133 protein-coding genes, 2 tRNA genes, 5 rRNA genes, 1 pseudogene and 1 riboswitch (1 of these 142 running past the window's edge) are annotated in these 171,074 nt (G+C 60.2%); of the genes and pseudogenes, 50 read left to right on the plus strand and 91 right to left on the minus strand.

Annotation, left to right across the window (positions count from 1 at the left end):
* The 14 genes from gspK to CLU84_RS17545 all read left to right on the plus strand — a co-directional run.
* On the plus strand, window positions 1-756 hold the 3' portion of the coding sequence (gene gspK, locus CLU84_RS17480; protein ID WP_369826881.1) for a type II secretion system minor pseudopilin GspK. It extends 171 nt beyond the left edge of the window; only the last 756 of its 927 coding nucleotides appear in the window; its start codon lies beyond the left edge, outside the window; the stop codon is at window positions 754-756.
* Between the two features lie 42 nt (window positions 757-798).
* Window positions 799-2,025 carry a type II secretion system protein GspL gene (gene gspL / locus CLU84_RS17485; protein ID WP_099738810.1) on the plus strand — a complete coding sequence of 409 codons (1,227 nt, stop codon included), beginning with the start codon at window positions 799-801 and terminating at the stop codon, window positions 2,023-2,025.
* A complete protein-coding gene (gene gspM / locus CLU84_RS17490) occupies window positions 2,022-2,564 on the plus strand; it encodes a type II secretion system protein GspM (RefSeq protein WP_099738812.1) in 543 nt (180 codons plus the stop codon). The genes gspL and gspM overlap by 4 nt, the downstream gene beginning before the upstream one ends.
* A 9-nt stretch (window positions 2,565-2,573) precedes the next feature.
* Window positions 2,574-3,404, plus strand: coding sequence for a type II secretion system protein N (gene gspN, locus CLU84_RS17495; RefSeq protein WP_099738813.1), 831 nt, complete (start codon window positions 2,574-2,576; stop codon window positions 3,402-3,404).
* Between the two features lie 3 nt (window positions 3,405-3,407).
* The gene (gene gspD / locus CLU84_RS17500; protein WP_099738815.1) at window positions 3,408-5,732 is read left to right on the plus strand and encodes a type II secretion system secretin GspD; all 2,325 of its coding nucleotides are present in this window, start codon (window positions 3,408-3,410) and stop codon (window positions 5,730-5,732) included.
* 13 nt (window positions 5,733-5,745) lie between these two features.
* Window positions 5,746-7,107: a GspE/PulE family protein gene (locus CLU84_RS17505; protein WP_099738817.1), complete on the plus strand. Its 1,362-nt coding sequence runs from the start codon at window positions 5,746-5,748 to the stop codon at window positions 7,105-7,107.
* Window positions 7,108-7,180: 73 nt separating this feature from the next.
* Window positions 7,181-7,465, plus strand: coding sequence for a hypothetical protein (locus tag CLU84_RS17510; RefSeq protein WP_099738818.1), 285 nt, complete (start codon window positions 7,181-7,183; stop codon window positions 7,463-7,465).
* A gap of 46 nt (window positions 7,466-7,511) precedes the next feature.
* Window positions 7,512-8,513, plus strand: a complete 1,002-nt coding sequence (locus CLU84_RS17515; protein ID WP_099738820.1) for an LLM class flavin-dependent oxidoreductase — start codon at window positions 7,512-7,514, stop codon at window positions 8,511-8,513.
* 8 nt (window positions 8,514-8,521) lie between these two features.
* Window positions 8,522-9,208: a YafY family protein gene (locus tag CLU84_RS17520; protein ID WP_099738822.1), complete on the plus strand. Its 687-nt coding sequence runs from the start codon at window positions 8,522-8,524 to the stop codon at window positions 9,206-9,208.
* Between the two features lie 111 nt (window positions 9,209-9,319).
* A complete protein-coding gene (locus CLU84_RS17525; protein ID WP_099738823.1) occupies window positions 9,320-9,976 on the plus strand; it encodes a glutathione S-transferase family protein in 657 nt (218 codons plus the stop codon).
* 226 nt (window positions 9,977-10,202) lie between these two features.
* Window positions 10,203-11,426, plus strand: a complete 1,224-nt coding sequence (gene gspF / locus CLU84_RS17530) for a type II secretion system inner membrane protein GspF (RefSeq protein ID WP_099738825.1) — start codon at window positions 10,203-10,205, stop codon at window positions 11,424-11,426.
* Window positions 11,427-11,561: 135 nt separating this feature from the next.
* Window positions 11,562-12,764, plus strand: coding sequence for an ammonium transporter (locus tag CLU84_RS17535; protein ID WP_099738827.1), 1,203 nt, complete (start codon window positions 11,562-11,564; stop codon window positions 12,762-12,764).
* Window positions 12,765-12,829: 65 nt separating this feature from the next.
* Window positions 12,830-13,747, plus strand: coding sequence for a 5'-nucleotidase (locus CLU84_RS17540; protein WP_099738830.1), 918 nt, complete (start codon window positions 12,830-12,832; stop codon window positions 13,745-13,747).
* Between the two features lie 71 nt (window positions 13,748-13,818).
* Window positions 13,819-14,283: an EF-hand domain-containing protein gene (locus CLU84_RS17545; protein ID WP_099738832.1), complete on the plus strand. Its 465-nt coding sequence runs from the start codon at window positions 13,819-13,821 to the stop codon at window positions 14,281-14,283.
* A gap of 65 nt (window positions 14,284-14,348) precedes the next feature.
* On the opposite strand, the gene CLU84_RS17550 is transcribed toward CLU84_RS17545, so the two are convergent.
* From CLU84_RS17550 to CLU84_RS17560, 3 genes are all read right to left on the minus strand, one after another.
* Window positions 14,349-14,786, minus strand: a complete 438-nt coding sequence (locus CLU84_RS17550) for a hypothetical protein (protein WP_099738833.1) — start codon at window positions 14,784-14,786, stop codon at window positions 14,349-14,351.
* A gap of 208 nt (window positions 14,787-14,994) precedes the next feature.
* Window positions 14,995-15,486 carry a DUF1854 domain-containing protein gene (locus CLU84_RS17555; RefSeq protein ID WP_099739107.1) on the minus strand — a complete coding sequence of 164 codons (492 nt, stop codon included), beginning with the start codon at window positions 15,484-15,486 and terminating at the stop codon, window positions 14,995-14,997.
* 3 nt (window positions 15,487-15,489) lie between these two features.
* Window positions 15,490-17,781 (minus strand): ABC transporter ATP-binding protein, encoded by a 2,292-nt coding sequence (locus tag CLU84_RS17560; protein ID WP_099738834.1) that lies wholly within the window; start codon window positions 17,779-17,781, stop codon window positions 15,490-15,492.
* 224 nt (window positions 17,782-18,005) lie between these two features.
* Here CLU84_RS17560 and cphA (CLU84_RS17565) point away from each other — a divergent pair, with 224 nt between their 5' ends.
* From cphA (CLU84_RS17565) to CLU84_RS17580, 4 genes are all read left to right on the plus strand, one after another.
* Window positions 18,006-20,186 (plus strand): cyanophycin synthetase, encoded by a 2,181-nt coding sequence (gene cphA / locus CLU84_RS17565; RefSeq protein WP_099739109.1) that lies wholly within the window; start codon window positions 18,006-18,008, stop codon window positions 20,184-20,186.
* A gap of 95 nt (window positions 20,187-20,281) precedes the next feature.
* Window positions 20,282-22,852, plus strand: a complete 2,571-nt coding sequence (gene cphA, locus CLU84_RS17570; protein ID WP_099738836.1) for a cyanophycin synthetase — start codon at window positions 20,282-20,284, stop codon at window positions 22,850-22,852.
* A 192-nt stretch (window positions 22,853-23,044) separates the two neighbouring features.
* Complete coding sequence (locus CLU84_RS17575; protein ID WP_099739111.1) at window positions 23,045-23,428, plus strand: DUF2946 family protein; 384 nt, start codon at window positions 23,045-23,047, stop codon at window positions 23,426-23,428.
* Between the two features lie 81 nt (window positions 23,429-23,509).
* A complete protein-coding gene (locus CLU84_RS17580; protein WP_099738838.1) occupies window positions 23,510-25,825 on the plus strand; it encodes a TonB-dependent receptor in 2,316 nt (771 codons plus the stop codon).
* 32 nt (window positions 25,826-25,857) lie between these two features.
* Here CLU84_RS17580 and CLU84_RS17585 read toward each other — a convergent pair whose 3' ends face one another.
* A complete protein-coding gene (locus CLU84_RS17585) occupies window positions 25,858-27,081 on the minus strand; it encodes an MFS transporter (protein WP_099738840.1) in 1,224 nt (407 codons plus the stop codon).
* Between the two features lie 312 nt (window positions 27,082-27,393).
* Here CLU84_RS17585 and CLU84_RS17590 point away from each other — a divergent pair, with 312 nt between their 5' ends.
* A complete protein-coding gene (locus CLU84_RS17590; protein WP_099738842.1) occupies window positions 27,394-27,897 on the plus strand; it encodes a CreA family protein in 504 nt (167 codons plus the stop codon).
* Window positions 27,898-27,978: 81 nt separating this feature from the next.
* Here the strand turns inward: CLU84_RS17590 and CLU84_RS17595 are convergent, their stop codons facing one another.
* Window positions 27,979-28,200, minus strand: a complete 222-nt coding sequence (locus CLU84_RS17595) for a hypothetical protein (RefSeq protein WP_099738844.1) — start codon at window positions 28,198-28,200, stop codon at window positions 27,979-27,981.
* 159 nt (window positions 28,201-28,359) lie between these two features.
* Window positions 28,360-29,274, minus strand: coding sequence for a LysR family transcriptional regulator (locus tag CLU84_RS17600; protein WP_099738846.1), 915 nt, complete (start codon window positions 29,272-29,274; stop codon window positions 28,360-28,362).
* A gap of 272 nt (window positions 29,275-29,546) precedes the next feature.
* Between CLU84_RS17600 and CLU84_RS17605 the strand changes: the two genes are divergently transcribed.
* The 3 genes from CLU84_RS17605 (at window position 29,547) to CLU84_RS17615 (ending at window position 33,317) form a co-directional block, all read left to right on the plus strand.
* On the plus strand, window positions 29,547-30,647 hold the full coding sequence (locus tag CLU84_RS17605; RefSeq protein ID WP_099738847.1) for a YeiH family protein: 1,101 nt from the start codon (window positions 29,547-29,549) through the stop codon (window positions 30,645-30,647).
* A 187-nt stretch (window positions 30,648-30,834) separates the two neighbouring features.
* Window positions 30,835-31,326: a MarR family winged helix-turn-helix transcriptional regulator gene (locus tag CLU84_RS17610; RefSeq protein WP_099739113.1), complete on the plus strand. Its 492-nt coding sequence runs from the start codon at window positions 30,835-30,837 to the stop codon at window positions 31,324-31,326.
* Window positions 31,323-33,317 (plus strand): FUSC family protein, encoded by a 1,995-nt coding sequence (locus tag CLU84_RS17615; RefSeq protein WP_099738849.1) that lies wholly within the window; start codon window positions 31,323-31,325, stop codon window positions 33,315-33,317. The genes CLU84_RS17610 and CLU84_RS17615 overlap by 4 nt, the downstream gene beginning before the upstream one ends.
* A gap of 135 nt (window positions 33,318-33,452) precedes the next feature.
* Here the strand turns inward: CLU84_RS17615 and CLU84_RS17620 are convergent, their stop codons facing one another.
* From CLU84_RS17620 to CLU84_RS17680, 13 genes are all read right to left on the minus strand, one after another.
* The gene (locus tag CLU84_RS17620; protein ID WP_099738851.1) at window positions 33,453-34,895 is read right to left on the minus strand and encodes an NAD-dependent succinate-semialdehyde dehydrogenase; all 1,443 of its coding nucleotides are present in this window, start codon (window positions 34,893-34,895) and stop codon (window positions 33,453-33,455) included.
* A gap of 178 nt (window positions 34,896-35,073) precedes the next feature.
* Window positions 35,074-35,898: a uroporphyrinogen-III C-methyltransferase gene (gene cobA, locus CLU84_RS17625; protein WP_099738853.1), complete on the minus strand. Its 825-nt coding sequence runs from the start codon at window positions 35,896-35,898 to the stop codon at window positions 35,074-35,076.
* Window positions 35,899-35,920: 22 nt separating this feature from the next.
* Window positions 35,921-38,776, minus strand: a complete 2,856-nt coding sequence (locus tag CLU84_RS17630; RefSeq protein WP_099738855.1) for a nitrate reductase — start codon at window positions 38,774-38,776, stop codon at window positions 35,921-35,923.
* Between the two features lie 77 nt (window positions 38,777-38,853).
* Window positions 38,854-39,252 carry a nitrite reductase small subunit NirD gene (nirD, locus tag CLU84_RS17635; protein WP_099738857.1) on the minus strand — a complete coding sequence of 133 codons (399 nt, stop codon included), beginning with the start codon at window positions 39,250-39,252 and terminating at the stop codon, window positions 38,854-38,856.
* A 23-nt stretch (window positions 39,253-39,275) separates the two neighbouring features.
* Window positions 39,276-41,744: a nitrite reductase large subunit NirB gene (nirB, locus tag CLU84_RS17640; RefSeq protein WP_099739115.1), complete on the minus strand. Its 2,469-nt coding sequence runs from the start codon at window positions 41,742-41,744 to the stop codon at window positions 39,276-39,278.
* A gap of 289 nt (window positions 41,745-42,033) precedes the next feature.
* Window positions 42,034-42,846, minus strand: a complete 813-nt coding sequence (locus CLU84_RS17645) for an ABC transporter ATP-binding protein (RefSeq protein WP_099738859.1) — start codon at window positions 42,844-42,846, stop codon at window positions 42,034-42,036.
* Window positions 42,843-43,835 carry a nitrate ABC transporter permease gene (gene ntrB / locus CLU84_RS17650; RefSeq protein ID WP_099738860.1) on the minus strand — a complete coding sequence of 331 codons (993 nt, stop codon included), beginning with the start codon at window positions 43,833-43,835 and terminating at the stop codon, window positions 42,843-42,845. Before ntrB ends, CLU84_RS17645 begins: the two co-directional genes overlap by 4 nt.
* A 26-nt stretch (window positions 43,836-43,861) precedes the next feature.
* Entirely contained in the window at window positions 43,862-45,085 is a 1,224-nt protein-coding gene (locus CLU84_RS17655; RefSeq protein ID WP_369826882.1) for a CmpA/NrtA family ABC transporter substrate-binding protein, read from the minus strand.
* A 293-nt stretch (window positions 45,086-45,378) separates the two neighbouring features.
* Window positions 45,379-46,656 (minus strand): nitrate regulatory protein, encoded by a 1,278-nt coding sequence (locus tag CLU84_RS17660; RefSeq protein WP_099739117.1) that lies wholly within the window; start codon window positions 46,654-46,656, stop codon window positions 45,379-45,381.
* Window positions 46,657-46,713: 57 nt separating this feature from the next.
* Entirely contained in the window at window positions 46,714-47,133 is a 420-nt protein-coding gene (locus CLU84_RS17665; protein ID WP_099738863.1) for a DUF2809 domain-containing protein, read from the minus strand.
* A gap of 53 nt (window positions 47,134-47,186) precedes the next feature.
* Window positions 47,187-50,054 (minus strand): Hsp70 family protein, encoded by a 2,868-nt coding sequence (locus CLU84_RS17670; RefSeq protein WP_099739119.1) that lies wholly within the window; start codon window positions 50,052-50,054, stop codon window positions 47,187-47,189.
* 334 nt (window positions 50,055-50,388) lie between these two features.
* Window positions 50,389-52,368, minus strand: coding sequence for an Hsp70 family protein (locus CLU84_RS17675; protein ID WP_099738865.1), 1,980 nt, complete (start codon window positions 52,366-52,368; stop codon window positions 50,389-50,391).
* A gap of 3 nt (window positions 52,369-52,371) precedes the next feature.
* Window positions 52,372-53,049: a DUF2760 domain-containing protein gene (locus tag CLU84_RS17680; protein WP_099738867.1), complete on the minus strand. Its 678-nt coding sequence runs from the start codon at window positions 53,047-53,049 to the stop codon at window positions 52,372-52,374.
* A 473-nt stretch (window positions 53,050-53,522) separates the two neighbouring features.
* On the opposite strand from CLU84_RS17680, the gene CLU84_RS17685 reads away from it, so the two are divergent.
* Window positions 53,523-54,425 (plus strand): transporter substrate-binding domain-containing protein, encoded by a 903-nt coding sequence (locus CLU84_RS17685; protein WP_099738869.1) that lies wholly within the window; start codon window positions 53,523-53,525, stop codon window positions 54,423-54,425.
* A 172-nt stretch (window positions 54,426-54,597) separates the two neighbouring features.
* Window positions 54,598-55,566: a tripartite tricarboxylate transporter substrate binding protein gene (locus CLU84_RS17690; protein ID WP_099738871.1), complete on the plus strand. Its 969-nt coding sequence runs from the start codon at window positions 54,598-54,600 to the stop codon at window positions 55,564-55,566.
* Between the two features lie 97 nt (window positions 55,567-55,663).
* Here CLU84_RS17690 and CLU84_RS17695 read toward each other — a convergent pair whose 3' ends face one another.
* On the minus strand, window positions 55,664-56,584 hold the full coding sequence (locus CLU84_RS17695) for a LysR family transcriptional regulator (RefSeq protein WP_099738873.1): 921 nt from the start codon (window positions 56,582-56,584) through the stop codon (window positions 55,664-55,666).
* A gap of 169 nt (window positions 56,585-56,753) precedes the next feature.
* On the opposite strand from CLU84_RS17695, the gene CLU84_RS17700 reads away from it, so the two are divergent.
* The 5 genes from CLU84_RS17700 to CLU84_RS17720 all read left to right on the plus strand — a co-directional run bounded on the left by CLU84_RS17700 (window position 56,754) and on the right by CLU84_RS17720 (window position 61,508).
* Window positions 56,754-58,163, plus strand: a complete 1,410-nt coding sequence (locus CLU84_RS17700; RefSeq protein WP_099738874.1) for a VOC family protein — start codon at window positions 56,754-56,756, stop codon at window positions 58,161-58,163.
* Window positions 58,160-59,401: a PLP-dependent aminotransferase family protein gene (locus CLU84_RS17705; protein ID WP_099738875.1), complete on the plus strand. Its 1,242-nt coding sequence runs from the start codon at window positions 58,160-58,162 to the stop codon at window positions 59,399-59,401. Before CLU84_RS17700 ends, CLU84_RS17705 begins: the two co-directional genes overlap by 4 nt.
* Before the next feature lie 109 nt (window positions 59,402-59,510).
* Window positions 59,511-59,681: a hypothetical protein gene (locus CLU84_RS17710; protein WP_233210257.1), complete on the plus strand. Its 171-nt coding sequence runs from the start codon at window positions 59,511-59,513 to the stop codon at window positions 59,679-59,681.
* Window positions 59,682-59,819: 138 nt separating this feature from the next.
* Complete coding sequence (locus CLU84_RS17715) at window positions 59,820-60,719, plus strand: hypothetical protein (RefSeq protein ID WP_099738879.1); 900 nt, start codon at window positions 59,820-59,822, stop codon at window positions 60,717-60,719.
* A gap of 84 nt (window positions 60,720-60,803) precedes the next feature.
* Window positions 60,804-61,508 (plus strand): riboflavin synthase subunit alpha, encoded by a 705-nt coding sequence (locus tag CLU84_RS17720; protein WP_099738881.1) that lies wholly within the window; start codon window positions 60,804-60,806, stop codon window positions 61,506-61,508.
* Window positions 61,509-61,624: 116 nt separating this feature from the next.
* Here the strand turns inward: CLU84_RS17720 and CLU84_RS17725 are convergent, their stop codons facing one another.
* The 4 genes from CLU84_RS17725 to CLU84_RS17740 form a co-directional block, all read right to left on the minus strand.
* Window positions 61,625-64,126, minus strand: coding sequence for a heavy metal translocating P-type ATPase (locus tag CLU84_RS17725; protein WP_099739120.1), 2,502 nt, complete (start codon window positions 64,124-64,126; stop codon window positions 61,625-61,627).
* A 103-nt stretch (window positions 64,127-64,229) separates the two neighbouring features.
* Window positions 64,230-65,168: a 2-hydroxyacid dehydrogenase gene (locus CLU84_RS17730; protein ID WP_099739122.1), complete on the minus strand. Its 939-nt coding sequence runs from the start codon at window positions 65,166-65,168 to the stop codon at window positions 64,230-64,232.
* 74 nt (window positions 65,169-65,242) lie between these two features.
* The gene (locus CLU84_RS17735; RefSeq protein WP_099738883.1) at window positions 65,243-66,013 is read right to left on the minus strand and encodes a class II aldolase/adducin family protein; all 771 of its coding nucleotides are present in this window, start codon (window positions 66,011-66,013) and stop codon (window positions 65,243-65,245) included.
* Window positions 65,995-66,876, minus strand: coding sequence for a TauD/TfdA family dioxygenase (locus CLU84_RS17740; protein ID WP_099738885.1), 882 nt, complete (start codon window positions 66,874-66,876; stop codon window positions 65,995-65,997). The genes CLU84_RS17735 and CLU84_RS17740 overlap by 19 nt, the downstream gene beginning before the upstream one ends.
* A gap of 243 nt (window positions 66,877-67,119) precedes the next feature.
* Between CLU84_RS17740 and CLU84_RS17745 the strand changes: the two genes are divergently transcribed.
* Window positions 67,120-67,794: a TetR/AcrR family transcriptional regulator gene (locus CLU84_RS17745; protein WP_099738887.1), complete on the plus strand. Its 675-nt coding sequence runs from the start codon at window positions 67,120-67,122 to the stop codon at window positions 67,792-67,794.
* Window positions 67,795-67,811: 17 nt separating this feature from the next.
* On the opposite strand, the gene CLU84_RS17750 is transcribed toward CLU84_RS17745, so the two are convergent.
* Genes CLU84_RS17750 through CLU84_RS17775 form a run of 6 tightly spaced genes read right to left on the minus strand, consistent with a single transcriptional unit; the run spans window position 67,812 to window position 74,326 of the window.
* Complete coding sequence (locus tag CLU84_RS17750) at window positions 67,812-69,533, minus strand: biotin carboxylase N-terminal domain-containing protein (protein WP_099738888.1); 1,722 nt, start codon at window positions 69,531-69,533, stop codon at window positions 67,812-67,814.
* Window positions 69,534-69,542: 9 nt separating this feature from the next.
* Window positions 69,543-71,186 carry an urea amidolyase family protein gene (locus CLU84_RS17755; protein WP_099739124.1) on the minus strand — a complete coding sequence of 548 codons (1,644 nt, stop codon included), beginning with the start codon at window positions 71,184-71,186 and terminating at the stop codon, window positions 69,543-69,545.
* A gap of 5 nt (window positions 71,187-71,191) precedes the next feature.
* The gene (locus tag CLU84_RS17760) at window positions 71,192-71,959 is read right to left on the minus strand and encodes a LamB/YcsF family protein (RefSeq protein ID WP_099739125.1); all 768 of its coding nucleotides are present in this window, start codon (window positions 71,957-71,959) and stop codon (window positions 71,192-71,194) included.
* Between the two features lie 19 nt (window positions 71,960-71,978).
* Window positions 71,979-72,644: a pyroglutamyl-peptidase I gene (pcp, locus tag CLU84_RS17765; RefSeq protein ID WP_099738890.1), complete on the minus strand. Its 666-nt coding sequence runs from the start codon at window positions 72,642-72,644 to the stop codon at window positions 71,979-71,981.
* Window positions 72,645-72,656: 12 nt separating this feature from the next.
* On the minus strand, window positions 72,657-73,610 hold the full coding sequence (locus tag CLU84_RS17770; RefSeq protein ID WP_099738892.1) for a DUF979 domain-containing protein: 954 nt from the start codon (window positions 73,608-73,610) through the stop codon (window positions 72,657-72,659).
* Entirely contained in the window at window positions 73,607-74,326 is a 720-nt protein-coding gene (locus tag CLU84_RS17775) for a DUF969 domain-containing protein (RefSeq protein ID WP_099738893.1), read from the minus strand. Before CLU84_RS17775 ends, CLU84_RS17770 begins: the two co-directional genes overlap by 4 nt.
* A gap of 297 nt (window positions 74,327-74,623) precedes the next feature.
* Between CLU84_RS17775 and CLU84_RS17780 the strand changes: the two genes are divergently transcribed.
* On the plus strand, window positions 74,624-75,301 hold the full coding sequence (locus CLU84_RS17780) for a GntR family transcriptional regulator (RefSeq protein WP_099738895.1): 678 nt from the start codon (window positions 74,624-74,626) through the stop codon (window positions 75,299-75,301).
* 75 nt (window positions 75,302-75,376) lie between these two features.
* Here CLU84_RS17780 and glmS read toward each other — a convergent pair whose 3' ends face one another.
* Entirely contained in the window at window positions 75,377-77,293 is a 1,917-nt protein-coding gene (gene glmS / locus CLU84_RS17785; RefSeq protein WP_099738897.1) for a glutamine--fructose-6-phosphate transaminase (isomerizing), read from the minus strand.
* Between the two features lie 136 nt (window positions 77,294-77,429).
* Here glmS and CLU84_RS17790 point away from each other — a divergent pair, with 136 nt between their 5' ends.
* Window positions 77,430-77,930 carry an Lrp/AsnC family transcriptional regulator gene (locus CLU84_RS17790; RefSeq protein WP_099738899.1) on the plus strand — a complete coding sequence of 167 codons (501 nt, stop codon included), beginning with the start codon at window positions 77,430-77,432 and terminating at the stop codon, window positions 77,928-77,930.
* 128 nt (window positions 77,931-78,058) lie between these two features.
* The gene (locus CLU84_RS17795) at window positions 78,059-79,195 is read left to right on the plus strand and encodes a diguanylate cyclase (RefSeq protein ID WP_099738901.1); all 1,137 of its coding nucleotides are present in this window, start codon (window positions 78,059-78,061) and stop codon (window positions 79,193-79,195) included.
* A 30-nt stretch (window positions 79,196-79,225) separates the two neighbouring features.
* Here CLU84_RS17795 and CLU84_RS17800 read toward each other — a convergent pair whose 3' ends face one another.
* Together CLU84_RS17800 and glmU are read right to left on the minus strand one after the other, a co-directional pair.
* Window positions 79,226-80,020: an ATP-binding protein gene (locus CLU84_RS17800; RefSeq protein WP_099738903.1), complete on the minus strand. Its 795-nt coding sequence runs from the start codon at window positions 80,018-80,020 to the stop codon at window positions 79,226-79,228.
* Window positions 80,020-81,450 carry a bifunctional UDP-N-acetylglucosamine diphosphorylase/glucosamine-1-phosphate N-acetyltransferase GlmU gene (gene glmU / locus CLU84_RS17805; RefSeq protein ID WP_099738904.1) on the minus strand — a complete coding sequence of 477 codons (1,431 nt, stop codon included), beginning with the start codon at window positions 81,448-81,450 and terminating at the stop codon, window positions 80,020-80,022. Before glmU ends, CLU84_RS17800 begins: the two co-directional genes overlap by 1 nt.
* A gap of 117 nt (window positions 81,451-81,567) precedes the next feature.
* Between glmU and CLU84_RS17810 the strand changes: the two genes are divergently transcribed.
* Window positions 81,568-82,554 carry a LysR substrate-binding domain-containing protein gene (locus CLU84_RS17810; protein WP_099738906.1) on the plus strand — a complete coding sequence of 329 codons (987 nt, stop codon included), beginning with the start codon at window positions 81,568-81,570 and terminating at the stop codon, window positions 82,552-82,554.
* Between the two features lie 186 nt (window positions 82,555-82,740).
* Here the strand turns inward: CLU84_RS17810 and tyrS are convergent, their stop codons facing one another.
* Window positions 82,741-83,973: a tyrosine--tRNA ligase gene (tyrS, locus tag CLU84_RS17815; protein WP_099738908.1), complete on the minus strand. Its 1,233-nt coding sequence runs from the start codon at window positions 83,971-83,973 to the stop codon at window positions 82,741-82,743.
* A 191-nt stretch (window positions 83,974-84,164) separates the two neighbouring features.
* Here tyrS and CLU84_RS17820 point away from each other — a divergent pair, with 191 nt between their 5' ends.
* A complete protein-coding gene (locus CLU84_RS17820) occupies window positions 84,165-85,523 on the plus strand; it encodes a M23 family metallopeptidase (protein WP_099739127.1) in 1,359 nt (452 codons plus the stop codon).
* 136 nt (window positions 85,524-85,659) lie between these two features.
* Window positions 85,660-86,799 carry an anhydro-N-acetylmuramic acid kinase gene (locus CLU84_RS17825; RefSeq protein ID WP_099738910.1) on the plus strand — a complete coding sequence of 380 codons (1,140 nt, stop codon included), beginning with the start codon at window positions 85,660-85,662 and terminating at the stop codon, window positions 86,797-86,799.
* Window positions 86,800-86,837: 38 nt separating this feature from the next.
* Here the strand turns inward: CLU84_RS17825 and CLU84_RS17830 are convergent, their stop codons facing one another.
* The 11 genes from CLU84_RS17830 to rplM all read right to left on the minus strand — a co-directional run bounded on the left by CLU84_RS17830 (window position 86,838) and on the right by rplM (window position 100,058).
* Complete coding sequence (locus CLU84_RS17830) at window positions 86,838-88,253, minus strand: LLM class flavin-dependent oxidoreductase (protein ID WP_233210259.1); 1,416 nt, start codon at window positions 88,251-88,253, stop codon at window positions 86,838-86,840.
* A 12-nt stretch (window positions 88,254-88,265) separates the two neighbouring features.
* On the minus strand, window positions 88,266-88,991 hold the full coding sequence (locus CLU84_RS17835; RefSeq protein WP_099738912.1) for an ABC transporter ATP-binding protein: 726 nt from the start codon (window positions 88,989-88,991) through the stop codon (window positions 88,266-88,268).
* Window positions 88,988-89,845: an ABC transporter permease gene (locus CLU84_RS17840; protein WP_099738914.1), complete on the minus strand. Its 858-nt coding sequence runs from the start codon at window positions 89,843-89,845 to the stop codon at window positions 88,988-88,990. The genes CLU84_RS17835 and CLU84_RS17840 overlap by 4 nt, the downstream gene beginning before the upstream one ends.
* A 10-nt stretch (window positions 89,846-89,855) precedes the next feature.
* Window positions 89,856-90,839 (minus strand): ABC transporter substrate-binding protein, encoded by a 984-nt coding sequence (locus CLU84_RS17845; protein WP_099738915.1) that lies wholly within the window; start codon window positions 90,837-90,839, stop codon window positions 89,856-89,858.
* Window positions 90,840-91,283: 444 nt separating this feature from the next.
* Window positions 91,284-92,585 (minus strand): NCS2 family permease, encoded by a 1,302-nt coding sequence (locus CLU84_RS17855; RefSeq protein WP_099738919.1) that lies wholly within the window; start codon window positions 92,583-92,585, stop codon window positions 91,284-91,286.
* 163 nt (window positions 92,586-92,748) lie between these two features.
* Window positions 92,749-95,175 (minus strand): xanthine dehydrogenase molybdopterin binding subunit, encoded by a 2,427-nt coding sequence (xdhB, locus tag CLU84_RS17860; protein ID WP_099738921.1) that lies wholly within the window; start codon window positions 95,173-95,175, stop codon window positions 92,749-92,751.
* A 1-nt stretch (window position 95,176) separates the two neighbouring features.
* On the minus strand, window positions 95,177-96,778 hold the full coding sequence (gene xdhA / locus CLU84_RS17865) for a xanthine dehydrogenase small subunit (RefSeq protein ID WP_099738922.1): 1,602 nt from the start codon (window positions 96,776-96,778) through the stop codon (window positions 95,177-95,179).
* Between the two features lie 310 nt (window positions 96,779-97,088).
* Window positions 97,089-98,513 (minus strand): multidrug transporter subunit MdtD, encoded by a 1,425-nt coding sequence (gene mdtD / locus CLU84_RS17870; protein WP_099738924.1) that lies wholly within the window; start codon window positions 98,511-98,513, stop codon window positions 97,089-97,091.
* A 115-nt stretch (window positions 98,514-98,628) separates the two neighbouring features.
* Window positions 98,629-98,994: an iron-sulfur cluster insertion protein ErpA gene (gene erpA, locus CLU84_RS17875; protein WP_099738926.1), complete on the minus strand. Its 366-nt coding sequence runs from the start codon at window positions 98,992-98,994 to the stop codon at window positions 98,629-98,631.
* Window positions 98,995-99,227: 233 nt separating this feature from the next.
* On the minus strand, window positions 99,228-99,620 hold the full coding sequence (rpsI, locus tag CLU84_RS17880) for a 30S ribosomal protein S9 (protein ID WP_099738928.1): 393 nt from the start codon (window positions 99,618-99,620) through the stop codon (window positions 99,228-99,230).
* 9 nt (window positions 99,621-99,629) lie between these two features.
* A complete protein-coding gene (gene rplM / locus CLU84_RS17885; protein WP_099738930.1) occupies window positions 99,630-100,058 on the minus strand; it encodes a 50S ribosomal protein L13 in 429 nt (142 codons plus the stop codon).
* A 324-nt stretch (window positions 100,059-100,382) separates the two neighbouring features.
* Here rplM and CLU84_RS17890 point away from each other — a divergent pair, with 324 nt between their 5' ends.
* Window positions 100,383-101,252 carry a 23S rRNA (adenine(2030)-N(6))-methyltransferase RlmJ gene (locus CLU84_RS17890; protein WP_099738932.1) on the plus strand — a complete coding sequence of 290 codons (870 nt, stop codon included), beginning with the start codon at window positions 100,383-100,385 and terminating at the stop codon, window positions 101,250-101,252.
* A 91-nt stretch (window positions 101,253-101,343) separates the two neighbouring features.
* Here CLU84_RS17890 and CLU84_RS17895 read toward each other — a convergent pair whose 3' ends face one another.
* The 5 genes from CLU84_RS17895 to CLU84_RS17915 all read right to left on the minus strand — a co-directional run bounded on the left by CLU84_RS17895 (window position 101,344) and on the right by CLU84_RS17915 (window position 107,406).
* Window positions 101,344-102,093 carry a septal ring lytic transglycosylase RlpA family protein gene (locus CLU84_RS17895; RefSeq protein ID WP_369826878.1) on the minus strand — a complete coding sequence of 250 codons (750 nt, stop codon included), beginning with the start codon at window positions 102,091-102,093 and terminating at the stop codon, window positions 101,344-101,346.
* A 73-nt stretch (window positions 102,094-102,166) separates the two neighbouring features.
* Window positions 102,167-102,994, minus strand: coding sequence for a methylenetetrahydrofolate reductase [NAD(P)H] (metF, locus tag CLU84_RS17900; RefSeq protein WP_099738935.1), 828 nt, complete (start codon window positions 102,992-102,994; stop codon window positions 102,167-102,169).
* A gap of 71 nt (window positions 102,995-103,065) precedes the next feature.
* Window positions 103,066-104,265, minus strand: coding sequence for a TlyA family RNA methyltransferase (locus tag CLU84_RS17905; RefSeq protein ID WP_099738937.1), 1,200 nt, complete (start codon window positions 104,263-104,265; stop codon window positions 103,066-103,068).
* 211 nt (window positions 104,266-104,476) lie between these two features.
* Entirely contained in the window at window positions 104,477-105,907 is a 1,431-nt protein-coding gene (gene ahcY, locus CLU84_RS17910) for an adenosylhomocysteinase (RefSeq protein ID WP_099738939.1), read from the minus strand.
* A gap of 76 nt (window positions 105,908-105,983) precedes the next feature.
* A riboswitch (S-adenosyl-L-homocysteine riboswitch) is annotated at window positions 105,984-106,080 on the minus strand.
* Between the two features lie 54 nt (window positions 106,081-106,134).
* A complete protein-coding gene (locus CLU84_RS17915; protein WP_099739129.1) occupies window positions 106,135-107,406 on the minus strand; it encodes an MFS transporter in 1,272 nt (423 codons plus the stop codon).
* Window positions 107,407-107,653: 247 nt separating this feature from the next.
* On the opposite strand from CLU84_RS17915, the gene CLU84_RS17920 reads away from it, so the two are divergent.
* The 5 genes from CLU84_RS17920 (at window position 107,654) to CLU84_RS17940 (ending at window position 113,450) form a co-directional block, all read left to right on the plus strand.
* Window positions 107,654-109,282 (plus strand): peptide chain release factor 3, encoded by a 1,629-nt coding sequence (locus CLU84_RS17920; protein WP_099738940.1) that lies wholly within the window; start codon window positions 107,654-107,656, stop codon window positions 109,280-109,282.
* 69 nt (window positions 109,283-109,351) lie between these two features.
* Window positions 109,352-110,152 carry an HAD-IIB family hydrolase gene (locus CLU84_RS17925; RefSeq protein WP_099738942.1) on the plus strand — a complete coding sequence of 267 codons (801 nt, stop codon included), beginning with the start codon at window positions 109,352-109,354 and terminating at the stop codon, window positions 110,150-110,152.
* Between the two features lie 297 nt (window positions 110,153-110,449).
* A complete protein-coding gene (locus CLU84_RS17930) occupies window positions 110,450-111,436 on the plus strand; it encodes a TRAP transporter substrate-binding protein (protein WP_099738944.1) in 987 nt (328 codons plus the stop codon).
* A 190-nt stretch (window positions 111,437-111,626) separates the two neighbouring features.
* A complete protein-coding gene (locus CLU84_RS17935; RefSeq protein WP_099738945.1) occupies window positions 111,627-112,142 on the plus strand; it encodes a TRAP transporter small permease in 516 nt (171 codons plus the stop codon).
* 21 nt (window positions 112,143-112,163) lie between these two features.
* Window positions 112,164-113,450 carry a TRAP transporter large permease gene (locus CLU84_RS17940; protein WP_099738947.1) on the plus strand — a complete coding sequence of 429 codons (1,287 nt, stop codon included), beginning with the start codon at window positions 112,164-112,166 and terminating at the stop codon, window positions 113,448-113,450.
* A 168-nt stretch (window positions 113,451-113,618) separates the two neighbouring features.
* Here the strand turns inward: CLU84_RS17940 and CLU84_RS17945 are convergent, their stop codons facing one another.
* From CLU84_RS17945 to CLU84_RS17970, 6 genes are all read right to left on the minus strand, one after another.
* Complete coding sequence (locus CLU84_RS17945; RefSeq protein WP_158235239.1) at window positions 113,619-114,224, minus strand: 4'-phosphopantetheinyl transferase superfamily protein; 606 nt, start codon at window positions 114,222-114,224, stop codon at window positions 113,619-113,621.
* A gap of 4 nt (window positions 114,225-114,228) precedes the next feature.
* Window positions 114,229-118,302 (minus strand): Pls/PosA family non-ribosomal peptide synthetase, encoded by a 4,074-nt coding sequence (locus CLU84_RS17950; RefSeq protein ID WP_099738950.1) that lies wholly within the window; start codon window positions 118,300-118,302, stop codon window positions 114,229-114,231.
* A 133-nt stretch (window positions 118,303-118,435) separates the two neighbouring features.
* Entirely contained in the window at window positions 118,436-124,384 is a 5,949-nt protein-coding gene (uvrA, locus tag CLU84_RS17955; protein WP_099738951.1) for an excinuclease ABC subunit UvrA, read from the minus strand.
* Between the two features lie 148 nt (window positions 124,385-124,532).
* On the minus strand, window positions 124,533-124,670 hold the full coding sequence (locus tag CLU84_RS22250; RefSeq protein ID WP_198460804.1) for a hypothetical protein: 138 nt from the start codon (window positions 124,668-124,670) through the stop codon (window positions 124,533-124,535).
* Window positions 124,671-124,886: 216 nt separating this feature from the next.
* Window positions 124,887-125,900: a porin gene (locus tag CLU84_RS17965; protein ID WP_099738955.1), complete on the minus strand. Its 1,014-nt coding sequence runs from the start codon at window positions 125,898-125,900 to the stop codon at window positions 124,887-124,889.
* A gap of 259 nt (window positions 125,901-126,159) precedes the next feature.
* On the minus strand, window positions 126,160-127,842 hold the full coding sequence (locus CLU84_RS17970) for an MFS transporter (protein WP_099738957.1): 1,683 nt from the start codon (window positions 127,840-127,842) through the stop codon (window positions 126,160-126,162).
* A 293-nt stretch (window positions 127,843-128,135) separates the two neighbouring features.
* Here CLU84_RS17970 and CLU84_RS17975 point away from each other — a divergent pair, with 293 nt between their 5' ends.
* On the plus strand, window positions 128,136-128,444 hold the full coding sequence (locus tag CLU84_RS17975; RefSeq protein WP_099738959.1) for a DUF485 domain-containing protein: 309 nt from the start codon (window positions 128,136-128,138) through the stop codon (window positions 128,442-128,444).
* Window positions 128,441-130,174, plus strand: coding sequence for a cation acetate symporter (locus tag CLU84_RS17980; protein WP_099738960.1), 1,734 nt, complete (start codon window positions 128,441-128,443; stop codon window positions 130,172-130,174). The genes CLU84_RS17975 and CLU84_RS17980 overlap by 4 nt, the downstream gene beginning before the upstream one ends.
* 109 nt (window positions 130,175-130,283) lie before the next feature.
* Here CLU84_RS17980 and CLU84_RS17985 read toward each other — a convergent pair whose 3' ends face one another.
* On the minus strand, window positions 130,284-131,204 hold the full coding sequence (locus CLU84_RS17985; RefSeq protein WP_099739130.1) for a LysR family transcriptional regulator: 921 nt from the start codon (window positions 131,202-131,204) through the stop codon (window positions 130,284-130,286).
* A gap of 393 nt (window positions 131,205-131,597) precedes the next feature.
* Here CLU84_RS17985 and CLU84_RS17990 point away from each other — a divergent pair, with 393 nt between their 5' ends.
* Window positions 131,598-132,719 (plus strand): NADH:flavin oxidoreductase/NADH oxidase, encoded by a 1,122-nt coding sequence (locus tag CLU84_RS17990; protein ID WP_099739132.1) that lies wholly within the window; start codon window positions 131,598-131,600, stop codon window positions 132,717-132,719.
* Between the two features lie 45 nt (window positions 132,720-132,764).
* Here the strand turns inward: CLU84_RS17990 and CLU84_RS17995 are convergent, their stop codons facing one another.
* From CLU84_RS17995 to CLU84_RS18050, 12 genes and pseudogenes are all read right to left on the minus strand, one after another.
* Entirely contained in the window at window positions 132,765-133,400 is a 636-nt protein-coding gene (locus tag CLU84_RS17995; RefSeq protein WP_099739134.1) for a 2-hydroxychromene-2-carboxylate isomerase, read from the minus strand.
* Between the two features lie 31 nt (window positions 133,401-133,431).
* Entirely contained in the window at window positions 133,432-133,731 is a 300-nt protein-coding gene (locus tag CLU84_RS18000) for a DUF1289 domain-containing protein (RefSeq protein WP_099738962.1), read from the minus strand.
* 2 nt (window positions 133,732-133,733) lie between these two features.
* Complete coding sequence (locus CLU84_RS18005) at window positions 133,734-134,225, minus strand: YbaK/EbsC family protein (protein WP_099738964.1); 492 nt, start codon at window positions 134,223-134,225, stop codon at window positions 133,734-133,736.
* A gap of 49 nt (window positions 134,226-134,274) precedes the next feature.
* Window positions 134,275-134,811: a DUF2799 domain-containing protein gene (locus CLU84_RS18010; RefSeq protein ID WP_233210260.1), complete on the minus strand. Its 537-nt coding sequence runs from the start codon at window positions 134,809-134,811 to the stop codon at window positions 134,275-134,277.
* Between the two features lie 42 nt (window positions 134,812-134,853).
* On the minus strand, window positions 134,854-135,762 hold the full coding sequence (locus tag CLU84_RS18015) for a hydroxymethylglutaryl-CoA lyase (RefSeq protein WP_099738966.1): 909 nt from the start codon (window positions 135,760-135,762) through the stop codon (window positions 134,854-134,856).
* Between the two features lie 142 nt (window positions 135,763-135,904).
* The gene (locus CLU84_RS18020; RefSeq protein WP_099738968.1) at window positions 135,905-136,828 is read right to left on the minus strand and encodes a glyoxylate/hydroxypyruvate reductase A; all 924 of its coding nucleotides are present in this window, start codon (window positions 136,826-136,828) and stop codon (window positions 135,905-135,907) included.
* 177 nt (window positions 136,829-137,005) lie between these two features.
* A complete protein-coding gene (locus CLU84_RS18025) occupies window positions 137,006-139,033 on the minus strand; it encodes an acetyl/propionyl/methylcrotonyl-CoA carboxylase subunit alpha (protein ID WP_099738970.1) in 2,028 nt (675 codons plus the stop codon).
* A gap of 60 nt (window positions 139,034-139,093) precedes the next feature.
* A pseudogene (locus CLU84_RS18030) lies at window positions 139,094-139,845 on the minus strand (DUF4126 domain-containing protein).
* A 75-nt stretch (window positions 139,846-139,920) separates the two neighbouring features.
* On the minus strand, window positions 139,921-140,703 hold the full coding sequence (locus CLU84_RS18035; RefSeq protein ID WP_099738974.1) for an enoyl-CoA hydratase/isomerase family protein: 783 nt from the start codon (window positions 140,701-140,703) through the stop codon (window positions 139,921-139,923).
* Window positions 140,700-141,626, minus strand: coding sequence for a S9 family peptidase (locus CLU84_RS18040; protein WP_099738976.1), 927 nt, complete (start codon window positions 141,624-141,626; stop codon window positions 140,700-140,702). Before CLU84_RS18040 ends, CLU84_RS18035 begins: the two co-directional genes overlap by 4 nt.
* A 21-nt stretch (window positions 141,627-141,647) precedes the next feature.
* Window positions 141,648-143,255: a carboxyl transferase domain-containing protein gene (locus tag CLU84_RS18045; RefSeq protein ID WP_099738978.1), complete on the minus strand. Its 1,608-nt coding sequence runs from the start codon at window positions 143,253-143,255 to the stop codon at window positions 141,648-141,650.
* Between the two features lie 75 nt (window positions 143,256-143,330).
* Complete coding sequence (locus CLU84_RS18050; RefSeq protein WP_099738980.1) at window positions 143,331-145,049, minus strand: AMP-binding protein; 1,719 nt, start codon at window positions 145,047-145,049, stop codon at window positions 143,331-143,333.
* Window positions 145,050-145,134: 85 nt separating this feature from the next.
* On the opposite strand from CLU84_RS18050, the gene CLU84_RS18055 reads away from it, so the two are divergent.
* A complete protein-coding gene (locus tag CLU84_RS18055; RefSeq protein ID WP_099738982.1) occupies window positions 145,135-146,211 on the plus strand; it encodes an AraC family transcriptional regulator in 1,077 nt (358 codons plus the stop codon).
* Window positions 146,212-146,225: 14 nt separating this feature from the next.
* Window positions 146,226-146,921, plus strand: coding sequence for a DUF4336 domain-containing protein (locus CLU84_RS18060; protein ID WP_099738984.1), 696 nt, complete (start codon window positions 146,226-146,228; stop codon window positions 146,919-146,921).
* 13 nt (window positions 146,922-146,934) lie between these two features.
* Here the strand turns inward: CLU84_RS18060 and CLU84_RS18065 are convergent, their stop codons facing one another.
* Window positions 146,935-147,660 (minus strand): HAD family phosphatase, encoded by a 726-nt coding sequence (locus CLU84_RS18065; RefSeq protein WP_099738986.1) that lies wholly within the window; start codon window positions 147,658-147,660, stop codon window positions 146,935-146,937.
* A 101-nt stretch (window positions 147,661-147,761) separates the two neighbouring features.
* Window positions 147,762-148,841 carry a hypothetical protein gene (locus CLU84_RS18070; RefSeq protein ID WP_099738988.1) on the minus strand — a complete coding sequence of 360 codons (1,080 nt, stop codon included), beginning with the start codon at window positions 148,839-148,841 and terminating at the stop codon, window positions 147,762-147,764.
* 170 nt (window positions 148,842-149,011) lie between these two features.
* Here CLU84_RS18070 and CLU84_RS18075 point away from each other — a divergent pair, with 170 nt between their 5' ends.
* Window positions 149,012-149,713 (plus strand): response regulator transcription factor, encoded by a 702-nt coding sequence (locus tag CLU84_RS18075; RefSeq protein ID WP_099738990.1) that lies wholly within the window; start codon window positions 149,012-149,014, stop codon window positions 149,711-149,713.
* Here CLU84_RS18075 and CLU84_RS18080 read toward each other — a convergent pair.
* Together CLU84_RS18080 and CLU84_RS18085 are read right to left on the minus strand one after the other, a co-directional pair.
* Window positions 149,695-151,509 carry a hybrid sensor histidine kinase/response regulator gene (locus tag CLU84_RS18080; RefSeq protein WP_233210261.1) on the minus strand — a complete coding sequence of 605 codons (1,815 nt, stop codon included), beginning with the start codon at window positions 151,507-151,509 and terminating at the stop codon, window positions 149,695-149,697. The two genes, CLU84_RS18075 and CLU84_RS18080, sit on opposite strands and share 19 nt — an antisense overlap.
* Before the next feature lie 13 nt (window positions 151,510-151,522).
* Window positions 151,523-151,936, minus strand: coding sequence for a YchJ family protein (locus CLU84_RS18085; protein ID WP_099738994.1), 414 nt, complete (start codon window positions 151,934-151,936; stop codon window positions 151,523-151,525).
* A gap of 133 nt (window positions 151,937-152,069) precedes the next feature.
* Here CLU84_RS18085 and CLU84_RS18090 point away from each other — a divergent pair, with 133 nt between their 5' ends.
* Window positions 152,070-152,561: a DUF421 domain-containing protein gene (locus CLU84_RS18090; RefSeq protein ID WP_099738996.1), complete on the plus strand. Its 492-nt coding sequence runs from the start codon at window positions 152,070-152,072 to the stop codon at window positions 152,559-152,561.
* A 2-nt stretch (window positions 152,562-152,563) separates the two neighbouring features.
* Here CLU84_RS18090 and CLU84_RS18095 read toward each other — a convergent pair whose 3' ends face one another.
* The 11 genes from CLU84_RS18095 to CLU84_RS18145 form a co-directional block, all read right to left on the minus strand.
* Window positions 152,564-153,355, minus strand: coding sequence for an alpha/beta fold hydrolase (locus tag CLU84_RS18095; RefSeq protein WP_099738998.1), 792 nt, complete (start codon window positions 153,353-153,355; stop codon window positions 152,564-152,566).
* A gap of 178 nt (window positions 153,356-153,533) precedes the next feature.
* Window positions 153,534-154,664, minus strand: a complete 1,131-nt coding sequence (locus CLU84_RS18100) for an acyl-CoA dehydrogenase family protein (protein WP_099739000.1) — start codon at window positions 154,662-154,664, stop codon at window positions 153,534-153,536.
* A gap of 46 nt (window positions 154,665-154,710) precedes the next feature.
* Window positions 154,711-155,382 (minus strand): SDR family oxidoreductase, encoded by a 672-nt coding sequence (locus CLU84_RS18105; protein WP_099739002.1) that lies wholly within the window; start codon window positions 155,380-155,382, stop codon window positions 154,711-154,713.
* Window positions 155,383-155,459: 77 nt separating this feature from the next.
* Complete coding sequence (locus CLU84_RS18110) at window positions 155,460-156,089, minus strand: MSMEG_1061 family FMN-dependent PPOX-type flavoprotein (RefSeq protein WP_099739004.1); 630 nt, start codon at window positions 156,087-156,089, stop codon at window positions 155,460-155,462.
* Window positions 156,086-157,198, minus strand: coding sequence for a hypothetical protein (locus tag CLU84_RS18115; RefSeq protein ID WP_099739006.1), 1,113 nt, complete (start codon window positions 157,196-157,198; stop codon window positions 156,086-156,088). Before CLU84_RS18115 ends, CLU84_RS18110 begins: the two co-directional genes overlap by 4 nt.
* 108 nt (window positions 157,199-157,306) lie before the next feature.
* A complete protein-coding gene (locus tag CLU84_RS18120) occupies window positions 157,307-158,491 on the minus strand; it encodes an acetyl-CoA C-acyltransferase (protein WP_099739008.1) in 1,185 nt (394 codons plus the stop codon).
* A 41-nt stretch (window positions 158,492-158,532) separates the two neighbouring features.
* Entirely contained in the window at window positions 158,533-160,380 is a 1,848-nt protein-coding gene (aceK, locus tag CLU84_RS18125; protein ID WP_099739010.1) for a bifunctional isocitrate dehydrogenase kinase/phosphatase, read from the minus strand.
* 101 nt (window positions 160,381-160,481) lie between these two features.
* A complete protein-coding gene (gene can, locus CLU84_RS18130; RefSeq protein WP_099739012.1) occupies window positions 160,482-161,144 on the minus strand; it encodes a carbonate dehydratase in 663 nt (220 codons plus the stop codon).
* A 53-nt stretch (window positions 161,145-161,197) separates the two neighbouring features.
* On the minus strand, window positions 161,198-162,385 hold the full coding sequence (locus CLU84_RS18135; protein WP_099739014.1) for an isovaleryl-CoA dehydrogenase: 1,188 nt from the start codon (window positions 162,383-162,385) through the stop codon (window positions 161,198-161,200).
* A 47-nt stretch (window positions 162,386-162,432) separates the two neighbouring features.
* Window positions 162,433-162,891 carry a PaaI family thioesterase gene (locus CLU84_RS18140; RefSeq protein WP_099739016.1) on the minus strand — a complete coding sequence of 153 codons (459 nt, stop codon included), beginning with the start codon at window positions 162,889-162,891 and terminating at the stop codon, window positions 162,433-162,435.
* 52 nt (window positions 162,892-162,943) lie between these two features.
* A complete protein-coding gene (locus tag CLU84_RS18145) occupies window positions 162,944-163,345 on the minus strand; it encodes a MerR family DNA-binding transcriptional regulator (protein ID WP_099739018.1) in 402 nt (133 codons plus the stop codon).
* Between the two features lie 120 nt (window positions 163,346-163,465).
* Here CLU84_RS18145 and CLU84_RS18150 point away from each other — a divergent pair, with 120 nt between their 5' ends.
* Window positions 163,466-164,551 carry an MBL fold metallo-hydrolase gene (locus CLU84_RS18150; RefSeq protein ID WP_099739019.1) on the plus strand — a complete coding sequence of 362 codons (1,086 nt, stop codon included), beginning with the start codon at window positions 163,466-163,468 and terminating at the stop codon, window positions 164,549-164,551.
* 184 nt (window positions 164,552-164,735) lie between these two features.
* On the opposite strand, the gene rrf (CLU84_RS18155) is transcribed toward CLU84_RS18150, so the two are convergent.
* From rrf (CLU84_RS18155) to CLU84_RS18185, 7 genes are all read right to left on the minus strand, one after another.
* Window positions 164,736-164,848: ribosomal RNA gene (rrf, locus tag CLU84_RS18155) — 5S ribosomal RNA — on the minus strand.
* Window positions 164,849-165,028: 180 nt separating this feature from the next.
* Window positions 165,029-167,908 (minus strand): 23S ribosomal RNA (locus CLU84_RS18160).
* A 418-nt stretch (window positions 167,909-168,326) separates the two neighbouring features.
* Window positions 168,327-168,402: transfer RNA gene (locus tag CLU84_RS18165), tRNA-Ala, on the minus strand.
* A 29-nt stretch (window positions 168,403-168,431) separates the two neighbouring features.
* Window positions 168,432-168,508 (minus strand) — tRNA-Ile (locus CLU84_RS18170).
* A 100-nt stretch (window positions 168,509-168,608) separates the two neighbouring features.
* Window positions 168,609-170,141 (minus strand): 16S ribosomal RNA (locus CLU84_RS18175).
* 352 nt (window positions 170,142-170,493) lie between these two features.
* Window positions 170,494-170,606 (minus strand): 5S ribosomal RNA (gene rrf / locus CLU84_RS18180).
* Between the two features lie 180 nt (window positions 170,607-170,786).
* Window positions 170,787-171,074: ribosomal RNA gene (locus tag CLU84_RS18185) — 23S ribosomal RNA — on the minus strand; the annotation flags it as partial.

Consider the following 171,074-nt stretch of genomic DNA (forward strand, 5'->3'; position numbering starts at 1 on the left):
AGTAACCCGATTGATCACCTAGGCGAGCCCTGGGCCGTGCCGCTACAGGAAGCGCGCCTGTCCACCTTTTTGGCGGCCAAGAACAATGTCAGCCAGGTCGATGATGGAATGGCCGATGTACAGGATGCTTTTCTCTCCGGCGAAATCATCGATCTGCAATCCCGCCTGAATCTGCTTAATCTGCTGAGCGGGCAAGAAAAGAAGATTTCGGAAGAAGACCTCCTGCCCTTCATGCGCCTGTTCGAGCGACTGGGCCTGCCCGGCAGCGCTGTCATGCAGATCGCCATGGCCTTGCAGCAAGCCTCGCTCAACAAATCACAGTCTGCGCCGCTGATGCCGCGCACCGTGGGCCAACTGAGCTGGCTGGGAATTGATGCCCGAACCATTGCCCGCCTTGAGCCCTATGTCACCTTGCTGCCTCAGCGCACCTCCGTCAACATCAATACGGCCACGGCAGAAGTGATCTGGGCCAGTGTCCCGGACATGGACTGGGCCCGCGCCAACCAGCTGGTGCAGTTACGCAACACTTCTCCTTTTAAATCTTTGAATGCGGCTGGCACGGCCATTGGCATGGCCGGTGCATTCAATTCGAGCTCGCACTCCGTCATCACCGAATACTTTGAAGCGCGCGGACGCCTGCGCCTCGGGGAAAACATATTGAGTCAGCGCTCACTGATTGAGCGAAAAAGCATGAACGTCAACACCCTTTGGCAGGAGCGTGCCGACTGGGGCATGCCCACAGTTCCAAGGCCCTGACACCACGCCGTCATAACCCCCCCATAGAATGCGGCATCCTCCATGAGCACATTGCTAATACAGCTGCCAGCGGAACTCGCACATTCCGCCGCAGAATATCTCTACATCGTCAGCGACGATGGTCAAAGCGCTCAGCGCAGCGGCCAGGCCAGCGCGACTCTGCTGCCAGCCTCCGGCCGCACGAATCAAGTCACTGCAGTCATCCCTGCCAGCCGCCTTTCCTGGCACAGCATCACCCTGCCGCCGGGCCTGAACGTGCAAAGCCGCCGCCAGCAAGCGCGCGTGCGTGCTGTGCTTGAAGGTCTGCTGGAAGAAAAGCTGCTCGACGACGCATCCACTCTGCACCTGGCGCTGGACTCCACTCCGGCAGGTCAGAACTACTGGGTCGCTGCCTGCGACAAAGCATGGCTGCAATCGCACCTGCATCTTCTGGAAAGCAGCGGCCATGTCGCCAACCGACTGGTTCCTGAGCAATGGCCCAGCGCCAGCGCGCAGCTGCTGCTGTCGGGCGACAACGGCAACGCACAGCTCAGCGTGACCGGGCTGGATGGACAAGCCACGCTGGCCACCCTGCCGCTGCGCGCCGATGTCAGCTTGCTGCACCCTCTGCTATCGCGCCTGCCAGCAGACCTGCCCGTGCTGGCCGAGCCCCAGCTCGCCCGTGCGGCAGAAGCCTTGCAGCGCCCCGTCAACATCTTTACCGCTGCGCAGCGCCTGCTGCAAAGCGCAAGCTACCCCGGTGATCTGGCGCAGTTTGATCTGGATCTGGGCGGCAGCACCCGCGCCAGGCGTCGCTTGCTGGATGCCTGGCAAAGCTTTGCCAAAGCCCCGCAATGGCGCGCCGCGCGCTGGGCGACCGGCATTGCCATCGTGGCCCAGCTCATAGGCCTGAACGCCTGGGCCTTCAAAGAAAATCGCTCCATCGCCGAGCGCCAGCAGCAAGCCAAGCAGGTGCTGCAAACCACCTTCCCGCATGTGCCCGTGATTGTGGATGCGCCCGTGCAAATGCAGCGCGAGCTGGATGTGCTGCGCAGCAATTCTGGTGCGCTATCTGCGGCTGACCTGGAAGCCCTGCTGGCCGCCAGCGCCACCATCAGCAGCATGCCCAACGCCAAAAGCCTGCAGTATCAGGACAAGCAACTGCGCATCACAGGGCTCGACCTGAACCCCGAAGCTCTGAGCGATGCACAGCAAAGCCTTGAAGCCAGCGGCTACCAGCTGCAGCGCGAAGGCGCCGACCTCGTACTCAGCGCAAAGGCCTATCCATGAAGCAAGACAACGCCTTGAACACCGCGCTTGCGCCACTGCGCCAGCGCTGGGCAAGCCTCGCGCAGCGTGAACAGAATCTGGTGCTGATTGCTGGCACTGTCGTGCTGCTGGCACTCGTCTGGTGGATGGCACTGGCACCCGCACTGCACAGCCTGCGCACCGCTCCCGCCCGCCACACCGCCGCAGACCGCGAGCTGCAAGCCATGCTGCAAATGCAGTCACAGGCCGAGCTGCTGCGCCAGCAACCGCAAGCGAATAACGCCGATGTGCGCACGCAGCTGGAGCAATCCATCAAAACCGAAATGCCCGCCACGGCGCAAATGCAATGGCTGGGCAACCGCGCTCAAGTCACTCTCACCAATGCACCCGCGCCCGCGCTGGCCCGCTGGCTTAGCCAGGTGCGTGACAACAGCCATGCATCCGTCACGGAGATGAAGCTCAACCGCGCCCCTGAGGATGCTGCAGTCGCCTCAGCCAGCACACGCTGGAGCGGTAATTTGCTGCTCGACCTTCCCGGCCATGCAGGCGCGCCCAATTAATCCCTTGTCATGAGCCTGCGTTCATCACGCCCCTCCCGCCAAACCACGCGCCATCCGCGCGGGCTGGGCGCGCTGCATTCGCCGCGCCGCTGGGCTATTGGTGGTGCGCTGCTGGGCGGCTTGCTGACGGGTGCCATCTTCGCGCCCGCTGCATGGCTGGCTGCGGGTGTGCAATCAGCTACCGCAGGCCAGGTGCAACTGCAAGAAGCGCGCGGTACGGTCTGGAGTGGATCAGCCCGCCTGGTGCTGACGGGCGGCAAAGACAGCCGCGACGCAACGACCCTGCCCACACGCCTGAACTGGACTTTGCGACCCGGCTTTGGCAGCGCCAGCCTGACTCTGCAAAGCGACTGCTGCACCAGCACGCCGGTGCTGGCCCAGCTCACGCCGGGCTGGAATGCCATGACGCTGCGTGTGAACGACAGCGCCCTTCAACTGCCTGCCGACATGCTGGCCGGGCTTGGTACGCCGTGGAATACCGTGGATCTGCAAGGCCAGTTGCGCCTGTCTACCACCGGGCTGGCGCTGCAATACCGCGCTGGCCGCGCCACCAGTCAAGGCCTGACCCGGCTGGAAGCACTGGCCGTGTCTTCGCGCCTGTCGCCGCTCAAGCCACTAGGCAGCTACCGGCTCGATATTCAGGGCGGTGACAACGCCCGACTCCATCTGTCTACTCTCAATGGCGACCTGCACCTCAGCGGTCAGGGCCAGTGGGTGGGCTCCCGTCTGCACTTCAATGGCGAAGCTTCTGCCAGCCCCGAGCGCGAAGCCGCCCTGTCGAATCTGCTCAATATTCTGGGGCGCCGCCAAGGCACACGCTCCATCATCACTTTTGGTTGACCCATGACTCAGCGTAGTACTCTTAAATCAATAGCTGCCGCCGCACTACTGGTATGCGCTAGCAGCACTATTTATGCTCAAAGCACGCCTAGCTTGCGACCCGGCGAGCCCGTCACGCTGAACTTCACCAACGCCGATATCGAAGCCGTATCGCGCGCCATGGCCGCCATCACCAACCGCAACGTGGTGGTCGATCCGCGCGTCAAAGGCCAGATCACACTGCTGACCGACAAGGCTGTATCACCTGCCACGGCCTACCAGCAATATCTGGCCGCGCTGCGCATGCAGGGCTTTACGGTGGTGGAGTCTGCAGGTCTGTTCAAGGTCATCCCCGAAGCCGATGCCAAACTGCAGACCAATGAAGTGGCCGTGGGCCGCGGCAATCATGGCGGCGGTGGCATCGTCACGCAGATCTTCAAGCTCAACTACGAAAACGCCAGCAATCTGGTGCCTGTGCTGCGCCCGCTGATCAGCCCCAACAACACCATCAACGTCAACCCCGGCAATAACTCGCTGGTCATCACCGACTACGCGGACAACCTGCAGCGCATCTCGCGCATCATTGCCAGCACCGATGTCTCCAACGCTACCGATGTAGAAGTACTGCCGCTGCGCCATGCCATGGCCAGCGACATGGTGGCTCTGGTCAACCGCCTGATCGACGGTGGCTCAGCCACCGGCAGTGGCGTGCAGGCCGGTGCAGGCGCGGCAGCTGGCCAGGCGGACACTGGTTTTCGCACCTCCATCCTGGCCGAGCCACGCAGCAACTCGGTGCTGATTCGCGCCGCCAACCCCGCCAAGCTATCGCAAATCCGCTCGCTGATTGCGCGCCTCGACCAACCGGCCATGACGGGCAATGGCGACGACGGCAACATTCATGTGGTGTACCTGAAGAACGCAGACGCCGTCTCGCTGGCCGCCACGCTGCGCGCCGCTATCAGCGCGCAACCCAGCGCCAGCCAGGCACTGGGCGGCCAGGCTGGCATGACCAATACATCGGCCACCGGCTCCTCCTCCATGGGGCAAGCCACTATTTCACGCGGCACGGATGGCAGCGCCACCGTGGGCCTTGGCGGCGGCAACACCGGCCCCAGCTCACGCTTTGGCACGGCGCAGCAACCATCCACAGGCGGTTTGATTCAGGCCGACCCCACAACCAACTCTCTCATCATCACCGCGCCCGGGCCGCTGTACCGCCAGCTGCGCACCGTCATCGACAAGCTCGATGGCCGTCGCGCACAAGTGCTGATCGAGGCATTGATTGTCGAAGTCTCGGCCGACAAGGCGGCACAGCTGGGCGTGCAGTGGAGCTCCATCATTCGCAACAACGGCCGCGTACTTGGCGTGCTGGGCAATGGCACTTCCATCAACGGTATTCCCAATATCTTTGGCGTCGCCGGAGCCGTGGGCAATCTCGTCAACGGCACAGCACTCACGGACAGTCAGGCCGCAGCCATCGGTGGCATGAAGGGCATGAACCTGGGCTTTACCCAGACCGTCAACGGCAACACCAGCCTGGGTGCGCTGGTGAATCTGATGCAGGGTGATGGCGACACCAACATCCTCTCCACCCCCAACCTGATGACGCTGGACAACGAAGAAGCCAGCATCATGGTGGGTGAAAACGTGCCCTTCCCTACAGGTTCATACACCAACACGGCGGGTGCCAACGGCTCCATCAACCCCTTCACCACCTACGAACGCAAGGACGTGGGTACTCTGCTCAAGATTCGTCCACAGATCAACGAAAACGGCACCATCAAGATGGCCGTCTATCAAGAAAACTCTGCGGTCAAATCCAACAACTCCACCGCTCTTTCCGGCCCCACCACCACCAAACGCTCCATTGAGTCGAATGTGCTGGTGGAAGACGGCGCCATCGTGGTGCTGGGCGGCCTGATTGCCGACGAGTACGGCCAGACGCAGGAGCGCGTGCCGCTGCTGGGCGACATCCCCTTGATTGGCAATCTGTTTCGCAACACCGCGCGCTCCCGCAAAAAGACCAATCTGATGGTCTTCCTGCGCCCCACGGTGCTGCGCGATGCCAGCTCCACCAGCCAGTTCTCGCAAGACCGCTACGAGGCGATTCGCGGCGTGCAGCAGACGGCTCAGCCTGACCCGAACCTGCTGATGCGCAATGTCAGCGCTGCGCCCTTGCTGCCAAGCATTAACGGCGGCGTACCCGTGACTCAGCCCAATGTGGTCATCGTTCCCGGCGCCAAGCCCGAGCTGGTGGACTTCACGCGCCCCGGCCACCCCACCGTGAACGGTCAGCCCGTCACCGTCACGCCAGTGGCGCCTGCGGCTGTGCAACCCGGCACTTTGTGAGCAAAGGCCACGCATGCGCTACCCACTGCCCTATGGCTTTGCCCGCAGCAGCCAGCTGCTGATTGAAGATGATGGATCGGAGCCCGTGCTCTGGCACAGCCCCCAGCCCGACTGGTCAGCTATCTCTGAAGTACAGCGCAAGCATGCCGTGCAGCGCTGGCAGGTGCTGGACAGCGGCGCGCTGGCGCACCGCATCAGCGCAGCCTATGCGCAAAGCGACTCCAGTGCCGCCATGGTGGTCAGCGAAGTCGAGTCCGATGCCGACCTGACCCGCATGATGCAGGAACTGCCCGCCGTGGAAGACTTGCTGGAAACAGCCGACGACGCGCCCATCATCCGCATGCTCAATGCCCTGCTCACGCAGGCCGCGCGCGATGGTGCTTCGGACATTCATATCGAGCCTTACGAACGCCACTCCAGCGTGCGCTTTCGCGTCGATGGTGATCTGCGCGAAGTGGTACAGCCCAACCGCGCCCTGCACGCCGCCTTGATCAGTCGCCTGAAGATCATGGCCGACCTGGACATTGCCGAAAAGCGCCTGCCGCAAGACGGCCGCATCAGCCTGCGACTGGGCACACGCGCCATTGACGTGCGTGTCTCCACCCTGCCCAGCGCCCATGGCGAACGCGCCGTGCTGCGCCTGCTGGACAAGAGCGAGAGCAAGCTCAGCCTTGAAGCCGTGGGCATGGGCGGCCAGACTCTGGAACGCTTCACCCACCTGATGGCACAGCCGCACGGCATCGTGCTCGTCACCGGCCCCACGGGTTCGGGCAAGACCACCACGCTCTACTCCGCGCTGCAGCGCATGGACGCCAGCCACAGCAACATCATGACGGTGGAAGACCCCATCGAATATGAGCTGGCAGGCGTGGGCCAGACACAGGTCAATGCCAAGATTGACCTGACCTTTGCCAAGGCCCTGCGCGCCCTGCTGCGTCAGGACCCGGACGTCATCATGATTGGTGAAATCCGCGACTTTGAAACCGCGCAGATCGCCATTCAGGCCTCGCTCACCGGTCACCTGGTGCTGGCCACGCTGCACACCAACGATGCGCCCAGCGCCGTTACGCGACTGATAGACATGGGGGTCGAGCCCTTCCTGCTGTCCTCATCGCTTTTGGGCGTGCTGGCGCAGCGGCTGGTGCGCAAGGTGGATCACAGCGAACCCAGTGGCTACAGGGGCCGTACCGGCATTTTTGAAATGCTGGTGGTCGACGACACCATTCGCGCCCAGATTCACCGTGGTGCCAGCGAAGCCGAAATCCGCGAAACCGCACAGGCCTCAGGCATGCAACTCATGCGCGAGGATGGCGAACGCCTGGTGCGTGAGGGCGTCACCACGGCCGCCGAAGTGATGCGGGTGACGCGGGACTGAGTCAAAGGACTGGGTACCGGCCTTTCATGGCCTGAGCGTGCAAAGCCTTTTTCGGCTTTGCAACAATGAACCCATGCTTGAAAACCTCCGCACCTCTGTCCAGCCCTATGGCGGCGATCTGTTCTTGTTGTTGATAGCTCTGGCCGTCATCAGCTTTGCCGTCCTTTTTCAGCTCAAGAGTCGCTTTCCTGTCGGCCAGCTGCGCCGCATGATTCGCATGGCCGCGCTGGTGGCCCTGCTGGGCTCAGTCTTTGCCATGCAGGCGGGCACCACCTACTACGCCATCGCCGGCGTGCTGCTGGTCTGGGGTGTGCTGGTCGCCGTGGTCTTTGGTCGTGAAATAGGCCGCAAGCGCTGATTCATCAAGCGCAAGCAGCTATCAAATTCATAAAGAACTCATCGCCATGAAATCTCTGAACAACGTCAATCTGTCCATGCTGGACCTGGTCGCCGTACGCGAAGGCGGCACCGTGGCTGATGCGCTGAAAATTGCTGTGCGCACAGCGCAGCATGCCGAAAAACTGGGCTTTACCCGTTACTGGCTGGCTGAGCATCACAACATGCCCGGTATTGCCTGCTCTGCTACGGCTGTGCTGGTGGGTCATATCGCCGGTGCGACGCAAACGATTCGCGTGGGCTCGGGCGGCATCATGCTGCCCAACCATGCACCGCTGGTCGTGGCCGAGGCCTTTGGCACGCTGGCTGAGCTATACCCCGGCCGTATCGACCTGGGTCTGGGCCGCGCGCCCGGCACCGATGGCCCCACCATGCGCGCCCTGCGCCGTGACCGGGTAGAGAGCGAAGAAGACTTTCCACGTGATGTGCAGGAGCTGCAACACCTGCTGGGTGAGGCGCAAGAAGGCCAGCGCCTGATCGCCATGCCCGGCGCAGGCACCAACGTGCCCATCTGGCTGCTGGGCTCCAGCCTGTTCTCGGCCCAACTGGCCGCGCATCTGGGCCTGCCTTACGCCTTTGCCTCGCACTTTGCGCCGCGCATGTTGCACCAGGCACTCGCCATCTACCGTCAGATGTTCAAGCCCAGCGCCACGCTGGCCAAGCCCTATGCCATCGTCGGCGTGCCTGTCATCGCAGCAGAAACCGACGAGCAAGCCGACTATCTGGCCAGCAGCACCCACCAGCGCGTGCTGGGCATTCTGACCGGCAACCGCACGCGCCTGCTGCCACCTGTGGAGAACTTCTGGCAGCAGCTCGATGCCCGTTCCCAGGCCGCCATTGCCGACTTTCTGGCCGCAGGCGTGATTGGCGGGCCAGACACCGTGCAGCAAGGCCTGCAAAAGCTGGCCGATGAAACCCAGGCTGATGAATTCATGATCGTCAACGATGTGTATGACGCCGACTTGCGTTTGCGCAGCCTGGAGATCACGGCGGATGCCATGAAGGCCTGATCTCTCGCATGAGCCGGTCCGCACGTCTGCTGCAACTGCTCGATGCCCTGCGCTGCGCCCGCCAGCCGCAGTCCGGGCCACAGCTGGCCCAGTCTCTGGGCGTGAGCCTGCGCACCATTTACCGCGACATTGCCACCTTGCGTGCCCAGGGGGCGGACATTCTGGGCGACCCAGGCCTGGGCTTTGAGATGCGCCCTGGCTTTTTGCTGCCGCCGCTGATGTTCAATGCCGACGAGCTCGAAGCCCTGCTGCTGGGTGCCAGCTGGGCCAGCCTGCAGGCCGATCCACAACTGGCACAGGCAGCCAAAGCCGCCATGGACCGCATCCGCAGCGCGCTGCCGCTGGAGTTGCGTATTGCCGTCGATACCAGCGGCCTGCTGGTCCCAAACATGCAGCAGTCGCCCCAACCCGAAACCTGGCAGACCGCGCTGCGCCGCGCCATCCGGGCCGAGCACATCGTAGTGCTGCACTACGAGGATCAGCATGGCACGCTGACAGAGCGCCGGGTGTGGCCTTTTGCCATGGCGTATTTCGAGCGAGCCCGCGTGGTCTCCGCCTGGTGCGAGCTGCGTCAGGAATTTCGCCACTTTCGCGCTGACCGCGTTCACGCCTTGCAGGACCTGGGCCAGCGTTATCCGCAACGGCGCCAGACGCTGATACAGCGCTGGCTGGAGCAGACCGGCTACTCAATCTAGCCAGCATCGCTGATTGGCGTCTTGCTGCTGACAGAAACTGTCAGCCCCCGCTTCTACATTGGCTCCATGGCGTTTTTGCCATTCCACAACAGCCCATCAAGGAGATCCGCCATGTCCACAGCACACCCGCCCAAGCTGCGCTTTTTCAGCAACCCCAGATCGCGTGCCCGCATGGTGCACTGGATGCTGCAGGAGTGCGGCGCAGACTATGAACTCGTGAACCTGGAGTTCGGCCCCGAGATGAAGACGCCCGAATTCCTGGCCATCAACCCCATGGGCAAGGTTCCGGCGCTGCAGCATGGCGATGCCGTGATCACCGAGACCGGGGCCATCCTGGCCTATCTGGCTGAGCTATTTCCCGACAAGCAGCTGGCCCCCGTCATCGCCAGCCCGCAGCGCGCCAGCTACTTTCGTTGGCTATTCTTTGTTGCCGGTCCGGTGGAGGCCGCCACCACGGCCAAAAACGAAGGCTGGCTGAAGTTGCAAACCCATCAGCAGGCCATGTCGGCCGGCTTTGGCCACTTTGAAGATGTAGTGAAAACGCTGCAGCATGCGGTGAGCGGCAAGCGCTATGTCTGCGGCGACCATTTCACGGCCGCTGATCTGTATCTGGCCAGCTATATCGGCTGGAGCATGATGGATGGCACTTTGCCGAAGCTGCCCGAATTCCAAGCCTATGCCACACCGCTACTGCAGCGCCCAGCCTCGGTGCGGGCCGACGAAATCGACGGCGATATGCAAGCCGCCGCCACGGCTCCCATTATTTAAAGGTTTCTGGCCTGCAGCGCTTTCCATTCAAGCGCAAGGTCATCAAGACTTATAGCAATCCACGCCTACTGCCACCTGTGGACGACTTCTGGTCGCAGGCGTGATTGGCGGGCCAGATACCGTGCAAGCCATGCAAGCGTCTTGAGTGCCCACTTGCTCAAAGCTGATGTGCCGTCATCAATAGTCGCTACCATCGCAGTAACTCGTTTCAAAGCCACTGCTACGCATGCCCGCCTTTACCTTTGAAGCCCTGGATGCCCAGGGCCAGACCCGCAAGGGCATTCTTGAAGCCGATAACGCCCGTGCCGCTCGCAGCCAGCTGCGCACTCAGGCACTGGTGCCTCTGCAAGTCGAGCCGGTGGCGGCTGGCCAGAGCAAAGGCGGTGCCTCGGTATCGAGCTGGCTCACACGCCCGGTCTTCAACTCCACAAGTCTGGCCGTGTGGACGCGGCAAATCGCCGGTCTGGTCAGCTCCGGCCTGCCCATTGAGCGCGCACTGGCGGCTCTGGCCGAAGAGGCCGAAGACCAGCGCCAGCACCAGCTGGTAGCCGCCTTGCGGGCCGAGGTCAATGCAGGCTCCAGCTTTGCGCGTGCGCTGGAGCAGCACCCGCGCGAGTTCTCCGACATCTTCTGCGCCGTGATTGGGGCGGGCGAATCCAGCGGCAGCCTGGGCCCGGTGCTGGAAAATCTGGCCGACGATCTGGAGTCGCGCCAGGCGCTGAAGTCCAAGCTCATCGGTGCTTCGCTGTACCCGGCCATCGTCACGCTGGTGGCCATCGTCATCGTGATCTTTCTGGTCAGCTATGTGGTGCCGCAGGTTGCAGGCGTGTTCGCCGGCACCAAGCGCGCGCTGCCGTTTCTCACAGTGGTGATGCTTAACGTCAGCGACTTTGTGCGCAGCTATGGCTGGTTCATGCTTGGCGTGATCGTTCTGGGTGGCATGGGGTTTCGCATGGCGCTCAAGAACGAGGCCTTTCGTGAAAATTTTGATGCCCAGTGGCTCAATCTGCCGCTGGTAGGCCGCCTTGCACGCAGTTACAACGCCGCCCGCTTTGCCGGCACGCTGGCCATGCTGGCAGGGGCTGGCGTACCCATCCTCAAAGCCTTGCAGGCCGCAGCCGAGACACTAAACAATCGCGCTCTGCGCGCGGATGCCATGGATGCACTGGTGCTGGTGCGTGAAGGCGCGCCGCTGGCATCGGCTCTGGCGCAGAAAAAACGTTTTCCCGGTCTGGTCGCCATGTTCGCCCGGCTGGGTGAGCAAACCGGCCAGCTGCCGCTGATGCTCCAGCGCGCCGCTACCCAGCTCTCCACCGAAGTGCAGCGCCGCGCCATGCATCTGGCCACCATTCTGGAGCCGCTGCTCATCGTCGCCATGGGTCTGATCGTCATGCTCATTGTGCTGGCCGTGCTGATGCCCATCATCCAGCTCAATCAATTCGTCAAATAACGCTGGCCTCCAGTCTTGGGCATGCCCAGGAGTACTCACTCCAGCATGGCGCAGTTCTTGCTTTCTTTTAGTGCATTGCGCATCTCTCTCGCAATTTCGCACCAATAAATAGCAAATTTCAGCTGGAGCGCTTTCATGGAAGCACTAAAACAGGGCGCAGATGCCCTGTTCATTTTGATGGGCGCGGTCATGGTTCTGGCCATGCACGCAGGTTTCGCATTTCTGGAGCTGGGTACCGTCCGGCGCAAGAACCAGGTCAATGCACTGGTCAAGATCCTGGTCGACTTCTCGGTTTCCACCGTGGTCTATTTTGTGGTCGGCTACGGCGTGGCCTATGGCACGCACTTTTTCGTGAGTGCCGATCAGCTGGCTGCTTTCAACGGCTATGCCCTGGTCAAATTCTTCTTTCTGCTGACCTTCGCAGCGGCCATTCCAGCCATCATCTCTGGGGGGATCGCCGAGCGCGCCAAATTCTGGCCGCAATTGATCGCCACAGCCATCATCGTGGGCCTGATCTATCCGTTCTTCGAGGGCATTGCCTGGAACCAGCATTTCGGCGTGCAGGCCTGGATCAAGGGGCTGACCGGTGCCGAGTTCCACGACTTTGCCGGAAGCGTGGTCGTCCATGCCGTGGGCGGCTGGATTGCTTTGGGCGCCGTGCTGCTACTGGGCCCGCGCCACAACCGCTATCGCCGTGATGGGGCCATTGCCGCAACTCCCCCCTCCAGCATCCCATTCTTGGCATTGGGAGCCTGGATCTTGATCGTGGGCTGGTTCGGCTTCAACGTGATGAGTGCTCAGAACCTGGACAAAATCTCCGGCCTGGTGGCCGTGAACTCGCTGATGGCCATGGTCGGCGGCACGCTGGCGGCCTTGGCTATGGGCAAGAACGACCCTGGCTTTGTGCACAACGGCCCGCTGGCCGGTCTGGTCGCCATCTGCGCCGGCTCGGATCTGATGCACCCGCTGGGAGCCCTTGTCGTGGGCGCTGCAGCAGGAGCCATTTTCGTGGTCATGTTCACCTTGACCCAGAATCGCTGGAAAATCGACGACGTGCTGGGCGTCTGGCCGCTGCACGGTCTGTGCGGCACCTGGGGCGGTGTTGCTGTCGGTATCTTCGGCACACGGGCTCTGGGCGGACTGGGCGGCGTACATCTGGGCGCCCAACTGATCGGCACGCTGATGGGTGTGGCCTGGGCCTTGGCAGGTGGACTGCTGGTCTACGGCCTGCTCAAAAAAACCCTGGGCCTGCGCCTGAGCCAGGAACAGGAATTCGACGGGGCCGACCTGTCCATACACCATATCGGCGCCACGCCAGAGCGCGAAGCCAACTGGTGAGACAAAGGCGAAGACGGGTGCGTATCATCGATACATTGTTTACCCCCGCTTGAAGATCCACCGCCATGACCATGACTCTCGACGACAAGCTGGTCGTCGCCATCTCCTCACGCGCCCTGTTCGACTTCGAAGAGGAAAACCAGGTCTTCGAGCATGGCGACGACCACTCCTATTCACGCCTGCAGCGCGAGCGGCTGAATGTGCCCGCAGCGCCCGGCGTGGCGTTTTCGCTGGTCAAAAAGCTGCTGGCCTTTAACACCGAAGAGCAGCAACGGGTTGAGGTTGTGCTGCTGTCACGCAACGACCCGGTCAGCGGCATGCGCGCCTTTCGCTCGGCCAAGGCGCACGGCCTGCACTCCATTCAGCGCGGCGTATTCACGCAGGGGCGTGACCCATTTGGTTATCTGCGCCCGCTGGGTGCGCAGCTGTTTCTCTCCGCCAATGCCGACGATGTAACGCAGGCGCTGCAACTGGGTTACCCCGCCGCCCATGTGTTCACCGACTCCATGCGCGCCAGCGGCAGCCACCCGCAGGAAGTACGCATTGCCTTTGACGGCGATGCCGTGCTGTTCTCCGACGAATCCGAGCGCGTGTTTCAGGCCGAGGGGCTGGCCGCCTTTCAAAAGCACGAGCAGGAAAAGGCCACCCAGCCCCTGCCCGAAGGCCCGTTCAAGCCCCTGCTGGCGGCCCTGCACAGCCTGCAGCAGATTGAAGTACCCGGCATGCGCATACGCACGGCCCTGGTCACCGCACGCAGCGCACCCGCCCATGAACGCGCCTTGAACACGCTGATGGACTGGAAAATTGATGTGGATGAGGCCATGTTTCTCGGCGGCCTGGCCAAGGGCGAATTTCTGCGCGAGTTCGAGCCCGACTTCTTCTTTGACGACCAGACCAGCCATGTGCGCAATGCCGCCAGTCATGTTCCATCGGGCCATGTACGCAGCGGTATCGCCCACAACAAACCACCGATACATTCGTAAAGCTTGGCAAAGCCCGGAAAGCGAATGCAAAACTTGGGGACTACAGCGGGCTTGCGGTTGAGAATCGCTACATCGCCCTTATCTGTACCTCTATGCACTCAGTCAAAAAGAAAATCACCCTCTCCCGCAGCACCACCATCATGAAATCCGCCATGGGCGTGCTGCTGACCAGTGCTGTGCTGTTGCTGCCCACCGTGCGCGCCGAAGATAGCGCTGACAAATCGGGGGCCAAGAACAGCGCCCAGCTCTCCAAGGGCGAAATCAAGGCCCAGCAGCAATTCAAAATGCTGGACTTCAATCAGGATGGAAAGCTCAGCCGCAAGGAAGTCGCCATCATCCCCAAGCTGGCTGCCGCCTTTGACGAGACCGACACCAACAAAGACGGTTTTGTGACCTACGAAGAAGTCCGCGCCTACGCCGTCAAATACCGCGCCGAGCGCGAAAAGGCCAAGGCCGCTGAAACCACGGCTAGTCCTGCAGCGACTGAAAACGCTCACAAATCAGAAGCTGCCAGCGCTGATTCTGAAAGCAAGTAAACACCAAACATCGCTGAAGCACTTCATTAGCAAGTGCTATCAGCTACTCTATCAAGAGCAGTCCTTTATTTAGGACCACCTGTGCGCTTGATACGTGGCTCGGAATAAGTCAGCGGCTCATTGCGCGCCGACTGCTTGTTCTGCAGCACATCCTCGGACTTACTCACTTCCTGCGCCTGCTCCACCGCCTGCGCGCTGGCGCGCCACATGGATTGAATGAACTCGATGAGCTGCTTGGAAATAGGCTCCTTGGGCGGCTCGTCCACCTCTTCCTTTTGCTTGACCTCCTCGGCCAGCGTCCAGTCGCGGTTTTCCGTATCGGGCGCGGATGGCTTTTCAGGCTCGCGCACCGTGCGCCCCTCGCCAATCTTGTCCACAGACTCGCTCGCGTTCACCGCATTGACGGGTCGCACCGGCGCAGCACCCGAGGCGCCTGTGGAATACAAATCCGCACCCTGCGTACGCCAGGGCGTCTGTGTCCGGTCTAGAGGAGGAATTTGCATGGCTTGGCCCTCAGGAGTTGAAAAAATTCAGGCGGAAAAACAGCTATCTCGCCTGCTTATCGACCACTCTTGAGAAAACTGAAGGATTATTTTCATTCCTTTTTTAATAGCTGCCAGCGCATTCCCTCTAAGGGCTACAAGCCATTTCGTCATAAAAAAGGCCTCAACGCTGACGCGTGAGGCCTGTGAATTTGTCTGAACTGAGGGCTTACAAGAAGCGCTCCAGCAACTTGCGCGAATGGCGGTCCAGCTTGTTGCTGTCAGGAATGCGGTACTGGACCCCATCCTGACCCGTGATCTGCAGCTTGGTTCGCCCCGCCAGCTTGCGGATATCTTCCTCTGCCTTGAGCACCATTTGCGTCATACCGCGGTCGGTCTGCAGGTCCCAGGTGCTGGGCGTGGAAAAGCTGGAGACCTTGAGGATGTGCTCAATCGTGGGAATGAATTCACGAACCGCCAGATCCTGCTCAATCAGCTGACGATGCTCGGGCTGCAGATCAGCCATGCGAGAGATCCACAGCGCTTCCTTGCCATCAGCCGCAATCAGCGACAGGCCTTCCAGCGGCGCTTCAATGGGAAAGGCACGCACGGGCGTTACGCCTTCAAACACATGGCCGTTGGCCAGTGTCAGCACCAGCCGGCCATGGGCATTGCGCGTCAATTGCATGCCATTCAGATTGGATTGGGGAGCTTCAATCATCATTTATTCCTTGGTCTGCAGTGTCAGACCTGCGGCCTGCGCATCTTCTTCAGCACGGCGGGCCTGTGCGTCGTACAGACGGAAGTAATGGCCCTTGAGCGCCATCAGCTCGTCGTGCGGGCCAACTTCCACAATCTCGCCGCGGTCCATGACGACCAGACGGTCGGCCTTGCGCAGCGTGGAAAGGCGGTGGGCAATGGCAATCGTGGTGCGGCCTTGCACCAGGTTGTCCAGCGCCTTCTGGATTTCCTTCTCGGTCTCGGTGTCCACAGCAGACGTAGCTTCGTCCAGGATCAGGATGCGCGGGTCAATCAGCAGCGCACGGGCGATGGAGATGCGCTGGCGCTCGCCACCCGACAGGCCCTGGCCGCGCTCGCCCACCAGCGAGTCATAGCCATGGGGCAGGCGCAGGATGAATTCATGCGCATGGGCAGCACGGGCAGCGGCCACAATTTCCTCGCGGCTCGCGCCGGGCTTGCCATAGGCCAGATTCTCGGCAATCGTGCCAAAGAACAGGAAGGGCTCTTGCAGCACCAGACCGATGTTGCTGCGGTAGTCGGACACGGACATGCGGCGCACATCCACGCCATCAAGCTGGATGGAGCCTTCGCTCACGTCATAGAAGCGGCAGATCAGATTGACCAGCGTGCTCTTGCCCGAGCCGCTGTGGCCCACCAGACCAATCATCTCGCCAGGCTTGATTTGCAGGTTCAGGTGCTTGATAACGGAGCGGCTGCCGTAGCGAAAGCCCACGTTATCCATGGTGATCGCGCCTTGGGCCTTGCCCGGCAGCTTCACGGGGTTGGCGGGCTCGGGCACGTTGCTCACATGGTCGAGGATGTCAAAAATGCGCTTGGCACCGGCAGCGGCCTTTTGCGTGACCGAGACAATGCGGCTCATCGAATCAAGACGCGTATAGAAGCGACCGATATAGGCAATGAAAGCGGTCAGCACACCCACGGTGATGGCGCCGCCAGCCACCAGATAAATACCAAAGCCCCAGACGATCAGAATGCCGATTTCGGTCAGCAGCGTGACCGTGGGCGTGAACACCGACCAGGTTTTGTTGACCTTGTCGTTGGCCTGCAGGTTGACCAGATTGGCATCTGCAAAGCGGTCAGCCTCGCGCTTTTCCTGAGCAAACGCCTTCACCACGCGGATACCGGGGATGGTGTCAGCCAGCACATTGGTCACTTCAGACCAGACGCGGTCAATTTTTTCAAAGCCGGTGCGCAAGCGGTCGCGCACGGTGTGAATCATCCAGGCGATGAACGGCAGCGGCACCAGAGTGACCAGCGCCAGCCAGGGATTGATGGAGAACAGAATCGCCGATGTCATGACGATCATCAGCACATCGGTCGCAAAATCCAGCGCATTCAACGATAGAAACAGATTAATACGATCTGTTTCAGCACCAATACGTGCCATCAGATCACCGGTGCGCTTGCTGCCGTAAAAGTCCACCGACAGATTCAGTAAGTGGTTGTAGGTCGTGGTGCGCAGATTAGAGCCTATGCGCTCGGACACCTTGGCCAGTACAAAAGTGCGCGCCCAGCCCAGAGCCCAGGCCAGAATCGCCGAAACCAGCAGGGCGCCCAAGTAGAAAGTCACCAGACTGGAGTCGATCTTCTCGCCGTTCTGGAACGGAATCAGAATCTTGTCCATCAGCGGAATGGTCAGATACGGCGCCACCAGCTGGGCCGCCGTCGTAGCCAGCGTCAGCAAAAAGCCCAGCAGCAGCTGGCCCTGGTAGGGCTTGGCAAAGCGCCACAGGCGCAGCAGCACCCAGGTAGAGGTCTGCGGTGCCTGCTGGCGGGCGCAGGCCGGGCATTCCTCGGTATCCGGCGGCAGGGCCGAGTGGCAGACCGGGCAGTGCGCGGTGTCCTCATCGGCGACTGCGGTATAGGTCTCATGGCGCGCAATGCGCTCGCGCTGGCGGTCAAACTGCTGGATCAGCTGCAGCATGGCAGCCTGATGGGTCAGCGTGATATGCCACTGCGCCAGACGGGCATCGTGGGTATGCAGCTCCAGATTGCCCACACCGCCATGGTCCTGCAGGCGCAGTGACTGGTCGACAGCCAGAGCCCACTCCTGCCACTGGTGAGTGATGGGGTCGCAGGCCAGAAGACGCTCCTGCGTCAAGGCCAGCAGGCCGTTGCCAAACTTCAAATCCGCACTCAGGTCAACCGGGACGATGGCTAAAACGTTCTCATGTTCAACGAGCTTTGCTCGCAGATTGCCCCCCAGGGGGCCTGCAAAGACGGCCGAGGCGTCCACAGTATGGTGATGTTGCATGTTGAGTTATTTTTCTCCGCCGTTAGCGGCTCCAGAAGTCATGCGGCTAACCGCTTCGGCATGGTAAACGTGGCTTGCCCGACGTCCGATACACCCCAGTTAACGCGCGAGCCCACCTTTAGGCTGACAAGCTTCACAATGCAGATTCTGGGCGCACAATGCCAACCCATCAGGGGCAGGAGTTTAAAAAAACCTGCTCTCCCCATTTTTATCCGCTGAGCAACATGGCGAAATTCAACGACATCCAACTCTTACGCACAACATTCCTGCGCGGCCCCAGTGTCTGGACATACCGCCCGGTACTGGAAGTCTGGCTGGATCTGGGAGAGCTGGAAGACTACCCGTCCAACAAGATTCCCGGCCTCAACGACCGCCTGACTGCCTGGCTGCCCGACCTGATCGAGCACACCTGTGGCGTGGGCGAGCGCGGCGGCTTTATCCAGCGCCTTGAAGGCGGCACCTGGATGGGCCATGTGCTGGAGCATGTGATCATCGAGCTGCTGAACCTGGCCGGCATGCCTGCCGAGTTTGGTCAGACCCGTGAAATTTCCAAGCGCGGCGTGTACCGCATGGTGTTCCGCTGCCCCGAAGAAGCTGTGGCCCGCGTGGCGCTGGAGCATGGTCACAAGCTGCTGATGGCGGCCATCAACGACGAGCCGTTCGAGATCAAGCCCGCCATCCACGCCATCAAGACCGCCATCAACGACCGCTACCTCGGCCCATCAACCGGCTGTATCGTCGATGCCGCTGGCGAGCGCCGCATTCCCCATATCCGCCTGAACGACGGCAATCTGGTGCAACTGGGCTACGGCGCGGCACAGCGCCGCATCTGGACGGCTGAATCCGACCAGACCAGCGCCATTGCCGAAGGCATTGCTCAGGACAAAGACTTCACCAAGCGTCTGCTGGCCGCCTGCGGCGTGCCCGTGCCCGAAGGCCAGATTGTCGCCACGCCCGAAGAAGCGTGGGAAGTGGCACAGGACATTGGCTTTCCCGTCACCGTCAAGCCATCGGACGGCAACCACGCCCGTGGCGTGACGCTGGAGCTGTACCAGGAAGCGGATATCAAGACCGCATTTGCGCTGGCCCAGCCTGAAGGCTCTGACGTCATCGTGGAACGCTTCATCGACGGTACCGAGCACCGCCTGCTGGTTGTGGGCGGTAAAGTCGTCGCCGCCACCAAGGGCGAAACCGTGTCGGTCTACGGCAATGGCACTGCCACGCTGCGCGAACTGGTCGCCGTGCTGAACCTGGACCCCCGTCGCGGCCCCGAGCAGGAGTACCCGCTGGACTGGATCAATCTGGACGCCGGTGCCGTCAAGCTGGAGCTGAACCGCCAGCATGTAACGCCCGACAGCGTGATTCCTCAAGGCCAGGCCGTGCTGCTGCAGCGTAACGGCAACATGGCCATCGACTGCCTGGACGACGTCCACCCCGATGTGGCCTATTACGCCGTGCTGGCTGCAAAAATCGTCGGCCTCGACATCGCCGGCATGGACATGATCTTGAAGGACGTCTCTCAGCCCATGCAGGGCCAGGGCGCGATTCTGGAAGTCAACGCCGGCCCCGGCCTGCTGATGCACCTCAAGCCCACCAGCGGCGCACCCCGCCCCGTCGGCATGGCGATTGCCGATCACCTCTTCCCGCGTGAAGATGGCCCCGGCGCAGGTCGCATTCCCGTCGTCGGCATTGTGGGCACTCGCAACAACGCCTTCATCTCGCGTCTGGTGGGCTGGCTGCTGCAGCTGTCTGGCAAGCTGACCGGTGTTGCCAGCAGCGAAGGCATGTATCTGGCCAACCGCCAGACACAAAAGACCAACACTGCCAACTGGGCTGGCGCACACCGCCTGCTGACCAACCGTCTGGCACAGGCCGCCGTGATTCAAACCACCGCCCGCTCCATTCTGGAAGAAGGTCTGGCCTATGACCGCTGCCTGGTCGGTGTTGTGACCGACATGGACGGCTTTGAACAACTGGCTGACCACGATGTGCTGGAAGCGGGCCAGATGCGCCGCGTCATGCGCACCCAGATCGATGTGGTGCTCGATGGCGGTGCTGGCGTGCTGAACGCTGACCTGCCCGAAGTGGCCGATCTGGCCGAACTGTGCGACGGCGAAGTGGTTCTGTACTCCACCGAAGCCGCCAACGAATTCATCGCTGCCCACCGCGCCAACACCGAAGTTCAGCACGAAGGCGGCCGCGCCGTATTCGTCAAGGGCAACCAGGTGGTGCTGGCAACCGGCGCGCAGGAACGCGTTCTGGGCACGCTGGATGCACTGTCTCTGGCCGGTGGCAAGCGCCCCGACACCCCCGCGCTGCTGGCCGCCATTGCCACGGCATGGGCGCTGGATATCACGCCCGATCTGATCGGCGCGGGCATCAAGACCTTTGAATACCAGGCTTGAGCGCCCGTCAAAACGCTTCAATAAATATAGCTGCTGGCGCATGCAGGGCAAGCGCCAAGCCAAGAAATAGCTTGATATTCAGCTGAAAGAACACTATGCAGATCACCCGCATCCGAGCCTTGCGTGGCCCCAACCTCTGGACCCGTAGCACCGCCTTCGAAGCCATCGTGCACTGCGAAGACAGCGAGTTGCGTTACACCGCCATGCCCGGCTTTGAAGACAAGCTGCGTGCACGCTTTCCCACCATTGGCACGCTGCAGCCCCATGGTGCCAACCAGCACCTGTCGCTGGCCCATGTGCTGGAAGTAGCCGCCCTTTCGCTGCAGGCGCAGGCGGGCTGCCCCGTCTCCTTCAGCCGCACGCATGAGACTGTGGAACACGGCACCTTTCAGGTCGTTGTGGAATACACCGAAGAAGCCGTGGGCCGACTGGCCATGGAGCAGGCCGAAGCCCTGATCCTCGCGGCCCTCAACGACACGCCTTTTGACAGCGACAAAGTCATCGCCCAACTGCGCGAGCTGGACGAAGACGACCGCATCGGCCCTTCGACCGGAGCCATCCTGGATGCAGCCGTGGCCCGTGGCATTCCTTATCGCCGCCTCACCACCGGTTCGCTGGTGCAGCTGGGCTGGGGCTCCAAGGCCCGCCGCTTTCAGGCCGCAGAGTTGGACTCCACCAGCGCCGTGGCTGAATCGATTGCACAAGACAAAGACCTGACCAAGCGCCTGCTGCACGCCGCTGGCGTGCCTGTGCCCATGGGCCGCCCCGTGACAGATGTGGAAGACGCCTGGGTCGTGGCGCAAGAAGTGGGCCTGCCCGTCGTGGTCAAGCCGCAGGACGGCAACCAGGGCAAGGGCGTGGTGGTCAATATCACCACACGCGAAGGTCTGGAAGCTGCCTACAAAGTGGCCAGTGAGTTTGGCGACGAAATTCTGGTCGAGCGCTTTTTGCCCGGCCACGACTTCCGCATGCTGGTCGTCGGCGGCCAGCTGGTAGCGGCTGCCCGCCGCGAGCCACCCCAGGTGCTGGGTGATGGCACCCACACCATTCGCGAGCTGGTCGAAATCGTCAACCAGGACCCACGCCGCGGCTCGGGCCATGGCACGGCATTGACCAAGATTCGTCTTGACGACATCGCCATTGCCCGCATTGCCAGCGAAGGCTTGACACCTGAATCCGTGCCCGCACAGGGCCAGCGCGTGGTGCTGCGCAACAACGCCAACCTGTCCACCGGCGGCAGCGCCACCGATGTGACCGACGACGTGCACCCCGAAATCGCCGCCCGCGCTATCGAAGCAGCCCAGACCATCGGCCTGCACATCTGCGGCGTGGACGTGGTCTGCGAAACCATGCTCAAGCCGCTGGAAGAGCAAAGCGGCGGCATAGTGGAAGTGAACGCGGCCCCTGGCCTGCGCATGCACCTGGCTCCGTCTTTTGGTCGCCCTCGCAACGTGGGCGTGCCCATGGTCGATGAACTGTTCGCCCCCGGCGACAATGGCCGCATCCCTCTGGTTGCCGTCACCGGCACCAATGGCAAGACCACCACCACCCGCGTGATTGCCCACCTGTTCACATCGCACGGCTGGCGCACCGCCATGACCAACACCGATGGCGTGTGGGTCAACAACCGCCAGATCGACAGCGGCGATTGCTCCGGCCCCAAGAGCGCCCGCAACGCGCTGGCCCACCCCGAAACCGATGCCGCCGTGCTCGAATGCGCACGCGGCGGTATTTTGCGTGAAGGTCTGGGTTTTGACCGCTGCCAGGTGGCCGTGGTCACCAACGTGGGCGAAGGCGATCACCTGGGTCTGAACTTCATCACCACCAAGGAAGATGTGGGCGTGTTGAAGCGCGTCATCGTGCAAAACGTCGCTACTGATGGCTATGGCGTGCTCAATGCTGCCGACCCACTGGTCGCAGCCATGGCATCCGTTTGCCCCGGCAAGGTCATCTTCTTTGCCGCTGATCGCCACCACCCCATCATGGCCACGCACCGCGCCCAAGGCAGCCGCGTGGTCTATGTCGATGGCGACTCTATCGTGGCAGCCGAAGGCTCATGGCGCGAAACCATTGCACTGCGCGAAATCCCCATCACCCGCAACGGCACCATCACTTTCCAGGTTGAAAACGTGATGGCATCGATTGGTGCAGCATGGGCCGCTGGCCTGCCCTGGCAAACCATTCGCCGCGGCCTGGCTGGTTTCTTGAACGACACCGGCAACGCCCCCGCGCGCTTTAACGTGATGGATTACAAGGGTGCCACCATCATTGCCGACTACGGCCACAACCCGGACGCCATGCGCGCCCTGGTGCAAGCCGTGGAAGCCATGCCAGCCAAGCGCCGCAGCGTGGTCATCAGCGGTGCCGGCGACCGCCGCGATCAGGACATCATCGAGCAGACCCAGATTCTGGGCAAAGTGTTCGACGACGTGATCCTGTACCAAGACGCCGCACAGCGCGGCCGCAAAGATGGTGAAGTGCTGGCACTGCTCAAGCAGGGTCTGGAGGGAGCCCTCCGCACGACCTACACCACTGAAATCCACGGTGAATTCATCGCCATTGACCACGCTTTGAGCCGCCTGCAAGCCGGCGACCTGAGCCTGGTACTGGTCGATCAGGTGGAAGAAGCGCTTGAGCACCTGCGCAAGCATGTGGCAGGACAGTAAGCCCCTGAGGCACTAACGCACCCGTTTTTCTCGGCTTGCGCTCCTGCGACTCCAACCCGGCCTTGCGCCGGGTTTTGTTATTAAAAACAGAGCATTGAGCGCAGATTGTAAAAGCACTAGCAGCGGTTTTTACGCATATTCGCCCCTGACAAACGCCGTATGATCCGGACAGCTGTCACCACCATCCGCTTCATGACTTTGCACGCACTTCGCCGCATTGCCACCTGCCTTCTGGGCCGGTGTGTGCTGGCATGGTTTACATTGTCCATAGGCGTGGCAAGCGCGGCACCGCTGATTCAGTCTCAGGGTTTTGAGCTGATATGTACCAGCACCGGTGCCATGAAGATGGTCGCCATTGGCGACGAGGACGGCAGCGATCAAACGGCCCTGGGCGCAGGTCACCTTGACTGCCCCATGTGCCTGCCCCACGCGGCACCGCCACCGCCGGTGCTGCAACTGGCTGCGCCCACCCAGTCACCGCTGCGCCATGCGCTGCAGCCGGTAGAGCGGGCGCGCATTGCAGCCATCACGGCGGCACCTCTGCCCGCACGTGGGCCACCCCTGGCAACTTCTTGAACTATTTCCGGCTCAAGCGCAAGCACTGCTTGCGTTAGCCGCTATCAGATTCATAGGAGCCAAGCGCTCCGGGGTACATCAATGAAAACGTATTTTTTGCCACTCGTGGTGAGTGGTATCGCATGGCCGTGCCTGGCCCAGACTTCGCCTGACATTTCCAACCAGCCAGAGCGCAGCCGCGCGCTTGGCGTGGTCACTGTCAACGGCGGCCAGCCCAGCTCGCTGCCCACCCAGATTCCGACCACCATAGAAGGCATCACCCGCGAGGAAATAGAGACCCGCATCAACGCCACCGACAGCGAAGACGCCCTCAAATACCTGCCCAGCCTGCTGGTGCGCAAGCGCTATATCGGCGATTACAACCACGCCATCCTCTCCACCCGCGCATCGGGCACGGGCAATAGCGCGCGCTCTGCGGTGTATGCGGACGGGATTTTGCTCTCCAATTTTCTGGGCAATGGCATCGCCAACGGCAGCAACTACGCGCCTAGATGGGGACTGGTCACGCCCGAAGAGATTGAGCGTGTGGATGTCATGTACGGTCCGTTTTCTGCCGCCTACCCCGGCAATTCCGCAGGTGCCGTGGTGGACTATGTGACGCGCATGCCGGACAAGCTGGAAGCCCATGTGGCCGCAGGCTATTCATCCCAGCCCAACCAGCTCTACGGCACAAACGGCACCTTCAACAGCTGGAACAGCAGTGCTTCCATCGGCAGCCGAAGCGGCGACTGGTCGTTCTGGATCAACCTCAACCACACCGACAGCAACGGCCAGCCGCTGACCTTCCCTACCGTGCTGCAATCCGCTGGTGTGGCAGGCAGTGCTGGCACGCCTGTCACCGGCGCGGTGGCGGGGCTCAACACCACCAATCAGCCTTGGCTCATTCTGGGCGCGGGCACGCAATACCGCACGCAGCAAGATCACGCCAAGATCAAACTGGCCTATGACATCACGCCCACACTGCGCGCCAGCTACACGCTGGGCTGGTGGCAAAACGATGCCAAGGGCCGATCAGAGAGTTATCTCAAGGGGCCGAACGGCCAGCCGGTCTACAGCGGCCCCATCAATATCGGCGGCAAGACCTACAACCTCTCGCCCACGGCCTTCGGCCTGTCTAACGACAGCCAGACCCACACCATGCATGGCGTCTCCCTCAAAAGCCACACGCAAGGCAGTTTTGACTGGGAGCTAAGTGCCAGCCTGTATGACTACGGCAAGGATCAGCAGCGCGTACCCACGATTGCCCTGCCAGCGGCAGCCACCGGCGGCAACGGCACGCTGCAGGACCAGAACGGCACTGGCTGGAACACCTTGGCGGCCAAAGGCACCTGGCGTCAGAACGGTCTGCTGGGCCTGCAAGGCGCGCATATCGTGGACTTCGGCCTGGGCCGCGATGCCTACCACCTCGATATCCGCAAATTCAACGTGGCAGGTGACTGGCAATCCGGCCCTGCCAACGAGCAATCGCTGGTCAGCCAGGTCGGCGGACGGGCTGAAACGCGCTATGTCTGGGCGCAGGACAGCTGGCAGTTAGCCAAAGACTGGAAAGCCGTGCTGGGCCTGCGCTGGGAAGACTGGACTGCCAGCCAGGGCCGCACGGCCACCGCCAGCAGCCAGCTAAATTACGCCCAGCGCAGCGAATCACATTTATCACCCAAGGCCGCGCTGGCGTACCAGCTGGCGCGCCACACCACGCTCAAAGCATCGCTGGGCCGCGCCGTGCGTTTTCCAACCGTGGGCGAGCTGTATGGAGCGACATCGGGCGGTGTGCTCTCGTTCATCAACAACCCGAACCTGCGCCCCGAAAAGTCTTGGACCAGTGAGTTGAGTGCAGAGCAAGACTTGGGCAATGGTCTGCTGCGCGCCACGCTGTTTCACGAAACGACCAAAGACGCGCTTTACAGCCAGCTGATTCCGGGCACCACGACATCCGCCGTGCAGAACGTAGACAAGGTACGCACCACGGGGCTTGAACTGGCTTACTCCGCGCAATCGGTGCTGGTGCGTGGACTGGATCTGGGAGCCAGCCTGACCTTTGCCAACTCGAAAACCGTGGCCAATGCCGCCAACCCGGCCAGCGTCGGCAAGTGGCAGCCCCGCGTGCCGCGCTGGCGTGCCACGGCCTATGCCACTTATCAACCCACAGACCGCTGGGCGCTGACGGTGGCTGCGCGCTATAGCGGCCGCCAGTACTCGAACCTGGATAACAGCGACATCAACGCCGACACCTACTTCGGGGCCAGCAAATACTTCAGCGTGGATCTGCGCGCCCGCTATCAGATCGACAAGCAGCTGTCGGCAGCGTTTGGCGTGGATAACGCCAACAACGCCCAGTACTGGAACTTCCACCCCTACCCGCAGCGCACCTACACGGCATCACTACGCTGGGATATGTAGGCGCATTTAGTAAGCGCGTTTAGTAGGCTCATTTAGTGAGCTGCCATGGGCTGCTGCAGCCCATGGCTTTTGCGCATGCGAAACGTTTCCAGCGCAGCCATCAGCGCCAGCGCCACACCCAGTGCGCAAGCGCCTTGCCAGCCGTTGATGCGCCAGGCCAGTGTGCCCAGCGCAGAGCCTGCAGCAGCACCCGTGAAGTAACCCGTCATATAGACCGCATTCATGCGGCCTCGCGCCACCGGCATCAGTTGTGCCACGGTGGCCTGGTTGGTGATATTCAGGCATTGCAGGCCTAGATCAATCACCACCATACCCAGCACAAACCAGCCCAGGTGGGAGCCGCCCACCCACAGCATGGGCCATGAAAGCAGCAGCGCCAGCGCACCAATGGCACAGCTCACTCGGCCCAGACCTTTATCCACCAGTCGCCCAGCTTGCGTGGCCACCAGTGCACCCGCCGCACCGGCCAGACCAATCAGGCCAATCTGCCCGTCACCCAGCCCCAGTGGCCCGCTGGACAGCTGCAGCGCCATGGTCGAAAACAGCACGCTGACCGAGGCAAACGCCAGTGCGCTGACCAGCGTGCGCTGGCGCAGACCCGGCTGGCTGCGCAGCAGGCTCCACATGCTGGAGAGCACTTGACCGTAGCTCACCGGCACTGGATTGCGTGATGCAGGCAGCGCCTTCCACAACCACAGCGCCACCACCGCCATGACCAACGCCGCCCCCTGGTACACGGCCTGCCAGCCCCATGCGCCAGACACCATGCCCGCCACACTGCGCGCCAGCAAAATGCCAAGCAGCAAGCCGCTCATCACCCAGCCCACAGCGCGCCCGCTCTGCCCCGGCTGGGCCAGCGCCGCAGCCATGGGAACCAGCACCTGCGCCGCCACAGAGAACAAACCGGCCAGCAACGTGCCTAGCAAAAACATGGGCAGATTCTGAGAAAAACCGCAAAGCGCCTGGCCCACGGCTGCCAGCAGCATCAAGCTGACAGCCAGACCACGGCGCTGCAGCTTGTCGCCCAGCGGAGCCAGTAGCAGCAAGCCACCGGCATAGGCCACCTGCGCCAGCGTCACGCTGGTGGCGGCAGCTGATTCGCTGACCGAGAAATACTCGGCAATCGAGTGCAGCAAGGGCTGATTGAAGTAATTACCACCCGCGCACAGACCGCAGGCCAGCGCCATCAGCAGCAGGGAAGATGGACTCAGACCGGGCGTGGCATCAGAGGCAGAAGCAGAAACGGAAACCGACATAGAAACTCGCCACACCCGGCAAGGGCATGACGCTTAAAGAGAGCAAAGCCGAAAAAGCGCCTGCCAGAAAAGCAGTCGCTGCGAGCAACAAGGAAGTCAGAAATCGGCATCCGAGGCTGAATGCCAGCACAGGCCGCAGGCCTGCTGAACTTTCTGCATCTGTGGATAAAACAGAAGGCGGCGGAACAGGACAATGCATGATTGCAATCTCCGCCAGCAGGTCTGCATTGTCGCCAGAGCGCATCCTCTACGATGCACAGCGGGCACAATGCCCTGCGACAACACAAGGGTTAACCCTTAATTTCACTCTCCATGCGAACCACCATGAAATTGCTATCCGCCGTTCTGGCCGTTGCGGCCGCCACCGCAGGCACCATGGCCTTTGTCGGCATGAGCCATGCCGAGCAAATCGGCGCCGTGGACACCGTCTTCAAATGGATTGGCCCGGACCACAAAATCGTGGTCGATGCCTATGACGACCCCAAGGTGCCCGGCGTGACCTGCTATGTCTCGCGCGCCAAGACCGGCGGCATCAAGGGCGGACTGGGTCTGGCCGAAGACCGCTCCGAAGCCTCTATCGCCTGCCAGGCCACGGGTACGCTTCAGTTCCCCGCGCCTCTCAAGCAGCAAGAAGATGTGTTTACTGAGCGCACCTCGCTGCTGTTCAAGCGCCTGCGCGTGGTGCGCATGGTCGACACCCAGCGCAACGCCCTGATCTACATGACGTATTCAGACCGCGTGATCGAAGGCTCACCACAGAACAGCGTAGCCGCCGTGCCGGTTCCGCAGAGCACGCCTATTCCGGTCAAGAAGTAAAAACCAGAGCAGGCTGCACAAGTGCAGCCTGGGTTTGATTGAGTTTTCAGCGCCGTGATGGCAGCGCCCACTCGCTTGGCCTTACTGGCTGAGCGCAAGGCCTTGCGCATCCAGCGCCGGTGGCCGCAGCAAATCCTCGTTCACGCCCATGGCCTGACTGGCGCGTTCTACGGCCTGCCACAGAGGGGCGGGCATTTGCAAAATGGCTTCGGGGGAAGGCGCTTCGTCGATCCAGCTGCTGATCTGCAAATGCTGCTCTTGGGTGAGCAGGTCCAGGTGCAGCATTTCGTCGATGGTTTTCATGGTGTTCCTCCCTGCGGATACAGCCCGCCGCTGCATGATGGTTTGCGGGCTTGTCTATGCAATATAGGGCCGAAAACCCCTACTGCAAGTGAAACGATGGTTAAAGAAAACCATAGCTGTCATCTTCAACAACTTAAGCGCTAGCGCCTGATTTCACACCTAATCCATGGGTGGCTGCACGCTGGCACTGCAAGCATCCACAAATGCCTGCAGCGCCGGAGAGCGCCTTTTGCCCGCGCGCTGCACCAGTGAGAAGTTGCGCCACATGCGCGGCAAGGTGGTGGGCAAAATCTCCAGCGCCTGGGCTTGCAGCTGAGATTGCACCAGCACGCGCGAGAGGCAGCTGATGCCCAGTCCCTGCTCCACGCAGCGGGCAATGGCTTCGGAGCTGCCCAGCGTGGCGGCAGCGGGCAACTGGTGCAGATGCGGCAACAGCGCGTGCTCCACCATCTCGCGCGTGCCAGAGCCCGGCTCGCGCAGCAGCCATGCGGCTTTGCGCAGTGCAGCCACACCCAGGGGCTTGGTTTTGGCCTGCTGGGCCAGCGGGTCGCGCGGCGATGCGACGATGACCAGCTCATCGCGCAGCCAGGGCTCCACCTCCAGCCCCTGCCAGTGACTGCTGCCTTCAATCAGGCCCATATCGACCTCCATGGCCAGCACGGCTTCGCCCACCTCTTGGGTGTTGGCGATTTGCAGGTCTACTCGCACCAGCGGGTGCGATGCAGCCAGCCGCGCCAGCACTTCAGGCAGGGCGTAGGTGCCGATGGTGGTGCTGGCCGCCACGCGCAGGCGCACAGGCATATTGGCCGCCTTGGCAGAGAAAGCCTGCTCAATGCCGCGCGCCTGCTCCAAAACGGCCAGCGCCTGAGGCAAGAGAGCCCGGCCTGCATCATTGAGCACCAGCCGCTTGCCCACACGCTCGAACAATTGCACGCCCAGACCGCCCTCCAGCTGCTGCAGCGCGGCGCTGGTGGCTGATTGCGAAAGCGCTACGGTTTGTGCAGCAGCTACCGTAGTCCCGCTCTGGGCTACAGCGCAAAAAATCTCGAATTGACGCAAGGTGAGGTGCAGCATAAAGGCGACCCGGGTATCTATAAAACCCACGAAAGATTTGAGCCAACGGGCAGCTGAACATGCCTTGTCTTCAGCAGCGCCGCCAGCGCATCTGCTTGCGCTGCTAATTAAATCAATGACTTAGTCAAATCACAAGCACTAAAGAGGTCAATCTACCTATTTTATCGATTGATCTTACAAAAACTATTCGTTATACAAATATAACTAACAAATCTAAAGTGATCCTCAAGCTGTTAGGCAAACCTGTTTTTCGCCTTCAGCAAAAGGTCACGATGAACACTACAACACTCAAAAACTCCGCACCCTCGCACGGCTGGCTGCAAAAGACCGGCGGCATGGTTCCCGGCCTGCTGCTGGCGGGCACGATCGCCGCTGTGGCCACATGGGCTGCGCAATTCCCCATCATCAAGAGCAATGGTCTGAGCGCGCTGACGCTGGCCATCATCATCGGCTTGGTGATTGGCAATACCGTCTATCCCTCCATCGCCAGCCAGTGCAGCAGCGGCATCGCCTTTACCAAGGCTCGCTTGCTGCGCGCCGGTATCGTTCTTTACGGCCTGCGCCTGACGTTTCAGGACATTGGCCAGGTCGGCATGGCCGGTGTGGTGATTGATGCGCTGGTGCTGTCCAGCACCTTCTTGCTGGCGCAGTGGATTGGCCAGAAACTGCTGGGCATGGACAAGCGCACCACCTTGCTGGTGGGCGCGGGCGCCTCTATCTGCGGCGCCGCCGCCGTGCTGGCCACCGAGCCTGTGGCCAAGGGCCGCGCTGAAGATGTGGCTGTGGCTGTGGCGACCGTGGTGGTGTTTGGCACCATCGGCACCTTTCTCTACCCCGCGCTGTTCCACTGGAATGCAGAGTACGGCTGGGTCAACACCACCATGCAGCAGTACGGCGTGTTCGTCGGCTCCACCGTGCATGAAGTGGCCCAGGTGGTGGCCGCTGGCGAAGCGATTGGCAGCCAGGCCGCCGATACCGCCGTCATTGCCAAGATGGTGCGCGTGATGATGCTGGCACCGTTTCTGCTGATTCTGTCCATGTGGCTGTCGCGCAGCGAACGCCAGGAAGGCATGAAAGACGGTGTGAACAACGGCCAGCCCGGCAAAAAGATCACCATCCCCTGGTTTGCTCTGGGCTTTGTGCTGATGGCCGGTATCAACTCGCTGGGCGTGCTGCCCAAGGAAGTGGTCAGCGTCGGCATTCAGCTGGACAACGCACTGCTGGCCATTGCCATGGCCGCTCTGGGCCTGACCACCCACATCCGTGCCGTGCGGGCTGCGGGGACCAAGCCGCTGATTCTGGCGCTGGCCCTGTTCATCTGGCTGCTGGTCGCAGGTCTGGCTCTGAACCTGTGGATTCCCACTCTGTTTTGATAGCAGCTTGCGCATGATCTGAATAATCAATAAAACACAAACAGGGGTCAAACCCTTTAAAGGAGAGCGCTTAGCGCTCTCCTTTTTTATTGCTCGCTGGAAATAACAAAGGGAATACCCTATACATCAATGCAGGCTCAATTAGTTTGAATTGCAAATTAATTGCATGAGCATCAAAATAAAGCCCATGTCTTTTGCTGATGCTCCCTCCCGCGACCGCCTGGGCTTTCTCATGGTCACCCTCACCCGCCAATGGCGCCGCTTTGTCGAAGAGCAACTGGCTGCCAACGGTCTGACCGACGCCACCTGGACGCCGCTTCTGCACCTGCGCGCCTGGGGCGACGGGGTCACCCAAAAGGAGCTGGCCGAGCGCGTGGGGCTGGACGGATCCAGCCTGGTACGCCTGCTGGACATTCTGGAAGGCAAGGGCTGGGTAGAGCGCCGCGCCGATGCGGCCGACCGTCGCAGCAAACGCATTTTTCTCACCACCGAAGGTAATCAGGCTGTGGACAATATTCGCGCCACCATGCTGGAGGCCGAACGCAGCCTGCTGCAGGACCTGGATGAAGCCGAGGTCGAAGCCATGCTGGGCAGCGTCAACAAGGTTCGCGCCCGCATCGAGCAAATGCATGAGCAGCGCTGCACGCAAACGCATCCCGAAGCCGAGGAGCGCGCATGACGGTGGCTGTCTACGATAAATTTTTAGCGCGCGCCGCCGACTGGGGTTTTGACAGTGCCCGCCTGCGCCAGCATCTGCGCACGGCTTTTGCGGCCTGTATCGCCGTGTTGGCCGCCTGGGCGCTAGGGCTGGAACACCCGCAATGGGCGGGCATGACGGTCTGGGCCGCATCCCAGCCACTGCGCGGCCAGTTGCTGGAGAAAAGCTTTTTCCGCACCACCGGCACCATCATCGGCACCGCTGCCGGTGTCGTGCTGGTGCTCGTCGCCAATGGCGATCTGCTCTGGCTGGTCACCGGTCTGGCCGTGTGGATGGGCATTTGCGCCGGGCTTGGCAATCTGCAGCGCAGCTTTGCCTCTTACGGCACCATGCTGGCGGGTTACTCGGCCTCCATGGTGGCCCTGCTGGACAACGGCAACCCCGCTCATGTCTATGACCTGGGCTGGGACCGCTTGTTTACCGCGCTGACCGGCGTGGCTGCGGCTGTTATCGTGGGCTGGTTGTTTACGCCCGTGGGCGCTGAAATCCCCGGTGACGACAAGGTGCGCCGCCTCTGCGCCCGTCTGCTGCGCGACATTGCAGCGGCATCACAAGCCGCTGTGCGCGGGCAAAGCGCACTTAGCCCCAAAGATATGGCCGAGCGTCTGGCGGTCATGGCCGCCATTGAAGAAGGGCTGGACCCGCATGCTGCAGGCTCGCAGCGCTCACGCCGCGCCGTACGTGCGCTGCGCCGCCTGATCAACACGCAAATCTCCGCCCTGCTCTGGCTGCGTGACAGCACAGGCAAAACCATCACCCCCGAATTCACAGCCGAGCAAGCCCAGGCCATGACGGCAGCGCTGGAGCAAGCCGCCAAGCTGCTGGAAACCCAGCCCGCACCGCTGGCTGCCATTAATGCCATTGCCAAGGCGCGCGAGGCCGCCGCAGGCTGGGGTCATGCCAATGAAATTCTGAGCAATATCGGTCTGGCCCTGCAGGCCCACTTTGTCGCTGCCAGCGACCTGCCCCTGCCCGCCAACCACCGTGCCCGCCAATTGCCCGTGGTGCTACACAGCGACTGGGTGGGCGCACGCCGCGCCATGCTGCGCGCCTTCAGCGCCATCTTTGCCGTAGGCCTGATCTGGGTGGTCACCGGCTGGCATGGCGGCACCTACATGCTGCTGGGCCTGTCGGTGATGATCACCGTCTTCTCCTCCTTCGAGAACCCGGCCTTCACCATGCGCTTTGTCATTCTGGGTCAGGCCATGGGCGCCGGCGTGGCGCTGGCCTGCCAGTGGTTTGCCTGGCCGTTTGCCAGCAGCCAGCTGCAGATGGTGCTGATGATGCTGCCCTTCATCTTTCTCGGTGCCCTGCTTCTTAGCCACCGCCGCACCACCCTGTACGGCTTTGACTGCAATATGGTGATTCTGCTGGCGCTGTCGTCCCATTTCCCCTACCAGCTCGATGTGGGCCACTCGCTGTCCATGGCGTTTGCCATCGTCACCGGGCCGCTGGCGGGCTGGCTGGCCTACCGCTTCATACTGCCCGTCACCGTGCAAGGCAGGCTGGACGGCCTGCGCGCCATGATGGTTCATGAGCTGCAGGACATGGCCGCCACCCCGCTGCATGCCCGCGATGTCCGCGTCTGGCGCGCCCGCCTTTACCACCGCCTGCTGCGCCTGGTGCGCGCCTCCGAAAAAATCAACGCTCCGGCCGTGCAGGAAGCCGCAGACTGCGGCCTGGCCGCCCTGCGCGTGGGCAAGGCCGTGCTCATACTGCACACCCTGGAGAACGACCTGCTTTTATCCGACAGCACCTTACGCAGCGTGCGCAGTGCGCTACAAAGACTGCAGCAACTGCCCGCCGCCCCCGCCAAGGCCATCCCTTTGCTGATGGGCGTGGCCCAGCGCATACAGCAGCACCAGCCCGAACAAGCCCTGCAACTGCAGCTGGCCGCGCAAGACATTGGCGAGCATCAGCGCTTTTTTGCCAGCACGGCCAAGATTGCTTGAACACCATCACCCATAAAAAAAACCGCTGCAAATACAGCGGCTTTTTGTTTCTCAGAGACGCCGAGCAAGAGCCGTCTTGCGGCAATGGCGTCGTCCTCCTTGGGGGAAGGCGCAAAGCGCCTCAGGGGGTATCAATCACACACAAGTGATCGCCACGGCCTTGGAAACCAGATAAGCCTCCAGCGCCTCGGGCCCACCTTCAGAACCGTAGCCCGAATCCTTGATACCGCCAAACGGCAGCTCGGCAGATGGCAGAGCCGGCTGGTTCACCCACAACATGCCCGCTTCCACATCCTGAGCCAGCTGGTGCGAGGTTTTGAGCGAGCGCGTGAAGGCATAGGCAGCCAAGCCATACGAGAGGCGATTGGCCTCTTGAATCGCATCTTCAATTTTTTCAAAGCCGCGAATCGCCGCCACGGGGCCAAAGGGTTCCTGATTGAAGATATCCGCTGTCAAAGGCACATCCGCCAGCACCGTGGGGGCAAAGTAGTTACCGGCATCGCCAAACGATGCGCCGCCCGTCAGCAGCTTGGCACCGCTGTGCTCGGCGTTCTGAATCAGCTGGGTCAGCGCCGTCACCCGGCGCGGGTTGGCCAGCGGGCCCATCTGCACGCCTTGCTCCAGACCATTGCCCACCTTCAGCGCCTCGGCATGGGCCACCATGGCGCGCGTGAATTCCTCGCGCACGCTGTTGTGCACCAGAAAGCGTGTGGGCGAGATGCAGACCTGACCCGCATTGCGGAACTTGGCCGCGCCTGCGGCCTTCACGGCCAGTGCCACATCAGCGTCTTCTGCGACGATGACCGGGGCGTGGCCGCCCAGCTCCATGGTGCTTCGCTTCATGTGCTGGCCAGCCAGCGCTGCCAGCTGCTTGCCCACAGCGGTAGAGCCGGTGAACGTCACCTTGCGGATCACCGGGCTGGCAATCAGATACTCGGAAATTTGTGCCGGATTGCCATAGACCAGCCCCACCACACCGGCAGGAATGCCTGCATCCACAAAGCACTTGAGCAGCGCTGCGGGCGAAGCCGGAGTTTCCTCAGGTGCCTTGCACAGAAAGGAGCAGCCCGAAGCCAGGGCCGCGCCGATCTTGCGCACGATCTGGTTGACGGGGAAGTTCCAGGGCGTGAAGGCCGCCACAGGGCCCACAGGGTCCTTGATCACCAGTTGCTGCTGCTCGGGACGGCGTGAAGGCACGATGCGGCCATAGACGCGCAGCGCCTCGTCGGCAAACCATTCAATGATGCCGGCACCAGCAATGATTTCGCCCTTGGCCTCGGCCAGCGGCTTGCCCTGCTCCTGTGTCAGCAGCGCAGCGATCTCGTCGGCACGCTCTTTGAGCAAGGCCGCCGCACGGCGCATGATGGCACCACGCTCGTGCGCAGAGACCTTGCGCCAGACCTGAAAGCCCTTGTCTGCAGCGGCGAGTGCACGGTCCAGATCAGGAATATCGGCATGCGCCACGCGACCGATGACTTCGCCCGACGCCGGGTTACGCACATCAATCGTCTTGCCGCTGGCAGCCACCTGCCACTGTCCATCGATCAAAAGCTGGGTATCGGGGTATGCAGTGCTCATCACTTATCTCAGTGTGCCGACCCTCATCCCCCTGCAGATGTAAAGGGCCGGGCGTGGTGAATGTTCAGGGCGTGAAAAATTCTAGCCATACATGCTAGCGCCTCATGATAAGTGCGGGACGTTGGCAATGGCTCATTGCACTCAGGGGATCATGAAAATCCCAATATTTTCCAGCCACTCACACCCCGACAGCGCGGCGCAGCTCCACCTCTCCCAGCCATACCTCACACCCAACCTGACTCGCTCCCGCCTGTTTTACGACTTGCCCAATCACGAAGACGCACGGGCTCCCCAAACCGCTGCTGACGAGTGCTGTGGACATTTCCCCCAGTTGCGTGATGACCTGCTGCTGCGTAGGCAGGCTGGCGCTTTGCACTAGGGCCACAGGCGTGCTGGCGGGCAGTCCGCCAGCCAGCAGCTCGGTCTGAATATGCGGCACAGAACTCACGCCCATATAGACCACCAGCGTCAAGCCCACGGCATGGGCCGTCTGCCCCAGCTGACGCCAGTCGTTTTGCACACCGCCGGGCTTGGGGTGGCCGGTCACAAACACCACGCCATGCGCATGATCGCGGTGGGTGAGTGACACGCCCAAACTGGTGGCTGCCGCCAGCCCTGCGGTAATGCCATTGACCACCTCCACCTGCACACCTGCAGCGCGCAGATGTTCAACTTCTTCACCCCCTCGGCCAAAGATGAAAGGATCGCCGCCCTTGAGTCGCACCACGACCTCTCCCTGGCGCGCGGCCATGATCATCAGCTTTTCAATGAACTCCTGCGATGTACTTTCGCGCCCGCCGCGCTTGCCCACGGCAATCACACGGGTCTTGAGGCTGGCAAGCTTGACGATTTCAGCCGACACCAGATCGTCAACCAGCAGCAGGGTGGCGCTCTGAATCAGCTTGAAAGCCTTGATGGTGAGCAGTTCCGGGTCACCCGGCCCGGCCCCCACCAGATAGCAGCGGCCCGAGGAAGTCAGAGAGTTCGCATGGCGGGAAGTCATGGCAGACCTTTCAGCTAAAGACTTATGCAGCAACCATCTGGGTGACAGGCGGCACCGCCTGCACCAGTTGCTTGATCGTGGGAATGCAGGAGCCGCAGCGCGTACCGCAGCCCAGCGAAGACTTGAGCTGCGCCAACCGCTCATCGGATGAACCGCTGCAATGGCCTAGTTGCGCGGTAATGCTGGCCTCATCCACATTCATGCAGGCGCAAACCTGTGGCGAGCGCGCAGCCATCGCTGCAGGCGGCTTGCTGCCGGACGACAGCAGCATCCGGCCAAAGCTTTTTGTCGATTGCTCATCGCGCAGCACGTGGGCCAGCCACTGGCCAGCACTGGCGTCACCACACAGCAAAAAGGCATTCAGCACTGGCTCGCCATCTTGCTGACCGATGGCCATGGCACGGCTGCATTGGCGGCGAACATCGACATAACGCAGCGCCTGCGCTCCATCTAACTGCAGTAACTGCTGCAGTCGTCGCAATACCTCAGTGCTAGGCGCTTCATACGCTGCGGCGCGAAACTGCACGCCGGTGCGGCCTTCGCTGGCCTTTTCCAGCGGTACAGAACGTCCAAACAGCACGCAGCTGGCAAAGTCAAACTCCGCCATCAGTTCTGTCAAAGCTGCGCGCGTGGCCAGCACCTGCGATTCATCCAGCCAGGCCATGCCCATGCAAGTCCAGGGCATCTCGGCCTTGAGCAGTCTCACGGCAACATGCTTGAGTTCTGGTTGCTTGGAGCGAGGGCAGAACTCAGGGGTGGTCAGCGCATTCACACCCGCTAAACGCTGGCCTTTGGAGCTGCGTCCACTCAGATACATACCGCCCCAGTGCATGGGCAGATACAGCTGCGTGGGCTGCAGGCCCTTTTCCGCCTGCACGGGCAGCACGATGGCACCGTAGCGGTTGGAGACATGGACCAAATCGCCATCCCGCAGTTGCAAGCGCTGCATGTCTTGCGGGTGCACTTGCAACTGCGGCTCGCTCACATGGGCAAACAAACGGCCCAGTTGGCCGGTGCGTGTCATGCCATGCCACTGATCGCGCAGGCGACCGGTGTTCAGACTGAAGGGGTGGCGCGCATCGCGCTGCACGGCGACAGGCTTCCAGGGCTGCGCATCAAAGCGGGCGCGGCCATCATCGGTCACGAACCGGCCATCGGTGTACAGGCGCTGCGTGCCTTGCGTTGCCCCGCTGGGCACAGGCCATTGCTGTGGCCCCTGGTCTTCCAGCATTTGCCAGCTCAGGCCGGTGATATCCAAATCTCGCCCACGCGTGCTTTCACGGTGCTCGTTCCAGATGGCCTCGGCTGCTGCTTCTGCGCAACTGATGTCATAGCCAAAAAGCGAAGGCTTGCCGGGGCGCACCAGGGGCTCCAGCCGCCGCGACAGCTGCACGCCAATCTGCCAGTCGTGGCGCGCCAAACCGGGCGCAGCCACGGCAGCACGCACACGGGAGATCCTGCGTTCGCTGTTGGTGACCGTGCCCAGCTTTTCGCCCCAGGTCGTGGCGGGTAGCAACCAGTCGGCGTAGGCCGTGGTTTCGGTCACGGCAAAGGCTTCTTGCACCACCACCAGCTCGGCACGCTCCAGCGCGCGTCGCACCATGGTTTGGTCTGGCATGCTTTGCGCGGGGTTGGTGCAGGCAATCCACAGCGCTTTGATCTGGCCATCGGCGGCCGCCTCAAACATCTCTATCGCAGACTTTCCGGGTGTCGATGGAATACTTTCCACACCCCACAGCTGCGCCACTTCTTCGCGGTGCAAAGGGTTGGCCATGTCGCGGTGGGCGCTGAGCAAGTTGGACAAGCCACCCACCTCGCGCCCGCCCATGGCGTTGGGCTGGCCGGTGAGCGACAAGGGCCCCGCACCGGGCTTGCCAATCTGGCCTGTCGCCAGGTGCAGGTTGATGAGTGCGGCGTTGTTCGCTGTGCCGCTGGCGCTCTGGTTCAGGCCCTGACAGTAAAGGCTCAGCGTGGGCTGGCGTGGCGCGCTGTCTGCACTGTATGCGCCCCCCAAGGCAATCCAGCGGGCGGCCTTGTACAAATCCTCTGTGGGCACGCCACAAATGGCCGATGCCTTCTCGGGCGTGGCTTCGCGCACCAGCTCTTTCAGTGCTGCAAAACCACTGGTGTGCTCCGCGATGAAAGCGTTGTCCGTCCAGCCTTCCCACAACATGATGTGCAGCAAGCTGTGGAACAGCATCACATCGCTGCCCGGCAGCAAAGGCAGGTACAGATCGGCTAGCTCGGCAGTCTCTGTCTTGCGCGGGTCGGCCACAATAATTTTGAGCTGCGGGTTGCGCGCCTTGGCCTCTTCCACACGGCGAAACAAAATCGGATGCGCCCAGGCCATATTGCTGCCCGTGATGAACATGCAGCCGGCCAGGTCGATGTCTTCATAGCAGGCGGGCGGCGCATCGGCACCCAGCGTGGCCTTGTAGCCCGCCACAGCGCTGCTCATGCACAGGCGGGAGTTGGTGTCCAGGTTATTGGTGCCCAGCAGACCTTTGGCCAGCTTGTTGAAAACGTAATAGTCCTCCGTCAGCAACTGGCCGCTGAGGTAAAAGCCCAGCGCATCCGGGCCATGCTCGGCGCGAATCTGCGCCATGCGGCCCGCGACATCATCCAGCGCTGCATCCCAGCTCACCGGTTGCGGGGCCGATGCCCTATCGAATCTGCGCATTGGCTGCAGCAGCCGCGATTGCCGGGCGTGCACGGGCGATGCCGTCAGGTGCAAAGTACTACCCTTGGTGCACAAGCGCCCCCAATTGGCAGGATGATCGGGGTCACCCCTCACGCCGGTAATTTGCACGCCATCCGACTCAATGATGACGCCACAGCCAACGCCGCAGTAGGGGCAGGTGGATCGGGTCTCAAGCATGGCAGGCTTTCAGTGTTTTGGGGCTCTGGCGCTCATCTAATGCGCGCCAATAGCTATTACATCTATAGCAACAAGGCTTAGACAGCAGCGCAGGCTGGTTTGCCGCTGCAATGCGCAGGGCCCGCATGGGGGCGCGTCTGCTCCAATGCACGGCTGGCCAGCTCATCGGCACGCAGCTGTACTTCACCGTCCTCCACCCGCACGCTGAAGTACGGCGTGCAGCCTTCGTCGGGCGCAGCGGCCTCGCCACTGCTCAATGCAATCGTCCAGTTGTGCAGCGGGCAGGCCACGCTGCGGCCAAACACAATGCCTTGCGACAGCGGACCGCCCTTGTGCGGGCAGCGGTCCAACAGGGCAAACACTTCGTTTTCGGCGTTGCGGAATACGGCCACATCCAACCCTTGCGCACGCGCCACGCGGCGGGCGCCCAGCACGGGGATATCGTCAATCGTGCAGATAGAAATCCATTCGCTCATTTCAGGCTCCTCGGTGCTTTTGATCAGGCGCTGACGCTGGCCGTTTGCGCAGCCGTTAAGGGCTGGAACTGGCGCGTATCCACCGCCGCCTTGTCGGTTTCAAACCAGGGGTCGGGCTCGCCTTCCAGCGCAAACTGCAGCTCTTCCCACAGCGCCTTGCGGCCTTCTGCATCGTCCAGAATGCGCTTCTTCACATGGTCCAGACCCACGCGGTTGATGTAGTGCACGGTGCGCTCCAGATACCAGCCTTCCAAGCGGTACAGCTGCATGAAGGCGCCCGTGTACTCCATGACTTCTTCTGCGGTTTTGAGCTTGGCGAAGAAGTGCGCCACCTCGGTCTTGATGCCGCCGTTGCCGCCCACATACATCTCCCAGCCTGAATCGACGCCGATGATGCCCACGTCCTTGATGCCGGACTCCGCACAGTTGCGCGGGCAACCGCTGACGGCAAATTTCACCTTGTGCGGGGCATACATGCGCCACATGGCGCGCTCCAGGTCCTTGCCCATCTGGGTGCTGTCTTGCGTGCCCATGCGGCACCATTCGCTGCCCACGCAGGTTTTGACAGTGCGCAGCGCCTTGGCATAGGCGTGGCCGCAAGGCATGCCTATATCGTTCCACACGCCTTGCAGGTCTTCCTTCTTCACCCCCAGCAAGTCGATGCGCTGGCCGCCCGTGACCTTGACGGTAGGAATGTCGTACTTGTCCACCACATCAGCAATGCGGCGCAGCTCACTCGCTGTGGTCTCGCCACCCCACATGCGCGGAATCACGCTGTAGGTTCCGTCTTTCTGGATATTGGCGTGGCTGCGCTCGTTGATGAAGCGGCTTTGCGGGTCGTCCTTGGCATCCTTGGGCCAGGTGCTTACAAGATAGTAGTTGACCGCCGGGCGGCACGATGCACAGCCATTGGGCGTGCGCCATTCCATGAAGCGAAACACCGCATCCGTGGTCAACAGCTTGTGAGTGCGAATCACATCGCGCACGGCCTGGTGACCATGGTCGGTGCAGCTGCACATGGCCTTGGTCTTGGGCGATGCGGAGTAGTCCCCACCCGCCGTGAACATGATGATCTGCTCGACCAGCCCCGTGCAGGAGCCGCAGCTGGCACTGGCCTTGGTGTGCTTGCGCACGTCTTCCAGCGTGAACAAACCCTTGTCCTTGATCGCCTTGCAGATGGCTCCCTTGGTCACGCCGTTGCAGCCGCAAACCTCGTCGCTATCGGCCAGCGCAGCCGCTTTGTTCTGGCCCTGATGGCCGGTATCGCCGAGATTGGATTCGCCAAACATCAGCTTGTCGCGAATGTCGGCCACGCTGCGACCTTCGCGCAGCAGCTTGAAGTACCAGCTGCCGTCCACCGTGTCGCCGTACAGGCAGGCACCGACCAGCTTGTCGTCCTTGATTACCAACTTTTTGTAAACGCCCGCATAGGGGTCGCTCATCAGAATTTCTTCGGCGTCGCCGCCGCCCTGAAAGTCGCCCGCCGAGAACAGATCGATGCCCGTGACCTTGAGCTTGGTCGAGGTCAGCGAGCCCAGATAGCGGCCAATGCCGAACTCGGCCAGATGGTTGGCCAGCACCTTGCCCTGCTCAAACAGTGGTGCTACTAAGCCGTAGGCAATGCCCCGGTGCGCCGCGCACTCGCCCACAGCGTAGATGCGCGGATCGGTCACGGTCTGCAAGGTGTCGCTGACCACAATGCCGCGATTCACATGCAGATGCATGGACTCGGCCAACCCGGTATTGGGGCGTATGCCCACGGCCATCACCACCAGATCGGCAGGCACTTCGCTGCCGTCTATAAAGCGCACCGCACTCACGCGACCTGCAGCGTTGCCCACCAGCTCTTGCGTCTGCGCCTTCATGCAGAACTGCATGCCGCGCTCGGCCAGCGACTTTTGCAGCATGCGGCCCGCCTGGTCGTCTAGCTGGCGCTCCATCAGCCAGTCGCCCACATGCACCACGGTGACTTGCATGCCGCGCTTCATCAGGCCGTTGGCCGCCTCCAGCCCCAGAAGGCCGCCACCAATCACCACTGCATACTTGAGCGTCTTTGTAGCTTCAATCATGGCCTCGGTATCAGCAATGTCGCGATAGGCCAGCACGCCCTGCAGGTCATTGCCGGGAATGGGCAGGATGAAGGGATTGGAGCCCGTCGCCATGATCAGCCGGTCGTACTCGGCGCTGATGGTTTCACCCTGCGCATTGGTGGCATGCACGGTGCGGCGGGCGCGATCCACGGCCGTGACCGTATAGCCTGCGTGCAGCAGGATATGGTTGTCCTGGTACCAGGCCCAGTCGTTGAGCACGATATCGGCCAGCGTCTGCTCGCCCGCCAGCACCGGCGACAGCAGAATGCGGTTGTAGTTGGGGTGTGGCTCGGCACCAAACACCGTGATGTCGTACAGCTCGGGGGCAATGGTCAGCAGCTCTTCCAGAGCGCGCACACCTGCCATTCCGTTACCAATCATGACCAGTTTGGATTTTTTCATCTCAGTCCCCGTGGGCTTGCAAAACGCAAAAAAGACGTCTCGCGCTTCATGACTCGCATGAGCGCGCAGACGTCTTTGTCTTTGGGATCTGGTCCAGCCTTGCACCATCACCCTGTGGCCCACCTTGGCCACAACAAGAACCATGCAATTGCTGTGCCAGCTTCCCTACCCTGTTCAATGTCATGGGAGCCCACCAGCAGGCACTATTTCCGTGCAGTCGCGCTTTATCGCAGTGCATCAAAACAAACATGGCGCCCTAAGGCGCCATGCAGCGGCAGAGAAAGCAGACTCAGGCCGCCTTCTCCACATGCCCCTGGCGGGTGTAGAGAAAGTCGATCACGGCTTTGCGATAGCCCTGGTAATGCAGGTCTTCGGCCAGCGCTACGCGGCTGCGCGGGCGGGGCAGTTCTACGTGCAGCACCTCGCCAATGGTGGCGGCAGGCCCGTTGGTCAGCATCACGATCTTGTCAGACAGCAGCACGGCCTCATCCACATCGTGGGTCACCATGACCACCGTGCTGTGCGTGCGGGCCACGATCTCCAGCAACTCGTCCTGCAGCTTGGCGCGGGTCAACGCATCCAGCGCACCAAACGGCTCATCCATCAGCAGCACTTGCGGCTCCATGGACAAAGCCCGGGCAATGCCCACGCGCTGCTTCATACCGCCAGATATCTCGCCGGGGCGCTTTTGCGCGGCGTGCGTCAGACCCACCATGGCCAGTGCGGCGTCGGTGCGCTCGGCCAGCTGCGCCCTGGTTTCGCGCTTGGCAAAGACACGCTCCACCGCCAGGTGCACATTGCCCCAGCAGGTCAGCCATGGCAGCAGCGAATGGTTTTGAAACACTACGGCGCGCTCGGGGCCGGGGCCTTTGATTTCCTTGTTGGCGCACAGCAGTGCACCACTGGTGGGCACCGTCAACCCCGCAATCAGGTTGAGCAAGGTGGACTTGCCGCAGCCCGAGTGGCCGATGAGGCTCACAAACTCACCCTTGGCGATATTGAGATTGATGTCACGCAGCGCAGGAAACAGGCCTTTGGCGGTCTTGAAGGTCTGCTCTACATCGTGGATCTCGATGTACTTGGTGGACAGCGATGCGTTCATGATTTCACCTCTTCAAACGTAAAGGCCGAAGCCAGCTTGACCAGCGCCCATTCCAGCAACAGGCCCACGATGCCAATCACGAAGATGGCGATGATGATGTTCTTGACATTGAGGTTGTTCCACTCGTCCCAGACCCAAAAACCTATGCCCACGCCACCGGTCAGCATCTCGGCGGCCACGATCACCAGCCAGGCCGTGCCTACGGCCAGACGCACGCCGGTCAACATATAGGGCAGCACGGCGGGAAAGAGGATGGTGGTGGCAATCTTCCATTCCGACAGATTCAGCACCCGCGCCACGTTCATGTAATCCTGCGGAACACGCTGCACACCGACCGCGGTGTTGATGACCATGGGCCAGATGGAGCAGATGAAGATGGTCCAGATGGCGGCTGGATTCGCCCCCTTGAACACCAGCAGACCAATTGGCAACCAGGCCAGCGGCGACACGGGACGCAGCAGGCTGATCAGCGGGTTGAACATGCGCGAGAGAAAATTGAAGCGCCCGATCAAAAAGCCTGCCGGAATGCCTACCAGCGCCGCCAACCCAAAGCCCAGCGCCACGCGCTGCAGCGACGACAGCACGTTCCAGCCCACACCCTGATCGTTGGGACCGTTGCGATAGAACGGATCGCGAAAGACCTCGACCGCCTGCGTCCAGGTCTCTGCCGGATTGGGAATACTGTGGCCCGTGGTGCTGGAGACAATGGACCACAAGCCCACCAGCAGCGCCAGCCCCAGCAGCGGCGGCAGCACCGTGCCGATCAGACCTTCAGCCCGCTGGCGCCAGCGGCTGGGCGGTGTCGCAACGGCTGCAGCAGGTGCGGCTTTGATTTTTGAGTCTTTTTTCACTGTAGCCCTTGCAGGTTCTGCGCTATCAGCTATCTCTTTGGAAGCGTTCAAGCGTTCATCGTTGGCCGCCTGTATGGCCAGTTGCGGATCGTGGGGCGGGTCCAGTTCAAGACGGGATGGAAGTGCGGCACTGACCATGGTGAATCTCCTTGGGGGTGTCGGCCTCAGGCCTTGATCTTGAAACTGTCGGCGTACTGGGCGGGGTTCTTGCCATCCCAGACCACGCCATCCATCAGCTTGCTGCTGCGCAAAGCATCCTTGGGCACGTTCACCTTCAGCTGGCTCGCGGCCTGCTGGTACAGGTCAATGCGGTTGATCTGCTTGGCCACGGCCAGATAGTCGGGGTGGCTCTTGAGCAGGCCCCAGCGCTTGTGCTGAGTCAGGAACCACATGCCATCAGACAGATAGGGAAAGTTCACCGCACCGTCGTTGAAGAACTTCATGTGGTTGGGGTCGTCCCAGGTCTTGCCCAGACCGTTCTGGTAGCGGCCCAGAATGCGCTGGTTGATGGCGTCCACGCTGGTGTTGATGTACGACTTCTGGGCCACGGTCTCGGCCATCTTCATCTTGTTTTGCATGCTGGCGTCAATCCAGCGGCTGGCCTCCAGAATCGCCATCATCACGGCGCGGCAGGTGTTGGGATTCTTGCTGGCGAAGTCGCCCGTGGTGCCCAGCACTTTTTCGGGGTGATCCTTCCAGATGTCCTGCGAGGTGTTGGCCGTGATACCAATGCCGTCCATGATGGCGCGGTGGTTCCAGGGTTCGCCCACGCAAAAGCCGTCCATATTGCCCACGCGCATATTGGCCACCATCTGGGGCGGGGGCACGGTGATCAGCTTGGCATCCGTCACCGGATTAATGCCCGCCGCCGCCAGCCAGTAATGCATCCACATGGCATGGGTGCCGGTGGGGAAGGTGCCCGCAAACGTGTATTCACGCTTTTCCTTGGCCATCACTTTGGCGAGGCTTTGGCCATCCACAGCGCCCTTATCGGCCAGCGCTTTGGACAAGGTGATGGCCTGACCGTTGTTGTTCAGGTTCATCAGCACAGCCATGTCTTTTTTAGGCCCGCCAATACCCAGATGCAAGCCGTAGACCAGGCCGTACAGCACATGGGCAAAGTCCAGCTCGCCATTCACCATTTTGTCGCGCACGCTGGCCCAGCTCGCTTCCTTGCTGGGGACGATCTTCACGCCGTATTTCTGATCGAAACCCAGCACCGACGCCATGACCACGCTGGCGCAATCGGTCAGCGGGATAAAGCCAATCTTGACTTCCTTCTTCTCGGGCGCATCCGAGCCCGCAGCCCAGACGCCGTGGTGACCTAATGCCCCATAGAGTGCGGCACCGCCTGCAACGCGCAGAAAGTCTCGGCGGCCAGACTCCATAGAAAGAACTGGGGAGGGGAAAAGGCGCTTGCTCATGAGAAAACTCCATCAAGAATCGTGGTGAAGGCGATCCGGAAAACAAAACGGCATCCTTCCCTCCTCGGGTGAGAGGAGAGAAGGACGCCGTTGTCCCAGGTCACTCGTAATAACGCTTTAAGCGCGACCGCCTTTGGTCTGCTTGACATCAACAGTCATGCACAAACCGTGCCAGACCTTTCGCACTCGAAAGAAAATGAGTTGCGTCCGATTTCAGCCCGACTTTGGTGCGCCGCAACAACCCATGCGACCCCATGCTACGAATTGGTGCTGCCAGGCAGCAGATCTACCGTCGCCAGAATGGCCTCGGCCACATCCAGCATGCGCCGGTTCTGGTTCATGGCTGTCTGACGGATCAGTTTGTAGGCATCGCCCTCGCTCAACTGGCGGTAATTCATCAGCACGCCCTTGGCGCGTTCTATGGTCTTGCGCTCCTTCAGCGTGGAGCGCGCCTTGTCGATCTCGGTCTGCATATCCTGCAGCCGCGCAGCCTGCTCCTGCACCAGGCCCACAATGCTTTTCTCCAGCTGCAGCCCATAACCGCCTTCCGCAGACAGGGCTGCGCCAGACTTCGCAGGACCAAAGATGAAGGCCGCAGCAGCCTCTGCGCGAGCCCTAGGCTCCGGCATGGACTCCAGCAGCGCCTGCTGCTGGGCTAGGGCAGCACCCGCCTGGTCGAGCTTATTCAGGCATTGCGCCTGAAGCTCCAGCGCCAGAAATGCCTCAATCTGGTGCATGGCATCGAGCCGGCTGGAGCAGGCTTCAAACCAGGGAGAACTCAAGCTGCTATCCAGAGGCGCGCCATGCCCTGCCGTGCAGCCGATGCGGCGCAGGCGCTCGATCACCGTCATATCAGGACAGCTGCCGCACTGCAGTTGCCAGCGCTCGACGCCCGGCGGGCTGGCGAAATCCGCAAAGACCTGAAAGCAGCGATCCTGCGATTCGATCAGATGCAGCCAATGGCGCTGGCGCTCCGGCCTGCTGACACCGCTGGTAAATGCCGCAGCGCCCGTCGCACGCTCCTGTCCCGCCAGTTCCTTGCCCTGCATGAAATGAAACAGCGCCACCAGCAGTCTTGCGACATCGGGGTCGCTGGCACTGTCTGCTGCCTCGAACACCACGCTCAGGCAGGCGGCAATCATGCGGATCAACGCCTGCGTGCAATCCTCTGCACTCAGCTGCAGCGCATCGCGCTTGCGGCGCAGCAAGGGCAAAGCCTCGAAGCCCTGCAGCGCATTGGCAATCGCATTGAACAACCGCGCTCCATGCGCGCCCGGAGATCGCTCTCCCAAGGCCTCCAGCACCCCGCAAACGCGGGCCATGGCCTGATCTACCTGCGGCAGATGGGCCTGCAACACCTGCTGCGCCTGTGCCCCGCCGCTGGCCAGAAAGATATTGGACAGCCCGCGCTCCTTCTGCAGCGCGTGGACGAGCTCGGACATGCTGGCCACCAGTGTGCTGGCGCGGCTGATCTGCTCCAGCTCGGCCATCTCGCTTTGCCGAGCCGCCACCAGATAGTGCAAAGGCGTTTTCATGGGGTAGTGCTTTTCATCATGCTTATGCTCTGAAAAAGCAGCACGATTCATGCCATCTCAGCCCCTGCGCAGGCGTGCCCTCTCCCAGCCAAGATCGACCGCAAGAGCCAGAGCAATTCCTGCGGCATAAGCGACCAGATCCAGCGGATCAAAACCATTGCCCAGAACCAGATACGCCAGCTTGTTGGCGCGCAGCGCCTGCATCCAAGGGGCTTGGTAGAGCTGCAGAAATTCGATGGCAAAGGCGATCAGCAGCGACCAGCCCGCCAACTTGGTCCGAGCAACGCTAGGCCGAACCCAGGCCACGCACAGCAACACCACCCAGGCCCAGAGCGCATCACCGGGGTAATTGCCCAGCACCGCAGGGAACGGCACATAGCCCCGGCGAGAGGCGAGGCCGATGGCGATAACCAGCAGACTAAGAATCGCAAGCCAAAAACGGGAGCGACAGAACGGAGCAGCAGTGTTCAAAGGCATCAGGCAGAAAAAAGAAGATCAATCGTTGGGGAGACTCAACCGTTCAAGCGACTTCACAGCAGCACCAGCCCCGGCGGCAAGCTGTCGCCCAGACTGCGTTTCTGGTCCTCGGCCTGCATCTCCGCCACCTGCTCGACCATGGCGATCCAGCGCTCGGGGGCTCCGCTGCTGCGCATCTTCTCCAGCACCTGCGCGCGTACCTCGTCAGGCAGGTCGCGGGCGCGATCGCCCGTCATTCGCGCCATCTGCACGGCAGCGAACATCGCGGTTTCGTTCTTGCGCCAGTCCTGCGCCAGCGTGGCGTCGAGAAACTCCTGCGCCGCCTCGGGCGGCATGACCCGATGCGCATTCGCCGCCAGCGACTGGCGTGCCGCCAGACGGCCTATGGCCCACCAGGTCTGCACGGTTTCATCCGGGCGCTTCAGGCGCTGCAGCATCCACTGGCCCATCTCCTGGCGGTACTGCCAGGGCACGGCCTCCATGGCGGCGAACAGGCGCAGCATGTCGTCGTAACTGCCGTGGCTGCTCTTGCCACCGGATCTTGTGGTCTGCTGCACGGCCTTTTGCATCTGGCCGGCCACGTCTTCCAGCAATTCCATCTGCTGGGCTTCGTTCAAGCCAGCGGCCACGCGGCGCCAGAAAACCCACCACTCCGTCCAGTTGGCAGACTCCTTGGCATGGCCCAGCCCTGCGCCGTACAGCGCCCAGACCTGGGAGATGCGCCATGCATCCAGCTCGGCACCCACGCCGGGGCGCAGGCACCAGCCTGCGAGGTTGAGCCACACGCGTTCATGGTCGGCCGTGCGGCGGCGGCGCTTGGCACGGGCCAGCAGCGCATCAAACAAGGCGCGCAGCAAGCCCACATCCCAGCCGTCGCGCGGGCCCAGAATTTTCTCCAGCGACGGGCGCAGCTGGCGAACTTCTTTGCCTGTGACTTCTTGCGCCTGCGTGCCAAAAATGCGGTCAATCAGCGCCACGGCTTCGGGCAGTTTGGCTGCCAGAGAGTTCAGGCCTTTTGTGCCTTCAGCGCTTTCTGCATCTGCGCCAACAGCTATGGTTTCTGCAGTGACAGCACCGCGCACCGCAAAGGGCAGCAGCCATGACTGCGCTGAATCCTGCACGGCCACGCAGCGCACTTCCAGCGTGCCTACCTCGCTCATGCAGGCCTGCAACTGCACCTCGACCTGCGCAGCGGCCACACCTTCTGGCGCAGGCAGCACGGTCGCCAGCGGCGGCAGCTCTACCCAGCCATCGCCTGTCAACGGGGCAATCTGTCCGGCCTGCACGGGGGCGTGGCTCTGGCTGTTGGCCAGTAAATTAAAACGCACGGCCTGACCCAGCTTGAGGGCAAAGCGCCGCCCGGAGAGCACGATGCGCACGCCCTCTTCCGTGCCGCGTGGCAGCAAGCAAAGGCCTTGCGGGGCTTCGCCCTTTTTGCCCGGCAGCAGCAGCCAGTAGCTGCGCGCTGCGCCGCCGCCAATGCGGGGAATACTATTTTTGATAGCTGCTGGCGCTTGCTGTGCTTGCGCTGCGGGCTGATTTACCTCTGATTTCGCTTGCAGTTCAGCCTGCACCCGCGCCAGCCCATAGGCTGCCGCGCCACGGGCCACTGCCCAGTCAGGGTGCGGGTTGTACAGCACCCGCACGGGGCTGCCGCGCCAGCTGCTGAGCAAGTCGGTCAGCCGCTGCACCAGCGCATGGGCATGGAACACGCCGCCATTGAGCAGCACGGTGTCTGGCAGAGCGCCGTCCGCATGCAAACTCAAAAATTGCGCCAGATGGCGGCTGATAGCTGCATCGGCCGGGTACGGCAGGCCAAAGCCACGCAGCGCGCCTTGGCGCTTGCTAGGCGCATCGCTGATCTGGGCGGGTGGCAAAAAGCCTTCAACCACCTGCTGCTGCACCTGCGCACGGGTCAGCGTGGCCGTCTGCGTTGCGGCCAGCAAACGGCTGCCGCCGCCCAGCAAGGTAATGCTGACTTGCTCGGGAGCATCGGCAGCCAGCAACTGCTCCTTGGCCATGCGACAGCGCTGCACCAGCTGGGCAAAGCGCTGGGCAGGCAGCTTCTGACCTTCGCCCGCAAACGCGGGCTCCAGCTGATGGGCCAGTGCCAGATCCATGTTGTCGCCGCCCAGCATCAAATGCTCGCCCACGGCAGTGCGGGTCAGCGTGGGCAGGCCGTCGCCCACTGCTTTTGCGACACAAATCAAGGTCAGGTCGGTCGTACCGCCGCCCACATCGACCACCAGCACCAGTCGGCTATCGGCCAGTTGCTGCGCGAGTTGCTCGCCTTGCAGCACCAGCCAGTCGTGGAATGCAGCCTTGGGTTCTTCCAGTAACTGCACGCCGGGCAGGCCCGCGAGTTGCGCGGCCTCCAGCGTCAGCGCTCGGGCACCTTCGTCAAACGAGGCAGGTACCGTCAGCACCACACTTTGCTGGTGCAACGGTGCTTCAGGATGCGCCCTGTCCCATGCGGCTTTGACGTGGGCCAGGTATGAGGCCGATGCGGCCAGCGGCGACACCTTGACTACATCATCCCCAGCACCCCACGGCAGGATGGGCGAGCTGCGGTCTACACCGGTGTGCGAAAGCCAGCTTTTGGCGCTGGCCACCAGCCGCCCCGGCACGGCGGCGCCCAAGTCACGCGCCCAGCGGCCGATGACTGCGGGGGCTTGCGCATCAGCGCCTTGCGGCGGCCACGGCTGCTGCCAGCTATCGCCCAGCTCGCCGAGTGCCGCCTGGTAGCGCACCGAGGGCAGCAGGGGCTGTGAAATCACCTCGCCCGCCGTGCTGCGCTGGGCAATGTTGAGCAACTCAATATCTGCCGCCACCCCAGCCACCGCCACGCTGGCGGCCACGGTATGGCTGGTTCCGAGGTCTATGCCGACGATGTAAGCGGGCTGAGTGGAGGTGACAGTCATGAAAGCCAAGGGACGATGCGCTAGGGAGGTGGCCGATCGTAACAATTGGCAGCAAGGACTGCGGAGTGCAGTTCTTTTCGCCTATGGCCGTGCTTGGGAGATGCAGCAATCTCCGTCCGCCCTCCAGATGCACTGGGAATACTGCTGCATTGACTGAGGTTGAGGCCCACCCTCTATCACTTGGTAAGAAGCTGCCTTCAGTCATGCCCCAAATGAATCAAAAAACAATAGCTTGGAGCGCAGGCAGCAAAAGCATCGAATCCATATTTAGCCCATAAAAAAGCCCGCTAACCATCTGGTCAGCGGGCTTTCGCCTTTAAGCGGTTAAACAGCTTTACTCAGCAGCTTCAGCCGAAGTCTCGGCGCGCACATCAAACTCCACCTTCCAGCGGTCTGTGCCACCCACGGGCACGGCATTGAGTTCCAGCGTGCCGATATCGGTGACGCGCGCTTCCAGCGTGACAGGAACCACTTCACCCGCTGCACGGCCAGACGCAGGCAGGTTCAGCTCAATTTCTTGCAGCTCGACCAGCTCTTCGGGGCCCCAGAAGTCCAGCATGGTGCCGACCTGATCGGCGCGGCGCACGGAAGAACCAAAGAAGCGCAGGCGCACGGGCTCGCCGACAACCAGACCCAGCTCCAGATCGCTCAGAGCGACTTCGGTGCCCTCTTCCATGCCAAACGGTGCCAGGCACAGGGCGGACATGGGCGGCTCCATGCCGGGGATGGCGGGCATGTTCGACTCCACACCCACGTAATACGACTGCGCCGTACCGCCACGGATGCGCACACCGCGGCCGCTGGTGGCGATGTGGCCGTAATAGGCCGCGCCACGGGCTACGGCCAGATCCAGGTTGGCACCATCCAGCAGGCGGGCGGGCTCGCAAGCCTCTTCGTCCAGCCAGCCGTTGATCACTTCCAGAATGCGCTGCTCGATTTGCGGTGCCTTGAGCACGCCGCCGTTGAACAGGATTGCCGTGGGGTGCAGGAAGGTGGAGCCTTCCGTCTGCTCTGCGTTCAGGCCATCAATGTCGGCCAGTGCGTTGACCTGACGGCTCAGGAAGGCGGCCAGATGGCGCGTGACTGCGGCATCTTGTGCATAGGGCAGGCCCAGCTGCGTAAGCGCTGCGCGGGCACGGGTCTGGGGCTTGGCGCTGACCGCGACCTTGGGGAAGAAGCCTTCGACCAGCATGGCCAGCACTTCGTCACGCGTGACTTCGGTGCGGATGCTGCCGCCGATGAGCTTGCTGCCCCGGCTGGGGACGACCACGGGCACGGATTGCAGGTTTGCGTCGGCCAGCAACTGCTCCTTGGCGGCGCGGCAACCGTGGGCCAGAGCCCGGGTTTGCCAGGCATCGAGCTGCTTGCCCTCTTGCGCCAGCTTGCGGGCCACGCCGTAGGCCAACGCCAGATCCATGTTGTCACCGCCGAGCAAGATGTGCTCGCCCACGGCAATGCGTTGCAGCTCCAGATTGCCTTCGCGCTCACGCACGGCGATCAGCGAAAGGTCGGTGGTGCCGCCGCCCACGTCTACCACCAGAATGATGTCGCCGTGCTGCACTTGCTTGCGCCATTGGCCGCCGCTGGCCTGAATCCAGCTGTAGAGCGCGGCTTGCGGCTCTTCCAGCAAAGTCAGATTAGCAAAGCCGGCTGCCTTGCAGGCCTCGGCAGTCAGCTCGCGCGCGGCGGGGTCAAACGATGCGGGGATGGTGACGGTAATGTCTTGCTGGGCAAAAGGTGCCTCGGGGTGGGCTTGCTCCCAGGCCCAGCGCAGGTGCTCCAGATAGCGAATCGATGCGGTCAGCGGCGAGATACGGCTGACTTCCTCGGGTGCATCGGCAGGCAGCAGCGGGCTGCGGCGATCCACGCCGGGATGGCAGAGCCAGCTTTTGGCGCTGCTGACCAGACGGATGGGCGTGGCCGCGCCACGGCTGCGGGCGAATTCGCCGGTGATGAAGTCGCTGGATGCAGCGCCGGGCAGGGTGCGCTCAGCCTCGCTCAGTTCGCTCTCATGCGCCAGATAGAGAAAGGACGGCAGCAGCGGCAAGGCTTGCACGCTGGCGGGCGCGGTGAGCTGGGGAATATCCAGCACGCCTTGCACCACCTTGTCGCCGTCGCTGGCGGTTTTGTCCACATAGGACAGCGCGCAATGCGTGGTGCCCAGGTCAATACCGATGCTGAACTGCGCACCAGAATTTTGAGTGCTATTTTGGTCTGTAGCGCTTACAGGTTGAGCGTTAGAAGCTACAGAATCAGGAGTAGATACAGCATTTTGAGCCGCGCCGGATGCGGCGATGGAAGCAAACATATTCATGGTTTACAGCTCCACTTCGGCTTGGGCGATAACTTTGGCGGCCTGAATGTCGGTCAGCTGGGGCAGCTTCACGTCGGTGACCTGCCAGCCGCGGTGGCTCAGCGTGCCGGTAAACGGGGCTTGGCCGACCACATTCCCAGTCAGGCGCACGGCAGCGGCATCAAAACCGGCTTGCAGGGTGATGCGGCTGCCTTCGGCTTCTGCACGCACGGGGGCAATAGCGAAATGCTCGCGCAGCACCTTGCGGCAGCCTTCGTGCACCACGCGGGCGGCGGCACCAATTTCAGCGTCGCTGTAAGGAGCCACGTCTTCTTGAATAAAGTCCACAAAGCGTGCTTCGCGCTGCATCAGGCCCAGCAGTTGCAGGGCGGCAGTGTCGGTGGCCACCAGTTTTTCAACTTCGATGGTTTTTTCGACTAGCTTCTCGACGGGGACTTCAACGCGTTTCTCTACCGTTTTTTCGACGATTTTCTCGACCGGCACTTCCACGCGGACTTCAACAATTTTTTCGACCGGGACTTCGACGCGCACTTCCTTGGGGGCAACGTCAGCGGCAAAAGCTTCACCAGCGCGCACACGGGTCACATCGGCGGCCAGACGGCCATTGCCGAGGATGGCGAAAAAGCTGCCGATCGCGATGGCGATTCGGCTAAGGAATGAAGGGGGTGTAAGGGCAGTCATGGAATCTGTCTCAAAACAGGCTCACGCATGCCAGGATCATCCTGTGCCGCCCTTGCGGGCCTGCGCTGCGCGAACCGAAAACGGAGTCAGGGCCCGGCAGTTCATACGCTGCTCGGCCCGATGGCACGAGGCAGGACACGCCATACCATATGCGCGCGAGCCTGTGCAATAGGCGCAAATGTTAACCAAAAGCACGGGCGACCGTCTCGTTACGGTCTTGCTGGCGGAAGGTCATACGCGGGCAGCATGACCTTCTTCCGTTTCATCGTTATGACGGCCGCAGCAATTGCCGGATAGTTGATGCAGGCACTTGACGGATGAACCGAGCCTTGACCGGGAACGCTCCAGCCCGCTGGCTCCCCTGCAGGCTCATGCCTGTTTCATGGGCTGCAGACAAGGCGCGGCACCGTGAAAGACCGAATAACCACCGCCTTGCGCTTTTGCAGCCACCCACTTCCAAGGAGACTTCCCCCATGCGCTTGATGACCGCGAACCTCACACTGGCATGTACCGCCTTTCTGGCAGCTTTCGGTGCCCAGGCCCAGAACGAACCTGGCAGCACACTGGACAAGGTTCAGAAGACCGGCAAGGTCGTCATCGGCGTGCGCGAAAGCTCGGCTCCCATGGCCTACGCCATTGGTGCCAACCACCGCTTCGCCGGCTATCACGTGGAGCTCTGCGAGAAGGTGCTGGCACAGATCGCACCCAGCGCCAAGATCGAGTACATGGCCATCACGGCGCAGAACACCATGCCCCTGGTTCAGAACGGCACGGTAGATCTGGGCTGCGGCCCCACGACCAACAACCTGAACCGCCAGAAGCTGGTGTCTTTTGCGGTCACCACCTATGTCAGCCAGGTGCGCATGGCCGTGCGCGCTGACTCACCCGTCACCTCGTTCAAACATCTGGACGGCAAGACCGTGGCGGCATCGACCGGTACCACCGCCGTGCAGCTGCTGCGCAAATACAGCCACGAAAACAATGTCAAGCTGCCCACCCAGCTGGGCAAGGACCACTTCGAGAGTTTTCTGATGCTGGAATCCGGCCGGGCCGACGCCTTTGTGCTGGACGACAACCTGCTGGCCGGCGTGCTGGCCAACTCCAAGGACCCCAAGGGCTACAAGATCGTGGGCGAGGTGCTGGGGTCCGAGCCCATCGCCCTGCTGATGCGCAAGGACGACCCCAGCTTCAAGAAAGCCGTCGATGACGCCCTGGTGCGCATGATGAAGTCCGGCGAAGTGGCCAAGATCTACGACAAATGGTTTATGCAACCCATTCCGCCCAAGGAAACGCCGCTGAACCTGCCCATGAGCGATGCGCTCAAGCAACTGCTGCAAAAGCCCAACGACAAGCCCCTGGAGGCCTACGCCTCCTAAGCGCCTTGCCGATGACGACCCTGGCGCTCAGGTGCCAGGCCATCCAGCCTGCCTGGGCACAAGGGCATGGAAATTGCAACGCCTGTGTCGAGCGCCTGGAAGGCCGTCGCATGCAGCGCATGGACACAGGTGCCAGCTCAGCAACACTGCAAGCACAGAAAGGAACTGCACCATGATGCAACGTCGCCATTTCATGCTCGGAAGCGCCCTGGCGCTGGGCCTGCCTGCCGCCCAGGCACAAAGCGCCTGGCCTCAGAAGCCCGTGCGGGTCGTGATCCCTTACGCAGCAGGCGGTGTGACGGACAGCGTCGGCCGCAAGCTCGTGGACAAGATAGGGCAAATCCTGGGGCATAACTTTGTTGTCGAAAACAAGGGCGGTGCCGGCGGCACGCTTGGCATGGCGGAAGTCGCCAAGGCCCTGCCCGATGGCTACACGCTGGCGCTCAGTGCCATCAGCCCGCTGACGCTGTCGCCGCATCTGATGAAGCTGTCTTACGACCCGTTCAAGGACATCACGGCAGTGGTCCCCATGATGTACTCGCCCGTCTATGTGATGGCCACCACCGCATTCCAAGGCGGCAGCTGGCAAGACCTGATTGCTCAATCCAAGGCCAACCCGGGCAGTGTGCGCATTGCCACTTCGGGAGTCGGCTCGGTCGGTCACATCATGGTGGAGCAGATTCAAGCCAGGACCGGCGTGCAACTCGTCCATGTGCCCTACAAGGGCGTGGGGCAGACCGTCACCGATGCGGTAGGCGCGCATTTTGAAATCATGCTGGGCAACCCGTTCTCAACCGTCAACAGCCTGATCGAACAAGGCAAGCTGCGCGTTCTGGCCACCACGGGCCCGCAACGCGCGCCCAACCAACCCAAAGTGGCGACGCTGGCAGAGCTGGGATTGCCAGAGGCCAATCTCACCTCACTGTTCGGTTTCATGGCCCCGGCAGGCACACCTGCAGGCATCGTGGAAAAGCTCAATGCCCTGGTGCAGCAGCAGGTGCAAACCAAGGAAATTCAGGAGCTGCTCAACGCCACGGACAACATCGCCTTGCGCCAGAGCACTGCCACCTTCACGGACTTGCTGCGCAAGGAAAGTGAGAACAACGCGGCCATCATCAAAAAGGCCGGCATCCGGATCTGACGCTCCGGTGCGCCAGCGTTGCCAGCATCGATTCAACGAAAAAAGCGCTCAACCCTTATAGGTTTTGCGCCAGCAGCTCCTAGTTTTTTCAACCGCTTCAGACCGGTACGAGGGCCGGTTCAGGCTCCTGCGCCGTCTGTTTGAGCCAGGACTGAAAAGCCAGCAGCGGCGGATAGGTGGCGCGGCTGGTCGGCCAGGCCAGATAGTAGCGCTCTGCGCTTTCCACCTCGGGCAGCTGCGGCAGAGCCTGGACCAGATCGCCGCTCTGCAGCTCGCGCAGGATCAGAAACTTGGGCAGCAAGGCCACGCCCACTCCGGCAATTGCCGCCTGGGCGGCCGTGGCGAACTGATCGAACAGCATGCCCTGCATATCGCCGACCTGGCAGGCCTGACTACCGAACCAGCGCCGCCAGGCATCGGGACGCGAGGCCAGGTGCAGCAGCGGTGCGCGCAGCAGATCCTGAGGCTGGGCAAACCGGTGCCGCTCAGCCACTTCCGGGCTGCAGGCGGGCACCACCGTCTCGCTCATCAAAAATTCCAGCTCGGCCCCCGGCCAGTTGGGCAGGCCGAAATGGATGGCCGCGTCCACGGCTTCAAGCTGAAAGTCGAACTGCGACAGCCGCGTGGTCAGATTGATGGTGATGCCCGGATGCGCGCTGAAGAACTGCGGCAGCCGTGGCGCCAGCCAGCGCGTGCCAAACGTGGGCAGGATGGCCAGATTCAGGCTGCCGCCCTGCGGATTGGTGCGAAAGCCCAGCGTGGCATTGGAGATGCGGACCAGCGCCGCGCGAATCTCCTGCGCATACGCCTGGCCTGCGGCACTGAGCCGCACGGTCTGGCGTTCGCGCACGAAAAGCGCCGTGCCCAGACGCTCCTCCAGCGCACGAATCTGGCGGCTGACGGCGCTTTGCGTCAGATGCAGCTCGGCGGCAGCCGCCGTAAAACTCTGCAACCGCGCCGAAGCCTCGAAAGCGCACAACAGGGACATGGGAGGCAAAAAGCGACGGGACAGCTGCATGGTGAAAGCCTGGGAGAAAAGGGGCAGGGCACGATCATTCCGTTTGGGTATGACCTGCAGGCAGGATTATCGTTTGACCAAAGTCATGCGGCCGCCCAACATCCGGCTTATCTCTTCGGCCAAACCCTAGGTTCAGCCACCCCACGACCCCCTGTCCTTCAGTTCTGTCATGAGCGCCACGCATACCCACTCCAGCCGCTTTGTTTCCAGCAACGACATTCGCACGCGTTTCTCGCGCGCCATGTCCGAGATGTACCGCAAGGAAGTTCCCCAATACGGCACGCTGATCGAGCTGGTGGCCGACGTCAACGCCCTGACCCTGCATGCCGACCCGGAGCTGCGCCAGCGCATGGCCAAGAGCGGCGAGCTGGAACGCCTGGACGTGGAGCGCCACGGCGCCATCCGTGTGGGTACAGCGCAAGAGCTGGCCACGCTGCGTCGCCTGTTTGCCGTGATGGGCATGGAACCCGTGGGCTATTACGATCTCTCGGTGGCTGGCGTTCCCGTGCATTCCACGGCCTTCCGCCCTGTCGATGACGACGCCCTGCGGGCCAATCCCTTCCGGGTCTTCACTTCGCTGCTGCGCCTGGAACTGATCGCCGATGCAGCGTTGCGTGCCAGGGCCGCCGAGATTCTGGAGCGCCGCCAGATTTTCACACTCCGCGCACTGGAGCTGATTGCGCAGGCCGAGCGCGAGGGCGGGCTGGACAGCCAGGATGCCGATGCCTTTGTGCAGGAAGCGCTGGAGACTTTCCGCTGGCACAGCGACGCCACCGTCGATGCAGCCACCTACGAGGCGTTGCAGAAATCGCACCGTCTGGTGGCCGATGTGGTCTGCTTCAAAGGCCCGCATATCAACCACCTGACACCGCGTACCCTCGATATTGATACCGCCCAAGCCGGTATGCCGGAGCGCGGCATGGATGCCAAGGATGTGGTGGAAGGCCCGCCCCAGCGCGCCTGCCCGATTCTGCTGCGTCAGACCAGCTTCAAGGCGCTCAAGGAAGCCATTCGCTTTACTGACGACGCTGTCGGTGCAGCCCGTGCCGGTGCCCATACCGCCCGCTTTGGCGAGATCGAGCAGCGCGGCGTGGCGCTGACGCGCCAGGGACGTGCTCTGTACGACGAACTGCTGGCCCAGGTGCGCAGCATGAACAACGCCGGCAGCGCCTCGGCCGACTACGGCAACCGCCTGCAACTGGTCTTCACCCAGTTTCCCGATACCCATGAAGCGCTGCGCCAGCAAGGCCTGGCCTTTTACCGCTACAGCCTGACCGAACAAGGCCAGGTTCAGGCCGGCCAGACGGCTGCCGATGAGGAGCTGGACGCGCTGATCGCTCAGGGTCTGGTGCAGGCCGAACCCATCACCTACGAAGACTTTCTACCCGTGAGCGCAGCCGGCATCTTCCAGTCCAACCTGGGCGGCGAAGAACAAAAGCAATACCAGGCCCATGCGGCGCAGCAGGTGTTCGAAAGCGCGCTCGGCGGCTGCGTCCATGACGAGATTGCCTTGTACGAACGTACCCAGCTACAGTCCGTCGCGCAGCTGCGCGAAAGCCTGGCCGGAGCTCTGGCATGAACCAGAACGCACCGCTGGCTGCTTTCGCCGCTCCGTTTGCCGAACCGGCCGGTTCGCCCATCCGCGAACTGTTTCCCTATCTGTCTCGCCCCGGCATGATCTCGCTGGCCGGCGGCTACCCCTCGCCCAGTCTGTTTGACGCCGAAGGCCTGGCCCAGGCAGCCCAGCAGGCCATGATCCAGGGCCCGGCCACGCTGCAATACGGTGCGACCGAAGGCCTGCTGGAGTTGCGCGAGGCTTTGGCGCAGCAAGCCAGGGAACGCGGCATGCAGGCCGCGGCTGCCGACGTTCTCGTAACGACGGGCTCGCAGCAGGCTTTCGACCTGCTGGTGCGCGTGCTGATCGAGCCCGGCGACACGGTGCTGGTCGAGGTTCCTGCCTATCCCGCCACGCTGCAGGCGCTGCGTCTGGCCCAGGCCCGCATCCTGCCCATCCCCATGGATGAGCAAGGCCTGCAGACCGGTGCCCTGGCCGAGCTGCTGTCGGCATTGCCAGCCGCCCAGCGCCCCAAGCTGCTGTACACCGTGCCCAACTTCTCCAACCCGCGCGGCACGCTGCTGGCGGCCGAGCGCCGCCAAGCCCTGGTCCAACTGGCCTTGCAATACGGCTTCTGGGTAGTGGAAGACGACCCCTATGGCGAGCTGCGCTTTGACGATGCCTCTGACTCGCCTAAAGCCATGCCCGGCACCGTACGCTGTGCAGGCCAGCAGCTGGCTGCCGCCGGCAGCAATCCGGTCATCTATCTGTCCAGCCTGTCCAAGACCGTCGCACCTGCACTGCGCGTGGGCTGGATGCTGGCCGATGCGCCCCTGCTGCGCCGCTGCACCGTGGCCAAGCAGACGGCCGATCTGTGCACCTCGCCGCTGACGCAAATGGTGGCGGCCTGCTATCTGCACAGCGGCCGCTACCCGGCTACGGTGCAGCGCGCCCGTTTGGAATACCAGCGCCGCATGCAGGCACTGGTGCAGGGCTTGAGCACAGGGCCGGACAGCGGCATACGCTGCTCGCGCCCCGCCGGCGGCATGTTTGTCTGGGCCGAGCTGGACCGCAGCATCGATCCGCAAAAGCTGTTTGACGCCGCCGTGGCTCGGGGCGTGATCTATGTGCCCGGCAAAGCCTTCTATCCGATAGACCCCGATCTGCACACGCTGCGCATGTCGTTCGCCGCGCCCGAGGTGACGCAGATCGAGCAGGCCGTGGAGCGTCTGCGCGCTGCCGTGCAGCAAAGCCGACAATAAGACCAGCCTTCACACCGGCTCCGGCGACAGGGGCTCTGGCGCTGGCAGCTGCATAGCAGCAGGTCACGCGGCATAATTCGGGCTGAAAATTCCATCCCCTATGGCCTGCATGCACCTTTCCACCGCTGCCCGTTTGCGCCGCTCTGCCTTGATTGCAGAGCTGCCTGCGCGTGCCTGCGCGCTGCGAAAGCTGCACACCTGCCGCCATGGCATTCCGACCGCATTCGTGAGCCTCAGCGGTGTCACGGCCATGCTTTCCGCCGCCGTGCGGATGGCATAGAGCAACGCTCTCACATCCTCCGCACGGCCTTCCAGAACAAGCACACCCCAGGTGCATGGGGAAGGTACGTCCAAGACCACGACGGTCACGTCCTGCCACGCGCCGCACCTTGCTCAACGGACGACTCGGAGGTCAGCCATGGATATGGAACTCACACAGAATTTTTTGCGCGGCAAAAACCCTTGCGCCATGGGCTACCGCTGGTTTGTGCGCAACAACCTGAGCGGCGGCGATTACCAGGCCGCCATGGATACGCAGGTGGCCGCAGGCCGTGTGGATGACGCCCGCTGGCTGCTGGAGAACTTTGGCGCGACCCACAGCGTGCTGGAAGTGGATCACCTTGAGGCGGACAACTTCGTCTATGCCGGCACGCTGATTGTGCACGGCGATGTGCGCGTGCCGGGGCAGTTGCTGGTGGGCCGTGGCCTGCAGGTGGGCGGCGGCATACGCGCGGGCAAGCTGGAAGTGGGTGAAGACATTCAAAGCGGTGGTGCCATCTTCTGCAATGAGCTGCTGCAGGCAGGCGGCAGCATCAAGGCCGCGTGGAGCGTGGAAGTGCAAGGCAATGTGCAAGGCGATGCGCCCGCCCATATCCGCGCCGCAGAACTGCGTGCGGGATGGGAGCTAGTGTGCAGCGGCAATGTAGACATCAAGGGCGGCGTCCAGACTGACCGCGAGATCAACGTACAAGGCATGCTGCGCTGCGGCAAGGGCCTGCGTGCCACAGGCGCGATCACCGTGCAAGGCCTGCTGGAGGTGGGCAACGGCATTGCCAGCCATGACCACATCGAGTGCGGCAACCATATTCAGGCCGGCTGGGGCATCAAGTCACTGGGCGATATCCGCGCAGCCTGCAGCATTCGCACGGGCGAGACCCTGCAAGCCGATGGCGTGATTGCCGCCGGCCCTGGCTATGGCGTGTTTGCCGGCATGAATGTGCAGATGGATGCCTGGCCCGATTGCGCATGGGTTCGCGCTCTGAAAAAGCCTGAAGGCTTAATCAGCGGCTTCTGGGAAGGCCAGTCCGCCTTCGCCTGAAGCACTGCCACAACGCAGGCAAAATAGCTGTTTTGAACCAAGGCCCGCGCCCTGCGCCCGCCTGTTGAGAAGAGAGACAGCCCCGTGTTCACCGGCATCATCCAAGCCGTGGCAAGCATTGCCGCGCTGCGCGACCAGGATGGTCTGCGCACCTTCACCATGGAATTCCCCGAAGGCTTTTGCGAGGATCTGGCCATTGGTGCCAGCGTCTCGCACGACGGCGTGTGCCTGACGGTGACCGAAAACCTCTCGCCCACCAGCGCCACCTTTGATGTGATGCTGCAAAGCCTGAACATCACCACGCTGGGCCAGTACCAGGTGGGCGATGCCATCAATGTGGAACGTGCCGCCAAGGATGGGGCCGAGATTGGCGGCCACCCGCTGTCCGGCCATGTGGACTTCACCGCTCCGCTGCTGGAGATCGTCAAGACCGACACCAATCACAAGATCCGCTTTGGCATTCCTGAAGCCTTCCGCCCCTATGTATTTGCCAAGGGCTATATCGCCGTCAACGGTGCCAGCCTCACGGTCGCTGAAGTCAACCGCAAAGAAGGCTGGTTCGAGGTCTGGCTGATTCCCGAGACCCTGCGCATGACGGTGTTTGGCGACAAAAAGGTGGGCGATCTGGTGAACATCGAGATCGAGCGCAGCACGCAAGTGGTGGTCGATACCGTTCGCGAAGCGGTGGAGGCGAGTCTGGGTCGTTTGAAGCCCGTACTCGAAGCCCTGCTGGCAGAAAAAGGCCTGAGCCTAGACGACTTTGTGGATGTACCCAAGCTCAAACCCTGAGCACCTGAGCCTCAAGAAAAAGCGCCTTGTCACAGGCGCTTTTTTATGTCTGTCAGGCCTGTAGCGCTTATTACCAAAGCGCTACCTGCTTCCAAAACAGGAGTGACAGAAGCTGTTTACAGCGCTGGTTTGAAACGTTTGAGGCGCAGCGCATTGCTCAGCACAAACACGCTGGACAGCGCCATGGCTCCGGCCGCAAACACGGGCGACAGCAGCGTGCCGTTGAACGGATACAGCAGGCCAGCGGCGACGGGAATCAGCGCCACGTTATAGGCAAAAGCCCAGAACAGGTTTTCGCCAATGTTCTTCATCGTGGCCTTGGACAGCGCAATCGCATTGGGCACGCCCGAGAGATCGCCCGACATCAGCACCACATCAGCCGCCTCAATCGCAATATCGGTGCCCGTGCCAATGGCGATGCCCACATCGGCCTCGGCCAGCGCGGGCGCATCGTTGATGCCGTCGCCCACATAGGCCAGCGTGCCGTGCTCCTGCTTCAGGCGCTGCACCGCATCCACCTTGCCGCCGGGCAGAACCTCGGCCACCACTTCATCAATACCCAGCAGGCGCGCAATCGCCTCCCCGGTGCGGCGGTTGTCGCCAGTGATCATCACCACCTTCAGGCCCAGTGCATGCAAGGCGTCAATCGCGGGTTTGGTGGTGTCTTTGATCGGGTCAGCCACGGCAATCATGGCGGCCAGCTGGCCGTTGATAGCGGCATACAAAGGCGTCTTGCCTTCATCGCCCAGCCGGCCCGAATCCGCCGCGAAGTCATCCACATTCAGACCCAGCTTGCGCATGAAGCGATCGGCACCAATTTCGACCTTGTACTTGAGGCCATCGCCATCGCCATTGACCTCGGCACGCACACCAAAGCCAGTGACGGATTCAAAATCGCTGATGGCCGGAATCTGCAAGCCCTCGGCCTTTGCAGCATCCACAATGGCTCGCGCAATCGGGTGCTCGCTACGGTCTTCCACGGCTGCCACCTGCGCCAGCACCTGGCCCCGCTCAAAGCCTGCGGCCAGCACCAGATCGGTCAGTTCGGGGCGACCCTTGGTCAGCGTGCCAGTCTTGTCCACGGCCACCACCTTGGCGTCCTTGAGCTGCTGCAAGGCTTCACCCTTGCGCAGCAACACGCCCATTTGCGCAGCGCGACCCGTGCCCACCATGATGGAAGTCGGTGTGGCCAGACCCATGGCACAAGGGCAGGCAATGATGAGCACGGCCACGGCGTTGACCAGCGCAAAGCTCAGCGCGGGATCAGGCCCCCAGATCAGCCAGACGCCAAAGGTGATCAGCGCTGCAGCCATGACGGCTGGCACAAACCACATGGTGATCTTGTCGACCAGCGCCTGAATCGGCAGCTTGCTGCCCTGGGCCTGCTCCACCATGCGAATGATCTGCGCCAGCAGGGTATCAGCACCCACCTTGGTGGCCTTGAAGGCCAGAGCGCCGTTCTGGTTAACAGTACCGCCCACCACTTCAGCGCCCAGCATTTTCTCGACCGGAACGGGCTCGCCGCTGATCATGGATTCATCGACAAAGCTCTGGCCTTCGATAACCTCGCCATCGACCGGAATGCGCTCACCGGGGCGCACCTCAATCACATCGCCGGCATGGACCTGAGCAATGTCGATTTCCTGCACCACGCCATCGCGACGCACGCGGGCGGTCTTGGCCTGCAGTTGCACAAGACGGCGAATGGCCTCCGAGGTATTGCCTTTGGCCCTGGCCTCCAGAAAACGGCCCAGCAAGATCAGCGCCACGATGACAGCTGCAGCCTCAAAGTACACATTGACCGTGCCTGCGGGCAGCAACGTCGGCATGAAGGTAGCCACCACCGAATAGGCAAATGCTGCCGAGGTACCGACTGCCACCAGCGAATTCATATCGGGAGCACCACGCAGCAAGGCGGGAACACCCTTTTCAAAGAAGCGGCGACCCGGGCCGACCAGCACCAAAGCCGTCAGCACAAACTGGATGTACCAGCTGTTTTGCGTGCCGATCGTGCCCGCAATCCAGTGGTGAAAAGCGGGCACCATGTGACCGCCCATCTCCAGCAGAAATACGGGCAGCGCAAACACGGTGGCAAAGATCAAGGATCGCTTGAGCGATTCACGCTCTGCCGCCTGGCGCTGGGCCGTGGCATCTTCGCCAGCCACACCGGCGCTTTGCACCACAGGCTGTGCTTCGTAGCCCGCTTTTTCAATGGCGGCAATCAACGCGCTCACATCGGTATCGCCCTGCCACTGCACGCTGGCGCGCTCTGTGGCCAGGTTCACGGTGGCGCTTTGCACGCCGGGCACTTTCTTCAGCGCACGCTCCACCCGGCCCACGCAGGAAGCGCAGGTCATACCGCCGACTTGTAAGTCCACGCTTTGCGCGGGCACGGCATAACCGGCTTTCTCGATAGCCGCTACGACCTGCGGCAGGATGACCGAAGCCTGAGCCGGGTCCTCGATGGTCAGGCTGGCTTTTTCAGTGGCCAGATTGACCACAGCACCTTGCACGCCCGGCACCTTTTTCAGCGCGCGTTCTACCCGGCCCACGCAGGATGCGCAGGTCATTCCTTCCACCGACAGCTCGAAAGCGCCGTTCTTCGTCAATGCATTCATGGCTTTCTCCATTCACGTTGATAGCCACTGTAGAGATTGACATCATGTAAAGGTCAAGCACCTGACTTAAACCTTGGTTAGCGTGGCAGAAACTTGATCTTTCTCAGCCTGTTGCGTCAGTCATGCCGAAGTGCTCAAGCAGATGCATCTGCGCCTGCTCCAGCATGGCTTGTAGACCTTGCAGGGTAGCGCTGGCCATGTGCGGAGTGAGCACGATATTGGGCAACTCCATCAAAGCCGGTGACACTTCAGGCTCGTTGACAAAGACATCCAGCGCTGCATAGGCAATCGTGCGGCTTTGCAGCGCCTGCACCAAAGCAGCCTCATCCACAATGGAACCTCTGCCGATATTGACAAGCACACCCTGCGGACCAAGAGCCTGCAGCACCGAGGCATCAATCAACCCCTGTGTTTGCGAGCCTCCACTGGCGCAGACAACCAGAAAGTCCACCGCTGCGGCCAGCTCCTGCACGCTGTCATACCAGCGATGTTTGATATCCGGTTTGGGCGTTCTGCCTGTGTAAGCGATCGACATATCAAAGGCCTGCGCGCGTCTGGCCACGGCGCTGCCGATGCGCCCCAGACCGACAATGCCCATGCGCCGGCCTGAAAAGCGCATGCCGGGCGGATAACGCCCCTGCAACCAGCGCCCCTGCTGCACAAACTGATGCGCCTGCACAATCTGTCGCGTGGCTGTCAGCAGCAAGGCCAAAGTGTGGTCCGCAATATCTTCGGTGGACACCTCGGGCGTGTTGCGCACTGCGATGCCTTGCGCCGCAGCAGCCTCCAGATCAATGCCGTCCATGCCCACACCGATAACAGAGAGCATCTCCAGCGCAGGCCATTGCTGCATCTGCAATCTGCTCACCACAGACTGCGCGTTGCACAGCATGGCGCGCAACTTGGTGGCAAGGACTACGCGCTGTGCGGGTTCCAGCAACGCATCGTCGTGCAGCACAAAATTCTGGCTCAGTCGCTCACGCAGCGTGAGCGGAACGGGCGTCACCAGCAGCAGATGAGGTCGCAGGTCTGGGTCGGTCATGGAAGCAGCTCTCAGAAAAGCAAAAGAGTTCTTCACTTCCCGCCAGCGATGCAGCAGGAAGTGAAGCATGGGACTTACTCAAGCACAGTCGGATCGCGGCGGATTTCCTCCCTGCACATGGCTTCCCACAGGAAGGGGAAGCCATGCAGGTCCGTGCGTCCGCCCGTGGCCTGAACCACCTCTTGCGACAGTGGATTGCCGCCGCCCAGCGCTTGCACACGCCATGCCAGTCGGCAGCGCCATTCCAGCGTGATGGCACGCAGATGTGCCTGACGGACACTGCCGCCTACAACCACCGCACCATGGTTGGCCAGCAGCGCCCATTTGTTCTGCCCCAGTGCATTGGCGACGGCATTGCCCAGTTCGCGCTGCTCTACCGTGCCGCGATACTCGTCATAGACCACAGGATCGGTATCAACCAGCGCCGAGGTCTGGTCATACACGGGCGGCACCTTGCCAGTGGCCGACCAGACCGAACTCCACTCAGGATGGTTGTGGATGACCACGCGCACATCGTGGCGCTTGTCATGCACATCCACATGCAACTGAATGGCAGGAGTGATGTTCCACTCGCCCTCGATCACATGACCTTTTGCATCCAGCCGCAAGATATCGGAGGCAGTCAGCTCGCTCCAAGTCAGCTCCCAGGGGTTGGCCAGATATGTTCCATCATCCAGCCGCAGCGTGATGTGCCCCGCGATATGGTCGTTATAGCCCTCACGCGACAGCACGCGGCATAGCAGCGCCACCTGCTGGCGCTCCGTCAGCTCGGGCAGCAAAGGCTTGCGACCTGGGCGCGGTGCATACCGGGAAAGCAGCTCCTGATTCAGACCGTCGTGGCGCATGCTGCCCCCTTTTTCTCTTGCTTGTTGGTGGTAGCGGGCTGGTGTGCGAACACCGATGCACGGTGCATGCGGCGCTGGTGTGGTGCGTAATCCAGAATGGCGTTATGCACCACACTGCGGTTGTCCCAGATCACCATGTCACCCACGCTCCAGCGGTGCTTGAAGAGAAACTCCACCTGCATGCAATGCCCATGCAGGTAAGCAAGAATGGCCCGGCTTTCGGCCTGCGACAGTCCCTCGATATGCGTGACATAGGTTGGACTGATATAGAGCGCCTTGCGCCCGGTGAGCGGATGAACGCGCACCATGGGGTGCAGATGCCTGCGGTTCTGAGACACCACCTCCACATAGCGCTCATGCGTGACAACGCCATGCTGCAGCGCTGCTGTCATGGGCGCATTCATGTCATGCCATGCCTGCAGACCTTCAAGGTACTGCTTCATGCGCGGCGACAGGGCATCGTAGGCACTGGTCATGCTGATCCAGCAGGTGTCGCCACCAGTAGGCGGCAAGATCTGCGCATGGGTCATGGTGACGATGGGCGGACTGGGCAGAAAACTCTCGTCGTGGTGCCACATATCAGCACGGTCACCGAGCTTGGAGTCAATCACCGTAATCTGCTCGTATCTCGCACCCAGATTCGGGTAGAAGGTATGCACCTCGGCCTGGCCAAAATGCCTGGCAATTGCCAAATGCTGCTCGGGCGTCATATCCGGCACATGCAGCACCAGAGCTTCATGCTTAATCAGCGCTGTCTCCAGCTCGGTCAGCGTCTTTGCAGACAAGGCTCCGGCAAGATCCAGTTGCAGAGCCTCGGCGCCAATGCGCGGGCCCAGCGGTTTGACGGTCAACGGAATGGACAACTCTCTCTCCTTCAATGGTGGCGGCCAGTCCTGCTGATGCGCTTCTTGTCTCCTCCACAGCACAGCGCAGAACTCTTTACAGTGATGAATGCCGCTAGGATTGGCCCAGCGACAGGCTCAGTCTAGAGAGCCCAAACCTCTTTTTCCACTCGCATTGCCGTGCACGGACTACAGCCGCAAACCGTTGCTGCCAAAGCAAAAAATACAAACACAGCAGATCACCAGAGACAGGACTCGCATTTCATGGAATCGCGCACAACGCAACTCCCCAAGGACCAATTGCCCCAGCCACGCAAGCTGCCTGTGCAGGCCCGCTCCAAAGCGCTGGTGGATGCCATTGCCGAATCCTGCCTGCGCATCCTGGACAAGGAGGGCGAAGACGCCTTGACGGTGAACCGGATTGCCGAGGTATCGGGAGCCACCGTAGGCTCCATCTACCAGTACTTTCCGAACAAGGAATCGATGATTGCAGCGGTCTATGAGCGCATGCTCGATCAAGAGTCGGTACAGCTCTACCAGATGCGCGAGCAGCTGCATGGTCTGCCACTGCATGCCGTACTGCGCCAGATCTTTGCCAACATGATTCGCGTGGAGCTTCGACTACATGGCCTCAGCCCCGGCTTTCATGCGCGCTATCGATCGGCACTGCATCTGGGTCTATGGCATGCGCCGCAGGCCAGCACGCAGGAGTTCATCAACACGACCTGGCTACCGCTGCTGCAGATATATGCCGACGAAGTGCAGACGGACCAGCCAGAACTGGCCGCCTACCTGCTGGGCAAGGGCCTGCGCGAAATCATTCACAACGCAGTGCAGGACATGACCGAGCAGGCGCGATCTCACGCTTTTCTGGATGCACTGGTGACCATGGCCCTGAGCTGCACCCAAACAAAACGCGGCCCTCAGGCCGCGTTGTGAACTAAGTGCATCAAGCCTCAGCGGATATGCGCAATCACCGCACCCAGCATTTGCGCCGTACCCGCCTGCACTGCCATGGTGATACGACCCGAGCGGTGTGCAGACACCTGCATTTCCATCTTCATGGCTTCCATCACAGCGATAATGTCGCCTTCTTTGACGTCATCGCCATCCGCCACCTTCCAGACATGGAGGTTGCCGGCAATCGGCGAGGCCACGGCATCAGGGTCCACGCTTTGCTGTGCGGCTTGTGAAGCGACTGCCGTGGGCGCGGACAGGCCTTGCAGCAGCATGGCGGGCAGGCCCAGCGATACACGGCGGCCATCAATTTCGATGGCGGTGCGCAGCAGGCTGGTGTCTGCCACAGGCTCAGCGCGAGCAGCGGCAGCCAGCGGCTCGGCAAACTCCGTTTCAATCCAGCGGGTGTGGACATGGAAGCCATCTGCGCCCACAAAGTCAGGCTGATTGAGCACGGCCTTGTGGAACGGCAACACCGAGGCCACGCCTTCAATCTGGAACTCGGCCAGCGCGCGGCGGGCGCGGGCCAGCGCCTGTTCACGCGTAGCACCTGTCACGATGAGCTTGGCCATCATGGAGTCGAAAGTGCCCGGAATGATGGAGCCGGTTGCAACGCCCGAATCCAGACGCACACCGGGGCCGGATGGTGGCGCAAAGCGCGTGATCAGGCCAGGCGTGGGCAGGAAGCCACGACCCACATCTTCGGCATTGATACGGAACTCGATGGAGTGCGCGCGCGGTGCAGGCGTTTCTGTGAAAGACAACGGCAGGCCATCGGCCACGCGCAATTGCTCCTGAACCAGATCGATGCCCGTGGTCTCCTCGGTCACCGTGTGCTCCACCTGCAGGCGGGTGTTGACCTCAAGGAAGGAAATCGATCCATTGCCACTGAGCAGAAACTCCACCGTGCCAGCGCTGATATAGCCAGCCTCCGCGCAGATCGCCTTCGCCGCGCTGTGAATGCGCGCGCGCTGTGCTTCGCTGATAAAGGGCGCAGGCGCTTCCTCCACCAGCTTCTGGTTGCGGCGCTGCAGCGAGCAGTCGCGTGTGCCCAGCACCACCACGTTGCCATGCGCGTCGGCAATCACCTGAGCCTCGATATGGCGGGGCTTGTCGAGGAACTGCTCGACAAAACATTCGCCACGGCCAAAGGCGGTCACGGCTTCGCGCACGGCGGACTCATACAGCTCTGCCACCTCGTCCATGCGCCAGGCGATCTTCATGCCACGACCACCGCCGCCAAACGCGGCCTTGATGATGATGGGCAGACCGTGCTGCTGGGCAAAGGCCAGCACTTCATCGGCACTGGTGACCGGATCAGACGTGCCCGCCACCAGCGGCGCGCCGACCTTGAGCGCAATCTTGCGAGCTTCCACCTTGTCGCCCAGCTTGGCGATGGTCTCGGGCTTGGGGCCAATCCAGATCAGACCGGCATCCAGCACGGCACACGCAAAGGCTTCGCTTTCCGACAGAAAGCCGTAGCCGGGGTGCACGGCATCTGCGCCCGAGCGTTTGGCAATCGCAATCAGCTTTTCGATATTGAGATAAGTTTCCGCAGGCTTGTCGCCATCCAGCCCATAGGCCTCATCAGCGCGGCGCACATGCAGGGCGTCGATATCGGCGTTGGCATAGACGGCGACGGATTTCACGCCATAGTCGGCGCAGGCGCGAGCGATACGGACGCCAATCTCACCACGGTTGGCAATCAATACTTTTTTCATACAACTTCCTCAACCCGCCACGGCAGGGGACAAATCTGCAAATGCACGAACAGGGTTAAAACGAATCCAGGCGCCCACGGGGATTTGCCCTGCAAGATCCAGATGATGAGCGGCCACGCAGCCAATGACGGGATAGCCCCCAGTCAAAGGGTGGTCGGCCAGAAACAGCACGGGCTGGCCGCTGGCGGGCACCTGAATGGCTCCCAGCGGTGTGCCTTCACTGGGCAGCTCAGTGGTGATAGCGCGGCTCAGAGCCTGCTCGCCTGCCAGTCGCAAACCCACGCGGTTGGACTGGGGCGTGACCTGCCAGCGCTGGCTGGCCAGCAGGGCCACGGCCTCTGGCGTGAACCAGTCGGTGCGCGGACCAAGCTCTACATCGAGCACCACTTCAGCATCGGCAGCGGGCAGTTCTTGTACGGGCAAAGCAGCATCGGCCACAACGGCGTGGACTGCTGGCTGCACGCCCAACCACTGGCCGCGCTGCAGCGCGGGGGGGCCGACATGGGCCAGCGTATCGGTAGCGGCGCTACCCAGCACGGGCTGCACCTGATAGCCGCCGCGCACCGCCACGTAGCAGCGCGCACCGGCCGTGGGCTGGCCAATAGTTACGGTGTCGCCATCCGCCAGTGCCAGCGCGGAGTAGCTGGATGCAACCCAGCTCTGACCCGCTGCATTGGTGATGGTGATGGGAGCCTGAGCGCCGGTAATGGCCAACACCTGCTCACCACGGCTTTGCAGGGAGAGACCACCGCCCACGGTCTCCAATGCAGGCCAATTGCTGGCATTGCCTACCAGGCGATTGGCGGTCTTGAGCGCTGCCTGATCCATGGCACCCGAGGCCGATACGCCCTGCCCGGCCTGACCGTGTCGACCCAGGTCCTGAAACAGGGTCAGCAGACCTGTAGCGCGGACTTGCAGGGCTGGAGCACCCTCTGCAGGTGCTTGCATATTGCTAGCTGCCTGCGCCTGATGAATGACGCCTTTAGATACCTTTACGCCTGCATCGCTTGAGTGCTCAACGCCAGAAGCTTCTTTTTCAATAGCAGTCATGTCCACAAAGTGCACGCGGTAGCCGGGCTGCAGCAAGGCTGGCAGGTCACGCGATAAGTCCCACATGGCTTCATCGGTCACACCGATGATTTGCCAGCCGCCGGGGCTGGCCTGTGGATAAACGGCGCTGAAGGCACCCGCCAATGCCACAGCGCCCGCAGGCACCTTGGTGCGTGGCGTGGCACGGCGCGGTACGTTGAAGATGGGATCTCCGCCGCTCAGATAGGCAAAGCCCGGCGCAAAGCCGGTAAAGGCCACCGACCATTCGCTACCGGTGTGGCGGTTCACGACTTCTTCAGGGCTGATGCCCAAAATCTGCGCCACCTCGGCGAGATCTTCACCGTCGTAACGGACGGGAATCTGCACCAGTACGTCGGAGCGCTGCACTTCGCCATTCAGATTGCAAGCCGCAATGCGATTGACGAGCTGCGCGGTGCTGATGATGTGGGGAGCGAACTGTACAAGAATGGTGCGCGCGGCTGGCACCAGCTCCTGCACGCCTTCAATAGACTGTGCCTGCAGCGCCCCCAGCAGTACCAGCGTCTGCTGCAGGTCGGCCAGCTCCACCAGAATGCTCTGGCGATTGACAGGAAGAAAACGCATGGCGCTCATTGCGCAGCTCCCACGAAGGAGGCAATCTTCACGCCTTCTTGCTCAAATCGCTGGCGAATATTGCGGGCAATCGCCACGGCACCGGGGCTGTCGCCATGCACGCAGATGGAGTCAGCCTCTACGCGCACCATGCTGCCATCTACGGCTTCAATCACGCCTTCGCGCACCAGCGTCAGCATTCGCTGGGAAATCAGTTGTTCATCGTGCAACACAGCACCGGGTTCGCGACGAGACACCAGTGCGCCCTTCGGCGTGTAGCCACGGTCGGCAAAGGCTTCGGCCACTACGGTCAAACCGGCATCCCGCGCCCAGCCAATCAGCGGTGCGCCTGCCAGCGCCATCAGCACCAAACTGGGATCAATCGCCTTCATGGCCGTGATCACATCCATGGCCTGGCGCTTGTCCTGGGCAATGGTGTTGTAGAGCGCGCCATGCGGCTTGACGTATTTCACGGTCGTTCCCGCAGCCTGCGCCAGACCTTGCAATGCGCCAATCTGGTAGATCACATCAGCCACCAGATCACTGCTGGCCACATCCATGTTGCGGCGACCAAAACCCGCCAGATCGCGGTAGGCCACATGTGCGCCGACCACCACATTGCGCGCCTTGGCGGCCTTGAGTGTGGACAGAATGCCTGCCGCATCGCCAGCATGAAAGCCGCAGGCCACGTTGGCGCTGCTGACGATGTCGAGCATGGCGGCATCGTCACCCATGGTCCATGCGCCAAAGCTCTCGCCCAGGTCGCTGTTCAAATCCATTTTCATCATGCGTCTCCCGGCCAGCTCAATGCAGCTGGCCTGCGTGTTCCTGCAAATCCTCTTGCACCGTCATGGCCGTGTGAATGGCGCTGCGTATGCCTTGCACCTGTGTCTCCAGCGCCATGCTGGCCATGCCGGGATGCTTTGCTGCCTGCTGCGGCAGCGCGGGGATGTGAATAAAGCCGCCACGCACGCCAGGCCCGGCTCGGCGCGCAAGGCGGTGCATGAGTGCGTAAAAAACATGGTTGCAGACAAAGGTGCCTGCGGTGTTGGACACCGAAGCAGGTATGCCTGCATCACGCAAATTTCTCACCATGGCCTTGATAGGCAGGGTTGAGAAATAGGCAGCCGGTGCCTCGCGCACCACGGGCTGATCTACCGGCTGATTGCCCGCGTTGTCCGCAATGCGTGCGTCATCCATATTGATAGCCACACGCTCTGGAGTGATCTCCGTGCGCCCGCCCGCCAAGCCCAGGCTGATGATGAGCGTGGGCTGCAGCTGCGCCAGAGCCTCGTCAAGCACTGGCATGGCCGCGCCAAACACGCAGGGCAGTTGCAGGGCGTGCACCACGCCACCGGCAATCAGCTCCCCATCCAGCGCCCGCGCAACTTCCCACGAGGGGTTGACGCTATCTTTATCGAAGGGCTCAAAGCCGGTGAGCAAAATTCGCTTGGCAGTGGCAGCAGTCATGACAGCACTCTCTTAACGGAACATCAGGAAGTTGAGCAGGAACACATTAACGATCAGCAGCGCAACAGCCGTTGGCACCTGCGCACGGATCACCGCATTCTTGTCAATTTCCAGCAGCGCGGCGGGTACCAGGTTGAAATTGGCCGCCATCGGGGTCAGCAAGGTGCCGCAATAGCCGGACAACATGCCCACCGCAGCCATCACAGCCGGATCACCGTGGTACACACCCACCAGCACCGGCACACCCACGCCACCGGTCATCACGGGGAAGGCGGCAAAACCATTGCCCATGATGACGGTGAACAGCGCCATACCGATCACATACACAGCCACGGCCACAAAGCGCACATCCATGTTGATGTAGGTGGTGGTCACATAGGCCACAGCCTTGCCCACACCGGCATCGGAAAACACCAGACCCAGCATGCCCAGCATCTGCGGCAGCACCAGCGCCCAGCCCAGAGCGTCAATCAGGCGGTGCGACTCACGCAGACCCTGCATCGGAGTTTCGCGCGTCATCTTGCAGGCCAGAGCCAGCGCAATGACACAACCAATACCCAGGCTGACCAGGGTGCTGTTTTTGGGATCAATCAGGGGAACACCACCGAACACCAGATGCTTGGCCGACAAGGTACCGACCATGGTGATGAGGGGAATGGCCAAAGCAGGCACAAACAGCTTGTTGCCCAGACGCTTGGCACTTTCCATGTACTGAGCATCCGTGCGTGGCTGATGCTTGCCGCCCAGCACACCGCCAAAACCGGCGATCAAGGCCATAACGACAGCAATGACGCCCACCCACTCGGTTGGCAGCAAGTCACCGACCAGAAACACCAGCGCATACAGCGCCCAGAACAGGCCTGCCGAAAAGCGACGCGGGTTGCTGGCATCGCGCAGCGTCATGATGGCCGTGACCGCCAGCACCACGCCGACAAGGTAGTACAGGTATTGAATGGTGATGGTCATGCCTGTTCTCCCTGAGCGGCTTTCTGTTCTGCAGCAATTTCACGTGCCAGTTGCTTGTCCAGACGATGCAGACGGAAAGCATGAATGGCAAAGGCGCAGGCTGCCGTGGGAATTCCCCACAGCGCGACATGAATCGGCTCGACTTCGATACCTGCTTCTTTGAGGAAGGTCGTCATCAGCACAATGGCACCAAACGCCACGAAGATATCTTCGCCAAAAAACAGACCCACGTTGTCTGTGGCAGCCGACATGGCGCGCAGCTTTTCACGCACCTTGGTTGACAGCTTGCCGTAGCGGCTTTCGGTCGCACCTTCGGCCATGGGCGCCAGCAGCGGGCGCACCATCTGGGGGTGACCACCTAGGCTGGTCAGGCCAATGGCCGCAGTCAGCTGGCGCGCTGCCAGATAGACGATTAGCAAGCGGCCAGCAGTCGCCGACTTGATAGAGCTGATCCAGTTCTGTGCATGCTGACGCAGACCATGGCGCTCCAGCAGGCCAATCACGGCCAGCGGCAGCAAGATGATGAGCGGCAGATTGCGCGTCTTGATAAAGCCGGCACCAATCGCAGCCAGCACCTTATCGAGCGGAAAGCCCGCCGCAAAGGCCGTACCGATTGCGGTCACGATGACCACCAGCATGGGGTTAAAGCGCAGCGCAAAGCCCGCAATGATGATGAGCACGCCTATCAGCGGCCACAGGTTTACGTCAACAGGCATGGGAGCCTCCGGGAGTCATGCCCATATCCGCTGCGCGGTGGGCTATGAGTGCTACGCCAAAGGCGGGAACACACTCGCCCCGCCCAGCTCTTTTGAAGATGGCTGGGCACCCCTGTCTAGCGCTGCTCAACCCTTCAAATTGTTGAACAATCAATAAAGATTGATTCCACAAATATCATTTTCTGCAGAACAAACAACCATGCGTAATAGAGTAAACCCTAGCTTCAGACTCTCCTGAAGATTTTTTGGCTCAACAAAACGGTGGCTACACTCTGACGTCAACACGAAGGAATCGCCATGAAAGCCCCAGCAGAGGTCCAGAACCTGACCGAGCGCATCGCCGAAGAAATACGCAGTCAGCTGGTCAATGGTGCGCTCACTCCCGGTCAACGCCTGTCGGAAGCGGCGCTCAGCGAATCGCTGGAAATCTCGCGCAACACCTTGCGCGAGGTGTTCCGTATGCTGACCAAAGAAGGTCTGCTGGTGCATGAGCCCAACAAGGGCGTATCGGTGGCCGTGCCCAGCATGGCATCCATCATCGACATCTACCGGGTACGCCGCATGATTGAGTGCCAGGCGCTGGCCCAGGCCTACCCCATGCACCCTGCCCTGTCGCTGATGCGCGAAGCGGTAGAGACCGCGAAATTGCTGCGTGACGAAGAAAACTGGTCAGAAGTAGGCACCGCCAATATGGCGTTTCACAAAGCCATCGTGGCGCTGGCTGACAGCGAACGCTTGAACGAAATGTTCTCCCACTTGCTGGCCGAGCTACGCCTGGCCTTTGGTCTGCTGCGCGACCCGCATTTTCTGCATGCCCCCTATGTGGACATGAACCAGAAAATTTTGCAGCTCTTTGAAAACGGCAAACCCAAGGAAGCAGCAGAAGAGCTGAGCGCTTACTTGGTGCACTCAGAGCGAATTATTCTGGCCGCCTATGCGCGGCGACTTGCCGAGGCGGGCATCAAGGCCGCTTGATTCCAGCAAGCGTTGCAAACCTTTGCGCCATGAAAAAGCGCTCCATTTCTGGAGCGCTTTTTCTGAGTGAATCGCTTACTCCACTGTCACACTTTTAGCCAAGTTTCGGGGCTTGTCCACATCGGTGCCACGAGCCAGAGCGGTGTGATACGCCAGCAACTGCAGCGGCACCACGTGCAGAATGGGGCTGAGCGCGCCGTAGTTTTCAGGCATGCGAATCACATGCATGCCTTCAGCACTTTCAATATTGCTCTTGGCATCGGCCAGCACGTACAGCACACCACCGCGCGCGCGCACTTCCTGCATATTGCTCTTGAGCTTTTCCAGTAGCTCGTCGTTAGGTGCCACGATAGCCACGGGCATATTGCTGTCCACCAGTGCCAGTGGGCCGTGCTTGAGCTCACCCGCAGGGTAAGCCTCGGCATGGATATAGCTGATTTCCTTGAGCTTGAGCGCGCCTTCCAGCGCGATGGGGTAGTGGATGCCACGGCCCAGGAAGAGCGCATTTTCTTTCTTTGCAAAGTCTTCAGCCCAGCTGATGATCTGCGGCTCCAGAGCCAGCACCGATTGCAGTGCAACAGGCAGGTGGCGCATGGCAGATAGGTACTGCTGCTCTTTCTCTTCAGTCAGTCGGCCCTTGGACTGTGCCAGTGCCAGCGTCAGCAGGAACAGACCTGCCAGCTGTGTCGTAAAGGCCTTGGTCGATGCCACGCCAATTTCCACGCCTGCGCGGGTGATATAGGCCAGCTCGCATTCACGCACCATGGCACTGGTGGCCACGTTGCAGATGGTCAGCGTGTGCTTCATGCCCAGGCCTTGAGCATGGCGCAAGGCTGCCAAAGTGTCGGCAGTCTCACCCGACTGGCTGATGGTGACGATCAGCGTCCTGGGGTCGGACACGCTGGTGCGATAGCGGTATTCACTGGCCACTTCCACGCTGCAGGGGATGCCGGCAATGGCTTCAATCCAGTACTTGGCGGTGCAGCCGCTGTAGTAGCTGGTGCCGCAAGCCAGAATCAGCACGCGGTCGATTTCCTTGAATACACGCCATGCGGCTGCGCCGGTCTTGCCTTCAGGCGTGACCCCATCAAACAGCTCAGGGGCAATGTTTTCCACACCTTCAAGCGTGTCGCCAAAGGCGCGGGGCTGCTCGAAGATTTCTTTTTGCATGTAATGGCGGTAAGGGCCCAGCTCGGCAGCGCCGCTGTGCGCGTGTACGGTCTTTACAGGGCGCTGTTTCTCAGTCAGGCGCTCACCGCTCTTGCTCACAACCCAGTAACGGCCGGGCTGCAGGTCAACCAGGTCGCCCTCTTCCAGATAGATGATCTGGTCAGTCACACCAGCCAGTGCCATGGCATCGCTGGCCAGGAAGTGCTCAGAACCTTCCTTGCCCACACCCAAAATCAGTGGTGAGCCTGCACGGGCACCTACCACGCGGTGAGGCTCGTCCTTGTGCATAACGCCAATGGCGAATGCGCCATGCAGACGGGTCGTTGCAGCCTGCACCGCTTCAAACAGATCGCCGCTGTAAAGGCTGTCCACCAGATGGGCAATGACTTCAGTATCGGTCTGGCTTGCAAATACATAGCCCTTGCCTTGCAGTTCGCTACGCAGAGCTTCGTAGTTTTCGATGATGCCGTTGTGCACGAGTGCCACGCGGGCTGGCGCATCGGCATCCGCCACAGCCGAAATGCCTGGGCCATGGCTGAAGTGTGGGTGGGCGTTGCGAACAGCAGGTTCACCATGGGTAGCCCAGCGAGTGTGGGCAATACCTGTCAGGCCACCCACATGCTCGGTCTTGACCTGTTCCATCAGCTCTGCCACGCGGGCCGTAGAGCGGGCGCGCTTCAGGCCAAGACTCAGACCATTGGCATCGAGTGCCTGCACGGCAACGCCGCAGGAGTCATAGCCACGGTACTCCAGTCGCTGCAGACCCTGGACCAGAACAGGAACGATATCGCGGTCAGAAACCGCAGCAACAATGCCACACATAGATGTACACCTCAGGTTGAATTGCTGGGCATAGTACCCGCTGAAATATTCAATATATCTTCAAATAATTGCATATATTGAATTAATATTTCACCATACTTAATGATTGATTTTTTATTCAATAAAATTACTTTTAATGAACAAAAATTCCATCAACCTAGATGCTGCTGATCTTCAACTGCTGAGGCAGCTTCAGCGAGATGCCAGTCTCAGCAATCATGCTCTGGCCCAATTGCTGCATCTGTCCGCCCCCACCTGCCTGCGCCGCGTCAAGCGCCTGCAAGAGCTCGGACTGATAGAGAAACAGGTAGCCATTCTGAACAGCGAGCAACTGGCCAAGCTGACTGGTCATGGCCTGCAGGTCATTGTGGAAGTCTCACTGGACCGGCAAGACAGCACGGCCTTGTTGCAATTCGAGCACAAAGCCATTGCCGAGCCCTGGGTGCAGCAATGCTGGCGTGTATCTCCTGGCCCCGACTTCATTCTGATCATCGCAGCGACCGACATGCCTGCCTACCTGGCCCTCAGCCAGAAGCTTTTTACCCAAGATGCGAATGTGCGCAATGTCAAAGCATTCTTCAGCATAAAGCGTGCAAAGTTCAGCACTGAATTACCAATTCCTGAAAAGCATCACTAACCAGTCATCAACATGTATTTATGCTCTTGATGTGTGGCAAATATGCTGCGCTATCGCGTTAAGTTTTGATACAAATTTTTTTTAATTCGACTATTCTCACCACTTTGACTTAACGCAAGTTTCGCCAGATGCCTCTGCATCGAGAGATTCACCGTCGTACCTACCCTTTGCGCGCCTCTTATTTGACATTGGCGGGCATTGTGGTTGCCGCAAGTTTGGCGTATCACCCGTCCAATATTGCATGGTGGGCATTCACTGCGGTAAGTGCACTGATCTGGCCTCATATTGCCTTTTTGCATTCGCGACACCACCAAGACCCGTTTCATGCGGAGTATATAAATTGCCTGGTCGATGCCCTAATCATCGGCAGTTGGGTAGCACTCATGCACTGGAGCCTGCTGCCCAGCTTCTGCATCCTGGCCATCGGTGTGGCTGACCGCTTCTACACCGGGCTCAAGCGCCGCTGGCCTTCTACATTGATTGCCTTACTCATAGGCATGCTGATGATGTCTGCGCTGATCCACCCTGCTCCCCAGTGGGATGCACCTCTAGTCGTTCAGCTAAGTCTGTTGCCATTAATCATCCTTCACAGCGCCTATGCCAGCTGGTCCACTCTCAGCATGCTCAAGACATTGGCCAAGCAAAATCTTCAGCTCAGATTACTGGGCCGCATTGACCCCCTGACCACGGTTTACAGTCGTGATTACTGGTGGAAAAAGGCCCGCACTGCACTGCAGCAATATCGAACCTCTCAAGAACAAACCAGCCTGCTCGTCATTGACATTGATCGCTTCAAAACCGTCAACGACGACTACGGCCATATTGTGGGCGACGAGGTTTTAAAGCAGATTGGCCTGAGCATTCGCAATTGCCTGCGTAGCCACGATATTGCTGGCCGCTACGGCGGCGATGAATTCACCGTCCTGTGCAAGCACGCCAATGCAAAAGAGGCATATTCCATCGCCCTGCGTATTTGCGACAAGCTAGCTCAAATACGCATTCGCGAATATCCAGACTTACGTGTCAGTGCGAGTATTGGTGTCGCTGCTGCAGATGTCAGCATTGGCTCGGTCACCGAATGGGTCAAGGCCGCCGATAGTGCGCTCTACAGCGCCAAAAATGCGGGCCGCGATCAAGTCTTTGACGTGTCAGCCAGCGTGCCCCTGAATTCTCACAGCCCGGCAACCATACCGATGCCGTTTGAAGCCACTCTGAAGCCTGCTGACACCCAGTCCCAAAAGCAGCAGGAGCGAAGCAGCGCCTGATACGGGCATACGCTGCTAGCGTCTCGCTTCTCAGGCCTTAAGCCAACTCATCTGCAACTGGCAACCCACATTGGGTTGGGCCTCAATCTCAGCCTTGCCACCATGGCGGCGGCAAATATTGCGCACCAGCACCAGGCCCGTGCCCACACCTTCAAAATCGGCCTCGCGGTGCATGCGCTGAAACACGCCAAACAGCTTGCCTGCACGTGACTGATCAAAGCCCACACCATTGTCAGCAATCGCGATCACACAATCCCTGCCCTGCATCTCGTGGCGCACATCCACCTGAATCCGCGCCTGAGGCACAGACCGGGTGAACTTGATGGCATTGCTCAGAGCTGCCGTCAGCGCCAACTCCAGCAAATACGGGTCGGCCTGCACTGCCGGCGCAGTCGCTGGCAAGCCCCATTCAATCTGTCTGCCCTCTGCATCGGCCTGCAAGCGCTGCTGCACGCTATGCAGCACAGGCAACACATCCACGGACTGCAACTGCAGTACTTGACGATCGGCCCGCGACAATTGCAGCAAGCCATCGAACATGGCGGCCATGCGCTGGGACGATTGGTCCATGGTCTGCAAAAAGCTGAGCGCCTCTTCCAGGTCATCAGCACTGGGGTTGGGCGACTGCAGCAACTCGGCAATCAGCGGGTTGAAGGCCAGCACATGGCGCAGCGGTGCGCGCAAGTCGTGCGATACCGCATGCAACCATTCCTGCTGCGAGCTGCGCAGGGCTGCCAGCTCGGCATCGCGCCGCGCCAGCAGCGCCAGCGCCTCTTGCAGCGTCTGAGGCGCCATGTTTTCAAAAGCGTGTTGCGCTTGATTCATCAGGCTTTGGGCTGCTTTTCTGGGCGGTTCCAGTTGCTGATGCTGACCTGCTTGCCACGGCCCACGGTCAGCGCACCGGCCTCGGTGCTCTTGGTCACCGTGGAGCCACCGCCTACAGTGCCGCCAGCGCCAATCGTCACCGGAGCCACCAGCACGCAGTTGCTGCCAATGTGCACATCGGCCTCAATCACGGTGCGGTGCTTGTTCACGCCGTCATAGTTGGCGGTGATGCTGCCTGCGCCGTAGTTCACGCGCTCGCCTACCGTGGCATCACCCAGATAGGCCAGATGATTGGCCTTGGCACCATCGGCTAGCGTGGAGTTCTTGACTTCCACAAAGTTGCCGATATGCACTTCGCGGCCCAGCTTGGCGCCGGGGCGCAGGCGGGCAAACGGGCCAATCAAGGCTCCCGCGCCCACTTCCACGCCCATTTTTTCGCCGTCGATATGTGTGAAGGGGTGAATGACGGCATTTTCAGCAATGCTCACATTGCTGATATGGCAATTGGCGCCAATGCGTGCGCCCGCGCCAATCGTGACATGGCCGGTAAAAACACAGTTCACATCAATTTCTACGTCCTGCCCGCAGCTCAGGCTGGCCTTGGTGCCGCGCACATCATCACGCAGGTCAAAACGAGCCGGGTCAGCCATGCGTACCCCCTGCTCCATCAACTGGCGCGACTGGCGCAACTGGTGCGCCCGCTCCAGCTCGGCCAGTTGCAACGGGCTGTTGATGCCTGCGACCTGTAGCACATCGGCAATGCGGTGGCCCACCACGGGCACGCCATCGGCCACGGCCATGGCGACGATGTCCGTCAGGTAATACTCGCCCTGTGCGTTGTTGTTGCTGAGTTTGGACAGCCATGCCGTCAGATGCTTGGCAGGCACGGCCATGATGCCGCTGTAAATTTCGGTGATGGCGCGCTCGGCGTCATTCGCATCTTTTTGCTCGACGATGCGCTGCACCGTGCCGGCTTCGTTGCGCACGATGCGGCCATAGCCAGTCGGGTCAGGCATGGTCACCGTCAGCAGTGCCATCTTGCCTTCGCCTGCGGCGTAGAGCAGGCCCTGCAACGTGTCGGCAGTGGTCAGTGGCACATCGCCAGACAGCACCACGACCAGACCATCCTCCTTGAGCGCAGGCACGGCCTGCTGCACGGCGTGGCCAGTGCCCAGCTGGGGCTCCTGGCGCACAAACTTCAGCTCCAGACCACCTTCACCACTGTTGGCGGCGGCGATGGCGGCCTCCACTTCTGCCGCACCATGACCCGTCACCACCACCGCAGAGCGCGCCTTCAGCTGCGCTGCCGTATCCAGCACATGCTGCAGCAGAGCACGCCCAGCCAGCTTTTGCAGCACTTTGGGATGGCGGCTTTTCATGCGGGTGCCTTTGCCGGCGGCCATGATGACGATGTCCAGAGGTGCAGTCATAGTTCTTGAGAAGATAAAAAACCACCCAATTATCGGCCCATCACAGCGCCCAGCTGTGACAAGCATCATCCAAAGAGTCCGCAAGAGTCGTGTCAAACGCCTTATGCTTGCGCGGCAATGCCCCACGCTACCACCAGCCCGACCCCGCTGCTTCGCACCCGCGCCATTGGCGCAGGCCATCTTCGCGCCTTTCTGGCCGTGGCCCGGCACCTGAATTTTCGCGCCGCCGCCGATGAACTGGCCCTGACCCAGTCCGCCGTCAGCCGCCAGATTCAGTCGCTGGAAGACGAGGTTGGCATCCCTCTCTTTCTGCGCCACTCCCGCGCCGTCGAGCTGACGGGTGCCGGTGCCCAGTTGCTGCACGCCGTGCAACCCGCGCTGGAATCTATTGACAGCACCGTACGCCAGATTCGCCAAACGGCGGGGCGCAAAAGCGTGGCCATCACCACCTGGGCCAGCTTTGCCGCCATGTGGCTGATTCCCCGCCTGGAAGCTTTTCAGCGCAGCCACCCTGATATCGACATACGCATCGACACGGGCGACGCCGTGGTCGATCTTGAGACCACTGATGTCGATCTGGCTATCCGCTACAGCAAGGCCGTAGATGCATCTGCGCGATCTGTTCAGCCCTTGTTTGGCGAAGAGCTGGTACTGGTCGCCAGCCCCGCACTATTAAAGTGCGGCCCTGCACTGCGCACCCCTGCCGATGCGGCCTACTACACGCTGATTGAAACCGGCGATGTGCACCGCATGCCTCATCTGGAGTGGCTAAGCTGGCAGCGCTGGTTTGCCGCCAACGGCTGCGACCAGCTGCAACCGCCGCGCTGGCTGTACTTCAACTACGCCCACCAGATCGTGCAGGCCGCACTGGCCGGGCAAGGACTGGCCATTGCCCGCCTGCCGCTGGTCACCGATGCACTGGCCGCCGGTGACTTGGTCGAAGTACTGCCTAAGCACCGACTGGCGTCCCCCCTGTCGTACTGGCTGCTGCAAGGCCCGCGCAGCCATGAGCGGGCCGAGGTGCAGGCTTTTTGCCAATGGCTGATGACCGAAGCCGACAAAACCCGCGCCGCCATGCAAGACGAACAAACGATCAAGCCATAAGCAAAAAGAGAGCTGCTCGCGCATGATCTGCAAAGGTTTCAAATACAAAAGAATTTGAAACACAGCAGTATCAAGCGTAAGCAGCTCTCTTTTTAGAGATCATTCCCTCTAACGCGTCGAGTGGGTCCCCTTCCTTAGCGCAATGCGCGTAGAGAAAGAGGAGAAGGCGCAAAGCGCCTCAGGCAGTTAGCTCAAAGTCACTCGCGCAAACTTGCGCTTGCCCACTTGCAACACAAAAGTGCCCGCATCCAGCTTCAAGCCCTTGTCGCTGATCACCACGCCATCAACGCGCACACCGCCGCCGTCAATCAGGCGGTTGGCTTCGCCATTCGACGCGGCAAGATTGGCTTGCTTGACCAACGCAGCAATGCCCATGGGGGCGCCCGAGAAGGCCACTTCAGGAATTTCATCAGGAATGCCGCCCTTGGAGCGGTTGATGAAGTCCTGCTCGGCTGCATCGGCGGCTTCGGCACTGTGGAAGCGCGCAGTGATTTCCTTGGCCAGCGCCACCTTAGCGTGCTTGGGGTTGCCACCGGCTTCAATCTCGGCCTTGAGCGCCGCAATGTCGGCCAAGCTCTTGAAGGACAGCAGGGTGTACCAGTCCCACATCAGCGTGTCGGAGATCGACAGCACCTTGGCGAACATGGTGTTGGCGTCTTCGGTAATGCCGATGTAATTGTTCTTGGACTTGGACATCTTGTCCACGCCATCCAGCCCCACCAGCAAAGGCATTGTGAGCACGCACTGCGCCTCTTGCCCATACTCGACCTGCAAATGGCGACCCATCAGCAGATTGAACTTCTGGTCCGTTCCGCCCAGCTCCAGATCAGACTTGAGTGCCACCGAGTCGTAACCCTGCAGCAGCGGGTACAGAAACTCGTGCAGGCTGATCGAGCTGCCTTCGGTGAAACGGGTGTGAAAGTCGTTGCGCTCCATCATGCGCGCCACCGTGTACTTGGCCGACAGCTGAATCATGCCGCGTGCGCCCAGTTGGTCGCACCATTCGCTGTTGTAACGTACTTCGGTCTTGGTCGGGTCCAGCACCTTGGCAGCCTGGGTGTAGTAAGTCTCGGCGTTGACCTTGATCTGCTCGGCAGTCAGCGGCGGGCGGGTCGAATTACGGCCCGAGGGGTCGCCAATCAGCGTGGTGAAGTCACCGATCAGGAAAATGACCGTGTGACCCAGATCCTGCAACTGGCGCATCTTGTTGAGCACCACAGTGTGGCCCAGATGGATGTCAGGAGCCGTTGGGTCCAGACCCAGCTTGATGCGCAAAGGCACGCCCGTGGCTTCGGACTTGGCCAGTTTCTTGATCCATTCGTCCTTGGGCAACAGTTCATCGACCCCACGAAGAGTGACTTCCAGCGCTTGGTTCACTCTGTCGGTCACGGGGAAACTTGTAACAGCAGATTGATTCATAAGGGTTTTTCGGCAGGCGCGGTAGGACGCGGTCGATATACTTGGGGGTTTGGTGTTACGGTCAATTCTAGACTGCTCCCTCATATAGACCTCTGTGGATGGACTTATGGAACGGTTGAGCTGATGGAGTCGTGTCGACCGCAACAAAGGCCAATTCAACAGACACGCTCTCCCAAGGATTTGAAGTTTTGATTACTGGCTTGAAAAATGCCGGCGTTACCCTGTGGGTGCAGCTGACATCGGCCCTGCAAAAACACCCCAAGCGCGCCACGGCTGCGCTGGCAACTGTTTTGCTGACCGGTGGCAGTGGTGCCTTTGCTGTGGCCAGCCTCGGCCCAGACCCCGCCGACCTCCCCGTTCGCACGCTGACTGAAACCGTTCCCTCGCTGGCCGCTGGTCAGGACCTGGCAGAACTGACAGACGTGCAGTCTTTCTCTCTTTACCGTTCTGAAACCACCCGTGGCAACGACACGGCCGAGTCGCTGCTGCAGCGCCTTGGCATTGCCGACCCACAGGCCGCAGCCTTTCTGCGCAGCAACGATGCCATGCGCCAGAACGTACTCGGCCGTGCCGGTCGCCTGGTTTCCGCCGAAACCACGCCCGACCACCAGTTGAGCCAGCTGACCGTGCGCTGGGCACCCAACGAAGATGGCACCTTCCAGCGCCTGACCGTAGGTCGCGTTGAAGGCAAGCTGCAATCCAAGATCGAAACCGGCAAACTCACCGCCTCGCCTCGTCTGGCCGGCGGCGTCATTCGTTCCTCGTTCTTTGCGGCCACCGACGCAGCCGACATCCCAGACTCCGTCACCATGCAGATGTCTGACATCTTTCAAGGTGATCTGGACTTCCGCCGCGGCCTGCGCAAGGGCGACCGCTTTGCCGTGGTCTACGAATCACTGGAAGCCGATGGCGAGCCTCTGCGCGCTGGCCGCGTGCTGAGTACCGAGTTCCACAACAACGGCAGGACACATCAGGCCATGTGGTTCCAGGAAGCCAGCAAAAAAGGCGCCTACTACACGCTGGACGGCAAGAGCCTGCGCCAGGCCTACCTGAACTACCCGGTGGAGTTCTCCCGCATCAGCAGCGGCTTCTCCATGCGTGTGCACCCCATTCACAAAACCTGGCGCGCTCACCTGGGTACCGACTTTGCGGCAGCCACTGGCACCAAGGTTCGCACTGTGGGTGACGGCACCGTGTCCTTTGCCGGTGTGCAAAACGGCTATGGCAATGTGATTTTTGTCGAGCACGCCAACCATCAGACCACCGTCTACGCACACCTGAGCCGCATTGATGTCAAGCAAGGCCAGCGTGTCGAGCAAAGCGACATCATCGGTGCCGTGGGCTCCACCGGCTGGGCCACTGGCCCGCACCTGCACTTCGAGTTCCGCGAAAAGGGCGAGCAGCGTGACCCGCTGACCATCGCCAAAATCACCGATGCAGCCCAACCCATCAGCAAGGCTGCACGCCCTGATTTTGACAAGCTGGCTGCGCAGATGCGCATCGAGCTCAATGCCGGCACGCAATCCTATTCCGTGGCCAGTGCACGCTGATCTGGCCAGACACCATCCCAAAGGGCTGCAATTGCAGCCCTTTTTTATGCTCAAAATAGGCTGTAGCGCTTGATGTACATGCGCTATTCGCTACAGCTAAGATAGTAAATACTGCGCCAACTCTGTGACCTGAACTATGCCCAACGCCATTGAACAAGCCGCCCAAAGCTCTCTGTATATCGGACTCATGTCCGGCACCTCGCTAGACGGGGTCGATGGCGTTCTGGTCGACTTCAGCCAAGGCACCCAAGTGCTGCAACACGCCAGTTGCAGCTTTGATGCAGAGCTGCGCGCCGAGCTGCTGTCCTTGAACACTCCGGGCGGTACCGATGAACTGCACCGAGCAGCCCTGGCCGCCAGCGCACTGGTGCGCCATTACGCTAAAGTCGTTCAGACACTGCTGGCCGATAGCGGCGTTGTAGCCACTCAAGTCGCGGCCCTAGGCGCGCACGGTCAGACCGTACGCCACCGCCCGCAGCTGTTTGATGGCACGGGCTACACCCTGCAGCTCAACAGCCCCGCCCTGCTGGCCGAGCTGACAGGCATCACCGTAGTCGCAGACCTGCGCAGCCGCGATGTGGCCGCTGGCGGCCAGGGCGCGCCGCTGGTGCCCGCATTTCATCAAGGCTTGTTTGGCTTGGCTGACCAAACAGCGCTGGTGCTCAATATTGGCGGCATTGCCAACCTCAGCGTGCTGGGTGCGGATGGCAGCGTACTAGGCTTTGATACAGGTACTGGCAATGCACTGATGGACGGTTGGTGCCTGCGCCACACCGGCAAGGCCTACGACGAAAGTGGCCAGTGGGCCGCAAGCGGCCAAGTCATCCCAGAGCTGCTGGCCGCCATGCTCAGCGACCCGTATCTGGCCCAAGAGCCGCCCAAGAGCACGGGGCGTGACCTGTTTCATGCCGACTGGCTGGCCCAGCACCTGCTGCGCCATGCAGCGCAGGCTGCGCCTGTTGATGTGCAAACCACCTTGACGGAATTCACCGCCGTCAGTTGCGTCCATGCCGTACAGCACTTTGGTAAGGGCGGCAAGCAGTTGCTGGTGTGCGGTGGCGGTGCGCTCAACAGCCACCTCATGCAGCGCCTTGCCGCGCTGCTGCCAGGTGTAACCGTCACCACTACGGCAGAGCGCGGCCTGCCGCCCCTGGAGGTGGAGGCCGCCGCCTTTGCCTGGCTGGCACGCCAGTGCATATTGGGTCTGCCCGGCAATCTGCCCAGTGTGACAGGCGCACGCGGCCCGCGAATTCTGGGTGCCATTTACCCCGCATAACGGCGAAAACGCTGGCCGGATCGCATTCGCTTAACGGCTTATGCCTCCACTGCTGTAGCGGTCCGTGTCTTGTGCTGAACAGCAGGCAGGTCTGGCAGGTCTGGCAGGTCTGGCAGGTCTGGCAGGTCTGGCAGGTCTGGCAGGTCTGGCAGGTCTGGCAGGCCGAAGTGTCCGCGCAGCGTACTGCTCTCGTACTCGCTGCGAAACAGTCCACGCTTGCGCAGAATGGGCACAACCTCACTGGCAAACAATTCCAGCTGCTGCGTGATGACCGGCGGCATCACATTAAAGCCATCGGCCGCGCCAGTGCGAAACCAATCTTCAATCGTGTCCGCCACCTGCTCGGGTGTACCGGCAATCGCCAGATGACCACGTGCCCCCGCCAATCGCTTAAGCAGTTGACGCAGCGTGAGCCCATCACGCAACGTAGTCTCCACATACCCGATAACGCGGCTCTTGGAGGCCTCTACCAGCGTGGGGTCCGGAAAATCATCTCGCGTGAGCTGGCGATCCAGCGGCAGACGGCTGAAATCATGACCGCCAAAGCGTGCAGACAGGCGGGTCAGACCCACCTCAACACTGGTCAGGCTGTCGAGTTCCTCCCATACCTGACGGGCTTCATACTCTGTAGAGCCAATGGCCGCACTGATGCCCGGCAAAATCACAATGTCTTCAGCCCCGCGCCCCAAAGCCTGCGCCTTTCCCTTGATGTCGGCATAGAAACCCTGCGCCGACTCTTTGCTGCCATGTGCCGTAAAAATGGCCTCCGCCCACTGCGCGGCAAATGCACGGCCGGTCTCGGACTGCCCGGCCTGCACCAGAACCGGACGCCCTTGTGGGCTGCCCGGCACATTCAAAGGCCCGCGCGTGCGGATATGTGTCCCCACATAGTTGGCGGGGCGCACCTGGCCAATATCCAGGAACTGACCTGATTCAGCGTCATCTACCAAGGCCCCTTGCGGGAAACTGCGCCATAGCGCATCCACAGCAGTGACAAATTCTTCGGCAATACGGTAGCGCTCCGCGTGCTCCACGTTCTCACTCAGCCCGTAGTTTTCACCGGCCTTGGGCAGCCAGGAGGTCACGATGTTCCAGCCTGCACGACCTTTGGAGAGATGATCCAGTGTGGCGAACTGTCGCGCCAGCGTATAAGGCAGGCTGTAGGTGGTTGAAGCCGTACCGATCAGCCCGATGCGCTGCGTATGCTGCGCCAAAGCAGCCAGCAGCAGCAGCGGCTCCAGCAAACCTGATGAGGCCATCTGCCCGCTGTCAGGTCCGACCAGCCCATCTGCCAGAAAAACAGCATCGAACTTGGCGGCCTCGGCAATGCGGGCTGCATCCACATACAGTTCCAGATCGGTCATCGCCTTGCGATTGGCACCGGGGTGACGCCAGGCCCCTTCATGGTGGCCTCGTGTCATCAGAAACAGGTTCAGGTGTAGTTGTCGTGTCATGGCAAAACTCTTTCAGGCAAATTCAGTTTCCACACCCAGGCTGCGCAGCAAGGTCGCGCGCAGCTGCATGAAAGCGGGGTGATCCAGTCGCCGCGGATGGGCCAAGCCCACCGCATGGTCTTCAGCAATCTTTCCGTCCTTGAGCACCAGAATTCGGTCTGCGAGCAGCAAGGATTCATCCACGTCATGAGTGACCAGAATCACCGTCGGGCGAATCCGGTCTACCATGCGCCGCAGCAAGCCATGCATGCGTATGCGGGTCAAAGCATCCAGGGCGCCAAAGGGTTCGTCGGCCAGCAGCACATGAGGCTCACGCAGCAAAGAACGAGCCAGTGCCGCACGCTGCTTCTGCCCACCAGACAGGGTGCTGGGCCAGACTGCGGCCTTGTCTGCCAGACCCACCTCTCGGAGCAATTGCCCTGCGGCAGACCGGACTTCCTTGGCGTCCAGGCCCAGCGTCAGGTTGTCCAGCACGCTCAGCCACGGCAACAAACGTGAGTCCTGAAACAACACGGACACATTGCCATGCGCCGCTGCGGCTCCCGAGCTCTGTGCATCAGCATCCAGACCGGCCAGGGCTCGCAACAGCGTGGTCTTGCCCGAGCCTGACTCCCCCAGCAGCGCTACAAACTGCCCCTGCGGAATATCAAGATGAATATCATGGAGCACCTGTTTGCCATGAAAGCTGCGACTGAAACCATGCAGGTGTACGGTACCTGCCAAAGAAGGCGTACTCATGATCCCAGCGACCTCCGATAGGACAGCACATGCGCCTCTAGGCGGCGCACCGCAGCATCGGACAGCAGACCCAGCATGGCGTAGATGAGGATGCCCACCACGATGACATCGGTCTGCCCCCAATCACGGGCTCGGTTCATCAGATAGCCGATGCCGGTTTGTGTGTTGATCAGCTCCAGCACCACCAGAGCCGTCCAGCACAGCGAAACGGCCATGCGCAGACCCACAAAGAAGCCTGGCAATGCGCCAGGCAGCGCCACCTTGCGGATGAATTCGGCACGCGACAGCCCAAGCGTCTGCGCCAGCTCCACATGACCGATATCGATGCTGCGCAGCGCCGCATGCGTGTTGATATAGATGGGAATCAACACCGCTGTAAAGATCAGGAAAACCTTCATCGCCTCCCCAATGCCCAGCCAGATAATGGCCAGCGGAATCAGCGCCAGCGTGGGGACAGCCCGCTTGATCTGCACCAGGCCATCAATCAGGGCTTCACCCGTGCGGGTCAGTCCTGCGGCCAGCGCCAGCAACAAGCCAACCAGAATGCCCAGAAACAGTCCGGTGTAGGCACGCCCGGCCGAAGCCAGTAGATGCGGCAGCAGGCTTCCGTCGAGAACCATCTCATAGCCTGAGCGCAGGGCCTGTGAAGGTGCCGTCAGCGTCTCCGGCGAAAGGTAGCCCAGGCGCGACGCAGCCTCCCACACAACCAGAAGCAGCACAGGCCCGGCCAGCAACATGCCTGGCGACAAGCGAGGCGGCACCAGTGCCAATGTTTTCTTGTCTTGCATCGCAGCAGGCGACCTGACTTGAGGCTGCCAACCGCTTACGCGAACTTCCAGAGGAATCTGTGTCATCGAGCGCTCCTCAGCGATTGGCGACGATCACGCCGTCGTAGCTCGCCAAGAACGAGCCCTTGGCATCCAGACGCTGCGGCAGACTGCCTGCGCTGTGCAGGATGTCGATGAGCTTTTGATGATGGGGCAATGCTTCCGTCGCCGTTTGAAACTCCAGCGGAGCTTGCGCTGCCTGAATGGCGGCCACGCTCTCGGCGTCCAGGCGCTGAAAATTGCGGAAGTAGTGCTGCCCCCATTCATTGCGGTGGGTATTGCTCCATCGCCCCGCACGCACGAAGGAAGCCAAAAACTCGCGAATGGCTTCTGCTTTCTGCGGATCTGCCAGTACATCCGGACGGGCATAAATGTAGGAGGTCGATGGCAGCAGCTGACGCTCCAGCGGGTCGGGCACCACACGCGCACCAATCTGCTTGGACAGTCGCGTGACATGCGGTTCAGCAAGGGTTGCGACATCCACTGCACGGGCGCGCAAAGCATCATTGAGCTCAGCCACGCGCAGATGCACCAAGGTGACATCCTTGAGCGTCAGACCCGCACGATTCAGTGCCTCGATCAGGAAAGCTTGGCGCCCCGATCCTTCCACATAGCTCACACGTTTGCCACGCAGATCACTCAGGCGCTCCACGCCGACCCCGGCATGCTGAACCAAGCGATATTCCGCTCTGGCTCGGGTGAAGGTCGCGACGATGGGCAGATTGACGCCGGCAGCCCTGGCCTGGATGGGAGGAGTGTCTCCCACATAAGCCATATCCAGCGCCCCAGCACGGATGGCTTCAAAAATGGCCGGGCCGCCTGCAAAATTGGGTAGCTCCAGCTGAAAGCCAACCTTCTTACGTTCACCACTGGCATCCAGCAAATGGCGAATCAGCTCGCTCTGGTCAGCAATGACCAGCTTGGTCTTGGCGTCTGCCGCCGCATGTGCAGCACTGGAGGCACCCATGGCTGCCACTGCCAGCAATGAAGGCCCCGCCAGCAGAAATCGACGCTTGTCCACTTTCTTCTCCCCATGTATGCAATGGGGCAGATGCTAGGGAGCCGTCGATAGATATAAAAATATTGAATTCAAATTTAGAAACAACCAACTCATCCAAGAGACGAGGCCGACCTACCAGCTTCGCGTGAATTTCGCTGCGCAGCCAGACACTTAAGGCTGCATGCTGTCATTTCTGCTTTTCACGCAAGCGCGTAACAACCTTTGATTCAGAAATATGCTCATGAAATCAATGTTGTTGAAGCCTGCAGAGATGACTGTCCGCCCGGGGTGTCTCCTCATCAAGGCACAACAATGCAAAAAGCAGTCCGACCCACCAGTAGCCGGACTGCTTGTTGCAGCTTTGATTTACTTCGCGACCGGCTCCATCAGACCATGTCGGCTCGCCAGTTGGCTGGCTAGCATGGCACGACGGATCAGGCCCTGGCTCGATCAGCGCTCAAGCGCTCAATGACCGCCGATGTAGACAAACTTGAACAGGAACAGCGCCGCGATCACCCACATGATCCAGTGCACTTCCTTGACCTTGCCTGTGAACAGCTTGAGCACGGCGTAGGTGATGAAACCAAAGGCCAGACCGTTGGCGATGGAGTAGGTGAAAGGCATCATCAGCGCGGTAACCACAGCGGGTACAGCTTCTGTGGTTTCATCCCACTCCACCTCAGTCAAGTCGCGCAGCATCAGGCAGGCTACAAATAGCAGCGCAGGCGCCGTGGCATAGCCAGGCACCACACCGGCCAGCGGAGCAATGAACAGACAGGCCAGGAACAGCACAGCCACGGTCAGCGCCGTCAGGCCCGTGCGGCCGCCGGCCTGCACACCGGCAGCGCTTTCCACATAAGCCGTGGTACTGGAAGTACCCAGAATGGAGCCCACAAAAATCGCGCCAGAATCGGCCAGCAGCGAGCGGTTGAAGCGCCCCATGCGCTCGGGCACCAGCAAACCGGCGCGGCGAGCCACACCCATCAGCGTACCCGTAGCGTCAAACAGCTCGACCAGGAAGAAGACCAGCACCACATTGAGGAAGCCCGTGGTCAGCGCCGTCTTGATGTCGAGCTTCATGAAGGTGGGCTCGATGGAAGGAGGCGCCGAGAAGATGCCGTGGAAAGTGTTGCCACCGAAGAAGAACGAGGCCACCGTCACGGCCAAAATGCCGATCAGCAAGGCACCTGGGACCTTGAGGCGATCGAGCACCACAATCAGCAAAAAGCCCAGCAACGCCATGATGACCTCGGGCTTATGCAGGTCACCCAGCGTCACATAGGTATTCTGGTCAGCGGCAACCACGCCGGCAGTCTTGAGCGCAATCAGCGCCAGGAAAAGCCCCAGACCAACGGTGATGGAGACGCGTATGGACTGCGGTATACCCTTGATTATGAGCTCACGCAAGCCCAGCATGGTGCAGATCAGGAACAGACAACCCGAAACGAACACCGCCCCCAGCGCGGCCTCCCAGGTGTAGCCCATCTTGAGCACCACCACATAGGCGAAGTACGCATTCAGACCCATGCCCGGTGCCAGCGCAATCGGGTAGTTGGCGTATAGCGCCATGATGGTGGAGCCCAGCGCCGCGATCAGGCAGGTCGCCACAAACACTGCGCCCTTGGGCATGCCCGCGTCACCCAGAATGGATGGGTTGACGAACATGATGTAGGCCATTGATAGAAAGGTCGTCAACCCCGCCACCAGCTCCGTTCGCACATTGGTCTTGTGCTCACTCAGTTTAAAAATCCGCTCTGTCCAGTTCATTGCATAGTCTCCGTGTTGTTTTGCATGCAAGGCGCAACGCGAGGAACGCGCCCGGTCCTACGCCATCGAATCGATGGCGCAGCACATAGCCTTGCCCCGCGGCAAACAGCCATGATTCAGAACGGCTGTCGCCCCGCAGGGCGACAACACCCAATGGGAAAAGTCAGGGAGTGTGCCCTTGAACGGCTTCCACTGCTCTCAGGATGGCCTCTGCGGTCGCGGGTGCACGCAGGGGCGGATTGATTTGATGCGCAGCCACTGAAGACACCGCATCACGGATCGCAAAAAAGACCGAGAACGGCAGCAGCAATGGCGGCTCGCCTACGGCCTTGCTGCGGTGAATGGAGTCTTCGAAGTTATCGCCCTCAAACAGGCGCACGTTAAACACGGGCGGGCAGTCATTGGCGGTGGGGATTTTGTAGGTGCTGGGTGCATGCGTCATCAGCTTGCCGTTTTGCGGATGCCAGACCAGCTCCTCCGTCGTCAGCCAGCCCATGCCTTGAATAAAGGCTCCTTCGACCTGGCCCACATCGACCGCAGGATTCAGCGAACGGCCTACATCGTGCAGCACATCGGCGCGCAGCAGCTTCCACTCACCGGTCAGCGTGTCTATCACCACCTCACTCACCGCCGCGCCATAGGCGAAGTAGAAGAAGGGGTGGCCTTTCATGGCCTTGCCGTCCCAGTGCAGGCCCGGCGTGGCGTAAAAGCCGTCGGACCACAGTTGCACGCGCTGCAGATAGGCGCTGTGCACCAGCTCGCCAAACGGCAGGCTCTGCCCGTTGACCTGCACGGCATCGTTGGCAAAGCGCACATCTTTGGCATCGCCGCCATGCAGGCGCGCTGCGCACTCCGCAAGGCGCACGCGCAACTGGCTGGCCGCATCCTGCGCGGCCTTGCCGTTCAGGTCGGCTCCGGTGGATGCCGCAGTGGCGGAAGTATTCGCCACCTTGGTGGTGTCCGTCGCTGTGACGCGCACTTTTTCAAATGCCACGCCCAGCTCATGCGCCACGACCTGCGCCACCTTGGTGTTCAGGCCCTGACCCATTTCTGTGCCGCCATGGTTCACCAGAATCGAGCCATCGGTGTAGATATGCACCAACGCACCGGCCTGATTGAAGTGGGCCACATTGAAAGAGATGCCGAACTTTAGCGGCGTCAGCGCCAGCCCGCGCTTGAGCACGGGGCTTTGCGCGTTAAAGGCATTCACCGCTGCACGCCGTGCGCGGTAGTCGCTGGTCTGCTCCAGCTCGGCTACCAGTTCGTGAATGACGTTGTCAGTCACCGGCTGCTGGTAAGGCGTGATGTTGTTCTCGGTCTTGCCATAGAAGTTGACGCGGCGCACATCCAGCGGGTCGCGCCCCAGATTACGGGCCACCGTGTCCAGAATGCTTTCAATCGCAATCGCGCCCTGCGGTCCACCAAAACCACGAAAAGCCGTGTTGCTCTGCGTATTGGTCTTGCCCATATAGCCATGGGCGCTGACATTTGGCAGCCAGTAGGTATTGTCAAAGTGGCACAGCGCCCGCGTCATCACCGGTGCAGACAGATCAGCTGAATGCCCGGCACGCGAGACCATGGAAATCTCAGCCCCCAGCACACGGCCTTCATCGTCATAGCCCACTTCGTATTCATACCAGAAGCAGTGACGGCGACCAGTGATCATGAAGTCGTCATCGCGATCCAACCGCAGCTTCACCGGCCTGTTCAGGCGCACAGCAGCCACCGCCGCCACGCAGGCAAACAGCGCCGATTGCGATTCTTTACCGCCAAAGCCGCCGCCCATACGGCGGCATTCCACATGTACGCTGTGCGAAGCCACGCCTAAAGCATGCGCCACCAGATGCTGCATTTCGCTAGGGTGCTGGGTGGAGCAATGCAGGTGCACCGCGCCATCTTCCTTGGGTGTGGCGTAGCTGATCTGCCCTTCCAGATAAAACTGCTCCTGCCCGCCCACATCCCATGTACCTGTGACACGATGCGGCGCTGCATCAATGGCGGCGCGTGTGCCGCCAGCGTGCGTGCTGCGCTCAAGGTGCATGGGCGGCATCACGTACTGGCCCAGCTCGTGGGCTTGTTGCGGCGTCAGCACAGGCGGCAGCTCGGTAATCGTGGCGGCACCCTTGGCCAGCGCCGCTGCGCGCCTTGCCGCCTCGCGGGTACGGGCAATCACGGCAAACAGGGGCTGGCCCACATAGCGAATCTCACCGTCGCACAAAATCGGGTCGTCATGAATGATGGAGCCGCAGTCGTTGACACCGGGAATATCGGCAGCGGTAATGACATCCACCACCTCGGGCATGGCACGCACCGCTTCCAGCGCCAGCGCCGTCAAGCGGCCATGGGCCACGGACGACAGGCCCAGAGCGCAGTGCAGCGTGCCTTCCAGCTCGGGCAGATCGTCGATATAGGCCGCCTCACCGGCCACATGCAGATGGGCAGATTCATGCTTGCGGCTCACGCCCACGCGTGCGCCCTGGCTTTGAGCCGTGGCTTCTGCGCCTTCATCGATGCGGTTAGCCAGGTTCTTGCGGTAGTCGGCAAAGGCTTCGGCCACCAGTTCATTCGTCAATTCACGGGGGTTGTTCATCTCAGACTCCTTGCTCCACGGCGGCGGGAATGACATGGGGCATCACGCTCCACACGCTGGTGGCATCCAGATTCAAGGGCTGGTCAGTGCGCGTTTCCAGCCACAGACGCTGGATCAGGTTCTGCGCTACCTTCAAGCGGTAATCGGCACTGGCGCGCATATCGCTCATGGGCTTGAAGTCCTGCGCCAGCGCGGCTTGCGCAGCTTTGACGTTTTCAAGGCTCCACACCTTTCCAGCCAAGACTGCTTCTGCGCCTGCCGCTCTCTTTACCGTAGCAGCCATGCCGCCAAAAGCCAGTCGCACGGCCTTGACCATATCGCCCTCCAGCTCCAGCGCAAAGCCTGCGCACAAGGCCGAGATATCGCAGTCAAAACGCTTGCTGATCTTGTAGCCCCGCACCTGGCGCTGCATGGCGGCCAGTGGCACGGCCAGCGCCTGCACAAACTCGCCACTCTCAAGCTGGTTCTTCATATAGTCCAGATAGAAATCCTGCAATGGCATGCGGCGCACGCGCTCGCCCTTGCGCAACTCGATCTGCGCATCCAGCGCCATCAGCACGGGCGGCGAATCACCAATGGGCGAGCCATTGGCCACGTTGCCGCCCATGGTGCCCGCGTGGCGAATGGGCTTGGAGGCAAAACGCAGCCACACATCGGCAAGGCTGGGCCAGCGCTGCACCAGCGCACTCCATGCCGCCTCAAGCGATGCGCCTGCGCCTATGTACAGCTCGCCGCCCTCAGCGTCCTGCCGAACCTCAATACGCTTCATCTCGGCCACATCACCCACGTAGATGATGTCGCCCAAGTCTCGGAGCTGCTTGTTGACCCACAGCCCCACATCGGTAGAGCCCGCCACGATGCGCGCCATGGGCTTAGCCTCATACAGGCTGGCCAGCACATCCAGCGTGAGCGGAGCGTGAAAGTGATCGGTGCGCATGCCCTGGCTGTGCACGTAGTTCAGCCCCTCGGCACTGCCCTTCAGGTTTTGCAACGCAGCGACTACTGGCGCGGTGTCGAGGCGTACCTGTGGCAAATCAAACATACGCTGGCCCGCATCCAGAATGGGGCGGTAGCCAGTGCAGCGGCACAGATTGCCCGACAGCTCATCGGCCAGTTGCTGGCGCGTGGGCTGGGTGCTTTGCTGTTGATGAAGCTCATAGCTGGACCACAGCGACATGACGATGCCGGGCGTGCAAAAGCCGCATTGCGAGCCGTGGCACTCCACCATGGCTTGCTGCACGGGGTGCAAAGCTTGCGCGGCAGGCTTGCCAGCACAGGCAGCCTTGCCTGCGCACTGGGTCTTGAGGTCTTCCACCGTGAACAAGGCCTTGCCATGCAGGCTGGGCAGAAATTGAATGCAGGCGTTGACGGCCTGCAGCTTCAGCCCGTTGATGGCCTGCGCATCACCGGCCTCGGCTAGCTCGCCAATGACCACCGTGCAGGCGCCGCAATCGCCTTCGTTGCAACCTTCCTTGGTGCCCGTGCAGTGCGCATCCTCACGCAGCCACTGCAGCACCGAGCGGGTAGGGTGCGGGCCTTGCACTTCGACCACCTCGCCGCGGTGGTAGAAGCGTATGGGTTGAGAGTTGTGACTGGTGCTCATGATCGTGGGACAGAATTAGGTGGACTGCCTGTATGCAAAATGCATACCAAGCGTAGTCTTCATCGAGAGACTACGCGTGCGTTAGCAGCTTCTCATATAGCCGCGCTCATAAGGGCTATGCAGCACGCGATATATCTGCGACCAAAATCAAGGGAGAACCCGTAAAAAATCGCCTCTCCTCGGGAAAGTACCAAGGTGAGGCGCTATCGCGTGTTTCTGCATTGATAGCTGCAAGCGCTTGTTAATCAAGAATTTCAGGCATTAAATATCCTGAAACTCATATTTAGCAGGCGCTACCAGCTATTAATTTTTAAGCATCGCCACCATCGGGTGCAGGGCGTACTGGCTCATCGCTATCGAGCTGACTGAACACCAGCGTGGCCGCCAGCGTCATCAAAGCCACGGTCACAAAAGTGGCGCGAATCGACAGCAGGCGGCCACCTCCGTCTTCGGGCCACATATCGCCAAAACCGGTCAGCAACGCGCCGGCCAGCGCCACACCCATGCTCATGGCCAGCATCTGCACCATGGACAAAAGGCTGTTGCCGCTGCTGGCAAATTCGCCTTCCATATCCTTGAGCGTGACCGAGTTCATGGCCGAGAACTGCATGGAGTTAAAGCCACCAAAAATGAAAAGCTGCACCAGCAGCAGCCAGGTTGGCGTGCCCTCTGCCACCAGACCGAACGAGGCCAGCATCAGGGCCAGCATGACGGAGTTGACCTGCAGCACGCGCTTGTAGCCAATGTGCTGCACGGTGCGCACGGCAATGCGTTTGACGAGCATGCTGCCCAGCACGGTGGCCAGCATCATCATGCCGGCATGCATGGGCGACATCTTCAAGCCAATCTGCAGTAGCAACGGAATGAGAAACGGCGCAGCACCACTACCAAAGCGCGCAAACAGATTGCCCAGCAGACCCACGCGCAGTGAGCGCACCTTGAACAGCGCTGGCGGGAACAAAGGCTCATCGACCCGCAGCGCATGCATCCAGTAGCTGGCGAGACTGGCCAGACCAAACACCATGAGTACAACGACCAGCGCCATGCCCAGCCCCATGCCCGACATGCCATCCAGCGCCACCGAGATGGCCACCATGCCAAAGGCCAGCATGCTGTAGCCCTTGATGTCAAAACGATGAACGACCACCGATGCGCTTTGCGGAAACCAGCGCCATGTGGCCCACAGCCCGATCAGACCCACGGGCACGTTGATCCAGAAAATCCAGTGCCAGCTGGCGTACTCCACCATCCAGCCGCCCAGCATGGGACCCAGCAGCGGCCCTACCTGCCCCGGAATGGCGATAAAACTCATCGCACGGATGAACTCGCCGCGCGGATAGGTACGCAGCACAGCCAGTCGCCCCACGGGCAGCATCATGGCGCCGCCCACGCCCTGCACCACACGCGCCGCAATCAGAAACGGCAGGCTGGGCGACAGCGCGCACAGTACCGAGCCCAGCACAAACAAGCCAATCGCCAGAGCATAGATGCGACGCGTGCCAAAGCGATCAGCCACCCAGCCGGTCGCGGGAATCAGCATGGCCGTGGTCAGCGCATAGGCCACGATGACGGACTGCATCTTCATGGGACTCTCGCCCAGCTCCTGCGACATGGCGGGCAGCGCCGTGTTGAGGATGGTGGCATCCAGCGTCTGCATGAAAAAGCCAATGGCCACCAGCCAGAGCAATCTCTCTTTGTGGGGCGCACTGCTGCGCGTGAGGGGTGTCTCGCTCATGAGCGACTCCGGTCAAAAGGCGTGCGGCAACAAAAAAGCCGCTGACGAGCAGCGGCTTAAACGGTGTGCAAGCGCCAGAACCGGAGTGGCTGGCGTGCAAACATGCATAGAGGACTTAGACCGAGAAGCTGGAGCCGCAACCGCAAGTGGTGGAGGCATTGGGGTTCTTGATCACGAACTGCGCACCTTGCAGGTCTTCCTTGTAGTCGATCTCGGCACCCAGCAGATACTGGTAGCTCATGGAGTCGATCAACAAAGAGACGCCACGCTTGGTCATGGTGGTGTCGTCGTCGTTGGTGATTTCATCGAACGTGAAACCGTACTGGAAGCCAGAGCAGCCACCACCTTGCACAAAAACGCGCAGCTTCAGATCAGGATTGCCTTCTTCGGCGATCAGATCCGCCACCTTGGCAGCAGCGCTGTCGGTGAAGACGATGGGGGAAGGCATTTCAGTAGTCGTGGTTTCAGCAACGGCGCTCATGGCAATACTCCGTAGGTTCTTGATTGACTGAAATGGTACAGCAACGGGCTCGGGAATTCAGACCGCATTTCTTTGTCGCCAAACCAAGTGGGGACATTGCCCAAAGCGCTTTTCAAGCAAAGCCAACAGGAATAAAGAGGAATACAGCGCCCATAAAAAAACCGCCCTGAACTTGCGTTCGGAGCGGTTTCTCGCGGAAAGACTCCGGGGAGTCTTTCTGGCTGGGAAACGAATTAACGCTTCGAGAACTGCTTGGCGCGACGAGCACCACGCAGACCAACCTTCTTACGCTCAACTTCACGAGCATCGCGAGTCACGAAGCCGGCTTGGCTCAGTGCAGGCTTCAGAGCTGCGTCATAGTCGATCAGAGCGCGAGTAACGCCGTGACGAACTGCACCGGCTTGACCGGATTCGCCGCCGCCATGGACGTTCACTTGGATGTCGAAAGACTCCAGGTTCTCTGTGAGAGCCAGGGGTTGCTTTGCGATCATGATGGAGGTGCCGCGGCCAAAGTACTCTTGAATGTCCTTGCCATTCACAGTAATCTTGCCGGAGCCCTTCTTCAGGAACACGCGAGCGACGCTAGATTTACGACGGCCAGTGCCGTTATTCCAATCACCAATCATCTCGACTCCTTAGACTTCCAGCACTTTAGGCTGTTGAGCGGTGTGAGGGTGCTCAGCACCACCGTAAACCTTGAGCTTCTTGATCATGGCGTAGCCCAGAGGACCCTTGGGCAGCATGCCCTTAACGGCCTTCTCGATAGCACGGCCAGGGAACTTGGCTTGCAGGTCGCGGAAGTTGGTGGCAGTGATGCCGCCGGGGAAACCGGAGTGACGGTAGTACACCTTGTCCAAGTTCTTGGTGCCAGTGACCTTGATCTTGGAAGCATTGATGATGACAATGTAGTCACCGGTGTCAACGTGAGGTGTGTAAATGGCCTTGTGCTTGCCGCGCAGACGGAGTGCCACTTCGCTGGCGACACGTCCGAGCACCTTATCGGTGGCGTCAATCACAAACCACTCGTGTTGCACCTCAGCGGGCTTTGCGCTGAATGTAGACATGAGTTTTCTCTTTCTAGAGGGTTTGGCGGTCCCTTTTCCGCGGTCGGTGCTTCTTCTCGAAAAAGACGAATCTTTTAAAGGAAGCCTCTTAGGCGGGGTTACTCGGACCGAAGCCTGAGCCTTCGCCGCGGGAACCATAAAATCGCTGCGAAGCCCGCCATTATACAAAAACGCCAGAACCTGCGTTTTTTCGTGCAGCAGCCTGTTGTGAATGAGCCCATACGACCTCATTCCCACGCTGCACACAAGGCGTCAGCAGCCTTTAAAAACCACAGGGTAAAAAGTGCTGTTCCTCCTTTACCCTGCTGGTTACCATCCTTCTCTATGTTCAGTTACCGCCACGCCTTTCATGCAGGCAATCACGCTGATGTGCTCAAGCACTCCATCCTGATTGCCACTGTGCAATACCTCACGCAAAAAGAGGCTGCGCTGACGGTGCTCGACACCCACGGCGGGGCAGGCCTTTACCGCCTCGACGGCGACTACGCCAGCAAAAGCGGTGAAGCCGACGACGGCATCATGCGTCTGGTTGCAGCCAAGGAGTCCGAGCTGGCCCCTATCCTGCAGAACTACATGCAGATGGTGCGCAGCTTCAATCAGGGCAATGCGATTCGCAACTACCCCGGCTCACCCTTCATTACGCAGGCGCTGCTGCGCGGTCATGACCGCCTCAAAGCTTTTGAGCTGCACCCCACAGACATGCGCTCACTGGCGGGCAACATGGCTCAGCTGGAAGTGCCTCGCCAAGTCAATATTCTTATGGAAGATGGCTTTGAGGGCGTGAAAAAATTCCTGCCCCCACCGTCCCGCCGCGCCTTGCTGCTGTGCGATCCCAGCTATGAATTAAAGACGGACTACGGCCGCGTGCTGGATATGGTGGCGGACAGCTTGAAGCGCTTCCCCACCGGCACTTATGCAGTCTGGTACCCCATCATTCCTCGCCCTGATGCGCATGATCTGCCCAAGCGCCTCAAGACCATGGCAACCAAAGCCGGTAAGAGCTGGCTGCACGCCACGCTCACCGTTAAGAGCAACAAGACCTCCGAGCGCGGCGGTCTGCCTGCCAGCGGCATGTTCCTGATCAACCCGCCGTTCAATCTGAAAGAGCAGCTCAAGCCCGCCATGCCTCAGCTCGTCAAGCTGCTGGGTCAAGACGAAAATGCGGCGTTCACGCTGGAATCCGGCGGGAAGTAATTAACCCATTGACCTCAGGGCGCAGTCGCCAGGCTGCGCCTGCACTGGGGCTTCTGCTGTACAAGCAAGTAAGCTTTTCATCTCTGGCAGTTCAGCGCCTTTGCTTGGCCGTCTGAGAAACTTTGCGAGCAGGCTTGCTTGCCGATGCAGCACGCACCTTGACGCCCTTGGCGGAAGTGCCTGCAGCCATCTTGGATGAGCGCTTTTTGCTTGCTGTCGAGAGACGGGCCGGGCACTCATCTTCATCCGAGTCGAGCTGCCACAGCTCGACTGGCTTGATGCCAAGGCCCAGCATGCCCAGTTCTTGGGCAGCGCCCTTGCTCAGGTCAATAATGCGACCGGGCGCAAACGGGCCGCGGTCGTTGATGCGCACCACCACGCTTTTGCCGGTCACTGCGCTGCGTACGCAGACACGTGTGCCAAAAGGCAGCGTCTTGTGAGCCGCCGTCAGATCCATGCTGTCAAAACGCTCGCCACTGGCCGTCTTACGGCCATGAAATTGTCCGCCATACCAGGAAGCCAGACCCGACTGGTCGCTTTCGCGCGGCACGCTCAATTCGTATTTATTGCTGTCTTCAGGGGTATCGGCCTGATCGGCATCAATAGGCTTGTTGGCCTTGATGCCCAGACCTTTGTCGCGGGCGTTGCTGCGGGTGTAAGCATCGGGCAGCAAAGGTGCCGAGGCACTGGGTTGTGCCGCGGCTCTTGAAGGACGGCTCTGAACGCCTGCAGCCTGATCTGCCGTGTTTTCAGGCAGCGGTGCACAGCCCGCCATGGTCGCAGTGACGACGGCCAAGCCTATCCATTGATAACAACGCAAGCGCGAAAATTTTGGTTGCACGGGCGCAATCTCCTTGAAATCTCAAGTGAGAGCCGCCAAAGACTGGCCGCCTCGCAGCCAGCAAGCTTATGGCTTACAGACCCAGACGATCACAGATCTCCAGAGTGGCGACGCTCTGGTTCATCGTATAGAAGTGCAACCCGGGAGCCCCCTGGCTGCGCAACTGCTCGCAAAGATGTGTCACGACATCCAGTCCGAACGCACGAATGGAAGCGGTGTCATCACCGTACGCCTGCAGACGCAGACGAATCCAGCGCGGAATCTCGGTGCCGCATGCATCCGAGAAGCGCATCAGCTGTGTAGAGCTGGTGATTGGCATGATTCCCGGCACGACTGGAACGTCGAGCCCGAGGGCCTTCACCTCATCTACAAAGCGCATGTATGCGTCGGCATTGTAGAAGTATTGCGTGATGGCTGAATCTGCACCAGCGCGAACTTTAGCAACAAATGCGTCCAGATCACTACGTGGGGACTTTGCTTGAGGGTGCGTTTCGGGATAGGCGGCTACTTCGATATAAAACCAGTCACCAAATTCCTGTCGGACAAATGCGACAAGATCGCTGGCGTAATGGAACGCTCCGCCCAGGCCATAACCGCTGGGCAAGTCACCGCGCAGGGCCACGATGCGCTTGACGCCCATGGCTTTGAGCTGTGTGAGTTCTTCACGCACCGAATCTTGAGTGGCACCAATGCAGGAGAAGTGCGAAGCCGCGCTCACCCCTTCGCTTTGGATGTCCTGCACCATGGTGAAGGTGCCCGCCTGCGTAGAGCCGCCCGCACCATAGGTGACGGAGCAGAACTGAGGCTTGCGCACATACAGCGCCTGACGCACGGCCACATGCTTTGCCGCGCCTTCAGGCGTCTTGGTGGGGAAAAACTCGAAGCTGACGGGGTAACTCATGGCTGCAGTTGTCTCTGAATCTTATGGGTCATGGGCGAGCGCTGAAAACTCAGCGCTCATGGCGTTGTTGCTTAGCGCTCGTTGCGTTTTTTCTGCTTGCCACGACCGGGACCGGGTTGACCAAAGCTGGCCACCTCGGGGTCTGCATACAGCTCTTGCTTGGCGCGCTGGGCCTTGATGTCGGCACGCGATGGGCGCTTGGCTGCAGCCTTGACTGCGGGCTTGGCCGTTGCTTCTTCATCGACCGCGACCTGAGGGGCGGGAGCCTTGATTTCAGCGCCCTGCTCGGCCCAGACGAAGAATTCGTGGTTGCCGTCACCGCCTTCGATAGGCGAATCCATCCACTGTTTGACGGTCAAACCAAGGCCAGTGAGACATTCGCGAATGCGCTGCTCGACTTCAACGTACAAAGCCTTGTCGCGCACAATGCCGCCCTTGCCAATCTGGCCGGGTTGCAACTCGAATTGGGGCTTGACCAGCATCAGCAGCTGGCCGTGGGGCTTGAGCACTTGCACCACAGAAGGCAGCACCAGCGTCAGCGAGATAAAGGACACATCGCCGGTGACAAAGTCAAACGCGGGCGTGATGTCGATACTCTGGGTGCCGGGCCTGCGGCGCAGCTCCACAGGAGCCGCACCTTCAGACTTGGCCTTGGCCTTGGCAACGCGTTCGGCCTTGAAGGACTCAATGTCCTGCTCCTTGGCGTCGTCGCTGTCGTCATAGTCTTCGTCGACCTGACCACCGTTGCGCATCCAGGCGTAAGGAGCCTGGGGCTGGGTGTCGTTGTCTTCTTCTTCTTCGATGACATCGCACAGCGCTTCATCGCATGCGACTTCCAGCGACTCGGGGGTCAATGTGCGGGCGTTGAAGCTTTCCACACAGATCACCCGCTCGTCGCTGCGCAGGCGCTCGTGCAGCTGGCTGTGGCCCACGTCCACACCCACCACCTGGGCAGCACCGGCCTGCAACAGGCAGTCGGTAAAGCCGCCCGTGCTCTGGCCCACATCCAGGCAGCGTAGGCCCTTGACGGCAATACCCGTAGCAGCCAGAGCGCCTTCGAGCTTGAGGCCACCACGCGAGATGTACTTGGCTTCAGCCGCATCCAGCAATTGCAGCTCAGCGCCCGCAGGAATGTCGTCACCGTTCTTGGCAACCTTCTTCCAGGGTGCCAACGGCGTCAGGCGCCACTCCACGCCCGAAGCAATCAGGCGCTGCGCCTGTGAGCGTGTCGAAGCATGGCCTGCTTCCACCAAAAAAACATCTGCGCGCATAGCGTCGCTTCCTTTGAAATTAACCGGTGCCGGGCACTGCACAGAAGTGCAGCGAGGCGATAGAACTATGTTTTATGTAGCTGCTTGCGCTTGATTCAATTGGATTCCAGGTCTCAACCTATATGAAGTCCAATGAAATAAAGCGCTAGCAGCTATCAAAATATTGAGCAGTGCAGTCAACACAGGCTGACTGCACTGCATGGCCGCTGGCTTAATAGCGGTAAGTTTCAGGCTTGTAAGGGCCTTCCTTCTTCACGCCAATGTAGGCGGCTTGTGTGTCGCTCAGTTCGGTCAGCTGGGCGCCAACCTTCTTCAGGTGCAGGCGGGCCACCTTTTCGTCCAGCACCTTGGGCAGCACGTAGACCTTGCCCACTTCGTAGGCTTCAGGACGGGTGAACAGCTCGATCTGGGCGATGGTCTGGTTGGCAAACGAGGCGCTCATCACGAACGATGGGTGGCCGGTGGCGCAACCCAGGTTCACCAGGCGGCCCTTGGCCAGCAGGATGATCTTCTTGCCGTCAGGGAACTTGATGTGGTCGACCTGGGGCTTGATTTCTTCCCACTCGTACTTTTCGATCGAAGCCACGTCGATTTCGTTGTCGAAGTGACCGATGTTGCAGACGATGGCCTCATCTTTCATGGCAACCATGTGCTCGTGGCGGATGATGTCCTTGTTGCCGGTGGTGGTCACGAAGATGTCGCACTTGTCGGCGGCATATTCCATGGTCACGACCTTGTAGCCTTCCATCGCGGCTTGCAGGGCGTTGATGGGGTCAATCTCGGTCACCCACACCTGGGCGCGCAGTGCGGACAGAGCCTGGGCGCAGCCCTTGCCCACGTCACCGTAGCCAGCGACCACAGCCACCTTGCCAGCGATCATCACGTCAGTGGCGCGCTTGATGCCGTCGACCAGCGATTCGCGGCAGCCGTACAGGTTGTCGAACTTGGACTTGGTCACCGAGTCGTTCACGTTGATGGCGCGGAACAGCAATGTGCCCTTGGCCGACATCTCGTTCAGGCGGTGCACGCCGGTGGTTGTTTCTTCAGTCACGCCGCGAATCTCGGCAGACTTGCGGGTGTACCAGGTGCTGTCAATGGCCAGCTTGGCCTTGATGGCCGCGAACATGATCTTTTCTTCTTCCGAGCCAGGGTTGGCCAGCACGGAGATGTCCTTCTCAGCCTTCTGGCCCAGGTGCAGCAGCACGGTGGCATCGCCGCCGTCGTCCAAAATCATGTTGGGGCCTTCGCCTTCAGTACCCTTGGTGCCGAATTCGAAGATGTTGTGGGTGTAATCCCAGTAATCCTTCAGCGACTCACCCTTGATGGCGAACACAGGCGTGCCGGTGGCAGCGATAGCGGCGGCAGCGTGGTCCTGGGTCGAGAAGATGTTGCACGAAGCCCAGCGCACGGTAGCGCCCAGGTCCTTCAGGGTCTCGATCAGCACGGCCGTTTGAATGGTCATGTGCAGCGAGCCAGTGATGCGCGCACCCTTCAGGGGCTGGGCAGCGGCGAATTCTTCGCGGATGGCCATCAGGCCGGGCATTTCGGTTTCGGCGATATTGATTTCCTTGCGGCCCCAGGCGGCAAGGGTAATGTCGGTAATAGCCGAATCAGCAGGGTTAAAGCGAACAGCAGCGTTCATGGTTTTTCTCCAAAATTTGAATGAGAAACCACGTTCCGCGGAAGAAGGAGGGAATGCCATCTCACCGCACAGAAAGCGTGGGTGAGCGTCGTTGCGAGATGAAATCCGAGCCTCACGCCCCGCTGCGGCCGGTGTTAAACCGGCTGGGGAACGCTGCAACGCTCCTCGGATGGAGGGCGATTATAAGGGAATCCCCTTCCTGCCCGCCAGGCGATAACCGACTGAATTCAGGCCAATCGCCCCTTTGCTGCCTGCACCGACAGCCACTGCACGCGCAGCGCCAGAGCAATCACCAGCGCCAGCACCAGCAAAGCCACAGAGCCGACCCCCGACCAGCCCCAGCGCGACCAGAACCAGCCCGCCCCGGCCCCCAGCACGCTCGAGCCCATGTAATAGCTCCAGAGGTATAGCGAGGACGCATGCCCCTTGGACTGCGTCGCCAGCCGCCCCACCCAGCCGCTGGCCACCGAGTGCGCCACAAAAAAACCGGCCGTCAGCAAAACAACGCCGGTGACGATGACCGCCAGCGGCTCAAACAGCGTCAGCACCACACCCGTCGCCATGAGCAAAGTGCCCGCAATCAGCACCGGGCCGCGCCCCAGCTTGTCGGCCAGCCCACCAGCGATGGGCGACGCCGCCGTGCCCAGCAGATAGGCGTAGAAGATATGACTGATCTCCAGCTGGCTCAGGTTGTACGGCGATGCACTCAGCAAAAAGCCCGCGTAGTTGTAGATGCTGACAAAAACGCCCATCAGGCCAAAAGCGATGAAAAACAGCAGTGGCAAGCCCTTGTGCTGCAAATGCCGTCCCCAGGCCTGCAGGTGATACCTGGCACCCAGCCCCGTCTTTTTCACGAAGTTTCGCGAGTTGGGCAGCAACCAAACAAAGCCCAGCGCGGCCAGCAAATCCAGCACCGAAAGCGCAGCCAGCGCGTGGCGCCAGCCCCAGAATTCCGTCATGGCGCTCATGCCCACACGGCCCAGCATTCCGCCCAGCGCGGTGCCGCCCACATACAGGCCCATGGCAAAACCCAGCCCCGGCGGGTCAATCTCTTCAGACAGGTAAGCCATGGCCACCGCAGGCACGCCACCCAGCAGCAAACCTTCCAGCGCCCGTGCAGCCAGCAGTGCATGCCATTGCGGCAAAAACGAAGCGACCAAATTGCACAAGGCGGCCAGCGCCATGGAAATAAACATCAGCTTGCGCCGCCCGAGACCCTCGGACAGAGCCCCGGCCAGAACAATGGAAACCGCCAGACAAGCCGTGGACACCGACAGCGCCAGCGCGCTCTGGGCGGGGCTGACCGCAAAGGTGCGCGCCAGCTCGGGCAGCAGCGGCTGCACGCAGTACAGCAGCGAGAAGGTCGCAAAGCCCGCCAGAAACAGCGCCACGCTGACCCGCCAGTAATCGGGAGTCCCACGTTTGATCCAGACAGGAGCAGCCAAGCCTTGAGGCTCGATTGATAAGGGAGTATTCACATCCTGCGGGGAACGGTTCATGAGTGAAATACGGAAACCTGAGGCGATGCGGCTATTGTGCTCCGCATACCGGCCAGCCAAGACGCGCGGCAAACGGCTCATGCCCGCCCCGTCCCCATGAATTGCCCCTGCCGTTAAAATAAGCGCCCTCAAGCCTTATTCACAGGCCTGCCCTGCATGGGCGCAGGCCTTGTGCAGCCAATCGATTGCTGCACCTTTTTTGTGGTCACAGCCGACATCTCCGGTTGTATTTACAGCTTTCAATACCGTGTCATACGCCCCAGAAACTCAGCGCCGTCGTACGTTCGCCATCATTTCCCACCCGGATGCGGGTAAGACCACGCTGACCGAAAAGCTGCTGCTATTCTCGGGCGCGATTCAGATCGCCGGTGCCGTCAAGGGCCGTAAAGCCAGCCGCCACGCCACCTCCGACTGGATGGAAATTGAAAAGCAGCGTGGTATCTCGGTCGCCTCGTCGGTGATGCAGATGAGCTACCGCGACCACGTGATCAACCTGCTCGACACCCCCGGCCACAAGGACTTCTCGGAAGACACCTACCGCGTGCTGACGGCCGTGGATTCGGCATTGATGGTGATTGACGCAGCAAACGGTGTGGAATCGCAAACCCGCCGCCTGATTGAAGTCTGCCGCCAGCGCAACACGCCCATCATCACCTTCGTCAACAAGTTTGACCGTGAAGTGCGCGACCCACTGGACATTATGGACGAGGTAGAGCGCGAGCTGGGCATGCCCTGCTGTCCCATCACCTGGCCTGTGGGTCAGGGCAAATCCTTCGGCGGCATCATCAATCTGCGCACGCAGAGCATGACGGTGTTCACCCCCGGCAGCGACCGCGGCCCCAAGGACTTTGAAGTCATCCCCCTGACCGAAGCCGATAAGCTGCGCGCACGTTTTGGCCAGGCCTTTGATGACGCCCTCGAAAGCATGGAGCTGGCCGTAGGCGCATCCGCCGAGTGGAGCCATGAAGCCTTTCTGGCCGGCAAGCTGACCCCCGTGTTCTTCGGCTCCGGTGTGAACAACTTCGGTGTGATGGAAGTGCTGGACGCCGTGGTCGACATGTCGCCCCCTCCCGGCCCGCGCGTGGCGTTCACGGAAGTGAACCGCGTGCGCGAAGAAAAAATCGTTCACCCCGAGGACAAGAACTTCTCCGGTGTGGTGTTCAAGGTGCAGGCCAATATGGACAGCAACCACCGCGACCGCATCGCCTTTGTGCGCGTGGCCAGCGGCAAGTACACACCCGGCATGAAGATGAAGGTACAGCGCACCGGCAAGGAACTGCGCCCTACTTCCGTGGTGACCTTCATGTCGCAACGCCGCGAAGCGGTGGACGAAGCGTTTGCAGGCGACATCATCGGCTTCACCATCCACGGCGGCGTGCAGCTGGGTGACTCGATCACTGACGGCCCAAGCCTCCAATTCACGGGCTTGCCTTTCTTCGCGCCCGAAATGTTCATGACCGTGGTGCTGAAGAACCCGCTGCGCACCAAGCAGCTGCAGCAAGGCCTGATGCAGCTGGGCGAAGAAGGTGCGATTCAGGTGTTCAAGCCCGATGTCGGCGGCAATATGCTGCTGGGCGCCATCGGTCAGCTGCAGTTTGAAGTGGTGCAGCACCGCCTGAAAACCGAGTACGACTGCGATGTGCGCCTGGAAGGCTGCCAGTACACCAGCGCCCGCTGGATTACGGCCGACAACGCAGCCGATCTGCGCGAGTTCGAAAACGCCTACCCGCTGCGCCTGGCCCACGATGCGGCCGACACGCTGGCCTATCTGTGTACCAGCCCCTACGACGTACGCCTGGCGCAGGAGCGTTTCCCTAAGATCCACTTCCATCCGCTGCGTGAACACGCTGGCCTGTCTCTGGGCTCTGCAAACTGATCTCCGCTCAATGAGCGACACAGCCCGCATCTGCAACGCACATGCGGGCTGATTTATTTGGATAGAACTGTGAGCCAAGAATTTCTGCGCCCCTTGTCTGAACTGCAGACCCCCGCCCCGCTGCTGGGCGTGCTGACCGATATCGACGACACGTTGACCACCGATGGCGTGGTGCCAGACCACGTGGTGTCCGCCATTGCCCGCCTCAAAGACGCGGGCCTGAAGGTTGTACCCATCACCGGCCGCCCCGTGGGCTGGAGCGTGCCTTTTGCATCGGCCTGGCCCGTGGACTCCATCGTGGCCGAAAACGGTGCTGTGGCCCTGCGCCGCAATGCGCAAGGCAGTCTGGACAAGCTCTACCAGCAAAACGCCGAAGAGCGCGCCAGCAACTTTGCCAAGATGCAGACAGTGCTGGAGCAGATCGAAGCCACCGTACCCGGTGCCGCCCGTGCCACAGACTCTGCGGGCCGCGAGTGCGACATCGCCGTGGACCACAGCGAGTTCACCAACATGCCCCAGGCGCAGATCGACCAGTGCGTGGCCATCATGAAGGCCGCAGGCATGAACGCGACTGTCAGCTCCATTCATATCAACGGCTGGTTTGGCGAGCACAACAAACTGGAAGGCGCTCGCTGGATTGTTCGTGAACTATTCGATATCGACCTGGACGCCACGCTAGGCCAGTGGGTCTACATCGGCGACTCCACCAATGACCAGCTGATGTTCCAGCACATGCCCCACAGCGTGGGCGTGGCCAACATCGAGCGCTTTGTGCCCCAGCTCAAGCACCTGCCCCGCTATGTCACCACCGCCGAGCGCGGTGATGGCTTTGTACAGCTGGCTGATCAGTTGCTGGATACTCAAAAATAATAGCTGCTTGCGCCTGCTTTTAGTGCGATATGCATTGATATCCCGCTGAAGTTCAAACAGAGTCAGCGCTAAACGCTCATCTTTTTAAAGGCCTGCAAGCTATTCGCAGGCCTTTTGCGCTTCTGTAGTCCGGGCATCCTTCCCCCCAAACCTCTAACCCGCCAGCTTTTCATGCACGCCATCGCAAACCGCGATGAGCCAGCGCGTACAAGACGACCACCTTATCCGTACAAACCCATGGTTGGCACTCACTACAATTTTTGGTTCATTTCAAAACATTTCAGAGAGACCTAAACCATGCGCATGATCCGCCGCACTTTTGTCGCCACGGCCGTGGCCGCCACTGCAACGCTGGCTGCCGGCACTGCTTTTGCTCAGGGCAAGGAAGTCAAGATTGGCTATGCGCTGGCGATCAATTCGCACTACGGTGCAGCCGCCAACGCCTGGGGCGAAGGCGTGGAAAAAGGCACGAACGGTGCCTACAAGTTCAAGCAATTCCCTGCATCCGCGCTGGGCGGCGAACGCGAGCTGATCGAAGGTCTGCAGCTGGGCACTGTGGAAGCGGCCATCGTCTCCACCGGCGCACTGAGCAACTTTGTGCCTGACGTGGGCGTGGTGGATATCCCCTTCCTGTTCCGTGACACACAACATGCACGCGCTGTGATGGACGGTGCTTTTGGTCAGGACCTGCTGGCCAAGTTCCAGAAGCGCGGTCTGATCGCTCTGGCCTGGGGCGAGCAAGGCTTTCGCCACCTGAGCAACAACAAGCATGCCGTCAATGGCGTGGCCGACCTCAAGGGTCTGAAGATTCGCGTGACCGAGAACCCCGTGCACATCACGGCCTTCCGCACACTGGGCGCATCGCCCACCCCCATGTCCTGGCCCGAGGTGATCGGCGCTCTGCAGCAGGGCACGATCGACGGCCAGGAAAATCCTGTGTCCGTGCTGGTATCCGCCAAGCTGTGGCAAGTACAAAAGCACCTGACTCTGACTTCGCACGTCTACGCCCCCATGGCACTGATCGTGTCGCCCTCGTTCTGGGGCTCACTGAACGCCAGCCAGAAGGCCGCCTTCACCGAAGGTGCCAAGAAGGGTGCCATCGCATCGCGCGGCTTTGTGGACACCGTGGAGAAAAAGGGCGTTGAAGAAGCCAAGGCCAACGGCATGAAGGTCGTTGAAAAGGTGGATCAGGCCGCCTTCCGCACCGCGCTGGAGCCCGCCTACAAGGAATACGCCAAGAAGTTTGGCCAGAAGACTCTGGACTCCATCACCAGCGTGAAGTAATTCGCGTCTGAGTCCTTACAGCCGGTGGCTTGCGTCACCGGCTTCTCCATCTGAGTGCCATGCGCATCAGACGTTAAGGACTGCGGGCACCCCGAATGGAAACTCATGCCTTGCGCGGCATGATGACCTCATCTCTTTTCTGCTCTTCAACAAGGCACTCACCGTGCACGCTGTTGACGCCCCATTTCCTATGCTTGATCGTATCGAACGCACTCTTGTCGCCGGCAACCGCTGGCTGCTCATCGTGCTGTTGCTGGCCATGGCCTGCATCGTTTTTGCCAATGTGGTGCTGCGCTACACCACGGGTGACTCCATTGTCTGGGCCGAAGAAGTGGCTCGTCACATGATGATCTGGGTCACCTTTCTGGGTGCCGGTCTCGTGCTGCGCTTTGGCGGCCATGTGGCCATCGACAATCTGCACCGCAGCGTCAGCACCCGCAGCGCCCAGTACATTCGCGGCTTTGTCGTCATCAGTCTACTCGTGTTCTTTGCCGTGATGACCGTCGCGTCTTCGCAGTATGTCTATGCCACGCGCTTCCAGACCACGGCGGCCACGGACATCCCCATTTCTTATATCTACGGCGCCATGCCTGTGGGCTTTGTGCTGATGTTTGTCCACCTGCTCTTCATTGCCCGTGGCTATATCAAAGCCGGCGACTTTGCCGAGTCCGACGAAATGGACGCCGACGCAGCCGCGTCCATCTAAGACAGCGCAGGTTCACACATCATGGGTATCACTTTATTTATTGCCATCATCGTCCTGCTGGTGCTGGGCTTTCCGGTGGCTTTTGCGCTGGCTATCTCGGCCGCTCTGGCAGTCTTCGTTGGCGGGCGCTATCCCCAGCTCATCGTCTTCAAGGAAATGTTCACGGGAATCGACAGCTTTCCGCTGATGGCCGTGCCTTTCTTCATTCTGGCGGCCGAGCTGATGTCGGGCGGCGCTCTCACGGCCGTTCTGCTGCGCTTTGCGGCGCAGTTTGTCGGTCATCTGCGTGGCGGTCTGGGTTATGCCAACGTGCTGTCGCTGACCATGTTCTCGGGTATTTCCGGCTCGGCGCTGGCCGATGCTGCCGGCCCCGGCTCCATGATGGTCAAGATGATGGACAAGGCCGGTTATGGACGCCCCTACGCCGCCGCGCTGACGGCCAGCACCGCCATCGTCGGCCCCATCATTCCGCCTTCGGTGAGCATGATCATCTATGCGCTGCAGGATGAAAACGTGTCCGTGGGCGGCCTGTTCATGGCGGGCTTCATCCCCGGCATCCTGATTGCGCTGGCCATGGCGGCCGTCAACTGGTGGGTCTGCAAAAAGCGTGACTACCGCTCGACCGAGCCCCGTCCTTCGGCGCGCGAAATGTGGGTCAACAGTTTCAAGGCCATTCCCGCGCTGATGCTCATCGTGCTCATCGTCGTCGGTATCCGCTTTGGCATCTTCACGCCCACGGAAGCCTCTGTCGTGGCCGTGTTCTACGCACTGGTCTGCGGCAAATGGGTGTACCGCACGCTGCAATGGTCGGCACTGCCCGGCATTCTGGCGCGCTCGGCCATGCTCACGGCATCGGTGCTGCTGGTGATGGCGACTTCCGCAGCCTTTGCCTGGGTGCTGACGGTGGAAGGCATTCCGCAATACCTGTCCGAGCTGATCGTGAGCTGGCAGCTGTCGCCCGTCATGTTCCTGATCGCCGTGAACATTCTGCTGCTGGTCTTCGGCATTTTCATGGAGCCACTGCCCGGCGTGATGATTCTGGTGCCCATTCTGGCCCCCATCGCTTTCAGCCTTGGCATTGATCCCACACACTTTGCCATGGTGGTGATCGTCAACCTCACGCTGGGCATGATTACGCCGCCCGTGGGTGGCCTGCTGTTTGTGACCTCGGTCGCCACACGCGTCTCGATTACCGACCTGACGCGCGAGATGCCGCTGTTCCTGCTGGCGCACTTTGTCGTGCTGTGCATGCTGACCTTCATTCCGCAACTGTCCACCTGGTTGCCGCATATGCTGGGCTTCCAGTAATCGTCAAAATTCGAATCAAAGGCTGCCCAATCGCAAGATTGGCAGCCTTTTTTCATGGTGCTTACTGAACTAGAAAAACCACCCGGACTCTGCAAAATGCGCTACTTCCCATTCAGGCGAAAGCCATGAAACAGTCCGGAGCGTCCACACCAAACGCAGCGACTGGATTCAGTGATCTACGTAGTCTGAATGCAGATGCCATGCAACAGCGGCTGCATAGCCATCCGCCATGGCCACGGGTGTGCAATGCACGCATGCCAGAGAGGACTCGAGTTCTGCACTCCACTCAACCAGCCCTACACCCGCGCATTTCAAACGTGCTTCCTGCGCGGCCCATGCGCTTGCAAATGCTTTGAAAAACAGAGCATCTTGCGCAAAACCATCAAGCGCTTGGGCCATATTTGGTGCTAAAAAAATCTGAGCCACTGCCTGTAATTCATGGCGTGATGCTCCAGCGTCCACTGCCTGAATATCCACGCCCACCGGCCCGCCACCATGCCAGGCCAGCAGAGCCAGCCCCGGCGCATGGCTGATGGAGCAAAAGGGCTGTGCAAGCCTCTCGCCACACAGCCACAGCTGCGGTGCCTCGTTGCGCTGGCTGCTGATCTGCAAAGCATCTTCAGGGCAACCCAGTTCCTTGGTTAGACAGCTGCGCAAGGCCGCACGGGCCTGCAATCGCGCCTGCTCTCTGTCATGGCTCAGGCCCTGCACCAGCCGCAACTGCGGGGCACTCTGCAGCGCTCCGCCCTCCACAACGCAGTGCTGAACCTGCACCGGCTTATGCCCGCTTGAGCGGCACGGGCGATGCAGGTGCACCTTGCCAGTGCGTGGCCGCAGGCAAAGCCTCGCCCTTCATCACTAATGTCAGCGGCCCCAGCTGCACGCCGTCGCCCACCGTTGCGCCATACAGCACGGTGCAGCGGGCACCCATGGTCACGCGGCTACCTATGAGTACCTGGTCGATCTTCATCACCCGGTCTTCAAACAGATGCGTCTGCGGGCAGCAAAGTGCATTGAGTTCGCTGTGCTCACCGATCTGCACACAGTCGTGCTCGGTGATGTCGGTGGTATCGAGCCAGGCACTGGAAGCAATGCGGCTGCCCATCAGGTTCAGGGCAAGCGGCAGCCAGGGCGTGCCGCGCAGATAGCGCAGGAAGTTGGGAACCGCCAGGCCTTCATACAGATTGGTAACCGCTTCAGAGAGCCAGACAAATGGCGTCCACATGGGCACGGCTGTCTTGCTGTAGCGGCGCACGGCCAGCCATTTGAAGAGCGCCACCAGCACAAAGACCACCATGCCAAAGATCACCCCTGAAATAGCCAGATCCAGCACCACAGCACCCCAGCGATCGGCAGAGGCCAGAGGCATAGCATCCAGCACCACTGCGTAACCCACGGCAATCACCAGCGCATGGGGCACGGCGATGCGGAAGGCCTCCACCAGCCCGCGCCCCACGCGCCGCCACAGCGATGGCGCAAACGTCAGATGCTCAGGGTAGCCTTGAGCCACCTCGCGTGCAGGCAGGTTGATGGCGGGTGAACCCAGCCAGGTATCGCCACTCTGCATATCGGCATTGCGCGGCACGGCCGTCATCACGCCGACGAGCACGTTCTCGGGGATGGTCGATCCATCAGGCACATAAGCCCCGTTGCCAATAAAACTGCGACGCGAAACGACCGTGGGTTTGACCGTCATCCAGCCGCCGTCGATATGTTCATCGCCCAGCATCACCGCATCGGCCACAAAGCATTCATCGCCCAGCGTCAGCATGTCGGGCACCACGCCCAAAGCGGTAGACAACTCCGTCTGCTTGCCCACCTTGGCACCCAGCAGCCGGTACCAGGTCGATGAATACACCGTGGCATAAATGCCGTGCAGCGTACTCAGGCTGGCCTCCTGAATCTGGTTGACCATCCACTTGCCCAGATAGCGGCGACTGTGAATGGACCAGGTGCCCGCCTTGGTGCGTGGCAAAAACAGATAGCGCACCAAGGCCGCTACCAGCACCGTGCAGGCCACCAGCACCGCGCTGGCAGGCAGGGCCAGCAGGAAGAATTTAATGAAGCGCAGCACAAAGGCACCGCCCGCATCGACAATGCCTTGCTCCAGCAGCGGCCTGACCGAGATTTCTTCAATATCCAGAATATCGATCAGCATGAAGGTCGGGAAAACCGGCATGAAGAACAGCGTGGCAACCAGCAGGCCGCCAGTCAGATAGACCAGCATTTCGACGGCCTTGCGCAGGCGACCCACCAGGTGGCGCGGCTGCAGGCTGGCAGGATCGAAACGACCCACTTCTCGCGCGGGCGACCCCGCCCACACGCTGCGCGCAGGCAACACCGTGCCATCGGCCAGTGCGGACTGGCCTTCCAGATGCGCCCAGTCCTCCAGCCGCGTATTGCCTTCAATCACCACATAGGAGCCAATGCAGACTTCATTGCCAATGTCGATGCGGCCCAGCACCAGCTCGCCGCCTTCAACGCGGGCATTTTCAAGACTGACCGCATTGCCTATGCTCGCACCGTCGCCAATGCGCAGCAGATCAGGGGCACGCACCGTCATCGAACCCAGATTGCACTCATGCCCCACCTTCGCGCCCAGCATGCGCAGCCACATCGGGTGCAGTGATGAGCCGGTGATCATGGCCGAAGGCACGGCGTCCACCAGCCTGTCGGCCAGCCACCAGCGGAAATACGTCAAACCCCACAGCGGGTAGCGGCCCGGCTTCAATCGCCCTGCGATCAGCCACTTCCCGGCACCGGCAATCGCGAATTCGGCCAGCGTGGCAATGGCAAATGCCAGCACCGACATGGCGACGGCAAACGGCACGGAGTCCATCTCATCGCCGGTGAAGAAATGGTAGGTGAAAAACGGCGCCAGCCACTGGGCCATCTTGATCAGCACCAGCAGCGGAATCACCAATGCCTGCGCCGCCCCGCAGCGCCAGCGTCGCCATGCGGAGTGAATGCGGAAAGGTCGCTCCTGCGCCGCAGCATCTCCCGCCAACATGACCGCCTGCAAGGCCTCGGCAATCAAACCGATTTTGCGCTGCTGATAAATCGTGCTCACGGTCGCCTGCGCAAAGCGCGGGTCAGCGCGCAGCTGCGAAATCAAACGTGCGGCAAACAGCGAATGCCCGCCAAGATCGCTGAAAAAATCCAGCCCACGGCGCACTGGCTGTCCGGGGAAAAGTTGAGCCAATGCGGCAAACAGCAGCTCCTCTGCTGGAGTCTCTGGTGTATCGGAATCAGACAAGTCCACCGCCGTGGACAAGGGCATGGCCTTGAGCGCCTTTCGGTCGATCTTGCCCGAGGTCAGGCGCGGCATCTCGCTCAAGGCATCAAAGCGGGCGGGCACCATATAGGGCGGCAGCCGCTCGGCCAATGCGCTGCGCAGCGCCGATGACGTTGGCGGCTCATCGGTGGGCACGTAAAAGGCCACCAGTTGATCCATGCCATCATCTTTGCGCAGCAGCACCGCCGTGGTGCCCACGCCCGGTTGCTGCGCCAGCACGGCTTCAATCTCGCCCAGCTCCACGCGAAAGCCGCGAATTTTGACCTGATCGTCGGCCCGGCCCAAGCAGTGAATCTGCCCCTGTTCATCAATGCGAGCCAGATCACCCGTGCGGTACAGGCGCGCGTCCTGCGGTCCGTTCGCCCAGGGGTTGAGCAGAAACTTCTCGGCCGTCAGTTCTGGCCGGCCCAGATAGCCTGCCGCCACACCGGGGCCGGTAATGCATAGCTCGCCCACCTCGCCCTGCGGCAGACCGTACAGCGCGGGTGCTGTGCCTGCGACAAAGCTGTCCGCCTCAATCACCTGCACCACCAGCATGGCGTAATTGGGCAGGGGCGAGCCAATCGTCACGGGCTCGCCCGCCTTGAGTTCAGCCAGACTGGCCGATACCGTGGCCTCGGTAGGCCCGTAGGTGTTGAACATCTGACGGGACGCATTGGCCCAGCGCACCACCAGTGTTTCAGGGCACATCTCGCCGCCCAGATTGATGAGACGCAGACTGGGCACGTCCTGAGCGAACAGCGCCAGCAGCGTGGGCACGGCATGCAGCACCGTGACCTGCTGCGCAATCAGCGCCTGGGGCAGGGCCTCGGGGTCGCCAGCAATCTCGCGCGGAGCCAGCCACAGAGTCGCGCCCACCAGATAGCTGATCCAGATTTCCTCAAACGACATGTCAAAGGCCACCGAGAAGCCTTGATACACCTTGTCGCTCTGGCGCACGCCAAGGCGTGCATTCTCACTGCGCAAAAAATGGCAGATGCTGCCCTGCGTGATGGCAATACCTTTGGGCTTGCCCGTGGAGCCGCTGGTGTAGATCACATAGGCAGGGTGACTTGGCAGTGCTCCCTCACGGCGGCGCAGATCAACACCTTGGGGCAATGCCGTAAGCAGATCCACTTCTGAAAATATCTGCGCCGTAATGCTCTGCTGCGCCTGTACTGCGTGCGTATGCTGCTGCGCAATCAATAGCGCCTTGGCTTGTGCATCTTCAAGGCAGGTGGCAATGCGCTCCAGCGGAGTTTCAGCATCAAAAGGCAGCCAGGCCGCCCCCGTCTTGGCAATGGCCAGTTGCAGGGTCAACAGCTCAATGCCGCGCGGTAGCCACAGGCCCACCATGTCACCGGGGCGTATGCCGGCCTCGATCAGCCGGTGGGCCGCAAGGCTGGCCTCTGCATCCAGCTGAGCATAGCTGCGTTGGCGCAGCTGACTGCCCTGGCCCTCAATCAGCACAATCTGCTCAGGGTGGGCAGCAGCCGTTGCTTCAAAAATATCTGCCAGCACCTCATGGCGCAGCAAGTCCGGCCTTTCAGGCCCGCGCAAGACAACCGTTTCAGACATGGGTTCAGCAGCAACCCCGGATGCAACCACACACCCGGACACCGTGGTGCCACTCATTTCTCCACGCTGATTATTCGGAGCAGCGTGGAGTTTCTGTGTAGTGCTTCAACTCTTGCACAATATTTTTATGGCATCACTGCCGTGCCAGAACCGGAGCCAATGCCTTGCCTGTGTGGGTACCGATCCTGACCAGCTCCTCTGGCGTGCCCTCAGCCACGATGCGGCCGCCGTCATTGCCGCCTTCGGGGCCCAGGTCAATGACCCAGTCCGCCTCGGCAATCACGTCCAGGTCATGCTCGATGACGATAACGCTATGGCCACCATCCACCAGTCTGTGTAGCACGTGGATGAGCTTGTCCACATCCGCCATGTGCAGGCCGACTGTCGGCTCATCCAGCACATACAGCGTATGCGGTGCCTTCTGGCCCCGGCGACCCACTTCGTCGCGCACCTTGGTCAGTTCGGTCACCAGCTTGATGCGCTGGGCCTCTCCACCGCTGAGCGTAGGCGATGGCTGGCCCAGCGTGAGATAGCCCAGCCCCACATCCTTCAGGAGTTGCAGCGGCTGCGCAATGGAAGGCATGGCGGCAAAGAACTCCACCGCCTCATCGACCTCCATCTGCAGCACATCACCGATGTTCTTGCCGCGCCAGGTCACGGCCAGCGTCTCGGGGTTAAAGCGTGCGCCGTGGCAGACCTCGCAAGCCACTTTCACATCGGGCAAAAAGCTCATTTCGATGGTGCGCACGCCCTGACCTTCACAGGCCGGGCAGCGGCCTTCGCCGGTGTTGAAGCTGAAGCGCCCCGCCGCATAGCCTCGCGCCTTGGCCTCCAGCGTCTCGGCAAACAGCTTGCGAATCGTGTCCCAGAAACCGATATAAGTGGCCGGGCAGGAGCGCGGCGTCTTGCCAATCGGTGTCTGATCGACTTCCAGCACCCGGTCCACGGTCTCGAAGCCCTTGATCCCCTTGCAGCCGACCAGCTTGGGCGACTGTCCCGCATCCATGGCATCGCGCCCGGCCTTGGTCGATCGCTGCTGCACCCAGGCCGCCACATTGGTCAGCAACACATCACGCGCCAGCGTGGACTTGCCTGAGCCAGACACGCCCGTCACAGCCACCAGTCGCTTGAGCGGCACGCGGGCATCGACGTTCTGCAGATTGTGCAGATGAGCCCCAAGCACGCTGAGCCAGCGCAGTGCATTGCTGTCCTCAGCCACTACATTTTCAATAGCTGCGACCGCCTTCTTTTTCTTGGCTTTAGATGGTTTTATCTCTGAAACCGCTACATCAACGACGCTAGCAGCTTCTGCATTGATAGAAGACGACTCTGCAGCCGGTGCTGCTGGCGGCTCGCCCTCGCCCACCCACAGTCGTGGCTTGAAGGGGTGGCGCATGGCGTGCAGCAGGTAGCGGCCGGTGACGGATTCCTCGGCGGCCATGATGTCGGCCACCGAGCCTTGAGCAACCAGACGGCCGCCACGAATACCGGCACTGGGGCCGATATCGATGATGTGATCGGCACGGCGAATCGTGTCCTCGTCATGCTCCACCACCACCAGCGTATTGCCTTTGTCGCCGAGCTTGTGCAGGGCGTTGAGCAGGATCTGGTTGTCGCGTGCATGCAGGCCAATCGTGGGCTCATCCAGCACATAGCAGACGCCCTGCAGATTGCTGCCCAGCTGGGCGGCGAGGCGAATACGCTGCGCCTCGCCGCCACTGAGCGTAGGCGCGCCACGGTCCAGCGTCAGATAGTTGAGGCCAACCTCTTCGAGGAATTCAAGACGGCTCTGAATTTCAGGAATCAGGTCGCGTGCAATATCACTTTCACGACCCGACAGCGCCAGCTGCTGAACCCAGCGGCGCACATCGGTCACCGAGAGCTGCGCCACATCGGTAATACCCACGTCGTGAAATTTCACGGCCCGCGCCGTGGGGTTCAGTCGCGTGCCATGGCACTTAGGGCATGCCACCTCGGCGAGATCTTCCACTTCCTGGCCCTCGAACTTCACTTCGCGGCCCCGGTTGTCTTCGGCCAGCAAGGTGTCGTCATAGACCTTGCGCTGATCCTTGGTCAGCTTCACGCCCGTGCCCACGCAGTCGGGGCACCAGCCGTGTTTGCTGTTGTACGAGAACAGACGCGGGTCCAGCTCGGCATAGCTGGTGGCACAAACCGGGCAGGCGCGCTGGGTGGAGAACACCTGCAGCGCACCAATACCCGCCGTGCTCTGCCCGCCCTGCATGGCATCGGCCAGATTTTCCAGGCCTGACAGCACATGCAGCACGCCCTTGCCGATCTCCAGCGCCTGACGCAGATGAGCGCGCAGCTCTTTCTCGGTGGCAGCAGTCACCGCCACGCTGGCCACGGGCAGCTCGATCGTGTGCTCCTTGAAGCGGTCGATGCGCGGAAAGCCCGTGGTCGGCAGAAACTCGCCATCCACCCGCAGATGGGTGTAGCCCTTGGGTCTGGCCCAGTCGGCCAGCTCGGTATAGACGCCCTTGCGGTTGACGACCAGCGGCGCCAGCAAGCCAATGGTCTGACCACGGAAGTTCGTCATCAGCTGCGCGGCAATGCTTTCCTCGGTTTGCGGCTGCACGACGGCATCGTCGTGAATACAGTGCTGAATGCCCAGTTTGACGTAGAGCAGGCGCAGGAAATGCCAGACCTCGGTGGTTGTGCCCACCGTGGACTTGCGCCCACCGCGTGACAGACGCTGCTCAATCGCCACCGTGGGAGGAATGCCATACACCGCATCAACTTCGGGCCGGCCTGCGGGCTGGACGATGGAGCGTGCATAGGCATTAAGCGATTCGAGATAGCGGCGCTGGCCTTCGTTGAACAGAATGTCGAACGCCAGCGTGGACTTGCCCGAGCCGGAAACACCCGTCACCACATTGAACTTGCCACGCGGAATATCCACGCTCAGCGACTTGAGGTTGTGCTCTTTGGCGTTGACGATTTCAATCGCATTTTTGGCCTGTGGCGCTTGTGCAGCCTTGGCTCTGCGCTCTGGTTTGTAGAGCATGGGCGCGACTTCACGCACCGCCTCGCCGCCCACCCCCATGGCCAGGTCGTATTCACGCAGGGCCTGCGCCGTGTGCGAAGCCTTCACATGGCGCACATCTTCAGGCGTCCCCTGGGCGACGATCAGACCGCCACCGTCGCCGCCTTCGGGGCCCAGATCAATCAACCAGTCGCTGGCTCGAATCACGTCCAGGTTATGCTCGATGACGATCAGCGAATGCCCGGCTTCGAGCAGCTTGCGCAGCGCACGCATGAGCTTGGCGATGTCTTCAAAGTGCAGGCCCGTGGTGGGCTCGTCAAACAGGAACAGCGTGCCTTTTTTGGCCAGCGACTGCTTGCTTTTGGACTGCGCCTTGGCGGCCTCGGCCAGAAAGCCTGCCAACTTCAAACGCTGGGCTTCGCCGCCCGACAAGGTAGGCACGGGCTGGCCCAGCTTTACGTACTCCAGCCCCACATCAACAATGGGCTGCAGCGCACGAATCACATCACGGTCCTGCGAAAACAGCAAGGCCGCTTCGGCGACGGTCAAATCCAGCACATCGGCCACATTCAAGGACTGACCGTTACGCTCGATTTTCACTTCCAGAATTTCGGGGCGATAGCGTGTGCCATTGCAGTCGGGACAGCGCAGATACACGTCCGAGAGAAACTGCATCTCCACATGCTCAAAGCCCGAGCCACCGCAGGTAGGGCAGCGCCCGTCACCGCTGTTGAAGCTGAACTTGGAAGCGGTGTAACCGCGCTGGCGCGACAGCGCTGCCACGGCAAACAGCTCGCGCAGCGCATCCCAGGCGCCCACATAGCTGACCGGGTTGGAGCGCGCCGTTTTACCAATGGGCGACTGGTCGACAAACATCACATCGGCCAGATGATCCGCCCCCATCAGGCGTTCAAATGCGCCTGCCGCATCGGTGGGTTTGCCAAAGTGGCGCATCAGTGCGGGCACCAGCACATCCTGAATCAGCGTGGATTTGCCAGAGCCTGAAACGCCAGTAATCGTCACCAGGCGCTGCAGCGGGAAGTCCACGCTGATGTCTTGCAAGTTGTGCTCGCGCGCACCTTCCAGAATCAGACGCGGCGTGGAATCAAGCACCATGCGCTTGAGCCCGAAACCGACTTGCTTGCGCCCCCCCATATAGGCACCGGTCAGGGTGTCAGCAGTGCGCAGCTCATCGGGTGTTCCGTCAAACACGATATTGCCGCCGCGCGCACCCGGGCCGGGGCCCATGTCGATCACGCGGTCAGCGGCAAACATGACGGCCGGGTCATGCTCCACCACCACCAGCGTGTTGCCTGCATCGCGCAGGCGCTGCATGGCTTCGGTAATACGTTCCATGTCGCGCGGATGCAGGCCAATGGACGGCTCATCAAGCACAAATAACGTGTTGACCAGCGAGGTGCCCAAGGCCGTGGTCAGGTTGATACGCTGCACCTCACCGCCGCTGAGCGTACGGCTCTGACGGTCCAGTGTGAGATAGCCAATACCCACGTCGCACAGATACTGCAGGCGCGTCATGACTTCTGCGTGCAGCATTTTGAGCGCCTGCGCCTCGCCATCGTTCTTATCGGCATCGGCGCTTGGCGCCAGCTGAGCAAAGAATTCGCGCAGCCGCGTAATGGGCAGTCGCATCAAATCATGGAGGCACAGGCCAGGTAGACCTTCGAGTTGCTCACGGCTCCAGTTCACGCCCTGCGGCATAAAGCGCTGGTATCGGCCACTGTCATCATGGGCGGGAAGCACGGCATCAGCAGCCTGCTTGCCACCGATGCGCCAGAGCAAGCTCTCGGTCTTTAGGCGTGCGCCGCCGCAAGTGGGGCATTCGGTGTAGCTGCGGTACTTGGACAGCAGCACCCGGATATGCATCTTGTAGGCCTTGCTTTCCAAATATTCAAAGTAGCGGCGAATGCCGTACCAGGTCTGGCTCCACTTGCCGTTCCAGTTGGGTGAGCCTTCTATCACCCAGTCTTTTTGTTCTTTGGTCAGCTTGGCCCAGGCGGTATCGCGCGGAATGCCTTCGGCCTCGGAGTGGCGCATCAGGTCATCCTGAATTTCCTTCCACGCCGGGGTCTGAATCGGCTTGATGGCACCCGTGCGCAGCGTGAGCTTGTCGTTAGGGATCACCAAGCCCCAGTCCACCCCGATCACGCGGCCAAAACCGCGGCAGGCATCGCAGGCGCCCACCGCCGAGTTGAAGGAGAACAGCGAGGGAATGGGCTGCAGGTAAGTCAGATTGCTTTCGGGGCAATGCAGGCCTTGCGAGAATTTCCACAACTCAGGTTCGGCCTCGACTCCACTCTCAGGTAGCACATAGACCGTGAGACGGCCACTGCCACGCTTGAGACCGACTTCAATCGCCTCCATGGCTCGCACACGCTCCGCCTTGCTGAGGCGAAAACGATCAGCAATCACGTCCAGCACCTTGATTTTTTCAGGTGCCGCTTTGGTCTTCTTGCCCTTGGCGGGAACGTCCTCACCCGCTGGCAAAGCACGCTCTACCTCTCGCTCGGCCTGAACCTTGGTGAAGCCGCTGGCAGACAGCCATTGCTCCACTTCTTCTGCAGTCGTATTGGCAGGCAGCTCGACCGGAAAGGTGATGGCAATACGCGGGTCGCCCGCCGCTTCGCAGCGCTGTGCCAAGGCGGCATAAATGGTGTCTGCCGTATCCTGGCTGACGGGCAGTGCCGTCTCTCGGTCAAACAGACTTCCAGCACGCGCAAACAGCAGCTTGAGGTGGTCGTTAATCTCCGTCATCGTTCCCACGGTAGAGCGGGAGTTACGCACGGGATTGGTCTGGTCAATCGCAATCGCGGGGGGTACGCCTTCGACCTTGTCCACCGCAGGTTTGTCCATGCGATCCAGAAACTGGCGCGCATAGGCCGAGAAGGTCTCTACATAGCGGCGCTGGCCCTCGGCGTACAGCGTATCGAACACAAGGCTGGACTTGCCCGAGCCGCTGGGGCCCGTGACCACGGTCAGCTCACCGGTGCGGATATCGATGTCCAGATTGCGAAGATTGTGCTGGCGAGCACCACGGATACGAATCAGGCCCTGCGTCATGTTCTGCGGTCTTTTCTATGGAGGCCAAACATTCTAGGCAGTCCTGACATGTACCGCAGATCTGCACGTGCATTACGGCTTTGAAAAATCACGAAGTCGCCCAAAAGAAAACCCCGACTTGCGGGGCTTTCTTTTGATATCAGGCTTCTCACTTGGTTTCTGCCGGAGCAGAGATGGCGTCTGCGCCATGCTTTTCACCACTCATATCCACCTTGTCACCCGCCTTCATGATGACGAACAGCGACACCGCTGCAAACACGATAAATCCAACCACCAGCTTCCACATGCTTGTCTCCAGTCTTTTGATGTTGTCGCGAACGGCTGCACTTCCCATGCTCTGATCGCTATCCATTGAAACCGGCACACATTTCTCGGAGCTTACTGACGCAAGCCGAATGCATAAGAAAAAACCCCATGTCTTTCGACATGGGGTATGAACTTGGAGTAATGGTCTGCATTATCAGCTGCAGCTGCTGGAGACACCGCTTACGCGGTGCACACATTAGAAGTTGTGGCGCACGCCCAGAGCGAAGGAGCTGAAGTCTGTGCCAGCAGAGCCGGTCATGTAGTTAGCACCCTTGCTGTTGTTCACCTTGGTGTAGTAACCGTAAACCTTGGTGCGCTTGCTCAGGTTGTAGTTGTAGCCCAGGGTCCACTGCGTCGCAGCGGAATCATCGATATGGCTCCACTTGTTGGCACGACCCACGTTAGCATGGAATTCCGAAGCGCCCAATGCATACATGGCCGACAGACGGAAATTGTTGCGCGAGCCGGCACCAGTTGCCGTGATCTTGTCGTCGTCCTTGTTACGCTGATAGTAAGCACCCAGAGTCACTTGACCAAATGTGTACAGACCGCGCAGAGCCGCTTGCCAGTTACCACCGACCTTGCTGTAGCCAGCACCCAGGTGCAGAGGACCTGTGGCGTAGTTGGCAGCCAGATCGTAACCGTTCTTGCGAGGACCGACCGTGGGATCCTTCTCATGCAGGGACACCGAAGCATCCACAGTCAGGCCGCCGAGGCTCGGAGTGCGATAGCCAACCTTGTTCTTGGTGCTCAGACCGCCGAACCAGACGGGATCGTAGTACAGGGCATCGGAAGAGGAGCCTGTATCGTGGTTGTGCATGCTGATGTAGTCAGCCGTGGCGTAGTAGGACTCGGGAACGAAATTGCCCAGACGGATCATGCCGAAGCCGCCAGACAGGTTCACTTCGCTCTGACGAGCAAAGGACATGCCAGTGGTTGGGTGGGTCCAGGCAGAGCCAGTACCTGTATCGGAATTGAAGCCACTTTCCAGAGTGAAGCCGGCCTTCAGACCGCCACCCAGATCTTCGGTACCGCGAACGCCCCAGCGGGAGGCATTGTTGTACAGGCCAGACACCGATTGGTCGCCAATCTTTTGGCGCTCAACCGTGGTGTTGATACGGCCATACAGCGTCACGCTGCTCTGTGCCATTGCGGTCGTTGCGCCCATCACAGCCAATGTGGCCAGTGCGATGCGAGTCATCTTGGTCATTCAATGCTCCTGTATCTTGAGATAGTGTTTTTTGCACCGCATTGGCTGTAGGTTTGATGCCTTACCGCGGCTAGGGTCGATTCTAGGGGGGGCACTCGAAAAAGCTTGATCTGCGTCTCAAAAAATCGAAGCGATGATGCTTTGTTGCCACACCTTTGTCACAACTTCTTACTAGGTAAAAACGATAATGCCCGCGCGGCATAAGGCCTTGCGGGCATTGAAAAGGGCGCTGCGTAAATTGCAGCACCCGTCAAACAAATCAGTCTTCTGCGTAGATGTCGCGGTCCTTGGTTTCGGGCACGAACAGCGTACCGATCACGGCGGTCACGCCCGCGATGATGATGGGGTACCAGAGGCCGTTATACATATTGCCAGTCTGCGCCACGATGGCGAACGACATGGTGGGCAGCAGACCGCCAAACCAGCCATTACCAATGTGATAGGGCAGGCTCATCGAGGTGTAGCGAATGCGTGTGGGGAACAGCTCCACCAGCATGGCTGCGATAGGGCCGTAGACCATGGTCACCAGCAGCACCAGATAGAACAAGATGGCGACCATCAGGGGCTTGTTCATCTTGCTGGGGTCTGCCTTGTCAGGGTAGCCATCCTTCTTCAGGGTCTCGGTCACGGCCTTGTTGAATGCAGCACCCTTAGCCTTCAGCTCGTCGCCACTCAGGCCAACCAGTGAATAGCCGGGGATCGTGTCGCTGCCGATCTTGATGACCGCAGGCGTTCCGGCAGGTGCATCTTCACTTTCATAGCTCACAGAACGGTTAGCAAGTGCTTGCTTGGCCACGTCACAGGAACTGGTGAACTTGGAGGTCCCGGTCGGGTTGAACTGGAATGAGCATTCCGCAGGGTCAGCAACAATGACAACCTTGTTCTTGGCCTGTGCTGCAGCCAGATCAGGGTTGGCCGCTTCGGTCAGTGCCTTGAACGCGGGGAAGTAGGTAAGCACCGCCAGAATGCAGCCCAGCATGATGATGGGCTTGCGACCAATCTTGTCCGACAGCGTACCGAAGATCACAAAGAAAGGCGTGCCGATCAACAGCGCTGCAGCAATCATCAGATTAGCGGTTACCGCGTCGACCTTGAGCTGCTGGGTCAGAAAGAACAGCGCGTAGAACTGTCCCGTGTACCAGACCACGGCCTGGCCTGCAGTCAAACCGACCAGCGCCAGAATCACGATCTTGAGATTCTTCCACTGACCGAAGGATTCGGTCAGTGGCGCCTTGGACACCTTGCCCTCGGCCTTCATTTTCTGGAAGGCAGGCGATTCAGACAGCGTCATGCGAATCCACACGGAAACCGCCAGCAGCAAGATGGACACCAGGAACGGAATGCGCCAGCCCCAGTCCGCAAAAGCCTCTTCGCCCAGGGATGTGCGCACACCCAGAATCACCAGCAGCGACAGGAACAAACCCAGCGTAGCCGTGGTCTGAATCCAGGAGGTGTAGGCACCGCGCTTGCCGTCCGGCGCATGCTCGGCCACATAGGTAGCAGCACCACCGTACTCACCGCCCAGCGCCAGACCTTGCAGCATGCGCAGCACGATCAAGATGATGGGTGCAGCCACGCCAATGCTGGCATAAGTTGGCAAGATGCCCACGATGAAAGTGGACAGGCCCATGAGCAAAATCGTCACCAGAAAGGTGTATTTTCGCCCGATCATGTCCCCCAGGCGGCCAAACACCAGTGCACCGAATGGACGCACGATGAAGCCCGCCGCAAAGGCCAGCAGCGCGAAGATAAAGGCGGAGCCTGAATCCAGACCACTGAAGAATTGCTTGGCGATGATGGCCGCCAGCGAACCGTACAGATAGAAGTCATACCACTCGAAAACCGTTCCGAGTGATGACGCAAAGATGACTTTGCGCTCTTCCGGGGTCATCGGCCGCGGTGCCGATTTACCTCCTACATTTGCTGTCGCGTTGATGGCCATGGTTGTCTCCTTGATTTTTGAAATATCAGGTGCTGCCAACTCACCTGCTTGCCCAATATCAAAGCGGCAACTGACCGCTAACTTACAAAAATTCGCTTTCCAAAATTTCAAGACAGGGCTTTACCCGACCCTCTCCGCACTTACCCGGATCCATTTTTCCCCGATGTGAAAAACCGGGTGGAAACACCGATAACGTAAGTAAGGAGGCGGTCAGACGGGCTTCTCAGAATGCACCGACCAGCAAGCCATTCGCACTGGATCGCTGGCTGTAAATATTCGAAGGAGACAACGCTGTGAGAGACCCGGTGATAGAGACCATCCAAAACAACCCCGCCTACAAGGAACTGCGCCGCAAACGCAATCGCCTAGGCTTTTCGCTGACCTTGTTGATGCTGGTCGTGTACTACGGCTATGTCGCGCTGATCGCATTCGACAAAGAGCTACTCGCCACACCCATTGGCGCTGGCGTGACCACGGTGGGCATTCCCATCGGCATGGGCGTCATCATCTTTTCCGTGATCATTACCGGCCTCTATGTGCGCCGCGCCAACAACGAGTTTGATCAGCTCACACACGACATTCTCAAAGGCGTCAAGTCATGAAGCAGCGCAACTCTTTGCAATGGCTGGCAGGCGCTGCGGCGTTGGCGGCTGCCGCTCCCGTGCTGGCAGCCGGTGGCGATGTGGGCAATGCCGCCAAGCAGGCCACCAACTGGACGGCCATCATCATGTTCACCGCCTTTGTGCTGGCCACTTTGTGGATCACCAAGTGGGCAGCAGGCCGCACCAAATCCGCTTCGGACTTCTACACCGCTGGCGGCGGTATCACCGGCTTTCAGAACGGTTTGGCGATTGCGGGCGACTATATGTCGGCCGCCTCGTTCCTGGGTATTTCCGCTTCCGTCATGGCCAGCGGTTATGACGGCCTGATCTACTCCATCGGCTTTCTGGTCGGCTGGCCTTTGCTCACCTTTTTGCTAGCAGAACGTCTGCGCAATCTGGGTCGCTTCACCTTTGCCGACGTGGCTGGCTACCGCTTTGCACAAGCACCCTTCCGCATCTTCGCAGCCTGCGGCACGCTGGTCGTTGTGGCGTTCTACCTGATTGCCCAGATGGTCGGTGCGGGCCAGCTCATCAAGCTGCTGTTCGGCCTGGACTACTGGATTGCTGTGGTGCTGGTCGGCGGCCTGATGATGGTCTACGTGCTGTTTGGCGGTATGACAGCCACCACCTGGGTGCAGATCATCAAGGCTTGCCTGCTGCTGGCCGGTGTGACCTTCATGGGCTTCATGGTGCTGGCCAAGTACGGCTTCAGCCCCGAGGCACTGTTTGCCGAAGGCGTGAAGGTGCGCACCCAGATTGCGGCCAATGGCGGTGCCGAGCCGTCCGTAGCAGAAAAGCTGGGCCTGGCCATCATGGGCCCGGGCGGCTTTATCAAAGACCCCATCTCCGCCATCAGCTTCGGCATGGCTTTGATGTTCGGTACGCTGGGCCTGCCCCACATCCTGATGCGCTTCTTCACCGTGCCTGACGCTAAAGAAGCGCGCAAGAGCGTGTTCTGGGCCACCACCTGGATCGGCTACTTCTACGTGCTGATCTTCATCATCGGCTTTGGTGCCATCACACTGGTGCTGACCAACCCCGAAATGGCCGACACGGCCAAGGGCATCATTCACGGCGGTGCAGGCACGGCCAATATGGCGGCTGTGCTGGTGGCCAAGACCGTGGGTGGCGATGTGTTCTACGGCTTCATCTCGGCCGTGGCTTTTGCGACCATTCTGGCCGTGGTGGCGGGCCTGACCCTGTCGGGTGCCTCCGCCGTGTCGCACGACCTGTACGCCACAGTGGTCAAGAAGGGCAAGGCTGACAGCGCTTCCGAACTCAAGGTCTCGCGCATCACCACGCTGTGTCTGGGCGTTGTCGCTGTGCTGCTGGGCATTGTGTTCGAGAAGCAGAACATTGCCTTCATGGTCTCGCTGGCCTTTGCTGTGGCAGCTTCCGCCAACTTCCCGCCACTGCTGCTGTCCGTGCTGTGGAAAGACTGCACCACCAAGGGTGCCGTGATCGGCGGCTTCATGGGTCTGGTTTCATCCGTGGGCCTGACCGTTGTGTCGCCCTCGGTGTGGGAAGGCACGCTGGGCAACCCAGCTGGCTCGGCCTGGTTCCCCTACGCCTCTCCCGCACTGTTCTCCATGGCGATTGGCTTCTTCGGCGTGTGGCTGTTCTCGGTGCTCGACAAGAGCGCACAAGCCGCCAAGGAGCGTGAGGCTTTCGCCGCGCAGCAAGTGCGTTCGGAAACTGGTCTGGGCGCAGCCGGAGCATCGGGTCACTGATGACGAACTGGTCCGGTGCAACGCCGGGCCTTTGAGCTTAATTACGCCAACGGAGCTTTGAGTTCCTCGAATGGCCCGCAGAAAACGCTGCTGTTTCTGCGGGCCAATTTCATGGCGCGCCCAGTCCGTCGTTCTCCGCCAGCTCAAACAGCAGCTCTCTTGCCCACTGGTGCCCGGGCGAGCGATGCGTGCGCTCATGCCATGCGGCCGTCTTGGTGAAACCTGGGATCTCAAGCGGCGGCTCCAGTACCACCAAACCCGAATTCGGCCTGACCAGTCGCTGCGGCACGACGGCGATCAGATCGCTGCTGCGCAGTATCTCGGGCAGCACCAGAAAACTGGTGACCGATAAGGCCACACGTCGCTGGCGACCCAGACGCTCCAGCGCCTCATCCGTCACGCCGCGAAAGCTGCCACCGCCGTAAGAAACCAGTGCATGGTCGAGTTCACAAAAGCGCGCCAGCGACAAGCAGCGCCTGCGCGCATCCGGATGATCGGCTCGCATCACGCAGACATAGCGTTCGTCGAAAAGGCGGCGCGCATGCAGATCCGGAGCCGTGTTCTCCGGCGTGATCAGCGCCAGATCGATATCGCCGCGCTCCAGCCGCTCGTGCAGCGGCAGATGCTGGGCCGGCACCACGGCCACGCAAACTCCGGGGGCGCGCTTTCGCAACTCGGCCAGAAACGGCAGGACCACGGCCTGAAGCGCGTAATCCGTGGCAGCGATGCGCAGCGTCATATGCGCCGTGGCCGGATCGAAGCCCTGAGGGCGCAGCAATGCCTCGGCATTGCACAACAGCTCCTTGAGCGGCCCTGCCAGCGCCTGGGCGCGCAAGGTGGGGGCAATGCCGCGCTGCGTTCGCACAAACAGCGGGTCGTCAAAGCTCTCGCGCAGCCGCGTCAGCATGCCGCTGACCGCAGGCTGGGTCAGCGACAGGCGCTCGGCGGCACGCGTCACGCTGCGCTCGTCCAGCAGCGCGTCCAAGGCCTTGAGCAGATTCAGATCCAGATTTTTGATATTAGTTTGCACGATTTCATAAATCAAAAATATCGATTGGATTTATTTCAACACAAGCGCGATGATTAATCCCTTCCTATCCACCAAACCCCTGCTTGCATTGTCTTCATTGACCCACCTACCATTGCCGCCCCGACCAGAAACCTTGCCTACTTTGACAAGAAGGTTGGCCCCGCGATGACCGGCTAGACGACCAATAGCGCGCAGCAGGCAAATTTTGCAGCCCACTTACCCCCGGCTTAACCTTTACATTTTGATAGCAGCTACCGTTTGCAAAGCATCGCTTTGATATGCAATTCATTCCTTAGACAAGGAATGAGTGGCATCTGGCGCTATCAAATTTTCTATGAATGCCCGCAACAAGCTGGGCATTCGGCAAACCACCCTCCCCCCAAGCTTTTCACCATGTCTGCACTCTTTAGCCCTTTCACTCTCAAAAGCCTCACGCTGCGCAACCGCATCGCCATTCCGCCAATGTGCCAGTACAGCGCCACCGATGGTCTGACCAATGACTGGCACCAGACTCACTACACATCTATCGCGCGGGGTGGTGCTGGGCTGGTCATCGTCGAAGCCACAGGCGTCTCGCCCGAAGGCCGCATCTCGCCGGACTGCACCGGCCTCTGGAACGATAGCCAGATCGAAGGCATGTCCCGCATTGCCGCCGGTATCAAGGCCGCAGGCTCCGTGCCCGGCATCCAGATCGGCCATGCCGGACGCAAGGCCAGCGCCAACAATCCCTGGGAAGGCGACGAGCACATTGCCGAAGGCGATGCACGCGGCTGGCAACCCATCGCGCCATCGGCCATCGCCTTTGGTGGCGGTCTGCCACGCGTGCCCCGCGCCATGACGTTGGAAGACATCGCCCGCGTGCAGGCCGACTTTGTGGCCGCTGCCCGCCGCGCGCTGGAGGCTGGCTTTGAATGGCTGGAGCTGCACTTTGCCCACGGCTATCTGGCGCAGAGCTTTTTCTCGGCCCACAGCAACCAGCGCACCGACGCCTACGGCGGCAGCTTCGACAACCGCGCACGCTTTCTGCTGGAGACTGTGGCCGCCGTGCGCCAAGTCTGGCCTGAGCATCTGCCACTGACGGCACGTTTCGGCGTCATCGAATACGACGGCCGCGACGAGCAAACTCTGGAGGAATCCATCGCTGTCACCAAGCAGATGCGCGAGCGCGGGCTGGACCTGCTCAACGTCAGCGTCAACTTCGTGATTCCCGATGTGAAGATTCCCTGGGGCACGCCCGCCTTCCTCGCCCCAATTGCCCAGCGCGTGAGCCGCGAAGCCGGCATTCCCGTGGCATCGAGCTGGGGCATGGATGACCCGCAAACGGCAGAGCACATCGTGGCGGATGGTCAGGTTGAACTGGTCATGATTGGCCGCGCCCATCTGGCCAACCCGCATTACACGTACCAGCTGGCCCAGACTCTTGGCGTGGATCGTCCTGACTGGACATTGCCCGCACCCTACGCTCACTGGCTGGAGCGTTACCGCGGCGCAGGCAAGCTGGCCACCGCGAAGTAACTGACTAGAAAGAGACCTGCAGCGCAGCAGGTCTCAGTGTCTGCCTCAAATCAGGCCTGACTCCACATGGGCCACCGCCTGCCAATGCGCATCAAACCAGCTATCACCCTCAAGATAGCTGCGCAGCATGGGCAGTGCATCCAGCCCCCAGAAGACATGGCCATCCACCTCCCATGCGGGCACGCCAAACACACCGGCCTTGCTCGCTTGCTCGGTATTGGCTCGCAGCCATTGCTTTACTTCGTCACCGGCTTCATCGTGGTGCTTCTGTTCCTGTAGCAGGGTGCGTAGGCTCTGCAAGCGCTGCGGGTCATTTGCATCCTCACCACCCACCCAGACATGCTGCATGACCGCCTGTGCCACAAAGCGGTTAATTCCGCCATCACGCCCATGAGCCAGCGCCAGCCGCAGCAAAGGTGTGGGCTTGAATGGGTGCTGCGCCGGCATCTGCAAGCCAATGCCCAGCGAATGTCCCAGCCATGTCGCATGCCGGTAAGTCCACAGCCTCTTGTCCGGAATACCTGCCGGTCCGGGGTTGGCATTGCCCTGCAGCAACGCACCCAGCAGCACCGGGCGATATTCCACGTGATAGCTGAGGCCCTGCAAAGCCTTGGGCATCTGCTCCAGCGCCAGCCAGGCATAAGGGGAAACAAAGTCCAGATAACAGGTGATGTGCTTCATGCCGGCTCGCATTTTGAGAACGGGTTAATCATCAGATTTCAGATTCGCGAGGGTCTTTCAAGCCAGCGCGTTGCAGCAGCTGTCCCCAGGTCTGCAGACGCAGCTCGCTGTCGCCCTTGGACCAGGCACGAATTTCATCAATGGTTCTGAAGCAGCCCTTGCAGTGGCTGCGATCTTCCGTCATGCGGCAGACATTGATACAGGGCGATGCCACGGGTTGATCGGCCTCGGCCCAGACCAGGGCCACCTCGGCCTTGTTAGCCAGCTGCACCAGTTGTTGCGCTTGCTGTTCTTGCAGCGCTTGCTGCTCTTGAAGAAGTTCTGTACTCATGCCTACACCACCACATCCGACCAAGGCGCATCCGTCAGTTGCTGCAACTGATCAGGAGACGCGGGGAACACACCATAAGGATGCCCTGCGGCAGCCCACACCGTATCAAAGCGCTTAAGCTCGGCATCCATCAAAGTGACGACCTTGCTGGCATGGGCCACAGGGCTTACGCCGCCAATCGAAAAGCCGGTGCTGGTTTTGACAAAGTCTGCATCAGCACGCCCCACAGGGCCGACCAGCGCGGCGACTTTTTTCTCATCGACACGCTTGTCGCCCGATGTCACCACCAGCACGGCCACGCCATCCATACGGCGCTTGAAGATGATGCTCTTGGCCACCTGCCCAACCAGAATGCTGAGCTGATCGGCGGCCTCCTGCGCAGTGCGCGCAGCGCCATCCAGCATCTGCGGCGCATGGGGATGGCCGGCATCCTGCAAAAAGCGACTGACGCGCTGCACACCTTCCGGCAGCGCATGAAGTTCTGACCCACACATTGTTTTGTTTTCCTGGAAATAGCGCCGCACCCAAGCAGCGCCCTAGCCTCTACTGTGCCAGTTTGAATTTGAGCTGCACCAGCTCCAGCTGCAAATCACGCAGGTCTTTCTGGACATAGGCGATATGGCTGGCACTGTTCTTGGCCTCCCGAGCCTCGCGTAATTCTTTTTTCTTGGCGCTGATGCGGCGCTCCAGCTCGCTCGCATGCTCCTTGGCTTCAAGGATTTCACGCGCGGGGCTATAGCCTTGCAAAAAGGCCCCCTCGACCTGAGCGGGACAGTAGCCGTACTGATACTTGTTGCCCGCCTCGGCATAGGCCTTGCCGCTTTGGGGTGTGCAGAAGTCCCGCAGACCGCGCATCCAGCCTTGCTGATAGGCGCGAGCATCCATCTGCACGCCTTGGTCCTTGCAGGCTCTGAAATGGCGCTTGGCTCGGGTGTTGATATCTTGCTTGCCATCCATGGCGTCAAGCTGCCCCAGATAGGCCCAGTCAGTGTCTTTGCACTCCTGTGCATCCATGGTGCTGCAGCCCGACAGCAACAGCACAAAACACAGCGCCAGAGAAAAACGAAATCTTGCTTGCATGGGCCTGATGGTAACAACGCCCATGCGGCTTACGTCACACTATCAGCCTGCGCGTTTGGCCAGCAATGCTCTGGCTACGCGCGACTGCGTGGGGCGGCCCAGATGCTCGCTGATGAACTGGCCTGCATCGATCAGCTTATCAAGGTCGATGCCCGTCTCAATGCCCATGCCGTGCAGCAGATAGACCACGTCTTCGGTCGCCACATTGCCCGTAGCCCCCTTGGCGTATGGGCAGCCACCCAGCCCTGCGACCGAGGATTGAAAGTTCCACACCCCCAGCTCCAGCGCCGCCAGCGTGTTGGAGAGTGCCTGGCCGTAGGTGTCATGAAAATGGCCAGACACCTGATCAATCTCGAAATGCGCCAGCGTGGCCTGCAACGCCTTTTGCACCTTGATGGGCGTGCCCACGCCAATGGTGTCGGCCACATCCACGCGCTGCACGCCAATGCTCTTCATCAGGCCTGCCACATAGCCCACTTTTTCAGGCGCAATCTCACCCTCATACGGGCAGCCCACGGTGCAGCTCATGGCTCCGCGCACGGCAATGCCCGCATCCAGCGCGGCCTGGACCACGGGGGCAAAGCGCTCAATGCTTTCAGCAATCGAGCAGTTGATGTTTTTCTGGCTGAAAGCCTCGCTGGCCGCGCCAAACACCACGATTTCATCGGGCTTACTCGCCAGCGCTGCCTCAAAGCCTTTGAGATTGGGGGTGAGAACCGAATAAAGCACTCCGCTCTGACGCGTAATGCCCGCCATGACGGAGGCAGCGTCCGCCATCTGCGGCACCCATTTGGGCGACACATAGCTGGTGACTTCGATCTCTTTGAGGCCCGCGTCCTGCAGGCGCTGTACCAGATCGATCTTCACGGCGGCTGGCACAGGCTGCTTTTCATTTTGCAGGCCGTCGCGTGGCCCTACATCGATGAGTTTGACGCGTGCGGGGTACTTCATTTCGTTCTCCTATCGTTTCTTTACGCTGACTATTGAACAAGCACACCCCTTGCAAGAGACGCCTAGCAAGGGCCACCCCGCAGCGTTGGTGTAATCCCCCTTTCCGAAGAGAAAGGGGGACGACACCAACGACTCAGGGGGTTCAATATCCTTTTTTAAGGTCTACACGCCCGGTCACAGCTTCACCCCGGCTCATGGCGGCCACCTTGCCCACGATCTGGGCAATGCTGTCAGCCGCCAGAGTGCGGGCCGAGGTATGGGGCGTGAGGATGATCTTGGGGTGCTTCCAGAATGGATGATTGTCCGGCAGCGGCTCCTCGCGGAACACATCCAGCATGGCACCGCTGACATGGCCCGCATCCAGCTGCGCGATCAGGTCTGCGTCCACCACATGACCGCCGCGGCCCACATTGATCACATAGGCACCGGTGCGCAACTGGCTCAGCGTGTGGGCGTTGATGATGTTTTCGGTTTCTGCATGCAAGGGCAGCAAGTTGACGAGGATGCGGGTCTCGCTCAAAAAAGCATCCAGCTGATCCATGCCGCCAAAGCACTTCACGCCCTCCATCTCGCGCAGCGATCGGCTCCAGCCATTGACGGGGTAGTCAAACACCGTCAGCGCCTTGGCCACGCGCTCGCCCATCTTGCCCAGGCCCATCACGCCCACGGGGTAGTCCACCCGTTTGGGGTTGCGCTGGTGCTGCCACACGCCCTGCGCCATATCAGCCTCGTACTGATCCAGCCCACGGAAGAAGCGAATCACGGCCTGCGCCACATACTCGGCCATCTGCACGGCCATGCCCGCGTCTTCAAGCCGGTAAACGGGCAGCGCAGCGGGAATGGTCAGCGGCAGCAGCGCATCCACACCGGCGCCGATGTTGAACATGGCCTTGAGGCCTGTGGCCTGCTCATCAATGAACTGCTGGGGCGGAGCCCAGACCAGCGCATAGTCGGCCTGAGCCGCGCCCGGCTCCCAGATGCTGATGTCTGCACCCGGCAGCGCATCATGCAAACCTTTGAGCCAGGGTTCTGGCCGCGTATCGTCACAGCAAAATGTTACTTTCATGGGCGTGAAGCCTAATGGTTTGGCGCTGGCATTGCAGCGCCGCCTGAATCAATTTTGCTATCAATAAAGAAGCTTCTGGCGCTTGTCATCATTCGGTTTCAGCATGAAAAGACTCTTAAATCCATACATGACAAGCGCAAGCTGCTCTTTTTGCAAAACAGTTCAACCCACTCGCAATCAGGCCGCGACTTCGATGCGCAGCAGCTCCGCACCCTCGCTGACCTGATCGCCGGGGGTGTAGAGCAGCTCCAGCACCACGCCATCGCCGGGGGCGGCAATCGTATGCTCCATCTTCATGGCCTCCATGACCGCCAGCGGCTGGCCCTTGCTGACCTTGTCGCCCGCCTTGACATTGAAGGACACGACCTTGCCCGGCATGGGTGCCGTCAGGCGGCCACCTTCATGGCCGGTGTCGCCAGCATGGGCCAGCTGATCCACCACGGTGATCTGGGCACTGCCCGCCTCGGTGAAGATGGACAGTTGCTCGCCTTGCGCGTGGACCACGGCCACCGTGCGCTTGCCGCCCAGGTTCAGCTCCAGCCTGCCATCAGGCAGAGCACGCCACTGCAGCGTGGCTTCGGTGCGGCTGTCGCCCTCACCTACGCCGACCTGGTATGTCTGACCATCACGGCCATAAGCAAGACCTGCGCTGAACTCTTCACCCCGGTATGCAAAGCCGAACGAGCGCTCATAGCGGCCCGATATGCGCCAGCCATCGCGGCGGCTAAAGGGGTCAGCGCCTTGCGCGGCCTGCTCGCGCTGCAACTGCCAGGCCATGGCGGCAGCTACGGCCAGATCGCGGCCCACAAAGTCTTTGCCAAACAAGGCATCGCGTTCGCGCTCGATCAGCGCGGTATCGAGCTGCGCATTGCTGAACGCCTGACTCTTCACCACCTGACGCAAAAACTGCACATTCGTCGTCAGCCCCACGATATGGGTCTGAGTCAGCGCCGCATCGAGTCGCGCCAGCGCCTGCGCTCGGTCATCGCCATGGACGATGAGCTTGGCGATCATGCTGTCGTAGAAGGGGCTGATGGCATCGCCCTCGCGCACGCCGTCATCCACACGCACATCGCTGATCTCAAAGCTGGTGCACACAGGCTTGCGATATACGGCCAGTGTGCCGGTGGCGGGTAGGAAATTGTTCTCAGGGTTCTCGGCGCAGATACGCGCTTCAATCGCATGGCCGATGATTTTCAGCTCGCTCTGCAGCTTGGGCAAAGGCTTGCCAGCCGCCACTTGCAATTGCCACTGCACCAGGTCTTCGCCGGTGATGGCTTCGGTCACCGGGTGCTCCACCTGCAGGCGGGTATTCATCTCCATGAAGTAGAACTTCATGGCCTCGGGCTGGCCGTAACCGCCGGGCTGCTCAACGATGAATTCCACCGTGCCTGCGCCCACATAGTTCACAGCCTTGGCGGCGGCTACGGCCGCTTCACCCATCTGCTTGCGCAGCGCTTCGGTCATGCCGGGCGCAGGCGCTTCTTCCAGCACCTTCTGATGGCGGCGCTGCACCGAGCAATCGCGCTCGAACAAATACACGCAGTTGCCATGCGTGTCGCCAAACACCTGAATTTCGATATGGCGCGGGCGCAGCACGTATTTTTCAATCAGCACGGCATCGTTGCCAAAGCTGTTGATGGCTTCGCGCTTGCAGCTTTCCAGCAGAGCGGCGAAGTCTTCGGACTTCTCCACCAGTCGCATGCCCTTGCCGCCACCACCAGCGCTGGCCTTGATGAGCACGGGGTAGCCAATGCGGTCGGCCTCTTTGTGCAGCATGGCCGGGTCCTGGCCTGCGCCGTGGTAGCCAGGCACCAGAGGCACGCCAGCTTTTTCCATCAATTGCTTGGATTCGGCCTTGAGTCCCATGGCGCGAATGGCACTGGCAGGCGGGCCGATAAAGACCAGCCCCGCCGCCTTGCAGGCGTTGGCAAAGTCTTCGTTCTCAGACAGAAAGCCGTAGCCGGGGTGAATGGCCTCGGCACCCGTAGCCTTGGCGGCTTCCAGAATGCGCTCCCAGCGCAGATAGCTGTCTTTGGGTGCGCTGCCGCCGATGTGCACGGCCTCATCGCAGGCACCCACATGCTTGGCCAGCGCATCCGCATCGGAATAGACGGCAACGGTCTTCACACCCATGCGGCGGGCGGTAGCGGCTACGCGGCAGGCGATTTCACCGCGATTAGCAATCAGAATTTTCTTGAACATATCGTCTCCAAATATTTATGCCGAATCGCCCGCTAGCGCCTATCAATCAAGCGCAAGCAGCTATGTTTTTTGCACTACATCCTGCACAGCCGTATCGCCACGCAGGCGTCTGAAAATCGCCTTGAGAAAACGCCACAGCGCCCAGATCACCAGCCACATCACGACCACCACCACCACCAGCACGCCGCCAAACACCAGCGGGTTGGCCAGCGCCAGCCAGACGGCACCCAGCGATACCGTGTCCTCCGCCAGGCTGGCACCCACGTTGGAGAAAGGTTCTGGCGAGGTGTTGATGAGTGCCCGCGTTGTGGTCTTTGCCGCCTGACTGGTAGCAGCCAGCGTGCCGCCCATCAGCGCGGCAGCCATGGCCATGGTGGTGTTGTCCGCACCAAAGACCGAAGCGGCCAGCGCCGCACCGGCAGGAATGCGCAGCACGCTCTGAAACATGTCCCAGACCGAATCGACCACGGGAATCTTGTCCGCAAAGAACTCCACAAACAGCAGCCCGCCGCTGATGACCAGCACCATGGGATGGGCCAGCACATGCAAGCTACCGGGCAGGGGCATCACGCCCGTGACGCCCAGCATGCCCACCACAAACACCACGGCATAGAGCCTAAAGCCGCTGGCCCAGCCCAGTGCGGCGGCCAGCGCCAGCATGGCCCCATGTCCATCTGGCCCACAGCCTGGCCTGCCTTGGCGGCGACGTCGCCCACCTGCGTGGCAGCATCGCCCACGGCTTGCGCCGTTTCGGGGTCAATGTGCAGGCCCGAGCGGTGCAGCCAGCTGATGATGGTTTGCCAGATATCCATGGTGTGTTTCCTTATGCAGAGGCGAAACTCTAAAACGACTCTGGCACAAGGTTTGTCAGTTCAGTCCTGCTCCGCTCATCCGGGCAGCCAGCTGGGCTTGCGTTTGTTGAGAAAGGCCTGAACGCCTTCGCGCCCCTCGTTGCTGGCGCGAATGTTGGCAATCGACTCCACGGTGGTGGCAATCAGCTGCTCATTGATTTCTCGCTCGGCCACATCCAGCACCAGTCGCTTGCAGGCGCGAACCGCCGCCGGGCCTGCGCTGAGCAGATGTTTAAGCCAGCCGTCGACCACGGAATCCAGTCCATCAACATCCACCACCTCGTGCACATAGCCGATGCGGTGCGCCTCTTGCGCCGAAAAGCGCTCGCCCGTCAAAAAGTAGCGGTGCGCCGCCCGCGCACCCATGGCGCGCAGCACATAGGGGCTGATGGTGGCGGGGATGAGGCCAATCTTCACCTCGCTCAGGCAAAAGCCTGCGGTATCCACCGCCACCGCCATGTCGCAGCAGGCCACCAGGCCCATGCCGCCGGCATACACATCGCCCTGCACGCGCGCAATCGTGGGCTTGGGGCATTCGTAGATGGTGCGCAGCATCTCGGCCAGCAGGCCGGCGTCCACGCGGTTTTCATCGCGGGAGTAATCGGCCATGCGGCGCATCCAGTTCAAATCGGCACCCGCACAAAAAGCCGGGCCTTCTGCCGCCAGTACCACGGCGCGCACATCGGCGCGCTCACCCACTTTGTGAAAGGCGGCGGTAATTTCGGCAATGCCGGTATCGCTGAAGGCGTTGCGAATCTCGGGCTGGGCCAGCGTGATGCGGGCAATGCCACCGTCCACGGTCAAGGTCAAAGCGGTCATGGTTTGTCTCCCATCGAGTAATTGCTTTGCAGTGCAGCCGTCGCTGTGGCCGGCATTTGCTGCGCGAGGAATTCACGCACCTGCGGCAGCCATTGGTCTATGTTGGCTGGCAGATCAAAAAAGCGATGGCCTTCATGCCCGCTGGGCGGCACAAAAACCAGCCTCAGAGGGTGTCCGGCCTGTTGATAACTTTGAGCCATCTTACGCACCAGTGGCGGGCGGAAGTAGCTATCGTTTTCTGCATAAATCCACAGCTGCGGCACACGGCTGGTGGCGGCAAAACGGGTCACGGTTTTCAGCAGTTCAGGCTCGCCGCACACGCTGCCTTTTTCACGCATCTGCGGCTGGGCACCACGCCCGCCAGCAAAATTGATCACACCGCGCAAACCCGCAGGCTGCTGCGCGGCCAGCGCCAGCGAGGCAAAGCCCCCGGCAGACTTGCCCAAGAGCACCACCTTGGCCGCATCCACATCGGGCAGCTTCTGGCCATAGACCATGATGGCCGCCACATCACGCGCGGCCTCTTGCGCAGCATGGATGTAATCCGGCGCATCGCAGCGGCCATAACGGTCGGCCAGCGGCCCATCAGATGCGCCATAGCCCCGGCGCAAACCCGTCACCACCACATAGCCCAGTGCTGCAATGGCGCGGGCTTGCGGGGCATAGCGCTCCGTCAATGCCTCGCGGGCCTCTTTGCCGCTGGGTGTGCCGTGGCTGAGCACCACCAGCCCCCACGGACCGACAGCCTGTGGCCGGTAGATATGGCCTGCAAGCTCTGCGGTGTGCGCGGGCGATGCACCAGCAGCAGGCACGGCGACGGGAATACGCACATCCACTTGCTGCACAGCAAGCTCTGCCCTTGCCGCCATGGGCAAAGCCAGCAGCAGTGACGAGAGAGCGATGAAAAAATGGTGGCGCATCATGATCTGTAACTCGGCGTTTTTTTACATGCGGAAGACGCCGAACCGGGTGTCTTCAATCGGTGCGTTGCGCGATGCCGCCAGGCCCAGCGCCAGCACGCGGCGCGTGTCAGCCGGGTCGATCACGCCGTCATCCCACAGGCGGGCCGTGGCGTAGTAAGGATGACCCTGGTCTTCATACTGCTGGCGAATCGGGGCCTTGAAGCCCTCTTCCTCCTCGGCGCTCCAGCTGCCGCCCTTGGATTCAATACCGTCGCGTTTGACGGTGGCCAGCACGCTGGCGGCCTGCTCGCCGCCCATGACGCTGATGCGCGCGTTTGGCCACATCCACAAAAAGCGCGGCGAATAAGCGCGACCGCACATGCCGTAGTTGCCCGCGCCAAAGCTGCCGCCAATGATGATGGTGAACTTGGGCACCGCCGCCGTGGCCACAGCCGTCACCAGCTTGGCACCGTGGCGGGCAATGCCTTCGTTCTCGTACTTGCGGCCCACCATGAAGCCGGTGATGTTCTGCAAAAACACCAGCGGCACCTTGCGCTGGCAGCACAGCTCAATAAAGTGCGCTCCCTTGACGGCCGATTCGCTGAACAAAATGCCGTTGTTGGCAATGATGCCGACCTGCATGCCTTCAATGCGCGCAAAGCCGCAAACCAGCGTGTTGCCAAAGCGCGCCTTGAATTCATCGAACTGGCTGCCGTCCACGATGCGCGCAATGATCTCGCGCACATCAAAAGGTTTGCGGGTATCGACGGGGATCACGCCATACAGCTCATCGCTCTCAAAAAGAGGAGCTGCTGGCGCTTGATCTGCGTTGGCTTGCGGCTTGTTTCTATTCAAATTGGCAACGGCCTGGCGTGCCAGCGCCAGCGCGTGCAAATCGTTCTCGGCCAGATGATCGGCCACGCCAGACAGGCGCGTATGCACATCGCCGCCGCCCAGATCCTCGGCGCTGACCACCTCGCCCGTGGCGGCCTTCACCAGCGGCGGGCCACCGAGAAAAATTGTGCCCTGATTTTTGACGATGATGGACTCGTCGCTCATGGCCGGCACATAGGCGCCACCGGCCGTGCAACTGCCCATGACCACCGCGATCTGCGAGATGCCCTGCGCGCTCATATTGGCCTGGTTGAAGAAGATGCGGCCAAAGTGTTCGCGGTCGGGGAAGACCTCATCCTGATTGGGAAGGTTGGCACCGCCCGAGTCCACCAGATAAATGCAGGGCAGATGGTTCTGTGCCGCAACTTCCTGCGCGCGCAGGTGCTTCTTCACCGTCATGGGGTAGTAGGTTCCGCCCTTCACGGTAGCGTCGTTGCAGACGATCATGCAGTCCACACCGCTGACGCGGCCTACACCGGCGATAACGCCCGCACCCGGCGCATCGTTGCCGTACATATTGAGCGCAGCCAGTGGCGAGAGCTCCAAAAACGGCGTACCCGCATCCAGCAGGCGCTGCACACGCTCGCGGGGCAGCAGCTTGCCGCGTGCCACATGCTTGGCGCGGGCAGCTTCATTGCCGCCCAGCGCGTTCAGGTCGCAGCGCGCATGCAGATCATTCACCAGCGTCTGCATGGCGGCGGCGTTGGCCAGAAAGTCCGCAGAACGCGAATTCAGTTGTGTCCCCAGAATGCTCATTGCTTGCCTTTTGAAGGTTGGGCTCTCAGAGCGATCACGCTCCACTAGCTTGTTTTTTCTGCCCCTGCTTGTCGCTCAGGCGGTCTTGATCACACGCAAATCCAGCAACTCGATCATCTCGTCGCGAATCTTGAATTTCTGAATCTTTCCCGTCACCGTCATCGGGAAGGCTTGCACAAAACGTATGTAGCGCGGCACCTTGTAGTGCGCAATCTGGCCCTTGCAGAACTCGCGCAGCTCGTCCTCTGTCAGCGCCTGCCCGGGCTTGGTGATGACCCATGCGCACAGCTCCTCGCCATAACGCACATCGGGCACGCCCACCACCTGCACATCCTGCACCTTGGGGTGGCGGTAGAGAAACTCCTCAATCTCACGCGGGTAGATGTTCTCGCCACCGCGAATCACCATGTCTTTGATGCGCCCCACGATGTTGACGTAACCCTGCTCATCCATGGTCGCCAGATCGCCGGTGTGCATCCACTGCTCATCGTCAATGGCTTCGTGGGTCTTTGCCTCATCACCCCAGTAGCCATGCATGACGGAATAACCTCGCGTACACAGCTCGCCTGATACACCGGGCTGCGTGATCTCGCCCGTCACCGGGTCGACCATCTTCACTTCCAGATGCGGCTGCACCTTGCCCACAGTCGAGACGCGTTTTTCCAGCGGCGTATCGGCATCGCTCTGGCAGCTGACGGGGCTGGTCTCGGTCATGCCGTAGGCGATGGTGATCTCGCTCAGGTGCATATCGCGCACCACGCGCTTCATCACCTCGGTGGGGCACGGTGATCCGGCCATGATGCCGGTGCGCAAGGTGGACAGATCAAACTCCGCAAAGCGCGGGTGATCCAGCTCGGCAATAAACATGGTGGGCACGCCATGCAGGCCTGTGCATTTCTCGGCCTGCACGGTCTCCAGCACGGTGAGGGGATCGAAGCCGTCGTTCGGGTAGACGACGGTCGAGCCATGCGTGAAGCAAGCCAGATTGCCCAGCACCATGCCAAAGCAGTGGTACAGCGGCACAGGAATGCAGAGCCGGTCTTCGGGCGTCAGTCTCATGCATTCGCCGATGAAGAAGCCGTTGTTCAGAATATTGCGATGCGTCAGCGTCGCCCCCTTGGGGAAGCCCGTGGTGCCGCTGGTGAACTGAATGTTGATGGGGTCGTTGTTGCTGAGCGTGGCAGCAATAGCGTTAATGCGCTCATCCCCGCTCTCACCTTGCGCCATCAGCTCTGAAAAACGCAGCATTCCGGACTGCTCGTCACCTTGGCCCGCCACATCAATCCAGATCACGGTGCGCAGCTCGGGCAAGCGCTTGGCCTGCAACTGGCCGGGCTCGCTGGTCAGCAGCTCAGGAGCCAGTTCGCGCAGCATTCCAAGGTAGTCGCTGGTCTTGAATTGCGGCATGGCAACCAGCGCTTTGCATCCCACTTTGTTGAGCGCGTATTCCACCTCGGTCGTGCGATACGCCGGGTTGATGTTGACCAGAATAAGTCCCACCTGCGCAGTCGCCAGTTGCAGCAGAACCCACTGCGCATTGTTGTGGCTCCAGATGCCAACGCGGTCGCCTTTGACCAAGCCCAGATTCAGCAAGGCACTGGCCAGCTGGCGCGAGGCAGCATGCAGCTGCCCATAGCTGTAACGCAGGCCTTGATGGCGGCTGACGAGCGCATCACGGCTGCCCTGGCGCTGCGCCATGTCGGCAAAAAAATCGCCAATGGTCTGTTCAATCAACGGCACATCTGTACGCCCTTTGGCGTAGCTGGCGGTCAGCACGTTTACTTGCGATGGCATCACGGGTCTCCTCGGCACCGAATTCAGCCCAGAATAAGGGCAAGCCCTGTTCAGATAAAGTCAGACAGGTTGCAATAATTGCCAAATGCTGACGCCTTCACTGATCAAGACTCCACTGCCACACCATGCCAGTTCCGTGCTCAAATCGCACCCGGCAATTACCCCCATGGCGTTTGTTCAACCCATCGTCCGGGCCTATGAGCAAAGGCAGATGTCGCCGCTGGCTGCACTTGAAAAGGCACAAATCCCGCCAAGCCTGGTAAACAATGCGAGCGAGTGCATCACGGCCTTGCAGATGGAGGCCCTTTCAGACGCCGCCATGCGCGAGCTGGACGATGAAGGACTGGGCTGGTTCGAGCGCCGCCTGCCCTGGGGCAGCTACGGCATGCTGGCGCGCGCCAGCATCAGCGCACCCAATCTCGGTCTGGCTCTGGCGCGCTGGTGCCGCCACCACGGGCTGATTACGGGCGACATTCAGCTGCAGCTCAGCGAGCAGGCTGGTACGGCCACACTCACCCTGCATGAAAGCCGTGCGCTGGGTGCCATGCGCGAGTTCTGCATGGTGTCAGTGCTGCGCAATATTCATGGTTTTGCCAGCTGGCTCATCAACGAACCCATCAGCCTGCAGCACGCCAGCTTTCCGTTTGCCACACCGGCCCATGCCAATGTCTACAAGGTGCTGTTTGCGCCGGGCAGCATCGGGTTTGATGCGCCGGTTGCCAGCCTGCAGTTTGAGGCGCGCTGGCTGCAGGCCCCGCTGGCGCGCGATGAGGCCGCGCTGAACCACATGCTGCAGCGCGCACTGCCCATACAGGTACGCCCCTATCAGCGCGAGAAAACACTGGTGCAGCGCGTGCGCCAGCTGCTGGCCGCCGGTGGTGAAGAGCAGCAGACGGCCGAGACACTCTCGCGCCAGTTGCATCTGTCGCAGCGCAGCCTGCACCGCCAGCTCAAAGAAGAGGGTATTTCGCTGCAGGCGCTGAAGGATGACATTCGACGTGAGCGTGCGATTGCACTGCTGCTGCGCACCAGCCGTCCCATCAAGCGCGTGGCGCAGGCATGCGGCTTTATGAACGACAAAAGTTTTATCCGCGCCTTTAGGCTGTGGACGGGACTATCGCCCTCAGAATTTCGCAAGACCGCCGGTCAACGCGCCGCATAAGCCAAGGAGCCAGCATGCAAGAGTCCACAGAGAAATGGCAAGCCATCACAGATGGGGTATGGAGTCTCCACTATCCATTTACCAATGCAGGAATGAAGGTCAGCACGCGCATGACCGTGATACGACTGGCTGATGGCAGCCTGTTCTCGCACTCCGCCGTGCCGCTGTCGCCAGCACAAAAAGCGGCGCTCGACGCCATCGGGCCGCTGCGCCACATCGTCGCCCCCAGCGCCATGCACCATCTGTTTGTTGGCAAGCTGGCCAAACTTTATCCACAGGCCCGGCTCTATGGAACAGCGGGCGTGCTGCGCAAGCACCCCGATCAGCCACTGCTGGAGCCATTACCCGCCAACGACGAAGCGCCCTGGGCGGGCGAGCTGCAATGCATTTATCTGGACGGCTTTGCGCTGCTGGATGAAACGCTGTGGTTTCACCCCGCCAGCGGCAGCCTGATTGCCACCGATGTGCTGCAATGCTGGCAAGGGCCGCTGAGCCTGCCGGTGCGCATGTATCTGGGGCTGACGGGCGGGCATGAGCGCCTGACCGTGCCACGCACCGTGCGCCTGCTGGTCAGGGACAAAGCCGCCATGCGCACGTGGGTCCAGCAGGTCAAAAACCTGCCCGTGCAGCGCGTAATACTGCTGCACAACAGCGTTATTGATGATCAGCCCATGCAGCGCCTGCGCGAGGCGCTATCAATCTGGGACTGATCAACGATCTGCTTTACTGGATTTCGTGCTCGTAGCCATCGCCCGCAAGCATGCTGGCCGCGCTCTTGCGCACCGCATCAAACATGGCGGGCAAGTCGCCCATGTCGCCAAACACGCAGGCAGCACCGGCCTCCAGCAATTGCTCTGCCGATGCGTGCCCCTGATCCGCAGGGAAGTAACCCCAGACGGTTGCGCCCGCAGCGACGCCCGCCTGCACGCCCGTCACCGTGTCTTCCACAACCAGGCACTTGGCAGGGTCTGCATCCAGCGCCTTGGCTGCTGCCAGATACACATCGGGGAAGGGCTTGCTGCGCGGCATCTCATGGCCGCTGTAAACATGGCCTTCAAAGTACCCAGCCATACCGACCTTGGCCAGCTGCATCTCCACCTTGGCGCGGTCTGCACCCGAGGCGCAGGCAATACGCCCATTGCACATCGCATGCAACTGCTTGACTGCCTCCAACGCGCCATCAATCGCCACCAGCTCGGCATTCAAGGCGGCGTTGCGGCGGTCGTAAAACTCGGCCATCCATGCATCGGTCAAAGGCTTTCCGGTGTGGGCTTCGATCACCGCTGCCTGGCTGCGCACCGTCTTGCCGATGAAGTCACGCGTGCACTGCTCCTGGCTGATGGCCCAGCCCGATTCGTTGAGCATGGTGCACAGCACGCGGTTGGTGATGGATTCGCTGTCGACCAGCACGCCATCACAGTCAAAAAGCACAGCATCAAAAGCAGTCATGGAAACATCACCAGCGCATCGTCGGATGCAAAAAAGGCGCCCAGCGGCGCCTCGGATCAAGAAACTGAGGGCAATATTATGCGCTCACGCCCTTTTCAAGTTCAGGGGAAGGACACTCCGGCCAGCGGATGAATCATCCACGCGCTATTCTTGACGTAGATGGTGCTGGTCTTATTGTCGGCGGTCATGATGCCGCTGAAGTAGAAAAAGCCTTTAGCCGCATTGGCATTCATATTGCTCAGCTGGGTCGTGAGCGCGTCATTGACTGACGATGCCTCGACCAGATATTCAATGGCACCGTTCTGTGCCGAGCTTTTCTCGAAGACATCCACATAGTTCATGTTCATCGGGTCGCTACCCAGCCCCTGCGTGCCGCGAATGAACCAGCCGTCCGCACCCTTTTGGGCCAGGCTCGTTCTCATTGCTGCAGCATCGGCAGCCGAGGAAGGGCTGCTGAGTTTGTCGACCTGGTAGCTGTAGGTAACGCTGTCATTGCGCTTGGCATACAGACTGAACAGTTCGTTGTTGATGATCTGAGGACCCAGATAACGATAGCCTTCGGCGCCTTGGCTGTTCAGCTCTGCGGCAAAGTCTTCGGCGGTCGTTCCCACAGGTGTCACCGCTCTGTAGCTGAACTGGTCGCTACGGCTGTTGTCCTTGACATAGACGCTGCGGATGTCGCTGATATCGCTGAACACCGCATCGGACTTGTACATATAGCCGCTGCTGCCCTGTTGATTCAGCTGTGCCAGAAAGCCGATGCGCGATGGCTGCGCCGCAGGATTGACATAGCTGAACTTGCGCCCTGCATGCGCAGTATCTGTAAGGTAGAAGTCGCCGATCTCCGCGCCGGTCGCAGAAATCGAGCCCGCCAGCGAGCTGAACAGCGCATAGCCGTCGGCACCCATGCTGTTGGCGGCATCCAACATCTGCGCATGGCTGCTAGCGGTCTGGCCGCCCAACTTGTAGGTCCCCGTGACGGCCTGATTGCCAGTGCCACCACCATTACCGCCTCCGTTATCGCCTCCACCGCTGCCTCCGCCAGAGTTGCCGCCCGATCCCCCATCCGAACCACCGCCAATGGCCCCTCCGTCATTCCCGCCGTCACCACCACCGCAGGCGGCCAGGCTAGCTAGCATCAGCAAGGCTGCGCTTCTACGGGTCAGTTGGACTGATGTCATTTATGCTCTCCTCGTACTTATTTCAGAACGTAAAACCGGCTACAGGACACCGGTTGCCCCGCCACAATTGTCTGAATCCAGACACAACGGCGTTACCCCTCCCAAGGGGGGTATTTGTTACCGCTTACCGATTTCTGTACTGACAGATTCGCTCCGATAAAGCACAAGACATGTCCCAGACGGCTTCCTCTGCAATGTTTTCTCAAACGACTTCACAGGCCTACGCACTGGTGATCGACGACCACCCCCTCGTCGCCCAAGGGGCCCGGCATATGCTGCTGCAACTGCCTCACTTCAAGCGTGTGCTGACGGCCGAAAGCGGCAATCAGGCCCTGACACTGATGGCCAGCGAAGGAGCGCCGCTATTGACCGTGGTCGATTTCTGGCTGGATGAAGACGACGCCACACGTTTCATCAAAGACATGCTGAGCCTGGCTCCGGCCACGCGCATTCTGATGACCAGCGGAGACAGGCATCCGGCCATCGCCAGCAAAGCCCGTGCAGCCGGGGCGCACGGCTTTGTGGCCAAAGCGCGGTCCACAGATGATTTTTTGGCCGCCGTGCAGGCGCTGTTGTCCGGCGGTCAATGGTTCGAAATGCCCGAGCACCTTCGTCCTGCTAGCGCCGAGACCCACCCGCTTCGAATGACGGCCAGAGAACTCGGCATCACCGCCCGCCAGGCCCAGGTACTAACCCTCGTGCTGCGAGGCAAACCCAATCGTGCGATTGCGCAAGCCCTGAGTCTGTCGGAGCACACGGTCAAGGAGCATGTGACGGCGGTCCTGCAACGGCTTGGGGCGGCCAACCGGGTCGAGCTGTTCACCAAGCTGCGCGGGGTGGAGCTCAGCGACGATCAGGCATTGGACAGCTGAGCAAAGCAACGCGCGAGGATGGCGTGCAACTCCTGTGGTTGCAATGGCTTGGGCAATACCAGATAGCCTTGCTCCTGTGCCTGCTCCAGTGCAGCCATGTCGCCACTCATGAGGGCACCGCTGGCCTGCGGCAGACCATCCAGCACTTGCTGCAGCACATCAAACCCCTGTTCGCTACCGTCCAGTTGCTGGTCGCACAACACGAAGTCCGGCAACCAGCCGCTGCCCAGCACTGTCCACACCTGCCGACCCGAGCGCACCCAGCGCACCTCAACACCCCATGCCTGCAGAATGCGCTCCATGGCCTGACCCACTAGTGCCTCGTTGTCCAGCACCAGGCAGCGCCCCTGCAAACGGGCCAGTTTTCCAGCTCCCGTACGGCCATCCAGACTGCTGGCATCAACGACTGCAGGCATCTCTGGCTGCTGCGGCCAGTGCAACCAGAAACAGGAACCGCTTTCCAGACGGGACTGCACACCATAGTCCACTCCCAGATATTCTGCCGCCAACGCCACCACGGACAACCCAAGACCATGCCCACGCAAACCTGGCGGCAAACCAGGGTGCGATTCATGCTCCTGACTGGAGGAAGCACGATAGTGACGGCTGAAGATCCTGGTCTGCTCCTCAGCCGCTATGCCTGACCCTGTGTCCCAGACCTGCAGCTGCCAGCGTCCCTGTCTGCGCCGACAGCCCAGCAGCACGCCGCCACTGGCCGTATAGCGCAAAGCGTTCTGCACCAGGTTGAACACCATCTGCCGCAGCAAGGCCGGATCGGCATGCAGCACTGCCGCTTGCCGCCGGGGCGTGAAGATGGAAAGTGTCAATCCGCGTTGGGCCGCGTCATGGGCGAACATACGTCGCGCCTCTTCAAACACCTGAGCCACTGCGACAGCCTGCGGGTGCTGGACAAAGGTGCAACTTTCGAGACGCGACAGATCCAGCAAGTCATTGAACATGCCTCCCAGATCACGGGCGCAATCCTGAACATCATCCAGCAAACCCGCTACTTCGGCATCGCAATTGCGCTGACGGGTGGCTTCCAGCATCAGTCCCAGGGCATGCAGAGGTTGGCGCAGGTCATGGCTGGCTGCAGAGAGAAACCAGTTTTTCTCGGCCAGCGCATTCTCCGCGTCGACCTTGGCGACTCTGTAGCTGTCGGCCAGGGCCTGGCGCTCACGCTCATGGGCGAGTTGCTGGCGCACAAACTGCCTGGCCCCCCAGGCGTGGCGGCCAATCGTCAGCCCGAACAACAGCAGCAGGGGCAGCAGATAATTGCCCTTGCTCGGAAAATACCACGCCGCCGCAGCCAACATAGGCACGTAGATGCCCGTGAAAAATCCGCCAAAAACAAGGGGCACCGGGGCCAGAAAGGTTGTACCGGACGCCAGCACACCGACCAGAACCAGATAGACAAACAGTCTGAGATCGACATGGCTGGGCGGCCATGTAAACCAGATTGCAGTGGCCCACATCAAACCGTTGATCAGCCCGGCCAACGCCAGCTGGCGCTCCCAGCGCCGCAGCAGGCGCGCATCGGCCTCGTGCCCCTCGAGCGCCCGCCACTGTCGCCGCAGATGCAAACGAAAGCCCATCAACCCCATGGCCATGACCGCCATGAGGCCCCACCAGACCAGCAGCGGAGTCACCAGCGCCGGAGCGCTGCGTGTGGCAAGCCAGAGGATGGCCGGAGGAATCAACAGCGCCGCAATTTCCGAGGAGCCACGCGAAGTCAGCGATTGCAGCAAGCGCAGCCGCGCTCTCAGGTCCACAGTCGTCACGGCGAGCTGATCCACTGACACCTGTATATCAGAACTGGTCGCCATCCACGTAATACCAGCGCCCGGCCTCGCGCACAAAGCGGCTGCGCTCATGCAGGCGCACGGCGCGGCCAGAGATGCGGTAGCGGGCAACGAATTCAACCTCGGCTGCATCCTTACCCGTCACTTTGAACTTCTTGACCTCCAGCCCCAGCCATTTGGTAGAGGCATCAAAATCCAGATCAGCCGGGCGCTGACTTTCATGCCAGGTCGCTTGCAGATAGTTTGGGTTCTCACGCACGAATGCGCTGTAGCGCGAGCGCATCAGCGCCTCGGCATCAGGCGCGGGTTGCATATCCCAATGATCCATATAGCGACCGCAGCAATCGGCATAGGCCAGCAACTTACCTTTGGCATTTTTACGTCCGCAGGGACAGTCCAGCTTGTTTTCGACTTCTTTCACAACACCTCGTTCTCTGCCCTGAAATGAGCTTGGGTCAGCAACGCGATATTGTCAGCCCAATGCGGAGCATGCAGGCTTCGCTTGCGCAGACCCGCACGCAAGCGCAAAGTGCTCGCAGTTCAAAGGAGTATCTATGTTGGCCATGGCGGTTCCCTGGTGGGAGTTTGTGGTTCGCGGCGTCGCCGTCTATCTGTTTTTGCTGGTGTTTCTGCGCATCACCGGCAGGCGCCAGACGGGGCAATACGCCCCCTTTGATCTGGTGCTGCTGCTGATACTTTCCAACGCGGTACAGAACTCCATGAATGCAGGGGATAACTCGCTGATTGGCGGCCTTATCAGCGCCAGCACGCTCATCGCCTGCCATGCCCTGCTCTCGCGCCTGACTTATCACTTTGCCAGTCTGCGCAAACTGGTGAACGGCAAACCCAAGGTCTTGATTCACCAGGGCTTGGTACAGCCCAACCTGATGACGCAAGAGCAGATTACGGCCGAAGACTTGGCGGCCGCCCTTCGTTCCAATGGCTGCCTGAACGCCCATGATGTAGAACGCGCCACCATCGAAACCAATGGTCAGATCACCGTGGTTTTGCGCAAGCGCAGCGCGGCGGACCTGGGCGAAGCCTGAGTTCAGTGCAACTGATCCAGAAACTGCTGGATGGAGGCATTCACAGGCTCTGGGTGCGTGAGATTCGCGGCATGGCCTGCGCCCGCCACATCCATCCACTGGGCATTGGGCAAGGCCTTGAACATGGCCCGCGCACGCTCTACGCTGATCGCCGCATCTTTATCACCATGAATGACCAGCGCAGGCACCTTGATCTCGGCCAGACGCGGACTGATGTCATCACGCAGCGCCAGCGCCACAAAGCTCTGCCCCAGATTGACGGGTGAAGCCTGCTTCCATTTGGCACGCCACTCCGCAGCGCCCTCCCAGCCCTGGCCCAGAATAATCTGCTCCACCGTGCTTGCCATATCGTCTGAAAGGCCATGCTCCATCCACGCTTTGAGCAAGGCCTCGTGATGCGGCAGCAACTCGGGGTCTTCCAGCATGGCTTGCGTGTCTATCAACACCAGCGCACCCACTACCTCAGGGTGAATCAGTGCGCAGCGCAGCGACAGATAGCCGCCTTGCGACATGCCCACCAGCACGGCTTTTTCCACGCCCAAATGCTTGAGCAGCGCCGCCAGATCATCGGCAGAGTCGTAATAGGTGAACGACTCGCAATGCTCGGGATCCGCCGTCTGCCCATGGCCACGCTCGTCCCAGCTGATGCAGCGGTAGCGCCCCTGCAACGCCTGTATCTGCGGCTCGAACATGGAGTGATCCATGAGCAAGCCATGCGAGAACACCAGCGCCGGGCCACGCCCTCCTGTGTCTTCGTAGTAGATGTTCTGGCCATTGACCTGGGCAAAAGGCATGCGCTGGACTCCTGCTTCAAATGGTGGAAACCCTTGGGACACATCGTAGAAGATCGGTCCCGCTGATCACATCCTAGGCAGGCCTTGTGACATCGGCAACCGGCTTGGCCCTAGAGCACCACAATACCGCCCCTGGCGGTTGACAAGTGTGGGCATTTGCGCGCAGCCCGCTTGCAAATCAGGCCAGCGCGCGCTGGATAAGGATTTTTTGCACGTCACTGGTCCCTTCATAAATCTGGCACACACGTACATCGCGGTAAATGCGCTCCACGGGGAAGTCGTTCACCACGCCATAACCACCCAGCGTCTGGATGGCAGCGCTGCACACACGCTCGGCCATTTCGCTGGCAAACAGCTTGGCCATGGCCGCCTCCTTCAAGGATGGCAAACCCGCATCGCGCAGGCTGGCCGCATGCCAGATGAGCTGCCGTGCCGCTTCAATTTGTGTAGCGCATTCAGCAAGCCTGAATCCAACGGCCTGATGATTGAAGATGGGTTGACCAAAGCTCTCGCGCTCTTTGCTGTATTGCAGAGCACATTCAAATGCGGCACGCGCCATGCCCACGCTTTGGGCGGCGATGCCAATGCGCCCGCCTTCCAGGGCGCTCAGGGCAATCTTGTAGCCCTCGCCTTCCGCACCAATCAAGTTGGCAGCGGGAATACGGCAGTTTTCAAAGTTGATCTGCGCCGTATCACTGCTGTGCTGGCCCAGTTTTTCTTCCAGCCGCGCGACCTGATAGCCGGGGTTGCTGGTGGGCACGATAAAGGCGCTCATGCCCTTCTTTCCTGCGGCCTTGTCCGTCACGGCAATGACGATGGCCACATCGCCATTCTTGCCGCTGGTGATGAATTGCTTGACGCCGTTGATGACGTAGTCGTCTCCATCACGCACGGCCGTGGTGCGCAATGCCGAAGCATCTGAGCCCACATGCGGCTCGGTCAGGCAGAAAGCTCCCAGCATCTTGCCTTGCGCAAGAGGGCGCAGCCAGAACTCCTGCTGCTGGGCATTGCCGTATTTCATCAAGATAGCGTTGACCGGGCAGTTGGTCACGCTGATGACGGTGCTGGTGCCGCCGTCGCCCGCTGCAATCTCTTCCAGCACCAGCGCCAGGCTCAGATAGTCCATGCCCGCGCCGCCCAGTTCCTCAGGCACGCAGATGCCGTAAGCGCCCAGTGCGGCCAGCCCCTGATGCACATCTTTGGGAAACTGATGCTCCTTGTCCCAGCGCGCGGCGTGCGGAGTGATTTGCTCACGCACAAAGTCGCGCATGGCATCGCGGATCATTTCCTGGTCCTGGTTCAGCAGCATGAATGTCTCCGATATTGATAGCTGGATGCCTATGTTCTACCCTGGCTCAAGCACCCAAAAGCTCTGTTTTTGTGCCGTCGTAGCGCCATAAGCTGCCACGGTCTTCGGGCTGCACCTGCGCCAGCACATTCATCAGCCCCTTGACGCTATCCGCCAGAGGTACGGTGGCACCGGGGCCGCCCATGTCGGTCTGCGTCCAGCCGGGGTCCAGCGCCAGCAAGGTCAGGCCCGGCCATTGCTGGCAGGCAGAGGCCACCGCCATATTGAGCGCCGCCTTGCTGACGCGGTACAGCCATGCGCTTTCGTCGGCACTTCCGAGCAAAGACATCTCGCTGGAGAACGCGGCAATCACGCCGCCTGTTTCTTGCACCATGGGTGCAATCTGCGGCAGGGCCTGCATAAAGCCCAGCACATTGCTGTGCATGACTTTGTCAAACTGCTGCTGTGTGGGCGGCACGCCTGCGGCGTGACCATCCCAAACGCCCGCCACATACAGAGCGAGATCTATGCTTTTGCCATCGAGCTGCCAGGCCAGACCGCTGACGCTGGCGGGGTCGGCCAGATCGACCTTCAGCACCTGTGCACCCAGCGCTTGCAGCGGGGCCATGTCTTCGCTCTTGCGCACGGTGGCAATCACGCGCTGGCCCTGTGCCAGATAGGCCTCTGTCAAAGCCCGCCCCAGCCCGCGTGAGGTGCCCAAGATCAGTATTGATTTCATAGCTGCTTGCGCTTACTGAAAATGGATTTCAATGTTGTTTTCATAAAAATTCCTTTGGAATAAAACGCTATCCGCTATCAAGTTTTCTTCAGTTCCTCGGCTGCGATCAGGGCCTTGTAGCGGGCGACCATCAGATCCTGTGCTTCAGGCTCGGTGGTGATGCCCATCTGCGACTGAATAATCTGATTGAGCGAAGGCATGACATTGCGTGACACCTGTGCCTCGGCGCTCCACAGCTTGGATCGCATCAGCGCCTTGGCACAGTGCAGATAGGCCTCTTTCACATTGACTTCAATGACCAGCTTGGGCCGAAAGTAATCACTGGCAAACAGCGCTGTGTAATGCGCCTCATCGCGTAACTGGGCCGTGCCGTTGACGCGCAGGGTCTCGTCAAAGCCTGGTACAAAAAACAGCAAACCCAGACGCGGGTCGTCGACCAGATTACACAGACTATCCAGTCGGTTGTTGCCACCCGCATCGGGGATGAGCAGCGTATTGGAGTCTGCGGCCTTGACGAAGCCTGGCTTGCCGCCACGCGGCGACGCATCCAGCAAACTACCGTTGCAACCACCCGTGGACATGACCAGAAATGGCGACAGGGCGATAAAGCGCAGGCAGTAACGGTCAAGCTCCCACTGCTGCTTGAGCAGAGCCCGCTCCGCAGGCGCTGCATAAAGCTGCTGCAATTGCTCACGCGAAGTGATCATGAAACGAGCTCCTCCTGCTGGCGGTCATTGCGATGAACAGCGGCGTACAGCGACAGATATTCGTTCCACGAAGGATCAAAAATCACCGACAACTGCGGCTCAAGTCCCGACGCATTCTGCTTGGCCAGTTGCTGCGCCAGTTGCATGGCATGGGCTGGGTCTTCCACATAGTAAGTGGCAACGCGCGAGCGCATGTCTTCAATGCGCGAGAACGCCAGAATGCCGCGCTGCTGGCTGCTGAGCTGTTCATCCAGCGCGTCCTGCGCATCGCGCACGCCGTCCAGCTCTTCCTGACTGGCAAAGCGCATGCGCCACTCCAGAAAGTGCGACAGATCGGCACGCGTGGCCACGGCATTGGCACCGTCGTGAAAGGTCAGAATATCGGGCGGTGAATCTTCAGCAGCGCCGTGGGCACGGACTTCCAGAGAAATCCAGCGGTCGGTATCTTCTTGCGGGAACTCGTAGCTGCGCCCCAGTTGCTCGCGAATGAAAGCATCAAAAATGGGGGGGAAGTCAGACAGCAGCGCCGTGCCATGCACATCATCAGCCGCTTCATCAACAAACTCGACCGGACCTACGCGCACTGAAAAATCCCACTCACCCAGCACATGGTCCAGCATGATGAAAGTCATGTGTTGCGCTTGCTCCATCATGTCTGGCGCAATGCTTTTCTCAAACGAGAGCTTGAGTCCGGTGATACCGCCCGCATTGAAGTAGCCCACGCGCACATCGGAGCAGGCCAGCTCGAAGCCGTCCATGCGCATGCCAAAGTTGCTGCCCAGCGCGCGGCTGCGAAATGCCTGCACGCTGTAGTGCTCAAAATGCGGCGCTTTGCGCACCATGGCCTGAGCATTTTCAAACTGGGCAGTATTGCCATGGGCAGAAATCACCAGCTTGGAGCTCGCCTCCTTGAGCTTACCCTCCAGTTCCAGACTCAGACCCGGCGCGTATTGCTGCAGCACTTCATTGGCGCGCTCCACAAACTCGTGGCCATCCAGTGCCTCCAGCTGGCTCAGCTGACTGGAAAAATCGCTCCAGAAGGCGTCAATCTGCTGCGGGGCCAGCGGCTGCTCCGTGTCACTGTGCTCGTGTGGAAGGTCTGCGCTCATGGGTGATTTCCGCAAAATGATCTGCACGCATTCACAAACGAATGCGTGCAATCCGTTGAACATGCGATCACTGTAGATCAATCCAGTGACCGTTTAACCCAAACAGCGTCAGATCAGCTCAATCGCCATGGCCGTGGCTTCACCGCCACCAATGCACAACGTGGCCAGACCTTTTTTCTTGCCACGCGCCTGCAGCGCATGGATCAAGGTGACCAGAATACGCGCACCGCTGGCTCCAATGGGGTGACCCAGAGCGCAGGCTCCGCCATTGACGTTGACCTTGTCGTGCGGCACCTTCAAATCGGCCATCAATGCCATGGGCACGACGGCAAAAGCCTCGTTGATTTCCCACAGGTCCACATCAGCCACCGTCCAGCCGGCCTTCTTCAGCGCCTTCTCGGTGGCGCCCACAGGGGCCGTGGTGAACCACTCAGGTGCCTGCGCAAACGAGGCGTGAGAGACGATGCGCGCCAGCGGCTTGCAACCCAGTTGCTTGGCGGTGGATTCACGCATCAGCACCATGGCAGCCGCGCCGTCGTTGATGCTGGAACTGGAAGCGGCAGTGATGGTGCCGTCCTTCTTGAACGCTGGCTTGAGGCTGCTGATCTTTTCTGGCTTGGCCTTGGCCGGGCCTTCGTCAACGCTCACCGTCACATCGCCCTTGCGGGTTTTGACGGTGACAGGCGTGATTTCAGCAGCAAACGCACCGCTTTCTGTGGCCGCCTGAGCGCGCTGCACGCTGGCGATGGCAAAGGCGTCTTGTGCCTCGCGGGTAAAGCTGTATTTGGCAGCGCAGTCTTCGCCAAAAGTGCCCATGGAGCGACCCTCTTCATAGGCGTCTTCAAGACCGTCCAGCATCATGTGGTCGAAGATCTTGTCGTGACCCATGCGGTAGCCACCACGGCCTTTTTTCAGCAAATAGGGCGCGTTGGTCATGCTTTCCATGCCACCGGCAACCATCACGTCACGACTGCCAGCGATGAGCTGATCGTGCGCCAGAAGCGTTGCCTCCATGCCCGCGCCGCACATTTTGGAGAGCGTTACCGCCCCCGTGCTTTGCGGCAGGCCGCCTTTGAAGCCCGCCTGGCGCGCAGGCGCCTGACCTTGTCCAGCCATCAGGCAGTTGCCAAACAGCACTTCCTCTACCAGCTCGGGCTTGATGCCTGCGCGCTCGACAGCGGCCTTGATGGCCGCGCCACCCAGGTCATGGGCGGCCAGATCGGAAAAATCACCTTGAAACGCGCCCATGGGTGTGCGAGCGGCGCTGACGATTACTACGGGGTCTTGATGCACGGTTTGTCTCCTTCAAAAATGGACAGGTACGGTCTGCCTCTTCAGTTGAGGCTATTAGCGGAAATATTGACAGTGTTAGTGTCCAGCCCGGCATCGCCTTCATGCAGAAAGCGGCTGCGCTCATACGGGAACACATCGACAAAGTGACCATCGCGAATGCGGCTCTGGTGAGCGAGCCAGAAATCGCTCTCCAGCAAGTCAGCGTGATGACGTATGAAGATGTCACGCACGGCGGGGTGGCCCAGCAAAAACGGCCCAAAGGTTTCAGGAAACACATCCTTGGGCCCGACCGAATACCAGATGTCGCCAGACATTTCCTCTTCCTCATTGCGCGGCTCAGGCACATTGCGGAAGTTGCAGTCCGTCAGGTATTCAATCTCGTCGTAGTCGTAGAAAACCACCTTGCCACCACGCGTCACGCCAAAGTTCTTCCATAGCATGTCGCCCGGAAAAATATTGGTGGCGACCAGATCCTTGATGGCGTTGCCATACTCAAGAATGGCGCGCTCCATGGCGGCGCGGCGGGCCGGTTTGGTGTCAGACTCGGCCAGACACTCCATCAAAAACAGGTTCAGTGGCACCAGTCGCCGCTCAATGTAGAGGTGGCTGATGATGACTTCTTCCTGGCCATCACCATCGCGGTCACTGATCTCGATTTGATCAGGGGCCTGCGCCTGCAGCTCGGCCAGCAGTTCTTCACTGAAGCGGCTGCGCGGGAAGGAGACAAGGCTGTACTCCATGGTGTCTGCCATGCGGCCACCACGGTCATGCTGTTTGACCAGCTGGTACTTGGCCTTGACCTGCGCACGGGTCACATCTTTGCTGCTGGCGATGCGGTCTTTGATGAGCTTGAAGACGTAGGGGAAACTGGGCAGGTCAAAAACCAGCATGACTAGCCCTTTGATACCGGGCGCAATACGCAACTGATCACTGGAGTGGCGCAGATGGTGCAGAAAGTCGCGGTAGAACAGCGTCTTGCCCTGCTTGGCCAGCCCCAGCGCGTTGTAAATCTCGGCACGCGGCTTGCGCGGCATGAGACTGCGCAGAAAGCTAACATACGCACTGGGCACTTCCATATGCACCATGAAGTAAGCCCGGGCAAAGCTGAAAAGCGCATGCAGGTCATCTTCACCAAACAAGGCGGCGTGCAAGATGAGCTGGTCTTGATTGCCATGCAGAATGGGAATGGCCAGAGGCAGCTCCGTATAGCCGGTGATGATCTTACCCACCAGATACGCGCCCTTGTTGCGATAGAAAAGATTGGAGAGCAGCTGTATCTGGAAGTTGGCACGCAGCGTCAGCCCGGCCAGCTTTTCACGCACGCGCTCAGCCAGCAGATGCACATCTCGCGGCAAATCTTCAAAGGGACCAAGCAACTGCAACTGCTCTAACGCGGTTTGCAGCGCGCCTTCCAGTTGCTCAAGGTTGACTGGGTAATAGACCTGATAAGTCGGTACAGCACCCGGCACAGGGTTCTCTAAATACTCGGTACTGACCGCGGCACGCACGAAGATGAAGTCGTTCTGAAAGTGCGTGCGGTGCAGAATTTTGGTGGTGACGGAGTTAAAGAAAGTTTCGGCCAGATCAGGCTGCAGATGATCGACCATCAAGCCGATGTAATGCAGCTTGACTTGCTGCCATACCGCCATGGACTGCTGGCTGGTTGCGAATTCGCCCTCGAGTCTTTCAATGCAGGCGCGCACCTGCAGGCCATAAAGCTCTATTCGCTCTCGCTGGGCCTGCTGCTGACTCTGCCAGTCCATGGACTCAAAGCGCTGCTTGGCGTTGGCAGCCACCGCATTGAACATGCGGTAGTAGAGGTTGAAGCCATGCATGAGAGCCTGCGCAATGGCATAGGCCTCGGGGGCATCCAGTCGTTGCGGAAACATGGCGGGCCAGTCGCTCCAGTATCAATTAGGCAGTACAGCCAGGCTGGATGCGACCAAGGCTCACATCCAGCGCTGCAGCACTATTGCGCGCAGGGCAGCAATCAGGCGCGCTTGCGGGTTGCGACTTTTTCAATCGCCTGGTTATAGACTTCTTCCATGCCACCCACGTCAGGCACCGTCATTTCGAGGTTGGTAATGTGACCATTGTTAAGGCCATAACACCAACCGTGCAGCGTGACCTTCTGACCACGCGCCCAGGCATCCTGCATCACCGTTGATTGGGCCACATTGACCACCTGCTCAATAGCGTTCAGCTCGCACAGCGCATCGTGACGGAACTGGGTGGATATGCCTTCCAGCAGCTTGATGTGCTTGTCACGCACGTCACGCACGTGGCGAGTCCAGTTATCCACCAGACCCAGACGCAGGTTATTCAGTGCGGCATACACGCCGCCGCAGCCGTAATGGCCGACGACCATCAAGTGCTCAATCTTCAGGTGATCGACGGAGTATTGAATGGTTGACAGGCAATTCAGATCGCTGGGAACCACCACGTTGGCCACGTTACGGTGCACAAATACCTCGCCAGGCTCCAGACCTGTAATCTGGTTCGCTGGGACGCGGCTGTCAGAGCAACCGATCCACATGTACTTGGGCTTTTGCTGCGCCATCAGTCCGGTAAAGAAACCAGGACGATCACGCTCCATCTGGTCTGCCCATTCGCGGTTGTGGACAAACAATTCTTCGATGGAGGTCGTTGTCATGAAGCTATCCTTCTTTTTTTGGTGGTTGAAAGAATGGCGCAGCTCTTGCTTTTTCAGCAGGTTTCAGCAAACAATTCGCGCCCAATCAACATGCGGCGAATTTCGCTGGTGCCGGCACCAATCTCATAGAGTTTCGCATCTCGCCACAGTCGGCCGAGCGGATACTCGTTGATATACCCATTGCCACCATAGATTTGTACGCCCTCGCCAGCCATCCAGGTGGCCTTCTCGGCACACCAGAGAATGACGCTGGCGCAGTCTTTACGGACCTGACGGACATGGTCAGTTCCCAGAAGATCGAGATTTTTAGCGACCGTATAAGCAAAAGATCGGCCCGCTTGCAGCACGGTGTACATGTCTGCCACCTTGCCCTGGATGAGCTGAAACTCTCCAATACTCTGGCCAAATTGCTTGCGGTCATGGATGTAAGGAACCACGTTATCCATCACGCTTTGCATGATTCCCAGTGGTCCGCCTGTGAGCACGGCACGCTCGTAGTCCAGTCCGCTCATCAGCACCTTGGCCCCCATGTTCAGGCCGCCAAGGATGTTTTCAGCCGGCACCTCCACGTTCTGGAACACCAACTCACCTGTGTGGCTGCCACGCATACCCAGCTTGTCAAGCTTTTGCGCAACCGAAAAACCGGGCATGCCCTTCTCGATCAAAAAGGCCGTCACTCCGCGCGCGCCCATTTCAGGTTCACTCTTGGCGTAGACCACCAGCGTGTCTGCGTCGGGGCCATTGGTAATCCACATCTTGCTGCCATTGAGCAGGTAATAGCCGCCCTTGTCCTCAGCCTTGAGCTTCATGCTGATGACATCTGAGCCAGCACCCGGCTCGCTCATAGCCAGAGCGCCCACATGCTCGCCGCTGATCAGCTTAGGCAGGTACTTGGCTTTTTGCGCTTCAGTGCCGTTACGGTTGATCTGGTTCACACACAAATTGCTGTGCGCGCCATAGGACAGGCCCACGGAAGCACTGGCACGCGAAATTTCCTCCATCGCAACCATGTGGGCGAGATAGCCCATATTGGCGCCGCCATACTGCTCCGAGACGGTGATGCCCAGCACTCCCAGCTCACCAAACTTGCGCCATACATCCATGGGGAACTGGTCAGTACGATCAATTTCAGCCGCACGCGGCGCAATCTCGCTCTGCGCAAAGTCACGCACGGCATCGCGCAGTGCATCAATATCTTCACCGAGCTGAAAGTTCAGTCCTGGCAAATTGGCAAGGCTCATGGTTGTCTCCTGTAGGTATTAGTCTGGCTGGTCTCAGTTGTGAATCTCTAGTTATTGATGCCCTCACGATGCTGTACACACATCAAGGTGCAACTCATCGTGGCAATCAATTTTTCTTTTCCCTGATCAATGGCAAACGCTTTGCCCTCAGATACGGTGATCGTGCGCCCCGGCTTGATAACGCGGCCTTCCATGCGAAAGCGCTGGCCCTTGGCAGGTGCCAATAAATTGATTTTGAATTCGATCGTAAGCACCGCTGCATCGGCGGGCATCAGCGTCAGCCCTGCATAGCCGCAGGCTGAATCCAGCGCGGTGGACACCATGCCGGCGTGTAAAAAGCCATGTTGCTGGGTCAAGCCGGACGCCCAGTCCAGACAGATATCCACAGTGCCAGGCTCGATACGGGTCAGCTCGGCCCCAAGTGTGCCCATGGCTCCTTGGCAGGAAAAGCTTTCCCTCACCCGGCTAGCGAAGTCCAAAACCTCATCCGCACCCAAAGCTGACATTGGCAACTCCCAGCAGCAACGCTTTATCAATTTACGTTTACGTAAACGTCAATTATGCGGTATTTTTGCTCTCACTCTTCTTCAACAAGCTACGCGCCTCTTTCTCCTGCTCACGCACCTCTTCCAGCGTCACCTGCAGATCAGCCATCTGCCCTTCAAGCTGTTTGCGGTGCACAGCCAGCACATCCAGAAATTTGCGCAACTGCACGCCTGTATCGCGCGGGCTGTCATACATATCGATGATTTCCTTGGCCTCGGAAAGCGACAAGCCCAGTCGCTTCGCTCGCAAGGTCAGGCGCAGACGTGCGCGGTCTCGGGCCGAATACACACGATTACGCCCGCCAGTTCCAGAGCGTTCGGGCTGCAGCAAGCCCATATCCTCATAAAAACGAATCGCCCGCGTGGTGAGATCAAACTCTTTGGCAAGATCGCTGATGGTGTAACTGGTCAACATGATTCTGTCTGGGTGAAGTCTTGCATCACTCAGGCGACTGCAAAGAGTGGCCCGGTCCCTAAAATGCTTTTATAAAACTGACGTTTACGTTAACGTCAATGCTAAACGATATCCTGCACCATGAAATCAAGCCACGAATCCGCACTCCACTACCCTCTGGGTGACACCTTGCCAGGCCTCGCTGAAACCATCGAGGTAGCTCCCGGCATCAAATGGATTCGCATGTCCCTGCCGTTTGCGCTGGACCACATCAACCTGTGGCTACTACGTGATCGACAAGTCGACAAGCACGGCGAGATGCGCGAAGGTTGGACTGTTGTGGATTGCTGCGTCAACCGCAGCGAAGCACGTCAGCAATGGGAACAGATCTTTGCGACCCAGCTCGAAGGCTTACCCGTTCTTCGCATCATCGTCACACATATGCACCCAGACCATATCGGCTTGGCCGGATGGCTTAGCCGGCATTGGGATGCCCCCCTGTGGATAAGTGCTACTGATTACAACGTAGCCCGTGTCGCCATGAAAGACCAAGATGGCTTCGGCGGCGAATCCGGTGCGGATTTTTACAGCCTGCATGGGCAAAGAAACGAAGAATTTCTCCAGCATGTACGCACCCGCAGCAGCTATTACTCCTCGCTGGTTGCCCCCATTCCAAACACCTATCACCGCATCATGGATGGCTTGGACATCGATATCTGCGGTCGTAACTGGAAATGCATCGCAGGCTATGGCCACGCCCCCGAGCACATGGCCTTATTCTGCCCAGACCTCAACCTACTCATCAGCGGCGATATGGTGCTACCACGCATATCAGCCAACGTCAGCGTTCACTCCACCGAACCTGAAGCCAATCCGCTTCAACTTTTTCTCACATCACTGCAGCGCTACTTTGCACTGCCCATGGATACCTATGTACTGCCATCGCATGGCAAACCATTTACAGGTCTCCATCAACGAATTCAGCAGCTGCTAGATCACCATCAAGAACATCTGAACGACATCATGGAGGCCGCACAAACCCAGTCTCTCAGCGCCGCAGACATTTTGCCCATCCTCTTCAAACGCCAGCTAGACACACACCAGATGACATTTGCCATGGGCGAAGCTCTGGCCCACCTCCACTACCTGTGGTTCAGCAAACAGTTGGAGCGCAGAGTAGATCAGCAAGGTGTTCTTCGCTTCCAACTGCCCTCTACGGCTCAATAACTTCTTTATAAAAAGAGAGCGCTATGCGCTCTCTTTTTATGGGTTTGCAGGTTGTTAGGCTCTGGAGCCCAATCACAGCCAGCACAAGCTGCTCTGCTTTTTGATGACCCAGTCTTCAACGCTTTTGCATTCCGCAAATAAAAAACCCCGTAATCTTTCGATTACGGGGTTTTTCTCTGTAAGAGCCTGACGATGACCTACTTTCACACGGGAACCCGCACTATCATCGGCGCTAAGTCGTTTCACGGTCCTGTTCGGGATGGGAAGGAGTGGTACCAACTTGCTATGGTCATCAGGCATAAACTTTTTGTCAGATTGATCGCTCTTCGATTAACTTCTTAATCAAAGCTCACTTTCAATCCAACGAATTCATAGAGTCTCGATCAGCTTATTCGATTGCGCCTTTTTGGCATAACTTGAATGATCACTTGCATGATTCATTCTGTCTTTTCATTTCTGAGCTAAACCCAAAGTTATAGGGTCAAGCCGCTCGGGCAATTAGTACTGGTTAGCTTAACGCATTACTGCGCTTCCACACCCAGCCTATCAACGTCGTGGTCTACAACGACCCTTCAGGGGGCTCAAGGCCCCGGCAGATCTCATCTTGAAACGAGTTTCCCGCTTAGATGCTTTCAGCGGTTATCTCTTCCACACTTAGCTACCCTGCGATGCCACTGGCGTGACAACAGGTACACCAGAGGTGTGTCCACTCCGGTCCTCTCGTACTAGGAGCAGGCTTCCTCAAATCTGCAGCGCCCACGGAAGATAGGGACCAAACTGTCTCACGACGTTTTAAACCCAGCTCACGTACCTCTTTAAATGGCGAACAGCCATACCCTTGGGACCGACTACAGCCCCAGGATGAGATGAGCCGACATCGAGGTGCCAAACACCGCCGTCGATATGAACTCTTGGGCGGTATCAGCCTGTTATCCCCAGAGTACCTTTTATCCGTTGAGCGATGGCCCTTCCATACAGAACCACCGGATCACTATGTCCTGCTTTCGCATCTGCTCGACTTGTCAGTCTCGCAGTTAAGCACGCTTATGCCATTGCACTATCGTCACGATGTCCGACCGTAACTAGCGTACCTTCGAACTCCTCCGTTACGCTTTGGGAGGAGACCGCCCCAGTCAAACTGCCTACCATGCACTGTCCCCGATCCAGATAATGGACCAAGGTTAGAACCTCAAACGCACCAGGGTGGTATTTCAACGTTGGCTCCATGTGATCTAGCGACCACACTTCAAAGCCTCCCACCTATCCTACACAGATCCGTTCAAAGTCCAATACAAAGCTACAGTAAAGGTTCATGGGGTCTTTCCGTCTTTCCGCGGGGAGATTGCATCATCACAAACATTTCAACTTCGCTGAGTCTCAGGAGGAGACAGTGTGGCCATCGTTACGCCATTCGTGCAGGTCGGAACTTACCCGACAAGGAATTTCGCTACCTTAGGACCGTTATAGTTACGGCCGCCGTTTACTGGGACTTCAATCAAGAGCTTGCACCCCATCATTTAATCTTCCAGCACCGGGCAGGCGTCACACCCTATACGTCCACTTTCGTGTTTGCAGAGTGCTGTGTTTTTATTAAACAGTCGCAGCCACCAATTTTTTGCAACCCCTTTTAGCTCCGTTTGTTCAACTTCACTGACTTGGGGTACACCTTCTCCCGAAGTTACGGTGTTAATTTGCCGAGTTCCTTCTCCTGAGTTCTCTCAAGCGCCTTAGAATACTCATCTCGCGCACCAGTGTCGGTTTGCGGTACGGTCGTCAATAGCTGAAGCTTAGTGGCTTTTCCTGGAAGCAGGGTATCACTCACTTCGTCTGCAAGCAGACTCGTTATCACCCCTCATCTTAGCCCGGCGGATTTGCCTACCAGGCATGACTACAGGCTTGAACCAACATATCCAACAGTTGGCTGAGCTAACCTTCTCCGTCCCCACATCGCACTATTGATCGGTACAGGAATATTGACCTGTTTCCCATCAGCTACGCATCTCTGCCTCGCCTTAGGGGCCGACTCACCCTACGCCGATGAACGTTGCGTAGGAAACCTTGCGCTTACGGCGAGGGGGCTTTTCACCCCCTTTAACGCTACTCATGTCAGCATTCGCACTTCTGATACCTCCAGCATCCGTCTCCAGACACCTTCACAGGCTTACAGAACGCTCTCCTACCACGTGCCATAAATGACACATCCGCAGCTTCGGTAACTGGCTTAGCCCCGTTACATCTTCCGCGCAGGACGACTCGATCAGTGAGCTATTACGCTTTCTTTAAATGATGGCTGCTTCTAAGCCAACATCCTGACTGTTTTAGCCTTCCCACTTCGTTTCCCACTTAGCCAATTTTAGGGACCTTAGCTGGCGGTCTGGGTTGTTTCCCTCTTGAGTCCGGACGTTAGCACCCGGTGCTCTGTCTCCCAAGCTGTACTCGTCGGTATTCGGAGTTTGCATAGGTTTGGTAAGTCGCCATGACCCCCTAGCCTAAACAGTGCTCTACCCCCGACGGTAATACTTGAGGCACTACCTAAATAGTTTTCGGAGAGAACCAGCTATTTCCAAGTTTGTTTAGCCTTTCACCCCTATCCACAGCTCATCCCCTAATTTTGCAACATTAGTGGGTTCGGACCTCCAGTACCTGTTACGGCACCTTCATCCTGGCCATGGATAGATCACTTGGTTTCGGGTCTACACCCAGCGACTGATCGCCCTATTCGGACTCGATTTCTCTGCGCCTCCCCTATTCGGTTAAGCTTGCCACTGAATGTAAGTCGCTGACCCATTATACAAAAGGTACGCCGTCACCCCTTACGAGGCTCCGACTTTTTGTAAGCATACGGTTTCAGGATCTATTTCACTCCCCTCCCGGGGTTCTTTTCGCCTTTCCCTCACGGTACTGGTTCACTATCGGTCGATGATGAGTATTTAGCCTTAGAGGATGGTCCCCCTATATTCAGACAGGGTTTCTCGTGCCCCGCCCTACTTGTCTGCAGCCTAGTACCACCGATCGGTTTTCACATACGGGACTATCACCCACTATGGTTGGCCTTTCCATGCCATTTTGTTAACCGGTCGACTATCACTGCAAGGCTCTTCCGAATTCGCTCGCCACTACTATCGGAATCTCGGTTGATGTCTTTTCCTCTGGGTACTTAGATGTTTCAGTTCTCCAGGTTCGCTTCGCATGACTATGTATTCATCATGCGATACCTCTTGCGAGGTGGGTTCCCCCATTCAGAAATCTCCGGATCAAAGCTTATTTGCCAGCTCCCCGAAGCTTATCGCAGGCTATCACGTCTTTCGTCGCCTATCATCGCCAAGGCATCCACCATATGCTCTTAGTCACTTGACCCTATAACTTTGACGTCTCTTGCGAAACACAAAGCTCTAGATTTCAAAGACTGGTGAGGTCTTGCACCTCACGCGTTATGCCGTAATGTGAATATCTTTGGCTGTATCTTTCGATACAGCTTAGAGAATATTCGTCATTACTAAATATCTTTGCTTTCGCAAAATATTTGTTTTGACGCAATCAAAAAGTTGCTGATGGCACGGTGCACAAACCTTGGTTTGCGCTTTCCACCAGCAACGCTGATTTCGACTCTATGAATTTTTAAAGAACAGCCTATTGATCAAAGATCAATATAAAAGCAGTCTGCTTCAGACTGCTTTTATATTGAATTTCTGTTTTCTTGCTTCTCAACCTCATGCCTTGCAACATCTGCTGAGCCAACGATTATAGCACCTTCAGGCGCTATCATTTTTAAACTTGGTGGAGGATGACGGGATCGAACCGACGACCCCCTGCTTGCAAAGCAGGTGCTCTCCCAGCTGAGCTAATCCCCCAGGATCCTCTTGCACTGGCATTGGAATCTTGGTGGGTCTAGTTGGGCTCGAACCAACGACCCCTGCGTTATCAACACAGTGCTCTAACCAGCTGAGCTACAGACCCATTCCTCAACACAACAAGCAAGTTTCCTTGCCTATCAAGCTTTGGCTTGTTCCAACAACCGATAAGTGTGGACGTTCAATTTAAAGCAGCATTTTTCCAGAAAGGAGGTGATCCAGCCGCACCTTCCGATACGGCTACCTTGTTACGACTTCACCCCAGTCACGAACCCCGCCGTGGTAAGCGCCCTCCTTGCGGTTAGGCTACCTACTTCTGGCGAGACCCGCTCCCATGGTGTGACGGGCGGTGTGTACAAGACCCGGGAACGTATTCACCGTGACATTCTGATCCACGATTACTAGCGATTCCGACTTCACGCAGTCGAGTTGCAGACTGCGATCCGGACTACGACTGGCTTTATGGGATTAGCTCCCCCTCGCGGGTTGGCAACCCTTTGTACCAGCCATTGTATGACGTGTGTAGCCCCACCTATAAGGGCCATGAGGACTTGACGTCATCCCCACCTTCCTCCGGTTTGTCACCGGCAGTCCCATTAGAGTGCTCAACTGAATGTAGCAACTAATGGCAAGGGTTGCGCTCGTTGCGGGACTTAACCCAACATCTCACGACACGAGCTGACGACAGCCATGCAGCACCTGTGTTACGGTTCTCTTTCGAGCACGAAACCATCTCTGGTAACTTCCGTACATGTCAAAGGTGGGTAAGGTTTTTCGCGTTGCATCGAATTAAACCACATCATCCACCGCTTGTGCGGGTCCCCGTCAATTCCTTTGAGTTTCAACCTTGCGGCCGTACTCCCCAGGCGGTCAACTTCACGCGTTAGCTTCGTTACTGAGTCAGTTAAGACCCAACAACCAGTTGACATCGTTTAGGGCGTGGACTACCAGGGTATCTAATCCTGTTTGCTCCCCACGCTTTCGTGCATGAGCGTCAGTACAGGTCCAGGGGATTGCCTTCGCCATCGGTGTTCCTCCGCATATCTACGCATTTCACTGCTACACGCGGAATTCCATCCCCCTCTACCGTACTCTAGCCATGCAGTCACAAAGGCCGTTCCCAGGTTGAGCCCGGGGATTTCACCTCTGTCTTACATAACCGCCTGCGCACGCTTTACGCCCAGTAATTCCGATTAACGCTTGCACCCTACGTATTACCGCGGCTGCTGGCACGTAGTTAGCCGGTGCTTATTCTTACGGTACCGTCATGACTCCGGGATATTAGCCCAGAGCTTTTCGTTCCGTACAAAAGCAGTTTACAACCCGAGGGCCTTCATCCTGCACGCGGCATTGCTGGATCAGGCTTTCGCCCATTGTCCAAAATTCCCCACTGCTGCCTCCCGTAGGAGTCTGGACCGTGTCTCAGTTCCAGTGTGGCTGGTCGTCCTCTCAGACCAGCTACAGATCGTTGGCTTGGTGAGCCTTTACCCCACCAACTACCTAATCTGCCATCAGCCGCTCTAGTAGCACAAGGTCTTGCGATCCCCTGCTTTCATCCGTAGATCTCATGCGGTATTAGCTACTCTTTCGAGTAGTTATCCCCCACTACTAGGCACGTTCCGATGTATTACTCACCCGTTCGCCACTCGTCAGCATCCGAAGACCTGTTACCGTTCGACTTGCATGTGTAAAGCATGCCGCCAGCGTTCAATCTGAGCCAGGATCAAACTCTATAGTTCGATCTTGAATTTAAAGTCTTTCGACTGCTCACTCACTTGACGGAATCAAGAAGAATAAATTCTTCAATAATTACTGTTTTTGTGAGCGCTTGATACTCCGAAGAGTTTTGTTCCGAAGAACTGGCTGCTTGCCATCAAACGCCCACGCTTATCGGCTGTATTTTTTTAAGGAACCGAGAACTCAAAACCGGCAGAACCACTTTTGAATTTCGTTGCTTGCTGTGATCAGCGAAGCCTTAGATTTTAGCACTGTTTTGCAGCACTTTAAAAACGTTTTTGCGTTTTCTTCTCACCCCTCTTTCGAAGAGAGAGAAGAAAACGCCTGGCGTGAGCCAGGCGTTTTGGCGTAAGAGCCTGACGATGACCTACTTTCACACGGGAACCCGCACTATCATCGGCGCTAAGTCGTTTCACGGTCCTGTTCGGGATGGGAAGGAGTGGTACCAACTTGCTATGGTCATCAGGCATAAACTTTTTGTCAGATTGATCGCTCTTCGATTAACTTCTTAATCAAAGCTCACTTTCAATCCAACGAATTCATAGAGTCTCGATCAGCTTATTCGATTGCGCCTTTTTGGCATAACTTGAATGATCACTTGCATGATTCATTCTGTCTTTTCATTTCTGAGCTAAACCCAAAGTTATAGGGTCAAGCCGCTCGGGCAATTAGTACTGGTTAGCTTAACGCATTACTGCGCTTCCACACCCAGCCTATCAACGTCGTGGTCTACAACGACCCTTCAGGGGGCTCAAGGCCCCGGCAGATCTCATCTTGAAACGAGTTTCCCGCTTAGATGCTTTCAGCGGTTATCTCTTCCACACTTAGCTACCCTGCGATGCCACTGGCGTGACAACAGGTACACCAGAGGTGTGTCCACTCCGGTCCTCTCGTACTAGGAGCAGGCTTCCTCAAATCTGCAGCGCCCACGGAAG

It is taken from the genome of Comamonas sp. 26, assembly GCF_002754475.1.
Taxonomy (GTDB): Bacteria; Pseudomonadota; Gammaproteobacteria; order Burkholderiales; family Burkholderiaceae_C; genus Comamonas.

Bases quoted from the DNA above. Each gene is read 5' to 3' on its own strand.
- xdhB (WP_099738921.1), bottom strand. From the start codon at position 95,175: ATGAACAACCCCCGTGAATTGACGAATGAACTGGTGGCCGAAGCCTTT.
- CLU84_RS18110 (WP_099739004.1), bottom strand. From the start codon at position 156,089: ATGATCACTTCGCGTGAGCAATTGCAGCAGCTTTATGCAGCGCCTGCG.
- CLU84_RS17600 (WP_099738846.1), bottom strand. From the start codon at position 29,274: ATGCTGCACCTCACCTTGCGTCAATTCGAGATTTTTTGCGCTGTAGCC.
- CLU84_RS17855 (WP_099738919.1), bottom strand. From the start codon at position 92,585: ATGAACTGGACAGAGCGGATTTTTAAACTGAGTGAGCACAAGACCAAT.
- CLU84_RS17915 (WP_099739129.1), bottom strand. From the start codon at position 107,406: ATGAACCGTTCCCCGCAGGATGTGAATACTCCCTTATCAATCGAGCCT.
- CLU84_RS18000 (WP_099738962.1), bottom strand. From the start codon at position 133,731: ATGAGTACAGAACTTCTTCAAGAGCAGCAAGCGCTGCAAGAACAGCAA.
- erpA (WP_099738926.1), bottom strand. From the start codon at position 98,994: ATGAGCGCCGTTGCTGAAACCACGACTACTGAAATGCCTTCCCCCATC.
- CLU84_RS17550 (WP_099738833.1), bottom strand. From the start codon at position 14,786: ATGCAAATTCCTCCTCTAGACCGGACACAGACGCCCTGGCGTACGCAG.
- CLU84_RS18140 (WP_099739016.1), bottom strand. From the start codon at position 162,891: ATGTCAGCTTTGGGTGCGGATGAGGTTTTGGACTTCGCTAGCCGGGTG.
- CLU84_RS17965 (WP_099738955.1), bottom strand. From the start codon at position 125,900: ATGACCAAGATGACTCGCATCGCACTGGCCACATTGGCTGTGATGGGC.
- CLU84_RS17760 (WP_099739125.1), bottom strand. From the start codon at position 71,959: ATGAAAATGGATTTGAACAGCGACCTGGGCGAGAGCTTTGGCGCATGG.
- CLU84_RS18005 (WP_099738964.1), bottom strand. From the start codon at position 134,225: ATGTGTGGGTCAGAACTTCATGCGCTGCCGGAAGGTGTGCAGCGCGTC.
- CLU84_RS17950 (WP_099738950.1), bottom strand. From the start codon at position 118,302: ATGTCTGAAACGGTTGTCTTGCGCGGGCCTGAAAGGCCGGACTTGCTG.
- CLU84_RS18090 (WP_099738996.1), top strand. From the start codon at position 152,070: ATGTTGGCCATGGCGGTTCCCTGGTGGGAGTTTGTGGTTCGCGGCGTC.
- CLU84_RS17775 (WP_099738893.1), bottom strand. From the start codon at position 74,326: ATGCCTGTTGACGTAAACCTGTGGCCGCTGATAGGCGTGCTCATCATC.
- CLU84_RS17595 (WP_099738844.1), bottom strand. From the start codon at position 28,200: ATGAAAACCATCGACGAAATGCTGCACCTGGACCTGCTCACCCAAGAG.
- CLU84_RS17630 (WP_099738855.1), bottom strand. From the start codon at position 38,776: ATGCTTGAGACCCGATCCACCTGCCCCTACTGCGGCGTTGGCTGTGGC.
- gspD (WP_099738815.1), top strand. From the start codon at position 3,408: ATGACTCAGCGTAGTACTCTTAAATCAATAGCTGCCGCCGCACTACTG.
- CLU84_RS17795 (WP_099738901.1), top strand. From the start codon at position 78,059: ATGCCTCTGCATCGAGAGATTCACCGTCGTACCTACCCTTTGCGCGCC.
- CLU84_RS18035 (WP_099738974.1), bottom strand. From the start codon at position 140,703: ATGACCGCTTTGACCTTGACCGTGGACGGTGGCATTGCCCGCATCACG.
- CLU84_RS18065 (WP_099738986.1), bottom strand. From the start codon at position 147,660: ATGACTGCTTTTGATGCTGTGCTTTTTGACTGTGATGGCGTGCTGGTC.
- CLU84_RS17620 (WP_099738851.1), bottom strand. From the start codon at position 34,895: ATGAGCACTGCATACCCCGATACCCAGCTTTTGATCGATGGACAGTGG.
- mdtD (WP_099738924.1), bottom strand. From the start codon at position 98,513: ATGAGCGAGACACCCCTCACGCGCAGCAGTGCGCCCCACAAAGAGAGA.
- aceK (WP_099739010.1), bottom strand. From the start codon at position 160,380: ATGTTTCCGCAACGACTGGATGCCCCCGAGGCCTATGCCATTGCGCAG.
- CLU84_RS18075 (WP_099738990.1), top strand. From the start codon at position 149,012: ATGTCCCAGACGGCTTCCTCTGCAATGTTTTCTCAAACGACTTCACAG.
- CLU84_RS17690 (WP_099738871.1), top strand. From the start codon at position 54,598: ATGATGCAACGTCGCCATTTCATGCTCGGAAGCGCCCTGGCGCTGGGC.
- ahcY (WP_099738939.1), bottom strand. From the start codon at position 105,907: ATGAACGCTGCTGTTCGCTTTAACCCTGCTGATTCGGCTATTACCGAC.
- CLU84_RS17890 (WP_099738932.1), top strand. From the start codon at position 100,383: ATGTTCAGTTACCGCCACGCCTTTCATGCAGGCAATCACGCTGATGTG.
- CLU84_RS17970 (WP_099738957.1), bottom strand. From the start codon at position 127,842: ATGGCCATCAACGCGACAGCAAATGTAGGAGGTAAATCGGCACCGCGG.
- CLU84_RS18045 (WP_099738978.1), bottom strand. From the start codon at position 143,255: ATGAGCATTCTGGGGACACAACTGAATTCGCGTTCTGCGGACTTTCTG.
- rpsI (WP_099738928.1), bottom strand. From the start codon at position 99,620: ATGATTGGTGATTGGAATAACGGCACTGGCCGTCGTAAATCTAGCGTC.
- CLU84_RS17770 (WP_099738892.1), bottom strand. From the start codon at position 73,610: ATGACCATCACCATTCAATACCTGTACTACCTTGTCGGCGTGGTGCTG.
- glmU (WP_099738904.1), bottom strand. From the start codon at position 81,450: ATGACTGCACCTCTGGACATCGTCATCATGGCCGCCGGCAAAGGCACC.
- CLU84_RS18115 (WP_099739006.1), bottom strand. From the start codon at position 157,198: ATGAGCGCAGACCTTCCACACGAGCACAGTGACACGGAGCAGCCGCTG.
- CLU84_RS18055 (WP_099738982.1), top strand. From the start codon at position 145,135: ATGCTGACGCCTTCACTGATCAAGACTCCACTGCCACACCATGCCAGT.
- CLU84_RS17605 (WP_099738847.1), top strand. From the start codon at position 29,547: ATGAACACTACAACACTCAAAAACTCCGCACCCTCGCACGGCTGGCTG.
- CLU84_RS18105 (WP_099739002.1), bottom strand. From the start codon at position 155,382: ATGAAATCAATACTGATCTTGGGCACCTCACGCGGGCTGGGGCGGGCT.
- CLU84_RS18050 (WP_099738980.1), bottom strand. From the start codon at position 145,049: ATGCCATCGCAAGTAAACGTGCTGACCGCCAGCTACGCCAAAGGGCGT.
- CLU84_RS18010 (WP_233210260.1), bottom strand. From the start codon at position 134,811: ATGCAAGCAAGATTTCGTTTTTCTCTGGCGCTGTGTTTTGTGCTGTTG.
- CLU84_RS17575 (WP_099739111.1), top strand. From the start codon at position 23,045: ATGACTTTGCACGCACTTCGCCGCATTGCCACCTGCCTTCTGGGCCGG.
- CLU84_RS17680 (WP_099738867.1), bottom strand. From the start codon at position 53,049: ATGACTGCCCTTACACCCCCTTCATTCCTTAGCCGAATCGCCATCGCG.
- rplM (WP_099738930.1), bottom strand. From the start codon at position 100,058: ATGTCTACATTCAGCGCAAAGCCCGCTGAGGTGCAACACGAGTGGTTT.
- CLU84_RS17610 (WP_099739113.1), top strand. From the start codon at position 30,835: ATGTCTTTTGCTGATGCTCCCTCCCGCGACCGCCTGGGCTTTCTCATG.
- CLU84_RS18020 (WP_099738968.1), bottom strand. From the start codon at position 136,828: ATGAAAGTAACATTTTGCTGTGACGATACGCGGCCAGAACCCTGGCTC.
- CLU84_RS17735 (WP_099738883.1), bottom strand. From the start codon at position 66,013: ATGCGCCACGACGGTCTGAATCAGGAGCTGCTTTCCCGGTATGCACCG.
- CLU84_RS18145 (WP_099739018.1), bottom strand. From the start codon at position 163,345: ATGTTGACCAGTTACACCATCAGCGATCTTGCCAAAGAGTTTGATCTC.
- CLU84_RS17930 (WP_099738944.1), top strand. From the start codon at position 110,450: ATGCGCATGATCCGCCGCACTTTTGTCGCCACGGCCGTGGCCGCCACT.
- CLU84_RS17995 (WP_099739134.1), bottom strand. From the start codon at position 133,400: ATGAAGCACATCACCTGTTATCTGGACTTTGTTTCCCCTTATGCCTGG.
- CLU84_RS17660 (WP_099739117.1), bottom strand. From the start codon at position 46,656: ATGAAAACGCCTTTGCACTATCTGGTGGCGGCTCGGCAAAGCGAGATG.
- CLU84_RS17745 (WP_099738887.1), top strand. From the start codon at position 67,120: ATGGAATCGCGCACAACGCAACTCCCCAAGGACCAATTGCCCCAGCCA.
- CLU84_RS17840 (WP_099738914.1), bottom strand. From the start codon at position 89,845: ATGACACAGATTCCTCTGGAAGTTCGCGTAAGCGGTTGGCAGCCTCAA.
- CLU84_RS18150 (WP_099739019.1), top strand. From the start codon at position 163,466: ATGAAATCAAGCCACGAATCCGCACTCCACTACCCTCTGGGTGACACC.
- CLU84_RS17830 (WP_233210259.1), bottom strand. From the start codon at position 88,253: ATGACACGACAACTACACCTGAACCTGTTTCTGATGACACGAGGCCAC.
- CLU84_RS18070 (WP_099738988.1), bottom strand. From the start codon at position 148,841: ATGACATCAGTCCAACTGACCCGTAGAAGCGCAGCCTTGCTGATGCTA.
- cobA (WP_099738853.1), bottom strand. From the start codon at position 35,898: ATGACTTCCCGCCATGCGAACTCTCTGACTTCCTCGGGCCGCTGCTAT.
- CLU84_RS17980 (WP_099738960.1), top strand. From the start codon at position 128,441: ATGAAGCAGCGCAACTCTTTGCAATGGCTGGCAGGCGCTGCGGCGTTG.
- CLU84_RS17750 (WP_099738888.1), bottom strand. From the start codon at position 69,533: ATGAAAAAAGTATTGATTGCCAACCGTGGTGAGATTGGCGTCCGTATC.
- CLU84_RS17525 (WP_099738823.1), top strand. From the start codon at position 9,320: ATGTCCACAGCACACCCGCCCAAGCTGCGCTTTTTCAGCAACCCCAGA.
- CLU84_RS18015 (WP_099738966.1), bottom strand. From the start codon at position 135,762: ATGAAGTACCCCGCACGCGTCAAACTCATCGATGTAGGGCCACGCGAC.
- cphA (WP_099738836.1), top strand. From the start codon at position 20,282: ATGCAGATCACCCGCATCCGAGCCTTGCGTGGCCCCAACCTCTGGACC.
- CLU84_RS17705 (WP_099738875.1), top strand. From the start codon at position 58,160: ATGAACCAGAACGCACCGCTGGCTGCTTTCGCCGCTCCGTTTGCCGAA.
- CLU84_RS18135 (WP_099739014.1), bottom strand. From the start codon at position 162,385: ATGAGCCTTGCCAATTTGCCAGGACTGAACTTTCAGCTCGGTGAAGAT.
- CLU84_RS17505 (WP_099738817.1), top strand. From the start codon at position 5,746: ATGCGCTACCCACTGCCCTATGGCTTTGCCCGCAGCAGCCAGCTGCTG.
- CLU84_RS18040 (WP_099738976.1), bottom strand. From the start codon at position 141,626: ATGATGCGCCACCATTTTTTCATCGCTCTCTCGTCACTGCTGCTGGCT.
- CLU84_RS17515 (WP_099738820.1), top strand. From the start codon at position 7,512: ATGAAATCTCTGAACAACGTCAATCTGTCCATGCTGGACCTGGTCGCC.
- CLU84_RS22250 (WP_198460804.1), bottom strand. From the start codon at position 124,670: ATGTGGAAGCTGGTGGTTGGATTTATCGTGTTTGCAGCGGTGTCGCTG.
- CLU84_RS17585 (WP_099738840.1), bottom strand. From the start codon at position 27,081: ATGTCGGTTTCCGTTTCTGCTTCTGCCTCTGATGCCACGCCCGGTCTG.
- CLU84_RS17540 (WP_099738830.1), top strand. From the start codon at position 12,830: ATGACCATGACTCTCGACGACAAGCTGGTCGTCGCCATCTCCTCACGC.
- CLU84_RS17810 (WP_099738906.1), top strand. From the start codon at position 81,568: ATGCCCCACGCTACCACCAGCCCGACCCCGCTGCTTCGCACCCGCGCC.
- CLU84_RS17615 (WP_099738849.1), top strand. From the start codon at position 31,323: ATGACGGTGGCTGTCTACGATAAATTTTTAGCGCGCGCCGCCGACTGG.
- CLU84_RS17700 (WP_099738874.1), top strand. From the start codon at position 56,754: ATGAGCGCCACGCATACCCACTCCAGCCGCTTTGTTTCCAGCAACGAC.
- gspN (WP_099738813.1), top strand. From the start codon at position 2,574: ATGAGCCTGCGTTCATCACGCCCCTCCCGCCAAACCACGCGCCATCCG.
- CLU84_RS17510 (WP_099738818.1), top strand. From the start codon at position 7,181: ATGCTTGAAAACCTCCGCACCTCTGTCCAGCCCTATGGCGGCGATCTG.
- CLU84_RS17780 (WP_099738895.1), top strand. From the start codon at position 74,624: ATGAAAGCCCCAGCAGAGGTCCAGAACCTGACCGAGCGCATCGCCGAA.
- nirD (WP_099738857.1), bottom strand. From the start codon at position 39,252: ATGAGCGAATGGATTTCTATCTGCACGATTGACGATATCCCCGTGCTG.
- CLU84_RS17695 (WP_099738873.1), bottom strand. From the start codon at position 56,584: ATGCAGCTGTCCCGTCGCTTTTTGCCTCCCATGTCCCTGTTGTGCGCT.
- CLU84_RS17560 (WP_099738834.1), bottom strand. From the start codon at position 17,781: ATGCAACATCACCATACTGTGGACGCCTCGGCCGTCTTTGCAGGCCCC.
- tyrS (WP_099738908.1), bottom strand. From the start codon at position 83,973: ATGAATCAATCTGCTGTTACAAGTTTCCCCGTGACCGACAGAGTGAAC.
- gspM (WP_099738812.1), top strand. From the start codon at position 2,022: ATGAAGCAAGACAACGCCTTGAACACCGCGCTTGCGCCACTGCGCCAG.
- CLU84_RS17645 (WP_099738859.1), bottom strand. From the start codon at position 42,846: ATGAACGCATCGCTGTCCACCAAGTACATCGAGATCCACGATGTAGAG.
- nirB (WP_099739115.1), bottom strand. From the start codon at position 41,744: ATGAAAAAATCCAAACTGGTCATGATTGGTAACGGAATGGCAGGTGTG.
- metF (WP_099738935.1), bottom strand. From the start codon at position 102,994: ATGAGTTACCCCGTCAGCTTCGAGTTTTTCCCCACCAAGACGCCTGAA.
- CLU84_RS17935 (WP_099738945.1), top strand. From the start codon at position 111,627: ATGCTTGATCGTATCGAACGCACTCTTGTCGCCGGCAACCGCTGGCTG.
- CLU84_RS17905 (WP_099738937.1), bottom strand. From the start codon at position 104,265: ATGCGCGCAGATGTTTTTTTGGTGGAAGCAGGCCATGCTTCGACACGC.
- xdhA (WP_099738922.1), bottom strand. From the start codon at position 96,778: ATGAGCACCAGTCACAACTCTCAACCCATACGCTTCTACCACCGCGGC.
- gspF (WP_099738825.1), top strand. From the start codon at position 10,203: ATGCCCGCCTTTACCTTTGAAGCCCTGGATGCCCAGGGCCAGACCCGC.
- can (WP_099739012.1), bottom strand. From the start codon at position 161,144: ATGACAACGACCTCCATCGAAGAATTGTTTGTCCACAACCGCGAATGG.
- CLU84_RS17655 (WP_369826882.1), bottom strand. From the start codon at position 45,085: ATGGAGTCTGGCCGCCGAGACTTTCTGCGCGTTGCAGGCGGTGCCGCA.
- CLU84_RS17940 (WP_099738947.1), top strand. From the start codon at position 112,164: ATGGGTATCACTTTATTTATTGCCATCATCGTCCTGCTGGTGCTGGGC.
- CLU84_RS17755 (WP_099739124.1), bottom strand. From the start codon at position 71,186: ATGCGTTTTCTTCCTGTCAATCGCCAGAGCATTCTGGTGGAGCTGGCC.
- CLU84_RS17580 (WP_099738838.1), top strand. From the start codon at position 23,510: ATGAAAACGTATTTTTTGCCACTCGTGGTGAGTGGTATCGCATGGCCG.
- cphA (WP_099739109.1), top strand. From the start codon at position 18,006: ATGGCGAAATTCAACGACATCCAACTCTTACGCACAACATTCCTGCGC.
- gspL (WP_099738810.1), top strand. From the start codon at position 799: ATGAGCACATTGCTAATACAGCTGCCAGCGGAACTCGCACATTCCGCC.
- ntrB (WP_099738860.1), bottom strand. From the start codon at position 43,835: ATGGTCAGTGCCGCACTTCCATCCCGTCTTGAACTGGACCCGCCCCAC.
- CLU84_RS17790 (WP_099738899.1), top strand. From the start codon at position 77,430: ATGAACAAAAATTCCATCAACCTAGATGCTGCTGATCTTCAACTGCTG.
- CLU84_RS17825 (WP_099738910.1), top strand. From the start codon at position 85,660: ATGCCCAACGCCATTGAACAAGCCGCCCAAAGCTCTCTGTATATCGGA.
- uvrA (WP_099738951.1), bottom strand. From the start codon at position 124,384: ATGACGCAGGGCCTGATTCGTATCCGTGGTGCTCGCCAGCACAATCTT.
- CLU84_RS17590 (WP_099738842.1), top strand. From the start codon at position 27,394: ATGCGAACCACCATGAAATTGCTATCCGCCGTTCTGGCCGTTGCGGCC.
- CLU84_RS17990 (WP_099739132.1), top strand. From the start codon at position 131,598: ATGTCTGCACTCTTTAGCCCTTTCACTCTCAAAAGCCTCACGCTGCGC.
- CLU84_RS18095 (WP_099738998.1), bottom strand. From the start codon at position 153,355: ATGCCTTTTGCCCAGGTCAATGGCCAGAACATCTACTACGAAGACACA.
- CLU84_RS17725 (WP_099739120.1), bottom strand. From the start codon at position 64,126: ATGAATGCATTGACGAAGAACGGCGCTTTCGAGCTGTCGGTGGAAGGA.
- CLU84_RS18025 (WP_099738970.1), bottom strand. From the start codon at position 139,033: ATGTTCAAGAAAATTCTGATTGCTAATCGCGGTGAAATCGCCTGCCGC.
- CLU84_RS17730 (WP_099739122.1), bottom strand. From the start codon at position 65,168: ATGACCGACCCAGACCTGCGACCTCATCTGCTGCTGGTGACGCCCGTT.
- CLU84_RS17715 (WP_099738879.1), top strand. From the start codon at position 59,820: ATGGATATGGAACTCACACAGAATTTTTTGCGCGGCAAAAACCCTTGC.
- CLU84_RS17520 (WP_099738822.1), top strand. From the start codon at position 8,522: ATGAGCCGGTCCGCACGTCTGCTGCAACTGCTCGATGCCCTGCGCTGC.
- CLU84_RS17800 (WP_099738903.1), bottom strand. From the start codon at position 80,020: ATGAATCAAGCGCAACACGCTTTTGAAAACATGGCGCCTCAGACGCTG.
- CLU84_RS17670 (WP_099739119.1), bottom strand. From the start codon at position 50,054: ATGACTGTCACCTCCACTCAGCCCGCTTACATCGTCGGCATAGACCTC.
- CLU84_RS17535 (WP_099738827.1), top strand. From the start codon at position 11,562: ATGGAAGCACTAAAACAGGGCGCAGATGCCCTGTTCATTTTGATGGGC.
- pcp (WP_099738890.1), bottom strand. From the start codon at position 72,644: ATGACTGCTGCCACTGCCAAGCGAATTTTGCTCACCGGCTTTGAGCCC.
- CLU84_RS17835 (WP_099738912.1), bottom strand. From the start codon at position 88,991: ATGAGTACGCCTTCTTTGGCAGGTACCGTACACCTGCATGGTTTCAGT.
- glmS (WP_099738897.1), bottom strand. From the start codon at position 77,293: ATGTGTGGCATTGTTGCTGCGGTTTCTGACCGCGATATCGTTCCTGTT.
- CLU84_RS17555 (WP_099739107.1), bottom strand. From the start codon at position 15,486: ATGATTGAAGCTCCCCAATCCAATCTGAATGGCATGCAATTGACGCGC.
- CLU84_RS17665 (WP_099738863.1), bottom strand. From the start codon at position 47,133: ATGCCTTTGAACACTGCTGCTCCGTTCTGTCGCTCCCGTTTTTGGCTT.
- CLU84_RS17710 (WP_233210257.1), top strand. From the start codon at position 59,511: ATGCACCTTTCCACCGCTGCCCGTTTGCGCCGCTCTGCCTTGATTGCA.
- CLU84_RS17675 (WP_099738865.1), bottom strand. From the start codon at position 52,368: ATGAATATGTTTGCTTCCATCGCCGCATCCGGCGCGGCTCAAAATGCT.
- CLU84_RS17685 (WP_099738869.1), top strand. From the start codon at position 53,523: ATGCGCTTGATGACCGCGAACCTCACACTGGCATGTACCGCCTTTCTG.
- CLU84_RS18060 (WP_099738984.1), top strand. From the start codon at position 146,226: ATGCAAGAGTCCACAGAGAAATGGCAAGCCATCACAGATGGGGTATGG.
- CLU84_RS18100 (WP_099739000.1), bottom strand. From the start codon at position 154,664: ATGCTGCTGAACCAGGACCAGGAAATGATCCGCGATGCCATGCGCGAC.